The sequence below is a fragment of the Brachybacterium sp. P6-10-X1 genome (assembly GCF_001969445.1).
GTDB lineage: Bacteria > Actinomycetota > Actinomycetes > Actinomycetales > Dermabacteraceae > Brachybacterium.
In genome coordinates this window covers 2,518,688-2,749,373 of record NZ_CP017297.1, presented here as the reverse complement: position 1 = coordinate 2,749,373, position 230,686 = coordinate 2,518,688, and the positions used below count along the sequence as shown (strand labels likewise).

Below are 230,686 nucleotides of genomic sequence, written 5' to 3'. Positions count from 1 at the left end.
CGTTCTCCGCCCTCGATCCCGCGATCCGCGCCGACCTGCAGGTGTGGCTGCGCGAGGTGCTCACCGCGGTGCGGACCGCCGCGGTGCTGGTCACCCACGACGTCGACGAGGCGCTCGCGGTCGCCGACCGCATCGTCTACCTCGACGGGCCGCGCGGCATCACCGCCCAGTGGGTCCCGCGCGAGGAGGGCACCACCCGGGAGCAGATCCTGGCGCACTACCGCGCCGGCTCCCTCGGAGCGACGGCGTGAGAGCCGGGCCGAGCCGTCGGTCCCTGCTCGGTGCGGGCGGCACCCTGCTGCTGTCCGGCGCCGCCGGGGCCGGGCTGGGGCTCGGCGCACGGCGCGGCGAGGCCGCCCCGGTGGACCCCGAGAGCCCGCTGCGGATCGCCTACCTGCCGATCACCGACGCCGCCCCACTGCTGATCGCCCATGCCCGCGGCTACTTCGCCGAGGAGGGGATCGAGGTCGCCGAGCCCGTGCGCCTGCGCTCCTGGGCCTCCATGGGGGAGACCCTGCTGGGCGGCAGCGCGGACGTGGTCCACCTGCTGTTCCCGATGGCGCTGCAGATGCGCCTGGACCTCGGGGCGGACATCCGCGTGCTCGGGGCGAACCACGTCGACGGGTCGGCGCTCACCCTCGGTCGCGAGGTGCCGGAGGTCGGCGCGCTCGCCGGCCGCACGATCGGGATCCCCGCCTGGTTCTCGATCCACAACGTCATCGTCCAGCAGATGCTTCGCGCCGAGGGACTCACCCCCGTCGTGCGCCGCACGCCCTCGCGGGAGCGCGGCGAGGTCACCCTGGTGCCGATGGCGCCCTCCGACATGATCCCCGCCCTGGACGCCGGCTCCATCGGCGGCTACACCGTCGCGGACCCCTTCAACGCGATGGCGGAGGGGAAGGACGTCGGCGTCATCGGGCGGTTCCTGGGCGATGTGTGGCGCTCCCACCCGTGCTGCGTGACCGTCGCGACCGGAGGCCTGCTGCAGCGGCCCCCGGAGCAGATCCAGGCCGTCGCCGACGCCCTCGTGCGCGCCCAGCGCGACTGTCGGGAGGACCGCGAGGCCGTCGCCGCCGAGCTCTCCGGCCGGTACCTGCCCCAGCCGCTGCCCGCGATCACCGCCGCGCTGAACCGGCCCGATGCCGGCCATGCCCACGTCGAGCACCCCGCCTGGCACGGCGAGACCATCGACTTCACCCCCGTGCTGCGACCCGGTTTCACCACCCGGCTGGTCGAGGAGATGCGGACGACGCTGCTGGACGCCCCGCTCGGCGCGCTCGAGCGGATCGACGCCGAGGACGCCCACGGCCTGGTCGTCGACGACGCGGCGCTGCGCGATGCCGCCCGTCGCCTGGACCCCGCGTCCCTGACCGGCCTCGAGAACCCCGAGGAGATCGACCCATGAGCATCGCCCCCACGGATCTCGAGGCCGACGCCGCACCCGGGGCGGCCGGCGCCGAGCGCCCCGCCGGTGCGCAGCGCGCCGCGCCCTGGGCCTGGGGGCTGGTCGGCGCCGCCGCGACGGTCATCGCCTGGTGGGCCGCGACCGCCGTCGGCGGCGTCGGCAGCCCGATGCTCGCCGCCCTGTCCCCGTGGAGGGTCCCCGAGGCGCTGGTCTCCCTGCTGTCCACCGGAGTGCTGCTCCAGGACCTGCTGACCAGCACCGGCCGGCTCCTCCTGGGGCTCCTGATCGCTGCGGCGGCCGGGATCCCGCTCGGAGCGCTGATCGGGATGCACCGCCCCACCCGCTGGGCGAGCGCGGGGCCGGTGCAGTTCGTGCGGATGATCTCGCCGCTGTCCTGGGCGCCGGTGGCCGTGGCGCTGCTCGGGGTCGGGTCCGCACCGGTGGTGTTCCTGGTGGCCGCCGCCGCGATCTGGCCGATCCTGCTGGGGACCTCGGCCGCGGTGGCCTCGATCGACCAGCGCTTCGTCGCCGTCGCCCACACCCTGGGGGCGCGCCGCGGGGAGATCCTGCGCACCGTCGTGATCCCCTCCGTGCGGCCCGCGGTGCTGCAGTCGGTGCGCCTGGCCCTCGGGATCGCCTGGGTGGTGCTGGTGCCTGCCGAGATGCTCGGCGTCACCAGCGGCCTGGGCTACGAGATCCTCAACGCCCGCGACCGCCTGGCCTACGACGAGATGCTGGTGGTGATCCTGGTGATCGGCGCGCTCGGCGCCGCGATCGATGCTCTGGCCCGGCTGCTGCTGAGCCCCCGACGTCCCGCGCGCTGAGATCGGCGCGCCGGCTCGCCCAGCTCATCTCCCCGGCTCGCCCAGCTCACCTCGCCGGGTCGCCGAGCTCGACGCCGGTGGCCTCCCGCACCTGCTCGCCGCTGACGCCCGGAGCGGTCTCGACCAGCACCAGACGCGGCTGCTCCGCCGTGCCGGCCACGTCGATCACCGCGAGGTCGGTGATGATCCGGTTCACCACGTTCTTGCCGGTCAGCGGCAGAGTGCACTCGGGCAGGATCTTCGGCGCCCCGTCGCGGGAGGTGTGCTGCATCAGCACGATCACATGCTTCGCCCCGTGGACCAGGTCCATCGCGCCGCCCATGCCCTTGACCATCTTGCCGGGCACCATCCAGTTGGCGAGATCGCCCCGGGCGGAGACCTGCATGCCGCCGAGCACGGCGACGTCGAGCTTGCCGCCGCGGATGATCCCGAAGCTGGTCGCCGAGTCGAAGAAGCTCGCCCCCGGCAGCACCGTGACCGTCTCCTTGCCGGCGTTGATGAGGTCGGGGTCGACGTGCTCCTCGTCGGGATAGGGGCCCACCCCGAGGATCCCGTTCTCGGACTGCAGCACCACGGTGCGGCCGGGGGGGATGTGGTTCGGGATCAGCGTCGGCATGCCGATGCCGAGGTTCACGTAGGCCCCATCGGGCAGGTCCTGCGCGGCGCGCGCCGCCATCTGCTCGCGATCCCAGCCGACCTGCTCGTTCGGCGGGATCTGTGCGTTCTGTGCGTCCTGGCTCATGAGTCCGCTCCCTCCGTGGTGCGCACCGTGCGCTTCTCGATCCGCTTGACGATGTCCGTCCCGACCTCCACCACCCGGTGCACGTACACGCCGGGCAGGTGGACGGCGTCGGGGTCGATCCCGCCGGGTTCGACGAGCTCCTCGACCTGGGCGATGCAGATCTTCCCGGCCATGGCGGCGGGGGGCGAGAACTGCCGGGTCGCCTTGTTGAACACGAGGTTGCCGTGGCGGTCCCCGCGCAGGGCGTGGACCAGGGCGAAGTCGGTGACGATCGATTCCTCGAGCACGTACTCCAGCGGTTCCGAGTCGCCGAGGGAGAAGACCCGCACGTCCTTGGGCGGCGAGGAGGTCGCGATCCCGCCCCGGCCGTCGTACTTCATCGGCAGCCCGCCCTCGGCGATCTGCGTGCCTGCCCCGGAGCGGGTGTAGAAGGCGGGGATGCCGGAGCCGCCGGCGCGCAGCTTCTCGGCGAGCGTGCCCTGCGGGACCAGCTCGACCTCGAGCTCGCCCTCGAGGTACTGGCGGGCGAACTCCTTGTTCTCGCCGACGTACGACGAGGTCATCTTCGCGATACGACCGGCGCCCAGCAGCAGGCCGAGCCCCCAGTCGTCGACACCGCAGTTGTTGGAGACCACCGAGAGGGAGCCGGCTCCCTGCTCCAGCAGCGCTGCCAGCAGCTGGACGGGGTTGCCGGAGAGTCCGAAGCCGCCGACGGCGAGGGTGGCGCCGTCGGGGACGTCGGCCACGGCCTCGGCCGGGGTGGCGACCGTCTTGTCCATGCTCATCGTGCAGTCCTCCTGGATCGGATCGTCGTCGCCCCGTCGTCGCCGCGCGTGCTCCGGGGTCGGCCTCCCGCCGTCCGCGGCCTCGTCCGCGAGAGCCGAGCGGCTACGAGCCACGATACGGGGCGTGCTCGTCGGATCGTCCTTGCATTTCCCCCTAAGTACATAGGACGCTTAGTATCGGTAAAGCCGGTCGTCGCGCTCGGCCTCCGCCGTCGCCGCGACCCCGCCCACGGATACCGTCATCGAAGGAGATCTCCGTGCCTGAGGCCGTCATCGTCGCCGCCCACCGCTCACCCATCGGCCGCGCCCGCAAGGGTTCGCTCAAGGACGTCCGTCCGGACGATCTCGTCGCCCAGATGATCCGCGCCGCCCTGGACTCGGTCCCGCAGCTCGACCCGACCACGATCGACGACCTGCAGCTGGGCTGCGCGATCCCGGAGGGCTACCAGGGCGGGAACCTCGCCCGCACCGTCGGCGTGCGCCTGGGGCTGGATGCCGTGCCCGGTGCGACCGTCACCCGCTTCTGCGCCTCCTCGGTCCAGACCACCCGCGCCGCCTTCCACGCGATCCGCTCCGGCGAGGCCCGCGCCGTGATCTCCGCCGGCGTGGAGTCGATCTCGATGAGCTCCGGCAGGCTCGTGGACGAGGACACCCGCGACCCGCTGTTCCAGCAGGCCTGGGAGCGCACCGCGCAGCGCGCCTCCCGCGAGATCCCCGCCCCGTGGCACGACCCGCGCGAGGACGGCGAGCTGCCGGATGCGTACATCGCCATGGGCCAGACCGCCGAGAACGTCGCCGAGCTGCGCGGCATCAGCCGCCAGGCGCAGGACGCCTTCGCCGTGCGCTCCCAGAACCGCGCCGAGGCCGCGAAGGCATCGGGCTTCTTCGCGCGCGACATCACCCCGGTCGCCCTGGCCGACGGCAGCGTGGTCAGCGCCGACGACTCCCCGCGCGCCGGGGTCACCGCCGAAGCCGTCGGGGGCCTGGACCCGGTGTTCCGCCCCGACGGCACGGTCACCGCCGGCAACTGCTGCCCGCTGAACGACGGCGCCGCCGCACTGGTGGTGATGGAGGCCGACTACGCCGCCGAGCTCGGCATCACACCCCTGGCCCGCATCGTCGCCACCGGCGTCTCCGGCCTCAGCCCCGAGATCATGGGCCTGGGACCGGTCGAGGCCACCCGCCGCGCCCTGAAGAGCGCGGACATGAGCATCGACGACATCGACCTCGTCGAGCTCAACGAGGCCTTCGCCGCCCAGGTGATCCCCGCGGCCGAGGACCTCGGCATCGACCACGACCGGCTCAACGTCCACGGCGGCGCGATCGCGCTCGGACACCCCTGGGGCTCCACCGGCGCCCGCATGACCACCACCCTGCTGCACGGCCTGCAGGAGCGCGAGGACCGGTTCGGCCTCGCCACGCTCTGCGTCGGCGGCGGCCAGGGCATGGCCCTCATCATCGAAAGGATGTCCTGATGACCACCGCCACCTCTGACTCCGTCAGCACCGAGCGCGCCGTCGTCTCCGCGCCCGACGCCTCCGCCTCGACGCCGGCGGAGCTGCTGCCCCCGGAGGCCGACCACTTCGCCCTGTTCCAGGACGTGGCCGGCGAGGACCTCGCAGCCTGGGCCGCCGCCCGCTCCCTGGCCGACGAGGTGCTGCCGCGGATCAACGACTGCTGGGAGCGGGGGGAGTACCCCAGGGACCTGATCGGCCGGCTCGGCGAGCTCGACCTGCTCACCGACGGGCTCGACGTGCCCGGTCACCGCACCCTCACGCCGCTGGGGACCGGCCTGGTGAACATGGAGCTCTCGCGCCTCGACGGGTCCGTGGGCACCATGGTCGGCGTCCAGGGCGGCCTCGCCCTGCGCTCGATCATGCTGCTGGGCTCGACGGAGCAGAAGCAGCGCTGGGCCGAGCCGCTGGTGACCGGCCGCGAGCACGCCGGCTTCGCCCTCACCGAGCCCGACCACGGTTCCGACTCCGTGTCCCTGGAGACGGTGGCGCGGCGCGACGGGGACTCCTGGGTGCTCCGCGGCGAGAAGCGATGGATCGGCAACGGCGCGGGCTGTGACCTCACGGTGGTGTGGGCCCGCGTTCAGGACGAGTCCCAGCCGGAGCTGGACGGCCAGGTCAGCGGGTTCCTCGTCGACCAGGTGCTGCCCGGCTACGCGGCCGAGGTGATCCGCGGCAAGGTCGCCCTGCGCGCCATCGACCAGGCCCACATCACGCTGACCGACGTGAGCATTCCGCTGGACGCCCGCCTGCCCGGCGCCCGCTCCTTCAAGGACACCTCGAAGGTCCTGTTCGCGACCCGCGCCGGGGTGGCCTGGGGCGCCCTCGGCCACGCGATCGCCTGCTACGAGGCGGCGCTCGAGCACGCCCAGAAGCGGATCCAGTTCGGGCGACCGCTGGCCAAGGCCCAGCACGTCCAGGTGCGGCTGGCCTCGATGCTGCAGACCCTGACCTCCATGCAGCTGTACTGCGTACGGATCGCGGAGCTCGAGGCGAGCGGGACCATCCGCCCCGAGCAGGCCTCGCTGGCCAAGGTGCACAACTCCCGCGCCGCCCGAGAGATCGCCTCCGAGGCCCGCGATCTCCTCGGCGGCTCCGGGATCCTGCTGGAGAACCGCGTGGTGCGCCACCGCAGCGACCTCGAGGCCCTGCACACCTACGAGGGCACCGACACCATGCAGTCGCTCATCGTGGGCCGGTCGATCACGGGGGTGAGCGCCTTCGCGTGACCCGTGACTTCGCCCCCGACCAGGAGACGCCCCCCATGACCGAGACCGCCGACCCTCGCTTCCCCGTCCTGCACCGCGTCCACCCCCGCGGCTGGCTCAACGACCCCAACGGGATCCTGCGCACCGAGGACGGGCGGTGGCACGTCTTCTTCCAGTTCAACCCGGCCTCCGCGCGGCACGAGACCATCCACTGGGGGCACATGTCCTCCCCGGACCTGGTCAGCTGGCGCGAGGAGCCGCTGGGGCCGAGCCCCCGTCCCGGCGAGGCCGATCAGGACGGCTGCTGGAGCGGTGTCGGCCTGATCGATCGCACCGAGGACCCCGGCGGCGTGCCGACCCTGATCTACTCCGGCGTCGACGGGGTGGAGAACCAGCTCGCCCGCGTCGTCGTCGCCCGTCTGGACGAGTCCGCGACCGAGCTGGTCGAACCGGGCGTCGTCGCGGCGGACGTCCCACCGATCCCCGGCCTGATCGGCGTGCGCGACCCCTTCGTCCTCTCCCTCGGCGGCCGGCGCTGGGCGATCCAGGGCGCCGGGACCCGCGAGGGCGAGGAGCACGTGCCCGCGATCCTGCTGTACTCCTGCGACGACCTCGAGCGCTGGGAGCACGTCGGCCCGCTGGTGCGCGGCGATGACGCGGTCGCCGCCGAGCACGCTCCCGCCGACCTCTGGGAATGCCCGCAGCTGGTGCAGCTCGACGGACGCTGGGTGCTGCTGCTGTCGCTGTGGCGGCATCCCGACCGCGCAGAGCGCTCCACGATCCAGGTGAACTACCTGGTGGGCGACATGGCGGCGGGCGCCGACGGCATGGCGCAGTTCCTGCCGTCGACGGGCGGCCAGGTCGACCTCGGCCCCGACTTCTACGCCCCGCAGGCCGTCGTCGACGGCGACCGGGTGCTGCTGTGGGGCTGGTCCTGGGAAGGTCTCGAACGCACCCAGGAGCAGACCGACGCGCAGGGCTGGGCCGGGACGCTCACGTTCCCCCGCGAGCTGCGTCTCGACGGGGACCTGCTGCTCGCGCGGGTCCCGGACGAGCTGAGGGCGCTGCGTGGGGACCGTCTCGAGATCACGGACGGGGAGACGCTGGATCTTCCGGTCCCGGCACGTGCCGAGGCCCGTGTCCGAGGGGCCGTGCGGGTCGAGATCGTCGGCCCCGATGGTCGAGCCACCGAGGTGCTCGCGGTCGACGACGGCCCGGCCACCGTGTTCCTGGACGGCAGCCTGCTCGAGCTCATCCCGGACGGCGCCACCCCACGCACGATGCGGATCTACCCCGACGTCGGGGACACGATGCGGGTGCGCGGCGAGCTCGAGGTGGCCTGGCTGCTGGAGCGGCCCGACGGGAGGAGCTGACGGCAACGGGGAGAGGTGCCCTTCCCCCGGCCGAGCGATGGACGCCAGCCGCTCAGAGACTGCCCAGCGGCAGCAGTTCCTCCAGCTCGGCTCGCCAGGGATCGAGGTCCCAGCCCTGGGCCGCGACCCAGTCGTCGTCGAAGTAGGTGTCGGTGTAGCGGTCGCCGGGATCGCACAGCAGGGTCAGCACCGAGCCGGTCTCACCGCGCTCGCGCATCTGCGTGACCAGCCGCGCGACCGCCACCAGGTTCGTGCCCGTGGACGCGCCGACCCGTCGGCCGAGTCGCTCGGAGAGGTATCGGGCCGCCGCGACCGAGGCCGCATCCGGCACCCGGATCATGCGGTCCACGACGCCGGGCACGAAGCTCGGCTCCACCCGCGGACGGCCGATGCCCTCGATCCGCGAACCGGCCTCGGTGGTGACGGTCGGGTCGCCCTCCACCCAGCCGTCGAAGAAGGCGGAGTTCTCCACATCGGCGACGCACAGCCCGGTGGGCAGGCGGCGGTAGCGCAGGTAGCGGCCGAAGGTCGCGCTGGTGCCCCCGGTGCCGGCACCGACCACGATCCAGCGCGGCACCGGATGAGGCTCCAGCTCCAGCTGGCCGAAGGCGCTGACCGCGATGGAGTTGTTGCCCCGCCAGTCGGTGGCGCGCTCGGCGTGGGAGAACTGGTCGAGGAAGAGCCCGCCCAGCTCGTCGGCCAGGCGCTGCGCCTCGGTGCTCATGTGATCGGCGCGCTCGACGACGTGGCAGCGCCCGCCCGCCGCTTCGATCAGCGCGACCTTGCGGGAGCTGGTGCCCCGCGGGATCACCGCGATGAACGGGATCTCCAGGATCCGCGCCATGTGCGCCTCGCTGACCGCCGTCGAACCCGAGGACGCTTCGATCACCGGCATCCCGGGTCGCAACCACCCGTTGACCAGGGCGAACAGGAACAGGGAGCGGGCCAGGCGATGCTTCAGACTGCCAGAGACATGGGCGGACTCGTCCTTGAGGTACAGCTGGATGTCCCATGAGGCGGGCAGGTCGAGGGTGACCAGGTGCGTATCGGCGGAGCGGCGGTCGTCGGCCTCCAGCCGGTGGATCCGCTCGGCCACCCAGGCCCGCAGAGAATCGTCGCTGCGGTCCACGTCCTCGAGCTGCGCCAGCCCCGTCTCCTCATGGTGCATAGGGCGACGGTACCGGGGGTCGGCGCCCTTCCGGCCCGTGTGGCGGGCGTGTGCCGGCCCGGAGCAGCTCGACCGTGCGGGCATCGTCCCAACGGGCGAGCGCGAAGAAGGCGCAGGGCAGCAGGATCGTGGCGGCAGCGCGAAGCAGCAGGGAGGAATCGTGCGGGACGGAGCTCAGCACGATCGCCATCACGCCGATGAAGACTGCGAGCGAGGATTATCACTGTGCTATCTTGCATGTGAACCTCTTTACCTCTGACGATATGTCGCTTTAGTGTTCCCGAAATATTCGAGACGCAAATTGTTTCCCGGAAAGGAAATTGTGAGAAGCAGGGATTTGCTTCGCGCCCCACTGCTGTTCATCGTGGCGCTTTCTGCGGTCGCTCTAGCCGCTTCGCCAGCAGTGGCCGAACCTTCGGATGGCGGCGAGCCCGACGCGCCCCCGCCACCACATTCGACGGGACCCGAAGGGCGGTATATTCAGGCGGACTCCCCCGAAGGGGCGGAGGCGAAGTTTGCTGCAATCGAAGAAGAAGAGTCCGGCGACAGTACTCCAGAGGCGAAGCGGCAAGCAGCCGTGAGGTACGGCCCTTGCACTTTAAGCGTGCAGGGAGTTTACCTGCGAAAATCGATTCAGTATAACTCCGTCGGTTTCAAAACGTATACGAAGTGTTCAACGGATGTAACATCAATCCGGCATGATATGCGACTGCAAGAGAAGCAAGGGCTCTTGTGGAAAGAAAATGTCCCGACTTCAGGGTCATCCAACATCAACCACGGCGCTGCGGCGCTGAGCAGTAAGGGTACTGCCTTCCTGTGTCCTTCGAAAGACACCGATCGCTGGTGGTCGGGGTCGGCCAAGGGGAAGGTCGTGTACAACGGGGAAACTTACTACTCGACCGGAGTCGCTCCCGTTAGCCAAGCCAAAATTCCGTGCTCCTCATGAATTCAGCCTCAACAGTTGTCCATCTAGTTTTCCGTGAGGTGCCATCCTCGCGTGAAGCAGACTTTGGGCCGAACCATCCGCTACTCGGAGCGGTCACGCGCGAAGACCGAGCAGTGGAAATTGAGTTCGCGGAACCAGACGCCGGCATTCACTGGCAAACTTTCGGCGTCGCAGACGGCCCGCTGCCCAGATCTCAGCACCGCGTCTGGGTCGTCGTTTCGGGAGGGGTCTGGGAGGCGGACGCACGGGAGGACCCCGCGCCGCTGGCCGTATTTGTTTCACGTGAGGTTGCGCACGCATGGGTGGAAAAACATACAGACCTGGACAACAAATTTTTAGTCTGGATTATCTCCGTCGATTCAGTTGACCTTTCCGCACCGCAATGGGAGGATGACACTCACGAATCGTGAACTACCTTGAATGAAGACTGGTCGAGCAAGATTCTCTGCCGCTGTTGAGAACGCGCAGGCTCTCGTGTGAGAGGTCCGTTACAGGCCACCCCGTGATCGACCACCCGTCGATACCGGGCAACCTGTGCCTAGGCGAGCCGCGACCTCATCGAACGGGCAATCACTCCACAAGTGCGACGTCATCCACGTATTGCGTACTGCGATAGAGCACTTGCACCAGACGTCCCGCCCCCGTACCGGGCTCAGGGCGTCCGCACCGCCCCGAAGGTCAGCCGGCGGCGCAGCGCGAAGCCCAGTTTCTCGTACCCGGTGATCGCCGAGGTGTTGGTCGCCGCGGCATGGATCAGCGCCCGGTCGCCTCGCTGCTGGATGCCGAAGGCCACATCGAGCACCAGACGGGAGGCGAGGCCCTGGCGGCGGTGGTCCTCATCGACCGCGACGGCGCTGATCTCGGTCCAGCCCGCGGGGTGCAGGCGCTCGCCGGCCATCGCGATCAGCCGTCCGGCGCGACGGATCCCCACGTACCGCCCCAGCACGTGGGTGCGGGGGAGGAACGGGCCGGGCCTGCTGCGCTCGGTGAGGGCGAGCATGTCCTCCACGTCCGCCGCGCCGAGCTCGACCGCCTCTTCGTCGGGCCGCGCCCGGACGCGTTCGGTCTGGACGAGCTGGACGCCCGGGATGGAGAACACCGGCGCCCAGCCCTCGGGCAGCAGTGGATCGGCGTGGGAGACGCCCACCGATGCCCCGTGCCCGAAGACCTCGAGGATCGCGTCCCACACGTCCGGATGGTCCCAGTCCTTGATGCCCACGAACGGCGAGACGTCCTCGGGGAAGCGTCGCACCAGCTCATTGCCGATGGCGAGGTCGGCGTGGTGTCCGGTCAGCGAGGACCAGGCCGGATTGTCGAGCGACGCATCGAAGCCGCTGAAGGCCTCGGCGGTATCGCTGCCGTTCGGCGGGAGATCCGCCTCGCGGGCGCTGACGTGCAGCGGCTCGACAGAAGGGGTGTCCTGCAGGTCCATGCAAGCTCCTGGATCACGGGGAGTAGTCCGACGGAGTCGGCGGGGAAGGACGGCACGCTACTCCTCGCCCCCGCTCCCGACGAAGGGTCATGCCATCGGGCGTGACATATCCACCGTCGGCCCGTCGGCCCGTCGGACGCCGCAGCCCTCAGGCGCGGGGTCCCAGTGAGCGCCGCCGTGACACCCGGCGGACCAACCCTCGATCTTCCCAGCGCAGCACGAGGAGGAAGGCGACGCCGAAGCCCAGTCCCACCAGCGTGCGCAGCGCGATCGGGGAGTCGTCGGGGACGAGCAGCACCATCAGCGACCAGACGATCGCCAGCCCCAGCATCGCCGCCGACGGGAGGTCGAACGACAGCGCACGCACCCCGGTCCGTCCGTGACGCCGGACCGCCCCGGCGACGACGAGCGTGGCACCGGCTATCAGCAGCACCCCGATCCCTGTGTCGAGGTCGGAGGGTAGCGGGAGCGCGGCGAGCATCGCGAGCACCCCGAGCGCGGCCAGCGCGCTCGCGACCAGATGCAGCGACAGCGGAACGCGCTCGGTGGCCCGCGCGGCGCTGCGCGCCCTTCTGTCCTCGTCGGATGCGTGCATGCTCTCCCCCTGGTCGTCGTCCCACCGTAGGGCCGCCCGGCGCCGGCTGTCACGAACAGGCGGCGTCGGGCGGAGGTGGTGCGGGCGCCTCAGGCGACCAGGTCGTCGATCTGGTCGATCGCCGAGCGCGAGCCCTCCTCGACGCCCATGTCGAGCACGGTCTGCAGCGCTTCCCGATCGGCGTAGGAGGTCACATATGTCGCGCGGGTCCCGGCGGCGGTGGCCTGGAAGGTGCTGACGCAGGTCGAGACGGGCAGCTCCGTGTTCGGGGTGAAGTCCTCGTGCGCGAAGCCGTCCTCATAGGTGAAGGAGCGGGGTTCGTCGACCTCGAGCACGTTCCAGTATCCGGGGTGCCGCTCGCCCTCCGGTCCGGTCATGCAGTAGCTGACGCGCCCACCGGGACGGAGGTCGTGATCGACCACCGTGGCCGGGAACTCCTTCGGCCCCCACACCTTCTCGAGCTGGCGCGGGTCCGCGTAGATCTCCCAGATCCGCTGCACGGGGGCGGCGAACTCGGCGGTGATGGTGAGGGTCAGGGCGTCGAGATCGTGGCGGATGTCGGTGACAGGCATGGTCGGTCCTTCCGGTGGGGTGGGTCGGCCGAAGCGGGGTCGGACGAAGCGGGGTCGGTCGGGGCCGAGTCGGTCTCGGCGGCCAGGAACTCATCGATGCGAGCGATGTGCTCGCGCTGGATCGCTTCCAGCTCGGTCAGGAGATCGGAGGCGGAGCGGAGGGTCTCGGCGTCGCCGCGGGCCAGGGTCTCCCGCCCGTGACGACGCCTGATGATCAGGCCGGCACCCTCGAGCACCGCGACGTGCTTCTGCACCGCGGTCAGGCTCATGGAGTAATTCCTGGCCAGGGCGGAGACCGACTGCTCTCCCGTCAGTACCCGCTGCAGGATGTCGCGGCGCGTGCGGTCCGAGAGGGCGTGGAACCAGGCGTCGGCCCGGTCGTCGTCGATCCGATGCATGGCGCAAACCTACAACCAATAGGTTGTAGATAGCAAGAGGTGCTCCCGGTCGCCCGAGAGCCCTATGCTCGGTCCATGACGCAGCCGCGGGGGAGGTCGGCCGGGTACGACTGGGAGGACACGTCCGTCCCGTCGGAGCCGGACGTCCTCGAGCTGCCCGATCGCCGCCGCGATCCCCGGTCCGACGGGGACGGCGGGTCGGCCGGCGGGGCCTGCGACGGATCCGCCGTCGCTGGGCCCGACGGGGCGGGCTTCGGGGCGCCCCGCTTCGAGTACCCCGCTGAGGACGAGGCCGAACAGACCCCCCGCACGCTGCCTGCCTGGTCCATCGTCGCGATCGTCGCCCTGCAGGCGGTCGCCCTGATCGGCACGGTCTTCCTGGTGGTCGGGGGCGTGCTGCGGCTGACCGAGGGGGATCCTGCACCGACGGCGGCTCCGCCGCCTCCGTCGGCCGGGTCGACCCCGTCGGAGGGCAGCGGGCAGCAGCAGAGCCGGCCCGGCGTGGTCACGGACTCCGCCGGCGCCGAGCTGCGCGACGGGACCGGCGGTTACGAGGATCCGGCGCAGATCGGCGAGCACACCTTCAGCTGGCGCGCCTGGACCGACGGCACGATCAGCGTGCGGGGGCTCGAGGTCGACCCGGATGCCACCCTGCCCGGGGCCGACGGGGTCGACGTCGCCCAGGACGGCTACCGGCTGGTCGCCGTCACCTACGAGGTCCGCTATGACGGGCCCGGCCAGCTCGCCCCGGTCGAGGAGCTGTGGCTGACCGGGGAGACCGACCAGGCCTACCTCCGGGACGTCGCTCCGGGGCTGGTGCCCGACCCGATGCAGGAGGTGCCTCCGCTGGGCAGCGGCGAGAGCGCCGAGTTCCACAGCGTGTTCGTGGTGCCCGAGGAAGATCTGGAGGGCTTCCGGCTCGGGGTGGAGACCTACAGCGGTGAGGCGCTCTACTATGCCGTCGGCTGACGTGCGCCACGATGCCGCCGGCTGACGTGCGCCACGACCGGGCACCGGCCCATGCCGTTCGCGGGGCAGGGCTCCGAGTGCGCTAGCGTGACGGTGGCCGCCCGCCTGCGCGGCCGATGCCTGCCGCGCTGAGAAGGGCAGCGCGGCGCACCGCGCGACGGGCCACCATGAACCAGACGCCACCGACAGAGCCGCTCGGCCCCGGGGCCCCGACGCAGTTGCAGTCCGAGTCCGGCTCGCGCTCGTCGTTCTCCCTGACGGTCGGCTGCGCCTCGGTGATCCTCGGACTGGTCCTCGGCATCGGGGGCTTCTTCAGCGTGCGGGCGGTCACCGACGTGCCGACCGAGCCCGCCGCCCGCGAGACGCCGAACGTGCTGGAGACAGCTCCCGCGGGGCGCTCCGCGGCGATCCCGCTCGGCACGACCTTCCCCTACGTCGCCCCCGACTCGTTCCCCGGCGAGGCCGAGATCGCCGTCACCGAGGTCGACGGGGATGCGACCGAGGAGGTCGCCGCGGCCAGCGAGTCCAACGGGGCGCCGGATCCAGGGATGACGTACATCGAGGTCCTCGTCGACGTGACATACCACGGAGACGGCGTGCTGGAGACCTTCAGCTGGATCGACGTCCAGTACGTGGGGCCCGACGGCGGCAATCTCTCGCGCACCTTCGTCGTCACGGAGCAGACCGGGGACGTGCCCGTCGAGGTCGCGGACGGCGAGAGATTCCAGGAGTCGTTCGTGTTCACGCTCCCGCAGGATGCGCCCGAGAACGGACACTTCGTGATCACCGACGACGCCCAGAACGGCATGGGGGAGCGCACCTGGATCGAGGCGGCGTGAGCGGCGCGATCGGCGTGATCGAGAGAGTGGCCCGAGGGCTCCCCGGCTCGCGGCCCATGGTGGACACCGGAGGCCGTTCTGAGGCATGATCTACCTGAAACCCGCGGTATCAGACAACCGTGCGGGGATCCGCCTGCCCTCGACGACGAGATCGCGAAAGGTCACTGATGAGCAGCTACACCGAGCACGTCACCCGAGTCCTCATCGAGGATCGCGAGCATCCCGGGCTGGGAACGGTGGCCGTGCTGACCTTCGCCCCGCCCGAGGGGGAGGAGAAGCGCCCCGCGACCCTCGGGCCCCGTTCCATCGTCGCCGTCACCGACGCCGTCTCCACCGCGCTCGACCGTGCCGAGGCCGGGGAGATCCAGGCGATCGCCCTGACCGGGACCGGTCGTGTGTTCCTCGCCGGCGCCGACCTGTCGATGTTTGCCGATCCCACTGCGGTCCAGCACGTCGAGACCATGACCAGGGCCGCCCATGACCTTCAGGTCCGTGTCCGCACCAGCCCCGTGCCGGTGCTCGCCCATCTCAACGGCGCCGCGCTCGGCGGCGGCCTCGAGATCTCGCTGATGGCCGACGTGCGCACCGTCGCCCCCGACGTCAAGGGGATCGGCGTGCCCGAGACGAGCCTCGGGATCCTGCCCGGCTGGGGCGGCACCACCCTGCTGCAGTCCGTCGTGGGCCCCGAGACCGCGGTGCGGATGATCCTCGAGGACCCCGCCCGCGACAAGCAGCTGACCGCCGACCAGGCCTTCGAGGACGGACTGGTCGACGAGATCGCCGCCGACCTGGACGAGGCGCTCGACGAGTTCGCGGCCCTGGTCGCCGCGCACGTGGACGTCGACGAAGCCGACACCGACGTGGTCGATCCGACGGTCGTCGAAGCCGCTGCGGACCCCACCTCCGCCGTCCCCGGCGCCTGGGGCGGGCGCACCGCCCCGCTGCCCGGTGCCGACACCCCCGAGGCCGAGGCGCTGCTGGACGCGCTCGATGCCCCGCACGGCAGCGCCGAGACCCGTCGCACCTGGGCCGCCCGCCTCGAGGGGCAGGGAGCCCCCGCCGTCGGCCGTGCTCTCTCTCTGCTGCAGAAGCTGCCCGGCTCCAGCCTGCCCGAGGCGCTCCGGCGCGAGGCCGAGGCGCTCGGAGAGCTGGTCCGCTCCGACGCCGCCGCGGCCTCGATGTACTCCGCCGAGCTGCTGCGTCGCGGCAAGCCCGGCCGACACCCCGTCGAGGGGGCCCGCGAGATCCGGCGCGTCGGCGTGGCGGGCGCCGGGCTGATGGCCTCGCAGATCGCCGCGCAGCTGGCGCTGGGCCTCCAGGTCCCGGTGGTCATGCGTGACCTCGACGAGTCGATCGCCGCCAAGGGTCTGGCCGCCGCGCGCGACGTCATCGCCAAGACCGCCGCCCACGGGCGGATCGACGAGGACACCGCCACCCAGGTCGCCGGCTCGCTCTCGGCGACCACCGACCTGCAGGAGCTCGCCGGCTGCGACCTCGTGCTCGAGGCCGTCCCCGAGGTGCTGGCGATCAAGAAGTCCGTCTTCGCCGACCTCGAGAGCGTGCTCGATCCCGAGGCGCTCCTGGTCACGAACACCTCCTCGCTGTCGGTGACGCGGATGAGCGAGGGCCTCACCCATCCGGAGCGGGTCGTCGGACTGCACTTCTTCAATCCTGTCGCCAAGATGCCGCTGGTCGAGGTGATCCACACCGAGGCGACCGACGAGCGGACCCTCGCCACCGGTCTCGAGGTGGTGCGCCGTCTGCGCAAGTTCGGCGTGCGCAGCGCCGACGCCCCCGGCTTCATCGTCAACCGCCTGCTGTTCCGCGTGCTCGGTGCGGTGCTCGCCTCCCTGGACGCGGGGGCGGACCCGGCCGAGGTCGATGCATCCCTGGACGCGCTCGGGATGCCGATGCGTCCCTTCACCCTGCTGGACCTGGTGGGGCTGGGGGTCGCCGACCACGTCGGGGCCGTGCTCGCCGAGGAACTCGGGGACCGCTTCCATGCCTCGCCGGGGCTGCACGCCATGGCGGAGAAGCAGGCCCGCTTCACCGAGCACAGCAAGACGGCCGTGCACCCGCCGGTCTCCCCGACGGTGGCCGAGACCTTCGCCGCCGATGCCGCGCCGGTTCCCGGCCAGGCTCTCGTCGGGGACGCCCTGCTCGAGCGGGTCCGCGACGGCCTCGCCGAGGAGATCGCGGTGATGCTGGACAGCGGCGTCGTGGAGCGCCCCGAGCAGATCGACCTGGCGCTGATCCTCGGCGCCGGCTTCCCGCGGCATCGCGGCGGGGTGACCCCCTACCTCGATGCCTCCGGGGCGGCGCACAGGGCCGCTGACCGCAGCTTCCACGGGGAGCTGTTCACCGCGTCGAGGTGAGGCGAGGGTCGCCGTCACCGGGTGAGCCGAGGGGAGCCGTCACCGCATCGTGATGCGACGGCGCCCCGTCGTCCGCCGGAGCACGGGGTGATGAGACGTACGATGTGGCGATCGAGCCGTGGGAGGCCGATGCCACGCAGTCCCGCCACAAGAGAGGGGACGGCGCTGCGCGTGCGGCGCCGGAGGAGACCATGTCGCAGCCACCGCAGAACGAGTGGGGCCGACCCCCGTCCGAGGATCCTTACGGCCAGCCCTCCCCGAACGGCGGTTATGGTCCGGGGCAGCCCGGCGGGTACGGCCCGCCGTCTCCGAACGGCGGTTATGGTCCGGGGCAGCCCGGCGGGTACGGCCAGCCCTCCCCGAACGGCGGTTACGGCCAGGGACAGTCCGACGGCTTCGGTCACGGCGGATCGTTCGCGCCGGGCTACGGGGACACCGGAGCGGGTCCGGCGCCGCAGGGTCCGCAGAACAAGGGCCCCGGCAAGGTCGCGATCATCGTCTGCGCCGGCTGCGCTCTGCTGGTGCTGCTGCTCGTGATCGTCGGCGGCGGCATCTTCCTGTTCACGCGGGGAGGTGAGGAGCGGACCGGCGGTGAGGAGACCACGCAGGCGGAGTCCGCCGACGAGCAGACGTCCGAAGAAGCGACCGAGGGAGCTACCGAGGAGGCGACCGACGACGAGACCGCGCAGGAGGCGACGTCCGAGGAGGCCACCGCCGAGGAGACCTCGGACGAGGCGACCGACGAGGCGACCGACGACGCCGCCGCGAGCGACGCCGGGACCAAGGACTCGCCCTACGCGCTCGGCGACACCTTCACGATCGAGGACGGCGACGGCGGCGAGCTCGAGGTCGCGATCGGCACGGTGAACTGGGACGCGACCGATGAGGTCATGGCTGTCAGCGGCTCGAATCCCGAGCCGGGGGAGGACGAGACGTACATCCTGGTCCCGGTGACGATGACGTATCACGGCTCCGGCACGGCCGAGCCGGGCCTCACGCTGATGGTCGAGTACGTCTCGAGCGCCGGGAACACGTACAGCGACGAGTACGCGATGACGCCGAACGACTGGCTGGACGTCGGCACCCTGCACGACGGCGGGACCGGTGAGTGGGAGATCGGGATGATCGTCCCGAAGGACCAGATCCAGGACGGGGCGTTCACCGTGAAGGCGCTGATGGACTTCTCCGCAGACCCCGTCTGGGTCGCCGCGTCCTGACCGGAGGGCCGGGCGGGCGTCCTGACCACGGCGGAGGCGAGGTGGCCCGGACCCCGGCTCAGCGGCGCGGCGCCGCCCAGGCCTCGAGCCGCTCGAGGGCCTGCTCGATCGTCGGACGGTCCTTGCAGAAGGCCAGCCGCAGGTACGAGGACGCCTCCCCGGCCCGCCCGTCACGGTAGAACGCGGACAGCGGGATGCCCACCACCCCGGCCTCTGCGGGCAGACGCTCGCACAGAGCGGCGGCGCCGGGTTCCCCGAGCGCCGCGGCGTCGGCCACCACGAAGTACCCGGCCTCCGGCACGCTGACGCGCAACCCGATCGACCGCAGCCCGTCCAGGAGCAGGTCGCGGCGTCCGCGAAGGTCCTCGGCGAGATCATGGAAGGCCGCGGGCGGCATCGCCAGCCCGGCCGCGACGGCCGGCTGGAAGGGCGCCCCCGAGGAGTAGGTCAGCCACTGCTTCGCGCCGAGGATCGCGGTGACCAGTTCCGGCCGCGCCGTGACCCAGCCGATCTTCCACCCGGTCACCGAGAAGGTCTTGCCGGCCGAGGAGATCGTGACGGTGCGGTCCTGGGCGCCGGGCAGCGTCGCGATCGGCAGATGCGCGGGTCCGAAGGTCAGGTGCTCGTAGACCTCGTCGGTGACGATGAGGGCATCGTGCCGGGTCGCCTCCTCGACGATCGCCTGCATCGCCCCCACCCAGAGCATCAGACCGGTGGGGTTGTGCGGGGTGTTGACCAGCACCAGCCGGGTGCGATCGGTGAACGCGGCGCGCAGGTCCTCCTCGGCGACGTCGAGCACGAGATCGCCCGCCTCGTCGGTGCGCGAGCGGAGCGGGACCGTGCGGTGCACGCCGCCGGCGAGGGCGATGATCGCGGCGTACTGGTCGTAGAAGGGCTCGAGGGTGATGACCTCGTCGCCCGGTTCGACCAGCGCCAGCATCGTCGCCGCGAGCGCCTCGGTGGCGCCCGTGGTCGCCAGCACCTCGGTCGCGGGATCCCAGTGCAGTCCGTACCACTGCGCCTGGTGCCGTGCGACCGCCTCGCGCAGCTCGGACTCTCCCGGGCCGGGCGGGTACTGGTTGCGGCCGGCGCGGATCGCGGCGATCGCGGCGTCGGCCACCACGGCGGGCGGATCGTCGTCGGGGAAGCCCTGACCCAGGTTCAACGCGCCGGTCGCGACGGCCCTCGCGGACATCTGGGCGAATACTGTGGGGCGGGCCTCGCCGTCGACGAGCAGGCCGGCAGCCTGCGAGGCGCGCATCCAGGGGCCGGTGGTGTCCATGTCCCGAGTCTCTCAGAGTCCCGGCCGCGGCGGAGGAGCGTTCACGGGGCCGCGCGCTCAGCGCCGGGGGAAGACGAAGCGCCCGTAGGTGACGTACCGGAAAGAGGTCGAGACGGCCTGCCCGATGAGGGTGCCGGAGATGTTGTCGGCCAGCACCGAGTCCAGCCCCAGTACGTACCGCGAGAAGCCCAGGCAGGACAGCTGCAGACCGGAGGCGATCACGTTGATCAGGATGAACAGCATGATCGAGCGGGTGGTGTCCGGTCGCGGGCGGTCGCCGAAGGTCCACAGCCGGTTGCCCAGGTAGGTCAGGCACGAGGCGGCGGCGATCGTGAGCACCTTCGCCGTCAGCGGGTCGCCGTGCATGAGGCCCTCGCCCCAGCCGTCGGTGGGATGCCAGAACACCAGCACGTTGTACATCGCGGCATCCAGCAGGAACACGATCCCGCCGACCAGCAGGAACTTCACCGTGGAGCGCAGGTGCTCGTCGAACAGGGCACGCAGGGAGGCGCCGACCCCGCTGCGCTGCGGCGTGGGGGTCGGCGCGGGCCGGGTGGGGTCCGCGATCTCCGCCTGCGGGTCGGGCGTCAGCACGCCCGGCACTGTACCCGAGGCGTTAGGATCGACGTCCTGCCGCCGCGACGGGTCGGAGGGACCTCACATCGACCCTCTGAGCCCCTTGCGCGAGCGGCGTGACCGTTGCGACGGGTCCGACGAGAGGTCGGCGCCCTGGGAGCGCGCGGTCACGGCCGCCGCGCCGCCCCCTCGGCATTCCCTGGGGGCACGGTCCTTCCGGGCCCCGATCCGCGAGCGGCGCCCCATGACCATCGAGCAGGAAGAGATCTCATGACCCACGTCGCCCTCACCATCGCCGGCTCCGAGACCACCGGAGGTGCCGGAGCGCAGACCGACCTGAAGACGTTCCATCAGCTGGGGACCTTCGGCACCGCCGCTCTGACCTGCATCGTCTCCTTCGATCCGAGCAACGACTGGGCCCACCGCTTCGTGCCCGTCGAGCCGCAGGTGATCGCCGATCAGATCGAGGCCACCACCGCCGTGCACGACATCGACACGGTCAAGATCGGCATGCTCGGCACCCCGGCCACGATCGACACCGTCGCCGCGTCGCTCGCCGAGCGCTCCTTCACGAACGTCGTGCTGGACCCGGTGCTGATCTGCAAGGGCCAGGAGCCCGGCGCCGCCCTGGACACGGACAACGCGCTCAAGGAGCAGATCCTGCCGCTGGCCACCTTCGTGACCCCGAACCATTTCGAGGCGCTGACGCTGTCCGGGATGGAGAGCATCTCCTCCGTCGAGGACCTCACCGAGGCGGCACGTCGCATCCATGAGACCTACGACGTGATCGTGCTGGCCAAGGGCGGAGTGGTGCTCGAGGGCGAGGACGCGGTGGACGTCTTCCACGACGGCGAGCAGACCGTCGAGCTGCGCAGCCCCAAGATCGGCCAGGAGCGGGTCTCCGGCGCGGGATGCACCCTGGCCGCCGCCGTCACCGCCGAGCTCGCCAAGGGCGCGAGGCCGCTCGAGGCCGCTCGCGTGGCCAAGGACGTCGTCACCAGCTCCATCGAGCACCGCCAGGGCGGCCACGCCCCGTTCGAGGCCGTCTACCAGGGCGCCTACCAGGGCGGCTCCTCCCAGGTCTGAGGGCCTCCGGTGAGGGCCACGCCCGTGGCCGGCGCGGGCTCGGGTGAGCACCCGGCGCCGTGGCGTCGAGGCGCAACCACCCTCCCCCTGGTCACGAATCCGTTCCGACATGCGGTCTGTCGTGTCGTGATCTGGACAGATGTCGCCGCTGCGCGCATTCTCGGATCATGAACGAGAGCAGCGCGTCCTCGGGGGCGCAGGACGCGGAGCCGGCGGCGCATCCTGGAGGGGCCGGCCCGACGCGTGCGACCGATCCGTCGGCATCCGTGCCGTCCCAGCAGATCGGCGAGCCCCTGATCTCGGCCCGCGGCGTCGACAAGTATTTCGGCGACTTCCAGGCGCTGAAGGACATCCACCTCGACATCCGTCGCGGCGAGGTGGTGGCGCTGATCGGCGCCTCCGGCTCCGGCAAGTCCACCCTGTGCCGCTGCCTGAACCGTCTGGAGACCATCACCCACGGCGAGATCACCATCGACGGCGAGCTGCTGCCCGAGGAGGGCAAGGAGCTCACGAGGCTGCGCAGCGACGTCGGCATGGTCTTCCAGGCCTTCAACCTCTTCCCGCACCTGAAGGCGATCGACAACGTCACCCTGGGCCCGCGGCGGGTGCGCGGCCTCAGCAAGGCGGACGCCGACCAGCAGGCCCGGGAGCTGCTCGAGCGCGTGGGCCTGGCCGACAAGGCGAACTCCCTGCCCACCGCCCTGTCCGGCGGTCAGCAGCAGCGCGTGGCGATCGCCCGCGCCCTGGCCATGAAGCCCAAGGCGATGCTCTTCGACGAGCCCACGTCGGCGCTGGACCCCGAGGTCATCAACGAGGTCCTCGACGTCATGACCGAGCTCGCCGAACAGGGCATGACCATGCTCGTGGTCACCCACGAGATGGGCTTCGCCCGGCACGTCTGCGATCGCGTGGTCTACATGGACGAGGGCGAGATCGTCGAGCAGGGGGAGCCGGAGGAGTTCTTCACCGCTCCGCGCAGTGACCGTGCTCAGGCCTTCCTCAGCAAGATCCTCGCCCACTGACCCCGGTCCCGCCGACCACAGCACCCGCTCCCCTCCGCACCCGTCCACCATTCGTCGGCCCACCGCACCCGCCGGACCTCCCGTCGGCCCACCACCCGCCGTTCCTCCCGGAGCGCCTGAAGAATCGGAGAGATCCATGACCCCCACCAGCTCTCGACCCGGCCGTCGTGCCGTCGTCGCCGCGGCCGCCGCCCTGCCGCTCGGCGCGGCCCTGGCCGCCTGCTCCTCCGACACCGGTGCCGGTCCCGACCTCGGCGGCGGCGCGTCCGACGGCGGTGGCGAGGGCAGCCCGTACGGCGACGCCATCGCCTCCGGCCCCATCGCGGCCGACGACGTCGTCGCCGCCAGCGCCTGGGCCAGCGCGATCAAGGAAGGCGACAAGCTGGTCCGCGGCGGCACCCTCGCCAACCAGGTGTTCTCCCTGGCCAGCACGACCGGGGGTGAGCCGACCGGGTTCGACGCCGGCATCACCCAGCTGCTGGCCCAGTACATCCTCGGCGAGGGCGGGACGTCGAAGGTCGAGTACATCGACACCACCGTCGAGACGCGCGAGACCATGGTCGAGAACGGCACCGTGGACTGCGTGATCGCCACGTACTCGATCACCCCGGAGCGCCTCGAGGTCATCAACTTCGCCGGCCCCTACTACCTCTCCGGCACCGCGATCCAGGTGCGCACCGAGGACAAGGACACGATCTCCGGCCCCGAGGACCTCACCGGGCTGAAGCTGGTCACCCAGGCGAACTCCACCGGCATCCAGGCGATCGAGGAGTACGTGACGGATCCGGCGGACGTCCAGACGCTGCCGGACAACGAGTCCTGCGTGGCCGCGCTCAAGCAGGGGCGCTCCGACGCCTACGTGCTGGACCAGGGCGTGCTGCTGGGCAACTCCAAGGCCGATCCCGACGTCTCCGTGGTCGGCGAGCCCTTCGTCGACGATCCCTACGGCATCGGGCTGTCCCAGGAGAACGAGGACGCGCTCGACTTCGTGAACACCTTCCTGCAGGAGATCATCGACTCCGGCACCTGGAAGGCGCTGTGGACCGCCACCATCGGTGACGTCATCGACGGCGAGGCCCCCGAGCCGCCCACCCCGGGCGACCTGCCCGTCTGATCCGCCGACGGCGGGACGCCGCCCCTGGGAGCGCGCGCCCCGCCCACTGGCCCCGCTCACCCCGAGAGGCCCCGCATGGAAGCCATCGTCGAGAACATCCCCCTGCTGCTGCGCGGCATCGGGTACACCGTCGCGCTGACCGTGCTCGGCTACCTGCTCGCCCTGATCGTCGGCACCGCCCTGGCGGTGTGCCGCGTCAGCCCGATCCCGCCGCTGCGCTGGGCGGCGACGGTCTACGTCGAGATCTTCCGCAACATCCCCCTGCTGAGCCTGCTGATCCTGATCGCCTTCGGCCTGCCCGACGTCGGCCTGCGGCTTCCCTACTTCTGGTGCGGCGTACTGGGCCTGACCCTCTCCTCGGCCGCCTTCGTGTGCGAGAACGTGCGCTCGGGCATCAACACCGTGCCCGTCGGCCACGCCGAGGCGGCCCGCTCGATCGGCCTCGGCTTCTTCGGCACCCTGCGCTTCGTGGTGCTCCCGCAGGCCTTCCGCAGCATGATCCAGCCGCTGGTGAACGTGTTCATCGGCACGGTGATCGGCTCGGCGCTGTGCTCGGCGATCGCCGTCAGCGAGATCACCTGGGTCACGCAGACCCTCAACATCCAGTACGCGCAGGCCGTGCTGATGTTCCTGGTCGCCGGCGCCGTCTACCTCGGGATGTCCCTCGGCGGGGCGGCCCTCGGCGGCGCCCTCGAGCGCGCCGTCTCTCCGGACGGTCCCGCGGACGGCGGCCGGGACCGCAGGACGCTGGACGTCGCGGCAGGAGCACAGGCATGACCCGCGGCCGACGGACCGCGCGGCCCACCTCCCACGCCGCGACCCAGGTGCTCTTCGACGCCCCCGGCCCGAAGGGGCGACGACGCATCCTGCTGCTGTCGGTGCTCAGCACGCTGGTGATCCTGGCCCTGATCGCCGGCGGGCTGTGGCAGTTCGCCAAGAACGACCAGCTGGACCCGGACAAGTGGGTCGTCTACCTGCGGGCCGACTACCTCGCCTTCCTCGGCCGCGGCCTCGTGGGCACCCTGCAGGTCACCGCCGTCGCCGCCGTGGTCGCCTTTCCCCTCGGCCTGCTGCTGTCCCTGGCCCGCCTGGCGCGGTCCACGGTGCTGAGCGCGGCGTCCGCCACCTGGATCGAGTTCTTCCGCGGCATCCCGATGCTGCTGGTCGTCTACGCGTTCCTGCTGGCCCTGCCCGCCTTCGGCGTCACCTTCCCCCGGTTCTGGATGCTGGTCATCCCGATGATCCTGGTCTCCTCGGCCACCACGGCCGAGGTGTTCCGCGCCGGGATCAAGGCCGTGGACCGCGGCCAGCACGAGGCCGCCGCCGCGATCGGTCTGGGCCGACGCGACTCCCTGGTCCACGTGATCCTGCCGCAGGCGGTGCGTCTGGTGCTGCCCAGCCTGATCCTCGCTCTGGTCACCCTGTTGAAGGATTCCACCCTCGGCTACGTGGTCAGCTTCAACGAGCTCCAGTTCCAGGGCAAGACGATGGTCTCGATCACCCGCTACCTGGTGCAGACCTACGTGGTCGTCTCCGTCATCTACATCGTGCTGAACTTCCTGCTCACCCGCATCGCGCTCGCGCTCGACACCCGCATGAAGGCCCGCGCCACCGCCGGCTGAGCCGACGCTCCCGAGCGCCGCGCGAGTCGCTGCCGGCCCCACGACTGCCGCCCCCACCCGCACAGAGAAAGCCGGATCCGCCATGTGCCGTCTGCTCGGCGTCGTCTCCCGCGACCCCATCGCCCTGGATCGGGCGGTCGCGGAGGAGATCGAGCCCTTCACCGCCCAGTCCGAGGTCCACCGGGACGGCTGGGGCGTGGGCTGGTTCGATGACGAGGACGCCGCGGGGGCGCTCGACACCCCGGGTGCACGGGCGCGGGACGATCGGACGGACCGGGGCATCCGGCTGGCCAACCCCCGTCGGCCGCAGATCCGTCGTCACCTCGACCCGGCCCGCGAGTCCGCCGCCTACCGGGAGGCGATCGCCGCCGCACGGGGCCCGATGATGCTCGTGCACCTGCGCCGCGCGAGCCCCGGCCTGCCGCTGCGGATCGCCAACACCCACCCGTTCCGCGAGGGCGGGACGGTCTTCGCGCACAACGGCCAGTTCGACCTCATCGACCCGCTGCGGGAGGCGATCCTGGCCCGCGGCGGCCGCGCCCCCGAGGGCACCACCGACTCCGAGCTGTTCTTCTCCCTGATCACGCTCCACCAGCGCGAGGGCGACCTCGCCACCGCGATCCAGCGCGCCGCCGCCGAGCTGACCGCCCTGTGCCTGCAGCATGGCCTCCGGGTGCCCGAGGCGCTGAACTGCCTGGTGATGACGCCCGACGAGATGGTCGCCTACCAGCAGCACGATCCGGCGCAGGCGGCGCGTCACCAGAAGGTCGACATGTACGCCCTGCGGTATCGGATCGACGCCGACCGCGTCATCGTCGCCTCCACGGGGATCCCGCAGACGGGCCACCTCGAGGTGGGCGAGCGACAGGCGCTGGTGATCCAGCGCTCTGATCTCAGCGCCGGGGTGCGGCCGGCCCTGGAGGATCCCGGGCGCTGAGCGTCCCGGCCGACCGATCGGGCGGGACCGCATGCCTGATGGGTGCTGCGGCGTCGGGCCGATGACATAGGGTCGACCGCACCGGACCTCTCGGCCGTCCGCGACGGACCCTCGCTCCGCGGCCCGGGGGTCTGGACCACCGCCCGCCGCACACCGCTGCGTACGACGACCCGATGGGGAGCAGGCCGTGATCGGATTCGAGAACGTCCGCAAGGAGTACCCCGGCGGCACATTGGCCGTCGAGGACTTCAGCCTCGACGTCGCCTCGCACGAGTCCGTCGTGCTGGTGGGCTCCTCCGGATCCGGGAAGACGACCCTGATGCGCATGGTCAACCGCATGGTCGAGGCCACCTCGGGCCGCGTCCACATCGACGGCGACGACGTGGCGAGCCTGGACCCCGTGCAGCTGCGTCGCAGCATCGGCTACGTCATGCAGGCCTCGGGGCTGCTCCCGCACCGCACCGTGCTCGACAACATCACCACGGTCCCGGTGCTGCGCGGCAGCTCCCGGCGTGAGGCCCGCACCCGCGCCGGTGAGCTGATGGAGACCGTCGGCCTGGACGCCGCCCTCGGCAGGCGCTACCCCTCCCAGCTCTCCGGCGGCCAGCAGCAGCGCGTCGGCGTCGCCCGCGGCCTCGCCGCCGACCCCAACATCCTGCTGATGGACGAGCCCTTCGGCGCCGTCGACCCCATCGTCCGCAGCGAGCTGCAGCAGGAGCTGCTGCACCTGCAGCGGGACCTGAAGAAGACCATCGTCTTCGTCACCCACGACATCGACGAGGCCTTCCTGGTCGGCGACCGCGTCGTGATCCTGCGACCCGGCGGGATCATCGCGCAGGTCGGCACCCCGCAGGAGATCCTCGCCGATCCGGCCGACGACTTCGTGGCCAGCTTCGTCGGCGCCGACCGCGGCACCCGCACCCTGCACCTCGAACGGGTCGACGGGCGCGACATCGTGGTGGACGCCGACGGCCGCGCCGCCGGCGTCCTCGGGCAGTCCCAGGACGGGCAGTCCCAGGATGCGCTGCCGGCGGGGGAGACCCCCTCGTGAGCTGGGTGCTCGAGAACGTCGACGTGATCGCCGGCTACACCGGCTCCCATCTGCTGCAGGCGCTGCCGCCGATCCTGGTCGCCTTCGCCCTCTCGCTGCCGCTGGCGAAGCTTGCCAACGCCCGCGGCTGGCTGCGCACCGGCGTGACGACCACCTCCGGTCTGCTGTACGCGATCCCCTCCCTGCCGCTGTTCGTGCTGCTGCCCGGCATCGTCGGCACCAGCGTGCGCAGCCCCCTGAACATCGCGATCGCCCTGTCGCTGTACGGGCTCGCCCTGATGGTGCCCGCCGCCTCGGACGCCTTCCGCTCCGTCGACCGGACCGTGCTCAGCTCCGCCACCGCCCAGGGTTACGCCGCCGGGGCCCGCTTCCTCCACGTCGAGCTGCCGCTGGCCGGCCCGGTGCTGCTGGCCGGGGTGCGCGTGGTCGCGGTCAGCACGATCTCGCTGGTCACCGTCGGCGGCGTGCTCGGCGTCCCCAGCCTCGGCATGCTGTTCGTGGACGGCTTCCGGCGAGGCATCATCGCCGAGATCACCGCCGGCGTGGTCCTCACCGCCGCCCTCGCCCTGGTCACCGACGGCCTGCTGGTGCTGCTGGGCCGCCTGCTGATGCCCTGGTCCCGTCCCACAGCGGGGAGGCGCACATGACCGGCAACCCCTTCCTCGACGCCCTCGCCTGGCTCGTCGACCCCGTGCACTGGTCGGGTCCCTCCGGCGTCCCGGCACGCACCCTCGAGCATCTCGGATACACGGTGCTCGGCGTGCTGGTGGCGGCGCTGATCGCGATCCCCGTCGGGCTGCTGGTGGGCCACACGGGGAACGGCAAGGGCATCACCGTCACCGTCGCCGGCGCCGCCCGCGCCCTGCCCACCCTGGGCCTGGTCACCCTGTTCGCCCTGCTGCTGGGTCTGGGGCTCACCGCACCGCTGCTGGCCTTCGTCGTCCTCGCAGTGCCGTCCCTGCTGGCCGGGGCCTACTCCGCTGTCGAGTCCGCGGATCCTGCCACCGTCGATGCCGCCCGCGCCCAGGGCATGACCGAGTGGCAGATCCTGGCGAAGGTGGAGATCCCGCTGGGCATGCCGCTGATCATCGGCGGCTTCCGCGGCGCGACCGTGCAGGTGGTCGCCACCGCGATGCTCGCCGCCTATGTCGGCAACGGCGGCCTGGGGCGCTACATCTTCCTGGGGCTCGGCTCCCAGGACTATCCCCTGATGATCGCCGGCTCCCTGCTGGTGATCGCCCTCGCCCTCGTGCTCGACCTCGTCCTGCTGGTGACCCAGCGCCTGACCGCCCCGCGCGGCCGCCTGCCGGCCGAGTCCTGAACGATCTGTGAGGTGAGAGATGCTTGACCGGACGGCCCCCGACCCCTTGTTCCCCCAGATCCCCAGGAGAACCCCATGAGCATCCACAGCACCCGTCGCCATCTGCTCGGCATGTTCGGCGCCGGTGGCGTCGCCCTCGGCGCCGCCGCCTGCGGCACCTCCGATCCGTTCGAGGAGGGCGAGGGCAGCGGGGGAGACGGGGCGTCCGACGGCGGGAGCGGCGGAGACAGCCCCTCGGGACAACTCGTCATCGGCTCCCAGGCCTACTACTCCAACGAGATCATCGCCGAGCTGTTCGCGCAGTCGCTCGAGGCGGCGGGCCGGACCGTCGGCCGCGAGTACCAGATCGGCCAGCGCGAAGTGTACATGCCCGAGCTCGAGGACGGCAAGCTCGATCTGATGCCCGAATACCTCGGGAACCTGCTGCAGCACTACGATCCCGAAGCCGCCTCCGCGAGTCCCGAGGAGATCCACTCCGCGCTCGCCGAGGCGCTGCCGGAGAACCTGCGACTGCTGTCCTTCGCCGAGGCCGCCGACCAGGACTCCTACACCACCACCTCCGCGTTCGCCGAGGCGAACTCCCTGACCTCCATCGGGGACCTCGCCGGGGTCGAGGAGGACCTCAAGATCGCCGCCAACAGCGAGTTCTCCGTGCGCCCCTACGGCCCCGAGGGCGTCAAGGAGGTCTACGGCGTCGACGTCACCGTCGTGCCCGTCGAGGACTCCGGCGGCGCGCTGACCGTCCAGGCGCTCACCGACGGCGACGTGCAGCTCGCCGACCTCTACACGGCCGATCCGGCGATCCTCGCCAACGACTTGGTCGTGCTCGAGGACCCCGAATCCCTGATCCTGCCCCAGAACGTGGTTCCCGTCGTCTCCGAGAAGGTCGACGAGGATGCGGAGTCCGCGATCAACGCCGTGATCGAGGCGCTGAGCATGGACGACCTCATCGAGCTGAACCGCCAGAGCGTCGAGGAGAAGGCCGGCTCCGCCGACATCGCCTCCGGGTGGCTGAGCGAGAAGGGCCTGGTCTGAGGCGGGTGTCGGTCACGACGTCCTGACGTCGTACACGGCCATCCGCACACCGTTGGAGTAGTCGGCCGAGCGCACCAGCTCGAGCCGCTGGTGGGCGCCGCCGTCGACGAACAGGCGCTTGCCCTCGCCGAGCAGCACCGGGAAGGTCAGCAGGTGATAGCGGTCCACGAGCCCCTCCTGGGCGAGTGACTGCACGAGGGTCGCTGAGCCGTGCACCAGGATCGGCCCGCCCTCGCCGTCCTTCAGCGCCCGCACCTCGTCCAGCCCGTGCAGCAGGTGGCAGTTCTCCCAGCGCGACCCGGCGACCTCCTCGGCAGTGAGCGTCGTGGAGACCACGTGCTTGGGCATCCGGTTGTACGCGGCGAACTGCTCGTCCATGTCCGGCCACACCGGCGCGAACTCCTCGAAGGTGATCCGGCCCAGCAGCAGCGCGGACGCATCCTCCTGTTCGGTCCCCTTGAGCTCGTACGCCTCCGGCACGAACTCCAGGCCCTCGAAGGTCCACCCGGCGTGCGGGTGGTCGCCGCCTCCTGGCGCTTCCATCACCCCGTCGAGGGTGAGGAACTCGGTGACGATGAGCTCGCGGGACATGGGATCCTCCTCGGGCCGGGGCGCGACGGCGGTGTCGCGGGGCGGTCGATCCGGACCAGGATCCCACGGAAGGCTCCACGGGGTGGGGAGTGCGGGACGCTCGCATACGGGGGCGATGTCTGTCAGGCTTCGAGCAGGCGGCGACGACGCCGCTCCGCGACCTGACGCGACCTGAGGAGCACAGTGATGACCGACCACGCCACTGATCCGGCCACCGGCGAGGTCCCCGACGAGATCGTCCGCAGCATCCACGTCACGGCCACCGCCGAGACGGTCTTCGGGATCGTCCAGGAGCCCGGCTGGTTCATCAACGACGGCGAGTACCGCGAGCACGAGATCACCCGGGACGGCCCCGTCACCCGCGTCGTCGACCCGGTCCACGGCAGCTTCCAGATCGCGGTCGAGGTGCACGAGCCGCCGAACCGGGTGGCCTTCCGCTGGCTCGCCGGAGGGATCGGCGAGATCGCCGACGCCCCGAACAACACCGTCGAGTTCACCATCCGAGCCGCCGGGCCGACGAAGGCCGACGGGGTGCAGCTCATGGTGCGCGAGCGCGGTTTCGCGCGCCTCAGCCTGGACGCCGAGGTGCGCCGCCGGAACTACGAGGAGAACTCGAAGGGGTGGGAGGAGGAGCTCGAGGTCGCCCGCGCCCTCGCCGAGAAGGGGCGCTGACGCGCCGGTCGTCGGCACCGGTTCCACCGATACGATCCGGTCCCGGACCGTTTCGGGGGGACCGCCCTGCGTGTCCCGGGGTCCGGGACCGGGATACCCTCGAGGAATGGGCAGGGTCACCGAATCGGCGCGGATCCGCACCGTCAGGGTGCGCGAGGGCACGCTCTACGCCGGGCGCAAGGGGGACCGCGTCGCCGTCGAGGAACCGCTGGACATCCGGGTGAACGGCCAGCAGCTCAGCCTCACCATGCGCACCCCCGGCCAGGACATCGAGCTGATCCACGGGTTCCTCCACGCCGAAGGCATCATCGCCCATCGTGAGGACATCACCGAGGCGCGCTACTGCGACGGCGCGGTGGTCGACGACGGCACCGGCTTCGCCCGCAACACCTACAACGTCATGGACTTCACCACCACGGGGCCGCAGCTGTTGCCCCTGGTCACGAAGAACTTCACCACCACCTCGGCCTGCGGGGTGTGCGGTTCCGAGAGCATCGACGCGGTGCGGCAGAAGGGCCGGTACACGCTGGAGCAGGACTGGTCCCTCGACCCCCGGACGATCCTCGCGGCTGCCCGCGCGCTCTCCGGGCAGCAGACCGTCTTCGCCCGCACCGGCGGCGTCCACGCCGCCGCCCTCGTCGACCGGGCCGGGAATCTCCTGGTGGTCCGGGAGGACGTCGGCCGCCACAACGCGGTCGACAAGGCCATCGGCTGGGCCCTGCTCGAGGATCGACTGCCGCTGGGGGACTGCTTCCTGCTGGTCTCCTCCCGCGCGAGCTTCGAGATCGCCCAGAAGGCCTACATGGCCGGGATCCCTCTGCTGGCCTGCGTCTCCGCCGCCAGCTCCTTGTCCGTCGACACCGCCGACGAGGTCGGCATGACCCTGCTCGGCTTCACCCGCGCGGCCGAGGACGGCGACGGGCGCATGAACGTCTACACCCATCCGGACCGCCTCGATCTCAGCGGTGTCGAGGGCTGACCCCGCGCGATCGCCCTCCCGCGCCGCTGCGCCACGCCGCACCGCCGCGCCGGGTGATTGCTTCGTTCTCTGCCGTCCCGGGGGCGAAATCGGCTGAGAAGCTGACACAAGCTGCGGGTACAGTGCCTCGGTGACCACAGTCGACGCTGATCTCGCACGTTTCTGGGCTCGAGCCCGCGCTCAGCACGCCCACCTCCCGCCAGAGCCCCCGGAAGCCTGGGCCTTCGGTGCCACCGCGCAGCACGCCGACGATCTGCTCGCGCTGGTGCTCGCGGGAACGAAGACGGCGACGGCCTCGGCGGTCGGGGATTACGAGGATGAGCAGGAGCCGGTACCGACCGTCGGCGAGCTGTCGATCATCCTCGACGGAGCCGCGGCGCCTCGGGCGATCCTCGAGGTGACCGCGATCGACATCGTGCCGTTCGACGAGGTCACCGCGGAGCACGCCCGGGCCGAGGGCGAGGACGACCGCACCTTGGCCTCCTGGCGACGCATCCACGAGGACTTCTGGCGCACCTACTCGGCGCGGGGGTTCGCTCCCGACATGCTGGTGGTCTGCGAGAGCTTCCGCGTCGTCTTCGCGGCCCCGAGCGGTCGCGAGTGAGGGTTCGGCGCGGAGACCCGTCGACCGCACGGTGCTATTTCGGCGGGGCCGCGCTGCGGTGAGACCTTTCCTCCCCTTCGGCGTGCTGTCCACATCCCGCCGGGGTCGGTGGAGCGCAAGACCCTCGCTGGCTACGGTCACGCCATGCGACGTCCGCTCGAGAAGCACGCCGGAGCGCTGCTGTCCTCCCGGCAATGGGCCGAGCTCGGGTTTCATACGCGTGACCTGGCCTCGGATCATTTCACCACGGTGTTCCCGGGATACCGCACGCCCACCGACCATCCGGCGTCGGTCAACACCATGGCCCGGATCCTGCAGAATCGGGTGCAGGTCGGCTGCGTGCTGAGCCACACGACGGCTGCACTCTTCTGGGGCGTCCCGTTTCCGCTGACCCTCGATGCGGGGATCAGCGCCCTGTCCGGCTCGCGACCGTGGGCCTCCGACGGGACGTTGAGGATCCCTTCGCTCGAGCCGGGTCGCTCGCTGCGCGCGGGGGCGAAGCTCCCGGTCCTGCGCTGTCGGGTCGAACGGGCAGGCACGTCTGGCGTCGGGCGCGGAGCAATCGTCCATCGTCTGCGGCCCGGGCGGACTGCTCGGCTCGATGCCCTCACGGTCTCCGCCGTGCCCGAGGTGCTCCGGGAACTGGCGACGATGATGCCCTTATGGGACCTCGTGGCGTCCGTCGAGGCGATCATCGGCCCTAATTTCCGCTATCCGGGCCAGACGATCTCCTCGATGATCGATGAGGTGGAAGAGAGCCGCGGCCACCACGGCATTCCACGCCTCCTGGACGCCTTGCAGCGGGCTCAGCCGTCCGTGCGCTCCCCGGGGGAGACGATCATGCGGCTGCTCCTCGAGGCCACAGGGTTTCCGCCGGCGGTCCCGAATCTCCCCGTGCATCACCCGACGACGGGACAGCGGCGCGAGATCGATCTTGCCTGGGAGCGAGCGCAGGTCGGTCTGGAGTACGACGGGGAGGGCCATCGACTCACGAAGCAGCAGTGGAGGCTCGATGAGGTCCGACGCGACGAACTCGCCTCCTACGGCTGGTCCCTCGCCCGTGCGAACGGTGCGGATCTCCGTCATCCGCTGCGGATCCTGCTCAGGCTCCGGCGCACGCTCGGGCAGCGCGGTGTGCACGTCCCGAGCGAGCAGCACATTCGGCGGACGGTCGACACGGTGCGGCGGACGCGCCTCTCGCTGCGGATCGCTCCGCTCGGCGCATGACACGCGGCGTGCCACGAGATTGCTTCATCCTCAGCCATTTTCGGCCCACGAATGGCTGAGAACCTGACACAGAGGGGGTTGGCGTGGGCGCGGCGACGGGGCGTGGGCGCGGCAACGGGGGTGAGTGCGGGTGGACGGCGTCTCACCGCAGCGCCAGCAGGCTCGCGGCCGTGACCTCGTCGATCACCAGATCGGTCGCGACCCCGGCGCGCAGGGCGGCGCGCAGCGGCAGCGCCTTGCGGGAGCCGGAGACGACGAGCAGCCGGTGGGCGATGCGGGAAAGACGGTGGGGATCGGTCCCGGAGCCGCGCGCGTTCATCGCGATGTCCCGGAAGGAGCCGTCGGCCCGCAGGAACACGGTGCACACGTCGCCGACGGCACCGTCGGCCCGCAGCGAGGCCAGGTCCTCGCCGGTGAGGTAGTTGTTCGTGTAGACGTGGCTGGGCACCTCCGCGTCGAAGGCCCCCACGCTGAAGACGGCCAGGGTGGTCTGCCGCTGGGTCTCCAGCACCTTCTGCACCGAGCGCTCGCGCCACATCGCCTCCCGGGTGGCGGCGTAGTCGAAGAAGGCCGGGACCGGGAAGTGGTGGACGGTCGCGTCCCAGAGCGTCGCCGCGCGGGCCAGCACGGTCGAGATGTAGGTGAGCCCGGTGCCCTCCGTGTTGATCGCGCCGTTCAGCTGCACGATGCGCAGCCCGGGGATCGGGCGCGCCCGCACGCTGCCCAGGATCGACGCGATCGTGGTGCCCCAGGCGAGCCCCAGGGTCATGCCCGGCTCGAGCATCTCGTCGAGCACATCGGCGCCTGCGTCGGCCACCGCCTCCAGCCGCTCGTGCTCGCCGTCGCCGCGACGGGCGGGCACCACGCGCGTGCGCACCCCGAACTTGTGGGCGATCCGCCGGCGCAGCTCCTCGACCCGGTGGGCGTCCGGCGGGCGCAGCGTGATCTGGACCAGCCCGGCCTCCCGGGCATCGCGCAGCATCCGGGAGACCGTCGAGCGGGAGACCTCGAGGTCGATGGCGATCGACTCCATGGTGCGGCCCTCGCCGTAGTACATCCGTGCAGCCTCGAAGAGCGTGTCGGGGCGCGATGCGGGATTCATGACATCAGTCTTGCACGTTCGTGCACAGAGTTTGCGTTCTGCTGCACGACGATTCGAGGATGGCCCCATTGCCGCCGTGACCGTCGCGACCGTCGCGACGGACCACGAGTCACCCGGCGACATTGCGAAGGAGCATCCACGTGTCCGATCAGAACCGGTCCGCCCTCACCCCCGGGGCCCGGACGGAGCACCTCGCCCGCCTGCGCGCCGCCACTGCCGAGAACCCCCTGGACGTCCTCGTCATCGGCGGAGGCGTCAACGGCGCCGGCGCCGCGTTCGACGCCGCCACCCGAGGACTGTCCGTCGGCCTCGTCGAGACCCGCGACTGGGCCGCCGGGACCTCGTCGCGCTCCTCCAAGCTCATGCACGGCGGCCTGCGCTACCTGCAGATGCTGGACTTCAAGCTCGTCGCCGAGGCCCTGCGCGAGCGCGACCTGCTGCTCGAGCACACCGCTCCGCACCTGGTCAAGCCCGTCAAGTTCGTCTTCCCCTTCTTCAAGAAGGTGGTCGACCGCGCGTTCATCGGCTCCGGCGTGATGCTCTACGACGCGATGCAGTCCATCGGCCGCAAGCGCGCCGTCCCCTTCCACCGCCACCTGCTGCACGACAAGATGATGGACGTCTTCCCGGCGCTCGACGGCGACAAGGCCGTCGGCGCGCTGGAGTACTACGACGCGCAGATGGACGACGCCCGCTTCGTGATGATGCTGGTGCGCTCGGCCGCGCAGCACGACGCCTCCGTCGCCAACTACACCAGCGTCGTCGACTACCTCCACGAGGGCGGGCGCGTCAGCGGCGCCCGGGTGCGGGACGAGGAGACCGGCGAGGAGTTCGAGGTCCACGCCCGCGACACCCTCCTGGCCGGCGGCGTCTGGACCGAGGATCAGCAGGACCTCGCCGGGGCCGACGCCGGCCTGAAGGTGCTCGCTTCCAAGGGCATCCACGTCACCATCGCCCGGGACCGCATCCCCGCCGTGCCCGAGACCGGCATCATCACCCAGACCGAGAAGTCGGTCCTGTTCATCATCCCCTGGGACGAGTACTGGGTCATCGGCACCACCGACACCGCCTGGACCGAGGACCCGGCCGACGTCGGCGCGACCTCCGAGGACATCGACTACGTGCTCGAGCACGCCAACGCGGTGCTGGCCGACGACCTCTCGCGCGAGGACGTCATCGGCGTCTACTCCGGCCTGCGCCCCCTGGTCCAGCCGGTGCAGAAGGGCGGCGGCTCGGCGAAGGTCTCCCGCGAGCACACGGTCATGCAGGTCGAGCCGGGCCTGTCCGCCATCGCCGGCGGCAAGTTCACCACCTACCGGGTGATGGCCGAGGACATCGTCGACTTCGCGATCAAGGAGCACCAGCCCGGGCGGCCCAGCCTGACCCGCTCCGTGCCGGTGATCGGCGCCCAGGGCTACGAGACCCTGGTGCGCGACAAGCAGAAGATCGCCCGACGGTACGACCTCGACTCGGTGCGCATCGACCGCCTGCTGTTCCGCTACGGCGCACTGCTGACCGACGTGCTCGCCCTGGTCGACGAGGACCCCTCGCTCGGCACCCCGCTCGAGCACGCCCCGCGCTACCTGCGGGCCGAAGCGCTGTACGCCGTGCGCGCCGAGGGGGCGCGCCACCTGGCCGACATCCTCGAGCGTCGCACCCGGCTGGACTACGAGACCCGCGACCGCGGCGTCGACGCCGCCGCGGAGATCGCGGCCCTCGTCGGCCCCGAGCTGGGCTGGGACGAGAGCACCCAGGCGCAGGAGGTCGCGACGTACCGCGAGTACATCGCCGCCCGCCTCGAGGGCGAGCAGGCCGGGACCGACGCCGAGACCGCGGCACGCATCGGTGCCGTCCCCGAGGTGCCGCCGAGGCGCTGACACCGATTCTGCGGTCCCCGGGCACCGAGCCCGGGGGGCCGCGGGGCGGCAGATCGCACGCCCCGGAGGCCCTTCGCGGCCTGTCGCCGGTGAGAGCCGGCAGCCGACCTGTCCCCGTCAGGTCGGTCTCGATGAGGAGAACACATGGGAACGATCGGAACGATCCTGTTGTCGGAGATCGCGGGCACGGCGATGCTGACCCTGATGGGCGGCGGCGTCGTCGCCAACAACATCCTCGGCAAGACCAAGGGCAAAGACGGCGGCTGGTTGATGGTCAACTTCGGCTGGGGCCTGGCGGTCTTCGTCGGCGTCTACACGGCCTTCAAGACCGGTGCGCACATCAACCCGGCCGTCACCACCGGCCTGCTCATGAGCGAGGCCACCGAATACGCGCCGGGCATCCCGATGACGTTCGGCACCACGATCACGTACTACATCGCCGAGATCGTCGGTGCCTTCATCGGTGCCGTGCTCGCCTGGCTGGTCTACAAGAACCACTACGACCAGGAGAAGGATCCGGGCACGATCCTGGGGACCTTCTCCACCGGCCCGGAGATCCGCTCCTACGGCTGGAACCTGGTCACCGAGATCATCGCGACCTTCGTGCTGGTCTTCGTGATCATCATGTTCGGCAACACGCCGGACAAGCTCGGGCCGCTCGCGGTCTCGCTGCTGGTGCTCGCGATCGGCGCCTCCCTCGGCGGACCGACGGGCTACGCCATCAACCCCGCCCGAGACCTCGGGCCGCGCCTCGCGCACGCGGTCCTGCCGATCCCCCACAAGGGCGGCTCGGACTGGGCATACTCGTGGGTGCCGGTCGCCGGACCTCTGATCGGCGGCGGCCTCGCCGGTCTGGTCTCGGTCATCTACTTCTGAGCGGCCCGACCCCTGAGACCGCCGAGCGCCGCACCGGCCTCCTCGGCACTCATCCACGACACCTCCCCTCATCCACGACGAAGGAGTTCCGATGAACGACCAGCCGATGTACATCATGTCCATCGATCAGGGCACGACCTCGACCCGCGCGATCATCTTCGATCACGCCGGGCAGATCGTCGCCTCGGGGCAGAAGGAGCACGAGCAGATCTTCCCGAAGTCCGGGTGGGTCGAGCACGATCCGCAGGAGATCTGGAAGAACACCCGCGACGTCGTCGGCCAGGCGCTGGTGAACGCCGATATCAACCGCCACCAGCTGGCGGCCGTCGGCATCACCAACCAGCGCGAGACCGCCGTCGTCTGGGACAAGAACACCGGCGAGCCCGTCTACAACGCGATCGTCTGGCAGGACACCCGCACGCAGAGGATCTGCGACGAGCTCGCGGGCGACGAGGGCGCCGAGAAGTACAAGGAACGCGTCGGCCTGCCTCTGGCGACGTACTTCTCCGGCCCCAAGGTGAAGTGGATCCTCGACAACGTCGAGGGGGCCCGCGCCCGCGCCGAGGCCGGGGAGCTGGTCTTCGGCAACACCGACGCCTGGCTGATGTGGAACCTCACCGGCGGGACCAACGGGGGCGTGCACGTCACCGACGTCACCAATGCCTCGCGCACGATGCTCATGAACATCGACACCCTGGACTGGAACGAGGACATCGCCGAGGACATGGGCATCCCGCTGTCCATGCTCCCGGAGATCCGCTCCTCCTCCGAGGTGTACGGCACGGGACGCAAGAACGACCTGCTGATCGACACCCCGATCGCCGGCATCCTCGGCGACCAGCAGGCCGCGACCTTCGGTCAGGCCTGCTTCGAGGTGGGCCAGGCCAAGAACACCTACGGCACCGGCAACTTCATGCTGATCAACACGGGCGAGGATCTGGTGCGCAGCGAGAACGGGCTGCTGACCACGGTCGCCTACAAGCTCGGCGACGCCAAGCCGGTGTACGCCCTCGAGGGCTCGATCGCGGTGACCGGCTCGCTGGTGCAGTGGGTGCGCGACAACCTGGGCATGATCCAGGACGCCCCGGAGATCGAGGACCTCGCGAAGGAGGTCGACGACAACGGCGGCCTGTTCATCGTCCCCGCGTTCTCGGGCCTGTTCGCCCCGCACTGGCGCTCCGACGCCCGCGGCGCGATGGTCGGCATGACCCGCTTCCACAACAAGGGCCACATCGCGCGGGCCACGCTGGAGGCCACCGCCTTCCAGACCCGCGAGGTGCTGGATGCGATGATCGCCGACGCCGAGAGCGAGGGCGTGGAGCTGTCCGAGCTGAAGGTCGACGGCGGCATGGTCAAGAACGAGACCCTCATGCAGTTCCAGGCGGACATCCTCGGTGTGTCCGTGGTGCGCCCGCAGGTCATCGAGACCACCGCGCTCGGCGCCGCCTACGCTGCGGGTATCGCGGTGGGCTTCTGGGACGGCGAGCAGGACGTCATCGACAACTGGGCCGAGGACAAGCGCTGGGAGCCCACCATGGACGAGGAGACCCGCGAGCGCTACCTGCGTCTGTGGAAGAAGGCCGTCGAGCGCACGCTGGGCTGGGTCGACGAGGACACCGAGGCGCTGTACTCCTGAATCCCGACCGACCCTCCGCGGCCGGACGCCCGGGCTCGGCCGACGGCGGCCCACCGCGAATGCGCACGTGGCTCCCACTCCTGGACGCCACGTGCGCACTGCCGTGCCCGTCCATGGATCGACGGTCGGGCCCCGTGTGGTTCCGCGGGGCCGGACCCGTCTTCCACGGGGCCGGACCCGAATCTCTGCGGGGCTGCGCCTCGTGCCTCCCCGGTCCGTCGCGCGGTGTGGTGGTGATGGGGAACGGGCCCGAGAAAGCCCCGGTGAGCGGCACCGCTGAGCGGTGAGGAGTCTCGCGAGAACGTCCCGCTGAGCGGTGAGGAGTCTCGCGAATGATGTCACCGTCCGGCAACGAGCTCGGTGATCGGCGTCTCAGAGGGGTAGTCTCAGCGCACCTCCCGGTCCTCGGCGCTCGCACGGCGTCCCGTCGCCGTCCCCGGGCGCGGATGACGCATCACCTGTCTGCGACCGCGGCCCCGGCTGCACGATCCGCGCGGAACGGCTGCGTTCGCCGGTGACCGTTTTGTCCATCATCCCCGGCGGTCCGTCCCGACCACTTCTCCCAGCACCCGTCCCGACCACCCCTTCCCCACCCTGAGATCGGAGCCCTCTCGTGGATCTCGTCTTCAAGATCGTCGCCCTCGCCATCTATTTCGGTGCCATGATCGGCATCGGCCTCTACGCCTTCCGCAAGACGTCGGACGGTGAGGACTACATGCTCGGCGGGCGGCAGCTGCACCCGTTCACCGCCGCCCTCTCCGCCGGTGCCTCGGACATGTCCGGCTGGCTCCTCATGGGCCTGCCCGGCGCGCTGTACATGAACGGGCTGGTCGAGGCGTGGATCGCGATCGGACTCACGATCGGCGCCGGACTGAACTGGTTCTTCGTCGCGCCTCGGCTGAGGCAGTACACGCAGATCGCCGGCAACTCGATCACCGTCCCGAGCTTCTTCGGCAACCGACTGCACGACCGGACGCACATCCTCCGCATCGCCGCAGGCGTGATCATCCTGGTGTTCTTCACCTTCTACGTCTCCTCCGGCATGGTCGCCGGCGGCGTGTTCTTCGAGTCGATGTTCGGCGGCAGGTACATCTTCGGGATGCTGCTGGTCGGCGGCGTGACCATCATCTACACGCTGTTCGGCGGGTTCCTCGGCGCCAGCTACACCGACGTCGTCCAGGGGTTGATCATGCTGGTCTCCCTCCTGGTCGTCCCGATCATGGCGATGTTCGTCGTGGGCGGCCCGGTCGCGATGTTCGACTCCGTGCGGCAGGTCAACGCCGACTTCGGGTCCCTGACCGCAGGCGGCACCTTCATCGGGATCGCCTCCTCCCTGGCCTGGGGACTGGGCTACTTCGGACAGCCGCACATCATCGTGCGCTTCATGGCCCTGCGCTCCTCCCGCGATGCCAAGTACGGGCTGGTCGTCGGCATGAGCTGGATGATCATCTGCGTGCTCGGCGCCGTGTTCACCGCGCTCGCCGGCCTGGCCTACTTCCAGCAGAACCAGGATGCGGTGCTGACCGACACCACCAACGGCGAGTCCGTGTTCCTGGACCTGTCGCTGATCCTGTTCCATCCCCTGATCGCCGGCATCCTGCTGGCCGCCGTGCTCGCCGCCATCATGTCCACGATCTCCTCGCAGCTGATCGTCTCCAGCTCCGCGCTGATCGAGGACCTCATCGGCGGGTTCGGGGTCAAGCTCAGCGCCAAGGGCGCCTTGTGGGGCGGCCGGATCGGCGTGCTCGCCGTGTCCGTGATCGCCCTGTTCCTGGCGATGAACCCGGACAGCTCCGTTCTGGGCCTGGTGGCCTTCGCCTGGGCGGGCTTCGGCGCCGCCTTCGGTCCGATCGTCCTGCTGTCGCTGTTCTGGCGTCGGCTGACGACGGCCGGTGCGGCCACCGGCATGGTCGCCGGCGCTGCGGTCGCCTTCACCTGGGGGCAGTTCCAGCCCGACGTGAGCTGGGGCCTGTTCGGAGACCAGCACCTGTACGAGATCATCCCCGGCTTCCTGATCTGCCTGATCCTCGCCGTGGTGGTCAGCCTCGTCACGCCCCGTCCGCCCGCGGTGGCGATGCGGGAGTTCGACGACATGGAGGCCTCGTTCGCGTCCGGCGAGATCCCCGACCACCCGGAGGATGCCGAGGTGGCCGGCTCCGGGTCGGGCACGACCGCCTGACCGACCCTGCCGGTGCGACGGTGCCGCAGAAGGTGTCACTCCCGTGGCACCTTCTGCGGCCTGGTCCCCCAGGCGGCGCCGGCGCTGCCCGGCGGTGCGGTGCCGGCGGCCGTGTGCCCGGCTCAGACGCCGAAGAGGCGCTCGTTCTCGGGGCCGCGGGCGCCGGGCCACGCGGTGAACAGTGAGCCGGCCTGCGGGTCCTCGCCCTCGGCGAGGTTCTCCCGGCTGGTGGTGATGAACAGCGTCGAGCGGTCGTGGCCGCCGAAGGTGCAGGCCGTGACCTGCCGCGCCCCGACCTTGACCCGGGAGCAGACCTCGCCGTGCTCATCGAGGCCGAGCACCTGGCCGCCTCCGTTCATCGCCACCCAGACCCGGCCCTCGGCGTCGAGCGTCAGCCCATCGGGGTGACCGTCCTGGTCGGTCAGGTTCGCGAACGGGCGTCGACCGACGAGGCCCGCATCGTCGGACCAGTCGAACAGGTCGACCCTTCCGGTGGGCGTGTCGACGTAATAGGCGCGCGTCCCGTCGGCGGTGAACGCGAGGCCGTTGGAGATCGTGAGGTCGCCGAACAGTTCGATGGTGGTGCCGTCCGGCAGCAAGCGCCACATCGCCGCGGCCCCCGGCCGCTGGTCATAGGCCATCGAGCCGCACAGGAACGACCCGTCCGGTGCGATCGCCCCCTCGTTCATCCGGATGTCCTGCTCCCACAGCGGCGGCAGCGGGGTGATCGAGCCGTCGGCGTCCTCGAGGGCGAAGCCCTTCTCGAGGGCGAGCACGGCCCCGCCGCCCACGGCCGGGCGCACGCAGGCCACCACCGGGCTCGGCGTGGTGATGCGATGCGCGGTGCGGGCACCGCCGAGCTGGGTGAGGGCGCCGGCTGCGTCGAGCTGCATGATGTCGCCGGCCAGCATGTCGACCCAGCGCAGGCCGCCCCAGCTGTCGGACCAGCAGGGCCCCTCGGCGTGGTGGCAGATCGGATCGGTGAGGCGGTCGGCGTGCATGAGGACTCCGTTCGCGCGATGCTGCGGTGGCTCCACCGTACGGGCTGCGGCCGGGAGCCGCGCAGCGGCGTCCGGGGTGGGAACTCGACGCGGCCCAGATCCTGGACAGGAGCGGGGGAGGACACCGAGGGCCTGGGCGACGGGGACGGCGCCGGCCGCGGTCCAGGCCTGGGGACGGCACGAGGCCGGGTAGGTCACGGCCGGGGAGACCTCCTCGCTGCTCTGTCCGCTGAACGGTTCGGGCAGCCGCTGGTCGAAGCCGTTCCCCGCCCGCAGCAGGGCATCGGTGGTTCCTCTCAGCGGGGACGGGCGCTCAGAGCAGGGAGCGGATCCGCTCCATCATCGCCTGGACGCTCACGCCGTAGCGGTCGTTCAGCGTCGGCAGCGCGCCGGCGTCGAGGAACTCGTCCGGCAGACCGATCGGGGTGATGCGCTCGCCGAGCCCGCGGCCGGCCACCGTGCGGGAGACGGCGTCGAAGAGCCCGCCGACCACCGAGTGGTTCTCCGCGGTCAGCACCAAGCGACCCGCGCCGAGGGCGGAGACGACCGCCTCCTCGTCGAAGGGCTTCAGGGTGGGCGAGTGCAGCACCGCGACCCCGATCCCGTCCTGCTCCAGGGCCGTCGCGGTCTCCAGGGCGCGCTCGGTCATCAGCCCGGTCGATATGAGCAGGACGTCGGCCCCATCACGCAGCAGCTTCGCCTTTCCCAGCTCGAAGGAGTAGTCGTACTCGTCCAGCACCAGCGGGACCTTCCCGCGCAGCAGGCGCATGTACGTCGGCCCGTCGAAGGCGGCGAGCTGCGGGACCGCCTGCTGGATGTCCAGGGCGTCGCAGGGATCGACGATCGTCAGGTTCGGCATCCCGCGCAGGATCGCGACGTCCTCGGTGGCCTGATGGGAGGGGCCGTAGCCGGTGGTCAGTCCCGGCAGGGCGCACACCATGTTCACGTTGAGGTTCGCCTCGGCGATGTCCAGGGCGAGGAAGTCGTAGGCGCGCCGAGTGGCGAAGACCGAGTAGGTCGAGGCGAAGGGGACGAAGCCTTCCATGGCGAGGCCGGTGGCGGCGCCGAGCAGTGCCTGCTCGGCCATGCCGATCTGGTAGAAGCGCTCCGGCATCGCGTCGCGCAGGATGTGCACGTCGGTGTACTTCGCGAGGTCGGCGGAGAGGCCGACGATCCGCTCGTCCTGCCGGGCCGCCTCGACCAGGGCGTGCCCGAGCGGGGCGGAGACGGTGCGCTGGCCCTCCGAGGCGAGGTCGGCGCTCATGGCGCCGGAGACCAGCTTCTTCGAGGCGGCGGTGGCGGGGGTGGTGTGCGTGCTCATCGTCCTGCGCTTTCGTTCAGCTTCTGGTGGGCGGTGGCCCATTCCGCGGCATCGACCTTCATGAAGTGCAGCTTCTCCCGCTGCTCGAGGAAGTCGACGCCCTTGCCCAGGGTGGTGTCCACGACGAGGACCCGGGGGCGGGGATCCTCGATCTCCCGGAGCTCGACCAGGTGGCCGAGCAGGGCGGGGACGTCGTGCCCGTCGCAGCGGCGGGCGATCCAGCCGAAGGCCTCGAACTTGTCGGTGACCGGCTCCATCGAGAGCATCTGGGTGCTGCGGCCGTCGGCCTGCTGATCGTTGAAATCGACGATCGCGATGAGGTTGTCGAGCCCATGGTGACCGGCGACGGCGGCCGCCTCCCAGGTCGAGCCCTCCCCGAGCTCGCCGTCGGAGAGCAGGTTGTAGACGACGCGGTCGGACCCCTTGCGCTGCATGCCCATCGCCACGCCGTTCGCGATCCCGAGGCCGTGGCCGAGGGAGCCGCCGGAGATCTCGACCCCGGGCGTGTAGGAGCGCATGGAGGACATCGGCAGGCGCGAGTCGTCGCTGGCATAGGTCTGCAGCTCCTCCTGGGGCAGGAACTTCGCCTCGGTCAGCGCCGCATAGAGGGCCAGGGCGTAGTGTCCGATGGACAGCTGGAAGCGGTCGCGGTCCTCGGAGGTCGGGTTCGACGGGTCCAGGTGCAGTTGGTCGGCGTACAGGACCGCGAGGACGTCGGCGATGTCCAGGGCCTGGCCGATGTAGCCCTGGCCCTGGACCTCGGCCTGGATCAGGGCGTACTGACGGATGCGGTGGGCGGCTTCGCGGATGCGCTGGACCCGCTCGGGGTCGAACGATCGCGCCGTCCCGGTCGCCGTCGTCGGCTCTGTCGTGCTCATGTCTCTCCTGTCGGGGTGGTGGCAGTCGGTGGGGTCGGGATGCGCGAGATCCGCCGCCACGAATCGAAGTGCTCGACCATCGCGGCAGCGACGGCCTCCTTGCGACGGGAGCGCAGGGCGCGGGTGATCTCGAAGTGGACGGCGTCGCTGTCGAACATCTCCGGCAGCTCGCCGTGATTGCGGGCGATCTCCTTGCCGATGACGATCCGGCGCCGTTCCAGCAGCAGATCGTGCAAGGCGTGATTCATGCCGTTGACGACGTAGGTCATGATCGGGTTCCCGACGATGTCGAACAGCGCCACGTGGAAGGCGTGGTCGGCCTTCAGCCCGCTGACGAAGTCCCGTGACGCCGAGGCGTCGACCATGGCGTAGACCTGCTCCTCGAGGGCCTGGATCTGCTCGTCGGTGACCCGCTCGAGGATCCGCGGGGCGATCGCGACCTCGAGCATCTCGCGGGCCTCGTTGATCTGGGCGACCGTCACCAGCCCGGCGCGCAGCATCAGCTCGAACACGTTGCCGGTGCCCGCCTCGAGGGCGCTGGGGGAGACGAGGACGTTCCCCGATCCCTGCACCTTCGTGAGCATGCCGAGCATCTGCAGTCCGGAGAGCCGTTCGCGGACACGAGCCCGGGACATGCCGCTGAGCTCGGCGAGCCGGCGCTCGGTGGGGATGAGGATGCCGCCGTCGACCTCGACGCCCTCGCGGACCAGTCCGTCCAGGAATTCCAGGGTCTGGGGTTCCACCTGACCTCCTTCGGTCGGGTTCGCTGCAGCGACGGCGCCTCCGGAGAACCGGTGGGCAGTGCGCCGGGGATCCGGCGGGACCGATGCAAGCATGGGGTGGGGGAGCGGGCAATCGGCGTCGGCCTCGGCGGGCCCTGAGCAGTTCGCGGAGCCGCAGGTCAGAGTCGATGCCCGGCGCGATCATAATGGTCGACCAATTCTCTGGGGAACCCGTGGCGTGCCGCCCGACGGGCGCCCCCCTCCGGCAGTGGTCAGACCAATCGGCGACGCTCATTGCCGCTCTGATCAGGCTCGTCGTGGGCGGGCCGAGTCTCACTCCCAGCCCACGCCTTGTTGCGGTGACCTGCGCCTCGTAGCGTTCGCGTCGATCTGATCGGGACCATCGCGGTCCCGTCCGCACCGACGTGAAGGAGTGCAGTGCCGCACCACGAGCCGACCGGCACCCAGACCAGAACCGCAGTCGTCACCGGCGCAGCCTCCGAGCGCAGCATCGGGCGGGCGACCGCCACCCGCTTCGCCCGCGACGGGTGGTCGGTGGCAGTCCTCGACCTCGACGGGGACGGCGCGATCGCCCTGGCCCGGGAGCTGGGCGAGCGGTTCGGCGTCCCCACCGCCGGCTACGGCGTCGACATCACCGACAGCGCCGCCGTGAACGAGGTGGCCGCCCAGATCGCGGGCTCCGAACTGCCCACGGTCGGCGCGCTGTCGAACATCGCGGGGGTCCCTTCCCCGGTCTCCTTCCTCGACGTCGACGACGCCCTGTGGGACACGATCATTGCCGTGAACCTCACCGGCACCTTCTACGTCACGCGCGCGTTCCTCCCAGCCATGATCGAGGGCGGCTACGGACGCGTCGTGAACATGTCGTCCGTCTCGGCGCAGCAGGGCGGCGGCGTCTTCTCCAAGACCCCGTACTCCGCGGCCAAGGCCGGGGTGCTGGGCCTGACCAGGTCGCTCGCCCGAGAGATGGCCCCGGAGGGCATCACGGTCAACGCGATCGCCCCGGGCGCCGCGGATACCAACATCCGCGGCGACACCACCGAGGAGTCCGAGGCCGCGCTGTCCGCCTCGATCCCGATGGGCCGACAGGCCACCGCCGCGGAGATCGGTGCCCTCGTGGTGTGGCTCTCGGGCGAGGACGCCGGCTACATCACCGGCACCACGCAGGCCATCAACGGCGGCGCGTACATCTCATGACGGCCCCTCGCGCCGGGGCAGGGCCGACAGGACCCGCGGCCCGACTCGGCATCTCGACGATCTCCTTCCGGCACCGTCCTCTGCCCGAAGCGCTGCGCCTCATCGCGGCGACGACGGCCCGGGAGATCGATCTCGGGGCGATCCCGGCGGTCACGGACCACGTCCCGGTCCCCTTCGAGGGGGACCCCGACGACTACGTCGACCTGCTCGACGAACTCGGACTGACCTGCGGCGCCGTCAACGCGGACCCGGGCGATCTCAACGACCCCGAGCTCACCGAGGGCGAACTCGTGGAGACCGTCGACCCGCTCGCGCGTCTGGCCGCCGCACTCGGCGGTGCTCTCATCGTCCCGGCAGGACGGGCCGACCATGCCCCGATCCTCGACTCCGAGCAGGACCTCGCCCGGATCATCGAGAATCTGCAGATCGTCTCGCGAACATGCGCCGCTCGCGGGGTCAGGCTCCTGGTGGAGGTGCTGCACCACCGCCGTTACCTGCACACCGTCCCGGCCGCGGACGAGCTCCTCGCGCGCAGCGATCCCGCGGACTTCGGCGTCCTGTTCGACGTCTCCCACGTCGTCGCCTCCGCCGAGGACCCGATCGCCTGGGCGCGGCGTCTCGGCGCTCGGATCGAACGCGTGCACCTGCGCGACGCCGTCCCCGGGAACCTGAACCTCTCCCTCGGCGCCGGAGACGTCGACCTCGCCGGGGTGGTCACCGCCCTCGAGTCGCAGGACTTCGCAGGCACCTACGTCCTCGAGCTCGAGACGCACGACGTCGCCGAGGAGGACCGCGAGGCCGACGTCGCGCGCAGCCTCGCGCTCGTCGACCGGCTCCTGGCTGCCGCGGCCTCGGTCTGAGGCGCCCGCCCCGATCCCCACCGGCCGCGCGCGGATGCGCGGTCTCCCCAACCCCCTGGAGGAACCATGGACACAATGGTGATCGTCCATCTGGTCATCGCCGTCGTCGGCGTCATCCTGCTCATCGCCTGGGCGAAGATCAACCCCGTCATCTCGCTGATCATCGGCTCGCTGTACCTCGGCGTCGCCGGCGGCCTCGGCTTCACCGCCACCGTCACCGCGGTCAACACCGGCTTCGGGGATCTGATGACGGAGGTCGGTCTGATCATCGGCTTCGGCGTCATGATCGGCACGGCCCTGTCCGCGACCGGCACGATGCAGCGGGTCGTGGACGCGATGCTGAAGGTCGTCGGACCCTCCAAGTCGCCCTACGTGCTGGGCCTGGCCTCCGGCATCGTCTTCCCCTCGATCTACTTCGACGTGGCCCTGGTGATCCTGGCCCCCATCGCGGGCACCATCGCCAAGCGCACGGGGCGCAGCATCGCCCAGCTCGCCGGCGCGCTCGCGATCGGCCTCGAGGTCGGCCTGCTGGTCGTCGTCCCGGGTGTCGCGGCCGTCGCCGTCGCCGGTCCGCTCGGCATCCCGCTGGGCACGCTCCTGGTCTGGGGCGTCCCGCTGGGCATCGTCTTCATCATCGCCAGCATCTTCCTGCACTCCCTGCTCATGGGGCGGATCTTCGATCCCGCCACCGATCGCGATCCCGAGTTCGACGATTCGATCTTCGGCGAGTCCCCGGAGGAGGAGCAGCAGCGCCTCGCCGCCGAGCGCAGCACCGACCTCTCGGCGGCCGGCAGCCCGACGGACGGCGGCGCTTCGAGGACCGCAGGCGGCTCCTCGGCCGACGGGGCCGAAGCCCCTGTGCCGGGCCCCGGCGGCGTCGCCCTCCGGCAGGCCACCTCCGCACACCGCTACCCGCTGGTCGTCGCGATGCTCCCGGTGATCGTGCCCGTCGTGCTGATCGTCGCCGACACCCTCTCCCGGGCGCTGGGCGGTGAGCCGGCCGTGCTCGGCTTCCTCGGCAGCCCCGTCGTGGCACTGCTGATCGGCCTGCTCATCGGCATCGTCCTCGCCATCCCCGAGGTCACCCGTGACGGCATCGACGACCTCGTGACCAAGGGCGCCGCGAACGCCGGAACGATCCTGCTGTTCACCGGTGTGGCCGGGTCGCTCGGCGCCGTCATCGCCCAGGTCGGCGTGGGCGACATGCTCGCGAACCTCTTCCAGGCCAATGCGACCATCCCCGTCCTCCTGGCCTGGGTGGTCGCCGCGGTGCTGCGTCTGGCCCAGGGCTCCGCCTCGGTCGCCGCGATCACCGCCGCCACCCTGCTCGCCCCGATCATGGGCTCGATCGAGGCCACCCCGCTGCTGATCCTGCTGGCCGCGGGCAGCGGCGCCGCCTTCGGCGGTCACGTCACGGACAACACCTTCTGGATCTTCAAGCAGATGCTCGGGTTCACGACGAAGGGCACCTTCAAGATCTACACCCTCGCGCAGGGCACGTTCGCGGTGGTCGGCCTCGCGGTCTGCCTCGTGCTGGACCTCTTCCTGTGATCCGATGACCGAAAGGAGCTGCGAGCACATGACCGAGAGGACCGCCACGCCCCCCGACCTCACCGCACACCGACAGGTGACCGTCGTCGGCATCGGTGCCATCGGGCTGCCCATGGCGCTGCGCCTGGCGGCGTCCGGCGCCGAGGTGACGGGGGTGGACCCCGTCGCGGCGTCCCGGGATGCCGCGAGGGCGCTGGGCCTGGCCGCGGAGGCGTCGGCCGGCTCCGCGGCGACGGCTGACGTCGTGATCTGCATGGTCGCCACCCCGCAGCAGCTGCGGGAGGCGGCGCTCGGAGAGAGCGGCCTGTTGGCCACGATGAGACCGGGCGCGACCCTCGTGGTCATGAGCACCGTCGGAGTCGCCCCGGTCGACGAGGTCCTCGCCGCGGCCGACGGGACCGGGATCGGTGTCCTGGACGTCCCGGTGACCGGCGGCGTCGCCGGAGCGGAGGCGGGCACGCTGACGCTGTTCGCCTCCGGTGACCCGGCACGGATCGCGGTGCTGCGTCCCCTGCTGGAGACGATGGGCTCGCTGCGGGACTGCGGCCCGGTGGTGGGACGCGGCCAGGCGATGAAGGCCGTCAACCAGTTCCTCGCCTCCGTGCACCTCGTCGCGGCGGCGGAGGCCCTCGCCTTCGCCGACTCGCTGGGAGTGGACCCCGCGGAGGCCTTCGACGCGGTCTCCGGCGGCGCGGGCGGCTCCTGGATGCTCACGGACCGGGGCCCGCGCATGCTCGAAGGGATCGATGCCCAGGTCACGAGCACGATCGGGATCTTCGTGAAGGATTCGGGCCTGGTCTGCGACATGGCCGAGGACCTCGGATTCGAGGCGCCGCTGGTCGCCGCCGCCAGAGACCGCTTCCAGGCCGCGGCCGAGCAGGATCTCCTGCGGCGCGACGACTCGCAGGTGATCCGCACCTATCTCGGCCGGTGACGGGCCCCGCCCGGCCGCCCCGCTCAGCCCGCGCGCTGGAGTCCGGCCAGGGTGTGGGTGATGTCCTTCGTGGCGGGATAGAGCTCGCGGTACATCCGGTACAGCTCGTCGTATCGCGCGCCCGCCGTCGGATCGGGGTGGCACACGTGATCGATGGCGTTCCAGCTGCTGGTGTCGGCGCCATGGGCGGCCTGCGCGGCGAGCATCGAGGTCCCGTAGGAGGCGCCGACGGTGCGTCGTGGCACCTCCTGGGCGAGCCCGGTGACGTCGGAGACGATCTGCGGCCACAGCTCGTTCTGCGTGCCGCCGCCGACGGCCACCATCCGCTCGATCCGCACCCCGGCCTCGCGCAGCGCCTCCACATGGTGACGCACTCCGTAGGCGGCCGCCTCGAGCGCGGCCCGGTACAGGTCGCCGCGGGTGTGGGAGAGGGTGAGCCCGGCGATCACGCCGCGGGCCGACGGGTCGGACATGGGGGAGCGCTCGCCGGCGAAGTACGGCAGCATCAGCAGACCGTTCGCGCCGACGCCGCTGGTCTCGGCCTCGCTGATCAGGGTCGAGAAGTCGGCGTCACCGGTCAGCTCGCGCAGCCATCCGGTGATCGCCCCGGAGCTCGCCATCCCTCCCGAGAGGGTGAACGTCCCCTCCGTCGTGCCGGAGGTGACCCACAGACTGCGACTGGGGGCGGGCCGGTCGGTGATGGCGACCAGGAACGTCGTGGTCCCGTACATGAGCATCACGTCGCCCGGCGCGGTGGCGCCGACGCTGATCGCCTCGGCCCAGGCGTCGATGGCGCCGGCGACCACCGGCACCCCGGGCTCGATGCCCGGCAGCTGCCGGGCGGCGTCGGCCGAGACCGTCCCGGCGATCTCGGCCGACCACCGCAGCGGTGGAAGGTCCAATCCGGCGGCGACCTCCTGGGTCCAGGGCCGGTGCCAGTCCAGGGTGGCGGTGTCGTAGATCGGGGTGACCATGGACGCGCTGGAGTGGTCGAGCATGTACTGCCCGGTGAGGCGAAAGGCGAGATAGGACGACGGCATGAACAGCCGTGAGGCCCGGGCGAACACCTCGGGCTCCTGATCGGCGATCCAGCGGATCTTGGGCCCGGCAGCCTGGGAGGAGAGCACGCTCCCGCAGCGCGCGAGGATCTCGTCCTCGCCGAAGTGCCCGGTCAGGTGGTCGATCTGCTTCTCGGCGCGGGAATCGACGCCGTAGAGGATGGCCGGGCGCACCGGTTCCCCGTCCTCGTCGGCCAGCAGCACGCAGGGACCCATCCCGGAGACGCCGATCCCGGTGACCCGCGCCTCGGCGCCGGCGGTGAGCTCGGTGGCGATGCCGACGAACTCCTCCCACCACACCCGGGCGTCCATCTCGACGTGCCCGGGGGCGGGGCGGGAGACTGTGTGCTCGCGGGTGGCCGTGCGCAGGATCCTCCCGTCGAGCGCCACCAGCACGCCCTTCGCACTCGAGGTGCCGATGTCGATGCCCAGCACCGCGTCCTCAGAGCCTGCCATCGACCTGCCCTCTCCTCGTCGTCGCCTCGTCCTCGGGGCCTTGTTCTCGAACTTCGTCCGCGGGGCCTCGTGCTCGAGCCTCCTCCTCGGGGTCTCGTCGGGCCCGTGCCGGTCCGGCCGGCAGGACCCGTACATCCTGCCATCGACCGTCCGCAGGGACTGTCAGGGACGAGGACCGGGACCGGGCCACGGCGTGCCTCCGGGAGGGCGGCGCGGGGCCGGTGCGGGACGCCGATGGTTGCGCGACCCACCGTCGGGCTCTATAGGATCGTCGCGTCGGGGGCGGCACGTCCTTTCGGCACATCTGTGCTTCGACATCGAGGTCGACCACGGGACGACGACGAAAGGAGGCGGACGTGCTCGACTCCCACATGGACCCGCAGCTCCTGCACCGCGCGGCCACCGCGTACTACCTCGACGACCTGCGCCAGGCGGAGGTCGCCGAACGGCTCGGCATCTCCCGGCCCACGGTCAGCAAGCTGCTCACCGAGGCCCGGCGCATCGGGATGGTGCGCTTCGAGGTGCTCGACGTCGGCGAGCCCGACGTGAGCGACCTCGAGCATCGCCTGCGCTGCCTGCTCGACATCGAGGAGGTCCGCATCGCCGCCGGCGACCAGACCCAGCGCGAGTACCGCGGTCTCGGCGACCTGCTGGGGGACGTGCTGGCCAGACTCGAGCTGACCCGCGGCGAGGTGCTGCTGATCTCCTCGGGGAAGACCACCCATGCCGTCAGCCGGATGCCCGGCATGCCCGAGCTGGACGGCGTGATCATCGCGCCCACCGTCGGCGGCCAGCAGGAATCCGATCCCGCCTTCCAGACCAACGAGACCGTGCGGAACCTCGCCAACCGCACCGGGGCGGAGCCGCGCTTCATCTTCGCACCGGCCCTGCCGAGCCCCAGCCTGTGGCGTTCCCTGCAGGCCGACCCGAGCTTCGTGGAGATCACGGACCTGTGGACCCGTGCGCGGGTGCTGGTCACCGGGATCGGCTCTCCCTATGCCCGTCGCGATTCGCTGACCTCGGTCGTCCCGCGCGAGGACTTCGGCCTGCGCGGAGCGGTCGGCGATCTCTGCCTGCACTTCTTCGACGCCGACGGTCAGGAGGTGCTCTATCCGGGCTCGGACCGGCTGGTGCGCCCCTCGGTGGAGCTGCTGCGCGCGATCCCGACCTCGATCGCCCTGGCCGCGGGCAGCGAGAAGGCTCCCTCGATCCGGGCCGGGGCGCGGACGGGCCTGTTCACCACGCTGATCACCGACGTGCCCACGGCCGAGTCCGTGCTCGCGCAGACCGACGAGGAGTCCTGACGCCGACGACGGGCGTTCCGGCTGTCGATGGTCGTCCACGGGCGCAGGAGCATGCGCTGTGCCGATATAGCCACAGCGCATGCCTCGGTGCCGGTCCTCGACGACCTCCGGTGACCAGAGGGAGAGCCTGGTGCGCGCATCGATCTCGGTGCGCGCGGCGACGTCGCCGCGTCCCGCCCCGTCCCGCACCGCCCCGAACATTTGTGCTTGACGAATGTGCCCGTCGTGTCTAGGCTGACGGGCACAGGGGTCGCGCCGCGTGCGACGGGCCCGAGGTCGGCTGCCGCGAGGACCGCGCGCGGAACGTATCGAAGGAGATGTGTCGAGATGAGCGAGACCCCGAAGACCATGCAGGCCGTGGTCATGCATGCCCCGGAGGACTACCGGCTCGAGAACAAGGACGTGCCCACCCCGGCCCCCGACGAGCTGCTGATCAAGGTCGAGGCCGTCGGCGTCTGCGCGAGCGACCTCAAGGCCTACGCCGGTGCCGCCAAGTTCTGGGGCGACGAGAACCGCGAGCGCTGGGTCGAGCCCGGCATCACCCCCGGCCACGAGATCGCCGGAGAGGTCGTCTCCGGAGCCGCCGAGGCGCTGGCCCTGCACGGCGTCGAGGTCGGCGACCGCATCGTCGTCGAGCAGATCGTGCCGTGCGGCGAGTGCATGTACTGCCGGCGCGGCTGGTACTGGATGTGCGGCCCCCACGACATGTTCGGCTTCAAGCACTACGACGGCGGCATGGCCGAGTACATGATCGTCCCGGCCCTCGCCCGCGCCCACAAGATCTCGACGGAGATCCCGCCGCACCACGCCGCCTTCGCCGAGCCGCTGTCCTGCTCGCTGCACGCCGTCGAGCGCGCCCAGCTCACCTTCGACGACGTCGTGGTGGTCGCCGGAGCCGGTCCGATCGGTCTCGGCGCGATCATCGGAGCGGTCCACAAGACCCCCAAGATGGTCATCGCCCTCGACTTCGACGAGAACAAGCTGGCGCTGGCCGCGAAGTGCGGCGCCGACCTCACCCTGAACCCCTCCAAGGTCGACGTCTACGAGGAGATCCGCGCTCTGACCGGCGGCTACGGGGCCGATGTGTACATCGAGTGCACCGGCCACCCCAGCGCCGTCAGCCAGGGCCTGAACCTGCTGCGCAAGCTGGGGCGCTACGTCGAGTACTCGGTGTTCAAGGAGAACGTGTCGGTCGACTGGTCGATCATCTCCGACGATAAGGAGCTCGACGTCCTCGGCGCCCATCTCGGCCCGCACTGCTGGCCGGCCGCCATCAAGATCATCGAGTCCGGCGTCCTGCCGCTCGAGGAGATCTGCACCCACCAGTTCGGCCTGAAGGACGTCCAGAAGGCCCTCGACACGGTCGCCGACTCCGGCGGCGCCTCCGTGAAGGTCTCGCTCCTGCCCGGCTCCTGAGCCTCCCGCCCCGGTGCCCTGGCGCCGGGGCACCGGCCGATGCCGCGGCCGGATCGTCCCTGCGACGTTCCGACCGCGGCGTCGCCACCTCCATCCACCTCTCCACCCGCGGCGCTCACCGCAGAGCGCCCCTCCTGCTGCACCCGGGCCGCCGACGAGGACGGCCGACCGCAGCCCCTCCGGTCCCGCAGCGCTCCGCCCGGAGCAGGACATCGACGCCGATGTCCAGCGGGGTCGCCTCCCTCCCTCGTCGACGGTCCGCCCGCCCGACCCTGCGTCGCGCCGACACCGCCGTCGTCGACCATCGACCGGCATAGACGCCCTCGAGCGGACACCGCCCCGTGCGGACGACGCCGACACCCGACAGGAAAGGCTCAGCATGAGCACCGCAACGACCGCGGCACCGCAGACCCCGCAGCGCGCGAGGGCGCCGAAGAAGCACCTGGGCCGCTGGACAGCAGTCGCCCTGACCGTGATCGGCCTGCTCGTGGTCGTGCTCGGCACCAAGGTCGTGCCCGACGGGGCTGAGGAGCAGCTCGCCGGGCCGCAGGCCTTCGACAAGGCCACCTTCGGCGCCGAGCAGTTCCCCACCGTCCAGCAGGAGATCACCGACCGCGCCGTTCCCGCGCCCGAGCTCGCCGAGGCCATCGCTGCGGACCCGGAGGCCGCCGCCGAGGAGCACGGCGTCGAATCCGCCGGTCAGACGGTGTACAGCACCACCTTCACGGGCACCGTCGGCGAGGGGGAGAGCGGTATCTATGACGTGGCCGTCGACGGCATGCCCGAGAACGTCACCGTGCGCATCCAGACCGGTCCCGCGATCAACGGCACCGAGCTGCGCGACGCGACCGGTGCCTACGACTTCGGGCAGTTCACCAACCAGATCGAGTACCAGGACGCCGGCGCAGCCCTCAACGAGGAGATGAAGAAGCAGGTCCTGGACCCGATAGACCCGAGCACGCTGAGCGGCAAGACCGTCACCGTGACCGGGGCGTTCACCGCCATCAACCCCGAGGGGTGGCTCGTCACCCCCGTCTCCGTGGAGGTCTCATGAACACCGCGGCCGATGACGGCACCGCGTCCGGACCGGCCGGTGCCGACGACGTGGTCCTGCAGGCGCAGGACATCGTCAAGAACTACGGCGGCACCCGGGCGCTCAAGGGCGTGAACTTCGGGGTCCACCGCGGGAGGGTCACCACGCTGTTCGGGGAGAACGGCGCCGGCAAGTCGACGCTGATGAAGATCCTCTCGGGCGTCGAGCAGCCGACGTCGGGCCGGATCGTCCTGGACGGGCAGCCCATCACCTTCACGGACCCCACCGAGGCGCGCGACCACGGGATCGCGATCATCCACCAGGAGCTGAGCCTCGCCCCGAACCTCTCGGTCCGCGACAACATCTTCCTGGGCCGCGAGATCACCACCGCCACCGGCGTCGACTACGCCGAGGAGACCCGGCTGACCGCGGCGCTGCTGGCCGACATGCGGCTGGACGTGGCCCCCTCGACCCTCGTCGGGGACCTGCGCGTGGGCCAGCAGCAGATCATCGAGATCGCCCGGGCGCTGTCGATCGATGCCCGCATCCTGATCATGGACGAGCCGACCTCGGCGCTGGCCGCGAAGGAGGTCGAGATCCTCTTCGGCATCATCGAGGACCTCAAGGCCCGGGGCGTCTCGCTCGTCTACATCTCCCATCACCTCGAGGAGGCCCTGCGGGTCACCGACCACGCCGTGGTGCTGCGGGACGGATCCATGACCGCCCGCGGCGACCGCGAGGAGATCGATCTCGAGTGGATCGTGCGGAACATGGTGGGGGAGAACTTCGACCTCGGCTCCCCGCCGACCGGCCATGCCTTCGGCGAGCCGGTGCTCTCGGTCGAGCACCTCACCCTCCGCGATCCCGAGAACCCCGAGCGCGCCGTCGTCGACGACCTCTCCCTGCAGGTGCGCTCCGGCGAGATCGTCTGCCTCTACGGACTCATGGGCGCCGGACGGACCGAGGTGCTCGAGGCGGTCGCCGGCCGCGGGGACGTCGTCGGCGGACGCATCCTCTACGAGGGGCGCGAGCTGGCGGGCGAATCGATCCGCGAGCGCCTGGCGATGGGCATCGGCCTGGTGCCCGAGGACCGGCAGCGCGACGGGCTGGTGCAGACCATGTCCGTCGGTCAGAACCTCACCCTCGCCAGCATCACGCAGTTCCTGAGCCGGGGCCTCACCTCGCGACAGAAGGAGAACTCCCTGGTGAAGCGCCTGATCAAGGATGTCACGGTCAAGACGCCCGGACCGGCGGTCCCCATCGGGTCCCTCTCCGGCGGGAACCAGCAGAAGGTCGTGCTCGGCAAGATCCTCGCCACGGACCCCGGGGTGATGCTGCTGGACGAGCCCAGCCGCGGCATCGACATCGGTGCCAAGGCCGAGGTGTTCGGTCTGCTCGCCGACCGGGCCCGTGACGGCCTCGCCGTCGTCTACACCACGTCGGAGATCGACGAGTGCTTCGCCATCGCGCACCGCATCGTCGTGCTCCACCGCGGACGCATCTCGGCCGAGTTCGGGCCCGACGCGGCGAAGGCCGACGTCATGGCCGCCTCCGGCGAAGTCCTCACCTCGTGAACCAGCACCCAGGAACGGAACGCACCATGACCTCCCTCGCCGCCGGCGACACCGCGAAGAAGCTCGATCTCTCGAAGCTCCTGCTCGAAGGGCGCGCCTTCCTCGCCCTCGCGCTGATCATCGTGGTCTTCTCGCTGCTCTCGCCGAACTTCCTCACGGTCAACAACCTGCTGATCATGTCCTCGCACGTCGCGATCTTCGCGCTGCTGTCCCTGGGTCAGCTGCTCGTGGTCCTCACCGGCGGGATCGACCTCTCCGTCGGCTCCACCCTCGGATTCACGGCCGTCATCGGCGGCTTCCTCCTGCGCGGGGTGGAGCTGGACATCTTCGGGGTGACGCTCTACCCGAACGTCGCCGCCTCGGTGCTGATAGCGGTCGTCCTGGGCGGGTTGATCGGGGCCCTGAACGGTGTGCTGGTGGCGAAGTTCAAGGTCGCCCCGTTCGTGGCGACGCTCGGCATGCTCTACGTGATCCGCGGCTTCGCGCTGCTGATGACCAACGGCCGCACCCTCAACGACCTCTCCGGGGACGAGGCGCTGGGCAACACCGGCTTCGAGTGGCTCGGCTTCAACCGCATCCTCGGCATCCCCGCCGGCGTGCTGATCATGGCCGTCATCGCCCTGATCATCGCCGTCGTCCTGGGGCGGACCACCTTCGGCCGCTGGCTGTACGCCACCGGCGGCAACGAGCGCGCCGCCCAGCTCTCCGGCGTCCCGGTGCGGAGGGTGACCGTGTGGGTGTACGTCGTCTCCGGGCTGTGTTCGGCGGTGGCGGGTCTGATCCTCGCCTCGACGCTGACCAGCGCCAGCCCCAACGCAGGCAACACCTATGAGCTGACCGCCATCGCGGGCGTCGTCATCGGCGGCGCCGCCCTCTCCGGCGGCCGCGGCACCGTGCGCGGCACCCTGCTGGGCGCCTTCGTGATCGGCTTCCTCTCCGACGGCCTGGTGCTCATCGGCGTCTCCGCCTACTGGCAGACCGTCTTCGTCGGCGCCGTCATCGTCGTCGCCGTGCTGTTGAACTCGCTGCAGTACGGCCGTCCCCGCAAGGCGCCGAAGGGCATGGCCCGGTTCGGAGCCGCCGGATCCGCCGGAGCCGCCGGGACCTCCGGATCCGACGGGGCCGCCGGGACCTCCGGACCGGACCGGGGCGCCGGGACCTCGGGATCCGACGGTCCGAGCGGCTCCTCCGAGGGCCCCGACGAGATCCGTTCCGACCCCGATTCCGACCCCGAGCGACCCTGACCTCGACTCCGCCCACCCCGACGGCTCCCTCGACCACCCTCGTGAGACGACCACTGCGCTCACGGCATCACGTGCAGGACCCCCGATGCAGCCCGACCGGGATGCATCTTCCCGAAAGGAACACACCATGGAACGCAGGCATTTCCTCTCCGTCCTCGGCGCCGGTGCCGCAGCGGCCGGACTCGCAGCATGCGGCAGCTCCGACGAGTCGGGCGGTGGCTCCTCGGACGCCGGTGGCGGCGGTGGCGGCACCGACGGCGGCCTGATCACGATCATCGTCAACGACCCCTCGAACCCCTACTGGAAGACCGAGGGCGACGTCGCCGCGGCCAAGGCCGAGGAGCTCGGGTACGAGACGACGGTGGGAGCCCACAAGGGTGACACCAACACCGAGAACACCCTGGTCGACACCGCCATCTCCAACCAGTCGGTCGCGCTGATCATGGATCCGGCGAACGCCGACGGATCGATCGGCACCATCAAGAAGGCCGTCCAGGCCGAGATCCCGGTCTTCCTGATCAACGCCGAGATCAATGAGTCCGGCCTCGTCATGGCGCAGCTGGTCTCCAACAACGCCCAGGGCGCCGCGCTCGGCGCCCAGGAGTGGGTCACGCAGATGGGGGAGAGCGGCAAGTACGTCGAGCTGTTCGGCCTGCCCTCGGACAACAACGCCCAGACCCGCTCCAACGGCTTCACCACGACCATCAGCCAGTACCCCGATCTCGAGAAGGTCGGGGAGGAGGTCGCGGACTGGAACCGCACCAAAGGCCACGACAAAGCGCAGTCGCTGTTGCAGGCCCATCCGGACATCACCGGGTTGATCTCGGGCAACGACGAGATGGCGCTCGGGGCGATCGCCGCCTTCCAGGAGGCGGGAGCGCTGGAGAACATCGTCGTGGGCGGCTTCGACGGATCCCCGGACGCGATCGAGGCGATCAAGAACGGTGAGCTCGCCTACACGGTGCTGCAGCCGGTCGCGCAGTTCGCCGAGCAGGTCATCGTGATGGCCGACGACCTCCTGAAGAACGGCACCAAGCCGGAGCAGGAGAAGCAGGCGCTGGACTGCATCCTCATCACGGAGGAGAACATCGACAAGATGACGGCGCCGTTCACCTACACGGAGTGAACCACCGGCTCCGAGGGGCCGACGGCACGACACCGCTGGTGGTGCCGCGGGGCCGACGACCGGTGCGGTCGTCGGCCCCGCGTCGTCGACCCGGCCCGTCGTGTCGTCACCGTCGGCTGGGGCTCGCGTCGTGAAGGAGACCCATGACACGCCCGAGGTGAACATTTGTGCTTGACGAATGTTCGAGGGGAGGCCTATGGTCGAGCCGACCGACCGCCGGGGCACGCTCGCGATCGGTCCGCCGTGAAGGCCGATCGTCGGCCGCCCCCGCACGAAGGAGTGTCCTGTATGAGCTCGGTACCCAGCGAGACCGGCGCCGTCCCCGCACCGGGAACGACGACCAGAGAGCCGTTCCTGGACCGTCTCGGCTTCCCCCACGCCCTGCGCTGGGGCTTCCTGGGCGTGCTGGTCTTCATGACCGGCAACGGCGTCGAGTCCAACTTCGTCTCCCCGCACATCGCCAACGCCTTCGGCGGCGGGGACGACATGATCAACCTCGCCGCCACCATCATCACGATGTACAGCCTCGCGGTGCTGGTGGGCTCCTACCTCGCCGGCGCGCTCTCGGACCTGTGGGGGCCGCGCCGCGTGATGGCGCTCGGCTTCGCCGTCTGGGTCGTCTTCGAGATCGCCTTCCTCCTGGCTCTGGAGACCGACTCCGCCTTCCTGGTCGGGGCCGCCTACTTCCTGCGCGGCTTCGGCTTCCCGCTGTTCGCCTTCGCATTCCTGGTGTGGATCAACGCCGTGGTGGACAAACGGCGCAACGGCACCGCCGTCGGCTGGTTCTACGTCATGTTCACCGGCGGCCTGCCCACCCTGGGCTCGCTCGTGGCCGTGTTCATGATCCCGAGCTTCGGCGGCGGCTTCTCCGGTGAGAAGTGGACCATGATCGCCTCCACCGTCATCGTCGCGATCGGGTTCTGCATCGCCTGGTTCGGCGTGAAGGAGCGCCACGGTTCCATCCGTCTGGCCCCCGAGGGGGAGAGCGCCGGTGCGGTCATCTCCTCCGGCCTGCGGTTGACCTTCACCAACAAGCGGATCGCCATGGGCTTCCTGACCCGGCTGATCAACACCGCCCCCGAGTTCGGCATGTTCATCATCCTGCCGAACGTGATCGCGGTGCAGCTGGGCTGGGGCCAGTCCCGCTGGCTGGTCATGACCACCGTCGTCTATGCCGGCAACATCCTGTTCAACGCCGCCTTCGGGGCGCTGGGCGACAAGGTCGGCTGGGTGCGGACCGTGCGCTGGTTCGGCATCGTCGGCTCCGCCATCGGCCTGCTGCTGTGGTGGTACGTGCCCCACATCGTCCCGGCCGGCTCGGACTGGGGCTTCGTCGTCTCCGTCGCCGCCGGCACCGTCTTCGGCATCCTGCTGGCCGGCTTCGTCCCGCTCGGCGCGATCATGCCCGCGCTCGCCCCCAAGCACACCGGTGCCGCGATGGCGATGTACACCACCGCCGCCGGCGGTGCCACCTTCCTCGGCTCCGCGGTCGTCGCGATCGTGCGTCCCTGGGGCGGCAACGTGGGCGTGGTCTGGGCGTTCGTGCTGCTGTACGCCTGCGCCTTCATGATGACCTTCTTCCTGAAGGTCCACCAGCCTCGGCTGCACGGTCCTGTCGAGCATGGCCCCGAGAGCGCGGACAGCCCGGCGAGCCCGGCCTGAGCCGGCACCCGTCCGACGCGTCCTCCGTCCCACCCTCACCCGCCTTCGAGAAAGACGAGCGATGACCTACCTGTTCGATGATCCGAAGACCTTCCCCGCCGACGCCGTGGAAGGCCTCGTGGCCGCCCATCCCGAGGAGCTGCTGCAGGTCCACGGCGGCGTGGTGCGCAAGGACGCCACGCCGACGGGGCAGCCGGCCCTCGTGGTCGGCGGCGGCTCCGGCCACTACCCGGCCTTCGCCGGCTGGGTCGGGCCCGGCTTCGCCCACGGCGCCCCGTGCGGGAACATCTTCTCCTCCCCGTCGGCCGACCAGGTCTACTCCGTCGCCCGCAACGCGGCGGGCGACGGCGGCGTGATCCTCGGCTTCGGCCACTACGCCGGGGACGTCCTGCACTTCGGCGTCGCCGCCGAGAAGCTGCGCGCCGAGGGCATCGACGTGCGCATCGTCGCCGTGAGCGATGACGTCGCCTCCGGGGACGAGGGCGACCATCGGGATCGCCGCGGCATCGCCGGTGACCTGCCGGTGTTCAAGATCGCCGGCGCCGCCATCCAGGCCGGTGCCGACCTCGACGACGCCGAGCGACTGGCCTGGAAGGCCAACGACGCCACCCGCTCGCTCGGGGTCGCCTTCGACGGCTGCACGCTGCCCGGGGCCGATGACGCCCTGTTCCACGTCCCGGAGGGCACGATGGCGATCGGACTGGGCATCCACGGCGAGCCGGGCATCGACGAGAAGCCCATGCCCTCGGCCGCGGAGCTCGCGAAGATCCTGGTCGACGGGGTGCTTCAGGAGACCCCGGAGCTCGACTCCACGCGCGTCGCCGTGGTCCTGAACGGATTGGGCACCGTGAAGTACGAGGAGATGTTCGTCGTGTGGAAGCACGTCGCGGAGCTCCTCGCCGAGGCCGGGCTGACCGTGGTGCGCCCCGAGATCGGTGAACACGTGACCAGCCTCGACATGGCCGGTCTGTCGCTGACCGTGATGCGCTTGGACGAGGAGCTCGAGCAGCACTGGCTGGCCCCCGCCGACACCCCCGCCTTCCGCCGCGGCGGCACCGTCCAGGGCGATCTCGGGCAAGAGCGCGGCGAGGTCTACACCCCCGGTGAGGATCCGATCCCGGAGGCCTCCGAGCAGTCCCGCTCCAGCGCCGCGAAGGTCACCGAGATCCTCGGGGACGTCGAGACGCTGCTCGAGGAGCTCGAGCCCGAGCTGGGCCGGATGGACGCGATCGCCGGGGACGGCGACCACGGCCAGGGCATGGTGCTCGGCATCCGCGCCGCGCGCGCCACCGCGCAGCGTGCCACCGAGGCCGGAGCCGGCGCCCGCACCGTGCTGGTGCAGGCCGGGGCCTCCTGGTCCGCCGAGGCGGGTGGCACCTCCGGGGCCCTCTGGGGCGCGGCGCTGACCAGTGTGGGCAGCGCCTTCTCCGACCAGGAGAAGGTCACCGATGAGCAGATCGTCACCGCGCTGGTGCAGGCGGTCGAGGCCGTCGAGCGCCTCGGCGGGGCCGAGCCCGGGGACAAGACCATGGTCGACGCCGCCGTACCCTTCCGGGAGAGCCTGGCCGGGGCGACCGGGACGGCCGGGGAGGCCATCACGGTCGCCGCCGGCAAGGCCACCGCGGCCGCCGAGGCCACGGCGGACATCGTGGCCCACAAGGGTCGTGCCCGCACCCACGGTGAGAAGTCCGTGGGCACCGCCGATCCGGGCGCGATCTCCTTCTCGAAGATCGTCACCCTGCTCGGTCAGAAGCTGTCCGCCTGAGGGCAGCACTGGAACATTCCGCGACCGGCGGGCGTTGTCCTCGACGGGGGCACGGACCACGTACACGTCATCACCCACGTACACGTCATCACGAAGGAGCAATCATGGGCTGGAAGATCGTCACCGGATCCGACAACGCCGGGTTCGGCCACAAGAGCGCGCTGAAGGAGCTGCTGGAGAGCGACTCCCGCGTCGAGTCGGTCGTCGACGTCGGCGTCACCGGCCGCGAGGACGGCACCTACTACCCGAACGTCGCCGTCGAGGCCGCGGAGAAGATCGCCGCCGGCGAGGCCGACCGCGCGCTGCTGATCTGCGGCACCGGCCTGGGCGTCGCGATCGCGGCCAACAAGGTCCCCGGCGTCCGTGCCGTGACCGCCGACGACCTGTACTCCGTGCAGCGCTCCGTGCTCTCGAACAATGCGCAGGTGCTGTGCATGGGCGAGCGCGTGGTCGGCCTCGAGCTGGCCAAGGAGCTGGTCAAGGTGTGGCTGGACCTCGAGTTCGACCCGAACTCGTCCTCCGCCGCGAAGGTGGACGCGATCTGCGCCTACGACGGGTCGCTCGACAAGGGCTGAGGCCCACCTCCACTCCGCCGATCCCTGCGTGCGGTCTGACGTGTCGGATGCGACCCCCGTATCCGACACGTCAGACCGCACGCTCGGTGGGACAGCCCCGCCTGCTGTGACGGGATGGGACAGGCCTGCCTGCTGCGACGGAGCGGGCAGCCCCGGTCGGCTCGACTGCTCTACTCCGCCAGGGCGCGCCCGCGCTGCTCGGGCAGGGTGAAGGCGGCCGCCGCGGCGAGGGCGAAGGCGACCGCGAAGCCGACGAACGCGAGCGCCTGCCCGCCGGTCACGACCAGCACCGGCACCAGGAACGGCGCGAGCATCGAGGCGATCCGCCCGAAGGCGGCGGCCGCACCCGTGCCGGTGCCGCGCACGGCCGTGGGGTACAGCTCCGGGCCGATCGCGTACAGCGCGCCCCAGGCCCCGAGGTTGAAGAAGCTCAGCAGGCACCCGGCCACCAAGATCATGGCCTCGCTGTCCGCCAGGCCGTAGCCCGTCGCGGCGAGGGCGGAGCCGGCCAGGAAGAGGGTCAACGTCCAGCGCCGCCCGAGCACCTCGATCAGCCAGGCCGCCATCGCGTAGCCGGGGATCTGGGCGAGCGTGATGATCAGCGTGAACGTGAAGGACTGGGTGAGGGTGAACCCGCGGTCCACCAGCAGCGTCGGGATCCAGATGAAGGCGCCGTAGTAGGCCAGGTTGATGCAGAACCACACCGCCCACAGCCCGGCCGTGCGCCGCCGCAGCGCCCGTGACCAGATGCCGCCGGTGGCCCGCACCTGATCGGCCACGGGGACGTCGCCGACGGCACCGGGCTCGGCAGGAGCCGCACCCCCGGGCACGTCGACGCCCGCGCTGCGCTCGAACTCCACGACCACCGACTCGGCCTGCTCATGGTGCCCGACCTTCTCCAGGTAGCGCACCGACTCCGGCATGCCCAGCCGGATGACCAGCGAGTACACGGCGGGGACCAGGCCGACCGCGAGGGCCCAGCGCCACCCCGTCGGCCCCGACGCGGCGACGAAGGTGCCGATCACCGCGGCGAGGATCCAGCCCAGTGCCCAGAACGCCTCGAGCCAGACGATCACGCGGCCGCGGATCCGGGCGGGGGCGAACTCGCTCATGAGGGTGGAGGCCACCGGCAGCTCCGCGCCCAGGCCCAGACCCACGATGAACCTCAGCACGATCAGCGCGCCCACACCCGTCGCCACCGCCGACGCTCCGGTGGCGAGACCGTAGACCAGCAGGGTGAGGGCGAAGACGCTGCGTCGGCCGATCCGGTCGGCCAGCAGCCAGCCGACGCTCGCGCCGATCGCCATCCCGGCGAAGCCGGCCGAGGCGATCACGGAGCCGTCGCCCTTGGAGATGCCCCAGTGCACGCTGAGCGCGGCGATCACGAAGGAGATCAGGCCGACGTCCATCGCATCGAGCGCCCAGCCGATCCCGGAGGCGCCCAGCAGCTTGGCGTGCTTGCGGGTGAACGGGAGACGGTCCAGGCGCTGGGACCGCGTCAGGGCCGGGCTGTCGGCGGGGAGCTGCGATGCGGAAGACGTCATCGGGGTCACGCGCGGGCCTGGAGCGGCGGCGACGACGGTCGGTGCCCGGAGGAGGCGAGGTCCAGCTCGGCCTCCCCCCGCAGTACCGCGAGGGCACGCCGGGCCCGCGCACCACCCCAGATCGAGAGGATCTCGGCATCGGACTCGTCGATCAGCGCCCAGTCGTCGAGCTCCTCGGCCTGCGGGACGATGCGGGCCTCGAGCTCGGCGCGGGGGATCACTCCGGCGTCGAACACGAAGTGCACGCCCATCGGGGCGCTGCGCACTGCGCTGGAGGGCAGCCAGTCGATCGCGAGCAGCCGCCCGATCCCGACGTCGAGGCCGAGCTCCTCGGCCACCTCGCGCCGGGCGCACTCGCGCGGGTCCTCCCCGGGGTCGACGCCGCCGCCGGGCAGCAGCCAGTGGTCGCGGTAGTTCGGCTTCTCGACCACGAAATGTCCGTGCTCGTCGCGCAGGATGACCGACCCGGAGCTGATGACCTTGGGCAGGGTCGCGAAGTAGGCAGGGTCCGGGAGCAGTCGGGGCATGGGTCCATCGTGGCACCTGCGGGCGGTGGCGGCGGCGTCGGACCGAGGTGTGTCCGCCCCCGGCCGCTTCAGGCACCTCGGCCGCCTCGGGCGTGCGGCCGACTCGGGCGCGTGGCGCCGCCGGGTCGGGCCTGCCTCAGCGCGCGGCGTCGTCGATCGGCCGGAACCGCACCGCCGTCCCGGGGGCGGCCTGCGCGAGCCGGTCGATCCCTGTGCGGGGGACGACGCCGATGACGGGATACCCGCCGGTGGTGGGATGGTCGGGCCCGAACACGACGGGCAGGCCCGACGGCGGCACCTGGATCGCGCCGGGCACCATCGCCTCGCTGGGCAGCGACGCGCCTCCGTCCGGCACCGGCAGGGAGGGCCCGTCCAGGCGCACACCGATCCGATCGGAGTCCGAGCGCACGGTCCAATCCGTGCCGAGCAGGGCCTTCATCGCGTCCCGGCCGAGCAGTTCGTCCCGCGGCCCGGGGAGCATGGGGATCTCGAGCGGCGTCGGGTCCGAGGCGACCTGGCCCGTCCGGGAACGCCCGGCGGCCGGCCGGTCCGGCTCATCGACCTCGCCCCCGTCGTCCGGGTCCCTGTCGTCGGCGTCGTCCGCACCGGCTGGGTCGCCCGCGCTCCCGGGGGTCTCCTCGAGCGCCGGGGCGTAGGGGGCCGGGACGGCGTCCAGTCCGCTCGTCTCCCCGGCCAGGAGCACGTCACCGGCTTCGAGCGGGGCAGGGCCCAGGCCCGACAGGGTGTCCCGGGACAGCGATCCCAGCACCGGGGCGTCGGCGGCGTCGAGGGTGCTGTCGGGCGTGTCGGACCGCTCCGCCCAGGGGGTGTCGCCGGTTCCGTCGGCCTGTTCATGACGGCGCACCCCACGGATCCCGCCGCGCACCGCGAGCACCAGCCGCAGCCCGTGGACGACCGGACCCAGCTCCAGCTCATCGCCGGGATCCAGGGCGATCGGCACGTCCCGGTCGCTCCCGGCGGGCACCTCGATCTCCGAGCCCTCCGGATCCGAGCGGTGCACCGTGAGCGCGGCCTCCGCCCCGGCCACGGCCACGATGGTCGGGGCGAGGGCCCGCACGCGCAGCGGCCCGGCCAGGGCCTCGAGGACTGCGGCGTGCGCGGGATTGCCGACGGCGAGATCGGCCCGCACCAGGGCTCCGCGGTCGAAGGCGCCCGAGGGGCTCACGCCGATCGCACCCTGACCGGGTCGCCCGCCGTCCTGCAGCAGGAGTCGGGGTCCGGGGGAGAGGACCTCGAGCGCGGTCGTCGTGCGTGCGGTGGAGTCCGCGGCCTGCTGCCGACGCCGGGCCAGTCGCTCGGAGACCGTGGCGGCCCCGCGGCGTGACCTGGTCAGAGCGCTGGCGGTGCCGGAGAGGCGCGCGGAGGGACGCTGGGCGGTGAAGCGCACGCGGGTGCCGGGCGTCAGCAGCGCCGGCGGGGTGCGGGTGACGTCGAACAGCTCCGCCTCGGTGCGGCCGATCAGCTGCCAGCCGCCCGGGGAGGACCGAGGGTAGATGCCGCAGTAGCGGGAGGCGAGGCCGACGGCGCCGGACGGGACGGCGGTGCGCGGCTCGGCGCGGCGCGGCACGTCCCACGGGGGCGCATCGGGGTCCGCCTCGGGTCCGCTGCCGTCCTCGGCGGATCCGTCGTCGGGACGGGACCGGTCGATGCCGCGGAGGTCGTCGCCGGCGACCAGATAGGGGAAGCCCGGGGCGAAACCGCCGAAGGCCACCGTCCAGACGGCGCCGGTGTGCGCCCTGATCAGCGCGTCCGTGCTCATCCCGAGCAGCTGCGCCGTCTCGGCGAGGTCCTCCCCGTCGTAGGTCACCGAGAGGGTCTGCTCGTCGGCGTCGGAGTGCTCCGCGGCCGGGGCGGGAAGGTGCCGCAGCAGGTCGGCGAGGTCCTGGAGGTCGCGGGGTGCGGTGCCGGCCAGCAGCAGAGTGCGCTCGGCGGGCACGAGGTCCACCAGGTGCGGGAGCTCCAGCGCACGGAGGGACTCTGCGGCGGCGAGCACGGCGGCCGTGTCCGGGTACTCCGCCAGCAGAGCGGCCTCCCCGGCGCGGTGGGTCGCCAGCGGCGGCGGCAGCCGATCTCCGGGAGCGGCCGCGCCGGCCGCAGCATGCCCGCCGGTCACAGCGCCGGCTCCAGTCTCACGCCGACGCCCTCGAGATCGGAGCGGACGGCACGGGCGAGCCCGACCGCGCCGGCGGTGTCCCCGTGCAGGCACAGCGAGCGGACCGGCAGCTCCCGCCAGCTCCCGTCGGCCGTGCGCACCCGCTGCTCGGTCGCGATCGAGCGTGCCTGGGCCGTGACGGCCGCCGGGTCGGTGAGCACCGCGCCGGGACGGCTGCGCGGCGTGAGGGTGCCGTCGGGGAGGTAGGCACGGTCGGCGAACCCCTCGAGCACCACCTCGATCCCGGCTCCGTGCGCCGCGTCGACGGCGACGGCGCCCGGGGCGGTGACCAGCGGCAGCTGCCCGCCGAGCTCGCGGAGCGCTGCCACCACCGCGGCGGACTGCCCCTGGTGGTGGGCCAGGGCGTTGTAGAGCGCGCCGTGCGGCTTCACGCCCCGCACGCTCGTGCCCTCCGCCGCGGCCATCGCCTGCAGGGCCCCGACCTGGATGATCACCAGATCGGTGAGGTCGTCCGGAGCGATGTCCAGGAAGCGTCGGCCGAAACCGCCGAGGTCCGGGTAGGCGACGTGCGCGGTGATCGCCACGCCTCGGGCGGCGGCGGCGCGACAGGCCGCGCGCATCGTGCCGCCATCCCCGGCGTGCCCCCCGCAGGCGATGTTCGCGGTGGTCACGACATCGAGCATGGCCGCATCATCCCCGAGGGACCAGTCGCCGTAGCCCTCCCCGAGATCGGCGTTGAGGTCGAGCACGCTGGCGGTGACGGTCATCGGGGCGACTCCTTCGCGAGGGCGGCGGTGCGCCTCCATTGTCCGTCATCTGTCCGTCGTCATCTGTCCGTCATCGGGCATCGTGAGGCCCGGGGAGCCGCGATGGCCGTGCTCCGGTCGCCCCGTGGTCGGGTCCCTCGCAGGCCCGGCACGGGCCGGATACTGTCGGAGCATGACCCCGCGCCCCGCCGACCGGCACGGCACCTCGGACGCCGGCGGCGAGCACGGCAGAGAGGACGCGATCCCATGGTGAGCCTTCCGCCGCTGGTCGAGCCCGGCCCCGAGCTGACCGGTGCCCAGATCGACCGCTACCGCCGCCAGATCACCCTCGCCGCGATCGGCACCCTCGGCCAACGTCGCCTGCGCGCCGCCCGCGTGCTCGTCGTCGGCGCCGGGGGCCTGGGCACCCCGGCCCTGCAGTACCTCGCCGGCGCCGGCATCGGCGCGCTCGGCATCGTCGACGACGACGTCGTGGACCTGTCCAACCTGCACCGCCAGGTCATCCACGGCACCGACGCCCTGGGGACGGCGAAGGTCGACTCCGCCGCGGCCGCGGTGCGCCGGATCAATCCCGAGGTCACGGTCGAGCCCCATCATCTGCATCTGGACGCCGGCAATGTCGTCGACCTGGTGCGCGGCTACGACCTCGTGCTCGACGGCGCCGACAACTTCGCCACCCGCTACCTGGTGGCCGACGCCAGCGAGATCACCGGCGTACCCGTCGTGTGGGGATCGATCCTGCGCCACCACGGGCAGGTCAGCGTGTTCTGGCCAGGACGCGGCGCCCACTACCGTGATGTGTTCCCCGAGCCTCCGGCGCCCGGCGAGGCCCCCTCCTGCGCCGAGGCCGGGGTGCTGGGCACCTTGCCCGGGATCACCGGCACGATCATGGCCTCCCAGGTGATCCAGCTGGTCACCGGCACGGGCACGCCCCTCGTCGGCACGCTGGCGCTGTGGGACGAGGCGACCAGCTCGACCCGCTCGCTGCGCATCGAGCGCAATCCCCAGCGGGCACCGGCGACGCGGGTCGAGGCGCCCGCCGCGTCGGATCCGGCCTGCCAGGTGGGTGGCCCGAGCGCCGCCGAGACCGTCGACGTACCGGCCCTGCGCAGCCTGCTTCCCACCGGCGTCACCGTGATCGACGTGCGCGAGCCGTGGGAGACCGCGGCGGGCACGATCGAGGGCGCGGTGACCATCCCGCTGGGAGAGGTGCTCGCCCGCGGCACCGAGGCGCTGCCCGACGGCGTCGGCGGCGGCGAGGTGGTCCTGTACTGCCAGGGCGGGACGCGCTCCGCCCAGGCTCTCGAGCATCTGCGGCCGGCCTGGAGCGGCCGCGAGGGGCACCTGCGTCACCTCGCGGGCGGCTACGCGGCCTGGGTCACGGCGCCACCGGGCTGGTGAGGTCGATGGGGGCCGCACGACGATAATCCGCCACCGAGCAGGGCCACTCGCAGAGAGGCTCTAGTGGCGATGGGCGGTCGAGCACGTCCGGCAATGGCGCTGGATCGATCTCGGCGAAGAATGACGAGCAGATCGATTCGCGGTCACCGCAGAGTGTCGTCTTTCCCTTGTGATCTGCGCCGTCGAGCCCGCCTCCCGAGAAGTATCCCCGTCAGGGATCCGCTGAATACGAAGAGGAAGATAACAAGAAGTGATGGCGTCATAGTTCAGCAATGCGTGGAGACCCAGGTCCAGAACACGGCTTCGCCGAGGCCCACGAGGATCGCAATGGCCGGATTCACGGCGATGAGAGTGAGCGCGTACGCCCATGTCGCGGCGTGACCATATCCGATCACTGTGGTGAGATACGGGCAGACGTCCGATGCGCTGATCCCGTACGCGCTCGGCCCGGACAGGGCGGAGAGGTCCTCGTCGCTCGCTCGGTTCAGCATGTCCTGGAGCTTGGTCGTGAGGTCGCCGACGTTTTTCGTGGTGATGGAGCCGTCGGGATCCGTGGTCGTCAGATCGCCCGTGTCGCAGTTCAGTCGCGCACTGAACGTGCCGTGCCCGGAGATTGTTTCTGTCGTCTCGACGACGCCATGTTTTGTGCCACCAGCGAAAGCCGGGACCTCCGTCCGATCGACGCCATCGAGTGCGGGAGCGTCCGTGGAATCGTCTGCGTGAGCAATTGCAGGGATTCCGAGCACAGTCAAGAGAGTTGCACTTCCGACCCCGGTGAACAGCTGTCGACGCTTCATTGCGACCTCCGCTTCGTATGGGATGTGCTATTTCGCGGTACGCAGCGCGTCGTGGCTCGAATGTCCTGTACTTCACCGTCGCATCGAGACGGGAGAAGGTCAAACCGGCCTGAGCTCGAGCACTGTCGGCGAGCACCGTGGAGAAAGCGCGGCCGGACGTGGCTCGCGTCTCCGGTACGTCGTAGCGGATGCCCCCGGGTGATTCACGCGTGGGACACGGCCGCCGGCACCCAGCTCGCCAGCACGTTCTCCAGCCGCCCGTGCAGGCGCATCGTGGCATCGGGGTCAGCGCGGGTGGGCCCGTCGTTGAGGATCACGACGGGCTTGTGCCGGCGACCCGCAGCGCGCACGAACCGCAGCCCGGACTGCACGGTCAGGCTCGAGCCGAGCACCAGCAGCACCTCCGCGTCCTCGAGCGCGGCGAAGGCCGAGGTGACGACCTCGCCCCGGGCGGACTCCCCGAAGAACACCACGTCGGGCTTGAGGATCCCGCCGCACAGCGGGCAGGGCGGGTAGCGGAAGCTGCTGGTGCGGTCCACCTCGGCGTCCCCGTCGGGCGCCTGGGCGGCGTCGGCCGCCAGATCCGGCAGCCGGGCGGCGAGCCCGGGGTTCATCGTGAGCATCCGTGAGTGCAGCGCGGCACGGGAGGAGAGGGCCTCGCAGCGCTGGCAGCGCACCCGGTCCAGGCGGCCGTGCAGATCGATCACCGGTGCGGATCCGGCGGCCTGGTGCAGTCCGTCGACGTTCTGGGTGATCACCGCCGTCGGCGTGAAGACCGCGGCGCCGAGCTGCGCGAGGAGGCGGTGGGAGCGGCCGGGCCGGGCCCGGTTGAACTGCTCCCAGCCGACGGTGGAGCGCGCCCAGTAGCGGCGCCGTGCCAGGTCGTGTCCCATGAACTCCTGGAAGGTCATGGGGGAGCGGGGCACGGCGTCGCGGCCGCGGTAGTCCGGCAGGCCGGAGCCGGTGGACATGCCCGCGCCGGTCAGCACCGCGACCGGGCGGCCGCGCAGCAGCTCGAGGGCCTCGGAGATCGCGGAGCGTGGGCTCCGGCGTCCGTACTCGGCGCCGACCATCGGGCCCCAGGCGGTCATCCGGGGGCCGCCGCGGGTGGGGCCGGGGCCGTCCAGGGGCGCGGTGGTGGCGGTCGAGAACCACCGCCCGACGTCGGCGGCGGGCCCGGCGCGACCGGAGCCGGCCGCGTCCTCACCGCCGCCCGGTGCCCGCTCGCTGCTCATCCGTCGAGCGTAGGCGGCTCCGAGCGGGCTCCGGGGGAATCATCGCTCGGCCGATCGCGAACGCCGGTGCTCTCGCCCGGCCGCCCGGGCCGGACACGGGCGTCCCGCGCTCCGCTGGTGGTGGCGCGGCGTCGGGCGCGCAGTCGCTGGGCTATCAGCCCGATCGCGGCGAGGACCCCCAGGGCCCCGATGATCAGGGAGTAGATCCGCACGAAGCCCTCGAGCAGCTCGCCGCCGGCGAGGCCGAACCAGTAGCCGGCCACCACGAACACGGCATTCCAGATCCCCGACCCCAGTCCGGTGGCCAGGGCGAACAGCGATACCGGCATGCGCTCGACCCCGGCCGGGATCGAGATGACCGTGCGCACCATGGGCACGAAGCGGGCCAGCGCCACCGCCGGGAACCCGAAGCGGTCGAAGAACCGCAGGGCACGGTCGACGTCCTGCTGCTCCAGCAGCGGGATCCGGTCGATCAGCGCACGCGTGCGACGCTCGCCCAGGGTGCGGCCGACGGCGTACACCCCGAGCCCGCCGAGCACCGAGCCGGCCGTCGTCCACAGGATCGGGACCAGCACGTGCTGGCCGTTCGCCGCGGCGGAGACCCCCGCGAAGGGCAGCAGCACCTCGCCGGGGACCGGAGGGAACAGTGCTTCGGCGGCGATGACCAGTGCGATGCCCGGCCCTCCCAGGAGCTCCATGAGTCCGATGGCCCACGCGGTGACGTCCACACCTGCCTCCGTCCGCGAGCTCCGCCGGTGCCGGGCACGCTAGCGCGGCCCGGTGGCGGGCAGGTGAACGGGTCGTGGCGGATGCGCGAGCTCCGGCATCGCCGCGCCGGGGGATCACTCCGCCGCGAGCGGCCCCGGCAGCGGCAGGATCCCTTCGGATCGGGCGCCCCAGACCGCCGGCAGCCCGGGCGCCGGCGGTCCGTCGTCCCATCCGGCCGACATCAGCGCGAGCGCGGTGAGCGTGCCGCCGTTCGCGGGCAGGTATGCGGGCAGGCCGGGGCGCTGCGGGAAGTGCCCGGCCTGGTCGCAGCGGTTCTTGCTCGTCTCCCGCAGCAGCGCGTCCACGGCGGTCTCCGGCCGCTGGAGCCGGGCCGCCGTCATGGCCAGGGCCGGGTAGTCCCAGCCCCAGGTGGAGTCCCAGTCCCAGTCCGCGAGCACGTCCTCCACGGCGCGTTCGGCCGCGGCGGCCGGGATCGTCCCGGTCGGTGGCACCATGCCGTAGGCGAGCAGGTGGGAGGGGTGATCGGAACGGTCCATCGCAGGGCCGTCGCGGAACGTGGCCAGCGTCCCGTCGGCGGTCAGGGGCGAGTGGACCCGTCGGGCCAGGGCGCTCAGCTGCCCGGCGTCCCGGGCACCGCGTCGGGCGCGCCACCGGTCGGCGATGCGCAGCGCCCAGGCCACGTAGGCGAGCTCGAAGGCCGGATCCTGCAGTGTGGCGCGGTCGGCCACGTGCCGCTCCTGGGCCCCGATCAGCGGCGGTCCCAGCCCCAGGTGCTCCCCGTCGGGCCGCAGCAGGTCGACCAGGCACAGGGCGCTCTGCTCGACCACCTCGACCAGGCCCGGATCGGCGGCGGCCGACGGATCCGCCCGGCGCAGCAGTTCGGCCAGGTGGATCGGATGGGGCTGCTGCCACAGCAGGAACGGCCCGATGTCGCTGGGGGACTCCCGCAGGTCAGGGCCGATCTGCTTGGGCCAGCGGGCACCTCGGCACCCTTGACGGCGCGCCGTCCCCCGCGCCACCGGCAGCGCAGCCGTGTAGAAGTCCAGGCTGCGGCGCAGGGACGCCGCGTCGCCCCACAGCGCGAAGTGGGCGGCGTGCCACCAGTGCATCTCGAGGTGGAACTTCCCGCGCCAGGAGTTCGCGAGCAGCCCCGTCTCCGCCGGCGGCAGCGTCCCGGCGGCGTGGACCCGCTGGATGTACCGGGAGAGCACCGCGCGGCGCTCGAGCTCGTGCGCCCGGGGATCCTCGGTGCGGCCCAGGTCGAGGATCCCGGTCGACTGCCAGGACGCGGACCAGGAGCGCGCCGACCGCTCCCGCACCGTCGCGGCCGTCAGGGCGTGGGCAGCGACCTCGGGACCGCCGCCCGCACCTGCTCCCGCGGCCGTCGACAGCGCGGGCGCCTCGATCGGCACCAGCTCGAGCACGACGTCCAGCGGGCCGGGGGCATCGCCCGCGCGCAGGCGCACCTCGTGCTGTGCGGTCTGCACCGTCGTCGCCCCGTTGACGTGGACGTCATAGGCCAGGTCGTCGATCCTTCGGCGGATCCGGCCACCGTCGCAGACCGTGGTGTGGGATCCGGGATCCTCCCAGCTCGCAGCCCGGTCCCAGGCCGTCGTGCCGGAGGGGAAGGTCAGCGCGAGGGACAACCCCGGGGTCTCGAGGCGCAGGGCGATCGCGGAGCGCTCCGGATCGGAGGCCGTGGTCACCGTGCATGATCGGCCCCGATACCGGAAGGTCGACCGGATGATCCCGCTGAACAGCTCGAGGTGCTGACTCGCGCCGGCCACGTCCGCGGCCGACGGGGACCGGCCGGTCCGGGAATCCACCAGGGCGAACCGCAGCAGCGAGACCTTGTGCGGGTTCTGCCGGTACCAGGCGGCCCCCGGTCCCGGGTCCTCGGTGCCTCCGGGCAGATCGAGGTACGCCGCCCTCCCGCGGGCGGAGTCGTAGGGACGCAGCAGCGACTCCCACGGCTGCGGTGGGCCGTCCGGCATCGTGTGCCAGCCCCACTCCGCGAGCGTGCCGATCCGGGTCTCCGCGCTGCCGGGTCCGGCGAGGGTCTGGGTGCCGGTCCGGTCCACGCCGGCGGCGAAGCTCCCGGTGCCGACGGAGAGGATCGCGTCGTCCGCGCCGGTCAGGTGCGGGTCGTGCCGGGAGATGACCGCACGGCGGTCGATCGAGGGCGGCCCAGTCTCGGCGCCCGTCATCCTGAGACCGCGGCGACGGCCTCGTCATGCCAGGCCTGGGCCGCCTCCTGAGCCGTCGCGTCCCCGAACAGCACCGAGTTCTGGTGGCGCGGCGTGATCTCCTCGACCTCCGTGGACCCGGCCGGGCCGATCCAGGTGGGCTTCAGGTCCATCTCGCCGAGCGCGGAGATGTACTCGACCTCCCGCTGCGCGGTGGCCGAGAGCTCGGGCAGGATCGCCTGCCGCACCGCCTCGACGGCCGGGACGCCGCGGTCGGTGAGGATCAGAGCGCCCGCCTCCGGGTCGTTGACCAGGAAGTTCACGAAGGATGCCGCAGCCTCGGGCGAGGCAGTGCGGGCGGAGATCGTGTAGAACTGCGAGGACTGCAGCCACACCCCGGCCTCGACGGATTCGCCGGGGACCTTCACGATCTCGAGCTCCGCACCGGAGGCCTCCGACAGCGCCGACAGCGAGCTGGACCAGGTGAGCATGAAGGCGGCGCGCCCCCGCCCGACGAGGGTCCGCTCCGGGCCGACGTCGGTGAGCTCGACGAGCTGATCGGCGCCGGGGGAGGCGCCGGAGTCCACGAGCTGTTTCGAGAACTCGAAGAAGGACTGCACGGTCTGGGCATCGACCCCGATCTCGCCGTCGCGGGTGTACAGGATCTGCCCGTGCTGGCGCGCCCACAGATCGATCGAGTCGTGGGTGAACACCGTCCCGGAGCCGTAGGTCCCCTCCGGGGTGTTCTCGCTGACGGCCGCGGAGATCTCGGCGAAGTCCTCCCAGGTCCAGGTCTCCGCATCCGGCGGTTCGACCCCCGCGGCCTCCAGCACCGCGGGGTTGACGATCATGCCGGGAGCGTTGATCCCGGTGGTCACAGCGACCTGGGTGCCGTCGACCTCACCGTTGGTGCGCGCCACGTCGTCCATCGCCGACAGGTCGAGCGCGTCCTCGACGGTGCCGAGGTCCAGCAGCACGTCCCGGGCCGCGTACTCGGCGGGGTAGGCGCCGCCCATGGTGATCACGTCGGGCTCGTCCCCGGCGGCGACCGCGGTGGCCAGCTTGTCGAAGTACCCGGAGATGTCCGTGGGCTCGCCGCTGACGTCCAGGTCGGGGTTCTTCTCGAGGAACAGGTCGATCACGGCCCGCGTGGTCTCGGCCCGCTCCGGGTTGCCCCACCAGGAGAAGCGCAGGGCGTCGCCGCCTCCGTCGGAGCCCCGCGAGACGCCGGGCCCGCAGGCGGCGAGGGTGGGCAGCGATCCGGCGGCAGCGAGCAGGGCGAGGGTGTGTCGGCGGGTGATCATCATCGATCCTTCCGGGGTGGCCGCATCCCCGGAAGGCCCGACGACGGATGCAGACTGAGACGTTTCAGTATTAGTTGCTGTGGCACACTAATGCGGGATCCGCGTCGGCACAAGGGTGCCGGTGCGTCCGTGGTCCACGCGGACCCGGGCCGCCGGCGCGTCCGTGGTCCACGCGGATCCAGGCCGTCGGCGCCGGAGCCCGATCGTCGGTCCGCGGCCTGGACCGTCGCGCCCCGGTGTCGGAGCGGGAGGTCGTGCCGCGTGTCGCGCCCGATGTCAGGGGGTCAGTGCGATTGCAACTTTGCATAACGATCGCTGAGCGTGATGCACCTGTGATGGATGTGGGTTGACACCAGCGCCGTCAAGCGCTTTCCTGAGGGGCATCGTCTCGTGGTCGATCCGGCGACGGGCGCTGAGCGCCGGACGTCCCGGCGCTCGAGATGAAACCTTTCATGACGGGACGGCCGCACAGAGCAGTACCGCCGACCGCGCCACCGCAGAGCGATCCCGGGATCGCTCGACCATCGCCCTCATTCCGCTGCACCCTCTGATCACAGGAGATCTGATGTTCACACGACGGAAGGCTCTCGCCCTCGGACTCGCGGTCCCTGGACTCGCCGGACTCGCCGCCTGCGGTCCGAACGCCGCCGGCGGCTCCGGTGGAGGCTCCGGGGAGGACGGCTCCGCCTCGCTCCGCCTGGCCTGGTGGGGCAACCCCGCCCGCAACGAGAACACCAAGAACGTCGTCGAGGCGTACAAGGAGGTCGCTCCCGACGTCACCATCTCCCAGGAGCCGGGGGAGTGGAGCGGCTACTGGGACAAGCTCGCCACCCAGACCGCCGGCGGCGACTTCCCCGACATCGTCCAGATGGACGAGAAGTATCTCGCCGAGTACGGCGGTCGCGGCGCGCTGCTCGACCTCGCCGAGGCGGGCCTGGACACCTCGGAGTTCGCCCCCGGATCGGTGGAGGTGGGCGAGCTGCCCGATGTCGGTCTCGCCGCCATCAACGCCGGGCTGAACGCCTTCGCCTTCCTCATCAACCCCGTGATCTTCGAGGAGGCCGGGGTCGAGATCCCCGACGACACCACCTGGACCTGGGACACCCTCCTGGACACGGCCGTGCAGATCTCGGAGGCCACCGAGGACGGCATCTACGGCATGACCCAGATGGGCATGATCCAGGGCCTGTTCCAGGTGTACGTGCGCCAATCCGGGCAGGACCAGTACAAGGACGGCGCCGCCGGCTTCGACGCGGAGACGGCGACCGCCTGGTTCGAGTACGCGAAGAAGATCCAGGAGACCGGGGCCGGCCCGGGGGCCAGCGTGTCCGTCGAGGACGCCTCCCGCTCGATGGACCAGGCGCTGTTCGGCACCGGCAAGGCGGCCATGACCGTGGCCTGGTCCAATCAGGTGGTCGCCCACGACGAACTCGTCCCCGAGGGCGTGACCGTGCTGCGACCGCCGTCGATGACCGGCTCCGCCGCCGACGCCGAGCTCTGGTACAAGGCCTCCATGTACTGGGCGGTCTCCGCCCAGTCGGCGAACCCCGAGGCGGCGGTGGCCTTCGTCGACTACCTCGTGAACTCGCCGGACGCCGGCAAGATCCTCTCGGTCGAGCGCGGCGTGCCCGGCAACCTCACCGTCCGTGAGGCGATCGTGCCGGATCTCGACGAGGCGAACACGAAGGCCGTCGACTATCTCGAGGCGATCGAGGAGGAGCTCGGCGATCCCCCGGAGATCACGCCCCAGGGCGGTGGCCAGTTCGAGGACATCCTCACCCGCGCCGGCGAGGAGATGCTCTTCGGCGAGCTGACCACGGCCGAGGCCGGCCAGCGCGTGCTCGACGACCTGACCACGGCCCTGGGTTGACAGACCCCGCGCCGCGTCGCCGTGCCCGGCGAGGCAGCCGCCCCCGCCGGGACGGCGACGCGGCCCCATCGACGAAGGGAATGAGCCTATGAGTGCGGTCGGAGAACTCACCCAGCTGGCGAAGAACCGCAAGAAGGGCGGTCCGAAGGAGAAGTATCCCGACAACAAGGCGGGTCTGGCGTTCATGGCCCCCTGGCTGCTGGGGTTCCTCGGGATCACGCTGATCCCGATGATCGCGTCCTTCGTGCTCGCCTTCACCGATTACAGCCTGCTGGCTCCGCCGGAGTTCACGGGCCTGGCCAACATCAAGCAGATGATCGGCGACTCCCGCCTGCACAACTCGCTGGTGGTCACGTTCATCTACGTGTTCGTCGGGACCCCGCTGCAACTGATCATGGCGCTGCTGCTGGCGGTGCTGCTGAACCAGGGGCTGAAGGGGCTGTCCTTCTACCGCTCCGTGTTCTACCTGCCCTCGCTGCTGGGCGGTTCGGTGGCCATCGCGATCCTGTGGCGCCAGATGTTCGGGGCCAACGGCCTGGTCAACCAGGTCGGGGCGATGCTCGGATTCGAGAACCTGCCCGGCTGGGTCTCCAATCCGGACACGGCGCTGGGCACGATCATCCTGTTGCACGTATGGACCTTCGGCTCGCCGATGATCATCTTCCTGGCCGGACTGCGACAGATCCCGGAGATGTACTACGAGGCCGCCGCCGTGGACGGTGCCTCGAAGCTGGCGCGGTTCTTCCGGATCACCATCCCGCTGCTGACGCCGATCATCTTCTTCAATGTCGTGCTGCAGGTGATCAACGCCTTCCAGTCCTTCACGCAGGCGTTCGTGGTCTCCGGCGGCACCGGCGGCCCGTCGGATTCGACGATGTTCTACACGCTGTACCTGTATCAGAAGGGCTTCACCCAGTTCGACATGGGATACGCCTCCGCGATGGCCTGGCTGTTGCTGATCATCGTCGGGATCTTCACGGCCATCAACTTCTTCGTCTCCAAGTTCTGGGTGTTCTACGATGACTGATCTGCAGAGCCGACCGACCCCCGCCCCGCTCACCGCCGACCAGGGGGCCGCCGCCCCGGTGCGTCGGCGCCGTCCGAAGCGGCTCGTGCGCCGCGCCCTGCGGCACGCGGTGATGATCATCGCGTCCCTCGTGATGATCTATCCGCTGCTGTGGATGGTGGTCTCCTCGTTGCGTCCCAACGACGAGATCTTCCGCAATCCCAGCTTGTTCCCGATCAGCTTCGACTTCTCCAACTACATCCGCGGCTGGGAATCCCTGGCCCAGCCGTTCTCCCACTACCTGATCAATTCGACGCTGCTGGTGCTGGGGTGCGTGGTCGGCAACCTGGTCGCCTGCTCGCTGACGGCCTACGCCTTCGCCCGGCTGAAGTTCTGGGGCCGGAACATCGCGTTCGCGGTCATGCTGATGACGTTGATGCTGCCGATCCATGTGGTGATCGTGCCGCAGTACATCATCTTCAGCCAGACCGGCTGGGTGAACACGATGCTGCCGCTGATCCTGCCGAAGTTCCTGGCCACGGATGCGTTCTTCGTGTTCCTCATGGTCCAGTTCATCCGCGGCATCCCCAAGGAGCTCGACGAGGCCGCGCGCATCGACGGCTGCGGACATTTCCGGATCTTCTTCCAGGTGATCCTGCCGCTCATGCTGCCGGCGCTGGCGACGACCACGATCTTCACCTTCATGTGGATGTGGAACGACTTCTTCGGGTCGCTGATCTACCTGACCACCCCGGACAACTTCACGGTGCCGCTGGCGCTGAAGTCCTTCCTGGACACCCAGGGCTCCTCCGACTGGGGGGCGATGTTCGCCATGTCGGTGGTCTCGTTGATCCCGCTGTTCCTGGTGTTCCTGTTCGGCCAGCGGTTCCTCATCAAGGGCTTCGCCACCACCGGCATCAAGTAGGTCCCCGTTCTTCCGCCCACCCCTCGTCCAGGAGTCCCATGCCCACCCGTTATGCCCTGATCGGTTCCGGCCACCGTGCCCAGATGTATCTCGACGCGATCGCCGGACCCCACGCCGACGTCGCCGAGCTGGTGGCGCTGCTGGACATCAACCCGACCCGCCGCGAGTTCCACCGCGACCGCCACGGCGCCTTCGCCGACGTGGTCCTGGCCGGTCCCGAGCAGCTCGAGGACGTCATCCGCGACCAGCGCGTGGACCGCGTCATCGTCACCAGCGTGGATCGGCTGCACGCCGAGCACGTGGTGCGGTCCCTGGAGGCCGGGGCCGACGTGGTGGTCGAGAAGCCCCTGACCATCGACGCCCCGTCGGCCCGCGCCATCGACGACGCGATCGACCGCACCGGACGCCGCGTGGTGGTGACCTTCAACTACCGCTACAGCCCCCGCAACACCGCGCTGAAGCAGGTCATCGCCTCCGGCGAGATCGGCGAGGTGGTCTCCGTGACCTTCGAGTGGGTGCTGGACGTCCAGCACGGCGCGGACTACTTCCGTCGCTGGCACCGCGAGAAGACCAACAGCGGCGGCCTGTTCGTCCACAAGGCCGCCCACCACTTCGATCTGGTGAACTGGTGGATCGCGGACACCCCCGTGCGGGTCTATGCGCGCGGCGGCCTGCGCTTCTACGGGGCCGAGGCGGCCGCCGAGCGCGGACGGCCGCCCCTGCCTGAGCGCGGCACCCACGACGGGCCGCACGATCCCTTCGAGCTGGACCTGCGCTCGGACGAGCGGCTCGAGGCCCTCTATCTCGAGGCGGAGCAGCACGACGGGTACCAGCGCGACCGGTCCGTGTTCGACGCCGGCATCACCACCGAGGACAACCTCACCGCGATCGTCGATTACGCCGGCGGTCCCGTCCTCACCTACGCCCTGACCGCCCACAGCCCCTGGGAGGGATACCGCGTGGCCGTGGGCGGCACGCGCGGCCGGGCCGAGCTCGAGGTGGTCGAGCGCGCCGAGGTGATCGCGAAGGACGGACCCGGACACTCCGCCATGCACGTGGACCCCAGCGCCGTCGCCGTGACGGCGGCCGATGCCGGAGCCCGGCAGCGCGGTGAGCATCTCGTGGTCCAGAAGCACTTCGAACCCGCCCGCGAGGTGGAGATCCCCGACGGGGTCGGAGGTCACGGCGGCGGCGACGCCCTGCTGCTGCGCGACGTGTTCGTGGGGCCCACGGACGATGAGCTGGGCCGACCCTCCGACCACCGCGACGGGTTCCGTGCGATCTCCGTCGGCATCTGCGGCAACGAGTCCCTCGCCACCGGGGGGCCGGTCGACGTCGCGGACTTCCTGGGCCTGGACCTGGGCCGCGGGGGGCACCGGGCCCCCGCCTCGGCCGCCTCCTCGTCGACCGGGGCCGTCCGGTGACCGTCGATCCCGCACGGATCGCGCTGATCGGGACCCGCGGCTTCGGCGCGGTGCACCTGCGCCGGCTCGCGCGCCTCGACGCCGCCGGGACGGCACGCCTGGTCGGGGTGGTCGACGTCGCCGAGTCGCCCGCGGAGCTCGCGGCGATCCACCACCGCAGTCTCGCCGCCCTGCTGGAGACCGTGCCCGTCGAGGACCGCCCCGAGATCGTCGTGATCGCCACCCCGATCGACACCCACGTGCCGCTGACCACCGAGGCCCTCGCCGCCGGGCTCGACGTCTACCTCGAGAAGCCGCCGGTCCCGGCACTGGCCGACCACGGAGAGCTGCTGGAGGCCGCCCGGGCCGCCCGACGCTCGGTGCAGGTCGGTTTCCAGGCCCGTGGCGGCACCGGCGTGGACCTGCTGCGCGAGGAGGTCGCCGCCGGCGCGTTCGGAGCGGATGTCGCGGTGCGGGCGTACGGCGCGTGGAGCCGGGACCGCGCCTACTACCGGCGCTCGGCCTGGGCGGGCCGGCGCCGCCTGGACGGCCGTCGCGTGGCCGACGGGGTCGCCACCAACCCGCTCGCCCATTCCGTGCACGCGGCCCTCGCGGTCGCCGGTATCGACGAGGTCGCCGACATCGCCGCGGTCACCACCGAGCTGCGCCGCGCCCACGACATCGAGGCCGACGACACCGCCTTCCTGCGGATCGAGCCGGCGGGCGAGGGGCCCGTGGTCCTCTGCGCCCTGACCACCACCGCGCCGGAGCAGTCCGCGCCCTGGATCGAGGTCACCGGCTCGGCCGGCAGCCACCGCCTGCTCTACACGGAGGACACCTCCGTGCGCGCCGCGGCGGACGGGACCGCCGCCGAGCTCAGCCACCAGCGGGCCGATCTGCTGGAGAACCTCATCGCTCACGTCCGCGACCGCGAGGTCCCGCTGATCTCCCCGCTGGCCGACACCGGCGCCTTCAGCGCCGTGCTGGAGGCGATCCAGTCCGCCCCGGACCCGACCCCGATCAGCGCCGGATCGGTCATCTGGCACGGCACGGGCGAGGCCGAGCATCCGGTGGTCGAGAACATCGAGCAGACCCTGCTCCGGGCCCTGGAGACCGGCCGCCCCTTCAGCGAGCTCGGCGTCCCCTGGGCCAGCGCAGCAGCCGTGCACACGTGGAGCCCGATCACCGCGGCCGGACCGGCGATGTCCCCCGGCGCCGCGTCCGCCTGACGCCTCCCACCCCCGCCCGGCGTCGGCCCCGTCCGGCGTCGACCCTCGTCCGGAAGTGAACGATGAGCAGCCACACCGTCCAGCAGGTCCTCGACGCCTCGACGCATCCGGACCCGGCCGCCCGGCCCATGATGCGCTGGTGGTGGTTCGGGCCGGACGTCGAGCGCGACGAGATCGATCGCGAGCTGCGTGCCATGGCCGCGGCCGGACTCGGCGGGGCGGAGATCGCGCTGGTGTACCCGCTGCGCCCGGACTCCCCGGAGTATCTCTCCCGCGAGGTGCTCGCCCACGTGCGCCACGCCGCCGAGCGAGCGCGCGAGCTGGGCCTGCGTCTGGACGTGACCCTCGGCAGCGGCTGGTCCTACGGCGGCGCCCACGTCGGCCCCGAGCACGCCTCGAGGCGCCTGCGCTGGGAGCGCCGGGACCTCGGGCCCCAGCCGCTGAGCCGGCAGCTCACGCCGTCCTGGCCCGGCGACGAGCTCGTCTCCGTCCACCTCGGGGACGGATCCCCGCCCGCAGGATGGACTCCCGTGCCCGTCCCGGGCGACCGCCTGGAGATCCCGGCCGGCCGCGGACCCCGCACCGTGCTGATCGCCTGGTCGGAGGTGACCGGGCAGCAGGTCAAGCGCGCCGCGGCGGGCGCCGAGGGACCGGTGGTCGACCACCTCAGCGCTGCTGCCGTGCGCCATCACCTCGACACGGTGGGCGGGGCCGTGCTGGATGCGGTGCCCGCGGAGCTGCTCGGCACCGTCTTCAGCGACAGCCTCGAGGTGTACGAGGCGGGATGGACCGCGGGTCTGCCCGCGCACTTCCGGGACCGACGCGGCTACGACCTGCTGCCCGTGCTGCACCTGCTGCAGGTCGACGGCCCCGGCGCCGCCGAGGTGCGCGAGGACTACGGGCGGACCCTCTCCGAGCTGGTCGAGGAGAACTTCGTGGCGGTGTGCCGGGACTGGGCGGAGGAGCACGGGGTCCGCTTCCGGCTGCAGGGTTACGGAGAACCGCCGATCACCCTCAGCGCCCAGCAGGGCGCCCACCTCATCGAGGGGGAGGGCGCCGGATGGACCGCGCTGACACAGTCCCGCTGGGCCTCCTCCGCCGCTCACCTCGCCCGGCGCGAGGTGGTCTCCAGCGAGGTCTGGACCTGGGCGCACTCCCCGTCCTTCCGCGCCGCGCCGCTGGATCTGCTGGGGGAGGCGCACGAGCACCTGCTGCTGGGGATCACGCACTTCGTGGGGCACGGCTGGCCCTACTCCGCGCCCGACGCGCCGGGTCTGGGCTGGACGTTCTACGCCGCCGGCGCCCTCGACGACCGCAACGCCTGGTGGCCCGCGATGCGCGAGCTCACCGCCCACCTCACCCGGATGTGCGCCGCCCTGCGCCAGGGGGAACCGGGCGCGGACGTCGCGCTGTACCTGCCCTACGCCGACGTCCGGGCCGCCCGCGGCGGCGGCCACGACCTGTGGCGCGCCTGCCGTGCCTACGTGGGGGAGCAGATCCCGGCCGCGATCCGCCGGAGCGGCTATGACCTCGACCTGGTCGACGACGACGCCCTGGCGGGCCTGGACCCGGCCGACTACCCCGTGGTGGTGCTGCCCCGGGTGGGTCGGCTCCCTGCCGCGGCGGCCGCCTGGCTGGACCGGGTGCGCGGGGCCGGCGGCACCGTGCTCGCCGTCGGCTCCCCGGCCTACCCGGCGGGAGTGCAGGTGGCGCTCGCGGACGACGCGGTCGACGACGCGCTGCTCGTCGATCACGCCGCCTTGTCCATGACCGCCGCCACCGGCGCCGCCGAGGGCGTCGGCGAGCCGGCCGTCGAGGGTGCGGAGGAGGCCGGCCTCGGCGCGGCGCTGTCGGCCGTCCTGCCCCCGCCGCTGCGGCTGACCGGCGACGGCGGGGAGGTGGGCACGGTGCGCCGACGTCTCGCTGACGGGGACCTGTATCTCCTGGCCAACACGGGTCCGGCCCGACGCGAGATCGAGGTCGCGGTGAGGGAGCCCCGTGCTGGGCTCGTGCTCCACGACCCGTCCGACGGCAGCACGCGCGCGCTCGCGCCGGACGCCGCCGCCCTGGTCCTGCACCCGTACCAGGCACTGCTCCTGCTCGCCACCGATGACGGGGCGGCACCGGAGGCTGCTCGGAGCCTCGCGGCCGCACCGCACGATGGCGTCCCGCAGGGCCCCGACGTGTCGTCCGGCCCTCTCGCGCTCACGGGCCCCTGGACGGCCCGCCGTCGGTGGGAGGAGCCGACGCCGATCGAGCTGCCGCACCTCCTGACGGGCACGGAGGCCGCCGACCTGCGACCGCTCGTGCTCGAGACGACGGTGACCATCGATCCGGCGACCGCGCGCGGGCCCCTGGTGCTCGATCTCGGGGAGGGCAGAGCCATCACCCGCACCGGCGGAGGCAGCGGATACCGGGCGCTGCTCGAGCCGCCGGTGCGAGAGATCGCGATCCTCGAGGTCGACGGAGAGGAGCTCGGCATCCTGTGGCGACCGCCGTACCGGCTCGATCTCACCGGGAAGCTCCCTGCCGGGACGTCCACGCTGCGCCTGCGGATCCTCGGCACCACGGCCGCGGCCGCCGCCACGGCGGAGCACACCGCGGCTGCGGAGGGCGTCGTGGACGCCGCCCAGGAGGCCTACGGGCGGCGGTTCCAGCAGCAGGAGATCGAGCGGATGCTCGACGGCGTCGCGACCGGTCTGCGCACCGTTCCCGTGCTGCATCGGGGGCCGCGCACCCTCTGAGCGACGCCCTCCCGGCCGGGAGATCCCGGACCGGGGCCACAGAACTGTGCTCTGACCTGCGTGGAAGCCGTCAGGACGAGGTGCGGGGTCGGGTGGGTCGCGGCCTCCCGGCAAGCGCGAACGTGCCCGTTCATCCGCCGACTCGCGCAAGATTGCTCGAATCGTGACCATGTTTCTGGTGTGTACGGGGTCACAATATCGATAGAGTTCCGCCGAGCACCGTCGCTTGTCGTCGAGGAGAGCAATGACCGCTGACGTTCCGACCTCTGCGGCACCCGCAGAGTCCGCCGCTGCCCCCGGAGGGCCCGAGGCGGCCCCTCCGGGGACCGCAGCACCGACGCGCCCCCGCGCATCCCTCGGGCACCGGATCTACCACTCGTTCATCCTGCGTCGGCTGCTGCGCTCGGCCTTCGTGGTCTGGGTGGTCGCCTCCGGCGTGTTCCTGATGGTGCGCCTGCTGCCCGGCAATCCGGTCGACGTCTACATCAACCAGCAGATCGCCCTGTACGGGAAGAGCTACGAGCAGGCCGCCGCCGAGGCCAGCAACTTCTTCCGCTTCGACCCCTCCACCCCGATCTGGCGGCAGTACCTCGACTACCTCTCCGGTCTGCTCCACGGCGACATGGGCACCTCGATCGCGACCCCCGGGGTCACGGTGATGGACAAGATCGCCCAGTACCTCCCGTGGACGCTCTACAGCGTCGGGATCGCCCTGCTGATCTCCATCACCATCGGGTTGATCCTCGGCATGATCATGGCCTACCGCCGCGGCGGGATCATCGACCACGCCGTCTCGATCATCGGCAGCGGCTTCCACGCGATCCCCAACTACCTGCTGGCGATCCTCATCGTGGTGGTCGGAGCAGTGCAGCTGGGCATCATCGACTACACGCGGATGCGCGGCAACGTCACCCCGGGCGTGGACCCCGAGTTCTCCCTCCGCTTCCTCTCCGACATCGGCTACCACGCGACGCTGCCGATCATCACCTACGTCCTGACCACGGTGGGGACCTGGGCGTTGATCATGAAGGCCTCGACCACGCAGATCCTCGGCGAGGACTACGTGACCGTCGCGAAGGCGCGCGGTCTCAAGGAGACCCGCATCCAGTCCAACTACGTCGGCCGCAACGCCCTGCTGCCGCTGATCGCCCAGATCGCCACCCAGGCCGGGTTCATCGTCGGCGGCGCCATCTTCGTCGAGCAGACCTTCTCCTACGAGGGCATCGGCCTGCTGCTGTTCGAGTCGATCAACACCCGCGACTACCCGACGATCCAAGGGGTGCTGCTGGTGGTCACGATCACCGTGGTGCTCGCCAATCTCGCGGCCGACCTCATCAACGCCGCCCTCGATCCCCGGATCCGCCTCGGCGAGGGAGGTGCCGCATGAGCGCCGACGCCCCGCCCGCCACCGCCACCACCGCCCCCGCCGACACCGGGGCACCCGCCCCCGCGGCCGGCAGGAGCTCCGGCACCGGCCCGCTGCGTCGGCTCCTGAACGAGCTGACCCGCAGCGCCTCCGGATTCCTGGGCCTGTGCCTGGTGGTCGCGATCCTGCTGCTGTCCCTGATCGGCCCGCTCGTGGTCGGCACCGACGTCCCCGGCGATGCGAGCCGCGCCTGGGAGGGGCCCAGCAGCCGTCACTGGCTGGGGCTCGAGGGCACCGGCAAGGACACCCTCCACCTGCTGGTGATCGGCGGGCGGACCGTGCTGTTGGTCGGATTCCTCGCGGCCGGCATCACCACCGTGATCGCCGTGGCCATCGGATCGCTCGCCGGTTACTTCGGCGGCCGCTTCGACGCTGCGATGCTCCAGCTGACCGACATCGTCATGACCGTCCCGCAGATCGTCCTGCTCGCCGTCGTCGGCGCCTTCTACAACCTCGACTCGCCGATGCTGCTGGGCATCATCATCGGCGTCCTGAGCTGGCCGGTGCTGATGCGCTCGATCCGGGCACAGGTGCTCTCGCTCAAGGAGCGCGAGTTCGTCGAGGCGGCGCAGCTGCTCGACGTCGGCTGGGTGCGCATCGTGTTCGGGGAGATCGTCCCCAACATGGCCAGCTACATCCTGATCAACTTCATCATCGCGGTCACCAACGCGATCTACGCGATGGTGGGCCTGTACCTGCTGGGCCTGGCCCCGCAGAAGGGCACCAACTGGGGAATCATGATCAACGACGCGTGGACCAAGGGCGCGATGTTCAACCCCGACGCGATGCCGTACATCGTCGCCCCGGTCACCATGATCGTGCTGCTGCAGCTGGGGCTGATCCTGCTGACCCGCACCCTCGAAGAGATCCTCAACCCCCGACTGAGGGACCGCTGATGACCCACTCCACGACGCCCGACGGCTCCGCAGACCCCGCGACGTCGGTTCCCGATGCCCCGGTGCTGTCCGCGCGGGACCTCCAGGTCGCCTACCGCACCGGCAAGAACACCTCCGTGCGCGCTCTGCGCGGGGTGAGCTTCGACCTCTACCCCGAGTCCTCCCTGGCCCTGGTCGGCGAATCCGGCTGCGGCAAGACCACCCTCGGTCTCGCGCTGCTGCGCCTGCTGCCCACCCTCGGCGAGATCACCGGCGGCTCCGTCGCCTTCACCGGTGAGGACGGGCGCAGACGGGACGTGACCTCGATGACCCAGGCCCAGCTGCGGCGATGGCGCTGGTCCGAGGCGGCCATGGTGTTCCAGGGCGCGCAGAACGCCTTCAACCCCGTGCTCACGATCGGCCAGCAGATGGCGGACACCCTCACGGACCACGCCCCCGGGAAGATCGGCCGGCGCGAGATCCTCGAGCGCTCCGCCGAGGCCCTGCGCTCGGTGCGCCTCGAGCCGCGACGGGTGCTGGGGAGCTACCCCCACGAGCTGTCCGGCGGGATGAAGCAGAGAGCGCTGATCGCGGCATCGCTGCTGCTGCGCCCGCGGCTGCTGGTGCTGGACGAGCCCACCACCGCGCTGGACATCCTCACCCAGCGCACCGTGATCGACCTGCTGGCGGAGCTGCGCGCGGAGTACAAGTTCGCGATGATCTTCATCTCGCACGACCTCGCGCTCGCCGCCGAGCTCGCAGACCGGGTGATCACGATGTACGCCGGGACGGTCATCGAGACCGGGTCGACCCGCGACATCTTCTCCGCCCCGAAGCATCCCTACACCTCCAAGCTCATCAACGCCGTCCCGCCGGTCAGCGGGGACCTGCCGGAGCTGGCCTCGATCCCCGGGGCCCCGCCGTCGCTGGCGACCCTGCCTCCCGGCTGCACCTTCGCGCCCCGCTGCGAGCTCGCGACCGACGAGTGCCTGCGGGCCGAGCCCGAGCTGATCCCCCTCACCGAGCGGCCCGCGGACATGACCCATGCGGCGGCCTGCATCCACCACGACCAGGTCCATCACGAACGGAAGGTGATCGCCCGTGCGTGAGCCCGCCCCCGATCCGCTGATCGAGCTCGACCACGCCTCCCAGGTCTTCCGCGTCAAGGGCCGGGACCTGCCGGCCGTCTCCGACGTGTCCCTCGGCGTCGGCGCCGGCGAGGTGCTCTGCCTGGTCGGCGAATCCGGCAGCGGGAAGACCACCGCGGCCCGCCTGGCCGCCGGCCTCGCCTCCCCGAGCTCCGGCACCGTCCGCTTCGAGGGCAAGGACCTGGCCGCGATGACGCGCGCGGATCGCCGACGCTACCGGCGCTCCGTGCAGTACATCCACCAGGACCCCTACGCCTCGCTGAACCCGATCCGCTCCGTGCACAGCACCCTGTCGATCCCGCTGCGTCGCCACGGGCTGGCTCACAACCCGGCGGAGGTCGACCAGCGGGTCGACGAGCTGCTGGAGACGGTCGATCTGACCCCGGCGGAGAGCTACCGCGGGAAGTTCCCCCACCAGCTCTCGGGCGGTCAGCGCCAGCGCGTCTCCGTCGCCCGCGGTCTGACCCTCTCACCGCGGCTGCTGATCGCCGATGAGTCCACCTCGATGCTCGACGTGTCCATCCGGGTGAGCCTGCTGAACATGCTCACCCGGCTGCGCACCGAGGACGGCGTCGGCTTCATCTACATCACCCACGACCTCGCCCTGGCCAAGTACTTCGCCTGGGAGGGCCGGACGGCGGTGATGTACCTGGGCAAGATCGTCGAGGCCGGGCCCACCCCGCAGGTGATCAACGACCCCCAGCACCCCTACACGAAGGCACTGCTGGAGGCCGTGCCCGAGCCGGACCCGGAGAAGGCCCGTCAGAAGAAGTCCGGGGCCGGTCTGCTCAGCGCCGACATCCCCAGCCTCTCCGACCTCCCCAGCGGCTGCACCTTCCACCCGCGGTGCCCGCTGGCCGAGGACCGCTGCCGCGAACGCATCCCGGTGCTGACGCCCTCACCGCAGGCCCCGGCCCAGGACGTGGCCTGCATGGTCGTCACCGACCCGCAGCCGACGGCCGCGGCCGGAGCCGACACCGGAGCCGACACCGGAGCCGGCGGCGACGCCGGCTCGGGCGACCGCGGGGGTGGACGCTCATGATCGACGCCGCCACCCGGGCCCTGCTGTCCCTGGGCTGCTTCGTGGGGGTCGGTGCGGCCCTCATGCTCCCCCTGACCGACGCCGGGACCGGGGAGCGGATCGTGAGCATCCTCGCGCTCCTGCTCGGGATCGGCATCGTCGTCGGTTCCGTTCTCGCACGACGACTCAGCTCCCGACGCCGGCATCGCGACGACGCGATCGCCGATCTCACCGACGATCCGATCGTCACAACCAAGGAGAACCTATGAGCACCAGCTGGAGCCGACGCGACATCCTCAAGGCCGTCGGCCTGACCACCGCCGCCGGAGCAGGCGTCGCGGCCTGCTCGCCCGCCACTCCCGAGGGCGGCGGAGGCGGCGGCGGAGAGGGCAGCGCCAGCACCTTCCACGGCGCCTGGCCCTTCATGCCGCCGCCCGAGGGCCACTTCAACTTCGCCGGTCTGCCCTACGCCGGCGTGCCCACCTCCATCATCGGCGACGGGATCTACCGGGACCTGCTGGTCCCGCCGTCGGCCATGTGGCTGTGGGCGGAGAAGAAGTGGGAGTACCTGATCGCCGAGTCGCATGAGCTCGACACCGAGGGGGGCACCCTCACCGTGACGCTCAAACCGGGCCTGACGTGGTCCGACGGCTCGGACCTCACCTCCCAGGACTACCTGACCACCTTCTACATGCAGTTCATCCAGCGCTCCCCGGCCTGGGACTTCATCACCGGTCTGGAAGCACCCGACGACACCACCGTGGTGATCAACTTCGAGGACCCGCCCGCCGTGCTCGAACGCTACGTGCTCAAGAGCAACATCCTGGCCACCTCCCAGTACGGGAAGTGGGCCGAGCGCGCCAAGGCGATCGTCGACGCCGGCGGCACGATGGACGAGGGCGACGGCGAGGCGCTGGGCACCGAGTTCCAGACCTTCAAGCCCGAGAACGTCGTCGTCTCCGGACCCTACGACTTCGACTACGACACGATCACCAACACCCAGCTGACGCTGGTGCGCAACGAGACCGGCTACGGCGCCGACAAGGTCGTCTTCGACGCCGTGGTCCTCTACGCCGGGGAGACCACCGAGGTCACCTCGCTGGTCCAGTCCGGCGACGTCGACTACGCCACCCACGGCTTCGCCCCGGCCTCCGAGGAGCCCTTCGAGGCGGCCGGATACACGATCCTGCGCCCGCCGGTGTACTCGGGACCCGCGCTGTACCTGAATCAGGACCAGTTCCCGGAGTTCGCCGACGCCCGCACCCGCAGGGCCTTCGCCTACCTCATCGACCGGGAGGTCAACGGCCAGATCTCGCTCGCGGACTCGGGCAAGGCCGTGGTCAACATGGTCGGCTTCTCGGACAACTTCGTCGACGAGTGGCTCACCGACGACGTCAAGGGCAAGATCGACACCTACGAGCAGGACGTCGACAAGGCGACCTCGCTGCTCGAGGAGGCGGGCTGGACCAAGGAGGGAGATGCCTGGTTGACGCCGGAGGGCAAGGCCGCCGCCTACGAGATCCAGTTCCCGCAGACCTATGCGGACTGGTCGGCATCGGGCAAGAACATCGCCGAGCAGCTCTCGGAGTTCGGGATCTCGGTGACCGCCCGCGGGCTGGACGACAAGCAGGCCCCGATCGACATCGACAAGGGCGACTTCCAGATGGCGATCCAGGCCTGGGGCTCCTCGACCCACCCCCACCCGCACTTCTCCTTCGTCACGGACCTGTTCGTGCACAACATCCCGATCGCCAAGAACCAGGGCGGCAAGGGCTACGCCTTCCCGCTGCAGAACGTGGAGACCTCCGCGGGGACCGTGAACCTGGAGGAGCTGGTGACCAAGTCCGGTCAGGGCCTGGACGTCGAGGAGCAGAAGAAGAACGTGTCCGTCGTGGCGCTGGCCTTCAACGAGCTGCTGCCGATCATCCCGATCTTCGAGCGGTACGGGAACAACCCGGCGCTGGAAGGCGTCCGGGTCCAGGGCTTCCCGGAGCCGGGCGACCCGATCCTGGAGAACGCCCCGTACGCGGACAACTTCGTGACGCTGGAGATGTTCCGCGGGACGATCACGCCCGTCGAGGAGTGAGGCGGCGGCGGTGACGGCCCGCGCTGAGCGCTCCCGCACGGCGCGGGGTCGCGTTCAGCGGGGTGGCAGGCTGCAGGCGATCCCCCGGGGCACTGCGCCCCGGGGGACGGCCCGTGAGCGATGAGCCGCTGACGTCCCCTGGAGGGAGGTCAGCGGCTCGTCACTGCCCAGCAGCCGGTGCTGCTCAGCGCTCCGGCTGCATGCCGGTGAGGATCTCGAGCATCTCGTCAGCCACCGCGGAGGTCGAGCGCTCCTCGAACAGCGACTCCTCCGCCAGGCGCGTGTACTGATCGCCGAAGCCGACGCCGCTGGCGGGCGTGACCACGGGCGGCGTGACGACCTCCTCCTGCATCTCCTGTGCGAAGTCCAGCGAGATCAGCGCGTTCTCGCTCAGCAGCGGACGCACCGCCTCCTGGATCGCGGGGAAGGCGGGGATGCCGCGCTCGATCTTCAGCTTCTCGGCCGCCGCCTCGTCGGTGAGCAGGAAGTTCGTCAGCTCCGCCGCGGCGGCGGTGTCGGCCGTCTTCGCGCTGAGAGACCAGTACATCGACGCCTTGTTGACCATCTTCGACTCCCCGCTGGTGCGCGCCGGCATGCGCAGCAGCTGGAGGGGGTCGCCGGTGGAATCCTGGAAGGTGAGGATCTGGGAGCTCGGCACCTGCTGGAAGACGCATCCGCGGGTGGCGAACAGACCCTGCTCGAGGCTCGCCGAGGAGTTCTCGATCTGTGCTCCCGCCTCCAGGGCCGCCCCGGAGCCGGCCAGCTCGCGACTGAACTCCAGCAGCGAGACGATGGTGTCCTTGGTGACGAGCTCCTCGTCCTCGCGGGGGAAGAGCTGCTGGTCGCCGCTCTGGCGGGCCCAGGCGGCCAGGTCCCCGGCACCGAGGCCGAAGCCGCTGGTGCCCAGGACGCCCTTCCCGGAGGACGTTCCCCATTCGGTGATCTCCTGGCACAGGGCGTGGAAGTCCTCCCAGGTCCACGTGGTGTCGTCGGGCAGATCGATCCCGGCCTCCTCGAGCAGCGCCGGGTTCATGCCGGTCGCGTAGAGGTTGAAACCGTTCGGGGCGCCCACCAGGGTGCCGTCGGCCAGGCGCCCGGTCTCGAGGATCGCCTCGTCCATCGCGGAGAGGTCGAGGACGTCGGAGACGGTCTCGAGGTCGAGCAGCGAGCCCTCGGTGCCGTAGGAGTCGATGTAGGCCTCGTCCATCTGGATGATGTCCGGCGCGCTGCCGCCGGCGGTCTGGGTGGCGAGCTTGTCCCAGTAGCCCGACCATTCGCTGTACTCCGGGGAGATCTCCTGGTCCGGATGGTCCTGGGAATACATGTCCAGGACGTCCTGGGTGATGCCGGCGCGCAGGTCACCGCCCCACCAGTAGACCCGGAGAGCCCCGCCGCCGGAGCCCCCGGCGTTGGGGCCGCAGGAGGCCAGGGCGGGGGCCGCCCCGGCGGCGGCCAGCAGGGCGAGGGCGGTGCGGCGAGAGAGCAAGGGGTTCTCCTGGATGTTCACGTGAGAATTTCGAGGTCGACGGATCGGATTCCGAGGTTCCGGGGCTCCGGATGGACAGTCTCGTCTCGGCGACCTCACCGGTCAAGCGCTTTCCACGGTTTCCGTCCCGCGATGGTGCGCCTGACGTCCCCAGGGGGAAGCCCGGTGCACGATCGCGGGAGGCGGCCGTGATCCGCTCGTCCGGCCATGAGCCGCGCCGGTCAGAAGACGTGCGTCCCGGGGCCGATGCTGCGGGTCGACCCGTCGGGCAGCACCAGGTCCGCCTCGACGCCCTCGGGGATCGTGGCGGAACCGTGGAGCCCGTCGGCCCCGTCGCCCGGCTGTTCCCAGGTGACCTCGATGCGGCCGGCCGCGGAGTCGTAGGCCCCCTTCGCCCAGTCGATGCCGGGGCCCGGGGTGGGCTGGATGCGCACGCGCCGATAGCCCGGGGCGGCGGGACGGATGCCGAGGACGACCTGGTAGATCCAGTCGGCGACAGCGCCCAGGGCGTAGTGGTTGAAGCTGGTCATCTCGCCGGGATTGATGGAGCCGTCCGGCAGCATCGAGTCCCAGCGCTCCCAGATGGTGGTCGCGCCCATGGAGACCGGGTAGAGCCAGGAGGGGTTCCCCTCCTCGAGCAGCAGGCGGTAGGCGTCCTGGACATGCCCCGTCTCCGACAGCGCCCACGTCACGAACGGCGTGCCCGCGAAACCGGTGGAGACGCGGTAGCCCGCCTCGGCCACCACCTCCGCCAGGCGCTCGGCGGACTGCGGCCGGGTCTCCGCATCGAGCAGATCGAAGGTGATGGCCAGCGCATACACCGTCGCGCAGTCCGAGACGATGCGACCGTCGCGGCTCACGTAGGCATCGGTGAAGGCGCCCAGGGTGCGATCGGCGAGGTCCTGCCAGCGTCGGGCGTCCTCGTCCTCACCGATCAGGCGGGCGGTCTCGGCGGCGAAGCGCGCCGAGCGGATCAGGCAGGCGGTGGCGACCACGCCCTTGTCGGCCTTCGCATCAGCGGGATCGTGCGGGGAGGCATCCGGATCGAGCCAGTCGGCGAACTGAAATCCGGTGTCCCACAGACCGCTGGGGGACAGGGCGCGCTCGACGGACTCCAGGTGCAGCACCATGGCGGGATAGTGCTCGCGCAGCCGTTCCAGGTCCCCATAGGCGTTCCACAGCGCCTCGGCGACCCACACGGCGGCATCGCCCCAGATCGCGGTGGGGACCTCGGCGGATTCCTCGGCGAAGGGGTCGTCGCCGTTCTTGCGCAGCTTGAGGACGTCCGGCACCACGAAGGGGACGAAGCTCAGCGGCGGCAGGCTCGCCTCGGCGTGCACGTCCAGCAGCCAGTTGTGCAGGAAGTCGGAGACGTCGAACTGGAAGGCGGCGGTGGCGGCGTATGCGGCGATGTCCCCGGTCCAGCCCAGACGCTCATCACGCTGGGGGCAGTCGGTCGGGACGGCCAGGAAGTTGCCGCGCTGGGACCAGACCGAGTTGCTCACCAGCTGGTTCACCCCGGGATGAGAGGACTCGAACCACCCGGTGCGGCGGATCTCGGAGTGGACCACGACGGCCTCGATGTCCTCGGCCGTGAGCTCGCCGGGCCACCCGGTGACCTCGGCGTAGCGGAAGCCGTGGAAGGTGAAGGTCGGTTCGAAGGTCTCGCCCGTCGGGTCCCCGGACAGGGTCAGCCGGTCGGTGGCCTGCGCCGAGCGCAGCGGGCGGGTGCCGAGCTCCTCGTGCTCGAGCACCTCGGCGTGACGCAGGATGATCTCGGTGCCCGCGGGCCCGGTGGCCGTGCAGCGCAGCCAGCCCACCAGGTTCTGGCCGAAATCCAGCAGCGTGGCGCCCGACGGGGAGGTCCAGATCGACTCCGGCCGACGAGTTTCGTGGCGGGTGATCAGCGGGGAGGTCTGCTCGATGAGGGTGGAGCGGTCGATCTGTGCGGTGCGGACCGGGCGTGGTGCGCCGGAGTCGAGGCGACGGTCCTCGTGCTGGCCGTCGTAGATCGTCGCGAAGGTGATCGGCGAATCGGTGGCGGTCCAGGAGGCGTCGGTGACGACCTGCTGGCTCGAGCCGTCCTCGTAGGTGATCATCAGCGCGGCGAGGAAGGCTCCCTGCTCGCCGTAGTTCGCCTCGGCATCGGTGAAGCCGAAGTCGCCGTTCCACCAGCCGCGGCCCAGCACCGCTGCGAGGTGCAGTTCTGCGCCCGCCGTGCGGACCAGCTCGGTCACGTCGAATCGCTGGACCTGCAGTCGGGACTCGTACACGGTCCAGCCCGGGTTCAGCACCGAATCGGTGACCGGGTGGCCGTCGATCGAGGCCTCGTAGATGCCGTGGGCGGTGGCCAGCAGTTCGGCGTGGGCGACGGTGGTGGGGGACCGGTCGAGCGCTGCCCGGGTGGCGAGGACGGGGGCGCGACCGTCGGCCGGGTCGGCGGTGATCGCCTGGGCACCTCGCAGGGCCTCGGCGACGGGAGTCGAGGCGGTGTCGGCCGCGGCGGTGGTGGTGCTCGTGGCGGCAGGGGTCGCCGCAGTGGTGGCGGTGTTAGGGGCGCTCATGGGTCACCTCTCGGTCGGGGCGTACGGGGTGGTGGGGGAGAACTGGGCGGGAGGGGCGGCGTCGGGAGTGTGCTCGGCGACGGACTCGGGTCCCTCCGGGACCTCGCGTGCCTCCTCGGCGAAGGCGTCGAACCGGGGCCGACGGAAGCCGGCCCAGCCGCAGACGAGGCCGACGGCGACCACCAGCGCGATCAGTCCGTAGGCCAGTCCGGGAGTGTGCATCAGAGCGGGCGTGACCAGGGCGACGCCGGCAGCGACGACCCGCGCCACCGCGATGACGGCGCCCTGGACGCTCGAGCGCAGCAGCGTCGGGAACGACTCCTGGGACCACACCTTCATGATGGCCTCGAAGGCGAAGGCGCCGCCGACGGCGTTGAAGAAGCTCAGGGCGATCCAGGGCACCAGGCCGAAGCCGAGGACGACAGGGATCAGGTAGGAGCCGGCCAGGAGCACGGCGCCGATGAGATAGCAGGTCATGCGCCACCGCGTGTCGACGATCCGCATGAACACGAGAGCACCCAGCATGCCCACGCCGAGCATCACGATGCCCAGCAGGGACTGGGCGCTCACGGAGATCCCTACGACGTTCACGCCGATGTAGGTGCCGAACTGCCCCCCGGTGTTGGCGCCGATGTTGGTCAGCGTGTAGAACCCGATCAGAGCCAGGAAAGGCACCAGGAGGGTCCGTCGGCGCAGGACGTCTCGCAGGTCGGTGCTGCGCGCGCGGAGCGTGGCGGCCCCGGCGGTCCGTTCGTGATCGGCCTGCGCCCAGGTGGCCGACTCCGGAATGCTGACGCGTGCGATCAGCACGGCCAGCGCGACCAGGCCGATGTGGGCGAACATGATCTGTCCGCCCAGCTGCCCCCGCCCGCCGGCGATGATCCCGAAGACGTTCGCGCCGATGATCCCGGCGAACCAGAGGATCTGGGAGAAGCCGACGAGGCGGCCACGGTTGTGGTCCGACGCCGCCTCGGAGATCGAGGCCAGGGAGACCGGCAGGTCCGCCCCCGAGCCGAGGCCGACGAGGATCATGCCGACCAGCAGCAGCGAGAAGCCGGGGGCGAGGACCAGCAGGATCGCGCCCAGCAGGATCATCCCCATGGTGGCCAGGAAGACGGCGCGCCGTCCGTAACGGTCTCCGAGGCGGCCGCCGCTGAGGGCGCCGATCGCGATGCTCAGCGTGAGCGCGGCCGAGAGGAGGCCGATCTGACCCTCGGTGATGCCGATCGAATGCTGGTAGAGCACGAGGGCGGTGCCGGAGCTGACGATGGCCGCCGCATCGAGATAGGAGGCCATGCCGCAGACGATGGCCACCCACCAGGGGCTGGGCACCGCCCGTCGGGTCCCGGTCGGATGCATGTGTTCTCCTTCGAACGTGGTGGACGGCTCGAGAGGCGCTGCTCTCACGGAGCCTGTTCGGTCCGATTGTTGAAACGACTCAGCCGTAGCACCCCGTGACGCTAGCAAGGCTCCTCGGCTCCCCACAACCCCTTCCCCGCCCCGAGGGAGATTCTCCGTCCCGGGTCGAGGAGGGCGGGTTTACACGTTTCAAGACGTCGGCCTACACTCCGGACATCTCCGCGTCGAGGCTCGGAAGGCCTGCGTCCGGGGAACCATGATCGAAGGAGATCGCCCGATGCCCACCCGTCGCACAGCTCTCGCCCTCCCGGTGGCGCTCGCCGCCCTGGCCCCGCTCGCCGCCTGCGGCCCGAATGCTTCCGGCGGCGGCGGTGGTGGTTCCGGCTCCTCATCGCTGCGTTTCGCCTGGTGGGGAAATGCCGCGCGTGACGAGCTCACGCGCGCCGCTCTCGACGCCTACGAGGACGTGGCCCCGGACCTGACGATCTCCGCGGAGCCGGGGGACTGGAGCGGCTACTGGGACAAGCTCGCCACCCAGGTCGCCGGTGGCGATTGCCCTGACGTGATCCAGATGGACGAGGGCTACCTCGCCGAGTACGCCAGCCGGGAGATCCTGATCGATCTGTCCACGACCGACATCGAGACCTCGGCCTTCGACCAGGCGGCGCTGGACGCCGGCAGGATCGACGGGAGCCTGTTCGCCCTGAACGCCGGGATCAACGCCCCGGTGCTGCTGGCCAATCCCGACGTGTTCGCGGCTGCGGGGGTCGACCTGCCCGATGACACCACGTGGACCTGGGACGACCTCGTCGACATCGGCTCCAGGATCTCCGAGGGCACTCCCGAAGGCACGTACGGCGTCCAGCAGTTCGGCGCCGCGGGTGGACCTCCGTTGACCGTCTACCTGCGTCAGCTCGGGGCGGAGCGCTTCGGCCCCGAGGGGGTCGGGTACACCGCCGAGCAGCTGCAGAGCTGGATGGAGTTCGTGCTGAGGCTCCAGGACACCGGCGCCGCCCCGCCCACCTCGGTGGCGGTCGAGGATGCGGCGCAGTCCGTCGACCAGACCCTGTTCGCCGTGGGCAGATGCGGTCTCCAGGCGCAATGGTCGAACCAGGTGGTCACCTTCGACGACTCGCTGGACGGCAGGAGCGTCATCCTGAGGATGCCGTCGATGACGGGCAGGGTCGCCGACGTGAAGCTCTGGTACAAGGCCTCGATGTACTTCTCCATCGCCTCCACCTCCGGCCATCAGGCGGATGCGGCGGCCTTCGTCGACTGGTTGGTCAACAGCACGGATGCGGGGAAGATCCTGCTCGCGGAGCGCGGGGTGCCCGCGAACCTCGAGGTGCGAGAGGCGATCCTCCCCGAGCTCAGCGACTCCGACCTCAAGGCCGTCGACTTCATCGAGGCGATCGCGGGGGAGCTGGGCGACCCGCCGCCGATCACCCCACCCGGCGGGGGCGCGGTCGACGACGCCCTCGCCCGGCATGTCGAGGACGTCCTGTTCGGCAGCGCGGATCCTGCCGCGGCCAGCGCTGCGGTGATCGACGAAGCACCGGGTCTGCTGGGCTGAGGCCGCCGCGATACAGTCGCGGCATCGAGGTTCCGGGTCCGCCGCCCGGGACCGGTCCGTCGGCCAGGAGGGGGTGCGCATGGCAGGGCACCATGTCGTGAGCATGAAGGACGTCGCGCGACGGGCCGAGGTCTCGGTCGGCACCGTCTCCAACGTGCTGAACCGTCCCGACATCGTCTCCGGGGACCGCCGGGTGCGGGTCGAGGCGGCGATCGCCGAGCTCGGGTACGTGCGCAACGATGCCGCCCGGCAGCTCAAGCTCGGCCAGTCCCGCACCGTCGGCGCGATCGTCCTGGACTCGGCGAACCCCTTCTACGGCCAGCTGGTCGGCGGCATCGAGGCGGCCGCGGAGGCCTCCTCCCTCGCTGTCATCGCCGGCAGCACCGGCAATCGTGAACAGCGCGAGCGACTCTACCTCTCGCTGTTCGAGGAGCAGCGGGTGCGCGGGATCCTGCTGGCCTCCGCGGGCGGCACCGAGGACCTGATCGCGGGCATCCGCGGTCGCGGCACTCCCGTCGTGCTCGCGGAGAGCGCGCGGGATGCCACCGGCGGCTCCTCGGTGAGCGTCGACGACATCGCCGGGGGCGAGATCGCCGTGCGCCATCTCGCTGCCCAGGGCCGCCGACGCATCGGCGTCGTCACGGCGCGGCAGGACCTCCGGCAGGTCGCGGACCGTCTGCACGGGGCCCGCCGGGCGGCGGCCGACGTCGGCGTCGAGGTCGAGGTGCTCGAGGCCGAGGATCTCACCGTGCTGGCCGGCCGCACTGCCGGCAAGGCGGTCGTGGCGCGTTCGAGCACCGAGCGTCCCGATGCCGTGTTCTGCGTGAACGATCTGCTCGCGGTCGGCGTGCTGCAGGCCTTCGCCTTCCGTCACCAGATCGCGGTCCCCGACGAGATCGCACTGGTCGGCTACGACGACATCGCCTTCGCGCGCTCGACCGTGGTGCCGCTGACCTCTGTGGCCCAGCCCGCGGATCTCATGGGCCGCACCGCGCTGGCCCTGCTGGAGGAGGAGATCGCCCACCGCGATGCCGCGCCGCGGCACGTGAGCTTCACCCCGACGCTGGTCGAGCGGGAGTCGACGATCGGCTGAGGTCGAGCGGGAGTCGACGATCGGCTGGGGCCGAGCGGGGAGTCGACGATGGGCGGAGGCGCCGGGCGACGCCCTCCGTGGCGCGCGCACTCCGACGCATCAGGGTCCGCATCCGGCGGCACCCCCACGAGGTGCTGGCGAATGATGTGCCGCTGGTTTCCGTCCGTGGACGCCAGCGGCACATCACTGCGTGGTCATCGTGGTGGGCGCGGCACCGACGGCGCCGCCTCAGCCCTGTGTGGCCTCGTACTGCCGGGCCTGGCGGCGGATGCCGGCGAAGCGGAACGGGCCCTGCGTCACCCGGGGCGTCTCGAGGTCGGTCACGCTGGCGTGCTCGGCGGCGTGCAGCTCGCGGTACTCGCTCAGCGACAGCGGGATGCGGGCGGCCAGCTCCGCGGTGACGGCCGCGCGGCGCCGCTGCTCCTGGTAGCCGGGCTGGACGATGCCGGTGAAGAACTCCCCGACCGCCCCCGAGCCGTAGCTGAACAGGCCGATGCGCTGCCCTGCCAGGTCGTCGTCGTGGTCCAGGAGTGCGGCGAGCCCTGCGTACAGCGACGCGGTGTAGGTGTTGCCGAGCTCGCGGTTGTAGGTGAAGGTCGCCTCCTGCAGCTCGTCGCCGAGCTCGACCCCGGTGTGCTGGGCCAGCCCCTTCAGGGCCTTGCGCGCCATCTTGGTGAACGGCTGGTGGAAGCAGAAGCGGTCGATCTGCTCGGCCCCGACGCCGCCGCCGGCGGTGAAGTCGTCCCATGCTGTGGTCAGCGCCCCGAGGTAGGCGGTCAGCGACAGCCGCCCGTCGACCACCGCGGTGGTGGAGTCGTTGGGCCGCCAGAAGTCGTCGACGTCGCGGGCGGCCACGCCGGAGACGGGCTCGATCGCGAGCTGGGCGGGGTCGGCGCTGACCAGCATCGCCACCGCGCCGGCGCCCTGGGTGGGCTCCCCGGGGGTGTCGAGCTCGTAGCGGGCCACGTCGCTGGCGATGACCAGCACGCGCTCCTGCGGGTTCCGCGCGACGATGCCGAGCGCGGACTGCAGCGCGGCGGTGGCGCCGTAGCAGGCCTGCTTGAACTCGGCCACGCGCATGGTGCGGGGAAGCCCCAGCAGCTCGTGGACGAACAGCCCCGCCGACTTCGACTGGTCCACGCCCGATTCGGTCGCGAACAGCACGGTGCGGATCCCCTCGGTGCCATGACGCTCCAGCAGGGGCTGCGCTGCGGCGGCGCCCATGGTCACGATGTCCTCGTCAGCGGCCGGGAAGCTCATCCGGTCCTGGCCGAGTCCGATCTGGTACTTCGCGGGGTCCACGCCCGTGGCCTCGGCCAGCTCCGCGAGGTCGACGACGTGGTGCGCCGTCGCCACCGCGAGGTCATGGATTCCGATCGACATCAGGCGTCACCCCTTGCGGCTCGTCGTTCCATGGCGACGTGCGCCGCCATCAGCTCTCCTGGATTGGTCTGCGCCGCCAGCAGCGACAGCTCTCCGCACAGGACCGTGGCGGCGGTGATCGCGGCCAGCCGGTTCGCGTTCTCCCCGTCGGCCCGCTCCTCCCGGCAGCCCAGGCGCTCCAGGGCCTCCTCGACCTCGGGGAGGTTCTTCCCGTTGCCCACGGTCCCGACGATCAGATGCGGCAGCGAGCAGGAGAAGTACAGCCCCTCCTCGCGCTCCTCGGCGAAGGTGATGCCCTGGGAGCCCTCGACGATGTTCGCCGCGTCCTGGCCGGTGGCCAGGTAGATCGCCAGCAGCATGTTCGCGTAGTGGGCGTTGGCCGAGCGCAGGGACCCGGCGACGGTCCCGCCGACGAGGTTCTTGCGCACCACCAGGTCGACCATCTGTGCCGCGCTGGTGCGCAGCCGCTGCTCGAGGACGTCGTGCGGGATGAGGATGTCGGCGACGACGCGACGGCCCCGGCCCAGGTCGCCGTTGACGGCGCTGGGCTTCTTGTCGGTGCAGTAGTTGCCGGAGACGGAGCCGTACTCGAGTCCCAGGTCCCAGGACAGGATCGTCTCCATCAGGGCCTCGGCGGCCTTGGTGACCATGTTGTGCCCAGAGGCGTCGCCGGTGGTCAGGGCGAAGCGGACGAACAGCAGGTTGCCGACGATCTCGGTGTGCAGGTCGATGAGGCGGGCGAAGCGGCTGCTCGCCTCGACGGTCGCCTGCAGCTGATCGAGGCGTTCGTGCAGGACCCGGTCGGCGGCGTGCGCGACGGCGGCATCGGGAGCGACGAACAGGCTGGAGCGGGCCATGCGGGCATCGATCAGGGTGGCGGTGATGCCGCCCTCGACGAGGCGGGAGACCTTGGCGCCGCGTCCCACCGAGGGCCACAGCGGGCTCTCGTAGGTGGCCAGCGGCACCTCGATCTCGCCGGTGGCGGCATTGCCGCTGATGCGGATCGGGCCGACCCAGCGGGTGGGCACCGGGGTGGCGTGGGGGGCGGTGCGTTCGCTCATGTCCTCGTCCTGGGTCGGGACGGCGGAGCCGTCGGGGTTCTCGGATCGGTCCGCGCCGACGTGTCCGGGTCGGCGACCGGCTCGGCACCCTGGCGCTCGCGGCGGGCGTAGCGGGCGGCGTCGAGACCGGTGAGCTCGCAGAACTCCCGCACCCGCCCGCGCAGCAGCAGGTCGGTCCGGGTGAGCTCGGCGGGGGTCCTGGCGCCGAACAGCGCCATCAGCTCCCTCAGCTGGGACAGCCAGCCACGGATCACGGCGGTCGCGTGCTCGGCGTCCCCGTCGTAGGCGGGCTTGAGGAAGGCGCCGGCCACCCCCGCGGCCCGGGCCCCCAGGGCGAGGGTCTTGACCACGTCCAGCGGAGTGCGCACCCCGCCGGAGGCCAGCAGCACCGGCGCCGGGCTCGGGGCGTCCAGCAGGCAGGTCACGGCGGACTGGCCGTGCCCGGCCAGGAACGAGTAGTCCTCCCCGGGGCGGCGCGAGTTCTCGATGCGTGCGAAGTCGGTGCCGCCGACGCCGCTGACGTCGGCGATCTGCACGCCCATCTCCTGCAGGCGGGTCAGCGTGCGGCGGCTGAGGCCGAAGCCGACCTCCTTGACCAGCACGGGCACGGGGGAGGCGGCGACCACGGCCTCCAGGGCCCGCGGCCAGCGGGAGAAGTCGCGGGTGCCCTCGGGCATCACCGTCTCCTGGACGGCGTTGAGGTGGATCTGCAGGGCATCGGCCTCGAGCAGGTCCACGGCGCGCCGGGCCTCCTCGGCACTGCGCCCGATGCCGAGGTTGGCCATCACGAAGCCGTCGGGATTCTCCTCGCGGATCACGCGGAAGCCGGGTGCGGTGGACGGATCGTCCAGGGCGATGCCCACGGAGCCCGAGGCCATCGCGATGCCGGTCTCGCGGGCGGCGATCGCCAGGGCGCGGTTGACGCTGGCGGTGCGGTCGGTGCCGCCGGTCATGCCGTTGATGTAGACCGGGGCGCTCCAGGCCCGATCCAGGACCTCGACGTCCAGGCGCACCTGCTCGGCGTCGAGCCCGTCGAGCGCGTGATGGAGGATCTGGACGTCGTCGAAGTCGTTGCGGAGCGCCGGGGCGGTCTGCTGGTCGTGGGCGAGGCGCAGATGGTCGTCCTTGCGGCGCCCGCTCGGGGAGGCGGTCTCACTCATCGGCGCTCCCCGGAAGGTGCTGGACCGACATGTCCAGGCGCCGGATGTCCTGGGCCTCCCAGGCGGACAGCAGCCTCTGCAGCGGGACGTCGGTGGGGGCCAGGACGATGCCGCAGTCCCCGCCGCCGGCGCCGGAGGGCTTGCCGGCGGTGCCGTGCCGTTCGGCGAGGTCGCACAGCAGGCGCAGCTCGTCGGTCTCGATGCGGATCCCGCTGGTCTCGCCGAGCCGCTGCAGCAGGCGCCGGGCCCGGCCGATGACGTCCAGGGCGCGGCGGCCGTCGTCGGCCCGCAGGCTCGCGACCAGGGCGTCGACGCAGTCGCGGCTCTCGTCCACGAAGCTCTCGTAGGGGCTGGCGGTGCGTCCGCTGGGCGGTCGCACCCCGCCGACCAGGCGCTCGGTGGAGGCGGGGGAGCCGGTCCAGCCCACCAGCAGCTCCAGTGACGAGGGGTCGGGCAGACGGTCCACCCGGTGCGGGGACCAGCCGGGGGAGGTCAGCGCCTTGGTCACGCCGTGGCGCTCCAGCGACTCGCGCAGGGTGACCCGGTCGGGGGCCGAGTAGCGGATCCAGCCGCCGTAGGTCGAGGCGGCCACGTCCCCGCCGGAGGCGTTGGGGGCGACCGTGATGGTCGACAGCAGGGCCAGGCGGAACCGCTCGGTGCGGCTCAGACCGAGGTCGTAGAACTCGTCGAGGGCGGCCACCACGGCGACGGTGACGGCGGCGGAGGAGCCCAGGCCGAACTTGCGGCCCGAGGAGTCGTCGAGGTCCGACTCGATGTGCAGGTCGAAGTAATGGGCGGGCAGTCCGCGCTCGTCGCGCAGCCGCTCCATCAGCGTGATCGCGCTGACCACGTAGTCGTAGGGCTGGTGCTCCACGACGATGTTCACGGAGTGCTCGGGGCCCTCCGCACGGGTCCACACCACCGGGGCCTGCCCGTACTCGCGCGAGTGCACGCGGCCGACGTCGTCGCTGGGGGCCAGGTGGACCGTCAGGAAACGATCGACGGCGATGAGGACGGCGGGCTCGCCCGGTTCGACGACGGCGTATTCGCCGGCGATGAAGAGCTTGCCCGGTGCGCGGGTGACGATCATGCGCTCTCCTCGGTGGGGATCAGGTGGGCGCCGGGGCCGGCCCCGACGATGCGGACGTCGCCATGGTCGGCGAGGTGCTCGGCCACGGCCTCGGCCTCGGCGGGGCGGCTGATCACCACGACGTTGGGGCCGGCATCGGCCGTGGCGTACGCCTCGATGCCGCGGGTGCGCAGCTGCTCGACGGCGTCGAACACGGCGACGGAGGTGGAGCGCAGGTACCGGATCGGCGGCTCGCAGGCCTCGATCGCGGCGTGCATGCGCAGCGCGTTGGACTCGGTGATCTCACCGACGCGGGTGAAGTCCCCGGCGCGGCAGGCCGCGGACATCTCCTCGAGGCTGCGGGCGGTCGAGTCGACCCAGCCGGAGTAGTACGGGGAGGTGGCCGCGGTACGGCGCATCCCCTCGCGGCTGGAGACCTTCTTCTGTCCCGGATCGACGGTCACGATGACCATGGACATCTCCGGGCCCTCGATCGGCTCGGCGAAGGAGGAGGCGTCGTCGTCCCCGGCGTGCCAGATCCCCAGGCCGGCCACCAGCGAGCGGGTCGCCGAGCCGGAGCCGCGCCGCGCCAGGCGGCTGAGCTCGGTGCGGTCGAGGTCGAGGCCGTAGGCGGCGGCCGCGGCGACGGCGAGAGCGGCGAAGCCCGAGGCGGAGGAGGCCAGACCCGCCCCGGTGGGAGCCTCGTTGCGGGAATCGACCACGGCATGGGCGGAGGAGTCGGCGCGCGCGGCGGAACCGGCACGGGCACGGACCAGGTCGAGGAAGCGGGTGACCTGCACGGTCTGCCCCGGCGTGGCGGCGGCGCCGCCCAGGACGAAGCGATCCTCGGTGGCCGAGGGGTCGAGGGAGACCGTGGTGGTGGTGGCGTAGGCGTCCAGCGTGAGCGAGAGGCTGCCGGCAGCGGGCAGCATGAGCTCCTCGTCCCGCTTGCCCCAGTACTTCACCAGCGCGATGTTGGGGTGCGCGCGTGCTGTCGCCGTGGTCATGCCGTCTCTCCGATCACCGTGGTCCACACCTGTGCCGCTCCGGCCTCCTCGAGCGCACGGGAGAGCTGCCCGGCCTCGGCCGCGGACGGGGCGAGGGCGATGATGCACCCTCCCTGACCGCCGCCGGTGAGCTTGGCGCCGGGGGAGCCGGCGGCATGCGCCGCCTGGACGAGGGTATCCAGCTCGGGGTTGCTCACACCGAGCTCGCGCAGCAGTTCGTGGGCGCTGCGCAGGCGAAAGCCCAGCTCCGCGGCGTCCCCGGTGGCCAGGTCCGTGACGGATCCCTCGGCCAGCTCGCCGAGACGGGCGATCGCGGCGTCGGTCGCCAGCGGTTCGCGCTCGCGCAGGGCACGGACGGAGGCCACGGCCGTCGAGGTCGCACCCGGTCGCCCGGTATCGGCGATCACGAGGCTGAAGGAGGATCCGACGGGCAGGGACTGGAAGGCGCCCAGCTCGAAGCGGATCGGTGCCGCGGAGACGACGGTGCGGGCATCGATGCCGCTGGGGGTGCCGTGGGCGGCGCGCTCGGCTTCCTGGATGAGCTCATGCTCCTCGGGGACCGAGAGGGTGATGCCGGCGGCGTCCGCGACGGCCCGCACGATCGCGGCGGCGATCGCGGCGCTGGAGCCGAGGCCGCGAGCGATCGGCAGGGTGGACTCGGTGAGCAGCTCGAGACCCTCCCGGGGGAGGCCGACGTGGGCTGCCGCCGCCCTCCAGGCGGCCTGCACGGGCGCGAGGCGCGAGGGGGCGTCGGAGGCCGTGCCCCGATAGAGGGCGCTGCTGATCAGGGAGCCGGCCGCGGGCCGCAGGGTCGCCGTCGAGGTGAGCGTGCTGACCGGTACCGCGATGGCGGGCGTGCCGTAGACGACCGAGTGCTCCCCCAGCAGGATCGCCTTCGCGTGAGCGCGCCCCGTGCCGAGGACGGCAGGGGCGTGCACCGGGGCGGGAGGATGTGAGGTCAATCGAACTCGGGAACCTGTCTCGTGAGTGCGTCAGGTGCAATGCGTCAGCAGAACTTCAACGGCCCAAGATATCTGCGCCATGACCAGCATGGAGCATGAATGTGCTCGGTGCGATACGTCCCGGGCGATCCACACGGGACTCTCACGAATCGTCCACCCTGGGAGGACGGTGACGAGGCGGGGGCGCACCGTATGCCCTGTACGTCGCTTCTGCGGTGGGCGTGACCGGACGGTGATGTGCGGCCCGTCGCACTCCTCGTGGTCCCCGCGGCACCGGAGTCGCGGGTCGCCCGCAGCTCGTCGCCTGAGGCGTCCTCACCGCGGCGGAGGGCGGAAGGTCTCCAGCTCGACGCTGGCGCGCACCAGCTCGCGGATCGATCCGCGATCCGCGGGAACGGCCCCGAGCGCGGCGGCCTGCAGCGCGAGGTTGCCCAGCGCCGTCGCCTCCATCGGACCGGCGACGACCTCGATCCCCAGCGCGTCCGCGGTGAGCCGGTTCAGCAGGGCGTTGCGGCTGCCGCCGCCGACGACGTGCAGCCGGTCGGGTTTCGGCACGCCCGCGATCCGGCAGGCGGTGGCCAGCTGATCGCGGTACGTCAGGGCGAGGGATTCGAGGATGCAGCGCACCACCTGCGCGGGGGTGGTGAGAGCGGGGGCGTCCGGCAGCGGACCTGAGACGGCGGAGCTTTCGGTCGGTCTCTCCGGGGCTGGGTCAGCGGGGTTGGCGAGGCCGCCGGGGCCGGCAGGGTCGGTCGGATCGGGCGGATCGGCGCGGTCGGCACGGACGGGTCGCGCGGCGGCGATCACCCGATCGGCCATCCCTCCCGGGGCCAGGAACTGCGGATCGGTGGGGTCGATCAGCGCGCGGGCGGGCGGTTCGGCGGCGGCCGCCGTCAGCAGAGTCTCCAGATCCACGTCGAGACCCTCGTCCTGCCATTGCCGGATCGATTCGCTGACCAGCCACATCCCCGCGACGTTCTGGAGGAAGCGGATGGTCCCGTCGACTCCGCCCTCGTTCGTGAACCCGGCCTCGAGGGCCTCGGGCGTGGCGACAGGCCCGGTCAGCTCGAGGCCGATCAGCGACCAGGTGCCCGAGGAGATGTAGGCGACCGTCCCGGTACCCGTGGCGGGGACGGCGAGCACGGCGGAGGCGGTGTCGTGGGAGCCGACGGCGATCACCGTCACCTCCCCGATCCCGAGCTCCGTGCCCAGGTCGGGACGCACGGTGCCGAGCAGCTCGCCCGGCGCGATGAACGGGGCCAGCAGCTCCGGGTCGATCCCCGCTCCGGTCAGCAGCTCCTCGGCCCAATCGGCCCCGCCCACGGCCAGCATCCCGGTGCTGGAGGCGTTGGTCAGCTCCGTGCGCCGCCGCCCGGTCAGCAGGTGCCCGATCGCATCGGGGAGCATCAGCAGCGTCGTGCCGACGGGGAGGTCGGCGAGGCGGTCGTCGGCCACCAGCTGGTAGAGCGTGTTGAAGGGCTGCTGGGCGATGCCGGTCAGCGCGTACTGCCGCTCCCGGGAGACCGTGACGGCGAACTGCTCGGCGATCCCGTCGGTGCGGTCGTCGCGGTAGGCGATGACCTCGCCATGACGACGGCCGGAGCTCGGGGCGGGCCGCGGGCCGTTGCTCGCGGTGCGGCGCGGGTCAGGACTCGCGGCGGGACGTGGGCCGGGGCCCGAGGTGGGGGAGCCGTCGGGCTCGTGCTGCTCGGGGCCGACGAGTGCGTAGTCCACCGCCCAGGAGTCGACACCGATCGAGTCCAGCCCCTCCAGCCCGCGCGCCACCGCGAGGTCGTGCGCTTCGGTCAGCCCGTGGCGGATCTCGGCCCAGAGCGCGTCGAGATCCCAGCACAGGTTCCCGTCGACCCGCTCCAGGCGGTTCTCGAAGCGGCGCGCCGGGACCATCTCGATCCGGCCGTCGGCGACGATGCCCAGCATCACACGGCCCGAGGTCGCCCCGAGGTCGATCGCGGCGATCGCTCGCGGAGCGGTGCCCCGGGCGTGCGGTGCCGGGCGGGCGACGGCGGGCCGACGCTCGGCGGCACCGCGCGCGCCCGGACCGGCGGGCTCGGGCGCCCTCATCGCAGGAAGGCGGCGGCGACCCCGGCGTCGACCGGGACGTGCAGGCCGGTGGTGTGGGAGAGGTCCCCGGCGGTCAGCGCGAACACCGCATTCGCCACGTTCGCGGGCAGCACCTCGCGCTTCAGCAGGGTGCGCTGGGCATAGAACTCCCCGAGCTCCTCCTCCTCGACGCCGTAGACCTTCGCCCGCGACGCGCCCCAGCCCCCGGCGAAGATGCCGGAGCCGCGCACCACCCCGTCGGGGTTGATGCCGTTGACCCGGATCTGGTGCCCGCCGAGCTCCGCGGCCAGCAGCCGCACCTGGTGGGCCTGATCGGCCTTGGTCGCCGAGTAGGCGATGTTGTTGGGCCCGGCGAACACCGAGTTCTTCGAGGAGATGTAGACGATGTCCCCGCCCATGGCCTGGTCGATCATCACCCGCGCCGTCTCCCGCGAGACGAGGAAGGAGCCGCGGGCCATCACGTCGTGCTGCAGGTCCCAGTCCTTCGCGGTGGTCTCCAGCAGGGGCTTGGACAGCGACAGCCCGGCGTTGTTCACGATCAGGTCGAGCCCGCCGAAGGCGAGCACCGCCTCGGCCACGGCAGCGATCACGGCCCCTTCGTCGGAGACGTCCGCCTTCAGCGCGACGGCTGTATCGGGGCCTCCCAGTTCCTCGGCGACCGCCTGCGCGGCCTCGAGGTCCAGGTCGGCGATGACCACGCAGGCACCTTCGGCGACCAAGCGGGTCGCCGTGGCCTTGCCGATGCCGGAGCCGCCACCGGTCACCAGCGCCACGCGCGTCGCGAGCGGCTTGGGCGCCGGCTTGCGCTGCAGCTTCGCCTCCTCGAGGGCCCAGTACTCGATGCGGAACTTCTCGGATTCCGCGATGGGGGAGTAGGCCGAGATCGCCTCGGCGCCGCGCATGACGTTGATGGCGTTGACGTAGAACTCGCCGGCCACCCGGGCGGTCTGCTTGTCGGCGCCGAAGGAGAACATGCCGACGCCCGGGACCAGCACGATCGCCGGGTCCGCCCCGCGCATCGCGGGGGAATCAGCATCCGCGTGGCGCTCGTAGTAGGCGGTGTAGTCCGCGCGGTAGGCCTCGTGCAGCTCCTGCAGCCGGGCGACCGACTCCTCGACGGAGGCGTTCGCCGGGAGGTCCAGCACGAGGGGCTTGACCTTCGTGCGCAGGAAGTGGTCCGGGCAGGAGGTGCCCTGATCGGCCAGCTTCCCCAATTTCTCACCGGCGAGGAACTCGTGGACGGCATCGGTATCGGTCCAGTGCCCGACCTTCGCAGCGTCGGTCGAGGCGAGGCCCCGGATCACCGGGAACAGGGCCGAGGCCTTCGCCCGGCGCTCCGCCTCCGGGAGCGCCGCGCGCGAAGCATCGTGGGCGCCGAAGGGCTCGGTAGCCCCGGTGCGCTCGATGAACTCGGTCGCCTCGGTGATGATCCGCAGGGAGTTCGCCTGCGCGTCCTCGGAGGTCTCTCCCCAGGCGGTGATGCCGTGTCCGCCGAGGATGCAGCCGATGGCCTGAGGGTTCTCCCGCTGGATGGCGGCGATGTCCAGTCCCAGCTGGAACCCGGGCCGACGCCACGGCACCCACACCACGGCGTCGCCGAAGCACTCGCGGGTCAGGCGCTCCCCGTCGGCCGACGTCGCCAGCGCGATCCCGGCATCGGGGTGCAGATGATCCACGTGCGCGGCCTCGACCAGGGCGTGCATGGCGGTGTCGATGCTCGGGGCGGCGCCGCCCTTCCCGTGCAGGCAGTGATCGAAGGCGGCGACCATCTCGTCCTCGCGCTCGAGACCGGGGTAGACGTCGGCCAGAGCGCGCACGCGGTCCAGCCGCAGCACCGCCAGCCCGCTCTCGGTCAGGGTGCCGAGGTCACCACCGGACCCCTTGACCCACAGCAGCTCCGTCTCCTGCCTGGTGACCGGATCGGTGTCGGTGCCCTTGGCGGAGGTGTTGCCGCCGGCGTAGTTGGTGTTCTTCGGGTCTGCTCCGAGCTCGTGCGAACGGGCCAGGAGGGCCGCGACGGTCGGGTTCGTCGGCCCCGCCGAGGGGGTCGTGGACGTGCTGGTCATGCTCAGGCCCCCCATCCCATCTGGTGGCCGCCGACGCGCTCGGCGGCGACCTTCTCCTCGTACCCGCCGGCCCGGAAGGCCGCGAACGGATCTGCGGGCAGCCCGCGCTCCTCGCGGAAGGCGGCCAGCGCCGGGCGCACGTCGGTCCAGAAGGCATCCATCAGGATGTCGTTCGCCTCCAGCACGTCGTTGCGCTCCTGGGCGTCGGCGAGGGCCTCGCGGTCCACCAGCAGTGCTTTGGCCAGGGTCTCCTGGACGTTCAGCACCGATCGGATCTGGGCCTGGATCTTCGACTCCAGGTTGTGGCACTGGTCGAGCATGAAGTTCACGCCGGCCGCGGGGCGGTGCGCGTCCTGCTGGACGATCTCGAACAGGATGCGGAACAGCTGGAACGGATCCGCCGCGCCCACGATCAGGTCGTCGTCGGCGTAGTTGCGGGAGTTGAAGTCGAAGGCGCCCAGGCGGTTCTGCCGCAGCAGCTGGGCGACGATGAACTCGATGTTGGTGCCGGGGGCGTGGTGGCCGGTGTCCAGCACCACCTGCGCCTGCTCGCCGAGGGCCAGGCAGTGCAGCAGGCTCGTGCCCCAGTCCGGGACATCCGTGTGGTAGAACGCCGGCTCGAAGAACTTGTACTCCAGCACCAGGCGCTCGCCGTCGCGAAGGCCCCGGTAGATCTCCTGCAGGGACTCCGCCAGACGATCCTGACGGGCACGGATCGAGTCCTGGCCGGCGTAGTTCGTGCCGTCGGCCAGCCAGATCTTCACCTCCGTCGAACCGGTGGCGCGCATGACGTCCAGGCACTCCAGGTGGTGGTCGATCGCGCGGCGGCGCACGGTCCTGTCACCGGCCGTGAGGGAGCCGAACTTGTACTCGTCGTCCTGGAAGGTGTTGGAGTTGATCATGCCGATCTGCATGTTCTGCGCGGCCGCGTACTCGCGCAGCGCGCCGAAGTCCTCGACCTTGTCCCAGGGGTAGTGCAGCGAGACGCGCGGGGCGGAGCCGGTGTAGGCGTGGGTCTGCGCGGCGTCGGCGATCTTCTCGAAGGGGTCGCGCGGGGTGCCGGGGGTGCCGAACACCTTGAACCGGGTGCCCGAGTTGCCGTAACCCCAGCTGGGGACCTCGATGGTGAACTCGGCGAGGTCGCGGGCGACGTCGACGGGAAGGGCGGTGGGAGTGGGCATGGTGGGCTCCTTCGGATGCTCGCGGACGACGTCCGTGAGGTGCGCAGCGGGATGAGCGGCCAGAGCGGCAGCGGCGCCGGGCACCGTCCCGCGAGATTCTCGCGCGAGGCCGACGCGCTTCCGTCGGTCGCTGCCGCCCACCCTGCTATTGAAACGACTCATAAATGAACGTAGCATTCCCGCGACCGAGTCACAAGGTGCCGCGCTGTCCCCGCGGCGCGCTTCCCGCCTGCGATCCCCACTGCTCGAAGGAGAGCCCATGACCGCCCAGTCCCGCGAGACGACGCTGCCCACGGGGCCCCGGCCCGGATCCGTGCGCGGGTGGAAGGCCACCATCGCGGTGGCGATGTCGAACTACATCGAGGCCGGCTCCATCATCGCGCTGGCCACCAGCCTCACCCTGTGGCAGGAGTACTTCGGCTTCTCGAACTGGATGGTGGGTCTGGTCGCCGCCGTCTCCGCGAATGCTTTCGGTGCCGCGGTGGGGGCGATGATCGGCGGTCCGCTCGGGGACCGCTACGGACGCAAGTTCATCTACACCTACGACCTCATCCTGTACATGGTCGGCACCCTCCTGGTCGTCTTCGCCGGACAGGCCTGGATGCTCCTGCTCGGTGTCATCCTCACCGGCATCGCTGTCGGCGCCGGTGTTCCCGTGGCCTGGACCTACATCGCCGAACAGGCTCCGCACGCCCACCGCGCCCGCCACGTGGGGACCGCTCAGCTGGCCTGGTCCTTGGGGCCTGCCGTCGTGTTCGCCATCGCGACCGCGCTGGTGCCGCTGGGTCTGCTCGGCACACGGATCGTCTTCGCTCACCTCTTCGTGATCGCCTTCATCACCTGGTGGGTACGCCGAGGCCTGGCCGAATCCAGCATCTGGGCGGAGCAGAAGAGGAAGCGTGACTCGGCAGCCGCGGAGGGCGCACCGGTGCAGCATCGCGGCCCGAAGGAGCTGTTGTCCCACCCTCGCAATCTGAAGGCGCTGCTGTTCCTCATCGGCGTCTATGCGCTGTGGAACACCGTCGCCGGACAGATGGGCATCTTCATGCCCCGCGTCTACGAGACCGCTGGGGTCGCGAGCGCGGCCGGCCAGAACCTGCTCCAGGTGCTGCTGTGGACCATGACCGTGGTGGCGACCTACTTCGGCTTCATGCTGCTGGGGGACCGGATCGATCGTCGCCTGCTGTACGGCATCGGAGCGGTGCTCGGGATCCTGGCCTGGGTGCTGCTGGTGTTCGTGCACGTCACCACGCCGCTGCTGATCCTGTTCGCCGTGGTCTGGGGCGTGGCTGCCGGCATCGGTGCCCAGGCGTTCTATGCGCTGTGGACCGCCGAGATGTTCGCGACCCCCTATCGGGCCAGCGCCCAGGGCGTGGTGTTCTTCGTGGCCCGCATCGCCGTGGGAGTGCTCAGCTATTTCTTTCCCACGCTGCTCGCCGCCCAGGGTGTGCCGTTCGTCGGCGGGATCATGATCGCCCTGCTGGTCGGCGCGCTGTTGATCGGGGTGATCGGGGCGCCGGACACCCGCGGCAAGACCCTTGAACAGATCGAGGTCGAGCGCTATGGGCAGCGCGTCGACGCATGATGGCCCCATGGCGCGGCGCCGCCTCGTCGTCCGCCTCCCCACCAGAACCGGAGTGCTCCATGACCCAGCCGCAGACCACCGTCCGGACCCCGTCCACCCCGACCGACCCCGGCGAGATGGAACGCCGGATGCGCCGTCTCGGCGACGCCGCCACCTGGGCAGATGTCGACCCCGTGGCCCATCGTGCCTGGGACGAGCCCTACGGCCCCGCCGAACAGTGGGAGCTGAGGATCGAGGACCGGGAGATCCCCGGCCCCCACGGGCCGATCCCGGTGCGTCTCTACACCCCACCCGCTGCGGCCGACGGGCCCCGGCGGGGCCTGGTGTGGTGCCACGGCGGCGGCTTCGTGCACGGCGACCTCGACATGCCCGAGGGCGACCACGTCGCGCGCGGCATCGCCGGCCGCGCGGACGCCGTGGTGGTCTCGGTCGACTACCGGCTGTGCGACGGGATCGACGGGACCCCCGCGCGCGCGTTCCCCGGCAGCCCTGCGCCCGTGAACGCTCCGATCCCGCTGGATGACGTGTGCGCCGCCGTGACCTGGACCCGAGAGCACTCCGAGGAGCTCGGCATCGAACGCGCCCGGATGGCGATCGGCGGCGCCAGCGCGGGCGGCAATCTCGCCGCGGCCGCCTCGCTGCGCCTGGCCGAGGAGGGCGCTCCACCGGCCGCCTCGCTGCTGATGTACCTGGTCGCGCACCCGCTCTGCCCGGAGCCGACGCGCGAGGAGACCACGGCGCTCGCCGCGACCCCGACCCTGCTGCGCTTCCTGCCGGGGACCATGCGCGCCATGTCGGAGAACTACATCGGCCGCGCCCTCGAGGACGCCCGGCCCCACGACTTCCCGGGACTGGCGGGGCGCGAGCAGCTGACCCTCCTGCCCCGCACCTATATCGAGGCCGGCGAGTTCGACGACCTGCGCGTCAGCGCACGCCGCTACGCGGAGCAGCTGGACGAGGCCGGTGTGGACGTCGAACATGTCGTGCGCCGCGGCGTCGGACACGGGCATCTGAACCGCGTCGGCCTGCCCCAGGCCGCCGACTCGATGGACCGCATGACAGCCATCCTCCAGGAGCTCTGAGAGTCGTGACCTACGGCATCATCACCGGACACCGGGACGCCGCGGCCGCGCTCGCCGCCGGCGCGGACTATGTCGAGCCGACGATCGTGGGCAACCTCGTGGTGCCCGATGCCTCCGGCACCTGGGGCCCCGCCCCGGGGCTCGAGGGCTGGGCTCCGGCGCCGTCGTTCGCGGTGCTCTGCCCGCCCGAGCTGCGCCTCTCCGACCCGGCGATGCCGCGGGAGACGGTCGAGACATACCTGCGCACGGTGATGGCCGCAGCGGCCCGCTGCGCGCTGCCCGGAGCCACGATCGTGCTGGGCAGCGGCGCCGCCCGTCGGACCCCCGAGGGCGTCGACCCGGCAGCGGCCCGGGCCCGGCTCGCGCAGATGGTGCGCCTCGCCCGGGACCTCGCCGCGGAGCACGGCCTGGAGGCGATCCTCGAACCGCTGCATCGCGGCGAGACCGACCAGATCACGTCCATCGCCGAGGCCGTCGCCTTCCTCGACGAGCACGGCCTGGAGCGGATGCGGGTGGTCGCCGACCTCTTCCACATCATGCTCGAGCACGAGTCGTTCGAGGTGGTGCGCGAGCACGCGGACCGCGTGGGCCATGCCCACCTGGCCGACACCGATCGCATCCCACCGGGGCAGGGGGACTGGCCGCTGACCACCTTCCTGCAGGCGCTGCGCACCGGCGGCTACGACGGGCCGGTCTCGATCGAATGCACCTGGCGGGACCTCCCGCGCGAGGCCCCGGCGGCGCTCGAGGCGGTGCGGAAGGCCGACCGGGCGGCGCCGACGGATGCCGCCGACCGGAGCGTGCGCGCGTCGACCGCCGCGGGAGCGCTCGCGGAGCCGGGAACGGGGGTCGGGCACGCGAGTTCGGCGCCTGCGGTGTCGCCTGGCGCGTCTGCGGGGCCGACGACCCGGTCGGCGGCCCGGGCCGCCGTGGTGAACCGCAACGGCGGCTGGTGCTGGTTCCAGGACGAGCGTGCGATCGTCGACCCCGGCTCCGGGCACCTCCTGCTCGGCTCGGTCGCCTCCCGCGGCGGCGCGGACGGGACGCGTCGTGGCGGTGACGTCGACCTGACGATCGTGGATCTCGAGCGGCTCGGCGAGGAGTCGGCGGCGCGCACCGTCGTCCTCCATCCCGGCCTGGAGTCCGACGACCACGACAACCCCGCCCTGTGGCGCCGCACGGACGGGCGCTGGCTCGCGGTCTACAGCCGCCACAAGAGCGACGACCTCACCCGCCGGCGGATCAGCGAGCCGGGCGACCCCACTCGCTGGGGCCCCGAGGCGGCCTTCGACTGGCGCGGGCTGTTCGAGTCACCAGAAGAGGCCCGAGCCGCCGGAGGGAACCGGGGCGTCACCTACCAGAACCTCCACGCTCTCGACGGCGACCTGTACTGCTTCGTCCGGGCGATCAACGACGACCCCTGCTACCTCGTCTCCCACGACGACGGCGAGACCTGGGCCTTCGGGGGCCGCTTGCTCACCCGAGAGAAGATCGGCTACGTCAACGGGTACGCCCGCTACGCCTCAGGCACCCGCTTCGGGACCGATGACCGCATCGATCTGATCATCACCGAGCACCACCCGCGCGACTACGCCACCTCCATCTGGCACGGCTACCTCGCGGACGGCCACCTGCACCGGGCCGACGGGACGCCGGTGGGGGAGCTGGGCCGCGGGCTCGCGGATCCCACGCCCCGGGCGGAGGACCTGACCCGCGTGCTCACCAGCGGCTCCTCCTGGGATGGGGTGGTCATCACCCACGCCTGGACCACGGACCTGCGCCGCTTCCCCGATGGGACCCTGGTGGCCCTGATGACCGCCCGCGCCGACGACACGCTCGGGACCGGCACCGACCGCCGCGTGCGCGACCCGATCGACCATCGCTTCTTCCGCGGCGTGCTGCGCCCGGGGGAGACCGCCTGGCAGGTGCGTGAGCTCGCCGCGGCCGGCCCGCAGCTGCTCCCGCACGAGGAGGACTACACGGGCCTGGCGACCATCGACCCCGAGGATCCCGACGCGCTCTGGCTCTCCACCGTCGTGGACCCGCGGGACGGCTCCGTGCTGGCGCACCACGAGATCTTCCACGCCCGCACGGCCGACGACGGACGCAGCTGGACCTGGACGCCGCTCACCGAAGGATCCACGGCCGACAACGTCCGACCCATCGCCGTGCCGGGCGATCCGCAGCGGACGGTGCTGGCCTGGTACCGCGGATCGATGGAGTCCTCGCAGGCCTACGACGCCGAGGTGATGGTGCGCGTCGTGGGACGGTAATCGAAGGAGATCTCGGCGACCGTCCTCGGCATCTCCGCCGTCCTCATCGTCCGCGCCGTCCTCGGGCCCGACGCGACCACTCCTCAGGCGTCGGCGGGGACGTCGGCCGGTCGCCCGCCCCACAGCCTACCGAGGACCCACGGCGGCACGCTGAAGCCGACGGCGATGGTCAGCGGGGCGAGCAGCCACAGTGGTGAGAGCACCACGATCAGCGCGGGCGCCACCAGTGCGGTGAAGGGACGTCGCACGACCAAGGCCAGGGCGCGCAGCACGATCGTGGTGCGCTCGGCATGCGCATCCTGCGCGGCGGCCAGGACATACGCGCTGAACAGCGCGATCATCACCCAGACGATGGGGAGCATCACCCCCACCAGGAACACCCGGGTCGGAATCTCCATCCGGGGCAGCACCAGGGCGTTGGCCCCGATCCCACCGAGCACCAGGAGCAGCGTCATCGAGACCGGGGCGTCGCGCAGCAGCGTGCGGCGCACGTGCCGGAGCGTCCCGGTGAAGGCCTCGTCCGCGTACTGCGCGAGATCCCCGGTGATGCGGGTGGCCCCTGCCATGGCCGGGATGATGCCGACCACGGAGAGCATCGCGAGCATCGCCGCCCAGTTCGCGGCGAGGAACGCCGCCGGCTTGGCCAGCAGGCGGACCACGCCGCGGGCCTCCCAGGGGTCGCGCCGGCCGATCCCTCGCTCGGCGCGGGGATCCTCGTCGGCAATCGTGGGAATCCGCGAGGTCATTTGATCCCCGAGGCCGCGAAGCCCTGGACGAAGTACCTCTGGAAGATCAGGAACAGCACGATCATCGGGACCGCCGCCATGGTGGTGCCGGCCATGAGCAGGTGCCACTCGGTGGAGGCCTCCTGCCGGAACGAGGAGATCCCGACCTGGATCACGCGCAGGTTGTCCGACGTGGTCACCAGCAACGGCCACAGGAAGTTGTTCCATCCCTGTTCGAAGCTGAGCAGCGCGACCGTCAGCAGGCCCGGCTTGATGAGCGGGGTGATGATGCGGGTGTAGATCCCGAACTCGCTGACCCCGTCGAGACGCGCCGCCTCGATCAGCTCCGAGGGTGTGGAGACGTAGAACTGGCGGAACAGGAACACCATGAACGGGGAGATCGCGCCGGGGACGATCAGCGCCCACCAGGTGTCGATCCACCCGGTGCCGCCGGCGCCAAGAAGCGAGTTGCCTCCGAACAGCGGCATGTGTCGCACCATGAGGAAGACCGGGATGACGGTCGCGTAGAACGGGATCATGATGCAGGCGACCATCCATCCGAAGATCGCCGGTGCCAGGCGAAACCGCAGTTTCGCCAGAGCGTAGCCGCAGGCGGATCCGAAGGCCACGTTCAGCAGCGCCGCTGCCGTGGCGAGGATCAGCGAGTTGCGGGCATAGAGTGCGAAGGGCGCCCGGGTCAGTGCGTCCGTGTAGTTCTCCAGCCGGAGGTCCTGCGGGAGCAGGGGCATCGGCACCTTCGCGAGCTCGGTGGGGTCGCGGATCGAGGACAGCGCCATCCACAAGAACGGTGTCGCCATGACCAGCGACGAGACGATCAGGAAGATCATGATCGCGATCGATGCCGCGCGTTTCTGCGAGCGCAGGCTCTTCTCGCGCGAGGCACCCCTGGCACGGGGAGCGGTCGTGGAGCGGGTCTCAGTCGCCATCGGTGCCTCCGACGATCCGGCGGGACAGGAATGCGAAGACGATCAGGATGAGCAGCAGGATGACGGACTGCGCGTTGGCGAGGCCGACGCGGAACTCCTGGAACGCCGTCTGGTAGATGCGGTAGGTGACCACGGACGTCGAGTTGGCGGGGCCGCCCTCGGTGAGGATGTAGATGAGGTCGAAGGTCTGGAAGTTCGCGATGAGCGACGTGATCAGGATGAAGAAGGTGGCGGGCCTCAGCATCGGGACGGTGATGCGGAAGAACTTCTGCACGAAGCTGGCGCCGTCCAGGTCCGCCGCCTCGTAGAGCTGGGCATCGAGGCCCTGGAGCGCAGCCAGGTAGATCAGCATCTTCAGACCGATTCCCTGCCAGATCGTCACCAGTATCACCGCGCCGAGCGCGAGGTCCGGATCGGTCAGGAAGGGGAACGGGCCGATGCCGAGCGTCCCGAGCACGATGTTCATCAACCCGCTCTGGGACGGGTTGTAGATCCATAGCCAGATCATGGCGACGGCGACCGTCGCGGTGATGTGAGGCAAGAACACCATCACGCGGAAGATGCCCTGTCCGGGAAGGGAGCGATTGAGCAGCACGGCGAACACGAGAGCGAGGAACATCGAGATCGGGATCCCGATGGCCGCGATGACCACGTTATGCAGGACCGAGCGCCAGAAGAGCTCGTCGGTGAAGATCGTCGCGTAGTTCCGGAGCCCGATGAACTCCGCAGGATGGATGATGTCGTAGGCCGTGAAGCTCAGGATGATGGCCACGAGGATCGGCGCCCCGATCCACAGCAGCGTATGCAGCGTGGCGGGGGCGGCGAGCAGCAGACCCCAGCGATGCTCGGCCCTGCGGACGGAGCGTCGACGGGAGGCGGGACGTCGGCGGGAGGCGGGACGTCGGCGGGAGGCGGGACGTCGGCGGGAGCGGTCCTCGTCCACGGCGGCCTCGGTGCGGGCGACTGTGGTGCTCATGTGCTCAGAGCCTGCTGATGGCGTCGTCGCACAGGGACTTCATGTCCGCAAGCGTCTCGGTGACCGTGGATCGCTTGGTCAGACAGCTCTCGACGATACCGTCGAGGTTGGTGCGGACCTCCATGTATGCGGCGGAGCCGCCTTCGGTGGCCCCGGCGTACGGAAGGTTCTCCAGCGCGAAGCTCGTGAGCAGGTTGTGGGCGATCTTCGGGTTCTCGGGGATGTCCGGGGTGGGCGGGACCTTGCCGGTCGCGGCGTTCGCGATGCCGAGGATCTCCGGATCGAGCATGTGTTTCATGAAGGCGCCTGCAGCGTCCTTGTTCTGGGAGAGACTGGATATGGACAGGAAGGTCCCTCCTTGGAACATCACGGGATCCCCGCCGACACCGCTGGGCATGAGGAACATCTCGACGGCACCCTCCTCGCAGAGCTCGGGGGTCATGGTCTTCCACGTCGGCCAGTTGCCCGTCGCGACCAGGGATATCGCCGCCCTGCGCCGTTGGAACGGCGAGGGCTGGCCCTCCGCAGCCCGGAGGTTGTAGTTGATCCCGCCCGTGGACATGAGATCGAGCATCCATTGCAGAGCGAGCCGGCCGGGCTCCTCGTGGAGTCGCGGCGTCAAGCCGTCCTCGCTGAACATCCGGCCGCCGAAGGCGTAGAGCAGGAAGACGAAGGCCTGCCGGGCACTGCCGGCGCTGCCGGAGAGGTAGTCCAGCCCCACGACACCGTCCCCCGTGAGCTCCTCGGCGACCTGGGCGAGCTCGTCGAGGGTCGTCGGCGGCTCGGTGATGCCGCGCTCTGCGAAGCGATCGGGGTGGTACGCGAAGAACCGCAGGTCCAGTGCCTGGGGCAACGAGTAGTACTTTCCCTCGAACTGCGTGGAGCTGAGCACGCTCTCGTCGAAGCCGAGGCTCTCGATGTAGTCGGCGGGGATCTCGGCGAAGATCCCCTTCTCCGCGAAGGGCTGGGTCCAGCCGACGCCGGTCATGATCAGGTCAGCGATGATGCCGCCGGCGATCCCGGTCGAGATCTTCTCATTGAGCTTGTTCCAATCCACCTGATCCACGGCGACCGAGATGCCGGTTCCCTCGGTGAAGGGAGCAATGACGTCCGCGTCCAGCACGAGGCGGTCGTCGCCGATGAAGTCCGGGGTGAGCAGGCCGATCTCGCCGGACAGCGAGGCGGGATCGACATCGAGGTCGACCGTCTCGGACGGATCCACGGCGCCGCCGGAACCACAGGAGGAGCCGCCGATGCCGACGGCCCCGGCACCGGCGGCAGTGAACAGGGTTCGACGGGAGAGGGCCATGTCAGGGACTCCTGGAATGATCGCGGGATGAGGAGTGCGCGGACGCGCGGGTGTCGCGGCCATGGATCGCGCAGACTGTTCCCGAGGGTGATCGTGCACCACTGCACGAATCCTCCCGTCGGGTCCTCCCGTCGGGAGGGTGTTTCCGTGCGTCGAGTCTGGGGAGACTTCGACCCGCTGGATAGCGGTTGCCAGATGTTGTCACGGCAGATTCGTGACGTCAGGGCGTGGCAGGGGCGACCCTGGACACTCATGGTTGAAACGTGCAAATGTACTCTGGGTCGCGGATGCATCGCAGACGCGGACCTACCCGAGGAGAAGAGTCGTCGTGCCCTATGGAGTCATCGCCCCCATCGACCAGCAGGAGACTGCCCTCGCCGCCGGGGCCGACTACGTGGAGTCGGCGATCGTCGACGTGCTCGTGCGCGTGGGGGATGACGGTCGCTGGCAGCCCGTGGACGTGACTCCTGCCCGGCGGGTGCCGTCCTTCGCGATCCTGGTTCCCGGGGCCGTTCGGATCTCCGACCCCTCGGTGCCGATTCGGGAGGTCAGGTCCTACCTCGAGGTCGTGCTCGACGCGGTCGCGGCAGTCGCGGAGCCGGGGGCGAAGGTCGTCCTCGGCAGCGGTGCGGCGCGGACGATCGGCCCGGATGTCTCGGTGACCGACGGTTCGGCCCGATTCGCCGACGTGCTCGTGATCGCGCGGGACACAGCGCGGGCGCGCGACCTAGAGGTCGTGCTCGAGCCGCTTCATGCAGGCGAGACCGACCTCATCCACTCCGTGCAGGAGGCGGCCCGGTTCCTCGACGCGCACGATGTCCACGGCGTGAGGATCGTCGCGGATCTCTACCACGTGCAGCTCGAAGGGGAGCCCTTCGACGCCCTCGAGCGCCTGGCCGGCCGGATCGGCCACGTGCACGTGGCCGATTCGGGTCGCACCCCGCCCGGCCAGGGGGACTGGCCACTGGCCGAATTCCTCGCGGCACTGCGCCGGGGCGGCTATCGGGAGGGCGTGACCATCGAATGCACCTGGGAGGATCTGGCGGCGGAGCTTCCGGCCGCGCTCGCCGCCGTGCGGAAGGCGGACCCTGGCTCGGCCTGAGTCAGGATCGCGCCGAGCTCGATCGGTGCGATCGTCGCGGCAAGATCGCTCATGCCTGATCAGCACGGGCCGTCGACGCCGGCGCCCGCCCCGTGTGCGCCATGAGGCGACCTGTCCCGGCCGATGCCGACCGCGCCGTCGGCCGCGTCGTGGCCATCCACGCCTAGAGTTCCATCATGGGACCGAGCCATCACGAGCACGACGGCGCCGACGCCGTCGAGGAGGCGGCGGAGACCGCCGTCGAGCAGCCCGGCTTCCACGTGGTGGCGCGCGGCGGCTTCCTCATGAGCGGCATCGTCCACGTGCTGATCGGCTGGATCGCGGCGCAGATCGCGCTCGGGACCGCCGGGAGCAGCGCTGACCGCTCCGGGGCGATGGCGATGATCGCCCGAGCTCCCGGAGGGCAGGTCCTGCTCTGGGCCGGCGGGACGGCCATGGTCGCCCTCGCGCTGTGGCTGGTGCTGCGGGCGTGGTTCGGGGCGCGTCGACGCAGGAAGACGTCGGCGGCCGCCTGGGAGGCGGCACGATGGCTCGGCAAGGCCGTGGCCTACGCCGCGCTGTCCGTGACCGTGCTGCGCTTCGCGGCCGGCGGCAGCTCCTCCACCAGCTCCCAGACCGAGTCCGTCACGGCAGGACTCCTGGGGACCGGGATCGGACGCGCGCTGCTGCTGCTCCTCGCCGCGGTCGTGATCGGGATCGGCATCGGCTACGCGGCCCTCGGACTCTCCCGACGGTTCCTGAACCAGCTGGACCGCAGCAAGCATCCGAGCATCGGCATCGTCCTGCGGATCACCGGGATCATCGGGTACACCGGGAAGGGTTTGGCCCTGATGGCGGTGGGAGCGCTCCTGGGCTGGGCCGGGATCTCCACGGATCCCCGGAAGGCCACCGGGCTGGACGGGGCGCTGCACACCATGGCGGGTCTGCCCGAGGGGAAGGTGATGATGCTGGTGATCGGTGGCGGGCTGATCATCTTCGGGCTGTACTGCTTCCTCCGCTCGCGCTACCAGGACATGTGAACGCGACCGGCGCGCACTCGACCCGGCCGGGCTCCCGACGCGCGCCGCTGGGAGCCGGCCTCACGCCCCGAGCAGTCGATCGACGTAGTCGTTGCGGAAGACCCTCTCCGGGTCCATGCGCTCGCGCAGCGCCAGGAAATCCTCCCGTCGCGGGTACTGCGCACGCACGGTCCCGGGCGCCGAGGTGAACACCTTGCCCCAGTGCGGGCGCGGCGCGAAGGGCGCCAGGCGCTCCTCGATGTCCGGCAGCAGCGCCTCCACCTCGGCCGGGCGCTGGTGCCAGGTGAAGTGCACGCAGGCGCTGTCGCGCCGGTACGCGGGGGAGAGCCAGAGCTCGTCGGCCGCCACGGTGCGGATCTCGGAGACGTGCAGCAGCGGTCGGATCCGCTCCCCGAGGGGCATCACCGCGGCGAGCGCTGCGGACAGATGCTCGCGGGCCACGAAGTACTCCGACTGGATCTCCGCGCCGCTGCTCGGGGTGAACTCGAGCCGGAAGTGCGGCAGCCGCTCGTGGGAGGGTCCGGGAGCGCCGGTCTGATCGGTGCAGAAGTCGGCCGGCATCCCGGGGGCGGGGTGGACGGCGGTGGCGGCGCGCCGCCCCCCGAACCACCGCTCGGGCAGCGGGTCCGCGTCGGCCTCCTGCTTCACCCAGGCCTGCGCGACGTGCCCGTCCCAGTGGTGGAACAGGCTCACGCTGTATCCGGCCCCCAGCACGGAGCCCAGATCCGCCGGGGTCATCGACTCCGGGGCGAGATCGAGGTGGACGCTCTGGCGCAGGTCGAAGGCGGGCACCAGATCGAGCGTGAGGTGGGTGGCGACGCCGAGGGTTCCGAGCGCGAGCACGGCGCCGTCGAAGATCTCGGGATCGTCCTCGCGGGAGAGCGTCTCCAGATCGCCATCGGCGGTGACCAGCTCGATCGCCCGCACGGAGGAGGCGAGCGAGCGGAGACGATCACCGGAACCATGCGTGCCCGTCGCGCTCGCCCCGCCCACCGAGATGTGGGGGAGGGAGCCCGTGTTCGCCACGGCCAGCTCCACCTCGGCGGCGGCTGCGGACAGCTCGCCGTACCGTACCCCGGCCCCGACCCGCACGGTGCGCGCCGTGGTGTCGAACTCGAGATCCGACGGGAGGTTCGCCAGGCTCACCAGCGGCCCGTCGCTCGCCGCGACGTGGGAGAACGAGTGCCGGGTGCCGAGCGCCCGGATCCTCCGGCTGCGGCCGACCAGCTCGCGCAGCTCCTCGACCGAGGCGGGAGCGTGCAGGGGTCCGGGGCCGTAGTCGACGGTGTCGGACCAACTGCGGCCCGGGGCAGAGGGAGGCGATGCCATGGTGACCTCGAGGGTGTCGGCGGGATGGGCGGGGTCGGGATCGTCGCGCTGGTCGGGGCCGATCAGGCGCGTCGGGCCGGGGCCGTGACCTCAGAACCCCTGGCCGAGTCGGTAGAACACCTGGTTGGTGCGCAGCTCCTGGGCGAAGGAGCGCACGGTGGTCTCCTCGTCGATCACGGCCAGCTCGAGGTCGCCGATCTGGGCGAGGTCCTGCCACACCTCGAGGTCCACGGCATTGCTCATCACCGTGTGGTGCGCGGCGCCGGCGGTCAGCCAGCACTCCGCGGAGGTCGCGAAGTCGGGGGCGGGTTCCCAGACGGCGCAGGCCACCGGCAGCTTCGGCAGCGCCTCGTCGGGTTCGACCACCTCGACGACGTTGGCGACCAGGCGGAACCGCTCGCGCATGTCGGACAGGGCCACCACCACGGCGGGCCCGGCGTCGGCCGAGAACTTCAGCCGCACCGGGTCCTCCCGGTCGCCGATCCCCAGCGGGTGGATCTCCAGCGTGGGCTTCGCGGTGGTCAGCGAGGGGGAGACCTCGAGCATGTGGGCGCCGAGGATCTTCTCCTTGCCGGGCGTGAGCTCGTAGGTGTAGTCCTCCATGAGGGAGGCGCCGCCGGGCAGGCCATAGCCCATCACCGCGGCCACGCGCACCAGGATCGCGGTCTTCCAGTCGCCTTCGGCGCCGAAGCCGTAGCCGTCGGCCATCAGGCGCTGGACGGCCAGGCCCGGCAGCTGACGCAGTCCCCCGAGGTCCTCGAAGTTCGTGGTGAACGCGCCGAAGCCGCCCTCGTCGAGGAAGGTGCGCAGACCGATCTCCTGGCGGGCCCCGTAGCGCAGCGACTCATGACGCTCCCCGCCGCTGCGCAGCTCGGGGGCGACGTCGTAGAGTTCCTCGTACTCGGCGACCAGGGCGTCGACCTCCCGGTCGTCGACCGCCTCCACAGTGCTGACCAGGTCGTTGACACCCCAGGTGTTCACCGAGACGCCCAGGCGCAGCTCGGCCTCGGTCTTGTCCCCCTCGGTGACGGCGACGCCTCGCATGTTGTCGCCGAAGCGGGCCAGCTTCAGCGAGTGCATCTCGGCCCAGCCGGTGGCGGCGCGGGCCCAGCGGCCCACCTTGGCCCGGACGCCCGCGTCGCTCGCGTGGCCGACGACGGTCTTGCGGTGCACGCCCAGTCGGGTGGCGATGTATCCGAACTCGCGGTCGCCGTGCGCGGCCTGGTTGAGGTTCATGAAGTCCATGTCGATGGTCGACCAGGGCAGGGCGACGTCCGCCTGCGTGTGCAGGTGCAGCAGCGGGGTGGTCAGCGCGTCCAGACCCTGGATCCACATCTTCGCCGGGGAGAAGGTGTGCATCCAGGCGATGACGCCCACGCACGCGGGATCGGCGTTCGCGGCCAGGGCGGTCTCGCGGATCGCGTCGCGCTCGGTCAGCACCGGCTTCCAGACGATCTTCACCGGGATGTCCGCGCCGCCGTCGAGGGTCTCGGCGATCGTGCGGGACTGCTCGGCGACCTGGTCGAGGGTCTCGGGGCCGTACAGGCCCTGGCTGCCGGTCAGGAACCAGATCTCGCGGGCGACGAAAGGATTGTCCACAGTGACTCCTTCGGGGAGGGCGGGGCGCAGCCGTGCAGCGGCGGGCCGGAGATGGGCGACCCCTTTAGTGTGAACGTTCACAATGAGGGTGTCAAGCGAGCCGATTCATCCCGTGCGGTCGTCGAACTCCGGGTTCGGGGCCGGCCCCGTTCCCGGGGCCGGCACGAGGAAGGAGGCCTCCCTGAGGGGAGGCCTCCTTCACGAACCGTGCTGCATCGTCCGGGCCGTGGCCCGAGCGACGGTCGAGGTCAGTCCTTGTGCGAGGACCCGGTGTCCGGTCGGTCCGACCGTCGGCCGGCACGGCCCGCCGACCGCTCGGAGGGCTTCTCCGAGCGCGAGCGGCCGAAGGCACCGCGTGTGCGGTCCAGCCGGTAGTCGATCCGGTCGTCGACGCGGGTGTCGAGGTACTCGCCGAATTCTTCGCTCTCGGGGAGCGTGGCGTTGACCTCTCCGGCGATGTGTCGGGTCACGGCTTCCATCCGCCGGATCTGGGCATGCTGGTCCAGCACGGCCTGGTCGAGACTGAGGGCCTTGACCAGGGCCACGCACATCAGCAGCAGGATGATGCTGAAGGGCAGGGCGGTGATCAGGGAGCCGGCCTGCAGGGACTCGAGCCCGCCGGAGAGGAGCAGGCCCGCTGCGAGCAGACCCTCGAGCAGCGCCCACACGACGCGGGACCAGATCGGCGGGTTCGGGTGCCCGCCGGAGGCGAGCATGTCCACCACCAGCGAGCCGGAGTCCGAGGAGGTGATGAAGAAGATCGCCACGAGGATGATCCCCAGGATCGACAGCAGCCCGGTCAGCGGGAAGCCCTCGAAGATGCGGAACATCGACTCCTCGGCCGTGATGTCGCCGAGGTCGCCCGCGCCGAACCACTGGCGGAACAGGCCGTTGCCGCCCCAGATCGAGAACCAGATCATGCCCACGAGGGACGGGACCAGCAGCACGCCGGCGATGAACTCGCGCACCGTGCGGCCCTTGGAGATCCGGGCGATGAACACGCCGACGAAGGGAGCCCAGGCGATCCACCAGCCCCAGTAGAACAGCGTGTTGCCGGCGAACCAGGACTGCGCGTCGTCGGAGCGCGTGTACGCCCCGACATCGAGGGTCATGTGGAAGACGTTGGTGAAGTAGATGCCGAGGGACTCGACGAAGTTCTGCAGCAGGAAGACGGTCGGGCCGAAGACCAGTGCAGTGATCATCAGGATGCCGGCGAGGGTGAGGTTGGAGTTGGACAGCCACTTGATCCCCACGCCGACGCCGCTGATCACGGAGGCGGTGGCCAGCAGGGTGATCACGGCGATCAGGATCATGAGGAAGGTGTTGCTCGCGCCGTCGATCACGCCGATCGCGGTCAGGCCGGCCCCGATCTGCTGCACGCCCAGGCCGAGCGAGGTGGCGATGCCGAACACGGTGCCGAAGATCGCCAGGACGTCGATGACGTCCCCGATCCAGCCCTTGACGCGTTCACCGAAGATCGGCTCGAGGGCCCAGCGGATGGACACCGGCCGGCCGCGACGGTGGATCGCGTACGCGACGGCCAGACCGATGATCGAGTAGACCGCCCAGGGATGCAGGCCCCAATGCATGAAGGTCTGGGCCATGGCCAGGCCCGAGAGCTCGACGCCTTCACCGTCCCAGCCGGGCTTGATGTTGTTGGTGGTGTAACCGAGCGGCTCGGCGACGCCGTAGAAGACCAGGCCGATGCCCATGCCGGCCGCGAACAGCATCGCGAACCAGGAGAAGAGTCGGAATTCGGGTCGGTCGTCGTCGCGCCCCAACCGGATGCGGCCGAAGGGTGACAGGGCGAGAAGGATCGAGAAGACCACGAAGACGCCGATGACCAGCATGTAGAACCAGCCCAGATCGGCCACGATCCAGTTCTGGATCCCGAACATCACGGTGCTCGAGGTCTCGGGGAAGATGATCGCCGCCAGCGCGACGGCGAGGATGATCACCAGCGCGGGCCAGAACACCGCCGGGGCGATGACCCCCTTGCCGATGCGCGCGCCCTGACGGCGCAGCTTCTCGGTGATCTCGTCGTCGCTGTCGTCCACGCCGATCTGCATCGAGCGGGGAAGGTGGACGGTCTCGGGCAGGTGCTCCGGCCACGCGGTGGGGGAGGTGGTCGACTCGGTGGGATCGCCGGTCGTCGACGTGTCTCCACCGGCCTCAGGAGTTCCGGTGCTACTCATCGCATTCCGATCTGTTGAAGTCATAGTCGGCCCCTACTGTGGTCAGTTCTCAGCGTTCCTTCAACCGATGTCCGTGTGCCGGTGCTACCAGGAGTCCCGAACCCGCAGGTCATGGGTGGACAATCGTCACGAAGCTCACACAGGCGCGGTGCGCCGCGAGGCGGGGCGCCGAGCCGGGAGGGCCGCGGTACGGGAGGCGACCGTACCGGGCGGCGACGCTGACCGTTGCGCTCGCGGCCTCTCGGGGCGTCAGCCGGTCGCCTGCTGGCCGTAGACGTTCTGGTACCGGTCGTACAGGGAGTCGACCGACTGCTGCGGGATCGGCAGCGGCTCGCCGAGCTGACGGGAGACGTGCACCGTGCGCGCGACCTCCTCGACCATCACGGCGGCCTTCACCGCCGCGCGGGCGTCGGAGCCGATCGTGAACGGGCCGTGGTTCTGCATCAGCACCGCGGGGCTGCGGTGGCCGGACAGGGTCTCGACGATGCCGCGTCCGATGGAGTCGTCGCCGATGATCGCGAAGGGGCCGACGGGGATCGGGCCGCCGAACTCGTCTCCCATCATCGTCAGCACGCAGGGGATCGCCTCGCCGCGCGCGGCCCATGCGGTCGCGTAGGTCGAGTGGGTGTGCACCACGCCACCCACCTCCGCCATGTGCTCGTACACGTAGGCGTGGGCGGCGGTGTCCGAGGACGGCACGAGCGCATCGGGGGTGCCGTCGACGATCTTCTGTCCGTCCAGCGTGCACACCACCATGTTCTGGGCCGACAGCTCGTCGTAGGAGACGCCGGAGGGCTTGATGACCAGCAGGCCGGGGACGTCGGAACCCTCTGGCAGGCTGACCCTCTCGGAGACGTTCCCGGCGGTCCACACCACCAGCTGGTTGCGGGGCAGTTCGGCGTGCAGGGCGGCGACGCGCTCGCGGGTGGCGGCGACGGCCTCCTGCACCTCGTCGGGCAGCTGGGTGAGGTCGATGGTCATGGGGGGGGGGCTCCTGGATCAGGCCGGTCGCGGACGGGGGGGGGGGACGGATGCGCGGGGAGGGCTGGTCTCAGCCCAGGACCTCACCGGCCAGGCGCTCGACCTGCAGGCCCGTGCGGTATCCCTCCAGCCACGACGCGTGACCGGTCATGCCGGACTCCTCGGGCTGGAGCGTGCCCAGCTCCTGGGAGGCGAAGACCTGCTGGGCGAGGAAATCACTGAGCGATTCCGCGGCCGGTGCCCCGTCGTCCCGGTGTGACCCGGCGCTCCGGTCCGACCCTGCCTGCTGCCGCGCGGTGAAGGCGGCCAGCAGTGCCATGCCCCAGGCCCCGCCCTCGCCCGCGGACTCGCCGACGGCGACGGGCGTGGCCAGGGCGTCGGCCAGCACCTGCTGGGCGACGCCCTGCGTGCGGAAGATGCCGCCGTGGGCGTACATGACGTCGAGCTGGACCCCTTCGTCCTCCAGCAGAGCCTCCATGCCCACCGCGAGCGCTCCGAAGGCGCCGTACAGCTGGGAGCGCATGAAGTTCTCGAGGGTGAAGCGGGCCTCCTGCTCGCGCACCAGCAGGGGGCGGCCGGAGGGCACGCCCGTCTGGTGCTCCCCGGAGACGTAGTTGTAGGACAGCACCCCGCCGGCGTCCACCTCGCCCGCGGCTCCCGCCCCGAACAGGGCTCCGTAGAGCTCCTCGGGGCCGACGGGATGGCCGATGAGCTCGGCGAAGCGGGAGAAGAGAGCGAGCCAGGCGTCGAGGTCGGTGGTGCAGTTGTTGGTGTGGATCATCGCCACCGGATCACCGGCCGGCGTGGTGACCAGGTCGATCTCCTCCCGCGGCCCGGACAGCGGGCCCTCCAGGACCACCATCGCGAAAGCGCTGGTGCCCGCCGAGACGTTGCCCGTGCGCGGGTCCACGGCCTGGGTGGCGACCATCCCGGTGCCGGCGTCCCCCTCGGGCGGCGCGGCCACGGCGCCGGGCTGCAGGGCTCCGGTGGGGTCCAGCAGGGCGGCGCCCTCTGCGGTCAGGGAGCCGGCGTCCTGTCCGGCGGTGAGCACCTCGGGCAGGATCTGCGGCAGGGACCAGGGCATGCCCGCGACCTCGTCGAGGGCCGCGAAGCGCTCGAGCAGCGCGGGGTCGTAGTCCGTGCCCGAGGCGGCGATCGGGAACATCCCGCTGGCGTCGCCCACCCCCAGCACCCGGCGCCCGGTCAGGCGCTGGTGCACGGAGCCGGCCAAGGTGGTCAGGGCGTCGATCCTCTGCACGTGCTCCTCCCCGCCGAGGATCGCATGCATCAGGTGCGAGACGCTCCAGCGCAGCGGGATGTTCAGCGCGAAGGTGCGGCTCAGCAGGGCCGCTGCATCGGCCGTGTAGGTATTGCGCCAGGTGCGGAAGGGGGTCAGCAGTTCGCCGTCGGCGTCGAGGGCGAGGTAGCCGTGCATCATCGCGGAGATGCCGATGCTCGCCAAGTGCGTCAGCTCCACCCCGTGGCGCTCGCGCACGTCCCGCACGAGGTCGGCGTAGCAGTCGCGGATCCCGTCCCAGGCCTCCTCGAGCGAATAGGTCCAGTTCTCCTCGACGAGTTCGTTCTCCCAGGCATGCGAGCCGGTGCCGAGCACGGTGCCGGTATCGTCGACGAGAGCCGCCTTGATCCGGGTCGAGCCCAGTTCGATCCCGAGGTGAGCGCGCCCTTCGCGCAGGACGGCGGCAGGATCGACGGGAGTGTGGTCCGGTGCGGACACGGCATCGTGCATCATGGCGCTATGAGACCAGCCCGGGAAGGACTATGTCAACGTTCACATCCCGGTGAGGGGCGGGCGCCGGCGTCGGCCCGGGCAGCGGGGGTGACGCCGGATCAGGACGGGGCGCGGACGTCTGAGGGTGATCCGCGGCGCGGACGCGGTCAGTGCGAGCGTTCGGGGCGAGTGGAGCGGCGCACCACCAGGCGCGGCGGCAGGGTGCGCGGGGTGCTCGCGGGGACCTCGCGCCCCTCCAGCAGGCACAGCAGGCGCTCGAGAGCGAGGCGTCCCAGCTCGGCGAACGGTTGGGAGACCGTGGTCAGCGAGGGGACGAGGAACTCCGCGCCGACCGTGTTGTCGAAGCCGACCACGGCGACGTCCTCGGGCACCCGCAGCCCGCGCTGGTGCAGGGCGTGCAGCACCCCGATCGCCATCATGTCGTTCGCCGCGAAGATCGCATCAGGAAGGCTGCCCTCGGCCGCCAGCGAGGTCGTCAGCTCGTAGCCGGAGCGCGGATTCCAGTCCCCCGGGCCCACGACGGAGGCCTCGAGCCCGAGCTCCCGCGCGACCGACCGGAAGCCGTCCAGCCGGGCGCGGGCGTCGAACCAGTCCTGCGGGCCGCTGAGGTGGACCACCGACCGGGCGCCCGTGCGCGCCAGATGTTCGACCACCAGCCGCGCCCCGAGCTGCTGATCCACGCCGACCACCTCGACCCCCGCGACCTCGGGCGCCTGCGCCGAGACGGCGACGACCGGGGTGGAGCGGGCGGCGGTGGCCACGGCGGGGACCATGCCCTCGTGAGCCGCGACCACGAGGATCCCGTCGGCCCCCGAGCCCAGCAGCTCGGAGCCGATCTCGCGATCGCCGTCCTCGCGCGCGCCGACCGTGGTCAGCAGCACGGAGTACCCGGCCTCCCGGGCGGCGGACTCGATCGCGGTCGTCGTCTCCGCCGGCCCGAACAGCGAAGAGCCGTCCGTGAGCATCCCGATCAGGGAGGACCGGGTGGTCTTCAGGGCGCGGGCGGCGCGATTGCGGGTGTACCCGAGCGCCGAGATCGACTCGAGCACTCGATCGCGGGTCGTCGGCCGCACGATCTGCGGCTCGTTGAGCACCCGGGAGACCGTCTGGTACGAGACCCCGGCGCGTGCGGCGACGTCGGCCATGGAGGGGCGGCGGGGGGTGCCATCCATGCCTGCTCCTTCCTGTCGAGAGCGCCGGCCGAGAGCTCCTGTCGAGAGCTCCTGTCGAGAGCGGCTGGCCGCGCGGGCGCATGATCCGCGAGTTGTGGGCCTGACCAGGGCAACCGTTTTACAGCAGGTCGCGCCGTCCTTCCTAATTGACCAGTGGTAAGTCGTTGCTGACTTGTGACCCGCGACGAACGCGCTCCCGTTGACATCTGACTGAATGTGAACGTTATCATTCGATGTGCCCCACGCCACCGGCGGCGTGCGGACCACCGGGAACGGGTCTACCCCCGACCCGGACACCCTCGCCGACGCACCACCGGCACCTCGGGCGGCGAAGCTGCTGCTCCCGGCGTCAGGGCTCAGTGCGCAGCGCAGGAGGGAATCACTCCTGCCAGGCGGCGGATGGCGATTTCGACAAGGAGACACCATGCACAACCGGAGAAACTTCCTGATCGGGACCTCGGTCGCTGCGGCTGCCCTGGGGCTGGCGGCCTGCGGTGGCGAGGGAGCCGGATCGGGCGGGCCCGACCCCGATGCCGCGCCCAGCGACCAGACCGTCGGCGTCGCGATGCCCACCGAGACCTACGAGCGGTGGGTGGCCGACGGCGCCAACATCAAGAAGGGCCTGGAGGACAAGGGCTACAAGGTCGACATGCAGTACGCCCAGGACGACATCCCCACCCAGCAGCAGCAGATCGACCAGATGATCAACAGCGGCGTGGCCGCCCTGCTGATCGCCTCGATCGACGGGGCGTCCCTCTCGGCGCAGCTGGACAACGCCGCCTCGCAGGGCATCCCGGTGGTCGCCTACGACCGGCTGCTCACCGACAGCGAGAACGTCGACTTCTACGTCACCTTCGACAACTACAAGGTGGGTGTGAGCCAGGCCAACGCCCTGATGTTCGGGCTCGGCCTGCTGGACGAGGAGTTCGAGCCGGCCGACGACGCCCCCGAGGGACCGCTGAACGTGGAGCTGTTCGCCGGCTCGCTGGACGACAACAACGCCCACCTGTTCTGGAAGGGCGCGATCGACACCCTCCAGCCGTACTTGGACGACGGCACCCTCGTCGTTCCCTCGAAGCAGACCGACATCGAGCAGGCCGCCACCCAGCGCTGGGAGCAGGAGACCGCGCAGAAGCGCATGGAGACCCTGCTGACCACCTACTACAACAGCGGCGAGGAGCTGTCCGGTGTGCTGGCTCCGGCGGATCCGCTCTCGCGCGGCATCATCAACGCCCTGCAGAACACGGGCCGCGGACCGACGATCGAGGAGGGGCTGCCGATCGTGACCGGCCAGGATGCCGAGATCGCGTCGATCAAGCTGATCGCCGACGGCGTCCAGCACTCGACGATCTTCAAGGACACCCGGGAACTCGCCGAGCGGGCCATCGTCGCCTGTGAGTCCATGCTGAAGGGCGAGGATCCCGAGGCCAACGACACCGAGACCTACGACAACGGCGTGAAGGTCGTGCCGTCGTACCTGCTCCCGGTGCAGATGGTCCTGGAGAGCAACTACGAGGAGATCCTCGTCGAGTCCGGGTACTACACCGAGGAGCAGGTCGAGTCCGGGCAGCTCTGAACCGCATCCCGTATCCGACGAGGTCCCGGCGGCGCGACCGCGCGCGCCGGGGCCTCCCTGCCCGAAGGAGGGTCCCGTGACCGAACACATCCTCGAGATGCGCTCCATCACCAAGCGGTTCCCCGGGGTCACCGCGCTCGACGACGTGTCCTTGACGGTCGACGACGGGGAGATCCATGCCATCTGCGGCGAGAACGGCGCCGGCAAGTCCACGCTCATGAAGGTGCTCTCCGGCGTCGAGCCGGCCGGCTCCTACGAGGGCGAGATCCGTTTCCGCGGCCACCCCGTCCGCTTCTCGACCATCAACGACTCCGAGGCCGAAGGCATCGTGATCATCCACCAGGAGCTCGCCCTGGTGCCCCACCTCTCCATCGCCGAGAACATCTTCCTCGGCAACGAGCAGTCCCGGGGCGGCGTGATCAGCTGGCACGAGACCAACGCCCGGGCCGCCGAGCTGCTTCAGCGCGTGGGGCTGACCGAGAAGTCGGTGACGCCCGTCGGCCAGTTGGGCGTGGGCAAGCAACAGCTCGTCGAGATCGCCAAGGCGCTCTCGAAGAACGTGCGCCTGCTGATCCTCGACGAGCCCACCGCCGCGCTGAACGACGACGACTCCGAGCACCTGCTGGGCCTCATCCGCGGCCTGCGCGACGAGGGCGTCACCTGCATCATCATCTCCCACAAGCTGGGGGAGATCGCCTCGGTCGCCGATGCCACGACCGTCATCCGCGACGGCACGACCATCGAGACCATCGACATGCACGTGCCCGAGGGCGAGCGCTCCGGCCTCGTCCCACGTCTGATCAAGGGCATGGTCGGACGCGACATCGACAACCTCTACCCGGAGCGCCGTGCCGAGATCGGGGAGGAGATCCTGCGGATCGAGGACTGGCACGTCGGTCACCCCACGCAACCGGGCCGCACCGTCGTCGACGGGGCAGCGCTGAACGTCCGCGCCGGCGAGGTGGTCGGCATCGCCGGGCTGATGGGCGCCGGCCGCACCGAGCTCGCCATGAGCGTGTTCGGCGAGTCCTACGGCCAGGACATCTCCGGCTCCGTCTCGGTGCACGGCCGCCCGGTGCGGCTGCGCACCGTCGCCGACGCCATCGCCGCCGGCATCGCCTACGTCTCCGAGGACCGCAAGCAGTTCGGGCTGAACCTGATCCAGGACATCCGCACCAACGTCACCGCGGCCGGGCTGACGAAGGTCACCAGCGGGGGCTGGATCAATCAGAACGAGGAGATCGCGGTCGCCGAGCGCTTCCGCTCCTCGCTGAACATCAAGGCGCCCAGCGTCATGGCGCAGGTCGGCAAGCTCTCCGGCGGCAATCAGCAGAAGGTGGTGCTCAGCAAGTGGCTGTTCACCGAGCCGGACCTGCTGATCCTCGACGAGCCCACCCGCGGCGTCGACGTCGGCGCCAAGTTCGAGATCTACACGATCATCAACGAGCTCGCCGAGGCGGGCAAGGCCATCATCGTCATCTCCTCGGAGCTGCCCGAGGTGATGGGACTGGCCGATCGCATCTACACACTGTCCGCGGGGCGGATCACCGGTGAGGTGACCTCGCAGGACGCCACGCAGGAGCGCCTCATGGAGCTCATGACCATGGAGAGGGAGTGAGCGCCTCATGGCCGGAACTTCTGACATCAAAGAGCTGCTGACGCGAAACCTGCGCCAGAGCGGCATCTACATCGCTTTCGTGTTCATCGTCGTGCTGTTCACGATCCTCACGGGCGGTGCGCTGCTGAGCCCGGGCAACCTCACCAACCTGGTGCTGCAGTACTCCTACATCCTGATCCTCGCGATCGGCATGGTGCTGATCATCGTGGCCGGGCACATCGACCTGTCGGTGGGCTCGGTGGTCGCGCTGACCGGCGGCGTCGCCGCGGTCGTGGTGATCAGCTGGGGGATGCCCTGGTGGGTCGGCGTGCTGGCGGCACTCGGCACCGGCGTGCTGGTGGGGCTGTGGCAGGGCTTCTGGGTCGCCTACGTCGGCATCCCCGCCTTCATCGTCACCCTCGCGGGCATGCTCATCTTCCGCGGCATGACCCTGCAGGTGCTGGGGAGCGTCTCGCTCTCCCCGTTCCCGCCCCAGTACCAGTACATCTCCGGCGGTTTCCTCAACGGCCTGCTGGGCGGGAGAGGGTTCGACGCCTTCACCCTGTTCCTGGCTGCGGCCCTGGTGGTCGTCTTCGCGATCCAGCAGTACCGCGGCCGGCTCGCGAAGCTGAAGTACAAGCAGCCGGTCGAAGCCCTGTTCCTGTTCTGGCTGAAGAACGCCGCCGTGGCCGTGGTGGTCATGGCCTTCGCCTGGCAGCTCGCGCACTCCCGCGGCCTGCCGGTGGTGCTGATCCTGCTGGCCGCGCTGATCCTCATCTACGGGTTCATCAGCCAGCGCACGATCTTCGGTCGGCACATCTACGCGATGGGCGGCAACCTCCAGGCCGCGCAGCTGTCCGGCGTCAAGACGCGCCGGGTGAACATGTGGCTGTTCGTGAACATGGGCCTGCTCTCCGCGGTCGCGGGCATCGTCTACTCGGCACGGTCCAACAGTGCCCAGCCGGGTGCCGGCAACATGTTCGAGCTCGACGCCATCGCCGCCGCCTTCATCGGCGGTGCGGCGGTGACCGGCGGCATCGGCAAGGTGCACGGCGCGATCATCGGCGGTCTGATCATGGCCGTGATGTCCAACGGCATGTCGATCATGGGCATCGACCAGTCCACGCAGTCGGTGGTGCGCGGTGTCGTGCTGCTGGTGGCCGTGGCCTTCGATGTCTGGAACAAGAAGCGCTCGACGTCCGGAAGCTGAGCGGCGGCCGACCCGCACCAGGCGGGCGGCCGACGAGCCCGGGGCACGGCGTCCCGGGCACCTCGCAGGAGGTGCCCGGGGCGCCGTCGTCGTCTACGCAGGTCACGTGCTGTTTCTAGGGGTGCGGCGGGGGCATGGCCGGGGTGCGTCGGAGCGCGGTGTCGGAGCGCTGCGTCGGATCTTTGTGTCGGACCCTGCAACGATGTAAAGTAGCTCATGTGATGCAGGGCACGCGTCGCATCGGCCCCGTCGGCCGGGCGCGCGACCCGCGCATCGCGGCATCGCCGGGGCGTGCGCGCACAGGGGCGCGCGGGCCTGCGGGGATGCCATCCGAAGCGACGTCGCCCGCGGCCCGCCCCGAGCTCCTGTCCGACCCGTCCCATGCTGCCGCCACCGGGCGGCCCGGGTGCCCGATCCCGATGGAGTGATGAGATGAGGAATCGTCCACCCCGCTCAGTCCCGCACCGACCCGGAGCCGGCTCGGGGATCAGTCGACGCCGACTGCTGGGAGCCGGAGCCCTCGCCGCCACGGCCCTGCCGCTGGCCGGCTGCTCCACCCCGCTGGCCGCCGGCCTGCTGGGCACCCAGCTGGACCCCTCGACGCTGATCTACTGGAACCTGTTCGGCGGTGGCGACGGCGTGCGCATGCAGGACATGCAGCAGGGCTACCGCGACCTCTACGGGCCCGACTCCCTCCAGGCCACCACGCTCACCTGGGGCAACCCCTACTACTCGAAGCTGACCCTGGCGACCGTCGGCAACCAGCCGCCGGACGTCGCGGTCGCTCACCTCACGCGTGCCAAGCCGTTGTGGAGCGGCGGACTCCTGGACCCGATCACCGAGGAGGACCTCGCCGGCGTCGGCCTGTCGACCGCGGACTTCAACGAGCAGGCCTGGACCACACAGCGCACCGACGACCAGAACATCGCGATCCCCCTGGACACCCACCCGTTCACGCTCTTCTACAACAAGGACGTGTGCGAGGAGGCGGGGCTGCTGGACGGCGACGGACTGCTGGTGGACCTCGACGGCCTCGACACCTTCGAGGCGGCCCTGGCCGCGATCAGCGAGGTCACCGGTGGCACCGCGATGACGGTGGCGAACGTGTCCGAGACCGCCACGCCCTGGCGGTTCTTCTGGACGCTGTACAACCAGTTCGAGTCCGCGACCCCGTTCCTGTCCGACGACGGCGCCACCATCAGCGTCGACGAGCCCACCTTCCTCGAGGTGATGGGGAAGGTCCAGGACTGGGTCGGTCAGGGATGGCTCAACCGGGGCCTGGACTACGCGACCTCCCAGACCGCGATGTTCACCGGGAAGGCCGGGTTCTACCTGCAGGGCGAGTGGGAGATCTCCACCGCGCAGTCGATCGAGGGGCTGAACTTCGGGATGGTGTCGATCCCGCAGATCTTCGAGCGGTCCGCCGTCCAGGCGGACTCCCACACCTTCATCCTCCCGCACAAGGACCGCTCCCCGCAGCAGCGTCGGCAGGCGATGGAGTTCATCAAGGTCATGCTCGACCAGAGCATGACCTGGGCCGAGGGCGGTCACATCCCCGCCTACCTGCCGACGGCCGAGAGCGAGGAGTACCTCGCCCTCGAACCGCAGCGCTACTACGCCGACTCCGCGGACTTCGCCGTCTACGACGATCCGGCCTGGTACGGCGGGTCCGGCTCGACCTTCGAGGACACCGTCGGCGCTCAGCTGGGTCTGGTCCAGCAGGGTGTGCTCAGCCCCGAGCAGGCCTTGGCGGCCATCCGCGACCAGCTCGCGATCTACACCTCGACGCCCAGCCCGCTCTGACCCGGAAGGCATACCTCATGACCACGATGTCTCCCACCGCATCCGCCACCGGCGAGACGGCGCCCCCTCGCGCCGGGCAGGGAGGGAAGGTGCAGCGCAGGACGCCCCAGGCCTGGCTGTTCCTCGCCCCGTTCGCCCTCGTCTACGCGGCCTTCATGGTCGGACCGATGATCTGGATGTTCGTCGCGAGCTTCTTCAACACCTCGACGGTCCACGCGGGCCTCGGATCCTTCGCAGGGTTCGACAACTACCTCGAGATGTTCGGCCGCGACGACTTCTGGTCCTCGCTGTGGCACACCCTCCAGTTCACCCTGTACACCGTGCCGCCGCTGGTGATCCTCTCCTTCGTCCTGGCGGTGCTGACCAACCGCGCTTCCCGCGGCCAATGGTTCTTCCGCCTGGCCTTCTTCTTGCCGTTCATCCTGCCCTCGGCGACGATCTCCCTGATCTGGGTCTTCATCTTCACCCCGTCCTCGGGCCTGTGGTCCCTGCCGGCGACGCTCATCGGCATGGACCCGGGGGCGGGCATCCTGGCGAGCCCCAGCACCGCGATGATCGGCATCGCCATCGCGACCATCTGGTGGACCATCGGCTTCAACTTCGTGCTCTACCTCGCGGGTCTGCAGGAGATCCCCCGGGAGCTGTACGAGGCCGCCGCGGTCGACGGGGCCACGCCCTGGCAGCAGATCCGACGGGTCACCGTCCCGCTGCTGAACCGCACCACCGGGCTGGTCATCCTGCTGCAGATCATCGCCAGCCTGAAGATCTTCGACCAGGTCTATCTGATGACGGCGGGTGGGCCCGGCATCTCGACGCAGGTCTCCCTGGGTCTGATCACCAACACGGCGTTCACGGACAACAGGGTCGGCGCGGCCTCCGCGGCCTCGGTGCTGCTGTTCCTGATCATCCTGGTCATCGCCATCGTCCAGCAGGTCGTCAGCCGCGTCGGCACCAAGCGTGAGGAGGCCTCCTGACATGGCCACGATCGAGACCCGTCCCTCCCGACGCGCCGGAGTCTCCGGCGCCGCCCCGGCCCCGCGCATGCGGGCCAGCGGGAAGACCTTCACCACGGTCACCGGCATCATCCTGGTCGTCCTCGCGATCATGTGGCTGATCCCCAGCCTGTTCGCGATCAAGACCTCGGTGACCGACAACGGCGTCGCCGCGCTGGGCGCCCAGGAGATCCTGACCGACGTCAGCCCGACGCTGGAGTCCTACCTGGGCCTGATGCGCCAGGGCGACATCTGGAACTGGTACCTCTCCAGCTTCCTGACCTCGGTGGTCACCGCCGCACTGACGCTGCTGTTCGCCTCCATGGCCGCCTTCGCCCTCTCCCGCCTGCAGTTCCGGGGGCGCGCTGCCATGTACCTGCTGATCATCATGGGCCTGATGATCCCCAGCCAGGTGCTGATCGTGCCGCTGTTCCAGGAGCTGCGCGTCATGCAGCTGCTGAACACGTACTGGGCCGTGATCCTCCCGCAGATCCCCTCGGTCATCGCGGTGTTCATCTTCAAGCAGTTCTTCGACGGGATCCCCAAGGAGCTCGAGGATGCCGCGAGGGTCGACGGTGCGGGGCTGTGGCGGATCTACTGGTCGGTGGTCATGCCGCTGTCGCGCCCGGTGACCGCCGCGGTCGCGATCCTGACCTTCGTGTGGACCTGGAACAACCTGTTGCTGCCTCTGTTCGTCCTGTCCAACCCCAGCCTGATGACCATCCCGGTCGGCCTGGCCACGGTGCAGGGCAGCTTCGGGCTCCGCTATGCGGACATCCAGGCCGGCGCGATCCTCGCCGCCCTCCCCCTGGTGGTGCTGTACATGTTCTTCCAGCGCCAGATCGTCGAAGGGGTGACCGGCTCCGGGCTGAAGGGCTGAGCTGACCGGAGCAGGGCGTCTGACGCGTCGGACAGCAGGGGGCGAACCGACACGTCAGACCGTACGGGCGAGCGGGGTGGGCTCGGGGCGCTCCACGCCCAGGGACGCACGCGCTCAGCGCCGGTCGGTGAGGAACCGGAGGATCAGCCTGGTGCGAGGGCGGTGCTCCGAGGCGTCGGCCGGGATGCGCACCCGGTGCCTCATGCCGAGGAGAGGCGACGGGCAGTCGTCCCACGCCAGCAGAACGATGCACAGTTGTGATGTGTGCCACGAATTCCCACGTTAGACTCGCCGGTGCAGCGCACTGCCGCGCTGCACGGAGCCCATCGAAGGAGATCGGCATGCTCGGACGGAACCAGTTCTCACGACGCACAGCTCTCGGGCTCGGCGGGATGACCCTCGCCGGTGCCGGGCTCGCCGCCTGCGGCGGCAACACCGGCGGCCTCACCGACGGCGGCGGTGGCGGGGGCGAGACGCTCTCGCAGTGGTACCACCAGTACGGCGAGGACGGCACCAAGGAAGCCGCCACGAAGTACGCCGAGGGCTACGAGGACGCAGCGGTCAGCGTCAACTGGGTCACCGGGGACTACGCGTCGCGATTGTCCACGGCGCTGCTGTCCGGCGGGGGCGTGGACGTCTTCGAGAACAACACGATCAACGTCGACAAGGCCGAACAGGGACGCTACGTCGAGCTCACCGACCTCGTCGAGCCCGTGAAGGATCAGTTCAACAAGGCCTCGCTGGGGCCGGTGACCATCGGAGACGCGATCTGGGGCATCCCGATGCTCCTGGACCCGCAGCACTTCTACTACCGCAAGAGCCTGTTCGAGAAGGCGGGCATCGCACCGCCGGAGACCTTCGACGACCTCGTCGCCGCGGCCACCGAGCTCACCACCCCCGACCAGAAGGGCCTGTTCCTCGGCAACAACTTCGACGCCAGCTGCTGGGCGATGGTCTGGGCAGCGGGCGGCACCCCCATGAACGAGGCCCGCGATGCGGTCGCCTACAACACGCCCGGCTACGCCGAGGGGCTCGGCGCGATCCAGCAGATGATCGCCGACGAGGTGCTGCTGACCGGTGCACCCTCGGACTGGGCCGATCCCGCGGCCTTCGGCGCCGGGCTCTCCGCCATCACCTGGGGCGGTTGCTGGGCGCTGCCCGTCCTCGAGGAGTCCCTCGACGACATCGGGGTGTTCTCGCATCCGGCCGTCGGCTCCGAGGGGAAGCAGGTCGCCTTCATGGGGACCTGGAACGAGCAGGTCGCCGGCAACAGCGAGAAGGTCGACGCGGCCAAGGCGTTCGCTCAGTGGCTCTGGATCGATCAGACCGACAGCCAGACCGATTGGGCGCTGAACTACGGGTTCCACATCCCGCCCCTGACCGCCGTGGCGGACGAGGCCGCGGCGCTCAAGGACGGGAACGGCCTCGAGATCGCCACCATGGCCAAGGAGATCGGCGTGACCGGCCCGCCGGAATGGACCGGCGAGATCAGCACCCCGCACGCCGACGCCATCAGCAACGTCCTCAAGAACGGTGCGGACCCGGCCGAGGAGCTCGCCGCGGCGGAGGAGGCCAGCAACCGGGCGATCGGGTCGTGAGCGCCTCGACCCGGGTGCGCACCACCACCACGGTCAGCGCCCCGGCCCCGGAGCGCAGCGGCCCCACCCGCATCAAGGGCAATGGTCTCGCCTTCTGGCTGTTCTTCACCCCGTTCCTGGTGGGCCTGTGCGTCTTCACGATCCTGCCCCTGCTGTGGGGCGGGGCGCTCAGCCTGTTCGAGGCGCGCGGCACCGTGCTGCCCACGAAGTTCGTGGGCCTGGAGAACTTCCGCGGCTTCCTCGTGGACACCGCGTTCCTGCAGTCCTTGCGCACGTTCATCATCTTCGCGCTGTTCATCGTCCCGGTCACGATGGCCTCGTCCCTGGGTCTCGCGGTGCTGATCAACGGGCTGCCCCGCTTCCAGGCCTTCTATCGCTCCGTGTTCTTCCTGCCCACCGCCTGCAGCTACGTGGTGGCCTGCGTGGTGTGGCGGCTGTCGTTGTTCAACGGCCTCGAATCGGGCGTGGTGAACACATTGCTGGGCCTGGTCGGAGTGGACTCCGTCGCCGGCTGGCTGTCGTCCTCGCCGTACTGGTGGATCGTGCTGGTCTCCGTGAGGCTGTGGCTGCAGGTCGGGTTCTACATGCTCCTGTTCCTGGCGGGGCTGCAGGCGATCCCGAGCCAGATGTACGAGGCGGCAGCGGTGGACGGCCTGAGCCCCGGCGGCTTCCGCATGTTCCGCATGATCACCCTGCCGCAGCTGCGCACGACCTCCGCGGCCGTGCTTCTGCTCCAGCTGATCGCCGCCTTCCAGGCCTTCGACGAGTTCTACAACCTCACCGGCAACAACCCCGAGACCCGACCCCCGCTGGTGTACCTCTACAACATCGCCCTCGGACCCCAGCAGGACTTCGGGACCGGCTCTGCCGGGGCCCTGGTGCTGACCGCCATCATGATCATCGCCGGGCTCCTCCAGACCTACCTGGTGGGCTTCGACTCCTCCGACGACGGTCCCCGCCGCGGGCCCCTCCGGTTCCTGCCCAGGAGGCCACGTCGGCCCTCGTCCTCACCCGCCCGGGAGGCGCAGCGATGACCGCTCAGCTCACCATCGTCGGCCAGAATCGCCGCAGTGCCTCACTGCTGCTGCGCTACGCCATCGCCTCCCTCCTGGCCCTGGTGTTCCTGGTGCCCTTCTACGCGATGATCAAGACCGCCCTGTCCTCGAACGACGAGATCTATTCGCAGGAGTTCGTCCTGTGGCCGAGCGACCCCCAGTGGCAGCGGGTCCCCGAGCTGCTGACGGACTCACGGTTCCTCGAGGCGCTGCAGAACTCCGCGATCATGGCGATCCTCTCGACGTCGCTGTCGATTCTCATCGCCTCCTTGGCCGGCTACGCCCTGGTGCGGATCCCGCACCGGGCGGCGAAGCCGATGTTCATGCTGGTGATCGTGGTGCTGCTGGTTCCGGCGGCGACGGCGTTCGTCCCGAACTTCATCATCGTCGCCTCGCTGGGGTGGATCGGCACCCTGCAGGGGCTGATCGTCCCCGGCCTGTTCAGCGCCTTCAACGTCTTCCTCTTCCGGCAGTTCTACGTGAACTTCCCGCGGGAGATCGAGGAGGCCGCCTACATCGACGGTGCCGGTTACCTCCGCACGTTCTTCCGCATCGTCTTCCCCAACACGCTGCCCTTCGCCTCGGCGCTGACGGTGCTGGGGCTGATCGGATCGTGGAACGCGTTCCTGTGGCCGCTGGTGGTCGCGGGCGACGGGCAGAACGCGATGACGGTGCAGATCTACCTCTCGTCCTTCCTGACCGCGCAGACCTTCGACTACGGCGGCCTGTTCATGGCGGCCACCCTCAGCCTGATCCCGGTGCTGGCCGTGTTCTTCGTGCTGCAGCGCTATCTCGTGGCCGGCATCGCGGCGACGGGGCTGAAAGGATGAGCCGGCGCCCCGTCGCCGCGACGGCGTCCGGCCCCCGAGCACGAGCCCGGCCCGCGTGGTCGACCCCGCTGGCGGATCCCGACGTGGTCCGCACGGCCGACGGTTGGATCGCCTACGGGACCGGCCCCGTCCGCGAGGCGCGGGCCGTCCCGGCAGCAGTCTCCGACGACCTCGTGACCTGGCGCGGCATCGGGAACGTGCTGGAGGCGCTGCCGCCGGAAGCCGGGGACTCCTACTGGGCGCCGGAGGTGTGCGAGCGCGAGGGCGTCTGGTGGATGTACTACTCGGTGGGGCACGGGGAGCGCGGGCACCTGATCCGGGTCGCTCGGGCCGAGGCCCCGGAAGGGCCGTTCCGCGACCAGGGGGTGGTGCTCACGCCCGACGAGTCGTTCGCGATCGACGCCTCCCCGTGCCGTCTGGAGGATGGGAGCTGGTGGCTGTTCTTCGCGCGCGACGTGATCGACCACGAACGGCCGGGTACGCATCTGGCCGTCGCGCCGCTGCTGACGCCCACATCGCTCGGCTCCACGGCGGCCGTCCTCGCCCCTTATGCCGATTGGCAGATCTTCGAGAGCGACCGGGAGATGTATGGGCGGAGGTTCACCTGGCACACGCTCGAGGGAGCTCACGCGGTGGTGCGGGACGGATTGCTGGTGCTGACCTTCTCCGGAGGGTCATGGCAAGGTCCTGGATATCGCACCGCCTGGGCATACGCCACCTCACCGCTGGGACCGTGGACGGTCCCGGGCGCGGAGGAGGATGTGCTGCTGCGCAGCGACGCGGAGTTCATCGGCCCGGGGCACAACTCCTGCACGGTGGGCCCGGAGGGGCAGGACGTGATCGCCTTCCACGCCTGGGACGAGGCGCGCACGGGTCGGTACATGCACCTGCGCGAGCTCGTGGTCGATGCTTCCGCGCCGAGCGTGCACATGGGCGGGCCGCTGGTCCACGACCAGGGTGTCTGACGCGTCGGATGGAGAAGCTCCAAGCGACGCGTCAGACCGTACGGACCTGCGTGTGCGGACCTGTTCGTGCGGGCCTGTTCGCGCGGGCCTGCGTGTGCGGGCCTGTTCGTGCGGACCTGTTCGTGCGGGCCTGCGGCGATGCCTCGGGCGGGCGTGGCTGCGAGTGCGCGCTCAGCGGCGGTAGGTGAGGATCCGGTAGCGGATGCCGGTGCGGGAGGTGTGCCAGGCGGAATCGGCGATCGATGGCTCAGGGCCTGCGGCCGATGGCTCAGGCGGCCCGGCCGATGGCTCAGGGCCTGCGATCGCCGACGCGGGGTGTGTGGTCCCCGGGTCCGGAACTGCCACCGCAGGCTCCGGGTCCGTGGCCGTCAGGCGGAGATCCGCCGGGATCGTCGGCGCCGTGGTGTCCCCGTCGATCTCCAGGTCGATCTCGGTGACCACGAGCAGGTCGGCACGATCCATCGCCTCCCGATACACGCGTCCGCCGCCGATCACCCAGATCATCGGGCTGCCCGGGGCGCCCGGGGTGCCCGGTGCGCTCGGAGCGCTCGGAGCGCTCGAGGTGCCCGGCGTGCTCGGTGCGCTCGGGACGCTCGAGTCGTCCGCGCCGGTGACGAGAGTCGCGGCGGCCTGGTCGAGGGCTTCGTCGAGCGTTCCGGTGCGCAGCGCGCCCTCGTCGGCGAAGGAGTCATCGCTGGTGATGACGATGTTCGTGCGTCCGGGAAGGGGCCGGAACGTCGGCGGGAACGACTCCCAGGTGCGGCGCCCCATCACGACGGGGGAGCCCTTCGTGGTGCGCGAGAAGTGCTTGAGGTCCTCGGGCAGGTGCCAGGGCATCGTGCCGGCGTCCCCGATCACGCCGTTCCGGGCCTGCGCCCAGATCATGCCGATCCGTGGAGCGGTCGGTGCCTGGCCGGCCGGGGAGTCGGCCGCCCTCACACCGCCACCGGCGCCTTGATGCCCTTGTGGTGCCGGTAGTCCACGATCTCGAAGTCCTCGAGCTCGTAGTCCAGGATCGAGTCCGGTCGGCGCGCGATCCGCAGGCTCGGGTACGCGAACGGCTCCCGGGAGAGCTGCCGCTCCACCTGCTCGTGGTGGTTGTCGTAGATGTGGCAGTCGCCGCCGGTCCACACGAAGTCGCCGACGGCGAGATCGGTCTGCTGGGCGACCATGTGCGTCAGCAGCGCGTAGCTGGCGATGTTGAACGGCACCCCGAGGAACAGATCTGCGCTGCGCTGGTACAGCTGGCAGGACAGCTTCCCGTCGTGCACCTCGAACTGGAACAGCGCATGGCAGGGTGCGAGTGCCATCTGCGGGATGTCCGTCGGGTTCCAGGCCGTCACGATCAGCCGGCGCGAGTCGGGGTCGGTGCGGATCTGCTCGACGACGTCGGTGATCTGGTCGATCACGCCGCCACCGGGGGTGGGCCAGGAGCGCCACTGCGCGCCGTAGACCGGGCCGAGGTCGCCTGCCTCGTCGGCCCACTCGTCCCAGATGCTCACGCCGCGCTCCTGCAACCAGCGCACGTTGGTGTCCCCGCGCAGGAACCACAGCAGCTCGAGGATGATCGAGCGGGTGTGCACCCGCTTGGTGGTGATCAGGGGGAATCCGGCGGAGAGGTCGTAGCGGATCTGCTTGCCGAACAGGCTGCGGGTGCCGGTCCCGGTGCGGTCGCCCTTGGGGTGGCCGGTCTCCATCACCTCGCACAGGAGGTCCTCGTAGGGGGTCGGGACGGTCATCAGGGCAGCTCCTCGAGATCGGCGGTGGTGAGGGAGGTGGGCGTCGTGGATTCGCGGACCACCAGCGTGTACGGGGTGTCCAGCACGCGTGGGGGCCCGTCGTGCCCCTGGATCCGCTCGGTGAGCAGGTCCAGGGCGGTCGCGGCGAGCGTGTGCTTGTCCGGTGAGATGGTGGACAGCGGCGGGGAGGCGAAGGGGGCGTCGGGGGTGTCGTCGTACCCGATCACCGCGACGTCCTCGGGCACCCGATGACCCCGTCGCCGCAGCTGCGCGAGCACACCGATGGCGAGATCGTCGTTGCCGCAGACGATCCCGTCCACCTCCGGATGCCGCGCCATCAGCTCCTGCGCGCCCGAGAAGCCGTCATGGCGGTGCCAGTTCTCGACCGCCTGCACGATCGCGGCGTCGGCGCCCGGCCCGTGCTCGCTCAGCGCGGCGACGTAGCCGTCCCGGCGCAGGGAGCCGGAGCTGTGCGGCTGCAGGCCGTGCCGGGTGGCGATCGCGCCGAGGAACGCGATCCGATGCCGACCGGTCCGCAGCAGATGGGCGGTCGCATCGAAGGCGGCGGCCACATTGTCGATCCGCACGTAGTCGCTGCCCTGGGGGAGCTGTTCGGGCAGATGTTCTCCGATGAAGACCGTGGGCTGGGTGGTGCGCTCCATCCGCGCGAACACGTCCTCCTCGATGAGCAGCGGATTGAAGATCACCCCGTCGCCGACCAGGCGGTTGAACCCTTCCAGGACGGTGCGTTCAGCCTCGCGGCCAGCGGAGGTCGAGTGCAGCACGACGGTCTGCCCGCGCCGCTGCGCCTCGTCGATGAACTCCTGGGCGAGATCGGAGAAGTACGAGAAGGTCAGTGCCGGCACCGCCAGGGTGACCATCTTGCTCGCCCCGGTGCGCAGCTGCTGCGCCGCGGCCTGGGGACGGTATCCGACCTGCAGGATCGCCTCCCGCACCTTCTCGCGCGTCGAGTCGCGCACATGGGGGTACTCGTTGACCACGTTGGAGACGGTCTTGATCGAGACTCCCGCCAGCTCGGCGACATCGCGCAGCGCAGGAGGGCGCTGACGGCCGGTCGAGGGGTGCGGGGGCATGGAGTCGATTCTTGCACCCGTGGCCCGGCTCGGGTGCGCAGCGGGCCCGTGAGGTCGCGCCGTGCCGCCGGCGTCCCGCTACCGTCGATCACCCGGACGCGCCCGTCGGCGCTTCGCCGTTGACGCCGAGCCATGGCTGTGGAAAGCTGGTTTGCAACGTTGTAGACCCGGTCGTGGCCCGCTCTGCATGGTCGTCGCCGGACAACGTCCGGTCCTCGTCCGGCTGCCGCGCGGCGGTGATACGGCGTCGACCGCTCCGCCGCCCCTCCCGAGAAGGATGCCGACACCGATGTCTTCCCGTATCACCCTTGCTCTGAACCCCGCCTTCCGGGTCGCGCCCGTGCGTCGACGCACCTTCGGCGCCTTCGTCGAGCATCTCGGCCGCTGCGTCTACACCGGCATCCACGAGCCGGATCACCCGTCGGCCGACGAGGACGGCTTCCGCACCGATGTGCTCGCCCTGACCCGCGAACTCGGCGTGAGCTCCGTGCGCTATCCCGGCGGCAACTTCGTCTCGGGCTACAGGTGGGAGGACGGCGTCGGCCCTCTCGAGCAGCGCCCCGCCCGCCACGACCTCGCCTGGCACTCCACCGAACCCAACACCGTGGGCCTGGACGAGTTCATGGCCTGGGTCGCCAAGGCCGGGGTCGAGCCGATGTACGCCGTGAACCTCGGCACCCGCGGCATCGAGGAGGCGCTGGACGTGCTCCAGTACGCCAATGCTCCGGAGGGCATCGCACTGTCCGACGAGCGAGCTGCCAACGGGCATGCCGCGCCCTACGGGATCAGCATGTGGTGCCTGGGCAACGAGATGGACGGCCCCTGGCAGGCCGGCCACAAGACCCCCGAGGAGTACGCCCGCCTCGCCACCGAGACCGCCCGTCTGCTGCGCCAGGAGGACCCGGGCCTCGAGCTCGTCGCCTGCGGGTCCTCGAACTCCTCGATGGAGACCTTCGGGGAGTGGGAGAACATCGTGCTCACCGAGGCCTACGACCACGTCGACATGATCTCGGCCCACGCCTACTACTCCGAGCAGGACGGCGACCAGGCCTCCTTCCTCGCTTCGGCCGACGACATGGACCACTTCATCGACTCCGTCGTCGCCACCGCGGACCACGTGCGCGCGAAGCTGGGGCGCGACAAGCGGATCATGGTCAGCTTCGACGAGTGGAACATCTGGTACCAGCACCGCGCGGAGTCCCGCCCGCCCAGCGGCGAGGACTGGCCCGTCGCTCCCGTGCTGCTCGAGGACACCTACTCCGCCATGGACGCGGTGGTGTTCGGGAATCTGCTGATCTCCCTGCTGCGCCACAGCGACCGCGTCGCCTCCGCCTCCCTGGCGCAGCTGGTCAACGTGATCGCCCCGATCATGACCGAGCCCGGCGGTGCGAGCTGGAAGCAGACCACCTTCCACCCCTTCGCGCTGACCTCCCGCCACGCCCGGGGCGAGGTGCTCGACGTGCGCCTGGACGCCCCGAGTTTCGAGAACCGGCGCTTCGGGACCAGCTCCGCGGCCGACGCCGTCGCCACCTGGGACGAGGACTCCGGAGACCTGTCGCTCTTCGTCGTCAACCGCGGCGCCGACGAGCAGCTGGCCCTGGACGTGGACCTGTCGGCCTTCGGCGACCTCGAGCTGGTCGAGGCGCTCACGCTGCACCACGAGGACCCCTACGCCGCGAACACCAGGAGCGCCCCCGAGGCCGTGACTCCCGCCGCCAACGGCTCGGTCGCGCTGACGGAGAATCACCTCGGCGGCGACCTGCCGGCGATCTCCTGGACCATGATCCGCCTCGCGCGCCGCGCCTGACCCGCACGTGGCCCGGCCGGGGGATCGCTCCCGGTCGGGCCCGCATTGCCCGACCGCCCCGCTCGAAGGAGAGCTCTCCGTGCCCTCGTCCTCGCTCACCCGTTCCCTGGTGTCCGCCCTCGGCACCGTGGCGACCGGCTCCACCCGTCGCACGGACGACGGACCGGCCCGCGTCGTCGTCGACCTCGACCTGCCCGGCCCCACGATCAGCCGCCACCTCTACGGCCACTTCGCCGAGCACCTCGGCCGCTGCATCTACGGCGGCTTCTTCGTCGGCGAGGACTCCGAGATCCCGAACGTCCGCGGCATCCGCAGCGACGTCGTCGAGGCTCTGCGGGCCCTGCAGATCCCGAACCTGCGCTGGCCCGGCGGCTGCTTCGCCGACGACTACCACTGGAAGGACGGCATCGGCCCCCGCCAGGACCGCCCACGGATGATCAACTCCCACTGGGGCGACGTCATCGAGGACAACTCCTTCGGCACCCACGAGTTCATGGATCTCGTCGAGCTGCTCGGCACCGAGGCGTACGTCAACGGCAACGTCGGCTCCGGCACCGTCGCGGAGATGAGCGAGTGGATCGAGTACCTCACCCGCGCCGACGACTCCCCGATGGCCTCCCTGCGCCGGGAGAACGGCCGCGAGGAGCCGTGGGCGGTGCCCTTCGTCGGCATCGGCAACGAGCCCTGGGGCTGCGGCGGGACCATGCGTGCCGAGGACTATGCCGCGCTGGCGCGCCAGTACTCCACCTACGTGCGCGATCAGGGCGGGGACCCCGGCAACCGCGTCACCCGCATCGCCGCGGGCGCCAGCGACGACGACTACGCGTGGACCGAGTCGCTGATGCGGGCGGCGACGAACCTCGACAGCAGCGACGGGCGGCCCGGCCCCTACCAGGCGATCTCCATGCACTACTACACGATGTCCGGCCCCTGGGCGGACAAGGGCAGCGCCACGGAGTTCACCGACCGGGAGTGGTACCTGACCCTCTCCCGTGCGGCCCGCGCCGAAGAGCTGGTGGCCCGACACGCCACCGTCATGGACCACTACGACCCGCACCGGAAAGTGGGCCTGGTGTTCGACGAATGGGGCACCTGGTGGAACGTCGAGCCCGGCACGAACCCCGGTTTCCTGTACCAGCAGAACACCGTGCGCGATGCCCTGGTCGCCTCCATCCACTTCGACGGCTTCCACCGCCATGCCGATCGCCTGATCATGGCGAACATCGCCCAGACCGTGAACGTGCTGCAGGCGATGATCCTCACCGACCCTGACTCCGGGGCCCTCGTGCTCACCCCGACCTACCACGTGTTCGCGATGAACGCCGGGCACCAGGATGCCGCTGCGCTCGCCACCCACGTGACGCTCCCCGAGGAGCCGGCCGAGGTCGACGGCCGGGCACTGCCGCTGGTCTCGGCCTCCGCGTCGGTGCGCAGCGAGGAGGGCACCGCGCTGATCTCCCTGTCGAACCTCGATGCCGACGCCCCGCGCACCCTCGTGCTGGACCTGCGGGGCCGGGCGGTCACCGGGCATCGGGCCGCCGTGCTGACCGGAGCCTCCACCGCCGCGCACAACACCCCGGAGGATCCCCGGGCCGTCGCTCCGGCCCCGCTCGAGGACGTCCGCTCGCACGAGCGGGGTCTCGAGATCACGCTGCCGCCGCATTCCTTCGCGACCGTGGAGCTGCAGCTGGTTTGAGCTGGCGCATTCCCTCGCGACTGTGGAGCTGCAGCAGGTTTGAGCTGGCGCATTCCTTCGCGACTGTGGAGCTGCAGCTGGCCTGAGCTGCCGCACGCGGAGCGGCCGCGAGCGGAGCGGCCCCGGCTGGTGATGGTCGGGTACGGGCGTCCTGGCGTGCGCCCTGGCCATATAGCCAGGAAGCCCGCCTGGACGCCCGTACCCGACGATGTCTGCCCATCCCGGCGCCCCGCGGCATCGTGCGTCGTGCTCGGCATGACCCTTGTGTTCAACCGCAGGGTTGACGATGGAGGGTGTGGGGCGTAGCGTCTCTCTTGTCAACCAAGGAGTTGAGAAAGGGAGGGATGGACGACGACACCCTGTCGAGGGCCTTCGCGGCCCTCGCCGATCCGACGCGGCGGGACCTCGTCTCCCGCCTCACCCTCGGTGATGCCACCGTGGGAGAGCTCGCCGCCCCCTACGACATGTCCCTGCAGGCCGTGAGCAAGCACATCGCGGTCCTCGAGTCCGCCGCGCTGGTGACCCGCCGGCGCGACGCCCAACGCCGCCCCGTGCACCTCGACGCCGAGGTGCTGGGGGAGCTGACCGACTGGATCGATCGACATCGCCGCGCCGTCGACGAGCGCATGGACCGCCTCGACGAGCTGCTGCAGACCACCGGAACCACCGATACCGAGGAGCACCTCTCATGAGCACCGCCGATCACCTGAGAACCGCCACCATCGACGCCGACCCTGATCTCCCGCAGATCCGCATCACACGTGACTTCCACGCCGCACCCGCACAGGTCCTGCGGGCTCACACCGATCCCGAGCTCTACGCCCAGTGGGTCGGTCCCAAGGACCTCTCGACCCGCATCGAGCACTGGGACGCCCGCACCGGCGGCGCCTGGGCCATGGTCAACATCGGGCCGGACGGGGAGGAGTACTCCTTCCACGGCAGCTTCCACGACGTCACCGAGGACCGCATCGTCCAGACCTTCACCTTCGACGGCTGGCCCGAGGGCGTCTCCTTGGAGACGATGCGCCTCGAGGATCTCGGCGACGGCTGGACCCGCATGCACAGCACCTCGATGTTCGACTCCTTCGAGAGCCGGGCCCAGATGCTCGACAGCGGCATGGACGTCGGGGTGCACGAGGGCTACGCGGCCCTCGACGCCCTGCTGGCAGGGGACCCCGTCCCGGGCCCGTCGACCCGCGGCGCGGGGGCGTGATGTCGACGCCCCTGCCCCAGCTCCCGCCCGAGGAGAAGTACCGCCGGATCGCCGCAGGTCTCACCCGGACCGTGGTCGGCGTGACCGACTGGGACGCCCCCACTCCGGTGCAGGAATGGCGCGCCCGGGACGTCGTCGGGCATCTGACCACATGGTTGCCGGCCCTCGTCCACGGGGGTTCGACCTTCCGCTTCGCGGACGGCCCGGACGTCGAGGTGGACCCGGTCGTGGCCTGGGCGCATCTCGATGAGCAGGTGCAGGAGCTGCTGGAGGACCCGGCAGCCGCCGATCACCGGCATTCCGGGCCGCACACGGGGCAGGACCGGCCGGTGCCGGAGCTGGTCGACGCCGTCTACACGGTCGACGTCTTCTTCCACACCTGGGACCTCGCTCGCTCCTCCGGCCAGGACGACACCCTCGATCCCGACCTGGTCCACGACGCCTTCACCGGCATGAGCGCGATGGAGGAGCAGCTGCGCCCCAGCGGCCAGTTCGGGCAGCAGCAGCCGGTCCCGGATGACGCCACCGAGCAGGAGAAGCTGTTCGCCTTCCTGGGCCGCGACCCGCGGTGGGAGCCGAACCGCTGAGGACCCGAGCGGTTGAGGGCCCCGGTCGAGGGCCCGATCCGCCGGAGCCTCGAGGGACCCGGCCCGACGAGGCCTCGACCAGGCCCCGACGAGGCCCCGACCAGGAGAGCACTGGTCGGGGCCTCGTCGAGTCGCCCGGGGTCCGGCCCGGGTGGGCAGTTCAGGGCAGCGCCGGCTCGTCGACGGCCTCGGGCCCCGTGGTGACGTCGGCCGCGGCCTCCTCCGGTGAGCGGCGGCGGATGAACAGCGTGACCGCGGCGGCTCCGAGGCCCGCGACCGCGCCGAGGGCGAAGCACACCTTGAACGCGGTCACCGTGGGCAGCGAGGCGCCGGCCATGGTGGTCGTGATCGAGGTGAGCACGATCGCCATCACCGCGCCCGCGACGGTGGTGCCCATCGAGCGCATCAGTGCGTTCACGCCGACTCCCGCTCCGGCCTCCGAGGCGGGGGAGTTCTCCATGATCAGGGTGGGCATCGCCGCGTAGGCGATGCCCACGCCGGCCGAGGAGACGCAGGCTGCGAGCATCAGCTGCCACGGCGCATCGGTCAGGAAGAAGGCGACCAGGTAGCCGCAGGCCATCACGACCATGCCGGTGGCCAGCGTGGTGCGTCCGCCCAGGCGGGTCAGCATGCGGCTGGAGATCGGGGTGAAGATCATCATCATCAGCCCGGCAGGGGCCATCCACAGTCCGGCCTGCAGCACCGTCTGGCCGAGCCCGTAGCCGGTCGCGTCGGGGGCCTGCAGCAGCTGGGGGACGGCGATCGACTGCGCCATCATGCCGAAGCCGGCCATCAGCGCGGCGATGTTCGTCAGAAGCACCGGCCGACGCGCCGTCGTGCGCAGGTCGACCAGCGGGTTGTCGTGGCCGATCTCGAAGCGTCCCCACAGCAGCAGCACCACGATGCCGCCGAGGATCGCTCCGAGGGTCGAGGGGCTGACCCAGCCCCAGTCGGTGCCCTTGGAGACGCCGACGAGGACCGCGACGACGCCGACGGACAGACCGATCGCACCGACCACGTCGAGCTTCCCGGAGCCGGTGGCCGGATGGTTCGGCAGGACCACGATCGAGGCGACCATCATGATCACCGCCAGCACTGTGGCCAGCCAGAACAGGGCGTGCCAGTCGTAGCTCTGGACGACCCAGGCGGCGATGGGCAGGCCGAGGGCGCCCCCGACGCCGAGGGTTGCGCTGATGGCGGCGACCGCGGTGTTGCGCAGGTGCGGGGGCATCACCTCGCGCACGAAGCTGATGGCCACCGGGATGTAGCCCATGGCCAGGCCCTGCAGGACGCGGCCGATGAGGACCGGCGCGAAGGAGTCGCCCAGGGCGCAGATCAGCGAGCCGATCAGCAGCAGGAGCGCAGAACCCACCAGCACGGGCTTGCGCCCCTTGAGGTCGGCGAGCTTGCCGGTCACCGGCATGGCGACGCCACCGGCCAGCAAGGTGGCGGTGACCACCCACGCGGCGTTGGACGCCGAGGTGGAGAGCATCTCGGGCAGCTGCGGCTGGATCGGGATCACGAGCGACTGCATGAGCGCGGCGCACAGGCTGGAGAAGCCGGCCACGATGAGGATCAGGATCGGGTGCCCGGCGGGGCCGGCGGGGCCGGTGGGGTCGGCGGGGCCGGTGGGGCCGGCAGGGCCGCGCACCGCCTCCTGGGTCTGGGAAGAGCTGTTCATCGTCACCTTCTGGTCAGGACTGGGAGAAGTGATGTGCAAACTACATAGGCGCACTCGATGTGTAAAGTGCATATATGGTGAGGCCGAGTCGAGGATCACGGAGGGGCAGATGACGCAGGAGCGGCCGCGACGCATGACGAGGGACGGCGAGGGCCGCACCTCGGGCGTCGGCGACGGGCGCATCGAGGAGGACGACGACCGCGGCCGCACCACGGCCGCGCTGCTCACCCGGTTGACCCGCCATCAACGGCTCCATCGGCAGCAGCAGGTGCTGGGGGATGCCGATCTGCGCATCCTCTGGCTCTTCTTCGACGAGCGGCCGCGCACTCTGCGGGAGATCTCCGACGCGCTCCATCTCGAGCAATCCACCGTCAATCGGCAGGTCAACGCCGCCGTCGCGGCGGGGCTGCTGGAGCGGTCTCGTCCGGAGGGCGGCGGCGCCTACGTCTTCGCGCGGACGGAGGCGGGCCATGACCTCTTCGAGGCCGACGTCGCCTCCGCCCTGGACGGCTACCGCGAGGCGCTGGACGCCCTGGGGGAACCTGAGGCCACCGAGTTCCTGCGCCTGCTGGCCCGCTTCTCCGAGGCCTACCGGGTCGTCGTCGAGGCCGCGGGTCGGCCCCGCCCGCGCGACGGCGACTGACCCGGACCTCTCATCCGCCGTTCGATGCCCTGGTGCCCTCGGCCAGGGTGTCGAAGCGGTACACGAACCCGCCGGCCGGCCCGCTGACGGTGACGTACGCATCGGTGGTGCCCGGCTCGATCGCGATGTTCGTCGCCGACTCGAGGCCCTCGTCCTCCTCCGGAAGGCCGACGGTGGCCCTCGGCGCACCGTCCGGGCCGTACACCAGGATCCGCGGGATGCCGTGCACGCCCTGGTAGATGTTCCCGTCGGCGTCGAGCGCGTTCGAGTCGGTCCGGGACGGGCCGCCGTCCACGTGGATGGCGGTGTGCTCGGTGGCGACCGCGGTCCCCTCCTCGTCCAGCAGCAGACGGTCGATGCGGTTCGCGTCCAGCTGGCTGACCCAGAGCGCCGACGTCCTCGCGTCGTAGGAGATCCCGTTGGGGTTCGGCTGGCCGTCGGCGAGCACGGTCGCCTCGCCGGAGCCGGCATCGATCCGCACCACGCGCCCGGCGGGCTCCGCGTCGGGGTAGGCGGTCGGGGACGAATCGGTGACGAAGAAGTTCCCGTCCTCGTCGAACGCGAGATCGTCGGGGTGCATGGCGCGCCCCTCCACCTCTCCCTCGAAGATCGTCTGCGGATCCTCGCCGTCAGCGGTGATGCTGACGATCCGCCCGGACGCGTAGTCGGTCAGGTACAGCCGGCCGTCCCTCGGACCCCACTGCGCCGAGGTGTAGGCACCGGTCTCGTCCGTGAACACCTCGGTCACCTCCTGGGAGTCCAGATCGACCCGCATCACCTTGGGCGCCTCGGCCGGGGCGGTGACGTCGACCAGGTACAGGCGACCGCCCTCGTCGAACGTCGGCCCCTCGAGCAGCGTCCGTCCCGTGGCCTCATGAGGTTCGGTGACCTGCAGGAGCCGCTGCGCGGTCAGACGGCTGGGCCCGTCGGCCGCAGAGGCGGACCGGCTCGGAGGGGCCGGTTCCCCGGACTCCAGGCAGCCCGCCAGCGGCAGCGTGACGGCGGCGACCGCCAGGACGGCCACGGAGCGCCGGGGCACCGTTCCGACGGCCGTCGAGCGCCCGGCGCGCATCAGGCGACTCCCGGGCCGACGGGCACGCCGTGCGAGCTCTCACGGCGCGGTGCGCCGGGACCGGCGTGGACGAGCACCTCGTCCATGCTGTTCTCGCGCCACGCGGCGAGCAGCCGGTGGAAGGCCACCGGGCCCGGCGCGTAGGACGTGGACGGGCCACGTCGGGTGCCCTCGCCGTTGTAGTACCCGGGGGTGCACTCGGCGAGGAACGCGGAGTTGTCGACGGCGACCTCCTCGATGGTGTCGCACCAAGCCTGTTCCGCCTCGCGGGTGGGCTCGACGTAGAGGGCGCCGCTGTCGCGAGCCGCACCGATCATCGCTGCGATGTGCTCGGCCTGCTCGGACAGGATGTGCACGAAGTTCACCGAGTTCGCGTTCTGCAGCGAGCCCAGCTGGAACAGGTTCGGGAAGCCGTGGGTGGTGAAGCCGTGCAGGGTGCGCGGGCCGCGGGCCCAGGCCTGCAGCAGCGGGGTCCCGCCCCGGCCGTGGACCGGGAGCGTGCCGGAGACGGCCCCGGAGACCCCGGTCTCGAAGCCCGTGGCGAAGATGACGCAGTCGACCTCGTACTCCTGCTCGCCGACGACCACCGCGTTCTGCGTCATCCGGGTGACGCCGCCGTGATCCGCGGTGTCGACGAGGGTGACGTTGTCGCGGTTGAAGGCCTGGAGGTACTGATCGCTGAATCCGGGCCGCTTGCACATGTAGCGATACCAGGGTTTGAGCGCCTCGGCCGTGGCCGGATCCTCGACCACCTCGTCCACCCGGGAGCGGATCCGATTCATGGTCGCGAAATCGGCGAGCTCGTCCCGGCGCTCGCGCTCGGCGGGCTCGAGCGAGGTGTCGACCTTGCCGGTGATCATCGTGCGCTGCAGGGCCGGCGTGGCGGTCCAGCCGTCGCCGACCAGGTCCTCCTCGACGTCCTCGCCGGCGAGGGTCTCCAGGAAGTTCTCCATCCGTTCGCGCTGCCAGCCCGGCTGCAACGAGGCGGCCCACGCGGGGTCGGTGGGGCGGTTCGCGCGCACGTCGACGGTGGAGGGGGTGCGCTGGAAGACGGACAGATGCTGTGCATCCGCGGCGATCTTCGGGATCGCCTGCAGACCGGTCGCTCCGGTGCCGATGACGGCCACGCGCTTGTCGGTCAGTCCCGTCATGCCGCCCTCGGCATCGCCGCCGGTGTAGCCGTAGTCCCAGCGGCTGGTGTGGAAGGTGTGCCCGCCGAAGTCCTCGATCCCCGGGATGTCGGGGAGCTTCGGCTGGGAGAGCGTGCCGGAGGAGACGACGACGCAGCGGGCGTGCATCGCATCCCCGCGATCGGTGCGCACCAGCCAGTGCGCCTCCTCCTCGTCCCAGCTCAGCTCGGTGGCTCGGGTGTGGAAGGCGGTGTCGCGGTAGAGGTCGTAGTGCTCGGCGATCCGCACCGTGTGCCGACGGATCTCCTCGCCGGGCGCGTAGCGCCACTGCGGCATGTAGCCGGTCTCCTCCAGCAGCGGCATGTACAGGTAGGACTCGATGTCGCAGTGGATGCCGGGGTAGCGGTTCCAGTACCAGGTCCCGCCCACGTCGCCGGCCTCGTCCATCAGCCGCAGGGACCGGACGCCTGCGTCCCGGAGCTTCGCGGCCGTGAGCAGGCCTCCGAAGCCGGCGCCGATCACCAGCACCTCGACCGTGTCCGACAGGGGAGCGCGGTCGGTCGGCGGCGTGTACGGGTCCTTGGCGTAGTAGCCGAACTCCCCGGCCGTCCGGCGGTACTGGCCGGTCCCGTCGGAGCGGATCCGACGATCCCGCTCCCGACGGTACTTCGCGCGCAGTGCCTCGGGGTCGATGCCGGGATCGAGGTCATCGGTCGTGATGGTCGTGTCCGTCATAGGGGTCCTTCCTCGCAACGAGCAAGAAACGTACATCAACGTACGTTTTGGCCGCAAGCACGCCATGACCTCGTCGATAGGTACAGTTCGGGCATGGCTGAGGCACCTGCGCGGCGCGATGCGGCGCGGAACCGCGCACGACTCCTCGCCGCCGCTCGACATGTCGCGGCGGAGCACGGGCCCGAGGTGCCCTTGGATGAGATAGCGCGTGAGGCCGGGGTCAGCCGCACCACGCTGCATCGCCACTTCGCCGATCGTGAGGCGCTCGCCGCCGCGGTCCTGCGGGAGAACGTCGAGGAGATCGAAGCGCGGGCGAGGACTCTTCAGGGACGGGACGACGGGGCCGCCCAGCTGTTCCGCCACGTCCTGGACGTCCAGATCGTCACGCCGTGGTTGGCGCAGATGGCCGCCCGCGAGCGGAGCAGCGGGCTCGCGGAGCTCTCGGGCCGGACGAAGGCTGCCTTCGCGCCCCTGGTGGCGCAGGCGCGCGCGGCAGGCGCCGCGCATCCCGGCACGACCGCCGAGGACGTCCTGCTCGCGCTGCCGATGATGATGGCAGCTCTCGCGGCGGACCATCGTGCGGGCGGTTCCGACGGCCTCGCACGCGCTCGGCGGATCCTGCACCGCGGCCTGTTCACGACGCCACCGCCGGAGACCGGCTGATCCCAGCAGGTGGACATCGTGGCCCGGATCACCACGTGGGAAGCGATCGCGCCTAGGCTGAGCGGATGTTCTCGAATCTCTCGCCCGGCGCACTCGGTCTCTCCCTGGTCCATCCCACCGCGATAGAACTCGCCGCGAAGCACGGCTTCGGCGGCATCGACCCCGACCCGGAGTACTTCCGCTCCCTGGGCAGCACGGGGGCCGTCGCCGAGCATGCCGCCGAGGTGCGCGAACGCGGTCTCGCATGGGGCATGGCCGGCCTGCCCGTGCCGCTGGACGCACCCGCCGCAGAGTTCCGCGAGGCGCTCGTGGACATGCCTGCGACCCTCGAGCTGCTGCGGGCCGCCGGTGTCACCCGCGTCGGCACCTGGATCCGGCCCATGCATGACGTGCTCGACCACCGCCAGAACTGGCGCCTGCACGTCGGCCGCCTCTCCCTGGTCGCCGAGCTGCTGGCCGATGCCGGACTGCGGCTCGGCCTGGAGTACATCGGTCCCAAGACCTTCTGGTCCACCGAGCGGTTCCCCTTCATCCACGGCCTGCGCGAGGCGCGCGAGCTGATCGCCGAGTCCGGGGCCGGCAACGTCGGTCTCATCCTGGACAGCTACCACTGGTACACCGCCGGGGAGAGCGCCGAGGACCTCGCAGGACTCACCGACGCGGACATCGTCTCGGTCGACATCAACGACGCCCGCGATGATCGCGAGCGCGACCAGCAGCAGGACCTCGACCGTCGCCTGCCCTACACCACCGGGGTCATCGATCTCGCCGGCTTCATGGGTGCCGTCCACGCTGCCGGGTACACCGGCCCCGTGAAGGTCGAACCGTTCATGAAGGAGCTCGCCGAGCAGCCCGTCGACGAGGTGCTCGCCGACATCTCCCAGCGCCTGGAGCGTGCTGTGGCGGGGGAGTGAGGTGAGCAGCGGGGCACGCCGGCAGCATCTGCGCTCGCTGCTCGGGCTCCCGGAGGCGGCCGGCGACCGGCCGCCGGCCGCGCTCGCGCGCGGGGGACCGACGTCCGGCGCCGAGCCCGCCGATGGGCCGCTCCACGCCGCCGAGGCCTCGCCGCACACGGCCGACGGCGTCGCACCCCGGGTAGTCGACGAGACCTCGATCCGTACCGCCGCCGGGGACGAGATCCCCGCCTTCCTCCTGCGCCCCTCGTCGGACCGGGACACCGGCGCGGGCGTGGTGCTGATCGCCGGGCACGGCCGCGGCATCGACGACCTGGTGGCCGTCGACCCGGTCGACGAGTACCACGACGGGCTCGCCCACAAGTTCGTGAGCGCGGGCTTCACGGTGCTGTGCCCCGAGATGATCAGTTTCGGCCGACGACGCTTCCCCCTCCCTGAGGGCTCGGCGCCGTACGCGGACACCGAGAGCTCCTGCGGGGTCGACGCGGTGCGCCACCTGATGCACGGCCCGCCTCTGATGGGGGCGCGGGTGAGTGATGCGCTCGCCGCCGTCGATGCGCTGCGTCAGCTCGACGGTGTCGACCCGCAGCGGGTCGCGGTGGCGGGCGGTTCCGGAGGGGGAGCGGTCTCGCTGCTGGCCGCAGCCGTGGATTCCTCGATCTCAGCGGCCCTGGTCGCGACCTACTTCTGCAGCTTCGCAGCAAGTCTGTGCTCGATCCGGCACTGCCCCTGCAACATCATCCCCGGAATCCTGCCGGAGACGGAGATGGCGGACATCGCCGCCCTCGTCGCCCCGCGCCCGTTGATCCTGGAGGCGGGGGAGCGGGACCACATCTTCCCGATCGGGGCGACCCGAGCCTCCTTCGTGCAGCTCGCCCCGGCCTGGGAGACCCACGGCGCGGTCCCTCCGGAGCTCGTCGTCACCGACGGCGGCCACGCCTTCCGTGCCGAGCGCTCGCTGCAGGCCTTGGCGGAGCGGCTCGCCTGAGTCCGCCGGGCGGTCGCCGTGCGGCAGAGACCGGCGTCTCGAACGTGGTCAATCCAGCATGAATGCGGAAAAGCCGCATTCCTGCCGTACCGTGAATGGTGTGCACGCTGCTGCGCGCCTCGGCGCCGCGCGCGACACCCGACTCTTGAGACCCTGACCGTTCGACGATTGAGATTCCCCATGCCCTCTCCCACCTCCAAGCTCTCCGCCCCCTCGCGCCTTCGCAAGAACGGCATGCGCATCACCGCTCTCGGCGGCCTCGGCGAGGTCGGCCGCAACATGACCGTCTTCGAGTTCGCCGGCAAGCTGCTGATCGTCGATTGCGGCGTGCTGTTCCCCGAGGACCATCAGCCCGGCATCGACGTGATCCTGCCCGACTTCACGTCCATCCGGGATCGACTCGACGACATCGAGGCGATCGTCCTGACCCACGGCCACGAGGACCACATCGGCGGCGTGCCGTACCTGCTCAAGGAGCGGGGCGACATCCCCCTGATCGGCTCCGAGCTCACCCTGGCCTTCATCACGGCCAAGCTCAAGGAGCACCGCATCACCCCCAAGACCCTCCAGGTCGAGGCGGGCGAGCATCGCAAGGCGGGCCCGTTCGACCTCGAGTTCGTCGCGGTCAACCATTCCATCCCCGACGCCCTAGCCGTGGCGATCCGCACCAAGGCCGGCCTCGTGCTGCACACCGGCGACTTCAAGATGGACCAGTTCCCGCTGGACGGCCGCATCACCGACCTGCGCGCCTTCTCCCGTCTCGGGGAGGAGGGGGTGGACCTGTTCCTCACCGACTCCACGAACGCCGAGGTCCCCGGGTTCACGATCTCCGAGCGGGATCTGAACCCGGCCATCGACCAGGTGTTCACCTCCTCGCCGCGGCGGATCATCGTCTCGAGCTTCGCCAGCCACGTCCACCGCATCCAGCAGGTGCTCGACGCGGCCCATGCCAACGGGCGCAAGGTCGCCTTCGTCGGCCGGTCGATGGTGCGCAACATGGGGATCGCGCGCGATCTCGGCTACCTGAACATCCCCAAGGGCCTCGTGGTCGACTTCCGGAAGATCCAGTCGATGCCGGATCACAAGATCACGCTGATCTGCACCGGGTCCCAGGGCGAGCCGATGGCGGCGCTGGCGCGCATGGCCAACGGCGATCACCAGATCCAGGTCGGCGAGGGCGACACCGTGCTGATGGCCAGCTCCCTGATCCCCGGCAACGAGAACGCCATCTACGGCATCATCAACAAGCTCACCGACCTCGGCGCGAACATCGTCCACAAGGGCAACGCCAAGGTCCACGTGTCCGGCCACGCCAGCGCCGGTGAGCTCGTGTACTGCTACAACATCGTCCGTCCCAGCAACGTCATGCCGGTCCACGGCGAGTCGAAGCATCTCCACGCGAACGCCGAGCTGGCCCGCCGCACCGGCGTGCCGGAGCAGAACATCGTCATCGCCCAGGACGGCGTGACCGTGGACCTGGTCGATGGCAAGGCACGTGTCTCCGGCAAGGTCGAGGCCGGTCTGGTGTACGTCGACGGCCAGACCATCGGCACCGCGACCGAGGACACCCTCGCCGAGCGTCGCCAGCTCAGCGGCGGCGGCGTGGTCACCGTGGTGGCGCTGATCGACCCCAAGACCAACCGGGCCGTCGAGCCGCTGGAGTTCCTGACCAAGGGCTTCGTCCACGACAAGCGCACCTTCGAGGGGGCCGAGGCGCAGGTGACCAAGGCGCTCGCGCGTGCGCAGCAGGACAAGATCGACGACATCGCCGAGATCGAGGAGATCATCGTCGACGCCGTCAGCGGCTACCTGCGCCGCAGCTACCGGCGCGAGCCCACCGTCATGGCCGTGGTGGTCGACGCCTGATCGGCAGATGGCGGGCCTGATCGACGTGCTGCGAGCTGGCGAGCGGTAGGAGATCAGGCAGACGGTGCTTTCCTGATCGACGTGCTGCGAGCTGGCGAGCGGTAGGAGATCAGGCAGACGGTGCTTTCCTGATCGACGTGCTGCGAGCTGGCGAGCGGTAGGAGATCAGGCAGACGGTGCTTTCCTGATCGACGTCCCGGCCGGTCTGTCGCATCGAGACTGACGGTCGGACCAGTTCGCCTCCGCGAAGCTGGTCCGAACGTCGATCGCGATGCGCGCGGCGCCGTGCTCTCGGGGTGCGTCGCTGCTCCATCCAGGATCAGCGGATGAGCGGCGAGATCAAGGAAGAGCTGCACCGGAAGCTCCAGGTGGCGCGAGCACACGTGCTGGAGAACCTCGAAGGCTTGGACGAATACGACCTGCGACGGCCCCTGACGCCCACCGGCACCAATCTCTTGGGACTGGTCAAGCACCTCGCCGGCCTCGAGTACGGATACCTCGGCTCGTGCCTGGCCCGCGAGCCGGGTGAGACGCTCAGCTGGGTGGAGGACGATTCGATCTGGGAGGGCGCCGACATGTGGGCGCGACCCGAAGAATCGAGCGCATACCTCGTGGACCTGTATCGGCGGGCGGGCGCACACGCCGACTCCTCGATCGAGACGCTCGACCTCGACGCGCCCGCGCAGGTGCCGTGGTGGGACGATCCGTCGACGACGCTCGGCGTGCTGCTGGTGAGGATGCTCGCCGAGACCGCGCAGCATGCGGGCCATGCCGACATCGTGCGCGAACTGATCGACGGCCGCGTGGGGAACACTGAGGACCAGGTGGGAGACGATCCCGAGTTCTGGTCCCGATTCTCGCATCGGATCCAGGGCGCCGCTGACCAGTTCCGGAGGCCCTGAGTCCCGCAGCTCCTGTCGGATGGCGGGGGTCAGCGGTGCAGTGCCCGGTACGCCGAGGGACTGGTGCCGTGCCGGCGCAGGTGCGCGAGCCGCGAGGGGGAGGCGGGCGGCGGCGAGGCCGATCTCGTCGCCCCACTGGTGCGAGAACTCAGGCGTCATCTCGCTTTCCCAGTTCTTTTCCAACCGTGCGCGAAACCTCCGTGCGGGGTGCGTCCGTGGCCGAGGAAGGGTGTGCCGAGGGAGATCTCGACATCGAGCCGTCGCCGGTTCCGTTCAAGAAGGTCGACGATTGTCTGGAACCCGCGCCGGGGCGGCTGGTATCGCAGGAATCATTCCTGCTGGGAGAGGCGACGGGGCAAAACGGGCGTATCCGCGTCAAAGCTCCATGCATATACAGGACGGAAGAAGCGGGCGAAACGGATCGAGCGCCCGAAAGAGCAGCTCTTGTTCGTGCGGCGGCAGATAGCCGACCGTGCAGAAGAGACGATTTTTCCGGATCATCCCTCGTGGCTCGGAGAAGTGCGGTCCGTCGCCGTGCCACCCCCGCTCGTGGGGCTCTCGCGGGCACGGCTGCACGTCGCAACCGCGAACGAGCGGGGCGATCCGCGGAGGGCGGCCCAGCGAGGTCGCCGGGCAGGCTGTGGCGTCGTCTCCTCATGGGTCGACCGTGCGGCGGAGCTCTTCACGACCGTGCGTTGATGCAGGTCGACGGCGGTTCGGGCCGGGGATGCCAGCTCTCTGTCGTCCGCGGCGCCACCTCGGCGCCTGCGTCGACCGATCTCGAGAGCCGGCGAGGACTGCGCGGAGGCGTCGTGCCCGGACGACTCTTGACCCGCTCGTTTCGTGTCACGTAGGTTCAGGGAGCCGTCAGGATTTTTGCAGGTTATGCACAGCTGTCCAGGAGGGGCGCTGGCTTGCCGGAATCGCTCTACTGGCGCTGGTCGAACTCTACGGAAGGTTGGGGAGATGTCAATCAAGCTCGGTCGAAAGTGGTGGGCGAAGATAGCGGTCACGGTGGCGGCCGCGACCGTCGCCCTGGGGAGCGCACCACTTGCGTATGCCGCAGGAGAGGGCTCCGACGGGAACGGCGGCGGGCATGGCGGCGGACACGGAGGGGGAGGTGGGGATGCCTGTACCTTCTTCTTGGATCACATGTGGGCGAACGACGAGGGAATTCCGCTGCTCGGGACCCCGTCGCACTTCAATGAGTTCCACACCGATCCCGCCTACGAGAATCTTGTCCTCTCCCTGGCGAGCGGCGCAATCGGCAATTCCGACATGCCGGTCATCGACGTCTACGGTGGACCTCTGGGATGGATCCCGGTCTTCAACCCCGCTCACGTGAAGGGTCATGGGACCGACTACGTCACCCTGCTGACCTCCTGCGGCGGGGTCGGCATCCCTCTGAACACCAACGACCTGACCAATCTGGACGTCGAGTCCGTCGAGGAGCTCGCGGACCTCTCCGACCTGATCATCCCGGGCCTGCCCTCGCCGGAGATGCTGATGGACCCCACGTACCTCTGGAAGACGACGGATGCGACCGACATCCTTGAGCGCGTCGATCCTGAGACGCTGCTCGATGTCGGGGACTACACCGCCTTCGCGGGCGATCACGTCGACACCTGGCGCCTGCTGTGGGAGACGGCGCTGAGCGACGTGTCCAGCGGCAATCCCACGGGCGTCCTGGACGTCCTGAAGATCACGGACAACATCAACACCCTCGAATCGCTCTCCGGTCCTCTCGGTGGGGACATCGGGTCCGATCTCCTCAGCGCGGACGCCGTCTCCGCCCTCCTCAGCGAGAAGGGCACCTCCGGTCTTCTCGGCGAGGAAGGCGTCGGTGGTCTCCTCGGCGGCGTGACGTCCGGGGTCCCCGGCGGCGACGGATCCGGCGATGACGGCACCGGTGGTGACGGCACCTCCGGCGGCGACGGATCGGGCGATGACGGCACCGGTGGTGACGGCACCTCCGGCACCGACGGTCTCGGCGGTCTGCTCGGTGGCGACGCTGCCGGCGGTCTGCTCGGTGGCGACGCTGCCGGTGGCCTGCTCGGTGGCGACGCCATCGGTGGTCTCCTCGGCGGCGGCACCTCGAGCGCACCGGGCGGCGACAGCACCTCCGAGTCGCTGCAGTACACCGCGATCACGTCCGAGTCCGACGACGCCGTCGGCGCGGCGCAGTGCCAGGGGTCGCTCAACGGCAATGTGTTCTCGGCGACCTGCGTGTACGCGGACATGCCCGCTGAGGTCACGTCGGTGACCCTGAACACCGGCGGGGACAAGATCGCGCTGGAGTCCAACGGCGGGACGAGTGGCGGTGCCGCCGGCTCCGCCGAGCTGACCGAGGAGCAGATCGAGGCTCTCGACAACGGCGAGTTCACCCTCGAGGTGACCACCGCTGACTCCGACTCGACCATCAGCGCGCCCGTCGAGCCCTGCTGATCCGAGCAGTACCGCCGTCGATGTCCTCGTGACATCGAGGACGAGGGGTGGGGTCGTCGCGTGCGATCCCACCCCTCGTGGCGGTGCAGGTGCCCTGAGTCGGAGTCGCCCCCCAGCCTTCTCGGCCGCTTCGCACCGAGGACTCGTCCTGCCGCCCCGAAGCTCTGCCCCTGAGGTCGGGCACGGCGTCGGCGCCCCTGCGCGAGCATGCTCGCGCCCCACATCCTCCACATCGCTGCCGCGCGTCGACGCCCTGGACTGCGTCCTCACGAATCCGACCCCGCCCCACAGCGCCCCTCCCGGCCGAGACGTCCAAGGACATCCATGACGCGCTCAGACCTCGCTCCCGACACGCGCCCGCGCCTCACCGGCAATGCCCCGAAGCGCCGCTGGCTGGTCCCCCTCCTGCTCCGGCTGCACTTCTACGCCGGCCTCTTCGTGGGCCCGTTCATCGTGATCTCGGCCCTCACCGGCGCGATGTACGCCCTCTCGACGCCGCTGGAGAAGGTGATCTACGCCGACGAGCTCACCGCGCCCGTCAGCTCCGAGCCCTTGCCGCTGGCCGATCAGGTCGCTGCGGCGAACTCCTACGTCGGCCCCGACGAGACGCTCGTCGCGGTGCGGCCCGCGCCCGAACCCGGCGACACCACCCGCGTCCTCTACGACGGGACCGATCTCGGCGAGAGCGAGACCCGAGCCGTCTTCATCGACCCCGCGACCACCGAGGTGCACGGTGACCTGACGACCTACGGCACCAGCGGGGCCCTGCCCCTGCGCACGTGGATCGACCACTTCCATCGCAGCCTCCACCTCGGGGACATCGGCCGCCACTACAGCGAGCTCTCCGCGTCCTGGCTGGCAGTGGTCGCCGTCGCCGGGATCGGTCTCTGGATCAATCGGGCCCGATCGGTGCGCACCCGTCGCGACGTCATCCGCCCCCGCCGCTCCGGGAGCGGTCGGCGCCGCACCCTGTCCTGGCACGCCTCCGGCGGGATCGTGCTGGCCGTCGCGATGCTGTTCCTCTCCGCCACCGGGATCACCTGGTCGCAGCATGCCGGCACCAACGTCACCGATCTGCGAGCGGCGCTGGGGTGGACGACGCCCGCGGTGGCGACTGATCTCACCGCGGAGACCTCTGCTCCCGACGAGCACAGCCACCACGGCGCCTCCGACGGCGATGAATCGGCGGCAGGCGCGGGCGAGGTCGATCCGGAGATGTTCGATCACGCCTTGGCGATCGGGCAGGAGCAGAACATCGACACGGGACGGGTCGAGATCGTTCCGCCGACGTCCGAGGACACCGCCTGGGTGGTCCAGGAGATCCAGCGCAGCTATCCCACCGAGGTGGATTCCGTCGCGATCGACGGGCACAGCATGGAGGTGGTCGATCGCGTCGACTTCGAGGACTACGGACTGATGGCGAAGCTCGCGCGCTGGGGCGTCGACATCCACATGGGAACTATGTTCGGCCTGGTCAACCAGGTCGTCTTGGCCCTCGTCGCCCTCTCGATAGCGGCGATCGTCGTCTGCGGTTACGTGATGTGGTGGCAGCGACGACCGACCAGGGGAGGCATTGCCCTGGGCGGCCGGGCCCCCGCACCCGGCACCCTGCGGGTCGCTCCCTGGTGGGGCGTCGCCCTGATCTCCCTCGTCGCGATCGGCGTGGGCATCTTCCTCCCTCTGGTCGGGATCACTCTCATCGGGTTCCTCGTCATCGATCTGCTGCGGCGCCGGTAGGCAGCATCAGCGCGGTCGCGCCCGATAGGACGACGGGCTCGTGCCGTGCCACCGTCGGAAGCGGCGCGAGAAGTACAGCGCATCGTGGAACCCGACGCGACGGGCCACCTCGGAGACCGGCTCGCCCGTCATCTCCAGCAGACGCGCGGCGAGCTCCAGGCGCTGCGCCTGGACGTATCGCGAGATCGACGTGCCCACCTGCGCGGTGAACAGGTGCGCGAGCCGCGAGGGGGAGAGGTGGGCGACGGCGGCGAGGCCGGCCACGTCGACCTCCTCGGCGAGATGGGCGTCGAGGTGCTCGAGCACCCGCAGCACGCGTTCGTCGAGCTGGTGGCGGCGCGGATTCTGCGTGTCGAACCAGAGCAGAGCGGCCTCGATCCCGTTGAGGGCGAACAGCTCCGGGCGCCCGACGTCGAGCCGGGTGGCACGGGCCGCTCCGTGCAGCGCCTGCTGCACGCGCTCGTCCACCTCGGCGCCGAGACGGATCCGGCCGATGCCGGGGGCCGCCTCGGGCCAGTCCAGCAGCGCCAGCCAGGTCGCGGGAGGGTGGACATGGCAGAACAGCAGATGCCAGTGCCGGGCGGACGGGTCCGTCCCGTAATCGTGCGGCGTCCCGGGGCGCAGCAGCACCGCGTCTCCCGACGTCGTGACCAGCCGGGTCCCGTCGGGTGCATGCACGATCCCGGCGCCGTCGAGGGTGTGCAGCAGCAGCCAGTCCTCCGTGCCCCGGGAGCGACGCACGTGATAGCCGGCGCCCTGGTCGAGCTCACCGGCGAGCACGCGGCCGATCTCCGGCGGGGGCACCTCGACAGCCGCAGCTTGACGCCGTGCAGCAGGATCGTCCATGTCTATGCTCTCCGATCGCCTGGTCCGCTCGAATCCAGGAGACCAGACTGACAACATGACCACCACCCAGGGAACTGCACGGACCACCCACCAGACCGATCCCGTCGGCCCCTCGGAGCCCTCCCGGGAGACGGGGCTCGCGATCCTCGACGCGGACTCCGCGACCTCGGAGGCTCTGGCCGATGCTTACGACCGGGGCGGCGCGGTGCACCTCCGCGGCGTGCTCACCCCGGAGGAGATCGCCGAGCTCCGCGACGCGTTCACCACCCACATCGAGACCGACGGCGCCGGCGGTGCGTTCGGCGAGATCGGCGAGGACGACCCGCTGCACGCCTACCCGCGGATGATCCAGCCCCACCGGGACGGCCACGAGCCGGGTCGGCTGGCGCGGCGCTGGCTGCTCGAGCAGCGCGTGATGGGGCGGGTGGCCGAGACCGTCGGCCCCGTGTGGGCGGCGCAGTCGATGTTCTACTTCAAGCCCGCCGGTGCCCGCGGCCAGGCCATGCATCAGGACAACTACTTCCTGCAATCCCATCCCGAGACCTGCATCGCCGCCTGGATCGCGGTCGATGACTGCGACGCGGAGAACGGGGCCCTCGGCGTGGTGCCCGGCACCCACCACTACGAGATCGAATGCCCCGAGGAGGCCGACGCCACCGAATCGTTCACCACGATCACCGTGAGCATCCCCGAGCACCTGCAGGTCGTGCAGACGGAGATGGCCGCCGGGGACATGCTCATCTTCCACGGCAGCCTGGTGCACGGCTCGAAGCCCAACACGAGCGGAGACCGCTTCCGCCGCTCGCTGATCTTCCACTACATCCCCGAGGGCAGTCACGAGGTGGCCGTCTCCTACCAGCCCCTGCTCGACGCCGCCGGTGACGAGGTGCGGATCGAGACCTCCGAGAACGGCGGGCAGTGCGGCGAGGGGTGGGTGGCGCGCAATCACTGAGACTCCCGGCGTCCGGGGCGTGCCTGTTTCCTCTCACGGCACCGCCCGGGAGGTCCGTGCGCACGGCGTCGGCGGGACAATGCTGGGCATGACCGACGACCTCGAGCCCCGGAGCACCACCCTCGCCCTCGCACGGGACGCCCGTGCCTTCCGCGGCCTCGCGCTCCTCTGGGTGATCACCGGCGGCCTGGTCGCGGCGGTGACGAGTCCGCTGGGCCTCGAGCACGGATCCTGGTCCGCGGCCTTCCAGGTGCTGGTCGGCGGAGTCCTGCAGGCGGCCCTCGGGATCGCACAGCATGAGCTCGCCGCGCGACGACCCTCCCGCCGAGTGCTGGTCGCCCAGATCCTGACGTGGAACCTGGGCTGCCTCGCCGTGATCGCCGGGACGCTGCTCACGGCACCGCTGATCGTCGATGCCGGAGGGCTGGCGCTGGTGGCCACCATGGTGCTCATGATCCGAGTCGTCGGCCGCGGGGCGAAGGGCCCGGCCTGGGCGCTGTGGACCTACGGCGGCGTGCTCGTGGCGACGCTGGTGAGCATCCCGATCGGGCTGGTCCTCGCGCACCTGCGCGCCGGATGATCCCCGTCGGCGTGCTCACGCCACGGGAGTCAGCGCCCGACGGCGCGCCCGGGCGTACCAGCGACCTTCCTCGTGACCGACGGCGATCGGATGGTCGAACGCGGCCGAGACCGCCTCAGAGGTCAGCACGTCCTGGATCGCTCCGGCTGCCTGGACGGCACCGTCCCGCAGCAGCAGCGCGTGGGTCGCTGTCGGCGGGATCTCCTCGAGATGGTGCGTCACCAGCAGCGTGGACAGATCGGGGTCGTGCTCCGGCAGGGTCTCGAGGGTCTCCAGCAGCTGCTCGCGCGCCGCGACGTCCAATCCGGTGGACGGCTCGTCCGTCGTCACGCCGCGGAGTAACCGGATGACGGGTCAGGACGAACTCGGGTCCCAGTCCAGGATCGACTGCAGCAGATGCTCACGGGGCTGTGCGCTGTTCAGACGCAGCACGGGCTTCTCCAGGGCCTCGAGCCAGGCTTCGTGCTGTGCGCGGCTGCGACCCCGGAACGCGGGGTCGTCATAGCCGCGGGCCCACTCCAGGAATTCCGTCCAGGCTGTCTCCGCGCTCTCCCGGCCTTCCCGCCGGATCTCCTCACGCGCCTCCAGACGCCGCAGCCGCACCTCAGGATCCAGCGTCAAGAACACGACGGCGTCGCAGCGGGCGACGACGTCATCACCCCAGCCGACCATCGAGCCGGACAGCACCCATGCCTCCCGGGGCACGAACACCGCCTCCATCAGCGAGACCCGGTCCTCCGCGGGACGCTGGTGGACGTAGGGAGGGTTCGACGGGGCCCAGAAGTAGTCATCGGCATCCGCATGGGGAACGGACCAGCGGTCCGCCAGAGCCCGCGCGAGCGTCGTCGTGCCGGAGCCGCTGGCTCCCATGACATGGAGCCTCGAACGGTGCATGGATCCATTCTCGCGCAGACGCGCGATGCCGACAGTGATGGGCGCAACGCGGCACCGGCCCCCTACTGGTACGAGACGAACCAGGGGCGCGGCTCGACGTCGTAGGTCTGCTCCGGGGTGAAGGTCGGGGTGTCCTCGTCGTAGAAGTTCTTCCACGCCATGAAGATCCCGTCGGGCAGATCGTTCTGCAGAGCGTGCCAGGTCTCGAGCTTGGAGTCCGGGGTGCCGTGGCCGTCCGCGTGCACAGAGATCGCGAGCTCGGGACGGGATGCGTCGATGTCCTGCCGGTCGGTGATCATCGCCAGGCTGAACTGGTGGAGGATCAGCACCTTCTGCGGCAGGTCGTTCTCCGCGGTGACGTCGGCCAGCCACCGGGCGGTCTCGTTGACCTCCGCGGCCGAGACCGAGCCGATCTGCTCGAGGTGCTTCTGGCCGGGCTGCAGGCGCCATTCCGCATCGAGCGCGAGCCCGACGTGGGACTTCTTCAGCAGGTCCTCGTAGCGCTTCGCCTGGCTGAGGAAGTCGCTGGTGCCGGGCTGCAGGTCGAGGACGACGTACACCCCGGCCTCGCCGGCCATATCGACCCACTCCCGCAGCGACTCGGGGTCCAGCTCGGTGGAGTAGTCGCCGTCGGATCCCGGCTCGGAGGAGGCGAGGGTCGTGATGATCTCGAAGGCCGGCACGACGGGCGTCTCGGTGAGCCCCGCGTAGTCGTCGGCCAGGCCCTGCACCCGGTCGATCGACTCCTGGATCCCCTGCTCCCCGAGGATCCCCAGCGACGGGACGCCGGGGGACCCGTAGGCGGCGATCATGCGTCGCCCGGGAAAGGCGGTGGACCCGCCGCCGGGGAGCTCCGGGGCGCTCAGGGCCATGGTCAGCGTCGAGATCCATGCCTCGGCGGGCCCGAAGGTCGCGCCGAGGGCGAGAACGCCGACGGACGGGTCCGAGTCGGCCGCCTCCTTCGTCGCGGCGATGGTTCTGCTGCTGCGCCCGGGGGCTCCGCCGGGCATCTCGCGGATCGCGCCGCCTGCTGCCGCGACCTGGGCGCGCGCGACGGTCTGCGCGGGGCCGCCCTGCTCCGGGTCGACGAACAGCGAGACCGGGATCGGGCCGCCGTTCCGCGTGGCCGTCGGTGTCCGGGCCTCAGCATCCGCGGGGTCGATCTCCACGACGTCGAGCTGGTCTCCGAGAGCGGAGAAGTCCGTGCCCTCGGCCGTCACGATCGTCTCGGCTCCGAGCCGCCCGAGCTCCTCGGCGACCGCCTGGTCGGTGCCGATCAGCAGCGGCAGGCCGGAGCGTGAGCTGACGCCTGCGAGAGCATCGACGGTGTCCTCGATGGCGATCACGGCACCCTCGGCGGAGGCGAAGAGGACCGAGCTCAGCGCAAGGGCCGTCTGCGCGGGGTCCTCGTCGGGCAGCACGGTCGAGGCCGGGGCGCCTTCCACCGCGACGACCCGGAGATCCTTGTCGAACACGCAGGCCCCGAGGGAGACGGCGAGGGCCGACACCGTCGCCGCCGTGAGGACACCCCGCCGCGACGGGCGGCCCCCGGCTCGTCGTCCATCCCTCACGACACGCACCTCTTCCCCGTTGTCCTGTCCACCACCCTGGAACACGAGCAGCACACGGCAGTCTGCACCCGGGAACGGGTGTGGTCCCAGCCTGCCGTGCGCGCGCTCCCGACGGGGCGCGACACGTCGGAGGCGACGGGTCGATCGACCGAGAGAGCGACCCTCGTCAGTCTGTGGACAGGCGCACCGCGTCAGCCCGGTGCCCCGCATCGAGATCCCGGATGCCCTCGGTGCGAGCCCATCGGCGGTTGTCGTCCATGATCAGCCTGGCGTGAGGGGGCGGCACCCGGGATCACCCGTCGCCGTGCCGACGACGAAGTTCGCCCTGATCATCGCGTACAGCACCCTGATGATCGGGAACGCCACGAACACCGCGATCGTGCGCCATCGCCGGGCCCGGCGACTCGGCGGGCTGCGTCAAGAGGTAGCTCGGCTGAACCGCTCCGCCTGGCGGGTGGGGCCGGTGACCAGGATGGTGTCGCCGGCCTGGAGGACGGTGTCTTCCGTGGCGGGCTGCCACGCCGCTCCTCGATGTTTCACGGAGCTGACGGTCACCCCGTGATTGCGTCGGATGCCGCTGTCTCCGAGTCGCATCCCCGCGTGCTCGGGGTTCACCTCCGTCTTGACCATGGCGAAGTCGGCGTCGATCTCGATGAAGTCCTGCATGCTGCCCAGCACGATGTGGGCGACGCGACGTCCCATGTCCTTCTCGGGGTAGACGACATGGGGGATGCCCAGCTGCTCGAGGATCAGACCGTGGGCATCACTGACGGCCTTGGCCCAGATCCGCCGGATCGAGAATCGCAGCAGCAGGGAGGTCACCAGGATGCTGGCCTGGATGTCGCTGCCGATCGCGACGACCACGCGATCGAACTCGGGAATCGACAGCTGACGCAGCACCTGCTCGTTGGTCGCGTCCGCCATGACGACGTGGGTCAGTCGTCCGTTGAGCGATTGGACGACATCCTCGCGTGCGTCGATCCCGAGCACCTCGGCGCCGTCGTTCATCAGTTCGAGAGCGAGGGATTGACCGAATCGGCCCAGCCCGATCACAGCGATCGAGTGCGGCGAGGCGCCACGGGTGGGATCGATGGAGCCGAAGATTCTGTGCTTAGCCAATGATCGGCCTTTCCTTGGGGAGTTCGTACAGCAGGGTTCGTGGCCGCAGTGCGAGGGCGGTGGCCGCCGTGATCGGCCCCAGGCGGCCGATGAACATCAGGGCGATGATCACCAGCTGAGCACTGGCGGGGAGGTCTGCGGTGATTCCGGTGGACAGACCGACAGTGGCGAACGCGGAGACGACCTCGAACAGGATCTCGTCCAGCGAGAAGTCGGTGAGGAGCATGATCACGATGGCGGAGGCGGCGATCAGCCCCACTGCCAGGACGATGACGGTGATCGCCTGGCGGTGCACGGCCCGGGAGAGTCGCTTGCCGAACACGGTGACGGCTCCCGCGCCCCGCAATTCGCCGAGCATGAGGAAGAACAGGACCGCGAACGTGGTGACCTTGATGCCGCCGGCGGTGCCTGCGGGGCCGCCGCCGATGAACATGAGCAGGTCCATGCCGAGCCACGTGGCGGGATCCATCGCGCTGGTATCGATGGTGTTGAACCCCGCGGTGCGCGTCTGTGCCGACATGGCGAACCCGTTCAGCAGCCGCAAGTGCGGGGGCATGCCGCCGAGCGTGGCGGGGTTGGTCCACTCGAGCGCCGTGATGTAGAGGGTGCCGAGCACGAGCAGCAGCGGTGTCGCAGCGACCACGATCCGAGTGTTCATCGTCCACAGGCGAGGCGTCCCCAGGTGCTTGCCCAGCTGCATCAACACGGGGAAACCGACCCCGCCGAGCACGGTCGCGAAGCTGGCGGTCAGGAGGATCACGGGGTCATCCGAGAACGACATGAGGCTGTCGCTGAACAGTGCGAATCCGGCGTTGTTGAACGAGGACACCGCGTGGAACACCCCGAGCCACAGGGCATCCCCCCAGGTCTCGTCGTACGTGAGGGCGAAGCGGAGGGTGAGAACGACTGCGGCCACCACCTCGATCATCAAAGAGATCCGCACGATGCTGAACACGAGGGACCGCACGTCCTCGATGCCGGAGCTCTTGGTCTCGGCCGCGGCAGTGAGCTTCGAGCGCAGCGAGAGCCTGCGGATGACGGTGATGCCGACCACGGACGCGAACGTCATGACCCCGAACCCGCCGATCTGGATCAGCGCAAGGATCACGGCCTGTCCGAACCCGGTCCAGAAGACGGGCGTGTCGACCACGATCAACCCGGTCACACACAGCGAGGAGACGGCCGTGAAGAGCGCCTCCATCACGGAAGCTCCACCCGGCCCGCTGGCCGACGCGGGATGCAGGAGCAGCGCGGTCCCGAGGAGACCGGCAAGAGCGAACGCCAGAAGCACGTTCCGAGCAGGACGCGGCCGCCGATCGACGACGCGGGCCTGTGGACTGCCGAGTGATGGCACGCGCGGAATCGTACGCCCACGAACCGCAGTCGGCACCGGCCGGCCGGCCGAGTCAAGGCCCCGCTACTCGCTTTCGGGCCAGTTCCACGCGCCTGCGCAGTGCCCACTCGGTGGCCGGTGACACCAAAGAACTTGCTATGACACCACGAGTGGTGTCATAGTGGAGTCATGGATCTGAACCGATATGTCGACGAGTTGCACCGCCAGCTCGACACCGCGGCGGCTGCAGGCGGCGAGGACGCACGCGACCTCGCAGCCCGTCTCACCGCTCCGCTCGATGCTGCCGCCCGTTTGGTGCTCCTGGAGTCGCTCACCGACGCCGTCGGAGAGATCTCCGTCGAGCTCGCCCCGACCTCCGTCGACCTCCGCCTGCGTGGCGGTGGCCCCGAGTTCGTGGTCACTCCCGGGCCCGACTCCCGGAACGAGCCGCCAGCCAGCATCTCTGCTGGGGTGGAGCACGAGAATCGGCAGCCGGTGAGCGAGGGCGGGGCGACCTCCCGCACCACATTGCGCCTGCCGGACCATCTCAAGAACCAGACCGAGGTCGCTGCCGCGCGCGACGGTGTCTCCGTCAACACCTGGCTGGTCCGCGCCGTGGCCGCGGCGCTCGAGCAGCACTCCGGTGCGCCGGCCGCGCGCTCCACTCCCGGGCAGCGCGTCACCGGCTGGGTCCGCTGACCACATCATCCCTTCTCTGCACGCCCGCTTTGACACCACGACGACACCATTCCTGGAGCTCCATCATGCCCACATTTCCCGCCCCTGCCCCGCTCAGCGTCAACCTCGACGTCCCCTTCGCCGCCGTCCACGTCGTTGCCTCCGACCGGGGCGACGCCGTGGTGACCGTGTTGCCCTCGGATCCCGCCCGCTCCGGCAGCGTGCGCGCGGCCGACGAGGTGCAGGTCCAGCAGCGCGACGACTCGCTCGCCATCACCTACCCCGGCTCCTGGAAGCAGTACGTGCTCCCCTTCGCATCGGGCACGGCGAACATCACCATCGAGCTCCCCACCGGCTCCGCCGTGCGCGGTAGAACCGGCTCTCTCACGGCCGAGGGGACCTTCGGGGCAGTCGATCTGACGCTCTCCAGCGGCGACGCCCGTCTCGATGCCGTCGAGACGCTGGACCTGAAGGTCTCCGCCGGTTCTGCGGCCATCGACCGCATCGACAGAGCCGCGACGATCGCAGTCAGCGCCGGCTCCGTACGCATCGGGGAGCTCACCGGCGAGGGGACCATCCGGGCCGCCAATGGCACCACCACCGTCGATCGCCTCAGCGGGTCCCTCGAAATCATCGGAGCCCACGCCGACATCTCCGTCGGGCAGCTGTGCGGTGACCTTGTCGCGAAGTCTGCCCATGCCGGCATTCGAGTGGGTCGGTTCGACAACGGGCGCGCCAGCCTCACGACGTCCTTCGGGGCCCTGGAGGTGGGCGTCCCGGACGGGACCGCCGCCTACCTCGACCTCGCCACCGAGCACGGCTCCGCCCGCAACCTGCTCACCCCCACCGAGGGCCCCGTCGACGACGAGGCCACTGCCCACATCCAGGCGAGCACCCGATACGGCGACATCGTCGTCCGGCGACCGTGACCCGCCCCACCGAGGAGACACGAGATGACCACCGAACACACCACACCGGCCCTGCGGATCCGCGGCATCGAGAAGTCCTTCCGCGACCTGCACGTCCTCCGCGGCATCGACCTCGACGTCGCACCAGGCACCGTCCTCGCCCTGCTCGGCTCGAACGGAGCGGGCAAAACCACCCTCGTGCGCATCCTGTCCACTCTGCTCGCACCGGACGCGGGCAGAGCGACCGTCAATGGCCATGACCTCGCCACACAGCCTGCCCAGGTGCGCGGATCACTCACCCTCACCGGCCAGTTCGCCGCCGTCGACGGCGTCCTCACCGGACGGGAGAACCTCATCCTCGTAGCCCGGCTCCGTCACCTCAGCGGTCCCGGTGCGATCGCCGACGACCTGCTGGAGAGGTTCTCACTGACCGATGCTGGCAGGCGCGCTGCCTCAACGTACTCGGGTGGCATGCGTCGGCGGCTCGACATCGCGATGAGCCTCATCGGCGATCCACCGATCATCGTGCTCGACGAACCGACCACCGGGCTGGACCCTCAGGCCCGTCTCGACGTGTGGAACACGATCACCGGCCTCGCCTCCGGCGGCACCACCGTGCTGCTGACCACGCAGCACCTCGAGGAGGCCGAGCACCTCGCCGACCACATCGCCATCTTGCACGAAGGCCGGATCATCCAGCACGGCACCCTCGCCGACCTCAAGCGTCTGCTCCCGCCCGCCGAGATCGAGTACGTCGAGAAGCAGCCCTCCCTCGAGGACGTGTTCCTCTCCCTCACCAGTGGGCCCGCCCCCGCAATGACTGAACAGGACCTCCGATGACCACGGCACATTTCGTCTCCGATACCCGAGTCCTCACCGGACGTTCCCTGCGCCACATCCTGCGCAGCCCGGACACCATCATCACCACCGCCGTCATACCGATCGCGCTCCTGCTGCTGTTCGTCTACGTCATCGGCGGCGCCATCGAGACCGGAGCCGAGGGCTCCTACGTCAACTATCTCCTCCCCGGCATCCTGCTCATCACGATCGCGTCCGGCGTCGCCTACACCGCGTATCGACTGTTCCTGGACATGCAGGGCGGAATCGTCGAACGCTTCCAATCGATGCCGATCGCACGGGCGAGCGTCCTGTGGGCGCACGTGCTCACGTCGATCACCGCGATCCTCTCCTCCATCGCCATCGTGATCGGCGTCGCACTGATCATCGGGTTCCGCACCGGGGCATCGATCCTCGCGTGGCTCGCGGCCATCGGAATCCTCGCGCTGTTCACCCTCACCCTGACCTGGATCGCCGTGATCGCCGGACTCACGGCGAAAACCGTCGACGGTGCGAGCGCCTTCAGCTACCCCCTGATCTTCCTGCCCTTCATCAGCTCCGCGTTCGTCCCCACCGATTCGATGCCGGCGCCGGTGGCCTGGTTCGCCCAGAACCAACCCGTCACCTCGATCGTGGACACGCTGCGAGCCCTGTTCGCCCAGCAGCCCGTCGGTCACGACATCTGGATCGCCCTGGGCTGGATGCTCGGCCTCCTCGTGCTGGCCTGCGCCGCGGCGGTCGCGATCTACCGCCGACGGGCCCGCTGAGCGCTGCAGCGTGGTTCGTGTCGCCTTCTCAGGATCCCCGGACGACGCGCACCTGCCGTCGCCGGAATCCGAGCAGACCCACCACTGTCAGCAGGATCGCAGTCCCTGTGACGAGCAGGAAGGGAGCGGCAGCGAAGTCGTCGATCGGGACGGAAGCGAGGTGGTGCAGCGGTGATAGCGCACGCACCGATTCGGGAAGGTCCAGCAGCTCACCGAAGAGGTCGGTGATGCCGATCAGGGCGACCGCGGCCCAGCTGACCGGGGCCATCAGCTTCGGCAGCCAGCCGAACAGTGCCACGCCGAGCCCCAGCACGCACAAGGCGGTGGGCACGACGGCCAGGTGCGCGGCCAGGATGTCCATCACCAGGTCGCCGTCCCCGGTCACCGCGGCGGCGGCGATCCCGGTGCCCAGGCCCGTGAGCACGGTGATCACGAGGATGCCGACCGCGATGACCGTCACGTGCGCCAGGGCCCACGCGCTGCGGCCGACGGAGGTCGCCAGCACCGTGTCGGTGCGGCCGCTGTCCTCCTCGCCGCGCAGGGTCTGCATCGCGAACACGGCGTAGGCAGCGGCGAAGATCGCCACGAACGAGCCCAGAAAGGCGACATACCCCTGGACGAGAGCGTCGCTGCCGAACACGGCTCGCAGCTGCTCGGGCATGCCCTGGCCGGCGTCGATCATCGCCTGGGTGAAGGCACCATCGGTCACACCGAGCAGCACGATCGCGGATCCCCAGCCGAGGAGACCACCGCGCTGCAGCCGGGCGGCGAGGCCCACGGGACGGCCGAGCGCGGGGTGGGCGTCGCCGGCACCGGGCCGGGTGGCCACGAGGCTCGCGCCGAAGTCGCGCCGGCGCTGCAGGGCGAAGGCGGCGGCGATGGTCACGGCCGCGAGGGCGACCGACAGCAGCAACGGGGCCCACCGGTCGTGGACGTAGGGGGCGGTCTGTGTCGCCCACCCCAGCGGAGAGGCCCAGGACAAGGCCGTGCCTCCGAGGGCGGCCATGTCTCCCAGGGCACGCAGCAGGAACGCGGCGCCGAGCACGCCTCCGGCCAGACCGGCGGCGGGGCGGGAGAACTCGCTGAGTTGGACGGTCATCGCCGCGACCCCGGCGAACGCCAGTCCGGTCAGGCCCGTGGCCAGACCGACCAGGGGCGATCCGGTGGCCGCGTACCCCATGGCGAGGGCGACGGCGGTGACGACCACGGCGGTCGCGACGTTGGCGATGCCGGCGACGAGCAGGGCGGCCGTCAGGGCGGTGTGGCGACCGGTGACGTTGGCGCGGATCAGTTCTGCCCGTCCGGACTGCTCCTCGCCGCGGGTGTGGCGGACGACGAGGAAGATGCTCATCAGGGCGGCCAGGATGAACAGATAGGGGGCGTAGCCGGCGGCGAAGAACCGTTCATAGGTGGGCTCGTCCATCCCGAAGGCCGGCCCGGTGAACATCCTGCCGACCGGCTGCGACAGCAGCGCCGTCATCTCGGCCAGGTTCTCCTCGCGGGGCGCGAGCTGGGGGAGGGCGGAACCGATGTACAGCACCAGCAGGCCGTGGGCACCGATCCAGACGGGCAGGCGGATCCGGTCCCGGCGCAGCACCAGCCGAACGATCGTGCCGGTCCCGGTCAGCGGCGAGGAGCGCTCGCGCCGCGGGTCCCGGCGATGGGTGTGCGTGGGCGCGCTCATCGGGCGTCCTCCTGCTCCAGGCTCGAGGACCGCTCGGGACCCGAGGCAGTGCCGGACTCGCCGTAGTGGCGCATCAGCAGCTGCTCCAGCGTGGGTGGGTGGGCGATCAGGGAGCGGACGCCGAGCGGGGCGAGAGTGCGCATCACCTCGTCGACCCGGTCGCCGTCGACCTGGAACGTGATCTTCCCGTTCTCCGCGCTCAGGTCATGGACGCCGTCGAGGAGCTCCAGGCCGTCCGGTGGGTGATCGGTCTCGGCGACGACGGTGGTGCGGGTCATGTGTCGTAGCTGGGACAGGCTTCCGGTCTCGACGATGCGGCCCTGTCGCACGATCGAGATCCGGTCCGCCAGTGCTTCGACCTGTGCCAGGATGTGGCTGGACAGCAGCACCGTGCGGCCCGCTTCCTGGACTTCGCGGATGGTCTGCTGGAAGACGACTTCCATCAGCGGGTCGAGGCCGGCGGTGGGCTCGTCGAGCAGCAGCAGCTCGACATCGGAGGCGAGGGCGGAGATCAGCGCCACCTTCTGCCGGTTGCCCTTCGAGTAGGTGCGGGCCTTCTTGGTGGGATCCAGGTCGAAGCGTTCGCACAGGCTGTTGCGGCGCTCTCGGTCCCATCGTCCGCGCAGGCGGGCGAAGATGTCGATCGCCTCGCCGCCGGTCAGGTTCGGCCACAGCTCGACGTCGCCGGGCACGTAGGCCAGGCGTCGGTGCAACCTGACCGCGTCGCGCCAGGGGTCGCCGGCCAGCAGGTGGACGGTGCCGCCGTCGGCGCGCAGCAGTCCCAGCAGCACGCGCATCGTGGTCGATTTGCCGGCGCCGTTCGGACCCAGGAAGCCGTGCACCTCTCCCGGCGCGACCTCGAGGTCCAGCCCATCGAGGGCGCGCGTGCTGCCGAAGGTCTTGACCAGGCTTCGTGCGGAGATCACGGGGGTCTCGCTCATCGGTGCTCACCGGTTCCTTTCTCGTTGCGCTCGGTGCTCGTCGTGGTGCTGGCCGGCGGCTCGTCCGCAGCGCTGGGCTCCTCGCCCGGCGTCGTGCTCTCCAGTGCTTCGGCCAGTCGATCGAAGCTGCCCGGTTGCACCAAGCCCTGGGTGTAGAGCTCGATCGCCGGACGCAGATATCGGTGAAGGTCCTCGGGCGGGGTGCTGCCGGCGAGGAAGTCGGTCCCGAACAGCCGGCGCACCTGTTCATGCAGCGTCAGGGCCCCGAGGGACCAGATCACCAGCAGCGCGGCCCGGTCCCGGGGCACGGCGCTGGACTTGATCAGGCCGGCCTCCTCGCCCTGGGCGAGGTACGCCACCGCGTCGTCGATGATGTCGTCGATCAGATCCGAGGTGCCCTGCCCGCCTTCGGTGAGCGCTCGGGTCAGATAGCGCAGCAGCGGCCGGCTGTCCTGGATGCGATGCAGGGCGGTGAACGGGTCGAACTGCTGCTCGGCGTCGACCGTCTCCTCCTTGCGCACGCGGACCAGGTGCGCCACGTGCGCATCACAAGCCGCCCGCAGACCGTCCTTGGTCCCGTAGTGGTGCACGATCAGCGCCTGGGACACGTTCGCTTCGGCGGCGATGGCCTTCAGCGGAGTCCCTCTGAACCCGTGCTGGCCGAACAGGTCGATCGCGGCATCCAGGATCCGTTCCGCCCCGGTGGGGGCACTGTCCGCTGTCGTGTCCATGCGGCCTCTCCTATGCCTGGCCCAGTGGTCCGGTGTCGCGCTGGCTGCGGGCGGGGGTGCTCCCGCCGCGTTCGTGCCCGTGGGCTGCGATGTTCTCCAAGACCCGGACGGCGGTGCCGGTGCCGTCCTCCCGCTGGAGCCGCTGCCCGACGGCGGCGGCGTGTCGGGAGAACCGCGGGTCGGTGACGAGCTGTCGGAGACGGTCGGTGAGCATCTGGACGCTCAGCGTCCGCAGCGGCACCGGGTCCGGGCCTGCCCCCAGCGACGACACTCGTTGTCCCCAGAACGCCTGGTCTCCCAGCACCGGGCACACCAGGGTGGGTCTTCCCGCCCTCAGCCCGGCGGCAGTGGTCCCCGCGCCACCGTGGTGGACCACGGCGTCGAGCCGTGGGAACAGATGCTCGTGCGGGGCTTCGTCGAGGGTGAGGATCCGCGGGGATGCCTCCTGCAGGCTCAGCCCTCCCCACCCGGCGGCGACGACGGCTCGGATCCCGGCGCGCTCGACCGCTTCGGTGATCAGATGGCCGCGTTCGGCGGCGTGCTTGCCGAACCCCATGCTCCCGAATCCGATGTAGACGGTCGGCTCGTCGGAATCCAGGAACTCCTCCACCTCGTTCGGCGGGGTCCACTCGCTGCTGCTGCGGTGCCAGGAGCCGGTCACGTGCGCGGTGTCGGGGTAGTCCGAGGGCACGGGGACGACGTGCTCGCTGAAGCCGTACAGCACCGGCAGACGCGACCCGTCGTCGGCGTGCAGATAGTCCGAGAAACGGCTCATCCGTCCGAGTCCGAGAACCCGACGGCGGAACGTGTTGATCATGCCGCCGTAGGCGAGCGCGGCGAACCGATTGATCGCGTAGCTGCGGCGATTGACGACGCCGCCCGGCGAACGGCGGAGGAACGGAGCCGGGAACGCACTGGTGGGGGTCAGGAACGGCAGGGGGATCGAGGCCACCACGGGAATCCGCAGCCGCTGGGCGATGTGGAGGCCTCCGAGCGCTTTGGGGTGCGTGACGATCAGCGTCGGCTCGACCTGCTGCGCGGCCCGCCACTGCTCCAGCAGCGACGTCCGCATCGCCCCCTTCATGCGACGCAGGAGCCGCATCGAATCGGACGGACCCGCCATCTGGGCCATGCCGGCGCGGACGAGGCGGAGCATCTCGGTGCCCATCGGTGCGAATCCCGCACCGCAGGCCTCGGCATCGGAGCGGAACTCCTCGGGCGCGGCGACGAATGCTTCGTGACCCTCGAGAGACAAGCGCTCGGCCAGAGCGATGTAGGGGTCCACATCGCCGCGGGTGCCGAACGTCAGGATCAGGACTCTCACGACACCGTCTCCTTCTGGTCGCTGTGCCGGCGTCGACCGGTGAAGAGGTCACGGGGAGCCTGGGTGCCCCGCGTCCTCGACGAGACTGAATACACGGTCAGCGTAGGGCTGACTGTATGGTCAGTCAATCGGTGGGGCCCGGTCGGATCAGGTGGGCAGATCCCGGCGGCGCAGGGCCAGCAGGCCGATCGCGACGAGTCCGAGAGCTAGCAGGGGGAGGACGACGTAGGGCACCGAGGAGCTGTGGTAGTACGGGTTGACGTGGGGGAACGGTGAGACCAGGAGGAACAGCAGTTCCGGGACCAGGTCGGTTTTCACGGCGATCTCGGTGACGATCCCGAGGGCGAGCATGGTCCAGCTCACCGCGGTTGCGCCGCGCGGCACCAGAGCGTGCGCCCCGATGGCGATGCCGACCAGGACCCACACGGCGGGCGCCAAGGACACGGTGAACCCCGTGAACTCTGCGATGTCGGGGCCGAATGACCCGCCTCCGAGGCCCGAGCCCGTCCCGACCGCGATTCCGAGGACGAGCAGCAGGACGACGGGGTAGAGGAATCCTGCCGCCGCATGCGCCAGGGCCCAGGTGCTTCGTGTGAGCGGCCCGGCCAGCATCAGCTCCGCGGTGCCTGCGGTCTCCTCCCGGCGGATCCGCAGAGCGGTGTGGATCGCGTGTCCGGCGATGGGGAAGACGAAGACGAGGATGACGTAGGTGAAGAAGGTGTCCTCGGGTGCTACTCCCAGCTCCGCGCCCATGGCCCGCACCCAGGCCATGTCGGCGTAATCAGACATCGCCCCCGCCCCCACGTAGCCGATCGACGAGGCGATGATCGCCACGGCCAGCGCCCAGATCGTCACAGAGGCGCGGTCGAGGCGCCACAGCAATGCCGGCAGCGAACACAGCCACCCGGGACCGTGCTCCCGGCCGGGGCGGACCGGCAGCAGGCCGCGTCCCAGGTCTCGACGGTCGGCGAGCCGGACGGCCGCCGACACGGTGGCCACGATCCACGCCACGGCGGGAAGCAGCACCCACCAGCGCTCATCGGCGAACGGGCGGAGGTTCTCCCACCATCCCTGAGGGACGACCCACGTCATCCACAGGGCACCATCACCCATCACCGCGCCGGCGCCGCGAACCAGATGCAGGCTGTAGAAGACGGCGAAGGCCATGCCGATCACGGCGCCGAGACCGGTGAGCAGCTGCGCGGCGATCGCGGCCAGGCCCGCACCGGTCCACACCGCCATCGCGACGATCAGGGCCAGGGCGATCGACCCGGCCCACGGCGTACCGGACGCGACCAGGCCTACTGCGACCACGACGGCCAGCAGGGCCCCGGCGCTCCCGGTGACGGTCAGCGCAGCGGCCAGATCTGCGCGGCGGCCCACGGGAGTTCCGGCCAGCAGCTCGCGGCGACCCGCCGACTCCTCGCCCCGGGTGGTGCGGGCCACCAGCAGGATCGCCCCGAGCGCAGCGCACATGGTGCCCCCGGCGAAGGCCTGCTGGGCGGCCAGTGCTGCGGCGGTATCGGCGAAGGCCCTGCTCTGGAACAGGACGAACATCGGGATGCTGTGCAGCTGTTCCCACCGATCCGCTCGATCCTGTGCGGTGGGGTAGGTGGTCTCGGCCGCGGCCACCCCGCCCAGAACGATCCCGGCGGTGATCGTCAGCCACACCACCAGCAGCACCCGATCACGACGCAGGGCAAGGCGCACGAGATGCGCGGCGCCCAGCGGCAATCCCGCTCGTCGGCCGCCCCCGGTCGAACCGCCCGCTGCCTCCGGGAGTCGGGGGGAATCCTGGACTCCGTTGCCCGGGGTCATCGTGATCGTGCGTCCTCGCCGGATGCGGGCGCGTCGGACTCGGTCGTGTAATGGCGCAGGAACAGATCCTCCAACGTGGGTCTGGCGACGGCGAGGTCGCGCACGCCGAGCCGGGCCAGCTCCGCGCACAGCATCTCCAGAGCTCCGGCATCTGCCTGCACCGTGATGCTCGTGTCCTCCACGGTCACCTCGTGCACGCCCGGCAGCTCCGCGAGTGCTTCGGGGGCCGACGCGACGTCGGCCGTGACGACGAGGTGGGACAGGTGGCGCAGTTCGGCCAAACTCCCGGTCTCGACGGTCCGGCCGGCCCGGATGATGGTCACGCGGTCGCAGAGCGCTTCGACCTCGGACAGGATGTGGCTGGACAGCAGGATCGTCCGGCCGCGGAGCTTCTCCTCTCGAATGGTTCGGCGGAATGCTTCTTCCATGAGCGGGTCGAGTCCGGAGGTGGGCTCATCCAGCACCAGCAGCTCGGTCTCCGCCGCCAGCGCCGCCACCAGTGCGACCTTCTGACGATTCCCGGTGGAATACGCACCACCTCGTGTGCCCAGATCCAGCTCGAACCGGTCCACCAGCTCGGTGCGGCGGCGACGGTCATCGCCACCGCGCATCCGTGCCAGCAGGTCCAGGATCTCCCCACCGGACAGTCCCGGCCACAACGTGACGTCCCCGGGCACGTAGGCCAGTCGGTGGTGCAGCTGCGCCGCCTCGCGCCAAGGATCCCCCGCCAGCACGCGGACGGTCCCGGAATCGGCCCGCGTCAGGCCCAGCAGGATACGCAATGTGGTGGTCTTCCCAGTCCCGTTGGGGCCGAGGAATCCGTGGACCTCTCCGGGGTCGACGTGCAGGTCCAGGCCATCCAGTGCTCTGGCCTTCCCGAAATGCTTGACGAGTCCGGCGACGTCGATCACGGGTCGGGACATCATTGCCCTCCTGGGTGGTGGTGGGATTCGCCGGCTCCCTCGTCGAGGTCGTCCGCGAGCCGCTTGCCGTGCCCGGCCGAGAAGAACTCGCCCATGGCCGAGTACAGGGCCGTCATCGCGGCCCCGACGCGGGGAGCATGGGCGGGGTCGAGGCTGTCCACGCCGATTCGTCGAGACAGCTGTGTGTGCAGCACGAGCTGACCCAGGTGCATGGTGGTCATCACTGCCGCAGCATCTCGCGCTGCCTGTGATCCCGGCACGAATCGATCCGGCCACCGCTCGGACAGGAAGCGCTCGGCCAGATCGGTGCTGACCTCGTAGAGCTCGTCGGCAGAGCGTGACCCGTCGACCAGGGCGCGGGCGAGGTATCGAACTTCGGGCCGGCTCGAGTGGTACATGCCTGTGGCGAACCCTGGTCGAGCGGAGTCCTCGGCCAGAGCCTCGCGGGCCTGCTCGAGCAGGGTCCCGATGGCATGCGCGTCACACGCCGCGAGCAATCCGTCCTTGGAGCCGAAGTGATGGCGGATCAGGCCTGTGGAGACACCGGCCTCGGCCGCGATGGCCTGGACCGTGGCGCCCTTGGCGCCATGGCGCGCATAGACGATCAGGGCGGCATCGCGCAGACGGGCCCGTGCGGTCAGATCGTGATCGGAAGCAGGTGGTGTGGCGGATGACATGGATGGAGGCTACACGTCCATGTAGTAAGCAACAAGACCATGTAGCCTCCGGTGTACCAGCAGGTTCGACGGCCGATGCGCGGCGACGGCGCGAGTCAGGGCCTCAGGAGTCGCCGAGTTCGAGGCGGGCCCAGGTGCGGCGGGTGAGGAAGGCTCCCGCGAGCGCGACCGCGAGAGGGGCGAGGAGCAGCAGGGGGTCCAGGGCGCTGTCGGGATTGGCCCACAGCACCGGGATCGCCCAGGGGAGGACCTGGCCCAGGCCGAAGCCGGCAGCGACGTTGGTGACCACGACGATGGCCAAGGTCGCGGCGATGCCGGCGAGGTACCCGCGACCCGCAGTGGCGATCCACATCACCGGCAGCGCGCTGAGGGACAGGAGGGCAGCCACGAGCGCGATGGTGAGCACGGTGCGCGCCGCTCCGTGCCAGGGCAGGCCGAGGGCCAGCCCGGAGATCGTGATCAGGATGCTCTCGGCGGAGGCCAGCAGAGCCAACCAGCAGACGGCGGCGCACATCTTGGCGTCAGCGATCGCGGTTCTCGGAACCGGCAGCGCGAACAGGCCCACGATCGTGCCGTCGGTGAACTCTCTGCCGATGCTCCAGGACATCACGATGCCGACTGCTAGGAGATTGGTGATTCCGACGCTGGTTGCTGCCAGGCCGGCGTAACCGTCCCAGCCTGGGGCGGTGATCATCGCCGCGGCCTGACGACCCATGTCGGTCCCACCCGAGTGCAGAGCAGCGGCATAGCCGCCGGCGGTGGTCACCAGGACGAGGAGAAGGGATGCCGCGGTGGCGACGCGGGCGACCGGGGCGCGAGCGAGTTTGCGTGCCTCGAGAGACAGCGCCGCCCGATTCCGTGAGGTCATGGTCGCTCCTCGTTGAGGTCGGCAGCCAGCACCGTCTCGAAGAACCTGCGCTCGAGCTCCGGCCCGTCAGGGGCGAGGGTCTCGAGGATCCGTCCGCGGTGCAGGATGTCGACCTGGTCGGCGATCCGGGCGAGTTCATCGAAGTGATGGCTGGTGACCAAGGCAGTGCCGCCGCTGCGGGTGAACGTGGTGAGGAGTTCGCGCAGTCCGACCACGGCCAGCGGGTCGAGGCCGTTGGTCGGCTCGTCGAGGACCACCAGAGCGGGGTGATGGGCGAACGCGGCAGCCAGGCCGACCTTCTGTCTGGTCCCCAGCGAGAGTCTCCCGGACGGGACATCGAGATCGTCGGCGAACCTCAGTGTCTCGGCGATCTCGTCGATCGATGCGCGGATGGTCGGCTCGGACGCGCCATGCAGATGAGCGGCCGTGGCGATGTTCTCCCGGGCCGTCAGCTCGGGGTAGGAGAACGGCATCTCGACCAGATGCCCCACCCGAGTCCATATCTCGGGCCCGGCCGCCGCGATGTCCCGTCCGTGGATCCGGACCGAGCCGTGGTCGGGGCGGAGCATGCCGAGCGTGACCCGCAGAGCAGTGGTCTTCCCCGCCCCGTTGAGTCCGACCAGAGCTCGGCACGACCCGGCCTGCACGCTCAGGTCCAGGTCGTGCAGGACCGGGCGGGAGTGCAGAGCGCGCCGGACCTCGTGCACCTCCAAGGCCGCCGTCATCCGGCACCGCCCAGCAGGCCGAGCAGACCGCCCCGCAGGGCTTCGTCGGCGTCGCCTGCGTCGGCCTGGGTGCCCCAGTCGATCAGGACGGCCGTGGCTGCGCCCATCAGGGCACCGGCCGCGATGCGCGCCGGAGCGGCCGACGCGCCCGTCCCTGTCAGAGCCTCGATGACCGCCTGCTGGGTCTGCTGTCCGGACATCCACAATGCCGAGCGCAGCTCGGGAGTCGCGGTGATCAGCTGGATGCGCCGGCGGAACTGCGAAGACCGCACCTCCGCCCGAGCGTCCTCGTCGTCCAGCGCTGCCACCAGGCCTCGCACGGCCCGTTCGAACGCTGGCAGGTGGGCGGGCTGGTTCGCGATCGCCGCCGCGATCATCGGGTCGAACAGATCGCCGACCACCACGGAGTCCTTCGATGGGAAGTGGCGGAAGAACGTCATGTGCGAGACCCCGGCCTCATGCGCGATCGCGGCCACCGTGGTCGCGGCATACCCGCGCGCCTCGAACAGCGCCAGCGCGCACTGCTGCAGTCGCTCCCGCGTACCCGGCGTCGACGTGGCCATAGCGGCATGTTACTGCATAACCGTTAGTGACTAACGATTGTCGAGCAGCAGGGCCGTCTTCGGGCTCCCCGGGGCGATCGCGTACCTCGGGCCCCGACCGGTCGCGGGATGGGACTGACGGCAGTCATGCGGCGCGGTGACCGCGTCCACGGCCGGTGTTCCTCCCGGCCCGTGAGCCCGGATGTCACGGAGACGCCTCGGGGGCGGTCCCACGTGCTCGGGGGAGGGGTCAGGGGGTCGCGCCACGGCGCACGGCAGCGCGCCGCTCCTCGAGCAGGTCGACGTTCGCCTGGACCCGCGCCTTCGACAGCGGGTACCACAGAGCGAGGATCACCCCGGCCGTGCCGAGCAGGACGGCGGGGATCGCGGTGGCGAGGGTGTAGATGCCCGCGAGCACCTCGTGTGACTGCGCCGCCCCCTGCCCGGCGGCGGCCTCGTAGCCGATCCACCCCAGCGACCAGCCGGACAGCCCACCGGCCACGGCCTGCCCGATCTTGCGCGACCAGGAATGCAGGGCATAGATCGTGGCATCGTTGCGCTCGCCGGTGCGGATCTCCTGCATGTCGATCACGTCGCTGATCACCGCCCAGATCAGCGACTCCATCGCCGCGTAGCCCAGCATGAGCACGGCGTACCCGACCGTGAAGGCGTACGGGCTGTCGGTGCGCAGGGCGAGCAGCGCGAGCCCGGCGAGAGTTGCCAGCATCATGCCGAGCACGCCGATCTCGCGCTTGCCGAATCTCCTGGCCAGGGCGGTGGCGAAGGGGAGGAACGCCAGGACCGGGAGGAGCCCGACGATGTTCGCCAGCGACAGCAGCCGGCCGCGGTCGAAGACCTCGTTGTAGACGTAGGGAAGCATGCTCGCCAGCAGCGTCATGGCGACGAGCATGCACAGTGACGCGGCGATGATGCCGGTCAGTGCACGGTTGGAGCCCAGAGCGAGGAGCAGGGTGCGCGGCCCCATGCGCTCACTGCCGGGCGTCGGCCCTCCACCTGGGCCGTCGGAGCGAGCATCCCGAGGCTCCGGAGCGGATCGTCGGCCTGGACGAGGTGCTCGACAGGCTCTGCCAGGCGGACCACCTCTGACAGGCGACCAGTCCCGAGAGGAAAGGGCCAGCTCCGGCCGGCATCAGGCCGGCGTCAGCGGGACGACAGGGAATCGAGGGCGGCGGTGAGGTCCGCGCGCAGCTCGTCGTGTTCCGAGGAGAGCCGCAGGGCGGAATCGGACCAGTTCGCGCGGGGATGCAGCCAGACCGGTTTCGTGACGACGTCGGCCGGCTCCCAGTCGTAGCGGGGCCAGACATGGGCGTGCAGGAACGCATCGGTGTTTCCCAGGATCTCCAGATTGACCCGGCGGAACGCCCCGTCCCGCGCCGCGCACACCGTCTCGACCGCTTCCCCGAGCAGGTCCATGCTCGCCAGGAACTGCGTGCGATCCGCCGGAGGGAGATCAGAGAGCCGGTCCACGCCGGGACGATCGGTGAGCAGCACGCTGTAGCCGGGGAGGAACTGGACGTCACCGATGACGGCGAAGCCGCCCGGCAGATGGGACAGCACCGTCGGGTTCTCGCCCCTCAGCGCACTGCCGACGCGGTCCTCGTGCCCGTGGGCCCCGGCGCCCGGTCCGGTCCCCGGGCGTCCTACTCCCACGGCTCCAGCTCGTCGGCCCGGAAGAACATCTGCTGCGACCCGCCGAATCGCACCAGGTAGGTGCCGTCGTCCTTTCGGAGATGCACCACCGTTCCGTACTGGTGCTTCATCGGTCCGTCCGTGGTCCGGACGCCGTCCCCGATCGAGTACTCCTCCATGACTCTCCTCCGTCGTCGTGGCACCTGGTCGATATCAGGATCGCGCACAAGCGACCGGTCGCGGGAGGGATCGTGGCACCGGACCGCATGATGCCCCGGCGTGCACGCCGGCGAGGGAGCCGGGCAGTACCTCGATGGCCAGGGACCGCGGTGCTCTCGTGCGGGCATGGCTCAGCGGGAGGTGGGGCGAGGATCCCTCCGCGGCACCGGGCCGCCGGAGAGGTCAGGAGTCGTCGACGCCGGGAGCGGGGAGGCGGACCGTGAACACCGTTCGCCCCGGATCGCTGGTCACGGCGATCTGCCCGTCGTGGGCGGCGACGATCGCCTGGGAGATCGAGAGCCCGAGGCCCGCGCCGCCGGTGCCTCGGCCGGGGACGCCGTCTCGGGCGGCATCGCTCGCGCCGCTCTCCCGGGCCCGGGACTGATCCCCGCGGCTGAAGCGCTGGAAGAGTCGCTCGCGCAGCTCCGGGGCGATGCCGGGGCCGTCATCGATGATGCGGATCATCGCATGCCGTCCGTCGCGCTCGAGGGCGGCGGTGACCGTGGTGCCGGGCGGGGTGTGCCGGCGGGCGTTTCCCAGGAGGTTCACGAGAACCTGACGGAGACGGTCCTCGTCCCCGGGAACCTCGACGGGCTCCTCGACCTCCAGCAGCCACCGGTGGCCGGGGTCCGCGGCGTGCGCGTCGCCGACGGCATCGATCAGGAGTTGGGTGAGATCGACGCTCTCGTGGCGCATGCTCTGGCCCGCGTCCAGGCGGGCCAGCAGCAGCAGGTCCTCGACGAGGGCGCTCATCCGGGTCGCCTCCGCGGAGATCCGGGACAGCGACTGCTCCTGCGTCGGGGTCATCGGGGCCTGCTCCTGCTGGGAGAGCTGGGCGTAGCCGCTGATCGAGGCCAGAGGTGTGCGCAGCTCATGGCTCGCATCGGCCAGGAACCGGCGCAGCTGTTCCTCGCTGTCATGGCGTGCGGCGAGCGCCTCCTCGATATGGCCGAGCATGGTGTTCAGGGCGCTGCCGACCTGACCCACCTCGGTGCTGGGGTCGGTGTCGGCGGGCTCGACGCGGTCGGGCAGGTCGACCTGACCGGATGCCAGCGGGCGCTCGGCGACGCGCCGGGCGGTGCCGGCGAGCCGGTGCAGCGGGCGGAGCTCGCGCGTGACCACAGCCATGAGGCCGACCGTGACCAGGATCAGCACGCCGCCCAGGACGGCCAGGAGGATGAGGGCGGTGGTGGTGGTCGTCGCGGTGACGTCCTGGAGGGAGCTGCCGGCGATGACGGTGACCCCGTCGCGGTCCTCGGCGGCCACCCGCAGCGCCCCGATCGACCCGCCGAGGTCGATCGACTCCGGGCTGCGGTGGGGGAGCCGGGCGGAGGTCAAGGTGCTGATCTGTTCAGCGGACAGAGGGATCTCGGTACCGCTGCCGTCCGTGTACGCGGCGGCCAGGACCGTGCCGTCGTCCTGGATCAGCACGTGCAGCGTTCCGATGCGCGGGGGCGGCTGCCCGCTCTCCTCACCCGGTCCCGCGGAGGGTCCGCCGGCGCCCCCGGGGCCTCCGGGGCCTCCGGTCAGGTCAAGTCCCGCGAGCACCTGATCGTCGAGCCGATCGAGGGCCGATGCCCGCACCGCCACCACGGTCGTCAGGCCGATGAGGAGGAAGGCGGCCGCCACCAGCACGGCGACCCCTGCGACGAGACGACGCCGCAGGCTCCAGCTGCTCGGGCGGGTCATGCGGACCGGATCGTGTAGCCGACGCCGCGGACGGTGCGGATCATCGGCTCGCCGAGGGCGTCGATCTTCTTGCGCAGGTAGGAGATGTACAGCTCGACGACGCTGGAGCGTCCTCCGAAGTCGTAGCTCCACACCCGATCCAGGATCTGCGCCTTGCTGAGCACCCGGCGCTCGTTGCGCATCAGGCAGCGCAGCAGCTCGAACTCCTTCGCGGTCAGGTGGATCGGGGTCCCGGCGCGCTCGACCTCGTAGGTCTCCTCGTCCAGGACGAGATCCCCCACGTGCAGCCGGGAGTCGACCCCGGTGCCCGCCGCGACATGCCGTCGGACCATGCCGCGCAGCCGGGCGAGCACCTCCTCGAGGTTGAACGGCTTGGTGACGTAATCGTCGGCACCGGCGGAGATCCCGGCGATGCGGTCCTGGACCGCGTCCTTCGCGGTCAGGAACAGCACGGGGACGTCGTTCTCGGCGCCGCGGAGGCGGTGGAGCACCTCCCGACCGTCGAGGTGCGGCATCATGATGTCCAGGACGACGACGTCGGGCTCGAACTCGCGCACCAGGTTCAGCGCCTCCTGCCCGTTCGCGGCGGTCCGCGCCTCCCATCCCTCCAGGCTCAGCGCCATGCGCAGCAGATCGCTGAGATAGGCCTCGTCGTCCACGACCAGCGCCCGGATGGGAGAGCCGTCGGGACGGGTGAGCATCGTCGGTCGTGGATCGGGGAGCGTGGACGCCATGGTGTGAACCCTTGCCTCGAGGAGATTCTTCGTGACGCTACCGCCTGTCCCCGGGCTCCCGGGGCGTCCTTGGGCGGTGCATACCGGATTCATAGCAAGGACATAGGGGCGGCCCCTACCGTCCTCGACATGAACACCAGCACCTCGTCGCACTCCTGCCCTCACCACGACCCGACCCCGTCCCCGGATCGGCGCCCCGGCGCTCGTCGTCCGTTCCCGGCGGCCTCGGAGGGGGCGGGCCCCGACGATCCGGCAGCGCGCTCTGATGCTGCCGTGGATGCCGCGGGCCTGGCCGGCCCGGCTGGTCAGGCGTCGGCCGACGCCGCGCCGACCACCTGGCACGGACGTCGCCTGGACCGACCGCAGGAGGACCTCGAGGACCAGGGTCTCGTCTTCGACCTCGGCACCCTGGTCACCCGCCGTCGCACGCTCGGCGCCCTCGGTGCCGGCGCGGCGGCGACCGTCCTCGCCGCCTGCGGCGCCGGGGCCGGCGGCGCAACGTCCGGCTCCTCCGCCTCCGACGGCGGGAGCTCGGGTTCCTCCGACGGCGGCTCCGCGGGGGCGAGCGGGACGGACGAGATGCCCACCGAGACCGCCGGCCCCTACCCGGGCGACGGCTCCAACGGCGCCGATGTGCTGGAGATCAGCGGGGTGGAGCGCAGCGACCTGCGCTCCAGCATCGACACGGACACCATCGCCGAGGGCACTGCGATCACCCTGGTCATGACGGTCACCGATCTCGCCGAGGACGGTGCCGCGATGACCGGGGCGGCGGTGTACGTCTGGCACTGCGATGCCCAGGGGGCCTACTCGATGTACGGCGACGGTCTCGCCGACGAGACCTACCTGCGCGGTGTGCAGGTGGTCGGCGAGGACGGGACCGTCACCTTCACCTCGATCTTCCCGGGCTGCTACTCCGGCAGGTGGCCCCACATCCACTTCGAGGTCTTCCCCGGGATCGACTCCATCACCGATGCGACCAACGCCGTGCTCACCTCGCAGCTGGCCCTGCCGGAGGAGGCGTGCACCGAGGTCTACTCCTCGTCGCTGTACGACGGGTCCGCCGAGAACCTGGCCGAGACGTCCCTGGAGGGCGACAACGTCTTCTCCGACGGATGGGACCTGCAGCTGGCGACCGTGATCGGGGATGCCGAGGCCGGGTACCGGGTGAGCATCGACGTGCCGCTGGACACGAGCACGACCGAGGAAGCCGCGGCGGGCGCTCCCGGTGGCCCCGGCGGCGAGCCGCCCGAGGACGCCCCCGCGGATGAAGGGTGAGGGCACGGGACCGACGGTCGTGCGGGGAGCGCCGAGGAGGGCGCCGGCGGTGACCCTGAGTCGAGGGCTCGGACGGGTCGCGCTCCACCGGCGACGGGCGGATATCGTGGGTCGCCGCCGGGCGTTCCCGGCGCATGACTCGAGAACAGGACCTGCGTGTGACCATCGACGAGGCGACGGACGCGTCGGTGCCCGCCATCACCGCGATCTACAACGATGCGGTGCGGAGCACGACGGCCGTGTGGAACTCGAGCACCGTCGACCTGGCGGACCGGGCGGAGTGGCTCGCGGAGCACCGCGCCGCCGGCCATCCGGTGCTGGTCGCCCTGGACGACGAGCTCGAGGTGGTCGGCTACGCGACCTTCGGCGACTGGCGTGCCTGGGAGGGCTACCGGTACACCGTGGAGCACTCCGTCTACGTGCGAGGTGACCAGCGCGGCCAGGGCATCGGGGAGCAGCTCCTGGTGGAGCTGATCAGCCGGGCCCGGGAGCTCGGCAAGCACGTGTTGGTCGCGGGGATCGAAGCCGGCAACGCCGCATCGATCGGGCTGCACGAGAAGCTCGGCTTCCGCCAGGTGGGATTCTTCCCGCAGGTCGGACGGAAGTTCGACAGGTGGCTCGATCTCGTCTTCCTCCAGCTCACCCTCGGCGAGGAACCGGTGCGCGCCTGAGGGACCCATGCCGGGCACGCCGCGAGAGCAGGCCGGAGCCGGTCCCGGACCGTGGGTCCACGATGCCGCGAGCCCGCAGGCGCGCGGCTCAGCGCCCGGCGGTCCGGGAGAGCGGCTCCTGATCGTCTCCCAGCTCTGCGGTCCCGATCTGCACCGGGTGCTGATCGGGTAGCTCGGCCAGGACGGTCCGCTCCCCGTGCCGCACCCGATGCGTCCCGACCGCGCCGGGGCCCACGGCCCGCAGGGTCAGCGCGGTCAGCTCGCCGTCGGACCAGCTCATGTCCACCGCGATCCCGGGCCGGGCTCGCAGACCGCGCACGGACCCGTCGGCCATGATCGGGGGCAGGGCGGGCAGCAGCTCGATCTCGCCACGATGGCTCTGGAGCAGGCACTCCGCGAGCGCCGCCACGATGCCGAGGTTCCCGTCGATCTGGAACGGGGGATGGGCGGAGAACAGGTTCGGGTACAGCCCGCTGCGCTCGGAGCCGTCGGCCCGCTCGGCCGGGCGCAGGAACAGTTCGAGCAGGTCCTGGACCTTGTCGGGTCGATGCAGCCGCGCCCACAGCGCCGTCTTCCACACCAGGGACCAGCCGGTGGCCTCGTCGCCCCGCCCCTCCAGCGAGGCGGCCGCGGCCCGCTCCAGCTCCTCGCCGACCTCCTGGGTGCCGGGATAGAGGAAGCCCAGGTGCGAGACGTGCCGGTGGGTCGGCTCGATCTCGGCCAGGCCGTCGGCGTGCCACTCGAGCACCCGCCCGTCGGCCCCGACGCGCGGGCCCGGGATGAGGGCGAGGGCGGCGACGGCGCGGCACACCACGCGATCCTCCATGCGGCCCAGCAGCTCGGCGTCGGACACCACGGCCGCGAGCACCTCGCGCAGCAGCCAGCGGTCCATGCCGGTGCCCTCGCTGAGGGCGACCGGCTGCCCGTCCGGGTCGATCCACTCGTTCTCCGGGGAGGTCGAGGGGAAGGTGACCAGGTGGCCGTCGGCGCTCTCGTGCAACAGGTCCAGGGCGAAGGTCGCCGCGGCGCGACGAGCGGGGAAGCGGTGAGCGGCGATCGCCGCCGCCTCCTCCCCGCAGAATCCGGCCAGGGAGTCGAGCTCCCGCTCGAGCCAGAGCCCACCCATCGGCCAGGTCGCCCACTTGGGATCGCCCTCGACCGGATCGGTGTACCCCCAGGGATCGGAGTTGTGGTGGACGGTCCACCCGTCGGCCCCGTAGAGCCGCCGTGCGGTCTCCGCCCCGGACTCGCGCAGCATCGCCACGTATCCCTCAAGAGCTGCGGCGGCGTCCGGGACGTGGGCGACGCCGGCCGCCCAGTGGTTCATCTCGAGGTTGATGTTGACCGTGTAGTTCGAGTTCCGGGGGGCGAGAACCTGCGCGTTCCAGATGCCCTGCAGCGTCGCGGGCGGCAGGCCCGGGCGCGAGGAGGAGGCGAGCAGATGACGCCCGTACGCGAAGCAGGTGGCCAGCAGGGCGGAGTCCTCGGCGCCGTCCAGGGTGAGGGCGACCTCGTGCGCGCCGGGCAGCGGATGGGCGAGGTGGCGACGGTGCAGCTCGTCCTCGCCGCGGGCCAGCGCCGCCTCGGCCTGTCGTGTCGCCTCCGCCAGGGCCTCCGCCACCGGTCGGTCCGGCTGCGCCCCGAGACCCTGCCAGGTGGTGACGAGGGCGCAGACCACCAGCGCCCGGTCGCCCTCGCGGCGGCTGCGCACGACGACGGCGATGCGGCCGGGCCCCTCTTGGTCCCAGGCCATCGGCGCACCCTGGTGCGCGGGCGGTGCGTCCGACGGAGCCCGCAGCACCACCGTGAGCTGTCCGGCCGCGGTCTCGCGGTGCTCCTCGACCTGGGGCGATTCCAGCTCGACCTCGACCGCGGCGTCCGGGGCCAGCGGGACCGCGTGGACGAGGACGTCGTCGGCGGCGCTGACGAAGCTGCGATGTTCCCCGGCGGGCGTGCGCACCCGGTGCTCCGCCCGGGCGAGGTCCAGCACGCGTTCGGCGGCATCGGTGCCGTCACCCGTCGCCCCGCCCGAGACGATCAGGTCCCCGACCGGCTGATACCCCTGCGACCAGGCCGTGCCGAGCCCCTCGAGCAGTAGCTGCGCCTCCGCGACCTGCCCGGCCACGAACTGCTCCCGGGCCCGCGCCAGGAGCCGTGCCGCCTCCGGGCGAGGGGTGCGGCGGTCCCGCGTGGAGGTGGGGGAGCCGGACCAGAAGGTCGACTCGTTCAGGCCGAAGCGGGCGCGGGCAGGATCTCCCCAGGCCATCGCGCCGATCCGTCCGTCGCCCAGGGGCAGGGCCTCGAGCCAGCGGGTGGCGGCACCGGTGCGGCGCAGCAGGGTCGGGTCCGTCATGCGGGAGAGCCTTTCACGATGTCCAGAAGCGGGCGAGGACGTGCGGAGGAAGGCTGACGCCGACCGCGATCGTGAGCGGGGCGAGCAGCCACAGTGGTGCCAGCGCCACGATCATCGCAGGTGCCGGCAGCCACCGCCCAGGTCGTCTCAGCACCAGGGCGATCGCTGCGCGGACCACGTCCCGTCGCCCCGCACCGATCCCCTCCGACGTCGCAGCGACCACGTCGGCGCGCCGAGGGCCGAGGTCGGTCCGGCTGCTCCGGTGCATGTCCCGAACGCTGGGTAAGGGCCTTCCTGCGGGGGCGCGATGTGGGCCACCAGAAGGTGCAGGCTGTTGCGCTCGCGACGGCGGTCGCGACCGACCAGTGGTCGGTCGTCGACAGGAGTGGCTTGAAAACCGAGGCCCCTCATGGTCTACTGAATCGACGGAAAGCGGTTACCGCCGTGGCTCCCGGAGGAGCGTCGCGGCGGATGGGCCGCTGCCCCACTGTCAGCCCCGCCGGATCGTCGTCGGTCGCGGCCGGAATCGAGGAGTACAGCCACATGGCCACACGCAGGATCGGGATCATCGTCAACGGCGCCACCGGGCGCATGGGCTACCGCCAGCATCTGGTGCGCTCACTGCTGGCGATCCAGGAGCAGGGTGGCGTCGAGCTCCTGGACGGCGACCGGCTCCTGCCCGATCTGCTGCTGGTGGGCCGCAACGAGGAGAAGCTGGCCGCCGTCGCCGAGCGCCACGGGCTGTCGAACTGGACCACCGACGTCGATGCCGCGCTCGCCGACCCGGACTACGAGGTCTACTTCGACGCCCTGGTGACGAACCTGCGGGTCGCGAACCTCAAGAAGGCCATCGCCGCCGGGAAGGCGATCTACACCGAGAAGCCCACGGCCGAATCCTTCGCCGACGCCCTCGAGCTCGCGCGGCTGGCGACGGAGCACGGCACCGTCAATGGGGTGGTCCACGACAAGCTCTACCTCCCCGGTCTGCTCAAGCTGCGCCGCCTGATCGACTCCGGCTTCTTCGGTGAGATCCTCTCGGTGCGCGGCGAGTTCGGCTACTGGGTCTACGAGGGGGACTGGCAGAGCGCCCAGCGCCCCTCCTGGAACTACCGCACCGAGGACGGGGGCGGCATCGTCGCGGACATGTTCCCGCACTGGAACTATGTCATCGAGGAGCTGTTCGGCCGGATCGAGGACGTCTACGCCCAGACCGCCACCCACATCGGCGCCCGCTGGGACGAGGCGGGCCGGCAGTACGCCGCCACGGCCGACGACGCCGCCTACGGCATCTTCCGCCTCGAGGGCGGGACGGTGGTGCAGATGAACTCCAGCTGGGACGTGCGGGTCCACCGCGACGAGCTGCTCGAGTTCCAGGTCGACGGCACGGAGGGCTCCGCCGTCGTCGGCCTGCACGCCGCGCGCATCCAGCCGCGCGAGGCCACCCCCAAGCCGGTCTGGAACCCAGACGTCACGGATGGTCACGACTACTACGCCGACTGGATCGAGGTGCCCGACAACGCCGGGCCCGACGGTTTCGACAACGGTTTCAAGGTGCAGTGGGAGGACTTCCTGCGGTCCTACGTCGAAGGTCGTCAGTACCCCTACGACTTCCTCTCCGGCGCCCGCGGCGTGCGGCTGGCAGAGACCGGCCTGGCCAGCGCCGCCGACGGTCGCCGCATCGCCCTCGACCCGCTGACGGAGGTGTGAGCACCATGGCCGGACTGGCCCTGACCCTGCTGGATGCGGACGGCTCCCTGCGCACGATCGAACTCGGGGACGCCGCGGCCTTCTCCCCGCCGAGTGCGCCGCTGCGCTCCCGCGCCGTCTTCGCCGCCGTGCACGTGGTCCCGACCGTGCACGGGGACAACACCCCCGGTGCCCCCGCCGAGGTCGACTGGGACGCCACTCTCGCCTTCCGCCGCACCATGTGGTCCCGGGGTCTGGGCGTCGCCGACGCGATGGACACCGCCCAGCGCAACATGGGACTGGACCCCGCGGCGACCCGCGCGCTGATCGCCCGCACCGCCGACGCGGCCCGCGAGGCGCTCGCCGACCCGCAGATCGCCGGCGTCTTCCCCGCCGGAGCGCAGGTGCGCGATCTCGTCGTCGCCGGCGTCTCGACCGACCAGCGCAGCGAGCACGAGCTGAGCCTGGACGAGATCGTCGAGGCCTACGTCGAGCAGCTGAGGGCGACCGAGGCCACCGGCGCGGGCGCCGTGCTCATGGCCAGCCGCCACCTCGCCCGGGTCGCCACCTCGGCCGCCGACTACGAGGAGGTCTACCGCCGCGTGCTCGAGGCTGCGAGCGAGCCGGTGGTGCTGCACTGGCTGGGCACCGCCTTCGATCCCCAGCTGGAGGGATACTTCGGCTCGGACGACACCGCGGAGGCGGCGCAGACCCTGCTGCGCATCATCGAGGACGATCCCGCCGCGATCCGCGGCGTGAAGATGAGCCTGCTGGACGCCGAGGCGGAGGTCGCCGTGCGCGAGCACCTGCCGACCGGGGTCCGGATGTTCACCGGCGACGACTTCCACTTCTCCCACCTCATCGTCGGCGACGGCACCGCCACCACCGACCCCGCCGCGGCGCAGGCACCGGGTGCGTACTCCGATGCGCTCCTGGGGGCGTTCTCGGTGACGGCCCCGGCCGCCTCGGCCGCGGTCCAGGCCCTCGACGCCGGGGACCCCGACGAGGCCCGACGGATCCTGGACGCCGCCGAGGAGCTGGGCCGGCACGTGTTCTCCGCGCCCACCTTCCATTACAAGACCGGTGTCGCCTTCCTGTCCTGGCTCAACGGCCACCAGAGGGCGTTCACGATGGTCGGCGGCATGCACTCCGCACGCAGCCTTCCCCACCTCTCGCGCACCGTCGAGCTCGCCGCCACCACCGGCAACCTCGAGGACCCGCCCCTGGCCGCCGAGCGCTGGCACGCGATGCTCCGTCTGGCCGGCTGCGACCTCTCCGCCGCCGCGGACGGCACCGCCGTCCCCGCCGCTGCGGACGACCAGGACGTCCCCGCCGGCGACCACGACGCCGGGCGTGGCCTCACCACAGGAGTGATCGCATGAACACCCCGCCCTCGCAGCGGCTCGGGGCGGGCACCCCCCGCCTGTCCCTGAACCGCTGGACGCTGCGCACCACCCCGATCCAGGAGTTCCTCGAGGCCGCCGCCTCCCACGGGATCGACGCCGTGGGCCTGTGGCGCCAGGACGTGGAGGAGGTCGGGCTCGACGCGCTGCGACGCCGGGCCGACGATGCCGGGCTGCGCGTGAGCAGCCTGTGCCGAGGCGGCTTCCTCACCGTCGCCGACGAGACCGCCCGCGCCGCGTCCCTCGAGGACAACCGCCGCGCGATCGACGAGGCCGCGGCGCTCGGCGCCCCCACCCTGGTGATGGTCGTCGGCGGGATCACCCGGGAGGACAAGGACATCTCCGCAGCCCGGGCCCGGGTCGCCGAGAACATCGCGGCGCTGGCACCGTACGCGGAGACCGCCGGCGTCACGCTGGCCCTGGAGCCGATGCACCCGATGTTCACCGCGGACCGCGCCGTGATCGCCACCCTCGATCAGGCCCTCGACATCGCCGAGGGCACGGGCAGCGACGCCGTCGGCGTCGTCGTGGACACGTACCACGTGTGGTGGGACCCCGCGCTGGAGCAGGCCGTCGCCCGCGCCGGCGAGGCCGGCCGTCTGCTGAGCTACCAGGTGTGCGACTGGAACCTGCCGCTGGCCGCCGAGCCGCTGTTCTCCCGCGGCTACATGGGTGACGGGTTCATCGACGTCCCCGCGATCACCCGCCTGGTCACGGCCGCCGGGTACACCGGGGACATCGAGGTCGAGATCTTCAACGAGGACGTCTGGGCCACTCCGGCCGATACGGCCACGGCGATCGTCGCCGAGCGGTTCGAGCAGCTGGTGCTGCCGTACGCGACCCCGGAGCACGAGGACGACCACCCGTTCTCGTGACCCCTCGGGGAGCACGTGATGACCGACGTCCGGCGCGGTGACGAGCTCGGCGGATCGAGCCGCCTGCAGGTCGCCCAGGTCCTCGTCCGGGGATGACGTCCGCCCCGCGGTGGAGGTCTCAGGCTCGGACGGCGACCGCGGTGGACTCGCGCAGCAGCACGTCACCGCGCACGTGGACCTCGGACTGCTCCTCTGCCTGACCATGAGCGGCGTCCGTGCTCGTCAGGGTGGTGCGGACGGCGTCGGAGCCGGGGGCACCGGGAGTGCTCTCCCCGCCCGGCTGCTCCAGCACCCACTCGACGGCCTGCCGCGCCATCTCGTGCAGCGGCAGCGCGATCGTGGTCAGCGTCGGGTTCGCATCATCGGCGTCGGGCACGCCGCCGAAGCCGGCGACCGAGACCTGGCCGGGGACGTCGATCCCCAGGCGGCGCAGTTCGCCGAGCGCTCCGAGGGCCATGACGTCGGCCGGGGCGAAGACGCACAGCGGCGCGGAGCCCTCGTCCGGGGCGTCGGCGAGGTGAGCCCGGATCGTCCGGGCCAGCTCGTAGCCGCCGTCTCGGGTCAGGCCCGCCTCGACATCGAGCTCCGGCTCGATGCCCGCCTCGGTCAGGGCTGCGATGAAGCCGCCGGTGCGGTCCGCTGCCGAGGGGATCCCGGAGATGCCCTGGACCACCGCGAAGCGGCGGTGGCCGCCCACCACCAGCGCGGTCGCGAGTTCGTGGGCGGCAGCGGCGTTGTCGGGGACGATCGTGCGGCCCACCCCGACGGACTGCCCCATGCCCACCACGCGCCCGCCGTTGCGGGCGAAGCCCTCCAGCATCGCGCTGATCGAGGCGTCGGACTCATGGCCGTAGCGGTGCGAGCCCACCAGCACCAGCGCGTCCACCTGCTGGGCGATCAGCGAGCGGAGCGCCCGGATCTCGGTGTCGATCTCCCGGTCGGTCTGGGTGAGCAGCACCTGGGACCGGGAGGCGAACACCTGCTGCTGGACCTCGCGGGCGATGGTCGCGAAGTAGGGGTCGGCGATGTCGTGGACGACGAGGCCGATCAGGCCCGAGCGGGACCGGGCCAGGGCCTGTGCCTGGGCGTTGGGGACGTAGCCCAGCTTGAGCGCGGCGGCCTCCACCTTCTCGGCGACGGCCTTGCCGGGCACGCGACTGGAGCCGTTGAGCACTCGGGAGGCGGTGGCCAGGGAGACCCCGGCGTCCTGGGCGACGTCGCTGAGACGGACGGCGGGCATCGAGGCTCCTCCAGTGGGGGACTGTGGTCGGATCGGGGGCGGGGAAACGCTGTCCCGACGTCAGTCAGCATAACGAGGCGGGAGCGCTTCGCACCGGGAATCGGGGTGCCGTCCAGCGTGAGCTTGCTTCCTTCGGGTGGGAGGGCTGCAGGGCGAGAGCCCTCCGGTGGGCATGTCTCCCTCGCGCCCGGCTCACGACGAGGCGCCGGCTCGGCTCACGATCCGGCGGTCGCCTCGGTCTGTCGGTTCTCCCGCACCCGGGCCAGGTGCCGACGGGCCTTGATCCGGTTCCCGCAGGTCCTCATCGAGCACCATCGTGCCGAGTTGGCGCGGCTGCGGTCGAGCACGAAGAGGCGACACTCGGTGTTCTCGCACGGCCGCAGACGACCGGGCATGCGCTCCTTGACGTCCGCCCACGCGAGGACGAGCTCCACGGCGAGTCGGCGCTCCGGGGGCACGTCCACGTGCCACTCGATGCCCGATGCGCTGGGCCGGGGCACCTTGTGAACTCCCGCGAGCACGCGGTCCAGCCGGGGATCGGTCGGCGCGCCCGACTCGACCGCCCGGAGGGCATCGCGGGCCGTGCGCAGCCATGCGAGCTCAGCGTCCTCGCCGAGACCTCCGTGCTCCCTCGCCCATCCCCGCGCCTCGCGATCATCGGCCCAGAGATCCCGCGGTTCCCCGTGCACCACGGGGGTGCTGTTCAGCGCCTCCAGCAGCGCTCGGTCGTCGAGCATGTGCGTCACCTCCCGGCTAACTCCATGAGTGTGCTTGACAGGTTAACTCACGGGGCGTCTACTGGACCTCGGTGATAACCGGCACAACTCATCGAAGAGGTTAAACATGACGGAGACCCGACACCGGGACGAGATCGTGCGAGGGCATCGCGTCTTCTACCGCGAGGCAGGGTCGGCCCAGGCGCCGGCTCTCGTCCTCCTGCACGGCTTCCCCTCCAGCTCACGGATGTTCCGCCAGCTCATCCCCGCTCTCGCGGACCGATTCCACGTCATCGCGCCCGACCACCTCGGGTTCGGCAGGTCCGACGTCCCGTCCGTGGAATCGTTCGCCTACACGTTCGACTCCTTGACGGACATCACGGAGACCCTGCTGACCCAGCTCGGGATCACCCGCTACGCCCTGTACGTCCACGACTACGGCGCCCCCATCGGCTGGAGGCTCGCCCTGCGTGCCCCGGAGAAGGTCTCCGCGGTGATCACCCAGAACGGCAACGCCTATGAGGACGGGTTCGTGCCGGACTTCTGGCAGCCCGTCTGGGAGTACGGCCGGAACCCGAGCCCTGAGACCGAGACGGCAGTCCGCCACGCCCTCTCGCTCGACGCCATCCGCTGGCAGTACCTGCACGGGGTGGACCGTCCCGAACTCGTCGATCCGGACTCCTGGATCGCCGACCATCGCGACATCGATCGCCCCGGGGGCGACCGCATACAGCTCGAGCTGCTCCGCGATTACTCCAGCAATCGTCCCCTCTACCCCCGGGTGCATGCCTACTTCCGGGAGTCCCAGGTCCCTCTCCTGGCCGTCTGGGGTGCAGGCGACGAGATCTTCGGGCCGGACGGCGCCCGTGCCTTCGCCCGCGACCTGCCGGATGCGGAGATCCATCTGATCCCCGGTGGGGGCCACTTCCTGCTCGAGAGCCACCTGGATCTCGTGGTCGAGCACATCCGTGGATTCCTGACCGCTGCGGGAGCCCAGCGGTGACGCCCCTGCGGGAGCCTCCGGCTCACCTCCGATCGGCGATGCCGTCACGGGGGTGGACGCGAGCGAGGTCGGTGGAGCACCGGGCCTCGCCCTGGTGGGAGCGCCGCACCAGGGAGCATCCGGCAGCAGGTCCCTCCTGACACGCGCAGGAGGCAGGCGCATGCAGACGCTCTTCGACACCGGACAGCTCGCGCCCTCGGAGCACGCGGAGGCATTCCAGGACATGATGTCGTCCGCCTCGGGACTGCTGCACCGGATCCGCTTCCTCCCCGAGGAGACGACGGCGCAGCACGCCCACGTGGCCGGGAGCCGGCTGGACGACGACGTCCTCTACATGCGGGAAGTCAGCACGGGGATCGTGCACGAGCGCACGACGCGTCACCTGCGACGGACCGGGCCGGAGATGATCGCTCTCGTCCTCCCCGACGGCGGGCCCGGACACTACGCGCACCATGATGCCGAACGGCCGTTGCGGCGCGGCGATCTCTACGTCACCGATCTCACGGCGACCTACGCCTACTGCCGCCGTGGCGTGGGGGAGGCCCATATCGTCCAGGTGGAACGCTCCCGCCTGGAGCTCAGCATCGAGACGATCCGACGCGCCGACCGGCAGCTGGAGAGCAGCCCCCTGTACGGCCTCGTCCGCGACCACCTGGTCTCGCTGTCCAGCCATGCGTCCCTCCTGACCTCGCCCCAGGACCGGGAGGTCGCTGCCGAGGCGAGCGTGGCGCTGCTACGTGGACTCGTGGCGAGCGCCTCCGTGGACGACCCGCAGAATCATCCGGCGGCCCAGGACCATCTCACGGATCGGATCCTGCTCTACCTCCGCCTGCGCATCGCGGATCCAGATCTCGGCGCCGCGGAGATCGCCGCGGCTCACGCCATCTCCGAGCGCAAGCTGTTCCAGGTGTGGCAGTCGCAGCCGCTCACGCTGCAGGAGACCGTCATGTCCTTGCGCCTGGGAACTGCCCGGCAGCGTCTGCTGGCGCAACCGCACCTCACCATCTCCGCGGTGGCCCGGGCCAGCGGGTTCGCCGATGCGTCGCACTTCTCCCGGCGCTTCCGCAGCTCCATGGGCTGCACCCCGACGGAATGGCGGATCCAGCACGGCGTCGCTCCGACGGGCACCGGCGCGCGCTGAGCTCCGCGTCGTGAACTCCGTGAGCCCGCCGGCGCTCGGCGTGACGGTGATCCCGCCTCACTCCAGATCGGGGATGGCCCTGAGCTGTCTGCGCGAGGTGATCTGGAGCTTGCGGAAGATGCTGCGCAGATGGGCGTCCACCGTCCGAGGGCTCAGGAAGAGGTTCGTGGCCACCTCCTTCGTCGTGGCCCCGGTGGCGACCTGTCGGGCGATGTGCATCTCCTGCATGGTCAGGTGGTCGTAGGTGTGCCCGGAGCGACGGCGCGCCACCTCCCCGGTCGCTCGCAGCTCGGTCGCCGCCCGCTGCGCGAACGCCTCTGATCCGATCTCCGCCATCTGCTCGTACGCGACGCGCAGGTGCGCGCGAGCGTCCCGACGACGACCGGCCCGACGCAGCCATTCCCCGTACCGCAGATGCGCTCGTGCCAGGTGCAGCGGCAGTGAACGGGCCGTGAGACGCTCGATCGCTTCCCGGTACTGATCCTCCTCGTCGGTGACCAGCGCCCGTGCACCGGCCGCCACCCCGAGGGCGAAGTCGGTCCCCGCCGCTTCCGCTCGCTCCAGCAGGGAGTCCAGGGCCGACCGCGCGAGGGTGGTCTCACCGCACCGGACGGCGGACTCCACCAGTTCGGGCAGCGCGAACCCGGCGAGGAAGAGATCGCCGCTCGCCACGGCCCGCTGTGCCGCGTCGAGCGCGGCCGGATAGTCGGCCAGGCCGTTGTACAGCACGGCCTTCGCCCAGCTGAGGTTCGCGGTCAGCAGACCCGTGCCCCGGTTCGTCCCTTCCGTGAACAGGTCGAGGACCTCGTGGTGCCGTCCCCGCATCGCCGCCAGGTGGACTCTCGGATACAGCTGCGGCAGATCGCCGACCGCATCGGCGACCGCCTCCTCCTCGGCGATCGAGGCCATCGCCTGTCCGAACGACCCGGTGAGCACCGCGTGCAGTGCCGCTTGAGCCAGGCCGAGCCGGATGATCACCGGCGCCCCCGTCTCGCGCCCGGTGCGCACCAGCCAGTCGACGATCTCCGCATGCAGGTCCAGGTCCCAGAGCTCGCCCGCGAGAACCGTGGCCAGAGCCGGCGTCCGTGCCCAACAGGCGTCGCCCTCGGTGAGGGCTCGACGGATCGTCGGCATGGCGGCGCGGTGCCCGTCGTCGCGCAGCCGCACCAGCGCGTCGAGGAGGTCCGGCCGGGGCGTCGCCGGCGCCGAACGCGCGGCATCGATGACCCGGTCCAGCACCCCTGCGGCCCGGCCGACGGAGAGCCCCATGTCCAGCGCCGCCACCAGGGTGCCGCGCGAGCGTTCCGGATCAGTGGCCGCGAGGCGCCGCGCCGCCTGCACGATGAGCTCCGGCCCCCGCACCACCCCGTCGTCGCCGTCCACGAAGGCGATCTGCCCGCGAAGCATGTCCACGTCCGCGTGCTGCGGATCCTCCAACAGGCCGGCATCGATGCCGTTGAGCAGGGTCGCCGCCGCGTCCGCCTGCCCCGTCTCCAGCGTCGCCCGCGCGGCGGCGAGCGTGCGCTCGACCTGTCGGCGCGGATCGCGGGAGAGGTCCGCGGCACGGCGCAGGAATGCGGCGGATGCCGCCACGCCGCCCCGTGCTTGCGCCCGCGACGCCGACGATGTCAGCTGCTCCGCGACCTGCTCGTCCGGGCCGGTGGCGGCCTGGGCGCGGTGCCAGGCCCGTCGGTCCGGGAAGGAGACGGGATCGGTGGATTCGGCCAGCGCTCGATGCGCTGACCGGAGCATGGATGGTTCCGCCGCGTGATAGGCGGCGGAGCGCGCCAGCGGGTGGCAGAACCGTGCGCGCGGGTCGAGCACGACGAGCCCGGAGGCCTCCGCCTCGGCACCGGCGGCCGGTACGTCGATGTCCAGGCGCTGCGCGGCCGACCGGATCAGCGCCGAGTCTCCCGTGGGCTCGGCGCCGGCGAGAATCAGCAACCGTCTCGCATCGGGCCGCAGCGCCGCCATCCGCCTCTGGAAGCTGCGCTCGATCCGACCGGTGACCGGCGACGGCGTCGGCAGCGAGAAGCCACCGGACTTCGGCAGCTCGATCAGAGCGAGAGGATTTCCGCGGGACTCCGCGAGGAAGCGGTCCCGGACTCTTTCATCGAGCGTGGCGATCGACGTCTCCCGGGACAGGAGCGCTCGCGCGTCGGGGTCACTCAAGCCGCCCACCGCGATCCCGGGCAGCTCGTCCAGGCCGCGCACCGGCGCCCGGTCCCGGGTCGCGACCACGATCGCGATCGGCTCCGCCGCGACGCGCCTGGCCAAGAACACCAAGGCCGTGCTCGAGGCGCTGTCCAACCACTGGGCGTCGTCGACGATGCACAGCAGCGGTTCTCGTGCCGCGGCGGCCGCGAGCAGTTCGAGCGCCGCGAGGCCGACGCGGAACGGATCCGCAGTGCCCTCGGCCAGCCCGAAAGCGACCTCGAGGGAGGTGCGGTACGGGGGCGAGAGCATGTCGAGGAGGTCCAGAGCCGGACGGCACAGCTGGTGCAGTCCCGCGAACGGGAGCTCGGCCTCGAACTCCGAACCGGTCGCATGGATGATCCGGAACGTTGCCGGCGTCGCGTGCTCGACGTGCTCCAGCAGCGCGCTCTTGCCGATGCCGGGCTCCCCGTGGAGGACGAGGGCGCCCCCGTCGCCGTGCTCCGCCGCGCGGACGAGTCCGAGGAGGTCGGCGATCTCGTCGCCCCGGCCGATGAGCGGATGGACAGGCGTCGTGGGCATGTCTCTCCTTCGTCATGCTGCCGCAGTGCTTCGGCGTCGAGGCACCCCTGGGGCGCCGGGCCCGTGTGGCGCCGGCCCTGCCCGGGCGCGGGACTAGGTGATTCTCACCGACGCGACCGAGCGTGCGCAGCCCGGACCATCGTGGCATGAGCAATGACAACACGATGCGCACCGCCGCCGCACCCGCTGCTGCGTACGCCCCGTCACCGATCCCGCGGGCGGTGGCGATGTTCGGTCTGGCCACAGCCATGTTCCTGGTCATCCTCGACGCGGCGATGGTGAACCTCGCCGCCTCCACGATCCGCGACGGCCTCGGGTTGACGGCCGCGGAGCTCACCCTCGTCGTGGACAGCTACCTGGTGGCGTTCGCCGGGCTGCTCCTGCTCGGGGGGCGTCTCGCCGATGTGCTCGGGGCGCGGAAGGTGTTCCTGGCCGGGATGGCGCTCTACCTGGCGGCGACGGTCTCGTGCGCGGTGGCCGTCGACGCCACGACCCTGATCGCCGCACGGATCATCCAGGGGATCGGCGCAGCGGCCGTCGTCCCGGCCGCGCTCTCGCTCGTGCTCTCGCTCTACCCGACCCCGGCGGAGCGCACTCGCGCCACCGGCATCTGGGGAGCCGTCGCCGGAGCGGGCAGCCTCTTCGGCGTGTTCCTCGGAGGGACCCTCACGCAGCTGCTGGGCTGGCAGGCGGTGTTCATCGCTCCTGTGCCCTTCGGCATCGTCGGGGCGGCGATCGTCTGGCGGTCGGTGCGGCCGGTCGCCGGCCGGCCCGGTCGGTTCGATGCGCTCGGCGCCCTCACGATCACTCTCGGGATCTCCGGACTGGCGTGGGGCATGGTCTCCGCGTCCGACGCCGGGTGGACCGCACCCGGAACCGTTCTCGGGCTGGCCGTCGGCCTCGCTCTCCTCGTCGCCTTCGTGATCGTCGAGGCGCGCTCGCCGCACCCCCTGGTCCCCCTCGGTGTGTTCCGCAGGAGACAGGTGGTCACGGCGGACGTGGTGATGCTGCTGGTCGGCGGCACTCTGGTGAGCCTGTTCTTCTTCCTGCCCCAGTACCAGCAGGAGGTGCTCGGGATGGAGCCGTCGGCGGCGGGGATGGCCCAGCTCCCGCTCGCCGGGATGATCATCGTGGGCAGCGTGGCCTCCCCGGTGCTGGCGGCGCGGATCGGGCTGGGCCGTGCCCAGCCGGTCGCCCTGGCCGTGCTGCTCGTCGGCTTCCTGTGGCTCGTGCTGGATCCGACCACCCGCGGCTTCTCCCTCAGCCTCGCCGGCGCGTTCGTGCTGATCGGAGGTGGGCTCGGGCTCAGCACGGTCAGCGCCACCGCGATGGCCGTGCGCGAGAGCTCGGACGGCGAGGCAGGCCTGCTCAGCGGGCTGGTGAACACCGCTCAGCAGCTGGGTGGGGCGGTCGGACTGGCGGCGCTGGCCGGGATCGCGATCGGCGCCTCGGGAGCGTCCGGGGACATCTCGTTCACGACGGCGTTCGTCGGACAGGCCGTGCTCGTTCTGATCGCCCTGCTGATCTCGCTGCTCTCCTTCTCGATGGCGTCGAAGACCTCGGCCCCGGCAAGCATCCGCTGACCCACTCATAGAGCTGACCCACTCATAGATAGGACACCCGCCATGAACTCACCCACCGTGCTCGTGACCGGCGCGACCGGGACCGTCGGATCCGCGCTCGTGACCGCTCTGCGCTCCCGCGGCGCGACCGTGCGGGCGATGACCCGCGTTCCCGACCGGCCCATCCCCGGCGCCGAGACCGTCGTCGCCGACCTGCGGGAGCCGGCGTCGATCGCCCGCGCCCTGGACGGCGTCGACGCGGCCTTCCTCAACAGCCCGTCGACCGAAGACGCCGCGGCGCTCCAGATCCGGTTCGCCGACCTCGCGCACGAGGCCGGTGTCGGTCGCCTCGTCCTGCTCTCGCAGTACGCGGCACGCCCCGACTCACCGGTGCGATTCCTGCGCTGGCATGCCGAGGTCGAATCCCATGTGCAGCATCTCGGACTGGACCGCACCGTGCTGCGCCCCAACCTCTACATGCAGGGGATGCTCGGATTCGCCGGCACCATCGCACAGGGCTGGTTCGGCGCGCCGATCGGCGACGTGCCGGTCAGCCTCGTCGACACCCGGGACATCGCGGACACCGCTGCCGTCGTGCTGACCAGCACGGGACATATCGGCCGCACGTACACGCTGACCGGCCCGCGCGCCGTGACGCATCCTCGGATCGCCGAGGTGCTCTCCGAGGCGACGGGGCGGGTCATCAGCTTCCACGACGCGTCCGCCGAGCAGTTCACCGCGGCCTTGGCCGGGCAGCTCCCGCCGTGGCAGCTCTCCGGACTCGTCGAGGACTACGCGCACTACGCCCGGGGTGAAGCCGCCGAGGTGCACCCGTCCGTCGAGGACATCACCGGGCGCCCGGCTCGCGACATCACCGATTTCGCCCGGGACTACGCCGCCGCGTTCACGTCGGCGGCATCGCCCACCGAGGGGAGGTCCCGGTGATCTACCACTGCATCCGGTTCACGGTCAGGGCCGGCGTCCCCGAGGAGGAGAAGGCAGCCGCTCTCGCGCAGATGCGCGAACACATCAACGCCATCTCCGTCCTCGAGGCCCGCATCGTCGGCCTTGACGTCGGCGGGGAGTTCGACTACGGAGCCGTGTCCGTCCTCGCCGACCTCGCAGGCTACGAGGAGTACATGAATCATCCGGCGCACCTGGCCATGGACAGGGTCGGGCTGCCGCTGGTCGACAGGTTCGTGTCCTACGACATCGTCGACGACCCCGACCCGGAGGTGGAGCGCAAGATCGCCGACATCCACCGTCGCAGGTTCGAGGACGTCCCCGACATCGCCGAGCTCGTCGCCGGAGTCGACGAGTACAGCGGCAGCGCCGCTCCCGGTGAGCACGGGTGACCCCGATGTGCCGCAGGCTCGACCGGATGCGGTCGGCACAGCACCCGGCCCGGGCCCGATCCGCCGCTCCTCGCCGGCGGCGCGCCGGGGAAGTCTGCGCTGCGGGGCCCGGATCGTGCGCGCACAGCACATCCGTTCTCCCCGGGATCTTGCCAGCCTGGCATCCCACGAATCCTCCGCACTCCAGAAAGGTCCGCCATCATGCCTGATCACGTTCCGACCCCACCTGTGCTCGAGCCCGCTGCCGCCGAGTTCGCGGCGGCGACCGCCACGGCGCCGTTCCTGTTCGACCTGGGGCCCGCCGAAGGCCGCAGGACCGTCGACGAGGTCCAGTCCGGCGACGTCGCCAAGCCTGCCGTCGAGGACGAGTGGGTCTCGGTCGACGCGGGCCGCGTCGGCTCCGTGGACGTCCGCATCGTCAAGCCGGCCGGGGCCACGGGTGCTCTTCCCGTGATCGTGTACATCCACGGGGCCGGCTGGGTGTTCGGCAACGCCGGCACGCACGATCGTCTCGTCCGCGAGCTCGCGGTCGGTGCTGGTGCGGCCGTGGTCTTCCCCGAGTACGACCTGTCGCCGGAAGCCAGGTACCCCGTCGCCGTCGAGCAGAGCTACGCGGCGGCCGCCTGGGTGGCCGGCCACGGCGCAGAGTACGAGCTGGACCCGGAACGCATCGCGATCGCCGGCGACTCGGTGGGCGGCGGCATGTCCGCCGCGGTCACCCTGCTCGCCATGCAGCGCGGGGACGTCACGTTCCGCCACCAGGTGCTCTTCTACCCGGTGACCGACGCCGCCTTCGACACGGCCTCGTACCACGAGTTCGCCGAAGGGTACTTCCTGCGCCGTGATGGCATGCAGTGGTTCTGGGACCAGTACACCACCGACCCCGCGCAGCGCGCGGAGATCACCGCGAGCCCGCTGCGCGCACGGGTCGAGGAGCTCTCCGGGCTGCCCCCGGCACTGATCATCACCGGCGAGGCCGACGTGCTGCGCGACGAGGGCGAGGCCTATGCGAACAAGCTGCGCCGAGCCGGAGTGCCGGTCGTCGCCGTCCGCTACCAGGGCATCATCCACGACTTCGTCATGCTCAACGCCCTGCGCGGGACTCACGCCGCCGAGGCCGCGATCGCTCAGGCGACCACCGTGCTGAAGACCGCGCTGACCGCATGAGCGCTGCTGCCGTCACCTCCGACAGGACCGCCGCGGTCCCCCTCCACACCACGACGAGACCGGACAACGACCAGCACGTCCGTGCGACGGGAGAGCAACGATGAGATACAGAGGTTTCACGTCCCTCGAGGTCCGCGCGGAGGACCGGGTCGCCTGGGTGACGATCGACAACCCGCCGGTGAACACCCTCGATGCCACCCTGGCCGGGGACCTCAAGGCATTCACCGACGAGGTGCGCCGGGACGAGGGCGTCGCCGTGATCGTCCTCCGATCGGCCGGTTCCGAGTTCTTCTCCGCCCACGCGGACTTCGAGTGGTCCTTCGACCCGAGCACGCTCACGGCCCTGGCCGACCCTGATGCCGACCCATCGCTCAATCCCTTGCAGCAGCTCAACGAGCAGCTGCGCACCCTCCCGCAGGTGACGATCGCGATGCTTCGAGGCTACGCACGCGCCGGCGGCATCGAGCTGGCGATGGCGGCGGACATGCGGTTCGCCGCCGCGGACCGGACCTGGCTGTCCCAGCCCGAGTCGCTGATGGGCATCTTCCCCGGCGGCGGTGGCACCCAGTACCTCAACCGGCTCGTCGGCCGCGCCCGTGCGCTGGAGATCGTGCTCGGTGCGGGGCTGTTCGACACGTCGCTCGCCGAACGCTACGGGTGGATCAATCGCGCTGTGCCCGATGAGCACCTCGACGCCTTCGTCGACGCCCTCGCCCGCCGTATCGCCGCCTTGCCGCCCGGAGTGGCCGCCGCAGCGAAGGAGGCGCTGGACGCGGCCGAGGCGAGCGGTCCGGTCCCGGACCTCACGCAGGAGGCGGCCGCCCACGCGAAGGTCTATCCCTCCCCGGACGACGTCGTCGACCGACTCCGCGTGGTCATGGACCGCGGAGGGCAGACTCGGGACGGCGAGATCCATCTCGAACGGCTGCTGGAGGCCGTGCCCTGGGCCCACCGTTCCTCGCGGCCGGCCTCTCAGCCCGGAGCCCCGTCATGAAGACATGGTTCATCACGGGCGCCTCACGGGGTTTCGGTCGTGAGCTGACCGTCCAGCTCCTCGCACGAGGAGACCGCGTCGCGGCCACGGCACGCCACCCGGAACAGCTGGACGATCTCGCCGTGGGCTCCGGTGACCGGCTCTGGAGAGGCCGCCTCGACGTGACGGACACGGAACAGCTCCGGTCGGTGGTCGATGCGGCCTTCGCCGAGCTCGACCGGATCGACGTCGTGGTCTCCAACGCCGGCTACGGCCTCTTCGGGGCCGCCGAGGAGCTCACCGACGCGCAGATCGACCATCAGGTCGCGACCAACCTCACCGGCCCGATCCAGCTCGCGCGCGCGGCGACGCCGCACCTGCGGGCGCAGGGCGGCGGTCGGATCGTGCAGATGGCCAGCATCGGGGGGCAGATCGCCTTCCCGGCGATGAGCCTGTACCACGCGACGAAGTGGGGGATCGAGGGCTTCTGGGAATCGGCCGCCGCCGAGCTCGCCCCGTTCGGCATCGACGTCATGATCGTCGAGCCCGGAGTGGCCCGCACAGATTTCGGCGGCACCAGCGCGGCCCTCGGACCCCCGTCGGACGACTATGCCGACGGTCCGTCCGGGGCCCTGCGGGACGCGCTGTCCGGTCGCGCAGCGCCCCTGCCCGCGCCAGGGGACCCGGTGAAGATCGCTCGCGCGGTCATCGACGCCGCGACCGACGCCGAGGTCCCCACGCGACTGACCTTGGGCTCTGACGCCTACGCCCTGGGAGTCGCAGCCCTGGGCGATCGGCTCGAGGCCCTGCGGGCCGCGCGTGAGCGCGCGCTCTCGACCGATGCGGACGAACCGGAGAGAGGAGTGCTGAGATGAAGGTCTTCGTCATCGGAATCGCAGGGGGCCTCGGGTCGCGGCTGGCACGGCTGCTGACCTCGGCAGGTGACCAGGTCGACGGACTCCATCGCCGTCCCGAACAGGGCGAACGGCTCGCGGCGGACGGCATCCATGCCACCTCTGGCGACCTGACCCGCCTCGATGCACCCGCGCTCGCCGAGCTTCTGGACGGCGCGGACGTCCTGGTCTTCGCTGCCGGAGCAGGAGGCGGGGGGGGCGCCGCGACCATCAGCGCCATCGACGGGGAAGGTCTGAGCACCGCCATCGAGGCCGCCCGCCTCGCCGGCACCCGTCGGCTCGTGCTCGTCTCGGTCTTCCCCGAGGCGTGGCGCGGGCTCGAGGTCTCCGACACCTTCGAGCACTACATCGCGGTGAAGAAGAAGGCCGACGCCGAGCTCGCAGCCACCGACCTCGACTGGGTGATCCTGCGCCCCGCCGCGCTGACGGACAAGCCCGGTACGGGGCTGATCAGCCTCGCGCCGGCACTGGTCCACACGCAGGTCTCCCGCGACGACGTGGCCGCCACGCTCGCCGGGCTCGTCCGCACCCCCGAGATCCATCACAGGATCCTCGAGCTCACCGAAGGGCCGACACCGATCACGGACGCTGTCCGGCAACGCACCGAAGGATCCGATGGATGACCACTCTGTTCTCTCGCATCATCGCTGGTGAGCTGCCTGGGCACGTCGTCTGGGAGGACCCCGGGATCACGGCATTTCTCAGCATCGCTCCGTTGCGGCCCGGTCATACCCTCGTGGTTCCTCGAGAAGAGGTCGACCAGTGGACCGATGCCGACGCCGCTCTCCTGGGCCGTTGTGTGGAGGTGGCCCGAGCCATCGGGCACGGGGTGCAGCGGGCGTGGGGCGCTCCGCGGGCCGGCCTCGTGATCGCAGGTTTCGAGGTGCCTCACCTGCACATTCATGTCGCCCCCGTCTGGGGCACGTCCGACTTCGACCTCAGCAGGGTCGAGCGGGAAGACGACGAGTCGGCATTGGAGGATGCCGCGCAGAAGCTCCGTTCCGCTTTGCTCGAACTCGGCCACGAACAGGCCCGCGGCACCGAGCGGCGGGCGTGAGCCCCGGCGCGCCCGTCGAGGGTGCGCCCCGGCTGCTGTCTCCGGGCGGAGCATGCGGCGACGACGAGGCACGAGGATGCCCGAAGGAGAGGTTGTCATGAGCACATTGGCCGTGGTGGGGGCAGGGCCGCAGCTGGGTATGTCGATTGCCCGTCGCTTTGCGCGCGAGGGCTTCTCTGTCGCACTGCTCGCACGGCACCGCGATCCGCTCGAGGAGCGAGCGGAAGAATTGCGCGACAGCGGCGTCGATGCCGCGGCGTTCCCCGCCGACGTGACTGACCCGGACAGCCTGCGCAGCTCGCTGGCAGCGGCGGAAGAGCGGTTCCGCGGAATCGATGTCCTGGAGTTCTCGCCGGCACCGAGCACGGCCGACCTGCGGGTCCGTCCGCTCGTCGAGGCGCGCGAGGTCACGGTCGCATCGGTGATGCCCGAGTTCGACCTGTACCTCCGTGGCGGCATCACGGCTGTTCGGCACGTGCTGCCGGGAATGCTGTCCCGCGGTGCGGGCTCCATCATCGTCACCACCGGAGCCGGGTCCGGCCCGATGATCATCCCCCAGGTGGCGAACGTGCAGATAGCCACCGCGGGCCTGCGCAATTGGACACTGAACCTGCATGCCTCCCTGGCAGGCCAGGGCGTCTACGTGGCTCATGTGGCTCTGGCCGCTGCGATCGGCCAGGGCGGACCCGATGCCGAGCCCGACGCCATCGCGGACGCCTACTGGGAGCTGTACACCACGCGTACCGAACCGGAGCTGTTCTACGACGCACTGCCCGGCGACTGGCAGACGGGCAGGGTGGCCGACAAGTTCGTCGTCGACCCGGAGATGGACTCATGAGCACGAGTCCCGATGCGGGGCGCTCGGCGCCCCGGCGCCCGCCGACCCGCATCGATGCGAAACGGCTGGTCGCATCGACGACGGCGCCGTGGTCGACGACATCGTGCGCGGTGCCGGCTCGTCCGGCTCCGTTCGCGCCGGCGGGCTCGCAGCCGATCCGGCCGTCACGGTGCTGCTGATCGAGCGATCGGGGTCACCGGTCGGCGTGCCGGTGGGAGGTGCTATCGCGACGGATCAGGCCTCCACACCCCGTCGGGCCGGATCGACGGGGAAGCGGGGCATCTCCCCGGCCGCGAGGCGCCGCAGCTCCTCCAGGGCGTATTCGCCCATGCGGCGCAGCTCGTTGCCCTGGGAACCGGCGATGTGCGGGGTGATCGACACGTTCTCCAGGCCCCAGAGCGGATCGTCGTCGGGCAGGTCGTCGTGCACGTCCAGCACCGCGGCGAGTCGGCCCGAGACCAGCTCCCCGCGCAGGGCGTCGAGGTCGACGAGGGCGGGACGGGCGGTGTTGACGAAGGTGGCTCCGTCCCGCATCCGAGCCAGCAGCTCCCGGCTGACCATGCCCTGGGTGGAGGGGACGTCGGGTGCGTGGAGGCTGACCACATCGCTGCGCGCGTACAACTCCTCCGGCTCCACCTGCACCGCGCCGAGCGCGACGATCTGCTCCGCGGTCGCGACGGGATCGGTGATCAGCACCTCGACGTCGAAGCGCCGCAGGTGCTCGGCCACCAGCGTCCCGATGCGGGAGGCGCCGATGAGCCCGACGACCCCGCCGTAATTGCCGACCTCCGGGGCCGCGGCGGCGCCGGGGCGGACCTCGTGGTCGACGCGGTAGCACGCCTCCTGGGCCAGGGACCGCTTCCCGGCCAGCAGGATGTGCGCGAGGGCGAACTCCGCGACCGGCACCGCGTTGGCCTCGGTCGAGGAGGTCACCACGATGTCACTCCGCCCCCACACCGACTCGGAGACGACGAAGCGCACGGTGCCGGCGGTGTGGACGATCGCCCGCAGTCGGGGCATCCGCGCCAGGGCGGACGCGTCGACGCAGGGGGAGGCCCAGCCGGTGATCAGCACCTCGACGTCGGCGAGCTCCTCGTCGGACGCGGCCGCGAGATCGGGAACGGTCCGGGTGGTGTCGACCTCGGCCAGGCTCTCCAGTCGGGCGAGCTGGGCCGCGTCGAACATCCGTCCCGGCAGGGCCTCGGGCATCGCCAACAGCGCCCTCATCGGGCGTTCTCCTGACCGAAGGCGATCAAGGCGCGCAAGGTCTCGGCCTCGCGGGGGAGGAGTGCGGGGTCGTCCTCGGGGACGAACTCGAGCAGCGCGTCGCGGTCCGAGCCCTCGGCCGCGAGCACCGCGAAGACCTCCCGCCACAGCTCGGTGCGCTCGGCGAGCGGATGGCGCTGGTGATTCGGCCACCAGGAGAAGACGTGGATCGTCGAGGTGCGCGGCAGCACCCGGTGCAGCGTCTCGATCGCCGCGGCCGAGGGCATGTCCTGGTGCGGCTGCCAATAGCTGCGCACGTCGTCGCGCCCGATCTCCTCGAGCAGGGCCATGGTCGAGGTGATCTCGTCGGTGAGCGTGCCGCCGTGGAACTCCAGACCGACGTCGAGGCCGTGCTCCCCGGCGCGATCGCCGAACTCGCGGATCCGGCAGACGATCCGTGCGCGCTGCTCGGCGGTGACCTCGGCGGACCCCGTGCGGCCGGCCCACACCCGGATCCGCGGTGCCTCGAGTGCACGCGCGGCGACGATCACCGCGTCGGCCTGACCGGCGAACTCCTCGTCGGACCCCTCGAAGCCCAGGTAGGAGCCGTAGGAGGCGACGGCGAGGCCGGCCTGCTCGGTCAGGGCGCGGGCGCGCTCGCCAGCGACCGCGTCGCCGGGAGGGACGTGGGCGTCACCGGCCCACTCGATGGCCTCGAGCCCGGCGTCGGCGGCGAGGTCGACGACGCGCTCGACCGCGAGCCCGCGGAAGGTGACGGAGCAGAGTCCGGGACGGATCATGGGGCCTCCAGGTGTCGTTACGGTAGGCGAGGAACAGTCGACGAGCGGACGGCAAGCGTTTACCCCGAGCGTATCGCGAGCGAGGAGGCCTGGGAGAGATGGGCACGGACACGAGCGATCCCCGTGTGGCGAGCCCGGCCGTCGCGCCCCCGAACGTGCTGCTGCTGGTCACCGACGACCAGGGCGCCTGGGCGCTCCCCTCCGCGATGCCCGAGCTGCACACTCCGATCCTCGCGCGTCTCCAGCGCGAGGGCAGGACCTTCGAACGGTTCTTCTGCGCCTCCCCGGTGTGCTCGCCGGCCCGCGCGAGCATGACCACCGGGCGCATGCCGTCGGCCCATGGGGTGCACGACTGGCTCCACCCGGAGGCCCTGGCCCGCACCGACGCGCCCCGTCGGCCGTTCGACCCGGACTTCCTCGAGGACCTTCCCGGCGCGGACACGCTCGGGGCGATGTTCTCCCACCACGGATACCGCTGCGGGATGACCGGTAAATGGCACCTCGGCTCCTCGGACCGCCCGGCGGAGGGATTCGAGTACTGGTACGCCCACCAGCTCGGTGGCGGCCCCTACTACGACGCCCCGATCTGGCGTCAGGCCGACGGGGCGGGTGCTCCGGCGTCCCCCGCACAGCCCGGCACCGAACCCTCCTACCTCACCGACGCGATCACGGACCGCGCTCTGGACTTCCTGCGCGGAGCGGCCGACGACCGGCGGCCCTTCTTCCTCCAGGTGACCTGGACCGCCCCGCACGACCCCTGGTTCGACGGCAACCATCCTGCTGACCTGCTGGACCTCTATGCCGACACGGACTTCCCCTCCGTCCCGCAGCCCCCGGCGCACCCCTGGTCCGTTCCGGAGAACTTCCCCCGGGCCGTCGCGGACCGACACGGCGCGCTCGCCGGCTACTGCGCGGCGCTCAGCGGCGTGGACCGCAGCATCGAGGCGCTCCTCGCCGAGCTCGAGCGCACCGGGGCGCTGGAGAGCACGATCGTCATCGTCACCTCCGACAACGGCTTCTCCTGCGGCCACCACGGCATCTGGGGCAAGGGCAATGCCACCACCCCGCTGAACTTCTGGGAGCCCTCGATCACCGTGCCCCTCATCGTGCGCTGGCCTCGGCACGTTCCCGCGGGAACCTGGGATCGCACCCCGATCTCGGCCACCGGCCTGCTGGAGACCCTGGCCGAGCTCACGGGCGCGGTCCCCCGTGAGGATCCGCTGCGGGCGGGGCGCTCGTTCGCCGAGTGCCTGGTGGGTGGGCGCGACGACCCGAACGGGCGTGATGCGCCGGACGGAACCCGGGCAGGGGAAGAGCGCGGGGCCGGCCCGGCCGACGGTTCGATCGTCATCCACGACGAGTACGGTGCCCACCGCATGATCCGCACCGACGGATGGAAGCTCGTGCTGCGCCGCGAAGGGCCCACCGAGCTGTATCACCTCGACGACGACCCGGGCGAGGAGCGCGACCTCTCCCACGACCCGGCGCACGCCGCCCGACGACGCGCGCTGGAGGGTGAGCTGACGTCGTGGTTCGCGGCCCACGAGACGGCCGCGCTGAGCGGCTGGGGCACCGCGGTCGACGGCGCCGGGCAGCGACGACCGCTGGGCTGATCCGGGCCGTGGCGCCGGATCGTCAGGCCGCCGCGTCGCGGCGGGCCCAGCGCTCCAGCGTCATCGGCTCCCCGACCAGGGTGCGGGTCAGCTCCCAGTCGGCACGGTAGGCGACCGGCTCGGTGAACCAGGTGAACATGGCCCTCAGATCCTCGCTGGGCAGCCCCGAGGTCGGCAGCGGCGTGTAGCGCACCGGGCGGTCCAGGGCCGTGGCGAACGCGTCGGCCATCTGCGACCCGGTCCGCTCGTCGCCCGCGATCTCCACGGCGCTCGGCGTGGACGACGGGTCGATGAGCATCCGGGCGGCGGCGGCGCCGATGTCGGCGACGGCGATCATCTGCAGGGGCACCTCGTCCGGCAGGGGGAGCGGTAGCACCGCGCCCTCCGGGCCGTCCTGGACGGCCAGGTTCTCCATGAAGAACGTCGGCCGCACCACCGCGGCGGAGAGCGTCGAGGCCGCGAGGTGACGCTCGACCTCCCACTTGCTCTCGAAGTGGGGGACCCCGGTGCCGCGATCGGCGCCTCCCACCGAGCTGAACACCATGTGCTCCACGCCGGCGCGGACCGCGGCGTCGACGAGGGAGCGTCCGCGCGAGAACTCTGCCTCGGCGCCACCATCCATGCTGGTCATGCCGAAGACTCGGCGGGTGCCGGCGAGGGCCGTGGCGGTGCTGTCGGTGTCCTCCAGGTCTGCTTCGACCACGTCGGCGCCCCGCGCGAGCAGGGCCTGGGCGGCGGCGGAGGTGCGGGAGCGGGTCAGCGCGCGGACGGGGATGCCGGCTGCCAGCAAGGAGGTGGCGACGGCTCCGCCCTGCTGACCGGTGGCGCCGAGGACGGCGACGGTATCGGTGCTGCGCCGCGGGGTCAGGATGTCGCTGGTCGTGGTCGTGGTCGTGGTCGTGGTCGTGGTCGTGGTCGTGGTCGGGTCGGTCATGGTGGTGCTCCTTCCGTTCCCGGGAGTCGGGCGACCCCCGCACCGTCCAGTATTAGCCGACTAATTGTAGGATGGCAAGGTGTCCGTCCCACGCAATGTCAGTGCCCTGATCCCCGTCGTCGCCCGCGAGCACCGTTCCCTGGCCGGAGAGCTGCTGCAGCCGCTGGGCCTGTATCCGGGCCAGGAGCTGGCCCTGATGCTCCTGGCCGAGTCGAGTCCGCGCTCCCTGGCCGAGCTCGCCGAGATCCTGCACGTCACCGCGCCCACCATGACGGTCATGATCCAGCGCATGGAGAAGAAGGGTCTGGTCACGAAGGAGCGCAGCACGGAGAACCGGCGTCAGGTCGAGGTGCGCCTGACCGTCGAGGGCGAACGCACGCATGAGCGCGTCCTCGGGCTCTGGGACACCCTCGATGCGCGCACCGTCTCGCACCTGAGCCCGGCCGAGCAGGTCGAGCTCCAGCGCCTGCTGCGCCTCACGCTCGACGGGGTCCGCGAGGCCGCCGAGGGCTGAACCGCGTCGACGGCCTCACAGCCACCTCGCCCCGGAGATCCTTCAGACCACCCGGACCTCTTCGACCTGTCCCGACGCGGCGGACCGGGTCGCGGCCTCCACCAGAGCGAGGCTGCCGAGATTCGCGGCGCCGGCCGTTTCCGGGACGGTGCCGTGCGCGATCGCGTCGGCGAAGATCCCCAGTCCGGCAGCACGCCCGTAGAGATCCTGCGGGGCGAGTTCGACCGGCTCCGGTCGCCCGCCCGGCCGGCGCAGGGTGACGTGGTCCTTCGCGATCGGATCGGCCTCGGGGCCGCCGCCCCCGCGACTGGTGAAGAACAACTCGCCGTCCTCGCCGGTGATGCGCCAAGCCCCGGCCCATGGCGTGGGCTCGCCGCGGCTGAGCCAGCTGCCGCGGTAGCTGACCACGAGCCCGCCCGCCATCTCGATGGTGACGACGGCCGACGCCTCCTCGACATACTTGCTGAAGGAGGGGTCGGAGACCTTCGTGTAGACGCGCACGGCCTCCTGCCCGGTGACCTTCCGGAGCAGATCGACATGATGGATCGCCATGTCGTGGAGCAGCGGATGTGGGAACCGGTAGTGCGGGTGGGTCTCGAACGGGCGGTCGTTGTCCCACTGACGGAAGTCGATGCTGATCCCCGCGAGCTCCCCGAGAACTCCCTCGGAGAGGAGGCGCTGCGCGGTCCTCGGCGCCGGGTAGTTGCGGTAGTTCTGGCTGACCTGCAGCACGAGGCCCAGGTCGTCCGCGCGGCGGGTGACCTCGACCGCGTCCTTAAGCGAGGTGGCGAAGGGCTTCTCGACGAGCACGTGCTTGCCGGCGGCGAGGGCCTCGAGCGCGAGCGGCGCATGGGTCACGGCCGGAGCGGTGATCACCACGGCATCGGCCTCCACGGCGGCGAGCGCGCCGGTCAGGCTCGGGAAGGCCCTGTGCTCCGGCAGTCCCAGCTCGGCGCGGACCGCGCGCAGGGTCTCCTGGTCGGGGTCGACGATCGCGGCGACCTCGACGGTGGGGACCGGCGGGATCGCATGGCGCGCCCAGTCGCCGCCCCATCCTCCGAGGCCGACGTGGATGATCTTCAGGGGCATCGCTGCCTCTCCCTGCTGTGTGTCGGTGCACGATGGTCGCGTACCCGGTCCATCCTGACACCATCGTCCACGTCCGCACACCACCGCCCGCGAGGAGCCCACCCGATGCCCACCTCCCGCCCCGACCGGCCCAACATCCTGCTGATCGTCTCCGACGACCACGGCTATGGGGATCGCTCCGCGAGCGGCAGCCCGGATGCCCGCACCCCGCAGCTGGATCGCCTCGCCGCGGCCGGCACCACCTTCGAGGACGCCTATGTCACCGCCCCGATCTGTTCCCCCTCCCGGGCCGGGCTGATCGCGGGCGCGTACCAGCAGCACTGGGGTGCGCAATGGTTCGACACCTCCGCCTTCCCCCCTGCCGAGCGGCCCGTGCTGCCCGAGATCCTGGGGGAGGCCGGGTACCGCACCGGCTACTTCGGCAAGGTCCACTACGGGCCTGAACAGGCCGGCGACCGCGCCTGCCCCGACCAGCACGGCTTCGATGCGTCCCTGTACGGGCTCGCCGGGCAGAGCATGGGGCGCCTGCACTACCTGCACCACTCGCGTGGCGCCGAGGCGGAGCTGGGGGAGGCGAGCGGGGTCCACGGCGTCGGCCCCCTGCTCGAGGGCGGGCGCGAGGTGGACTGCGAGCAGCACCTGACCGTTGAGTTCACCGATCGCGCGATCGACTTCATGGGGCCCGGCGCGGCGAGCGGGAGGACGACCGGTGCCGACGTCGGGGCCACGGGCCGGGCCGGTGCCGACGTCGGGACCACGGACCGGGCCGCCGCCGGCGTCGGGACCACGGGCCGTGCCGGCGCCGACCCGTACGCCGAGGATCCCTTCTTCTGCCTGGTCGCCTACAACGCCGTCCACAATTTCGCCTGGCAGCTGCCCGAGGACGAGCTCGCCGCCCGCGCCCTGCCCAGCCACGACGACTTCGATCCCGCGGTCGGGGAGTACGTCGACTGGTACGACGGGGCGATCTCCCCGCACCTCGAGCACGGCCGCGACTACTACCTCGCCCAGCTCGAGATCATGGACCGCGAGATCGGGCGGCTGCTCGACCACCTCGAGGCCACCGGCCGACGCGAGAACACCCTGGTCGTCTACCTGACCGACAACGGCGGCTCCACCTGCAACTACGGGGACAACACCCCGCTGGCCGGCACCAAGTACAGCCTCCTCGAAGGCGGGGTGCGGGTGCCCTTCCTCGTCTCCTGGCCCGGCACGATCCCCGCCGGGGCACGTTCGACGGCCCTGGTCTCCGCCCTCGACCTGCTGCCGACGTTCGCCGCCGCCGCCGGCGCAGAGCTCCCGTCGGACGTCCCCTTCGACGGACTGGACCTGAGGCCGGCCTGGGACGCGGCGGCGGCCTCGGGCGAAGAGGCGGCATCGAGCGCCGAGGCGGCATCGGGCGCCGAGGCCGCGGACGTCGGCGGGCACGAGGCGCTGCACTTCGACACCGGTTTCCAGTGGGCCGTGCGCACCGCGGACTGGAAGCTGCGCAACGTCGACCCCGCCACCGGGCACCGCGATCACCTGCTCGCCGTCGAGCACGCCGACATCGGCTCCGGGCTCACCCTCGTGCCGATGGGGCCAGAGGCGCCGGACGCCGATGAATCCGCGGCGGCCGACGTCGCCGCCGAGCACCCGCAGACGGTTGCCGAGCTGACCGCGCTGCACGAGCAGTGGCGGGACGGGCTCGCCGCCGTCTGAGAGTCCTCTCATCGCCGTCTTCGGTCCGTCTCATCGAGGGCTGGTTCTCTGGGACCATCGACGACCGAGCCCCACGCGGGGCCGATGGAGGAGGACACCATGCGGACGAAGACGATCTGGACCGTGGCCGCCGGAACCACCGCGGCGGTGCTCGCCCCCGGGGCCGCCAGCGCCCTGGCCGCCGGGGAGCCGGCCATTGCCGCCGAACCGACCGTCGCGGTGCAGCAGGACGTGAGCGCCGACGCGACCGCCGACAGTGCGGACACGGTCTCCGCCGCCAGCGCTGATGAGCCCTCGTCGCAGAATCCCGGCGAGGCACCATCGGCGGAGTCGATGACCTCGGCCGGCAGCGCCGTCTCGGCGCAGACCCCCGCCTCGCCCGTCTCCGCGCCATCCGCGGTCTCGGCGCAGACCGCCCCATCAGCACCGTCGGCCCAGACGGCACCCTCGGCTCAGTCGCCGGAATCGCCGAGCTCCGCGAGCTGACCGGAAGGGCGCACGGACCGGGAACGCGACAGGCCCTGGCCCCCTTGGTAGGGGCCAGGGCCTGTCGCGTTGAGGCGGGCAGCGGCGGGCCGACTCCGCGCCTCAGCGCTTGCCGAGCAGCGTCCCCATCGGCACGAAGTCGGAGAACTCCGCATCCAGCGTCGATCTGGACGCGGCCGGGGCCTCGGACCCGACCGCGTCGGCGGACTCCTCGGCGCTCTCCGCGGCGGCACCGGTGCCGGCGCGCAGCAACGTGGCCAGCTCGGCGGCGGCCCGCCGCACCCGCGCGCCCAGGGGCTGCTCGTCGGCCTGCCCCTCGGTATCGGCTCCGAAGTCGGCCGACGCGGCGAAGACGACCGTCGGGACGACCTCCGCCTTCAGGTAGCCGAACATCGGCCGGATCGCGTAGTCGATCGCCAGGGAATGACGGGCGGTGCCCGCCGTCGCCCCCAGCAGCACCGGCTTGCCCGCCCACACGTCGACGTCGACGGCGTCGAAGAAGGTCTTGAACAGACCGGAGGGGCCGACGTTGAACACCGGCGTGACGGCGATGACCGCATCGGCGGCGCGCACCGACTCGATCACCATGGACAGCTTCTCGCTCGGGAAGCGGGTGAGCAGGGCGTCGGTGATGTCGTGGGCGTATTCGCGCAGCTCCACCGTCGTCACGTCCACCTCGGCGCCATCACGGCCGAGAGCAGCGGCGGTCGCCCGCGAGAGCTGGTCGGTGAGCATGCGGGTGGAGCTGGGGGTGGACAGTCCAGCGGACAGGGCCACGAGACGGACGGTGTCAGTCATGGGAAGATCCTCTCAGGGAGCGGGGCGAGGGACGACGGGTGGGTGGCGCCGGTCGCGCGACGCCGGTCCGGATCAGCGGCGGGGGTCCTCGGCGCGCAGGCCGGTCCAGTTGTCACCGGTCTCGAACTTGTAGGCGTCATCGAACGCCCCGTGTCGTGATGCTGACTCGGCGACCCGTCCCGCGTGGGTCGGAGCCTCGGGGACGTCGGCCGGCTTGCGGGCCTCCAGTTCGCGGCGCAGCACCGGGACCACCTCGGTGCCCAGCAGCTCGATCTGCTCCATGACCGTCTTCTGCGGCAGGCCGGCGTGATCCATGAGGAACATCTGGCGCTGGTAGTCCCCGACGTTGTCGGCCATGGACAGGTAGCGCTCGATGACCTGCTCCGGGGAGCCGACGGTCAGCGGCGTGGCGCGGGTGAAGTCTTCCATCGAGGGACCGCCGCCGTAGACCGGGGCGTTGTCGAAGTAGGGGCGGAACTCGTCGACCGCGTCCTGGGAGTTCTTGCGCATGAAGGCCTGGCCGCCGAGACCCACGTAGGCCTGGCTGGCGGTGCCGTGGCCGTAGTGCTCGTAGCGCTCGCGGTACAGCTGGACCATCTGCGCCGTGTGGCTCATGGGCCAGAAGATGTTGTTGTGCAGGAAGCCGTCGCCGTAGTACGCGGCCTGCTCGGCGATCTGCGGGGAGCGGATCGAGCCGTGCCACACGAACGGCGCCACGCCGTCCAGCGGGCGCGGGGTCGAGGTGAACTGCTGCAGCGGGGTGCGGAAATTCCCTTCCCAGTCCACGACGTCCTCGGTCCAGAGCCGACGCAGCAGGTCGTAGTTCTCGATCGCGATCTCGACGCCCTTGCGGATGTCCTGGCCGAACCACGGGTAGACCGGGCCGGTGTTGCCGCGGCCCATCACGAGATCGACGCGACCCCCGGTGAGGTGCTGCAGCATCGCGTAGTCCTCGGCGATCTTCACCGGGTCGTTGGTGGTGATCAGCGTGGTCGCGGTCGAGAGGATCAGGTCTGTCGTCTGCGCGCCGATGTAGGCCAGCGTGGTGGTGGGGGAGGAGGTCACGAAGGGCGGGTTGTGGTGCTCCCCGACCGCGAAGACGTCCAGGCCCACCTCTTCGGCGAGCTTCGCCTGGGCGACCATGGACTTCAGGCGCTCGTTCTCGGTGGGGACCCTGCCGGTGGTGGGGTCCGGCGTGATGTCGGCGATGGTGAAGATTCCGAACTGCATGATGGCTCCTCGCGGTAGGACTCGGTGACCGGGAGAGGACGGTGGCGCGGTGCTCCGGTGTCGGAGCGGCTCCGTGCAACGGAGCCGGTGCTCGTCCACGCTGGAGCGGTGCCCACGACCTCATCCGATCGATAGTTCAAAAATAAACTAGATGGGCCGCGGGCGCAAGTCGGTGGTGATCCCCGTCGCGTCCGCCGGTCCGGGGCGACGCTCGTCGTCCGGGATCGCCCGCGCGCCGCGCGCGCCGGCCGGAGGGGGCATTCTGCCGTCCAGGGTGTCTGACGCGTCGGAAAGGGGTGGTGCATTCGACGCGTCGGACCGTGGGGTCCGGCCGGGCCGATGGGTCGGACCGTGGGTTCTGGGTGATGCCTCGCGATATCCGGCCCGGGCCGTACCGGCCGATCACCCCGCCCATCGACTCCCGTGGGGTGCACCGACGCCCGCGGGGTGCGCCGATCGACGCCCGTGGGGTGCGCTGTCTCCCGCGGGGTGTCCGGCGCGGCAGATCGGTGCCCGAACACCCGAACGCGTCCTCCCACCTGCCCGAACCGCCTGCCCGAAACCCTGCGCCCCACCGCGTCTCGGTGACAGGATGGTGCGTCATGACATCCGAGAGCATCGAAGCCCTGTTGGACGCGTCCCGGCTCGCCGGGCTGGAGACCACGGACGGGGGCAGGGTCCTCGCGAAGGTCGCCTCGACGACCGCGAAGGGCACGGCCTACCGCACCGCGCTGGTGGAGATCGAGGGGGATCGTCTGCTGCCGCTGACGCGGGGCGAGGCGTCGATCGGCGCGGTCGCCGCCGCCGAGGACGGCACCACCTTCTTCACCGCCAAGCGCCTGGGCGAGGACGGCACCGAGGCCGATGACGCCCAGCTGTGGGCCCTTCCCCCGCGCGGCGAGGCCCGAGAGCTCGCCGCCCGGCCCGGTGGCTTCGGCGGTCTGCGCTTGGCAGGCAGTCATCTGATCGCCGAGCTCGAGGTCCACTCCCAGGCTTCCGACGAGGTCGAGCACGCCCGACTCTCGACGACCCGCGAGGACGCGAAGGTGACGGCGGCCCTGCATGCAGGCTTTCCCACCCGGTCCTGGGACCACGATCTCGGACCGTCCCGCCCGGTGCTCGCCCTGGCCGCCCTGCCCTCCGACCTCTCCTGGGCCGAGGCGACCACGATCGCCGGCTCGACGGGCACGGCCGACGAGACACCCTCGGACGGCTCTGACAAGGACTCCGACGACGGTGCCCCGCGCAAGCAGGTGCTGCACTTCCGCCACGTGACGATGCCGCCCGGGCGCCTCGAGGACTGGACAGTGGACCGCGACGGTTCCCGCGCGCTGGTCGCGATGTCCGACTCGCGCGGCGACCTGCTCGCCACCTCTGATCTCTACCTGTTGGACCTCATCGGTGCCCAGCCGCCGCGGCTGCTGCGCGAGGCGACCGCGGAGATCGAGTTCGGCCCCGGCGAGTTCAGCCCCGACGGCGCCCGGGCGCTGATCGGTCGAGGCCGGACCTGGACCCGGGAGGCGAGCTTGTCGACGAGCGTCGAGCTGCTCGATCTGGCCACGGGGACCTCGAGCCCCGTGTGGCCGGAGCTGGACCAGTGGGTCGACCCGGTCTGGCTCGACGATTCCACGCTGATCGCCACCAGCGACGACCACGGCCGCGGCTCCGTGTGGGTCGGCGGTCTCGACGACCCCGCGCCGCGCCGCCTCGCGGGCGGGCCCGAGCAGGAGCTCGCCTTCTTCTCGGCCTCGGTCGCGCAGGGCGTGGTCATCGCGTCGGCCTCCGGAATCTCGGTCGCCCCGTATCCCGTGCGCATCGACCCGGTGACCGGGCAGATCCAGGAGCTGGCGAATCCGGCCGACTCGGTCGCCCAGCCGGGCGCGATCACCGAGGTCAGCGCGACCGCGCAGGACGGCACGGCGCTGCGGTCCTGGTTGCGCCTGCCGGAGGGGGAGGGACCGCACCCGCTGGTCGTGTTCGCCCACGGCGGCCCCTGGGGGTCCTGGAACGCCTGGACCTACCGGTGGAACCCGGGCCCCTTCGTGGACGCCGGATATGCGGTGCTGCTGCCGGACCCGGCGATCTCCACCGGCTACGGCCAGTCGATGATCGATCGCGGCCAGCACGAACTGGGCGGGGCGCCGTTCACCGACATCATGGCGCTGACCGACATCGCCGTGGCGCGCGAGGACATCGACGCGGAACGCACGGCCTTCGCCGGCGGCTCCTACGGCGGGTACATGGCCAACTGGGTGGCCGGGCACACCGCAGACCGCTTCCGCTGCATCGTCACCCATGCCTCCTTGTGGGACACCGTGAGCATGGGGCGCACCACCGACAACGCGGCCTGGGAGCCGCCGATGCGGGAGCAGAACGCGCACTACAACCCCCGTGACTTCGTGGCCGACATCGTCGTGCCGATGCTCGTCATCCACGGCGACAAGGACTACCGCGTCCCGATCGCCCAGGGACACGCCCTCTGGTACGACCTGAACGCCTTCTCCGCGACCCCGCGCGACGCCGAGGGTCTCACCCGACACCGCTACCTGTACTTCCCCGACGAGGGGCACTGGATCCAGGGGAGGGGCAACGCACAGGTCTGGTACGAGACCTTCCTCGGGTTCCTCGATGAGCACGTGCGCGGAGAAGCTTGGGAGCGGCCCGCGACGCTGGGCTGACATCGACGGGCTCGGGCTGATGGGCTCGGCTGACGGGTTCGGGCTGACGGGTTCGGGCGATGGGGTCGGCTGACGAGCTCGACGCCGGCCGAGGGCCCGACCGCTTCGGGCGCCTCAGGACGATACCGACAGCGACGCGCGATGGTGTGCTCCCGTTCCACTGATACGGCCCGAGTCTGACGCGGATCGGTGGAATGGGTCGGCGCGTCGCGCCCTGGGGGCGTGGTGGTCAGGGGGGTGTGGTGCTGCGGGTGCGCCGGGTGGCGCCGGCAGCGACGCGCGATGGTGTGCTCCCGTTCCACTGATACGGCCCGAGTCTGACGCGGATCGGTGGAACGAGTCGGCGCGTCGGGCCCTGGGCGCGTCGTGCCCTGGGGGCGCGGTGGTCTGGGGTGTGTGGTGCGCCGGGTGCTGCGGGTGCGATGCTGCTCGGGGCGCGATGCCCGAGGTTGCGCCACGAGGTCTGCCTCGCCCGAGGTTGCGCCACGAGGTCTGCCTCGCCCGAGGTTGCGCCACGAGGTCTGCCTCGCCCGAGGTTGCGCCACGAGGTCTGCCTCGCCCGAGGCTGCGTCAGCAGGTCGGAGGCGACCGAAGTCAGGCCACGAGGTCGGCGTCGGCTTCCCAGGTGTTGCAGACGCTGAGGTCGCCGCCGGAGGTGAGGCCGGCCTGGATCCAGTGCACGCGGGAGGCGGGGTCCAGGCCGTTGTCCTTCCAGCTCGCCTCGTCCGTGAGCCAGGTGCGCACGGCCTTCGTGGGCTCCGCCGCAGAGGGCACCTGCATCGAGGCGGCCGACCCCAGGCACAGCTTCTGCAGCGTGTAGCGCCGCGTTGCCTCCTGGTACGCCTCGGAGTCCTGGCCCTCTGCCTCCTGCTCCTCGATCTTGTTGAGCATGGAGACGTAGTAGATGCCTACCGAGCTGTTCCAGTTCACGGTCGAGATCTCGGCGACCGACAGGTCCCAGAGGTATGCGCCGGGGACGTTCTCGGCGTCGGCGATCTCGGCGCCGATGCCGCTGCCGGCCGGCCAGTAGAGCGTCGAGTCGAGATTGCACATCCGGGCGGAGTCCGGATCGAAGCTCTCCGGGTCGCAGCTCGCGCTGCTCGGGACCTCCGGCGGCGTGTAGACCGCGATGGACGGGGAGGTCCAGGGCAGGCCGCGATCCGAGCTGGCGGTGGACCAGACCGAGTTCAGACAGGCGCCCCCGGCGTCGAGGACGGCCTGGATCTCCTCGGGGCTCTGCGTCGATGCCGGGGTGGCGGGCAGCTCGCAGCTGCCGACGGTGGGCAGGCTCCCACGGGTCAGCGGGTTGTCGGCGAGGATCTCGTGGATCTCCTCGGGACTGCCGGGCACCTCGTCGTAGGGGACGACGACCTCGAAGCTGGGGGTCTCCTCGGCCGGGGTCGGCTCGTCGGCGGTCGGGTCCTCGGACCCGCTCGGTTCCTCGCTGGTCGTCGGGTCCTGGCTGGTCGCGACGGGCGGGGAGTCGTCGCTGTTCCGGGTGAGGATCAAAGCGGTGAGTCCGCCGCCGACGGCGATCACGAGCACCGCCACGCAGCCCAGGGCCACGGCGATCAGCGCCCAGGGCCGAGCCCTCGAGGGGCCGGGCCCTGCGGGGCCAGGACCGGCAGGACCGGGGCCGCCTGGGCCACCCGGGCCGCCCGGGCCGCCCAGGCCGTGGCCTGCGGGGCCGGGCCCGACGGGACCTCCGGGGCCAGGTCCGACGGGACCTCCAGGGCCGGGCCCGACGGGCCCGCCGGGGTGCGGACCGCCGGGACCGGTGCCGCCGGGCCCGCCGTATCGTTCGTTCCCGTCCGGTGCGCCCTGGGCCGGGGGGCTGGCGGGCGCGGCGGGACGACCCGGCCCGCCGAAGCGTCCGCCGGGGGAGTTCGGGTCTCCCGGGCCCGACGGGCCGCCCCAGCTCCCGCGCCCGTTTCCGCCGCCCGTCGACCCTGCTTCCGACATCAGTTCCCCCTGAAGATCCGTTCCCGTCCGTTCAGGATATCCGGGCGGGATCGGACCAGGAGGAGTTCCGGCAGGGCGGGACGGATCGGATCAGCCGCGTGGGGCCACCACCAGCTCGACGTCCGACGCTCCCTGGCCGGTCAGGATCTTGGAGACCGGGCACCGGGCGTGCGCGGCCTCGGCCAGTTCGCGAACCTCCTCCGGTGCCATCTCCTCGACCGAGACCACGGCGCGCGGTGTGAACCGGAAACCGCCGACCGGATCGCGGTGCATCTCGACCTCGACGCTGACCCGGCTCTCGTGCGCCAGACCCCGCTCGGACAGGACCACGCGCAGCGTCTCGCCGAGACAGGTGCTCCAGGCCATGGCCAGGAACTGCTCGGGATTGAAGCCCTGTGCCGGGGACGACGGGCTCCCGGTGGGCAGGACGACCTCCGGCTCGGCAGCGGCACCATCGCGCCGCTGTCCGACGTCCAGCGAGGCGGGGCCCTCGTGGGCGCGCACCTGCCCGGAGGTGCCCCGGGAGTTGTCGACGCGGGCGGTGTAGAGCGGACGGGGCCGGGACTCAGGGTCCGAGGGGGACGAGGGATCGGCAGAGGTCATCATCGCCCCAGGCTAGATGCGTCGCCGGATTCGGGGCGGCCGACGGGCCCGTCGGAGGAGCATCTCCCCCTTGACATAGTGTCGAACGTACGTTCGAATACAGGCATGCGTTGGAGCGGGCAGACGGTCGGAGCGGGGCAGCGCGAGCAGGCTCTGCTGGGTATGTCCGGGCTCGTGCGCAGCGTGCGCACGCCGGAGTTCCAGGGCGTCACCTTCCACGAGGTGACGGCGAAGTCGGCGTTGAATCGCGTGCCGGCCTCGAGCTCGATGCCGTTCGAGTGGAGCGTGAATCCCTATCGAGGGTGCTCCCACGCCTGCGTCTACTGTTTCGCGCGCAGCACGCACAAGTACCTGGATCTCGACGCAGGCGCCGACTTCGA

Annotated in this window: 200 protein-coding genes (2 of these 200 cut by a window edge); 113 read left to right on the top strand and 87 right to left on the bottom strand. The window is 70.9% G+C overall.

Going from position 1 to position 230,686, the window contains the following annotated elements; translation table 11 throughout:
• The 3 genes in view from BH708_RS12335 to BH708_RS12325 are tightly spaced (each overlapping or abutting the next) and all read left to right on the top strand, a layout consistent with a single transcriptional unit that may run on beyond the window.
• On the top strand, positions 1–251 hold the end of the coding sequence (locus BH708_RS12335; protein ID WP_076809068.1) for an ABC transporter ATP-binding protein. Its footprint begins 460 nt before the window's first position; only the last 251 of its 711 coding nucleotides appear in the window; its start codon lies beyond the left edge, outside the window; its stop codon occupies positions 249–251.
• Positions 248–1,405 carry an ABC transporter substrate-binding protein gene (locus tag BH708_RS12330; protein ID WP_076809066.1) on the top strand — a complete coding sequence of 386 codons (1,158 nt, stop codon included), beginning with the start codon at positions 248–250 and terminating at the stop codon, positions 1,403–1,405. The genes BH708_RS12335 and BH708_RS12330 overlap by 4 nt, the downstream gene beginning before the upstream one ends.
• Positions 1,402–2,229 (top strand): ABC transporter permease, encoded by an 828-nt coding sequence (locus BH708_RS12325; RefSeq protein WP_076809064.1) that lies wholly within the window; start codon positions 1,402–1,404, stop codon positions 2,227–2,229. Before BH708_RS12330 ends, BH708_RS12325 begins: the two co-directional genes overlap by 4 nt.
• Before the next feature lie 46 nt (positions 2,230–2,275).
• On the opposite strand, the gene BH708_RS12320 is transcribed toward BH708_RS12325, so the two are convergent.
• On the bottom strand, positions 2,276–2,971 hold the full coding sequence (locus tag BH708_RS12320) for a CoA transferase subunit B (RefSeq protein ID WP_216639468.1): 696 nt from the start codon (positions 2,969–2,971) through the stop codon (positions 2,276–2,278).
• Complete coding sequence (locus tag BH708_RS12315) at positions 2,968–3,756, bottom strand: CoA transferase subunit A (protein WP_076809062.1); 789 nt, start codon at positions 3,754–3,756, stop codon at positions 2,968–2,970. Before BH708_RS12315 ends, BH708_RS12320 begins: the two co-directional genes overlap by 4 nt.
• Positions 3,757–4,013: 257 nt before the next feature.
• Between BH708_RS12315 and BH708_RS12310 the strand changes: the two genes are divergently transcribed.
• Genes BH708_RS12310 through BH708_RS12300 form a run of 3 tightly spaced genes read left to right on the top strand, consistent with a single transcriptional unit; the run spans position 4,014 to position 7,851 of the window.
• Entirely contained in the window at positions 4,014–5,231 is a 1,218-nt protein-coding gene (locus tag BH708_RS12310) for an acetyl-CoA C-acetyltransferase (protein ID WP_076809061.1), read from the top strand.
• Positions 5,231–6,499 carry an acyl-CoA dehydrogenase family protein gene (locus BH708_RS12305; RefSeq protein WP_083713554.1) on the top strand — a complete coding sequence of 423 codons (1,269 nt, stop codon included), beginning with the start codon at positions 5,231–5,233 and terminating at the stop codon, positions 6,497–6,499. The genes BH708_RS12310 and BH708_RS12305 overlap by 1 nt, the downstream gene beginning before the upstream one ends.
• Positions 6,500–6,534: 35 nt before the next feature.
• Positions 6,535–7,851, top strand: coding sequence for a glycoside hydrolase family 32 protein (locus tag BH708_RS12300; protein ID WP_076809060.1), 1,317 nt, complete (start codon positions 6,535–6,537; stop codon positions 7,849–7,851).
• A gap of 52 nt (positions 7,852–7,903) precedes the next feature.
• Here BH708_RS12300 and BH708_RS12295 read toward each other — a convergent pair whose 3' ends face one another.
• A complete protein-coding gene (locus BH708_RS12295) occupies positions 7,904–9,019 on the bottom strand; it encodes a PLP-dependent cysteine synthase family protein (protein WP_076809059.1) in 1,116 nt (371 codons plus the stop codon).
• Between the two features lie 1,059 nt (positions 9,020–10,078).
• Between BH708_RS12295 and BH708_RS19840 the strand changes: the two genes are divergently transcribed.
• Positions 10,079–10,375 carry a hypothetical protein gene (locus tag BH708_RS19840; RefSeq protein WP_157235931.1) on the top strand — a complete coding sequence of 99 codons (297 nt, stop codon included), beginning with the start codon at positions 10,079–10,081 and terminating at the stop codon, positions 10,373–10,375.
• A gap of 242 nt (positions 10,376–10,617) precedes the next feature.
• Here BH708_RS19840 and BH708_RS12285 read toward each other — a convergent pair whose 3' ends face one another.
• The 4 genes from BH708_RS12285 to BH708_RS12270 form a co-directional block, all read right to left on the bottom strand.
• Positions 10,618–11,397 (bottom strand): GNAT family N-acetyltransferase, encoded by a 780-nt coding sequence (locus BH708_RS12285; RefSeq protein ID WP_076809055.1) that lies wholly within the window; start codon positions 11,395–11,397, stop codon positions 10,618–10,620.
• Positions 11,398–11,545: 148 nt separating this feature from the next.
• Positions 11,546–11,992, bottom strand: coding sequence for a hypothetical protein (locus tag BH708_RS12280; protein WP_076809053.1), 447 nt, complete (start codon positions 11,990–11,992; stop codon positions 11,546–11,548).
• 89 nt (positions 11,993–12,081) lie between these two features.
• Complete coding sequence (locus BH708_RS12275; RefSeq protein WP_076809051.1) at positions 12,082–12,564, bottom strand: SRPBCC domain-containing protein; 483 nt, start codon at positions 12,562–12,564, stop codon at positions 12,082–12,084.
• Positions 12,525–12,962, bottom strand: coding sequence for a helix-turn-helix transcriptional regulator (locus BH708_RS12270; protein ID WP_076809049.1), 438 nt, complete (start codon positions 12,960–12,962; stop codon positions 12,525–12,527). Before BH708_RS12270 ends, BH708_RS12275 begins: the two co-directional genes overlap by 40 nt.
• A gap of 75 nt (positions 12,963–13,037) precedes the next feature.
• Here BH708_RS12270 and BH708_RS12265 point away from each other — a divergent pair, with 75 nt between their 5' ends.
• From BH708_RS12265 to BH708_RS12250, 4 genes are all read left to right on the top strand, one after another.
• Positions 13,038–13,931 (top strand): hypothetical protein, encoded by an 894-nt coding sequence (locus BH708_RS12265; protein ID WP_076809047.1) that lies wholly within the window; start codon positions 13,038–13,040, stop codon positions 13,929–13,931.
• 167 nt (positions 13,932–14,098) lie between these two features.
• Positions 14,099–14,770 carry a hypothetical protein gene (locus tag BH708_RS12260; protein WP_076809045.1) on the top strand — a complete coding sequence of 224 codons (672 nt, stop codon included), beginning with the start codon at positions 14,099–14,101 and terminating at the stop codon, positions 14,768–14,770.
• Between the two features lie 167 nt (positions 14,771–14,937).
• Complete coding sequence (locus BH708_RS12255; RefSeq protein ID WP_076809044.1) at positions 14,938–17,145, top strand: 3-hydroxyacyl-CoA dehydrogenase NAD-binding domain-containing protein; 2,208 nt, start codon at positions 14,938–14,940, stop codon at positions 17,143–17,145.
• Positions 17,146–17,336: 191 nt separating this feature from the next.
• Positions 17,337–18,362, top strand: a complete 1,026-nt coding sequence (locus tag BH708_RS12250; RefSeq protein WP_157235928.1) for a hypothetical protein — start codon at positions 17,337–17,339, stop codon at positions 18,360–18,362.
• A gap of 58 nt (positions 18,363–18,420) precedes the next feature.
• Here BH708_RS12250 and BH708_RS12245 read toward each other — a convergent pair whose 3' ends face one another.
• On the bottom strand, positions 18,421–19,644 hold the full coding sequence (locus tag BH708_RS12245; RefSeq protein ID WP_076809040.1) for an aminotransferase class I/II-fold pyridoxal phosphate-dependent enzyme: 1,224 nt from the start codon (positions 19,642–19,644) through the stop codon (positions 18,421–18,423).
• A gap of 57 nt (positions 19,645–19,701) precedes the next feature.
• Entirely contained in the window at positions 19,702–20,238 is a 537-nt protein-coding gene (locus tag BH708_RS12240) for a GtrA family protein (RefSeq protein WP_253705316.1), read from the bottom strand.
• A 252-nt stretch (positions 20,239–20,490) separates the two neighbouring features.
• Here BH708_RS12240 and BH708_RS12235 point away from each other — a divergent pair, with 252 nt between their 5' ends.
• The 10 genes from BH708_RS12235 (at position 20,491) to BH708_RS12190 (ending at position 29,408) form a co-directional block, all read left to right on the top strand.
• Positions 20,491–21,306, top strand: coding sequence for a hydroxymethylpyrimidine/phosphomethylpyrimidine kinase (locus BH708_RS12235; RefSeq protein ID WP_076809037.1), 816 nt, complete (start codon positions 20,491–20,493; stop codon positions 21,304–21,306).
• Positions 21,307–21,473: 167 nt separating this feature from the next.
• Positions 21,474–22,328 carry an amino acid ABC transporter ATP-binding protein gene (locus BH708_RS12230; protein ID WP_305764388.1) on the top strand — a complete coding sequence of 285 codons (855 nt, stop codon included), beginning with the start codon at positions 21,474–21,476 and terminating at the stop codon, positions 22,326–22,328.
• Between the two features lie 136 nt (positions 22,329–22,464).
• On the top strand, positions 22,465–23,442 hold the full coding sequence (locus tag BH708_RS12225) for a glutamate ABC transporter substrate-binding protein (RefSeq protein ID WP_076809035.1): 978 nt from the start codon (positions 22,465–22,467) through the stop codon (positions 23,440–23,442).
• A 75-nt stretch (positions 23,443–23,517) separates the two neighbouring features.
• Positions 23,518–24,219 carry an amino acid ABC transporter permease gene (locus tag BH708_RS12220; protein WP_076809033.1) on the top strand — a complete coding sequence of 234 codons (702 nt, stop codon included), beginning with the start codon at positions 23,518–23,520 and terminating at the stop codon, positions 24,217–24,219.
• Complete coding sequence (locus BH708_RS12215) at positions 24,216–25,064, top strand: amino acid ABC transporter permease (RefSeq protein ID WP_076809031.1); 849 nt, start codon at positions 24,216–24,218, stop codon at positions 25,062–25,064. The genes BH708_RS12220 and BH708_RS12215 overlap by 4 nt, the downstream gene beginning before the upstream one ends.
• A gap of 82 nt (positions 25,065–25,146) precedes the next feature.
• Positions 25,147–26,001: a class II glutamine amidotransferase gene (locus BH708_RS12210; protein ID WP_076809030.1), complete on the top strand. Its 855-nt coding sequence runs from the start codon at positions 25,147–25,149 to the stop codon at positions 25,999–26,001.
• 187 nt (positions 26,002–26,188) lie between these two features.
• Positions 26,189–27,052 carry an ABC transporter ATP-binding protein gene (locus BH708_RS12205; protein ID WP_076809029.1) on the top strand — a complete coding sequence of 288 codons (864 nt, stop codon included), beginning with the start codon at positions 26,189–26,191 and terminating at the stop codon, positions 27,050–27,052.
• Positions 27,049–27,699, top strand: a complete 651-nt coding sequence (locus tag BH708_RS12200) for an ABC transporter permease (protein ID WP_076809027.1) — start codon at positions 27,049–27,051, stop codon at positions 27,697–27,699. Before BH708_RS12205 ends, BH708_RS12200 begins: the two co-directional genes overlap by 4 nt.
• Positions 27,696–28,373 (top strand): ABC transporter permease, encoded by a 678-nt coding sequence (locus BH708_RS12195; protein WP_076809026.1) that lies wholly within the window; start codon positions 27,696–27,698, stop codon positions 28,371–28,373. Before BH708_RS12200 ends, BH708_RS12195 begins: the two co-directional genes overlap by 4 nt.
• A 75-nt stretch (positions 28,374–28,448) precedes the next feature.
• A complete protein-coding gene (locus BH708_RS12190) occupies positions 28,449–29,408 on the top strand; it encodes an ABC transporter substrate-binding protein (RefSeq protein ID WP_076809024.1) in 960 nt (319 codons plus the stop codon).
• Between the two features lie 12 nt (positions 29,409–29,420).
• On the opposite strand, the gene BH708_RS12185 is transcribed toward BH708_RS12190, so the two are convergent.
• Positions 29,421–29,999 carry a dihydrofolate reductase family protein gene (locus BH708_RS12185; RefSeq protein WP_076809021.1) on the bottom strand — a complete coding sequence of 193 codons (579 nt, stop codon included), beginning with the start codon at positions 29,997–29,999 and terminating at the stop codon, positions 29,421–29,423.
• Positions 30,000–30,185: 186 nt separating this feature from the next.
• Between BH708_RS12185 and BH708_RS12180 the strand changes: the two genes are divergently transcribed.
• The 4 genes from BH708_RS12180 to BH708_RS12165 all read left to right on the top strand — a co-directional run bounded on the left by BH708_RS12180 (position 30,186) and on the right by BH708_RS12165 (position 33,481).
• On the top strand, positions 30,186–30,671 hold the full coding sequence (locus BH708_RS12180; RefSeq protein WP_076809019.1) for a polyketide cyclase: 486 nt from the start codon (positions 30,186–30,188) through the stop codon (positions 30,669–30,671).
• A gap of 106 nt (positions 30,672–30,777) precedes the next feature.
• The gene (gene fdhD, locus BH708_RS12175; protein ID WP_076809017.1) at positions 30,778–31,650 is read left to right on the top strand and encodes a formate dehydrogenase accessory sulfurtransferase FdhD; all 873 of its coding nucleotides are present in this window, start codon (positions 30,778–30,780) and stop codon (positions 31,648–31,650) included.
• A gap of 130 nt (positions 31,651–31,780) precedes the next feature.
• A complete protein-coding gene (locus BH708_RS12170) occupies positions 31,781–32,254 on the top strand; it encodes an ASCH domain-containing protein (protein ID WP_076809015.1) in 474 nt (157 codons plus the stop codon).
• 144 nt (positions 32,255–32,398) lie between these two features.
• Positions 32,399–33,481, top strand: coding sequence for a hypothetical protein (locus BH708_RS12165; protein ID WP_076809013.1), 1,083 nt, complete (start codon positions 32,399–32,401; stop codon positions 33,479–33,481).
• Positions 33,482–33,623: 142 nt separating this feature from the next.
• Here BH708_RS12165 and BH708_RS12160 read toward each other — a convergent pair whose 3' ends face one another.
• Positions 33,624–34,583, bottom strand: coding sequence for a sugar-binding transcriptional regulator (locus tag BH708_RS12160; protein ID WP_076809011.1), 960 nt, complete (start codon positions 34,581–34,583; stop codon positions 33,624–33,626).
• A 140-nt stretch (positions 34,584–34,723) separates the two neighbouring features.
• On the opposite strand from BH708_RS12160, the gene BH708_RS12155 reads away from it, so the two are divergent.
• The 4 genes from BH708_RS12155 (at position 34,724) to putP (ending at position 41,151) form a co-directional block, all read left to right on the top strand.
• Positions 34,724–36,460, top strand: coding sequence for a glycerol-3-phosphate dehydrogenase/oxidase (locus BH708_RS12155; protein WP_076809009.1), 1,737 nt, complete (start codon positions 34,724–34,726; stop codon positions 36,458–36,460).
• Positions 36,461–36,613: 153 nt separating this feature from the next.
• Positions 36,614–37,336 carry an MIP/aquaporin family protein gene (locus BH708_RS12150; RefSeq protein ID WP_076811220.1) on the top strand — a complete coding sequence of 241 codons (723 nt, stop codon included), beginning with the start codon at positions 36,614–36,616 and terminating at the stop codon, positions 37,334–37,336.
• Between the two features lie 91 nt (positions 37,337–37,427).
• The gene (gene glpK / locus BH708_RS12145; RefSeq protein ID WP_076809007.1) at positions 37,428–38,972 is read left to right on the top strand and encodes a glycerol kinase GlpK; all 1,545 of its coding nucleotides are present in this window, start codon (positions 37,428–37,430) and stop codon (positions 38,970–38,972) included.
• 661 nt (positions 38,973–39,633) lie between these two features.
• Positions 39,634–41,151, top strand: coding sequence for a sodium/proline symporter PutP (gene putP / locus BH708_RS12140; protein ID WP_253705572.1), 1,518 nt, complete (start codon positions 39,634–39,636; stop codon positions 41,149–41,151).
• Between the two features lie 122 nt (positions 41,152–41,273).
• Here putP and BH708_RS12135 read toward each other — a convergent pair whose 3' ends face one another.
• From BH708_RS12135 to BH708_RS12120, 4 genes are all read right to left on the bottom strand, one after another.
• Positions 41,274–42,152 carry an SMP-30/gluconolactonase/LRE family protein gene (locus BH708_RS12135; RefSeq protein WP_076809004.1) on the bottom strand — a complete coding sequence of 293 codons (879 nt, stop codon included), beginning with the start codon at positions 42,150–42,152 and terminating at the stop codon, positions 41,274–41,276.
• 313 nt (positions 42,153–42,465) lie between these two features.
• Positions 42,466–43,473 (bottom strand): transketolase family protein, encoded by a 1,008-nt coding sequence (locus tag BH708_RS12130; RefSeq protein WP_076809002.1) that lies wholly within the window; start codon positions 43,471–43,473, stop codon positions 42,466–42,468.
• Complete coding sequence (locus BH708_RS12125) at positions 43,470–44,351, bottom strand: transketolase (protein ID WP_076809000.1); 882 nt, start codon at positions 44,349–44,351, stop codon at positions 43,470–43,472. Before BH708_RS12125 ends, BH708_RS12130 begins: the two co-directional genes overlap by 4 nt.
• On the bottom strand, positions 44,348–45,094 hold the full coding sequence (locus tag BH708_RS12120) for a FadR/GntR family transcriptional regulator (protein WP_076808998.1): 747 nt from the start codon (positions 45,092–45,094) through the stop codon (positions 44,348–44,350). The genes BH708_RS12125 and BH708_RS12120 overlap by 4 nt, the downstream gene beginning before the upstream one ends.
• A 417-nt stretch (positions 45,095–45,511) precedes the next feature.
• Between BH708_RS12120 and BH708_RS12115 the strand changes: the two genes are divergently transcribed.
• From BH708_RS12115 to BH708_RS12100, 4 genes are all read left to right on the top strand, one after another.
• Entirely contained in the window at positions 45,512–46,291 is a 780-nt protein-coding gene (locus BH708_RS12115; protein ID WP_076808996.1) for an SDR family NAD(P)-dependent oxidoreductase, read from the top strand.
• Complete coding sequence (locus tag BH708_RS12110) at positions 46,288–47,151, top strand: sugar phosphate isomerase/epimerase (protein ID WP_076808994.1); 864 nt, start codon at positions 46,288–46,290, stop codon at positions 47,149–47,151. The genes BH708_RS12115 and BH708_RS12110 overlap by 4 nt, the downstream gene beginning before the upstream one ends.
• A 66-nt stretch (positions 47,152–47,217) precedes the next feature.
• On the top strand, positions 47,218–48,702 hold the full coding sequence (locus tag BH708_RS12105; protein ID WP_076808992.1) for a GntP family permease: 1,485 nt from the start codon (positions 47,218–47,220) through the stop codon (positions 48,700–48,702).
• A gap of 28 nt (positions 48,703–48,730) precedes the next feature.
• Positions 48,731–49,636 carry an NAD(P)-dependent oxidoreductase gene (locus BH708_RS12100; protein ID WP_076808990.1) on the top strand — a complete coding sequence of 302 codons (906 nt, stop codon included), beginning with the start codon at positions 48,731–48,733 and terminating at the stop codon, positions 49,634–49,636.
• 23 nt (positions 49,637–49,659) lie between these two features.
• On the opposite strand, the gene BH708_RS12095 is transcribed toward BH708_RS12100, so the two are convergent.
• The gene (locus BH708_RS12095; RefSeq protein ID WP_076808988.1) at positions 49,660–51,150 is read right to left on the bottom strand and encodes an FGGY-family carbohydrate kinase; all 1,491 of its coding nucleotides are present in this window, start codon (positions 51,148–51,150) and stop codon (positions 49,660–49,662) included.
• A 356-nt stretch (positions 51,151–51,506) separates the two neighbouring features.
• On the opposite strand from BH708_RS12095, the gene BH708_RS12090 reads away from it, so the two are divergent.
• From BH708_RS12090 to BH708_RS12050, 9 genes are all read left to right on the top strand, one after another.
• Positions 51,507–52,454, top strand: coding sequence for a sugar-binding transcriptional regulator (locus BH708_RS12090; protein WP_083713551.1), 948 nt, complete (start codon positions 51,507–51,509; stop codon positions 52,452–52,454).
• A 327-nt stretch (positions 52,455–52,781) separates the two neighbouring features.
• On the top strand, positions 52,782–53,870 hold the full coding sequence (locus BH708_RS12085) for a zinc-binding dehydrogenase (protein WP_076808985.1): 1,089 nt from the start codon (positions 52,782–52,784) through the stop codon (positions 53,868–53,870).
• Between the two features lie 379 nt (positions 53,871–54,249).
• Complete coding sequence (locus BH708_RS12080; RefSeq protein WP_076808983.1) at positions 54,250–54,924, top strand: DUF2291 family protein; 675 nt, start codon at positions 54,250–54,252, stop codon at positions 54,922–54,924.
• Entirely contained in the window at positions 54,921–56,477 is a 1,557-nt protein-coding gene (locus BH708_RS12075) for a sugar ABC transporter ATP-binding protein (RefSeq protein WP_076808982.1), read from the top strand. The genes BH708_RS12080 and BH708_RS12075 overlap by 4 nt, the downstream gene beginning before the upstream one ends.
• A gap of 26 nt (positions 56,478–56,503) precedes the next feature.
• A complete protein-coding gene (locus tag BH708_RS12070) occupies positions 56,504–57,721 on the top strand; it encodes an ABC transporter permease (protein ID WP_083713549.1) in 1,218 nt (405 codons plus the stop codon).
• A 127-nt stretch (positions 57,722–57,848) separates the two neighbouring features.
• Positions 57,849–58,847 (top strand): D-ribose ABC transporter substrate-binding protein, encoded by a 999-nt coding sequence (locus BH708_RS12065; RefSeq protein ID WP_076808981.1) that lies wholly within the window; start codon positions 57,849–57,851, stop codon positions 58,845–58,847.
• A gap of 288 nt (positions 58,848–59,135) precedes the next feature.
• Complete coding sequence (locus tag BH708_RS12060) at positions 59,136–60,509, top strand: RbtT/DalT/CsbX family MFS transporter (protein WP_076808980.1); 1,374 nt, start codon at positions 59,136–59,138, stop codon at positions 60,507–60,509.
• A 61-nt stretch (positions 60,510–60,570) separates the two neighbouring features.
• A complete protein-coding gene (locus BH708_RS12055) occupies positions 60,571–62,274 on the top strand; it encodes a dihydroxyacetone kinase family protein (RefSeq protein ID WP_076808979.1) in 1,704 nt (567 codons plus the stop codon).
• Positions 62,275–62,378: 104 nt separating this feature from the next.
• Positions 62,379–62,849 carry a ribose-5-phosphate isomerase gene (locus BH708_RS12050; protein ID WP_076808976.1) on the top strand — a complete coding sequence of 157 codons (471 nt, stop codon included), beginning with the start codon at positions 62,379–62,381 and terminating at the stop codon, positions 62,847–62,849.
• A gap of 170 nt (positions 62,850–63,019) precedes the next feature.
• Here the strand turns inward: BH708_RS12050 and BH708_RS12045 are convergent, their stop codons facing one another.
• The 4 genes from BH708_RS12045 to BH708_RS12030 form a co-directional block, all read right to left on the bottom strand.
• Positions 63,020–64,393, bottom strand: coding sequence for an MFS transporter (locus BH708_RS12045; RefSeq protein WP_076811218.1), 1,374 nt, complete (start codon positions 64,391–64,393; stop codon positions 63,020–63,022).
• A gap of 5 nt (positions 64,394–64,398) precedes the next feature.
• Positions 64,399–64,920 (bottom strand): NUDIX hydrolase, encoded by a 522-nt coding sequence (locus BH708_RS12040; protein WP_076808974.1) that lies wholly within the window; start codon positions 64,918–64,920, stop codon positions 64,399–64,401.
• Positions 64,921–65,056: 136 nt separating this feature from the next.
• Positions 65,057–67,054, bottom strand: coding sequence for a carboxyltransferase domain-containing protein (locus tag BH708_RS12035; protein ID WP_076808972.1), 1,998 nt, complete (start codon positions 67,052–67,054; stop codon positions 65,057–65,059).
• Positions 67,051–67,821 carry a LamB/YcsF family protein gene (locus tag BH708_RS12030; protein WP_076808970.1) on the bottom strand — a complete coding sequence of 257 codons (771 nt, stop codon included), beginning with the start codon at positions 67,819–67,821 and terminating at the stop codon, positions 67,051–67,053. The genes BH708_RS12035 and BH708_RS12030 overlap by 4 nt, the downstream gene beginning before the upstream one ends.
• 246 nt (positions 67,822–68,067) lie before the next feature.
• On the opposite strand from BH708_RS12030, the gene BH708_RS12025 reads away from it, so the two are divergent.
• Positions 68,068–69,222 carry a ThiF family adenylyltransferase gene (locus tag BH708_RS12025; RefSeq protein WP_076808967.1) on the top strand — a complete coding sequence of 385 codons (1,155 nt, stop codon included), beginning with the start codon at positions 68,068–68,070 and terminating at the stop codon, positions 69,220–69,222.
• Positions 69,223–69,488: 266 nt separating this feature from the next.
• Here BH708_RS12025 and BH708_RS12020 read toward each other — a convergent pair whose 3' ends face one another.
• The 5 genes from BH708_RS12020 to BH708_RS12000 all read right to left on the bottom strand — a co-directional run bounded on the left by BH708_RS12020 (position 69,489) and on the right by BH708_RS12000 (position 75,476).
• Entirely contained in the window at positions 69,489–70,019 is a 531-nt protein-coding gene (locus tag BH708_RS12020; protein ID WP_076808965.1) for a hypothetical protein, read from the bottom strand.
• 203 nt (positions 70,020–70,222) lie between these two features.
• Positions 70,223–71,254 carry a Sir2 family NAD-dependent protein deacetylase gene (locus tag BH708_RS12015; RefSeq protein ID WP_076808963.1) on the bottom strand — a complete coding sequence of 344 codons (1,032 nt, stop codon included), beginning with the start codon at positions 71,252–71,254 and terminating at the stop codon, positions 70,223–70,225.
• Positions 71,251–71,982, bottom strand: a complete 732-nt coding sequence (locus tag BH708_RS12010; RefSeq protein WP_083713548.1) for a DedA family protein — start codon at positions 71,980–71,982, stop codon at positions 71,251–71,253. The genes BH708_RS12015 and BH708_RS12010 overlap by 4 nt, the downstream gene beginning before the upstream one ends.
• Before the next feature lie 114 nt (positions 71,983–72,096).
• Positions 72,097–74,190, bottom strand: a complete 2,094-nt coding sequence (locus tag BH708_RS12005; protein WP_076808961.1) for a hypothetical protein — start codon at positions 74,188–74,190, stop codon at positions 72,097–72,099.
• A complete protein-coding gene (locus tag BH708_RS12000; protein ID WP_157235925.1) occupies positions 74,187–75,476 on the bottom strand; it encodes an ABC transporter substrate-binding protein in 1,290 nt (429 codons plus the stop codon). Before BH708_RS12000 ends, BH708_RS12005 begins: the two co-directional genes overlap by 4 nt.
• 562 nt (positions 75,477–76,038) lie before the next feature.
• Here BH708_RS12000 and BH708_RS11995 point away from each other — a divergent pair.
• The 12 genes from BH708_RS11995 (at position 76,039) to BH708_RS11940 (ending at position 91,206) form a co-directional block, all read left to right on the top strand.
• Complete coding sequence (locus BH708_RS11995; RefSeq protein WP_076808956.1) at positions 76,039–77,343, top strand: ABC transporter substrate-binding protein; 1,305 nt, start codon at positions 76,039–76,041, stop codon at positions 77,341–77,343.
• A gap of 88 nt (positions 77,344–77,431) precedes the next feature.
• Positions 77,432–78,370: a carbohydrate ABC transporter permease gene (locus tag BH708_RS11990; protein WP_076808955.1), complete on the top strand. Its 939-nt coding sequence runs from the start codon at positions 77,432–77,434 to the stop codon at positions 78,368–78,370.
• A complete protein-coding gene (locus BH708_RS11985) occupies positions 78,363–79,274 on the top strand; it encodes a carbohydrate ABC transporter permease (protein WP_076808953.1) in 912 nt (303 codons plus the stop codon). The genes BH708_RS11990 and BH708_RS11985 overlap by 8 nt, the downstream gene beginning before the upstream one ends.
• A 38-nt stretch (positions 79,275–79,312) precedes the next feature.
• The gene (locus BH708_RS11980; RefSeq protein ID WP_076808951.1) at positions 79,313–80,698 is read left to right on the top strand and encodes a Gfo/Idh/MocA family oxidoreductase; all 1,386 of its coding nucleotides are present in this window, start codon (positions 79,313–79,315) and stop codon (positions 80,696–80,698) included.
• On the top strand, positions 80,695–81,906 hold the full coding sequence (locus BH708_RS11975) for a Gfo/Idh/MocA family protein (RefSeq protein WP_076808949.1): 1,212 nt from the start codon (positions 80,695–80,697) through the stop codon (positions 81,904–81,906). Before BH708_RS11980 ends, BH708_RS11975 begins: the two co-directional genes overlap by 4 nt.
• Positions 81,907–81,968: 62 nt before the next feature.
• Complete coding sequence (locus BH708_RS11970) at positions 81,969–84,650, top strand: glycosyl hydrolase (protein ID WP_076808947.1); 2,682 nt, start codon at positions 81,969–81,971, stop codon at positions 84,648–84,650.
• Between the two features lie 244 nt (positions 84,651–84,894).
• Entirely contained in the window at positions 84,895–86,037 is a 1,143-nt protein-coding gene (locus tag BH708_RS11965; protein WP_076808945.1) for an ABC transporter permease, read from the top strand.
• Positions 86,034–86,972 (top strand): ABC transporter permease, encoded by a 939-nt coding sequence (locus BH708_RS11960; protein WP_076808936.1) that lies wholly within the window; start codon positions 86,034–86,036, stop codon positions 86,970–86,972. Before BH708_RS11965 ends, BH708_RS11960 begins: the two co-directional genes overlap by 4 nt.
• The gene (locus tag BH708_RS11955) at positions 86,972–88,060 is read left to right on the top strand and encodes an ABC transporter ATP-binding protein (RefSeq protein ID WP_076808933.1); all 1,089 of its coding nucleotides are present in this window, start codon (positions 86,972–86,974) and stop codon (positions 88,058–88,060) included. The genes BH708_RS11960 and BH708_RS11955 overlap by 1 nt, the downstream gene beginning before the upstream one ends.
• Positions 88,053–89,141 carry an ABC transporter ATP-binding protein gene (locus BH708_RS11950; protein ID WP_076808932.1) on the top strand — a complete coding sequence of 363 codons (1,089 nt, stop codon included), beginning with the start codon at positions 88,053–88,055 and terminating at the stop codon, positions 89,139–89,141. The genes BH708_RS11955 and BH708_RS11950 overlap by 8 nt, the downstream gene beginning before the upstream one ends.
• On the top strand, positions 89,138–89,389 hold the full coding sequence (locus tag BH708_RS11945; protein WP_076808930.1) for a hypothetical protein: 252 nt from the start codon (positions 89,138–89,140) through the stop codon (positions 89,387–89,389). Before BH708_RS11950 ends, BH708_RS11945 begins: the two co-directional genes overlap by 4 nt.
• Positions 89,386–91,206 carry an ABC transporter substrate-binding protein gene (locus tag BH708_RS11940; RefSeq protein ID WP_076808924.1) on the top strand — a complete coding sequence of 607 codons (1,821 nt, stop codon included), beginning with the start codon at positions 89,386–89,388 and terminating at the stop codon, positions 91,204–91,206. The genes BH708_RS11945 and BH708_RS11940 overlap by 4 nt, the downstream gene beginning before the upstream one ends.
• Positions 91,207–91,390: 184 nt before the next feature.
• Here the strand turns inward: BH708_RS11940 and BH708_RS11935 are convergent, their stop codons facing one another.
• From BH708_RS11935 to BH708_RS11925, 3 genes are all read right to left on the bottom strand, one after another.
• Positions 91,391–92,713, bottom strand: a complete 1,323-nt coding sequence (locus BH708_RS11935) for an ABC transporter substrate-binding protein (RefSeq protein ID WP_253705315.1) — start codon at positions 92,711–92,713, stop codon at positions 91,391–91,393.
• Between the two features lie 200 nt (positions 92,714–92,913).
• Positions 92,914–95,256 carry an alpha-L-rhamnosidase gene (locus BH708_RS11930; protein WP_076808923.1) on the bottom strand — a complete coding sequence of 781 codons (2,343 nt, stop codon included), beginning with the start codon at positions 95,254–95,256 and terminating at the stop codon, positions 92,914–92,916.
• Positions 95,257–95,259: 3 nt separating this feature from the next.
• Entirely contained in the window at positions 95,260–96,615 is a 1,356-nt protein-coding gene (locus BH708_RS11925; protein ID WP_076808922.1) for an MFS transporter, read from the bottom strand.
• A 277-nt stretch (positions 96,616–96,892) separates the two neighbouring features.
• On the opposite strand from BH708_RS11925, the gene BH708_RS11920 reads away from it, so the two are divergent.
• Positions 96,893–98,188 carry an ABC transporter substrate-binding protein gene (locus BH708_RS11920; RefSeq protein WP_076808921.1) on the top strand — a complete coding sequence of 432 codons (1,296 nt, stop codon included), beginning with the start codon at positions 96,893–96,895 and terminating at the stop codon, positions 98,186–98,188.
• A gap of 79 nt (positions 98,189–98,267) precedes the next feature.
• Positions 98,268–99,281, top strand: coding sequence for a LacI family DNA-binding transcriptional regulator (locus BH708_RS11915; protein ID WP_076808920.1), 1,014 nt, complete (start codon positions 98,268–98,270; stop codon positions 99,279–99,281).
• 228 nt (positions 99,282–99,509) lie between these two features.
• Here the strand turns inward: BH708_RS11915 and BH708_RS11910 are convergent, their stop codons facing one another.
• The 9 genes from BH708_RS11910 to rhaI all read right to left on the bottom strand — a co-directional run bounded on the left by BH708_RS11910 (position 99,510) and on the right by rhaI (position 111,252).
• Entirely contained in the window at positions 99,510–100,664 is a 1,155-nt protein-coding gene (locus BH708_RS11910) for a hydroxymethylglutaryl-CoA synthase (protein WP_253705314.1), read from the bottom strand.
• Positions 100,664–101,725, bottom strand: a complete 1,062-nt coding sequence (locus BH708_RS11905) for a hydroxymethylglutaryl-CoA reductase (protein WP_076808918.1) — start codon at positions 101,723–101,725, stop codon at positions 100,664–100,666. Before BH708_RS11905 ends, BH708_RS11910 begins: the two co-directional genes overlap by 1 nt.
• The gene (gene fni / locus BH708_RS11900; protein WP_083713546.1) at positions 101,722–102,885 is read right to left on the bottom strand and encodes a type 2 isopentenyl-diphosphate Delta-isomerase; all 1,164 of its coding nucleotides are present in this window, start codon (positions 102,883–102,885) and stop codon (positions 101,722–101,724) included. Before fni ends, BH708_RS11905 begins: the two co-directional genes overlap by 4 nt.
• On the bottom strand, positions 102,878–103,975 hold the full coding sequence (locus BH708_RS11895; RefSeq protein WP_076808917.1) for a phosphomevalonate kinase: 1,098 nt from the start codon (positions 103,973–103,975) through the stop codon (positions 102,878–102,880). The genes fni and BH708_RS11895 overlap by 8 nt, the downstream gene beginning before the upstream one ends.
• Positions 103,972–104,961, bottom strand: coding sequence for a diphosphomevalonate decarboxylase (mvaD, locus tag BH708_RS11890; protein WP_076808916.1), 990 nt, complete (start codon positions 104,959–104,961; stop codon positions 103,972–103,974). Before mvaD ends, BH708_RS11895 begins: the two co-directional genes overlap by 4 nt.
• Positions 104,958–105,899, bottom strand: a complete 942-nt coding sequence (mvk, locus tag BH708_RS11885) for a mevalonate kinase (protein WP_076808914.1) — start codon at positions 105,897–105,899, stop codon at positions 104,958–104,960. Before mvk ends, mvaD begins: the two co-directional genes overlap by 4 nt.
• Positions 105,900–106,238: 339 nt before the next feature.
• On the bottom strand, positions 106,239–108,005 hold the full coding sequence (locus BH708_RS11880) for a rhamnulokinase family protein (protein ID WP_083713543.1): 1,767 nt from the start codon (positions 108,003–108,005) through the stop codon (positions 106,239–106,241).
• Positions 108,002–110,086, bottom strand: a complete 2,085-nt coding sequence (locus BH708_RS11875; protein ID WP_371329787.1) for a bifunctional aldolase/short-chain dehydrogenase — start codon at positions 110,084–110,086, stop codon at positions 108,002–108,004. Before BH708_RS11875 ends, BH708_RS11880 begins: the two co-directional genes overlap by 4 nt.
• Positions 110,074–111,252, bottom strand: a complete 1,179-nt coding sequence (gene rhaI / locus BH708_RS11870) for an L-rhamnose isomerase (RefSeq protein WP_076808912.1) — start codon at positions 111,250–111,252, stop codon at positions 110,074–110,076. Before rhaI ends, BH708_RS11875 begins: the two co-directional genes overlap by 13 nt.
• A 259-nt stretch (positions 111,253–111,511) precedes the next feature.
• On the opposite strand from rhaI, the gene BH708_RS11865 reads away from it, so the two are divergent.
• The 3 genes from BH708_RS11865 to BH708_RS19590 are packed head-to-tail and all read left to right on the top strand — an operon-like array spanning position 111,512 to position 116,192.
• A complete protein-coding gene (locus BH708_RS11865; RefSeq protein ID WP_076808910.1) occupies positions 111,512–112,837 on the top strand; it encodes an MFS transporter in 1,326 nt (441 codons plus the stop codon).
• A 59-nt stretch (positions 112,838–112,896) separates the two neighbouring features.
• Positions 112,897–113,919, top strand: a complete 1,023-nt coding sequence (locus tag BH708_RS11860) for an alpha/beta hydrolase (protein ID WP_076808908.1) — start codon at positions 112,897–112,899, stop codon at positions 113,917–113,919.
• 5 nt (positions 113,920–113,924) lie between these two features.
• A complete protein-coding gene (locus BH708_RS19590) occupies positions 113,925–116,192 on the top strand; it encodes a TIM barrel protein (protein WP_083713542.1) in 2,268 nt (755 codons plus the stop codon).
• A gap of 83 nt (positions 116,193–116,275) precedes the next feature.
• On the opposite strand, the gene BH708_RS11845 is transcribed toward BH708_RS19590, so the two are convergent.
• The 4 genes from BH708_RS11845 to BH708_RS11830 are packed head-to-tail and all read right to left on the bottom strand — an operon-like array spanning position 116,276 to position 120,149.
• Positions 116,276–116,938, bottom strand: coding sequence for a hypothetical protein (locus BH708_RS11845; protein WP_076808907.1), 663 nt, complete (start codon positions 116,936–116,938; stop codon positions 116,276–116,278).
• Positions 116,935–117,864 carry a carbohydrate ABC transporter permease gene (locus tag BH708_RS11840; protein ID WP_083713540.1) on the bottom strand — a complete coding sequence of 310 codons (930 nt, stop codon included), beginning with the start codon at positions 117,862–117,864 and terminating at the stop codon, positions 116,935–116,937. The genes BH708_RS11845 and BH708_RS11840 overlap by 4 nt, the downstream gene beginning before the upstream one ends.
• Complete coding sequence (locus BH708_RS11835; RefSeq protein ID WP_083713539.1) at positions 117,854–118,840, bottom strand: carbohydrate ABC transporter permease; 987 nt, start codon at positions 118,838–118,840, stop codon at positions 117,854–117,856. The genes BH708_RS11840 and BH708_RS11835 overlap by 11 nt, the downstream gene beginning before the upstream one ends.
• A 4-nt stretch (positions 118,841–118,844) precedes the next feature.
• The gene (locus tag BH708_RS11830) at positions 118,845–120,149 is read right to left on the bottom strand and encodes an extracellular solute-binding protein (protein WP_076808906.1); all 1,305 of its coding nucleotides are present in this window, start codon (positions 120,147–120,149) and stop codon (positions 118,845–118,847) included.
• 256 nt (positions 120,150–120,405) lie between these two features.
• Between BH708_RS11830 and BH708_RS11825 the strand changes: the two genes are divergently transcribed.
• Positions 120,406–121,251 carry a sugar phosphate isomerase/epimerase gene (locus BH708_RS11825; protein ID WP_172805758.1) on the top strand — a complete coding sequence of 282 codons (846 nt, stop codon included), beginning with the start codon at positions 120,406–120,408 and terminating at the stop codon, positions 121,249–121,251.
• A gap of 176 nt (positions 121,252–121,427) precedes the next feature.
• Positions 121,428–122,270, top strand: coding sequence for a DUF1206 domain-containing protein (locus BH708_RS11820; RefSeq protein ID WP_083713534.1), 843 nt, complete (start codon positions 121,428–121,430; stop codon positions 122,268–122,270).
• A 60-nt stretch (positions 122,271–122,330) separates the two neighbouring features.
• Here the strand turns inward: BH708_RS11820 and BH708_RS11815 are convergent, their stop codons facing one another.
• The 6 genes from BH708_RS11815 to BH708_RS11790 all read right to left on the bottom strand — a co-directional run bounded on the left by BH708_RS11815 (position 122,331) and on the right by BH708_RS11790 (position 131,296).
• On the bottom strand, positions 122,331–123,599 hold the full coding sequence (locus BH708_RS11815) for a D-arabinono-1,4-lactone oxidase (RefSeq protein ID WP_076808904.1): 1,269 nt from the start codon (positions 123,597–123,599) through the stop codon (positions 122,331–122,333).
• 90 nt (positions 123,600–123,689) lie between these two features.
• Positions 123,690–125,198, bottom strand: a complete 1,509-nt coding sequence (gene araA, locus BH708_RS11810) for an L-arabinose isomerase (RefSeq protein ID WP_076808902.1) — start codon at positions 125,196–125,198, stop codon at positions 123,690–123,692.
• Between the two features lie 248 nt (positions 125,199–125,446).
• The gene (locus BH708_RS11805; RefSeq protein WP_083713532.1) at positions 125,447–127,393 is read right to left on the bottom strand and encodes a BCCT family transporter; all 1,947 of its coding nucleotides are present in this window, start codon (positions 127,391–127,393) and stop codon (positions 125,447–125,449) included.
• 249 nt (positions 127,394–127,642) lie between these two features.
• Complete coding sequence (locus BH708_RS11800; protein ID WP_076808899.1) at positions 127,643–128,374, bottom strand: L-ribulose-5-phosphate 4-epimerase; 732 nt, start codon at positions 128,372–128,374, stop codon at positions 127,643–127,645.
• Between the two features lie 70 nt (positions 128,375–128,444).
• Entirely contained in the window at positions 128,445–130,124 is a 1,680-nt protein-coding gene (locus BH708_RS11795; RefSeq protein ID WP_076808898.1) for a xylulokinase, read from the bottom strand.
• Between the two features lie 146 nt (positions 130,125–130,270).
• Positions 130,271–131,296: a LacI family DNA-binding transcriptional regulator gene (locus BH708_RS11790; RefSeq protein WP_076808896.1), complete on the bottom strand. Its 1,026-nt coding sequence runs from the start codon at positions 131,294–131,296 to the stop codon at positions 130,271–130,273.
• 424 nt (positions 131,297–131,720) lie between these two features.
• Here BH708_RS11790 and chvE point away from each other — a divergent pair, with 424 nt between their 5' ends.
• From chvE to BH708_RS11740, 10 genes are all read left to right on the top strand, one after another.
• Complete coding sequence (chvE, locus tag BH708_RS11785; RefSeq protein ID WP_076808895.1) at positions 131,721–132,872, top strand: multiple monosaccharide ABC transporter substrate-binding protein; 1,152 nt, start codon at positions 131,721–131,723, stop codon at positions 132,870–132,872.
• A 76-nt stretch (positions 132,873–132,948) separates the two neighbouring features.
• Positions 132,949–134,490, top strand: coding sequence for a multiple monosaccharide ABC transporter ATP-binding protein (gene mmsA / locus BH708_RS11780; RefSeq protein WP_076808892.1), 1,542 nt, complete (start codon positions 132,949–132,951; stop codon positions 134,488–134,490).
• Positions 134,491–134,497: 7 nt separating this feature from the next.
• Positions 134,498–135,679 (top strand): multiple monosaccharide ABC transporter permease, encoded by a 1,182-nt coding sequence (gene mmsB, locus BH708_RS11775; RefSeq protein WP_076808890.1) that lies wholly within the window; start codon positions 134,498–134,500, stop codon positions 135,677–135,679.
• A 432-nt stretch (positions 135,680–136,111) separates the two neighbouring features.
• Positions 136,112–137,482, top strand: coding sequence for an extracellular solute-binding protein (locus BH708_RS11770; RefSeq protein WP_083713530.1), 1,371 nt, complete (start codon positions 136,112–136,114; stop codon positions 137,480–137,482).
• Between the two features lie 17 nt (positions 137,483–137,499).
• Complete coding sequence (locus tag BH708_RS11765; RefSeq protein WP_076808888.1) at positions 137,500–138,456, top strand: carbohydrate ABC transporter permease; 957 nt, start codon at positions 137,500–137,502, stop codon at positions 138,454–138,456.
• Position 138,457: 1 nt separating this feature from the next.
• Positions 138,458–139,354 carry a carbohydrate ABC transporter permease gene (locus BH708_RS11760; protein WP_076808887.1) on the top strand — a complete coding sequence of 299 codons (897 nt, stop codon included), beginning with the start codon at positions 138,458–138,460 and terminating at the stop codon, positions 139,352–139,354.
• A gap of 341 nt (positions 139,355–139,695) precedes the next feature.
• A complete protein-coding gene (locus tag BH708_RS11755; protein ID WP_083713529.1) occupies positions 139,696–140,952 on the top strand; it encodes an ABC transporter substrate-binding protein in 1,257 nt (418 codons plus the stop codon).
• Positions 140,949–141,986, top strand: a complete 1,038-nt coding sequence (locus tag BH708_RS11750; RefSeq protein ID WP_076808886.1) for a carbohydrate ABC transporter permease — start codon at positions 140,949–140,951, stop codon at positions 141,984–141,986. The genes BH708_RS11755 and BH708_RS11750 overlap by 4 nt, the downstream gene beginning before the upstream one ends.
• A complete protein-coding gene (locus BH708_RS11745) occupies positions 141,983–142,837 on the top strand; it encodes a carbohydrate ABC transporter permease (RefSeq protein ID WP_076808885.1) in 855 nt (284 codons plus the stop codon). Before BH708_RS11750 ends, BH708_RS11745 begins: the two co-directional genes overlap by 4 nt.
• Positions 142,834–143,802, top strand: a complete 969-nt coding sequence (locus BH708_RS11740) for a glycoside hydrolase family 43 protein (protein WP_076808884.1) — start codon at positions 142,834–142,836, stop codon at positions 143,800–143,802. The genes BH708_RS11745 and BH708_RS11740 overlap by 4 nt, the downstream gene beginning before the upstream one ends.
• Positions 143,803–143,973: 171 nt before the next feature.
• On the opposite strand, the gene BH708_RS11735 is transcribed toward BH708_RS11740, so the two are convergent.
• From BH708_RS11735 to BH708_RS11725, 3 genes are read right to left on the bottom strand one after another with little or no spacing between them, the layout of a single operon-like run.
• Entirely contained in the window at positions 143,974–144,687 is a 714-nt protein-coding gene (locus tag BH708_RS11735; RefSeq protein ID WP_076808882.1) for a dihydrofolate reductase, read from the bottom strand.
• A 50-nt stretch (positions 144,688–144,737) separates the two neighbouring features.
• The gene (locus tag BH708_RS11730; RefSeq protein ID WP_076808877.1) at positions 144,738–145,541 is read right to left on the bottom strand and encodes a thymidylate synthase; all 804 of its coding nucleotides are present in this window, start codon (positions 145,539–145,541) and stop codon (positions 144,738–144,740) included.
• Positions 145,541–146,635, bottom strand: a complete 1,095-nt coding sequence (locus tag BH708_RS11725; protein WP_076808875.1) for a LacI family DNA-binding transcriptional regulator — start codon at positions 146,633–146,635, stop codon at positions 145,541–145,543. The genes BH708_RS11730 and BH708_RS11725 overlap by 1 nt, the downstream gene beginning before the upstream one ends.
• 289 nt (positions 146,636–146,924) lie before the next feature.
• On the opposite strand from BH708_RS11725, the gene BH708_RS11720 reads away from it, so the two are divergent.
• From BH708_RS11720 to BH708_RS11700, 5 genes are all read left to right on the top strand, one after another.
• Entirely contained in the window at positions 146,925–148,442 is a 1,518-nt protein-coding gene (locus tag BH708_RS11720; RefSeq protein WP_076808873.1) for an alpha-N-arabinofuranosidase, read from the top strand.
• A gap of 127 nt (positions 148,443–148,569) precedes the next feature.
• On the top strand, positions 148,570–150,138 hold the full coding sequence (locus tag BH708_RS11715; RefSeq protein ID WP_076811200.1) for an alpha-N-arabinofuranosidase: 1,569 nt from the start codon (positions 148,570–148,572) through the stop codon (positions 150,136–150,138).
• Between the two features lie 344 nt (positions 150,139–150,482).
• A complete protein-coding gene (locus tag BH708_RS11710; protein WP_076808871.1) occupies positions 150,483–150,830 on the top strand; it encodes a helix-turn-helix transcriptional regulator in 348 nt (115 codons plus the stop codon).
• Positions 150,827–151,351, top strand: a complete 525-nt coding sequence (locus tag BH708_RS11705) for an SRPBCC family protein (protein WP_076808870.1) — start codon at positions 150,827–150,829, stop codon at positions 151,349–151,351. The genes BH708_RS11710 and BH708_RS11705 overlap by 4 nt, the downstream gene beginning before the upstream one ends.
• Positions 151,351–151,938 (top strand): TIGR03086 family metal-binding protein, encoded by a 588-nt coding sequence (locus BH708_RS11700; RefSeq protein WP_076808868.1) that lies wholly within the window; start codon positions 151,351–151,353, stop codon positions 151,936–151,938. The genes BH708_RS11705 and BH708_RS11700 overlap by 1 nt, the downstream gene beginning before the upstream one ends.
• A gap of 160 nt (positions 151,939–152,098) precedes the next feature.
• Here the strand turns inward: BH708_RS11700 and BH708_RS11695 are convergent, their stop codons facing one another.
• The gene (locus tag BH708_RS11695) at positions 152,099–153,619 is read right to left on the bottom strand and encodes an MFS transporter (RefSeq protein ID WP_083713526.1); all 1,521 of its coding nucleotides are present in this window, start codon (positions 153,617–153,619) and stop codon (positions 152,099–152,101) included.
• Between the two features lie 133 nt (positions 153,620–153,752).
• On the opposite strand from BH708_RS11695, the gene BH708_RS11690 reads away from it, so the two are divergent.
• Positions 153,753–154,262, top strand: coding sequence for a MarR family winged helix-turn-helix transcriptional regulator (locus BH708_RS11690; RefSeq protein ID WP_083713525.1), 510 nt, complete (start codon positions 153,753–153,755; stop codon positions 154,260–154,262).
• A 10-nt stretch (positions 154,263–154,272) separates the two neighbouring features.
• On the opposite strand, the gene BH708_RS11685 is transcribed toward BH708_RS11690, so the two are convergent.
• Both BH708_RS11685 and BH708_RS11680 read right to left on the bottom strand, forming a co-directional pair.
• Positions 154,273–155,334 (bottom strand): SMP-30/gluconolactonase/LRE family protein, encoded by a 1,062-nt coding sequence (locus BH708_RS11685; protein WP_076808865.1) that lies wholly within the window; start codon positions 155,332–155,334, stop codon positions 154,273–154,275.
• Positions 155,334–157,199 carry an NAD(P)/FAD-dependent oxidoreductase gene (locus BH708_RS11680; RefSeq protein ID WP_083713523.1) on the bottom strand — a complete coding sequence of 622 codons (1,866 nt, stop codon included), beginning with the start codon at positions 157,197–157,199 and terminating at the stop codon, positions 155,334–155,336. Before BH708_RS11680 ends, BH708_RS11685 begins: the two co-directional genes overlap by 1 nt.
• A gap of 93 nt (positions 157,200–157,292) precedes the next feature.
• Between BH708_RS11680 and BH708_RS11675 the strand changes: the two genes are divergently transcribed.
• The 7 genes from BH708_RS11675 (at position 157,293) to BH708_RS11645 (ending at position 166,714) form a co-directional block, all read left to right on the top strand.
• Positions 157,293–157,862: a TetR/AcrR family transcriptional regulator gene (locus BH708_RS11675; protein ID WP_076808864.1), complete on the top strand. Its 570-nt coding sequence runs from the start codon at positions 157,293–157,295 to the stop codon at positions 157,860–157,862.
• A gap of 65 nt (positions 157,863–157,927) precedes the next feature.
• Positions 157,928–158,776 (top strand): sugar phosphate isomerase/epimerase, encoded by an 849-nt coding sequence (locus BH708_RS11670; protein ID WP_076808861.1) that lies wholly within the window; start codon positions 157,928–157,930, stop codon positions 158,774–158,776.
• 1 nt (position 158,777) lies between these two features.
• Positions 158,778–159,764: an acetylxylan esterase gene (locus tag BH708_RS11665; protein WP_157235915.1), complete on the top strand. Its 987-nt coding sequence runs from the start codon at positions 158,778–158,780 to the stop codon at positions 159,762–159,764.
• Positions 159,765–159,944: 180 nt separating this feature from the next.
• Complete coding sequence (locus tag BH708_RS11660) at positions 159,945–161,630, top strand: ribonuclease J (RefSeq protein WP_076808859.1); 1,686 nt, start codon at positions 159,945–159,947, stop codon at positions 161,628–161,630.
• Between the two features lie 326 nt (positions 161,631–161,956).
• Entirely contained in the window at positions 161,957–162,532 is a 576-nt protein-coding gene (locus BH708_RS11655; protein ID WP_076808858.1) for a DinB family protein, read from the top strand.
• A 966-nt stretch (positions 162,533–163,498) separates the two neighbouring features.
• Positions 163,499–164,977 (top strand): hypothetical protein, encoded by a 1,479-nt coding sequence (locus tag BH708_RS20145; RefSeq protein WP_216639467.1) that lies wholly within the window; start codon positions 163,499–163,501, stop codon positions 164,975–164,977.
• A 324-nt stretch (positions 164,978–165,301) separates the two neighbouring features.
• Entirely contained in the window at positions 165,302–166,714 is a 1,413-nt protein-coding gene (locus BH708_RS11645; protein WP_076808853.1) for a PepSY domain-containing protein, read from the top strand.
• Positions 166,715–166,720: 6 nt separating this feature from the next.
• Here BH708_RS11645 and BH708_RS11640 read toward each other — a convergent pair whose 3' ends face one another.
• Positions 166,721–167,560, bottom strand: a complete 840-nt coding sequence (locus tag BH708_RS11640; protein WP_216639466.1) for a helix-turn-helix domain-containing protein — start codon at positions 167,558–167,560, stop codon at positions 166,721–166,723.
• Between the two features lie 55 nt (positions 167,561–167,615).
• Between BH708_RS11640 and BH708_RS11635 the strand changes: the two genes are divergently transcribed.
• On the top strand, positions 167,616–168,512 hold the full coding sequence (locus tag BH708_RS11635; protein ID WP_083713933.1) for a phytanoyl-CoA dioxygenase family protein: 897 nt from the start codon (positions 167,616–167,618) through the stop codon (positions 168,510–168,512).
• 88 nt (positions 168,513–168,600) lie between these two features.
• Positions 168,601–169,092, top strand: coding sequence for a hypothetical protein (locus tag BH708_RS11630; protein WP_076811188.1), 492 nt, complete (start codon positions 168,601–168,603; stop codon positions 169,090–169,092).
• A 15-nt stretch (positions 169,093–169,107) separates the two neighbouring features.
• On the opposite strand, the gene BH708_RS11625 is transcribed toward BH708_RS11630, so the two are convergent.
• From BH708_RS11625 to BH708_RS11605, 5 genes are all read right to left on the bottom strand, one after another.
• On the bottom strand, positions 169,108–169,422 hold the full coding sequence (locus tag BH708_RS11625; RefSeq protein ID WP_076808851.1) for a hypothetical protein: 315 nt from the start codon (positions 169,420–169,422) through the stop codon (positions 169,108–169,110).
• 24 nt (positions 169,423–169,446) lie between these two features.
• On the bottom strand, positions 169,447–169,986 hold the full coding sequence (locus BH708_RS11620) for an AAA family ATPase (protein ID WP_076808849.1): 540 nt from the start codon (positions 169,984–169,986) through the stop codon (positions 169,447–169,449).
• Between the two features lie 62 nt (positions 169,987–170,048).
• Positions 170,049–171,494 (bottom strand): hypothetical protein, encoded by a 1,446-nt coding sequence (locus tag BH708_RS11615; protein WP_076808846.1) that lies wholly within the window; start codon positions 171,492–171,494, stop codon positions 170,049–170,051.
• A 480-nt stretch (positions 171,495–171,974) separates the two neighbouring features.
• Positions 171,975–172,676, bottom strand: a complete 702-nt coding sequence (locus BH708_RS11610; RefSeq protein ID WP_076808845.1) for a TrkA family potassium uptake protein — start codon at positions 172,674–172,676, stop codon at positions 171,975–171,977.
• Positions 172,669–173,880, bottom strand: coding sequence for a TrkH family potassium uptake protein (locus BH708_RS11605; protein ID WP_371329781.1), 1,212 nt, complete (start codon positions 173,878–173,880; stop codon positions 172,669–172,671). The genes BH708_RS11610 and BH708_RS11605 overlap by 8 nt, the downstream gene beginning before the upstream one ends.
• Positions 173,881–174,198: 318 nt before the next feature.
• On the opposite strand from BH708_RS11605, the gene BH708_RS11600 reads away from it, so the two are divergent.
• The 4 genes from BH708_RS11600 to BH708_RS11585 all read left to right on the top strand — a co-directional run bounded on the left by BH708_RS11600 (position 174,199) and on the right by BH708_RS11585 (position 177,199).
• Positions 174,199–174,708 carry a histidine kinase gene (locus BH708_RS11600; protein WP_076808842.1) on the top strand — a complete coding sequence of 170 codons (510 nt, stop codon included), beginning with the start codon at positions 174,199–174,201 and terminating at the stop codon, positions 174,706–174,708.
• Between the two features lie 65 nt (positions 174,709–174,773).
• The gene (locus BH708_RS11595; protein WP_076808840.1) at positions 174,774–175,616 is read left to right on the top strand and encodes a DUF4097 family beta strand repeat-containing protein; all 843 of its coding nucleotides are present in this window, start codon (positions 174,774–174,776) and stop codon (positions 175,614–175,616) included.
• 24 nt (positions 175,617–175,640) lie between these two features.
• Positions 175,641–176,435: an ABC transporter ATP-binding protein gene (locus tag BH708_RS11590; RefSeq protein WP_076808838.1), complete on the top strand. Its 795-nt coding sequence runs from the start codon at positions 175,641–175,643 to the stop codon at positions 176,433–176,435.
• Positions 176,432–177,199 (top strand): ABC transporter permease, encoded by a 768-nt coding sequence (locus BH708_RS11585; protein ID WP_076808836.1) that lies wholly within the window; start codon positions 176,432–176,434, stop codon positions 177,197–177,199. Before BH708_RS11590 ends, BH708_RS11585 begins: the two co-directional genes overlap by 4 nt.
• A gap of 28 nt (positions 177,200–177,227) precedes the next feature.
• Here BH708_RS11585 and BH708_RS11580 read toward each other — a convergent pair whose 3' ends face one another.
• The 15 genes from BH708_RS11580 to BH708_RS11515 form a co-directional block, all read right to left on the bottom strand.
• A complete protein-coding gene (locus tag BH708_RS11580) occupies positions 177,228–178,883 on the bottom strand; it encodes an ABC transporter permease (protein ID WP_076808834.1) in 1,656 nt (551 codons plus the stop codon).
• Positions 178,880–179,824, bottom strand: a complete 945-nt coding sequence (locus BH708_RS11575) for an ABC transporter ATP-binding protein (protein WP_076808833.1) — start codon at positions 179,822–179,824, stop codon at positions 178,880–178,882. Before BH708_RS11575 ends, BH708_RS11580 begins: the two co-directional genes overlap by 4 nt.
• Entirely contained in the window at positions 179,821–180,555 is a 735-nt protein-coding gene (locus BH708_RS11570; RefSeq protein WP_076808831.1) for a TetR family transcriptional regulator, read from the bottom strand. Before BH708_RS11570 ends, BH708_RS11575 begins: the two co-directional genes overlap by 4 nt.
• 10 nt (positions 180,556–180,565) lie before the next feature.
• Positions 180,566–181,879 (bottom strand): glycosyltransferase, encoded by a 1,314-nt coding sequence (locus tag BH708_RS11565; RefSeq protein WP_076808829.1) that lies wholly within the window; start codon positions 181,877–181,879, stop codon positions 180,566–180,568.
• A gap of 147 nt (positions 181,880–182,026) precedes the next feature.
• Positions 182,027–183,697 carry an ABC transporter permease gene (locus BH708_RS11560; protein ID WP_216639465.1) on the bottom strand — a complete coding sequence of 557 codons (1,671 nt, stop codon included), beginning with the start codon at positions 183,695–183,697 and terminating at the stop codon, positions 182,027–182,029.
• Complete coding sequence (locus BH708_RS11555) at positions 183,694–184,623, bottom strand: ATP-binding cassette domain-containing protein (protein WP_371329779.1); 930 nt, start codon at positions 184,621–184,623, stop codon at positions 183,694–183,696. The genes BH708_RS11560 and BH708_RS11555 overlap by 4 nt, the downstream gene beginning before the upstream one ends.
• A complete protein-coding gene (locus tag BH708_RS11550) occupies positions 184,620–185,297 on the bottom strand; it encodes a TetR/AcrR family transcriptional regulator (RefSeq protein ID WP_076808824.1) in 678 nt (225 codons plus the stop codon). The genes BH708_RS11555 and BH708_RS11550 overlap by 4 nt, the downstream gene beginning before the upstream one ends.
• Before the next feature lie 103 nt (positions 185,298–185,400).
• Positions 185,401–186,165, bottom strand: a complete 765-nt coding sequence (locus BH708_RS11545) for an ABC transporter permease (protein WP_076808822.1) — start codon at positions 186,163–186,165, stop codon at positions 185,401–185,403.
• On the bottom strand, positions 186,162–186,890 hold the full coding sequence (locus BH708_RS11540) for an ABC transporter ATP-binding protein (RefSeq protein WP_076808820.1): 729 nt from the start codon (positions 186,888–186,890) through the stop codon (positions 186,162–186,164). The genes BH708_RS11545 and BH708_RS11540 overlap by 4 nt, the downstream gene beginning before the upstream one ends.
• The gene (locus BH708_RS11535) at positions 186,887–187,453 is read right to left on the bottom strand and encodes a TetR/AcrR family transcriptional regulator (RefSeq protein ID WP_172805757.1); all 567 of its coding nucleotides are present in this window, start codon (positions 187,451–187,453) and stop codon (positions 186,887–186,889) included. The genes BH708_RS11540 and BH708_RS11535 overlap by 4 nt, the downstream gene beginning before the upstream one ends.
• 229 nt (positions 187,454–187,682) lie before the next feature.
• Positions 187,683–188,570, bottom strand: coding sequence for an MFS transporter (locus tag BH708_RS11530; RefSeq protein ID WP_256386315.1), 888 nt, complete (start codon positions 188,568–188,570; stop codon positions 187,683–187,685).
• A gap of 23 nt (positions 188,571–188,593) precedes the next feature.
• Positions 188,594–189,103: an HIT family protein gene (locus tag BH708_RS11525; protein ID WP_076808817.1), complete on the bottom strand. Its 510-nt coding sequence runs from the start codon at positions 189,101–189,103 to the stop codon at positions 188,594–188,596.
• Positions 189,094–189,261, bottom strand: coding sequence for a hypothetical protein (locus tag BH708_RS20010; protein ID WP_172805756.1), 168 nt, complete (start codon positions 189,259–189,261; stop codon positions 189,094–189,096). The genes BH708_RS11525 and BH708_RS20010 overlap by 10 nt, the downstream gene beginning before the upstream one ends.
• Positions 189,262–189,484: 223 nt before the next feature.
• On the bottom strand, positions 189,485–190,990 hold the full coding sequence (locus tag BH708_RS11520; protein ID WP_076808816.1) for a cell wall metabolism sensor histidine kinase WalK: 1,506 nt from the start codon (positions 190,988–190,990) through the stop codon (positions 189,485–189,487).
• Entirely contained in the window at positions 190,987–191,724 is a 738-nt protein-coding gene (locus BH708_RS11515; RefSeq protein ID WP_076808815.1) for a response regulator transcription factor, read from the bottom strand. Before BH708_RS11515 ends, BH708_RS11520 begins: the two co-directional genes overlap by 4 nt.
• A 129-nt stretch (positions 191,725–191,853) precedes the next feature.
• Between BH708_RS11515 and BH708_RS11510 the strand changes: the two genes are divergently transcribed.
• A complete protein-coding gene (locus BH708_RS11510) occupies positions 191,854–193,002 on the top strand; it encodes a 3,4-dioxygenase subunit beta (RefSeq protein ID WP_157235906.1) in 1,149 nt (382 codons plus the stop codon).
• Positions 193,003–193,160: 158 nt separating this feature from the next.
• Complete coding sequence (locus tag BH708_RS11505; protein WP_076808814.1) at positions 193,161–193,673, top strand: GNAT family N-acetyltransferase; 513 nt, start codon at positions 193,161–193,163, stop codon at positions 193,671–193,673.
• An 88-nt stretch (positions 193,674–193,761) separates the two neighbouring features.
• Here BH708_RS11505 and BH708_RS11500 read toward each other — a convergent pair whose 3' ends face one another.
• Complete coding sequence (locus BH708_RS11500; protein ID WP_076808813.1) at positions 193,762–196,026, bottom strand: glycoside hydrolase N-terminal domain-containing protein; 2,265 nt, start codon at positions 196,024–196,026, stop codon at positions 193,762–193,764.
• 13 nt (positions 196,027–196,039) lie between these two features.
• Positions 196,040–196,294, bottom strand: a complete 255-nt coding sequence (locus BH708_RS11495) for a hypothetical protein (RefSeq protein WP_076808812.1) — start codon at positions 196,292–196,294, stop codon at positions 196,040–196,042.
• Positions 196,295–196,569: 275 nt separating this feature from the next.
• Between BH708_RS11495 and BH708_RS11490 the strand changes: the two genes are divergently transcribed.
• The 3 genes from BH708_RS11490 to BH708_RS11480 are packed head-to-tail and all read left to right on the top strand — an operon-like array spanning position 196,570 to position 199,990.
• Positions 196,570–197,733 (top strand): Gfo/Idh/MocA family protein, encoded by a 1,164-nt coding sequence (locus BH708_RS11490; protein ID WP_076808811.1) that lies wholly within the window; start codon positions 196,570–196,572, stop codon positions 197,731–197,733.
• A 5-nt stretch (positions 197,734–197,738) separates the two neighbouring features.
• Positions 197,739–199,094, top strand: coding sequence for a DUF993 family protein (locus BH708_RS11485; protein WP_083713931.1), 1,356 nt, complete (start codon positions 197,739–197,741; stop codon positions 199,092–199,094).
• On the top strand, positions 199,091–199,990 hold the full coding sequence (locus tag BH708_RS11480) for a sugar phosphate isomerase/epimerase (RefSeq protein WP_076808809.1): 900 nt from the start codon (positions 199,091–199,093) through the stop codon (positions 199,988–199,990). The genes BH708_RS11485 and BH708_RS11480 overlap by 4 nt, the downstream gene beginning before the upstream one ends.
• 118 nt (positions 199,991–200,108) lie before the next feature.
• On the opposite strand, the gene BH708_RS11475 is transcribed toward BH708_RS11480, so the two are convergent.
• Entirely contained in the window at positions 200,109–201,230 is a 1,122-nt protein-coding gene (locus BH708_RS11475; RefSeq protein WP_076808807.1) for a LacI family DNA-binding transcriptional regulator, read from the bottom strand.
• Between the two features lie 215 nt (positions 201,231–201,445).
• Positions 201,446–201,967, bottom strand: a complete 522-nt coding sequence (locus tag BH708_RS11470) for a CGNR zinc finger domain-containing protein (RefSeq protein WP_076808805.1) — start codon at positions 201,965–201,967, stop codon at positions 201,446–201,448.
• A 106-nt stretch (positions 201,968–202,073) separates the two neighbouring features.
• Here BH708_RS11470 and BH708_RS11465 point away from each other — a divergent pair, with 106 nt between their 5' ends.
• Together BH708_RS11465 and BH708_RS11460 are read left to right on the top strand one after the other, a co-directional pair.
• The gene (locus BH708_RS11465) at positions 202,074–202,949 is read left to right on the top strand and encodes an alpha/beta fold hydrolase (RefSeq protein WP_076808803.1); all 876 of its coding nucleotides are present in this window, start codon (positions 202,074–202,076) and stop codon (positions 202,947–202,949) included.
• Positions 202,950–203,109: 160 nt separating this feature from the next.
• Positions 203,110–204,090, top strand: a complete 981-nt coding sequence (locus tag BH708_RS11460; protein WP_076808802.1) for a helix-turn-helix domain-containing protein — start codon at positions 203,110–203,112, stop codon at positions 204,088–204,090.
• Positions 204,091–204,147: 57 nt separating this feature from the next.
• On the opposite strand, the gene BH708_RS11455 is transcribed toward BH708_RS11460, so the two are convergent.
• Positions 204,148–206,826: an AAA family ATPase gene (locus BH708_RS11455; protein WP_076808800.1), complete on the bottom strand. Its 2,679-nt coding sequence runs from the start codon at positions 206,824–206,826 to the stop codon at positions 204,148–204,150.
• A 146-nt stretch (positions 206,827–206,972) separates the two neighbouring features.
• On the opposite strand from BH708_RS11455, the gene BH708_RS11450 reads away from it, so the two are divergent.
• The 9 genes from BH708_RS11450 to BH708_RS11410 all read left to right on the top strand — a co-directional run bounded on the left by BH708_RS11450 (position 206,973) and on the right by BH708_RS11410 (position 214,692).
• On the top strand, positions 206,973–208,409 hold the full coding sequence (locus BH708_RS11450; RefSeq protein WP_076808798.1) for an MFS transporter: 1,437 nt from the start codon (positions 206,973–206,975) through the stop codon (positions 208,407–208,409).
• A gap of 42 nt (positions 208,410–208,451) precedes the next feature.
• Positions 208,452–209,333, top strand: coding sequence for an SDR family oxidoreductase (locus tag BH708_RS11445; protein WP_076808797.1), 882 nt, complete (start codon positions 208,452–208,454; stop codon positions 209,331–209,333).
• Positions 209,330–209,743 carry a Dabb family protein gene (locus BH708_RS11440; protein ID WP_076808795.1) on the top strand — a complete coding sequence of 138 codons (414 nt, stop codon included), beginning with the start codon at positions 209,330–209,332 and terminating at the stop codon, positions 209,741–209,743. Before BH708_RS11445 ends, BH708_RS11440 begins: the two co-directional genes overlap by 4 nt.
• A gap of 201 nt (positions 209,744–209,944) precedes the next feature.
• Entirely contained in the window at positions 209,945–210,910 is a 966-nt protein-coding gene (locus BH708_RS11435; protein WP_076808793.1) for an alpha/beta hydrolase, read from the top strand.
• Positions 210,911–211,010: 100 nt separating this feature from the next.
• Positions 211,011–211,904 carry an enoyl-CoA hydratase/isomerase family protein gene (locus BH708_RS11430; RefSeq protein WP_076808792.1) on the top strand — a complete coding sequence of 298 codons (894 nt, stop codon included), beginning with the start codon at positions 211,011–211,013 and terminating at the stop codon, positions 211,902–211,904.
• Positions 211,901–212,758: an SDR family oxidoreductase gene (locus BH708_RS11425; RefSeq protein WP_076808791.1), complete on the top strand. Its 858-nt coding sequence runs from the start codon at positions 211,901–211,903 to the stop codon at positions 212,756–212,758. Before BH708_RS11430 ends, BH708_RS11425 begins: the two co-directional genes overlap by 4 nt.
• On the top strand, positions 212,755–213,420 hold the full coding sequence (locus tag BH708_RS11420) for an NAD(P)-binding oxidoreductase (RefSeq protein WP_076808789.1): 666 nt from the start codon (positions 212,755–212,757) through the stop codon (positions 213,418–213,420). Before BH708_RS11425 ends, BH708_RS11420 begins: the two co-directional genes overlap by 4 nt.
• On the top strand, positions 213,417–213,854 hold the full coding sequence (locus tag BH708_RS11415; protein ID WP_076808787.1) for an HIT family protein: 438 nt from the start codon (positions 213,417–213,419) through the stop codon (positions 213,852–213,854). Before BH708_RS11420 ends, BH708_RS11415 begins: the two co-directional genes overlap by 4 nt.
• Before the next feature lie 97 nt (positions 213,855–213,951).
• A complete protein-coding gene (locus BH708_RS11410) occupies positions 213,952–214,692 on the top strand; it encodes an SDR family NAD(P)-dependent oxidoreductase (protein ID WP_076808786.1) in 741 nt (246 codons plus the stop codon).
• 234 nt (positions 214,693–214,926) lie between these two features.
• Here BH708_RS11410 and BH708_RS11405 read toward each other — a convergent pair whose 3' ends face one another.
• Both BH708_RS11405 and BH708_RS11400 read right to left on the bottom strand, forming a co-directional pair.
• A complete protein-coding gene (locus BH708_RS11405) occupies positions 214,927–215,919 on the bottom strand; it encodes a hydroxyacid dehydrogenase (RefSeq protein WP_076808784.1) in 993 nt (330 codons plus the stop codon).
• Positions 215,916–216,698 (bottom strand): sugar phosphate isomerase/epimerase, encoded by a 783-nt coding sequence (locus BH708_RS11400; RefSeq protein ID WP_076808782.1) that lies wholly within the window; start codon positions 216,696–216,698, stop codon positions 215,916–215,918. The genes BH708_RS11405 and BH708_RS11400 overlap by 4 nt, the downstream gene beginning before the upstream one ends.
• Before the next feature lie 98 nt (positions 216,699–216,796).
• Between BH708_RS11400 and BH708_RS11395 the strand changes: the two genes are divergently transcribed.
• Positions 216,797–218,311 carry a sulfatase-like hydrolase/transferase gene (locus tag BH708_RS11395; RefSeq protein WP_076808780.1) on the top strand — a complete coding sequence of 505 codons (1,515 nt, stop codon included), beginning with the start codon at positions 216,797–216,799 and terminating at the stop codon, positions 218,309–218,311.
• Positions 218,312–218,333: 22 nt separating this feature from the next.
• Here BH708_RS11395 and BH708_RS11390 read toward each other — a convergent pair whose 3' ends face one another.
• Positions 218,334–219,245 (bottom strand): NmrA/HSCARG family protein, encoded by a 912-nt coding sequence (locus BH708_RS11390; protein ID WP_083713522.1) that lies wholly within the window; start codon positions 219,243–219,245, stop codon positions 218,334–218,336.
• A 79-nt stretch (positions 219,246–219,324) separates the two neighbouring features.
• On the opposite strand from BH708_RS11390, the gene BH708_RS11385 reads away from it, so the two are divergent.
• Complete coding sequence (locus BH708_RS11385; protein WP_076808778.1) at positions 219,325–219,759, top strand: MarR family winged helix-turn-helix transcriptional regulator; 435 nt, start codon at positions 219,325–219,327, stop codon at positions 219,757–219,759.
• 42 nt (positions 219,760–219,801) lie between these two features.
• Here BH708_RS11385 and BH708_RS11380 read toward each other — a convergent pair whose 3' ends face one another.
• Complete coding sequence (locus BH708_RS11380; protein WP_076808776.1) at positions 219,802–220,848, bottom strand: Gfo/Idh/MocA family protein; 1,047 nt, start codon at positions 220,846–220,848, stop codon at positions 219,802–219,804.
• A gap of 105 nt (positions 220,849–220,953) precedes the next feature.
• On the opposite strand from BH708_RS11380, the gene BH708_RS11375 reads away from it, so the two are divergent.
• Positions 220,954–222,549 (top strand): sulfatase, encoded by a 1,596-nt coding sequence (locus tag BH708_RS11375; protein WP_076808775.1) that lies wholly within the window; start codon positions 220,954–220,956, stop codon positions 222,547–222,549.
• Positions 222,550–222,648: 99 nt separating this feature from the next.
• Positions 222,649–223,035, top strand: coding sequence for a hypothetical protein (locus tag BH708_RS11370; RefSeq protein ID WP_157235903.1), 387 nt, complete (start codon positions 222,649–222,651; stop codon positions 223,033–223,035).
• Positions 223,036–223,137: 102 nt separating this feature from the next.
• Here BH708_RS11370 and BH708_RS11365 read toward each other — a convergent pair whose 3' ends face one another.
• Both BH708_RS11365 and BH708_RS11360 read right to left on the bottom strand, forming a co-directional pair.
• Positions 223,138–223,833, bottom strand: coding sequence for a CE1759 family FMN reductase (locus BH708_RS11365; protein ID WP_076808771.1), 696 nt, complete (start codon positions 223,831–223,833; stop codon positions 223,138–223,140).
• A 72-nt stretch (positions 223,834–223,905) separates the two neighbouring features.
• The gene (locus BH708_RS11360) at positions 223,906–225,063 is read right to left on the bottom strand and encodes an LLM class flavin-dependent oxidoreductase (RefSeq protein WP_076808769.1); all 1,158 of its coding nucleotides are present in this window, start codon (positions 225,061–225,063) and stop codon (positions 223,906–223,908) included.
• Positions 225,064–225,665: 602 nt separating this feature from the next.
• On the opposite strand from BH708_RS11360, the gene BH708_RS11355 reads away from it, so the two are divergent.
• Positions 225,666–227,741, top strand: a complete 2,076-nt coding sequence (locus BH708_RS11355) for an alpha/beta fold hydrolase (RefSeq protein WP_076808767.1) — start codon at positions 225,666–225,668, stop codon at positions 227,739–227,741.
• 594 nt (positions 227,742–228,335) lie between these two features.
• Here BH708_RS11355 and BH708_RS11350 read toward each other — a convergent pair.
• Both BH708_RS11350 and BH708_RS11345 read right to left on the bottom strand, forming a co-directional pair.
• Complete coding sequence (locus BH708_RS11350; protein WP_253705571.1) at positions 228,336–229,292, bottom strand: hypothetical protein; 957 nt, start codon at positions 229,290–229,292, stop codon at positions 228,336–228,338.
• Positions 229,293–229,793: 501 nt separating this feature from the next.
• Positions 229,794–230,309, bottom strand: coding sequence for an OsmC family protein (locus tag BH708_RS11345; protein WP_157235900.1), 516 nt, complete (start codon positions 230,307–230,309; stop codon positions 229,794–229,796).
• A gap of 102 nt (positions 230,310–230,411) precedes the next feature.
• On the opposite strand from BH708_RS11345, the gene BH708_RS11340 reads away from it, so the two are divergent.
• A protein-coding gene (locus tag BH708_RS11340; protein WP_076808765.1) for an Rv2578c family radical SAM protein crosses the window boundary here: on the top strand, positions 230,412–230,686 show its start. It continues 778 nt past the right edge of the window; 275 of the gene's 1,053 nt are visible here — the first part of the coding sequence; the start codon lies at positions 230,412–230,414; its stop codon lies beyond the right edge, outside the window.

Bases quoted from the DNA above. Each gene is read 5' to 3' on its own strand.
- BH708_RS12325 (WP_076809064.1), top strand. From the start codon at position 1,402: ATGAGCATCGCCCCCACGGATCTCGAGGCCGACGCCGCACCCGGGGCG.
- BH708_RS12320 (WP_216639468.1), bottom strand. From the start codon at position 2,971: ATGAGCCAGGACGCACAGAACGCACAGATCCCGCCGAACGAGCAGGTC.
- BH708_RS12315 (WP_076809062.1), bottom strand. From the start codon at position 3,756: ATGAGCATGGACAAGACGGTCGCCACCCCGGCCGAGGCCGTGGCCGAC.
- BH708_RS12305 (WP_083713554.1), top strand. From the start codon at position 5,231: ATGACCACCGCCACCTCTGACTCCGTCAGCACCGAGCGCGCCGTCGTC.
- BH708_RS12300 (WP_076809060.1), top strand. From the start codon at position 6,535: ATGACCGAGACCGCCGACCCTCGCTTCCCCGTCCTGCACCGCGTCCAC.
- BH708_RS12295 (WP_076809059.1), bottom strand. From the start codon at position 9,019: ATGCACCATGAGGAGACGGGGCTGGCGCAGCTCGAGGACGTGGACCGC.
- BH708_RS12285 (WP_076809055.1), bottom strand. From the start codon at position 11,397: ATGGACCTGCAGGACACCCCTTCTGTCGAGCCGCTGCACGTCAGCGCC.
- BH708_RS12280 (WP_076809053.1), bottom strand. From the start codon at position 11,992: ATGCACGCATCCGACGAGGACAGAAGGGCGCGCAGCGCCGCGCGGGCC.
- BH708_RS12275 (WP_076809051.1), bottom strand. From the start codon at position 12,564: ATGCCTGTCACCGACATCCGCCACGATCTCGACGCCCTGACCCTCACC.
- BH708_RS12270 (WP_076809049.1), bottom strand. From the start codon at position 12,962: ATGCATCGGATCGACGACGACCGGGCCGACGCCTGGTTCCACGCCCTC.
- BH708_RS12265 (WP_076809047.1), top strand. From the start codon at position 13,038: ATGACGCAGCCGCGGGGGAGGTCGGCCGGGTACGACTGGGAGGACACG.
- BH708_RS12260 (WP_076809045.1), top strand. From the start codon at position 14,099: ATGAACCAGACGCCACCGACAGAGCCGCTCGGCCCCGGGGCCCCGACG.
- BH708_RS12255 (WP_076809044.1), top strand. From the start codon at position 14,938: ATGAGCAGCTACACCGAGCACGTCACCCGAGTCCTCATCGAGGATCGC.
- BH708_RS12250 (WP_157235928.1), top strand. From the start codon at position 17,337: ATGTCGCAGCCACCGCAGAACGAGTGGGGCCGACCCCCGTCCGAGGAT.
- BH708_RS12245 (WP_076809040.1), bottom strand. From the start codon at position 19,644: ATGGACACCACCGGCCCCTGGATGCGCGCCTCGCAGGCTGCCGGCCTG.
- BH708_RS12235 (WP_076809037.1), top strand. From the start codon at position 20,491: ATGACCCACGTCGCCCTCACCATCGCCGGCTCCGAGACCACCGGAGGT.
- BH708_RS12230 (WP_305764388.1), top strand. From the start codon at position 21,474: ATGAACGAGAGCAGCGCGTCCTCGGGGGCGCAGGACGCGGAGCCGGCG.
- BH708_RS12225 (WP_076809035.1), top strand. From the start codon at position 22,465: ATGACCCCCACCAGCTCTCGACCCGGCCGTCGTGCCGTCGTCGCCGCG.
- BH708_RS12220 (WP_076809033.1), top strand. From the start codon at position 23,518: ATGGAAGCCATCGTCGAGAACATCCCCCTGCTGCTGCGCGGCATCGGG.
- BH708_RS12215 (WP_076809031.1), top strand. From the start codon at position 24,216: ATGACCCGCGGCCGACGGACCGCGCGGCCCACCTCCCACGCCGCGACC.
- BH708_RS12210 (WP_076809030.1), top strand. From the start codon at position 25,147: ATGTGCCGTCTGCTCGGCGTCGTCTCCCGCGACCCCATCGCCCTGGAT.
- BH708_RS12195 (WP_076809026.1), top strand. From the start codon at position 27,696: ATGACCGGCAACCCCTTCCTCGACGCCCTCGCCTGGCTCGTCGACCCC.
- BH708_RS12190 (WP_076809024.1), top strand. From the start codon at position 28,449: ATGAGCATCCACAGCACCCGTCGCCATCTGCTCGGCATGTTCGGCGCC.
- BH708_RS12185 (WP_076809021.1), bottom strand. From the start codon at position 29,999: ATGTCCCGCGAGCTCATCGTCACCGAGTTCCTCACCCTCGACGGGGTG.
- BH708_RS12180 (WP_076809019.1), top strand. From the start codon at position 30,186: ATGACCGACCACGCCACTGATCCGGCCACCGGCGAGGTCCCCGACGAG.
- fdhD (WP_076809017.1), top strand. From the start codon at position 30,778: ATGGGCAGGGTCACCGAATCGGCGCGGATCCGCACCGTCAGGGTGCGC.
- BH708_RS12165 (WP_076809013.1), top strand. From the start codon at position 32,399: ATGCGACGTCCGCTCGAGAAGCACGCCGGAGCGCTGCTGTCCTCCCGG.
- BH708_RS12160 (WP_076809011.1), bottom strand. From the start codon at position 34,583: ATGAATCCCGCATCGCGCCCCGACACGCTCTTCGAGGCTGCACGGATG.
- glpK (WP_076809007.1), top strand. From the start codon at position 37,428: ATGAACGACCAGCCGATGTACATCATGTCCATCGATCAGGGCACGACC.
- putP (WP_253705572.1), top strand. From the start codon at position 39,634: ATGATCGGCATCGGCCTCTACGCCTTCCGCAAGACGTCGGACGGTGAG.
- BH708_RS12135 (WP_076809004.1), bottom strand. From the start codon at position 42,152: ATGCACGCCGACCGCCTCACCGATCCGATCTGCCACCACGCCGAGGGG.
- BH708_RS12130 (WP_076809002.1), bottom strand. From the start codon at position 43,473: ATGAGCACGCACACCACCCCCGCCACCGCCGCCTCGAAGAAGCTGGTC.
- BH708_RS12125 (WP_076809000.1), bottom strand. From the start codon at position 44,351: ATGAGCACGACAGAGCCGACGACGGCGACCGGGACGGCGCGATCGTTC.
- BH708_RS12110 (WP_076808994.1), top strand. From the start codon at position 46,288: ATGACGGCCCCTCGCGCCGGGGCAGGGCCGACAGGACCCGCGGCCCGA.
- BH708_RS12105 (WP_076808992.1), top strand. From the start codon at position 47,218: ATGGACACAATGGTGATCGTCCATCTGGTCATCGCCGTCGTCGGCGTC.
- BH708_RS12100 (WP_076808990.1), top strand. From the start codon at position 48,731: ATGACCGAGAGGACCGCCACGCCCCCCGACCTCACCGCACACCGACAG.
- BH708_RS12095 (WP_076808988.1), bottom strand. From the start codon at position 51,150: ATGGCAGGCTCTGAGGACGCGGTGCTGGGCATCGACATCGGCACCTCG.
- BH708_RS12085 (WP_076808985.1), top strand. From the start codon at position 52,782: ATGAGCGAGACCCCGAAGACCATGCAGGCCGTGGTCATGCATGCCCCG.
- BH708_RS12080 (WP_076808983.1), top strand. From the start codon at position 54,250: ATGAGCACCGCAACGACCGCGGCACCGCAGACCCCGCAGCGCGCGAGG.
- BH708_RS12075 (WP_076808982.1), top strand. From the start codon at position 54,921: ATGAACACCGCGGCCGATGACGGCACCGCGTCCGGACCGGCCGGTGCC.
- BH708_RS12070 (WP_083713549.1), top strand. From the start codon at position 56,504: ATGACCTCCCTCGCCGCCGGCGACACCGCGAAGAAGCTCGATCTCTCG.
- BH708_RS12065 (WP_076808981.1), top strand. From the start codon at position 57,849: ATGGAACGCAGGCATTTCCTCTCCGTCCTCGGCGCCGGTGCCGCAGCG.
- BH708_RS12060 (WP_076808980.1), top strand. From the start codon at position 59,136: ATGAGCTCGGTACCCAGCGAGACCGGCGCCGTCCCCGCACCGGGAACG.
- BH708_RS12055 (WP_076808979.1), top strand. From the start codon at position 60,571: ATGACCTACCTGTTCGATGATCCGAAGACCTTCCCCGCCGACGCCGTG.
- BH708_RS12050 (WP_076808976.1), top strand. From the start codon at position 62,379: ATGGGCTGGAAGATCGTCACCGGATCCGACAACGCCGGGTTCGGCCAC.
- BH708_RS12045 (WP_076811218.1), bottom strand. From the start codon at position 64,393: ATGACGTCTTCCGCATCGCAGCTCCCCGCCGACAGCCCGGCCCTGACG.
- BH708_RS12040 (WP_076808974.1), bottom strand. From the start codon at position 64,920: ATGCCCCGACTGCTCCCGGACCCTGCCTACTTCGCGACCCTGCCCAAG.
- BH708_RS12030 (WP_076808970.1), bottom strand. From the start codon at position 67,821: ATGACCGTCACCGCCAGCGTGCTCGACCTCAACGCCGATCTCGGGGAG.
- BH708_RS12025 (WP_076808967.1), top strand. From the start codon at position 68,068: ATGGTGAGCCTTCCGCCGCTGGTCGAGCCCGGCCCCGAGCTGACCGGT.
- BH708_RS12020 (WP_076808965.1), bottom strand. From the start codon at position 70,019: ATGAAGCGTCGACAGCTGTTCACCGGGGTCGGAAGTGCAACTCTCTTG.
- BH708_RS12015 (WP_076808963.1), bottom strand. From the start codon at position 71,254: ATGAGCAGCGAGCGGGCACCGGGCGGCGGTGAGGACGCGGCCGGCTCC.
- BH708_RS12005 (WP_076808961.1), bottom strand. From the start codon at position 74,190: ATGACGGGCGCCGAGACTGGGCCGCCCTCGATCGACCGCCGTGCGGTC.
- BH708_RS12000 (WP_157235925.1), bottom strand. From the start codon at position 75,476: ATGATGATCACCCGCCGACACACCCTCGCCCTGCTCGCTGCCGCCGGA.
- BH708_RS11995 (WP_076808956.1), top strand. From the start codon at position 76,039: ATGTTCACACGACGGAAGGCTCTCGCCCTCGGACTCGCGGTCCCTGGA.
- BH708_RS11990 (WP_076808955.1), top strand. From the start codon at position 77,432: ATGAGTGCGGTCGGAGAACTCACCCAGCTGGCGAAGAACCGCAAGAAG.
- BH708_RS11985 (WP_076808953.1), top strand. From the start codon at position 78,363: ATGACTGATCTGCAGAGCCGACCGACCCCCGCCCCGCTCACCGCCGAC.
- BH708_RS11980 (WP_076808951.1), top strand. From the start codon at position 79,313: ATGCCCACCCGTTATGCCCTGATCGGTTCCGGCCACCGTGCCCAGATG.
- BH708_RS11970 (WP_076808947.1), top strand. From the start codon at position 81,969: ATGAGCAGCCACACCGTCCAGCAGGTCCTCGACGCCTCGACGCATCCG.
- BH708_RS11965 (WP_076808945.1), top strand. From the start codon at position 84,895: ATGACCGCTGACGTTCCGACCTCTGCGGCACCCGCAGAGTCCGCCGCT.
- BH708_RS11960 (WP_076808936.1), top strand. From the start codon at position 86,034: ATGAGCGCCGACGCCCCGCCCGCCACCGCCACCACCGCCCCCGCCGAC.
- BH708_RS11955 (WP_076808933.1), top strand. From the start codon at position 86,972: ATGACCCACTCCACGACGCCCGACGGCTCCGCAGACCCCGCGACGTCG.
- BH708_RS11945 (WP_076808930.1), top strand. From the start codon at position 89,138: ATGATCGACGCCGCCACCCGGGCCCTGCTGTCCCTGGGCTGCTTCGTG.
- BH708_RS11940 (WP_076808924.1), top strand. From the start codon at position 89,386: ATGAGCACCAGCTGGAGCCGACGCGACATCCTCAAGGCCGTCGGCCTG.
- BH708_RS11930 (WP_076808923.1), bottom strand. From the start codon at position 95,256: ATGAGCGCCCCTAACACCGCCACCACTGCGGCGACCCCTGCCGCCACG.
- BH708_RS11925 (WP_076808922.1), bottom strand. From the start codon at position 96,615: ATGCATCCGACCGGGACCCGACGGGCGGTGCCCAGCCCCTGGTGGGTG.
- BH708_RS11920 (WP_076808921.1), top strand. From the start codon at position 96,893: ATGCCCACCCGTCGCACAGCTCTCGCCCTCCCGGTGGCGCTCGCCGCC.
- BH708_RS11915 (WP_076808920.1), top strand. From the start codon at position 98,268: ATGGCAGGGCACCATGTCGTGAGCATGAAGGACGTCGCGCGACGGGCC.
- BH708_RS11910 (WP_253705314.1), bottom strand. From the start codon at position 100,664: ATGTCGATCGGAATCCATGACCTCGCGGTGGCGACGGCGCACCACGTC.
- BH708_RS11905 (WP_076808918.1), bottom strand. From the start codon at position 101,725: ATGAGCGAACGCACCGCCCCCCACGCCACCCCGGTGCCCACCCGCTGG.
- fni (WP_083713546.1), bottom strand. From the start codon at position 102,885: ATGAGTGAGACCGCCTCCCCGAGCGGGCGCCGCAAGGACGACCATCTG.
- BH708_RS11895 (WP_076808917.1), bottom strand. From the start codon at position 103,975: ATGATCGTCACCCGCGCACCGGGCAAGCTCTTCATCGCCGGCGAATAC.
- mvaD (WP_076808916.1), bottom strand. From the start codon at position 104,961: ATGACCACGGCGACAGCACGCGCGCACCCCAACATCGCGCTGGTGAAG.
- BH708_RS11880 (WP_083713543.1), bottom strand. From the start codon at position 108,005: ATGAGGGCGCCCGAGCCCGCCGGTCCGGGCGCGCGCGGTGCCGCCGAG.
- BH708_RS11875 (WP_371329787.1), bottom strand. From the start codon at position 110,086: ATGGGGGGCCTGAGCATGACCAGCACGTCCACGACCCCCTCGGCGGGG.
- rhaI (WP_076808912.1), bottom strand. From the start codon at position 111,252: ATGCCCACTCCCACCGCCCTTCCCGTCGACGTCGCCCGCGACCTCGCC.
- BH708_RS11865 (WP_076808910.1), top strand. From the start codon at position 111,512: ATGACCGCCCAGTCCCGCGAGACGACGCTGCCCACGGGGCCCCGGCCC.
- BH708_RS11860 (WP_076808908.1), top strand. From the start codon at position 112,897: ATGACCCAGCCGCAGACCACCGTCCGGACCCCGTCCACCCCGACCGAC.
- BH708_RS11845 (WP_076808907.1), bottom strand. From the start codon at position 116,938: ATGACCTCGCGGATTCCCACGATTGCCGACGAGGATCCCCGCGCCGAG.
- BH708_RS11840 (WP_083713540.1), bottom strand. From the start codon at position 117,864: ATGGCGACTGAGACCCGCTCCACGACCGCTCCCCGTGCCAGGGGTGCC.
- BH708_RS11835 (WP_083713539.1), bottom strand. From the start codon at position 118,840: ATGAGCACCACAGTCGCCCGCACCGAGGCCGCCGTGGACGAGGACCGC.
- BH708_RS11830 (WP_076808906.1), bottom strand. From the start codon at position 120,149: ATGGCCCTCTCCCGTCGAACCCTGTTCACTGCCGCCGGTGCCGGGGCC.
- BH708_RS11820 (WP_083713534.1), top strand. From the start codon at position 121,428: ATGGGACCGAGCCATCACGAGCACGACGGCGCCGACGCCGTCGAGGAG.
- BH708_RS11815 (WP_076808904.1), bottom strand. From the start codon at position 123,599: ATGGCATCGCCTCCCTCTGCCCCGGGCCGCAGTTGGTCCGACACCGTC.
- BH708_RS11805 (WP_083713532.1), bottom strand. From the start codon at position 127,393: ATGAGTAGCACCGGAACTCCTGAGGCCGGTGGAGACACGTCGACGACC.
- BH708_RS11800 (WP_076808899.1), bottom strand. From the start codon at position 128,374: ATGACCATCGACCTCACCCAGCTGCCCGACGAGGTGCAGGAGGCCGTC.
- BH708_RS11795 (WP_076808898.1), bottom strand. From the start codon at position 130,124: ATGATGCACGATGCCGTGTCCGCACCGGACCACACTCCCGTCGATCCT.
- BH708_RS11790 (WP_076808896.1), bottom strand. From the start codon at position 131,296: ATGGATGGCACCCCCCGCCGCCCCTCCATGGCCGACGTCGCCGCACGC.
- chvE (WP_076808895.1), top strand. From the start codon at position 131,721: ATGCACAACCGGAGAAACTTCCTGATCGGGACCTCGGTCGCTGCGGCT.
- mmsB (WP_076808890.1), top strand. From the start codon at position 134,498: ATGGCCGGAACTTCTGACATCAAAGAGCTGCTGACGCGAAACCTGCGC.
- BH708_RS11770 (WP_083713530.1), top strand. From the start codon at position 136,112: ATGAGGAATCGTCCACCCCGCTCAGTCCCGCACCGACCCGGAGCCGGC.
- BH708_RS11765 (WP_076808888.1), top strand. From the start codon at position 137,500: ATGACCACGATGTCTCCCACCGCATCCGCCACCGGCGAGACGGCGCCC.
- BH708_RS11760 (WP_076808887.1), top strand. From the start codon at position 138,458: ATGGCCACGATCGAGACCCGTCCCTCCCGACGCGCCGGAGTCTCCGGC.
- BH708_RS11755 (WP_083713529.1), top strand. From the start codon at position 139,696: ATGCTCGGACGGAACCAGTTCTCACGACGCACAGCTCTCGGGCTCGGC.
- BH708_RS11745 (WP_076808885.1), top strand. From the start codon at position 141,983: ATGACCGCTCAGCTCACCATCGTCGGCCAGAATCGCCGCAGTGCCTCA.
- BH708_RS11740 (WP_076808884.1), top strand. From the start codon at position 142,834: ATGAGCCGGCGCCCCGTCGCCGCGACGGCGTCCGGCCCCCGAGCACGA.
- BH708_RS11735 (WP_076808882.1), bottom strand. From the start codon at position 144,687: ATGATCTGGGCGCAGGCCCGGAACGGCGTGATCGGGGACGCCGGCACG.
- BH708_RS11730 (WP_076808877.1), bottom strand. From the start codon at position 145,541: ATGACCGTCCCGACCCCCTACGAGGACCTCCTGTGCGAGGTGATGGAG.
- BH708_RS11725 (WP_076808875.1), bottom strand. From the start codon at position 146,635: ATGCCCCCGCACCCCTCGACCGGCCGTCAGCGCCCTCCTGCGCTGCGC.
- BH708_RS11720 (WP_076808873.1), top strand. From the start codon at position 146,925: ATGTCTTCCCGTATCACCCTTGCTCTGAACCCCGCCTTCCGGGTCGCG.
- BH708_RS11710 (WP_076808871.1), top strand. From the start codon at position 150,483: ATGGACGACGACACCCTGTCGAGGGCCTTCGCGGCCCTCGCCGATCCG.
- BH708_RS11705 (WP_076808870.1), top strand. From the start codon at position 150,827: ATGAGCACCGCCGATCACCTGAGAACCGCCACCATCGACGCCGACCCT.
- BH708_RS11700 (WP_076808868.1), top strand. From the start codon at position 151,351: ATGTCGACGCCCCTGCCCCAGCTCCCGCCCGAGGAGAAGTACCGCCGG.
- BH708_RS11695 (WP_083713526.1), bottom strand. From the start codon at position 153,619: ATGAACAGCTCTTCCCAGACCCAGGAGGCGGTGCGCGGCCCTGCCGGC.
- BH708_RS11690 (WP_083713525.1), top strand. From the start codon at position 153,753: ATGACGAGGGACGGCGAGGGCCGCACCTCGGGCGTCGGCGACGGGCGC.
- BH708_RS11685 (WP_076808865.1), bottom strand. From the start codon at position 155,334: ATGCGCGCCGGGCGCTCGACGGCCGTCGGAACGGTGCCCCGGCGCTCC.
- BH708_RS11680 (WP_083713523.1), bottom strand. From the start codon at position 157,199: ATGACGGACACGACCATCACGACCGATGACCTCGATCCCGGCATCGAC.
- BH708_RS11675 (WP_076808864.1), top strand. From the start codon at position 157,293: ATGGCTGAGGCACCTGCGCGGCGCGATGCGGCGCGGAACCGCGCACGA.
- BH708_RS11670 (WP_076808861.1), top strand. From the start codon at position 157,928: ATGTTCTCGAATCTCTCGCCCGGCGCACTCGGTCTCTCCCTGGTCCAT.
- BH708_RS11660 (WP_076808859.1), top strand. From the start codon at position 159,945: ATGCCCTCTCCCACCTCCAAGCTCTCCGCCCCCTCGCGCCTTCGCAAG.
- BH708_RS11655 (WP_076808858.1), top strand. From the start codon at position 161,957: ATGAGCGGCGAGATCAAGGAAGAGCTGCACCGGAAGCTCCAGGTGGCG.
- BH708_RS20145 (WP_216639467.1), top strand. From the start codon at position 163,499: ATGTCAATCAAGCTCGGTCGAAAGTGGTGGGCGAAGATAGCGGTCACG.
- BH708_RS11645 (WP_076808853.1), top strand. From the start codon at position 165,302: ATGACGCGCTCAGACCTCGCTCCCGACACGCGCCCGCGCCTCACCGGC.
- BH708_RS11640 (WP_216639466.1), bottom strand. From the start codon at position 167,560: ATGGACGATCCTGCTGCACGGCGTCAAGCTGCGGCTGTCGAGGTGCCC.
- BH708_RS11635 (WP_083713933.1), top strand. From the start codon at position 167,616: ATGACCACCACCCAGGGAACTGCACGGACCACCCACCAGACCGATCCC.
- BH708_RS11630 (WP_076811188.1), top strand. From the start codon at position 168,601: ATGACCGACGACCTCGAGCCCCGGAGCACCACCCTCGCCCTCGCACGG.
- BH708_RS11620 (WP_076808849.1), bottom strand. From the start codon at position 169,986: ATGCACCGTTCGAGGCTCCATGTCATGGGAGCCAGCGGCTCCGGCACG.
- BH708_RS11600 (WP_076808842.1), top strand. From the start codon at position 174,199: ATGGATCTGAACCGATATGTCGACGAGTTGCACCGCCAGCTCGACACC.
- BH708_RS11595 (WP_076808840.1), top strand. From the start codon at position 174,774: ATGCCCACATTTCCCGCCCCTGCCCCGCTCAGCGTCAACCTCGACGTC.
- BH708_RS11590 (WP_076808838.1), top strand. From the start codon at position 175,641: ATGACCACCGAACACACCACACCGGCCCTGCGGATCCGCGGCATCGAG.
- BH708_RS11585 (WP_076808836.1), top strand. From the start codon at position 176,432: ATGACCACGGCACATTTCGTCTCCGATACCCGAGTCCTCACCGGACGT.
- BH708_RS11580 (WP_076808834.1), bottom strand. From the start codon at position 178,883: ATGAGCGCGCCCACGCACACCCATCGCCGGGACCCGCGGCGCGAGCGC.
- BH708_RS11575 (WP_076808833.1), bottom strand. From the start codon at position 179,824: ATGAGCGAGACCCCCGTGATCTCCGCACGAAGCCTGGTCAAGACCTTC.
- BH708_RS11570 (WP_076808831.1), bottom strand. From the start codon at position 180,555: ATGGACACGACAGCGGACAGTGCCCCCACCGGGGCGGAACGGATCCTG.
- BH708_RS11560 (WP_216639465.1), bottom strand. From the start codon at position 183,697: ATGACCCCGGGCAACGGAGTCCAGGATTCCCCCCGACTCCCGGAGGCA.
- BH708_RS11555 (WP_371329779.1), bottom strand. From the start codon at position 184,623: ATGATGTCCCGACCCGTGATCGACGTCGCCGGACTCGTCAAGCATTTC.
- BH708_RS11550 (WP_076808824.1), bottom strand. From the start codon at position 185,297: ATGTCATCCGCCACACCACCTGCTTCCGATCACGATCTGACCGCACGG.
- BH708_RS11545 (WP_076808822.1), bottom strand. From the start codon at position 186,165: ATGACCTCACGGAATCGGGCGGCGCTGTCTCTCGAGGCACGCAAACTC.
- BH708_RS11540 (WP_076808820.1), bottom strand. From the start codon at position 186,890: ATGACGGCGGCCTTGGAGGTGCACGAGGTCCGGCGCGCTCTGCACTCC.
- BH708_RS11535 (WP_172805757.1), bottom strand. From the start codon at position 187,453: ATGGCCACGTCGACGCCGGGTACGCGGGAGCGACTGCAGCAGTGCGCG.
- BH708_RS20010 (WP_172805756.1), bottom strand. From the start codon at position 189,261: ATGGAGGAGTACTCGATCGGGGACGGCGTCCGGACCACGGACGGACCG.
- BH708_RS11520 (WP_076808816.1), bottom strand. From the start codon at position 190,990: ATGACCCGCCCGAGCAGCTGGAGCCTGCGGCGTCGTCTCGTCGCAGGG.
- BH708_RS11515 (WP_076808815.1), bottom strand. From the start codon at position 191,724: ATGGCGTCCACGCTCCCCGATCCACGACCGACGATGCTCACCCGTCCC.
- BH708_RS11510 (WP_157235906.1), top strand. From the start codon at position 191,854: ATGAACACCAGCACCTCGTCGCACTCCTGCCCTCACCACGACCCGACC.
- BH708_RS11500 (WP_076808813.1), bottom strand. From the start codon at position 196,026: ATGACGGACCCGACCCTGCTGCGCCGCACCGGTGCCGCCACCCGCTGG.
- BH708_RS11495 (WP_076808812.1), bottom strand. From the start codon at position 196,294: ATGCACCGGAGCAGCCGGACCGACCTCGGCCCTCGGCGCGCCGACGTG.
- BH708_RS11490 (WP_076808811.1), top strand. From the start codon at position 196,570: ATGGCCACACGCAGGATCGGGATCATCGTCAACGGCGCCACCGGGCGC.
- BH708_RS11485 (WP_083713931.1), top strand. From the start codon at position 197,739: ATGGCCGGACTGGCCCTGACCCTGCTGGATGCGGACGGCTCCCTGCGC.
- BH708_RS11480 (WP_076808809.1), top strand. From the start codon at position 199,091: ATGAACACCCCGCCCTCGCAGCGGCTCGGGGCGGGCACCCCCCGCCTG.
- BH708_RS11475 (WP_076808807.1), bottom strand. From the start codon at position 201,230: ATGCCCGCCGTCCGTCTCAGCGACGTCGCCCAGGACGCCGGGGTCTCC.
- BH708_RS11470 (WP_076808805.1), bottom strand. From the start codon at position 201,967: ATGCTCGACGACCGAGCGCTGCTGGAGGCGCTGAACAGCACCCCCGTG.
- BH708_RS11465 (WP_076808803.1), top strand. From the start codon at position 202,074: ATGACGGAGACCCGACACCGGGACGAGATCGTGCGAGGGCATCGCGTC.
- BH708_RS11460 (WP_076808802.1), top strand. From the start codon at position 203,110: ATGCAGACGCTCTTCGACACCGGACAGCTCGCGCCCTCGGAGCACGCG.
- BH708_RS11455 (WP_076808800.1), bottom strand. From the start codon at position 206,826: ATGCCCACGACGCCTGTCCATCCGCTCATCGGCCGGGGCGACGAGATC.
- BH708_RS11450 (WP_076808798.1), top strand. From the start codon at position 206,973: ATGAGCAATGACAACACGATGCGCACCGCCGCCGCACCCGCTGCTGCG.
- BH708_RS11445 (WP_076808797.1), top strand. From the start codon at position 208,452: ATGAACTCACCCACCGTGCTCGTGACCGGCGCGACCGGGACCGTCGGA.
- BH708_RS11435 (WP_076808793.1), top strand. From the start codon at position 209,945: ATGCCTGATCACGTTCCGACCCCACCTGTGCTCGAGCCCGCTGCCGCC.
- BH708_RS11430 (WP_076808792.1), top strand. From the start codon at position 211,011: ATGAGATACAGAGGTTTCACGTCCCTCGAGGTCCGCGCGGAGGACCGG.
- BH708_RS11425 (WP_076808791.1), top strand. From the start codon at position 211,901: ATGAAGACATGGTTCATCACGGGCGCCTCACGGGGTTTCGGTCGTGAG.
- BH708_RS11420 (WP_076808789.1), top strand. From the start codon at position 212,755: ATGAAGGTCTTCGTCATCGGAATCGCAGGGGGCCTCGGGTCGCGGCTG.
- BH708_RS11415 (WP_076808787.1), top strand. From the start codon at position 213,417: ATGACCACTCTGTTCTCTCGCATCATCGCTGGTGAGCTGCCTGGGCAC.
- BH708_RS11410 (WP_076808786.1), top strand. From the start codon at position 213,952: ATGAGCACATTGGCCGTGGTGGGGGCAGGGCCGCAGCTGGGTATGTCG.
- BH708_RS11405 (WP_076808784.1), bottom strand. From the start codon at position 215,919: ATGAGGGCGCTGTTGGCGATGCCCGAGGCCCTGCCGGGACGGATGTTC.
- BH708_RS11400 (WP_076808782.1), bottom strand. From the start codon at position 216,698: ATGATCCGTCCCGGACTCTGCTCCGTCACCTTCCGCGGGCTCGCGGTC.
- BH708_RS11395 (WP_076808780.1), top strand. From the start codon at position 216,797: ATGGGCACGGACACGAGCGATCCCCGTGTGGCGAGCCCGGCCGTCGCG.
- BH708_RS11390 (WP_083713522.1), bottom strand. From the start codon at position 219,245: ATGACCGACCCGACCACGACCACGACCACGACCACGACCACGACCACG.
- BH708_RS11380 (WP_076808776.1), bottom strand. From the start codon at position 220,848: ATGCCCCTGAAGATCATCCACGTCGGCCTCGGAGGATGGGGCGGCGAC.
- BH708_RS11375 (WP_076808775.1), top strand. From the start codon at position 220,954: ATGCCCACCTCCCGCCCCGACCGGCCCAACATCCTGCTGATCGTCTCC.
- BH708_RS11370 (WP_157235903.1), top strand. From the start codon at position 222,649: ATGCGGACGAAGACGATCTGGACCGTGGCCGCCGGAACCACCGCGGCG.
- BH708_RS11365 (WP_076808771.1), bottom strand. From the start codon at position 223,833: ATGACTGACACCGTCCGTCTCGTGGCCCTGTCCGCTGGACTGTCCACC.
- BH708_RS11360 (WP_076808769.1), bottom strand. From the start codon at position 225,063: ATGCAGTTCGGAATCTTCACCATCGCCGACATCACGCCGGACCCCACC.
- BH708_RS11355 (WP_076808767.1), top strand. From the start codon at position 225,666: ATGACATCCGAGAGCATCGAAGCCCTGTTGGACGCGTCCCGGCTCGCC.
- BH708_RS11345 (WP_157235900.1), bottom strand. From the start codon at position 230,309: ATGATGACCTCTGCCGATCCCTCGTCCCCCTCGGACCCTGAGTCCCGG.